The organism is Mangrovimonas sp. YM274 (genome assembly GCF_030908385.1).
GTDB lineage: Bacteria > Bacteroidota > Bacteroidia > Flavobacteriales > Flavobacteriaceae > Mangrovimonas_A.
On record NZ_CP133091.1, the window covers coordinates 2,710,515 to 2,941,200 of the forward strand.

At 38.0% G+C, this 230,686-nt stretch carries 217 protein-coding genes, 2 tRNA genes and 1 pseudogene (2 of these 220 only partly in view); 106 read left to right on the top strand and 114 right to left on the bottom strand.

Annotation, left to right across the window (positions count from 1 at the left end; genetic code table 11):
• The 6 genes from RBH95_RS11670 to RBH95_RS11695 form a co-directional block, all read right to left on the bottom strand.
• Positions 1 to 863: the 5' portion of a rhomboid family intramembrane serine protease gene (locus RBH95_RS11670; protein WP_307899767.1), read on the bottom strand. It extends 1 nt beyond the left edge of the window; only the first 863 of its 864 coding nucleotides appear in the window; it begins with the start codon at positions 861 to 863; its stop codon straddles the left edge of the window (only 2 of its three bases are visible, at positions 1 to 2).
• Position 864: 1 nt separating this feature from the next.
• A complete protein-coding gene (locus tag RBH95_RS11675; RefSeq protein ID WP_307899768.1) occupies positions 865 to 1,614 on the bottom strand; it encodes a rhomboid family intramembrane serine protease in 750 nt (249 codons plus the stop codon).
• 3 nt (positions 1,615 to 1,617) lie between these two features.
• Entirely contained in the window at positions 1,618 to 3,489 is a 1,872-nt protein-coding gene (mutL, locus tag RBH95_RS11680; RefSeq protein ID WP_307899769.1) for a DNA mismatch repair endonuclease MutL, read from the bottom strand.
• 7 nt (positions 3,490 to 3,496) lie between these two features.
• A complete protein-coding gene (locus tag RBH95_RS11685; RefSeq protein ID WP_307899770.1) occupies positions 3,497 to 3,775 on the bottom strand; it encodes a riboflavin synthase subunit beta in 279 nt (92 codons plus the stop codon).
• 352 nt (positions 3,776 to 4,127) lie between these two features.
• Complete coding sequence (gene ribH, locus RBH95_RS11690; RefSeq protein ID WP_307899771.1) at positions 4,128 to 4,607, bottom strand: 6,7-dimethyl-8-ribityllumazine synthase; 480 nt, start codon at positions 4,605 to 4,607, stop codon at positions 4,128 to 4,130.
• Between the two features lies 1 nt (position 4,608).
• The gene (locus RBH95_RS11695) at positions 4,609 to 5,379 is read right to left on the bottom strand and encodes a tetratricopeptide repeat protein (protein ID WP_307899772.1); all 771 of its coding nucleotides are present in this window, start codon (positions 5,377 to 5,379) and stop codon (positions 4,609 to 4,611) included.
• Positions 5,380 to 5,510: 131 nt separating this feature from the next.
• Here RBH95_RS11695 and recF point away from each other — a divergent pair, with 131 nt between their 5' ends.
• The 3 genes from recF to RBH95_RS11710 all read left to right on the top strand — a co-directional run bounded on the left by recF (position 5,511) and on the right by RBH95_RS11710 (position 7,397).
• Positions 5,511 to 6,590: a DNA replication/repair protein RecF gene (recF, locus tag RBH95_RS11700; protein WP_307899773.1), complete on the top strand. Its 1,080-nt coding sequence runs from the start codon at positions 5,511 to 5,513 to the stop codon at positions 6,588 to 6,590.
• A gap of 85 nt (positions 6,591 to 6,675) precedes the next feature.
• Positions 6,676 to 7,101: a lipocalin family protein gene (locus RBH95_RS11705; protein WP_307899774.1), complete on the top strand. Its 426-nt coding sequence runs from the start codon at positions 6,676 to 6,678 to the stop codon at positions 7,099 to 7,101.
• Positions 7,101 to 7,397, top strand: a complete 297-nt coding sequence (locus RBH95_RS11710; protein ID WP_307899775.1) for a DUF721 domain-containing protein — start codon at positions 7,101 to 7,103, stop codon at positions 7,395 to 7,397. Before RBH95_RS11705 ends, RBH95_RS11710 begins: the two co-directional genes overlap by 1 nt.
• Positions 7,398 to 7,478: 81 nt before the next feature.
• On the opposite strand, the gene RBH95_RS11715 is transcribed toward RBH95_RS11710, so the two are convergent.
• Positions 7,479 to 7,898, bottom strand: a complete 420-nt coding sequence (locus RBH95_RS11715) for a nucleoside-diphosphate kinase (protein ID WP_053992244.1) — start codon at positions 7,896 to 7,898, stop codon at positions 7,479 to 7,481.
• A 160-nt stretch (positions 7,899 to 8,058) separates the two neighbouring features.
• Between RBH95_RS11715 and RBH95_RS11720 the strand changes: the two genes are divergently transcribed.
• The 3 genes from RBH95_RS11720 to RBH95_RS11730 are packed head-to-tail and all read left to right on the top strand — an operon-like array spanning position 8,059 to position 10,799.
• The gene (locus tag RBH95_RS11720; protein WP_307899776.1) at positions 8,059 to 9,078 is read left to right on the top strand and encodes a bifunctional oligoribonuclease/PAP phosphatase NrnA; all 1,020 of its coding nucleotides are present in this window, start codon (positions 8,059 to 8,061) and stop codon (positions 9,076 to 9,078) included.
• Complete coding sequence (gldI, locus tag RBH95_RS11725) at positions 9,071 to 9,616, top strand: gliding motility-associated peptidyl-prolyl isomerase GldI (protein ID WP_307899777.1); 546 nt, start codon at positions 9,071 to 9,073, stop codon at positions 9,614 to 9,616. Before RBH95_RS11720 ends, gldI begins: the two co-directional genes overlap by 8 nt.
• Before the next feature lie 10 nt (positions 9,617 to 9,626).
• The gene (locus tag RBH95_RS11730; protein WP_307899778.1) at positions 9,627 to 10,799 is read left to right on the top strand and encodes a peptidylprolyl isomerase; all 1,173 of its coding nucleotides are present in this window, start codon (positions 9,627 to 9,629) and stop codon (positions 10,797 to 10,799) included.
• A gap of 62 nt (positions 10,800 to 10,861) precedes the next feature.
• Here RBH95_RS11730 and RBH95_RS11735 read toward each other — a convergent pair whose 3' ends face one another.
• Entirely contained in the window at positions 10,862 to 12,325 is a 1,464-nt protein-coding gene (locus RBH95_RS11735; RefSeq protein WP_307899779.1) for an aminoacyl-histidine dipeptidase, read from the bottom strand.
• An 87-nt stretch (positions 12,326 to 12,412) separates the two neighbouring features.
• Between RBH95_RS11735 and RBH95_RS11740 the strand changes: the two genes are divergently transcribed.
• Positions 12,413 to 13,483, top strand: coding sequence for a DUF3810 domain-containing protein (locus RBH95_RS11740; RefSeq protein WP_307899780.1), 1,071 nt, complete (start codon positions 12,413 to 12,415; stop codon positions 13,481 to 13,483).
• A 14-nt stretch (positions 13,484 to 13,497) separates the two neighbouring features.
• Here the strand turns inward: RBH95_RS11740 and RBH95_RS11745 are convergent, their stop codons facing one another.
• Positions 13,498 to 15,528 (bottom strand): T9SS type A sorting domain-containing protein, encoded by a 2,031-nt coding sequence (locus RBH95_RS11745; RefSeq protein ID WP_307899781.1) that lies wholly within the window; start codon positions 15,526 to 15,528, stop codon positions 13,498 to 13,500.
• Positions 15,529 to 15,566: 38 nt separating this feature from the next.
• Here RBH95_RS11745 and RBH95_RS11750 point away from each other — a divergent pair, with 38 nt between their 5' ends.
• Both RBH95_RS11750 and RBH95_RS11755 read left to right on the top strand, forming a co-directional pair.
• On the top strand, positions 15,567 to 16,364 hold the full coding sequence (locus RBH95_RS11750; protein WP_307899782.1) for an RNA methyltransferase: 798 nt from the start codon (positions 15,567 to 15,569) through the stop codon (positions 16,362 to 16,364).
• Positions 16,365 to 16,395: 31 nt separating this feature from the next.
• Positions 16,396 to 17,631: a M48 family metallopeptidase gene (locus RBH95_RS11755; RefSeq protein WP_307899783.1), complete on the top strand. Its 1,236-nt coding sequence runs from the start codon at positions 16,396 to 16,398 to the stop codon at positions 17,629 to 17,631.
• Positions 17,632 to 17,647: 16 nt separating this feature from the next.
• On the opposite strand, the gene RBH95_RS11760 is transcribed toward RBH95_RS11755, so the two are convergent.
• Entirely contained in the window at positions 17,648 to 19,264 is a 1,617-nt protein-coding gene (locus RBH95_RS11760; protein WP_307899784.1) for a BCCT family transporter, read from the bottom strand.
• 286 nt (positions 19,265 to 19,550) lie between these two features.
• Here RBH95_RS11760 and RBH95_RS11765 point away from each other — a divergent pair, with 286 nt between their 5' ends.
• Both RBH95_RS11765 and RBH95_RS11770 read left to right on the top strand, forming a co-directional pair.
• Positions 19,551 to 20,093 (top strand): YgcG family protein, encoded by a 543-nt coding sequence (locus RBH95_RS11765; RefSeq protein WP_307899785.1) that lies wholly within the window; start codon positions 19,551 to 19,553, stop codon positions 20,091 to 20,093.
• Between the two features lie 103 nt (positions 20,094 to 20,196).
• Positions 20,197 to 21,174 carry a DUF3365 domain-containing protein gene (locus tag RBH95_RS11770; RefSeq protein WP_307899786.1) on the top strand — a complete coding sequence of 326 codons (978 nt, stop codon included), beginning with the start codon at positions 20,197 to 20,199 and terminating at the stop codon, positions 21,172 to 21,174.
• 19 nt (positions 21,175 to 21,193) lie between these two features.
• Here the strand turns inward: RBH95_RS11770 and RBH95_RS11775 are convergent, their stop codons facing one another.
• The gene (locus RBH95_RS11775; protein WP_307899787.1) at positions 21,194 to 23,422 is read right to left on the bottom strand and encodes a tetratricopeptide repeat protein; all 2,229 of its coding nucleotides are present in this window, start codon (positions 23,420 to 23,422) and stop codon (positions 21,194 to 21,196) included.
• A 205-nt stretch (positions 23,423 to 23,627) separates the two neighbouring features.
• On the opposite strand from RBH95_RS11775, the gene RBH95_RS11780 reads away from it, so the two are divergent.
• The 12 genes from RBH95_RS11780 (at position 23,628) to RBH95_RS11835 (ending at position 38,947) form a co-directional block, all read left to right on the top strand.
• The gene (locus RBH95_RS11780; protein ID WP_307899788.1) at positions 23,628 to 24,386 is read left to right on the top strand and encodes an SDR family NAD(P)-dependent oxidoreductase; all 759 of its coding nucleotides are present in this window, start codon (positions 23,628 to 23,630) and stop codon (positions 24,384 to 24,386) included.
• A 106-nt stretch (positions 24,387 to 24,492) separates the two neighbouring features.
• Positions 24,493 to 25,125 carry a DUF4386 domain-containing protein gene (locus RBH95_RS11785; RefSeq protein ID WP_307899789.1) on the top strand — a complete coding sequence of 211 codons (633 nt, stop codon included), beginning with the start codon at positions 24,493 to 24,495 and terminating at the stop codon, positions 25,123 to 25,125.
• Positions 25,126 to 25,270: 145 nt separating this feature from the next.
• The gene (locus tag RBH95_RS11790) at positions 25,271 to 27,481 is read left to right on the top strand and encodes a bifunctional (p)ppGpp synthetase/guanosine-3',5'-bis(diphosphate) 3'-pyrophosphohydrolase (protein ID WP_307899790.1); all 2,211 of its coding nucleotides are present in this window, start codon (positions 25,271 to 25,273) and stop codon (positions 27,479 to 27,481) included.
• A 26-nt stretch (positions 27,482 to 27,507) separates the two neighbouring features.
• Positions 27,508 to 27,963 carry a Fur family transcriptional regulator gene (locus tag RBH95_RS11795; RefSeq protein WP_053975577.1) on the top strand — a complete coding sequence of 152 codons (456 nt, stop codon included), beginning with the start codon at positions 27,508 to 27,510 and terminating at the stop codon, positions 27,961 to 27,963.
• An 8-nt stretch (positions 27,964 to 27,971) separates the two neighbouring features.
• A complete protein-coding gene (locus RBH95_RS11800; RefSeq protein ID WP_307899791.1) occupies positions 27,972 to 29,246 on the top strand; it encodes an adenylosuccinate synthase in 1,275 nt (424 codons plus the stop codon).
• A gap of 245 nt (positions 29,247 to 29,491) precedes the next feature.
• The gene (locus tag RBH95_RS11805; RefSeq protein ID WP_307899792.1) at positions 29,492 to 31,156 is read left to right on the top strand and encodes an OstA-like protein; all 1,665 of its coding nucleotides are present in this window, start codon (positions 29,492 to 29,494) and stop codon (positions 31,154 to 31,156) included.
• 2 nt (positions 31,157 to 31,158) lie between these two features.
• Positions 31,159 to 32,349: an aspartate aminotransferase family protein gene (locus tag RBH95_RS11810; RefSeq protein ID WP_307899793.1), complete on the top strand. Its 1,191-nt coding sequence runs from the start codon at positions 31,159 to 31,161 to the stop codon at positions 32,347 to 32,349.
• A gap of 158 nt (positions 32,350 to 32,507) precedes the next feature.
• Positions 32,508 to 33,917 (top strand): tetratricopeptide repeat protein, encoded by a 1,410-nt coding sequence (locus RBH95_RS11815; RefSeq protein ID WP_307899794.1) that lies wholly within the window; start codon positions 32,508 to 32,510, stop codon positions 33,915 to 33,917.
• Positions 33,918 to 34,095: 178 nt separating this feature from the next.
• A complete protein-coding gene (locus RBH95_RS11820) occupies positions 34,096 to 35,109 on the top strand; it encodes a DUF368 domain-containing protein (protein ID WP_307899795.1) in 1,014 nt (337 codons plus the stop codon).
• A 1-nt stretch (position 35,110) separates the two neighbouring features.
• Positions 35,111 to 36,130: a DUF368 domain-containing protein gene (locus RBH95_RS11825; RefSeq protein ID WP_307899796.1), complete on the top strand. Its 1,020-nt coding sequence runs from the start codon at positions 35,111 to 35,113 to the stop codon at positions 36,128 to 36,130.
• Complete coding sequence (locus RBH95_RS11830; RefSeq protein WP_307899797.1) at positions 36,123 to 36,860, top strand: shikimate dehydrogenase; 738 nt, start codon at positions 36,123 to 36,125, stop codon at positions 36,858 to 36,860. The genes RBH95_RS11825 and RBH95_RS11830 overlap by 8 nt, the downstream gene beginning before the upstream one ends.
• A gap of 92 nt (positions 36,861 to 36,952) precedes the next feature.
• A complete protein-coding gene (locus tag RBH95_RS11835) occupies positions 36,953 to 38,947 on the top strand; it encodes a DUF349 domain-containing protein (RefSeq protein WP_307899798.1) in 1,995 nt (664 codons plus the stop codon).
• A gap of 200 nt (positions 38,948 to 39,147) precedes the next feature.
• Here RBH95_RS11835 and mazG read toward each other — a convergent pair whose 3' ends face one another.
• The 4 genes from mazG to ruvX form a co-directional block, all read right to left on the bottom strand.
• Positions 39,148 to 39,921, bottom strand: coding sequence for a nucleoside triphosphate pyrophosphohydrolase (gene mazG / locus RBH95_RS11840; RefSeq protein ID WP_307899799.1), 774 nt, complete (start codon positions 39,919 to 39,921; stop codon positions 39,148 to 39,150).
• 95 nt (positions 39,922 to 40,016) lie between these two features.
• Complete coding sequence (locus tag RBH95_RS11845; RefSeq protein ID WP_307899800.1) at positions 40,017 to 40,457, bottom strand: DUF5606 domain-containing protein; 441 nt, start codon at positions 40,455 to 40,457, stop codon at positions 40,017 to 40,019.
• A 65-nt stretch (positions 40,458 to 40,522) separates the two neighbouring features.
• The gene (def, locus tag RBH95_RS11850) at positions 40,523 to 41,113 is read right to left on the bottom strand and encodes a peptide deformylase (RefSeq protein WP_307899801.1); all 591 of its coding nucleotides are present in this window, start codon (positions 41,111 to 41,113) and stop codon (positions 40,523 to 40,525) included.
• 106 nt (positions 41,114 to 41,219) lie between these two features.
• The gene (ruvX, locus tag RBH95_RS11855) at positions 41,220 to 41,636 is read right to left on the bottom strand and encodes a Holliday junction resolvase RuvX (RefSeq protein WP_307899802.1); all 417 of its coding nucleotides are present in this window, start codon (positions 41,634 to 41,636) and stop codon (positions 41,220 to 41,222) included.
• A gap of 136 nt (positions 41,637 to 41,772) precedes the next feature.
• Here ruvX and RBH95_RS11860 point away from each other — a divergent pair, with 136 nt between their 5' ends.
• From RBH95_RS11860 to RBH95_RS11875, 4 genes are read left to right on the top strand one after another with little or no spacing between them, the layout of a single operon-like run.
• A complete protein-coding gene (locus RBH95_RS11860) occupies positions 41,773 to 42,588 on the top strand; it encodes a 2,3,4,5-tetrahydropyridine-2,6-dicarboxylate N-succinyltransferase (RefSeq protein ID WP_307899803.1) in 816 nt (271 codons plus the stop codon).
• 57 nt (positions 42,589 to 42,645) lie between these two features.
• Positions 42,646 to 43,512, top strand: a complete 867-nt coding sequence (locus RBH95_RS11865) for an ATP-grasp fold amidoligase family protein (protein ID WP_307899804.1) — start codon at positions 42,646 to 42,648, stop codon at positions 43,510 to 43,512.
• A gap of 30 nt (positions 43,513 to 43,542) precedes the next feature.
• Positions 43,543 to 44,487: a stealth family protein gene (locus RBH95_RS11870; RefSeq protein WP_307899805.1), complete on the top strand. Its 945-nt coding sequence runs from the start codon at positions 43,543 to 43,545 to the stop codon at positions 44,485 to 44,487.
• A 7-nt stretch (positions 44,488 to 44,494) separates the two neighbouring features.
• Positions 44,495 to 45,583, top strand: a complete 1,089-nt coding sequence (locus tag RBH95_RS11875; RefSeq protein ID WP_307899806.1) for a CDP-glycerol glycerophosphotransferase family protein — start codon at positions 44,495 to 44,497, stop codon at positions 45,581 to 45,583.
• On the opposite strand, the gene RBH95_RS11880 is transcribed toward RBH95_RS11875, so the two are convergent.
• A complete protein-coding gene (locus RBH95_RS11880; protein ID WP_307899807.1) occupies positions 45,580 to 46,401 on the bottom strand; it encodes a glycosyltransferase family 2 protein in 822 nt (273 codons plus the stop codon). The genes RBH95_RS11875 and RBH95_RS11880 overlap by 4 nt on opposite strands.
• A 39-nt stretch (positions 46,402 to 46,440) precedes the next feature.
• Between RBH95_RS11880 and RBH95_RS11885 the strand changes: the two genes are divergently transcribed.
• Positions 46,441 to 47,202: a glycosyltransferase family 2 protein gene (locus RBH95_RS11885; protein ID WP_307899808.1), complete on the top strand. Its 762-nt coding sequence runs from the start codon at positions 46,441 to 46,443 to the stop codon at positions 47,200 to 47,202.
• Positions 47,203 to 47,205: 3 nt separating this feature from the next.
• Here RBH95_RS11885 and RBH95_RS11890 read toward each other — a convergent pair whose 3' ends face one another.
• Positions 47,206 to 47,958 carry a lipopolysaccharide kinase InaA family protein gene (locus RBH95_RS11890; RefSeq protein WP_307899809.1) on the bottom strand — a complete coding sequence of 251 codons (753 nt, stop codon included), beginning with the start codon at positions 47,956 to 47,958 and terminating at the stop codon, positions 47,206 to 47,208.
• 69 nt (positions 47,959 to 48,027) lie between these two features.
• Here RBH95_RS11890 and RBH95_RS11895 point away from each other — a divergent pair, with 69 nt between their 5' ends.
• The 4 genes from RBH95_RS11895 to RBH95_RS11910 all read left to right on the top strand — a co-directional run bounded on the left by RBH95_RS11895 (position 48,028) and on the right by RBH95_RS11910 (position 51,683).
• The gene (locus RBH95_RS11895; protein WP_307899810.1) at positions 48,028 to 48,588 is read left to right on the top strand and encodes an L-threonylcarbamoyladenylate synthase; all 561 of its coding nucleotides are present in this window, start codon (positions 48,028 to 48,030) and stop codon (positions 48,586 to 48,588) included.
• 72 nt (positions 48,589 to 48,660) lie between these two features.
• Positions 48,661 to 50,106 carry a CCA tRNA nucleotidyltransferase gene (locus RBH95_RS11900; protein ID WP_307899811.1) on the top strand — a complete coding sequence of 482 codons (1,446 nt, stop codon included), beginning with the start codon at positions 48,661 to 48,663 and terminating at the stop codon, positions 50,104 to 50,106.
• Between the two features lie 11 nt (positions 50,107 to 50,117).
• Positions 50,118 to 51,140, top strand: coding sequence for a COX15/CtaA family protein (locus tag RBH95_RS11905; protein ID WP_307899812.1), 1,023 nt, complete (start codon positions 50,118 to 50,120; stop codon positions 51,138 to 51,140).
• Positions 51,141 to 51,164: 24 nt separating this feature from the next.
• Positions 51,165 to 51,683, top strand: coding sequence for a hypothetical protein (locus RBH95_RS11910; RefSeq protein ID WP_307899813.1), 519 nt, complete (start codon positions 51,165 to 51,167; stop codon positions 51,681 to 51,683).
• Positions 51,684 to 51,691: 8 nt separating this feature from the next.
• On the opposite strand, the gene RBH95_RS11915 is transcribed toward RBH95_RS11910, so the two are convergent.
• Positions 51,692 to 52,756 carry a hypothetical protein gene (locus tag RBH95_RS11915; RefSeq protein ID WP_374047832.1) on the bottom strand — a complete coding sequence of 355 codons (1,065 nt, stop codon included), beginning with the start codon at positions 52,754 to 52,756 and terminating at the stop codon, positions 51,692 to 51,694.
• Between the two features lie 93 nt (positions 52,757 to 52,849).
• Between RBH95_RS11915 and RBH95_RS11920 the strand changes: the two genes are divergently transcribed.
• The 7 genes from RBH95_RS11920 to uvrB all read left to right on the top strand — a co-directional run bounded on the left by RBH95_RS11920 (position 52,850) and on the right by uvrB (position 69,363).
• Entirely contained in the window at positions 52,850 to 53,746 is an 897-nt protein-coding gene (locus RBH95_RS11920; protein WP_307899815.1) for an ABC transporter ATP-binding protein, read from the top strand.
• Between the two features lie 21 nt (positions 53,747 to 53,767).
• Positions 53,768 to 54,592 (top strand): ABC transporter permease, encoded by an 825-nt coding sequence (locus RBH95_RS11925; protein ID WP_307899816.1) that lies wholly within the window; start codon positions 53,768 to 53,770, stop codon positions 54,590 to 54,592.
• A 26-nt stretch (positions 54,593 to 54,618) separates the two neighbouring features.
• Entirely contained in the window at positions 54,619 to 58,020 is a 3,402-nt protein-coding gene (locus RBH95_RS11930; RefSeq protein ID WP_307899817.1) for a T9SS type B sorting domain-containing protein, read from the top strand.
• 9 nt (positions 58,021 to 58,029) lie between these two features.
• Positions 58,030 to 60,474 carry a T9SS type B sorting domain-containing protein gene (locus RBH95_RS11935; RefSeq protein ID WP_307899818.1) on the top strand — a complete coding sequence of 815 codons (2,445 nt, stop codon included), beginning with the start codon at positions 58,030 to 58,032 and terminating at the stop codon, positions 60,472 to 60,474.
• A gap of 38 nt (positions 60,475 to 60,512) precedes the next feature.
• Entirely contained in the window at positions 60,513 to 62,294 is a 1,782-nt protein-coding gene (locus RBH95_RS11940) for a gliding motility-associated C-terminal domain-containing protein (RefSeq protein ID WP_307899819.1), read from the top strand.
• 138 nt (positions 62,295 to 62,432) lie between these two features.
• Positions 62,433 to 67,262, top strand: a complete 4,830-nt coding sequence (locus tag RBH95_RS11945; RefSeq protein ID WP_307899820.1) for a T9SS type B sorting domain-containing protein — start codon at positions 62,433 to 62,435, stop codon at positions 67,260 to 67,262.
• 97 nt (positions 67,263 to 67,359) lie between these two features.
• Complete coding sequence (gene uvrB / locus RBH95_RS11950; protein ID WP_307899821.1) at positions 67,360 to 69,363, top strand: excinuclease ABC subunit UvrB; 2,004 nt, start codon at positions 67,360 to 67,362, stop codon at positions 69,361 to 69,363.
• Between the two features lie 5 nt (positions 69,364 to 69,368).
• Here the strand turns inward: uvrB and RBH95_RS11955 are convergent, their stop codons facing one another.
• Positions 69,369 to 69,770, bottom strand: coding sequence for a TerB family tellurite resistance protein (locus RBH95_RS11955; RefSeq protein ID WP_307899822.1), 402 nt, complete (start codon positions 69,768 to 69,770; stop codon positions 69,369 to 69,371).
• A 270-nt stretch (positions 69,771 to 70,040) separates the two neighbouring features.
• Between RBH95_RS11955 and RBH95_RS11960 the strand changes: the two genes are divergently transcribed.
• Both RBH95_RS11960 and RBH95_RS11965 read left to right on the top strand, forming a co-directional pair.
• Positions 70,041 to 70,853 (top strand): alpha/beta hydrolase, encoded by an 813-nt coding sequence (locus RBH95_RS11960; protein WP_307899823.1) that lies wholly within the window; start codon positions 70,041 to 70,043, stop codon positions 70,851 to 70,853.
• A 9-nt stretch (positions 70,854 to 70,862) separates the two neighbouring features.
• A complete protein-coding gene (locus tag RBH95_RS11965) occupies positions 70,863 to 71,129 on the top strand; it encodes a DUF1456 family protein (protein ID WP_307899824.1) in 267 nt (88 codons plus the stop codon).
• Between the two features lie 36 nt (positions 71,130 to 71,165).
• Here RBH95_RS11965 and RBH95_RS11970 read toward each other — a convergent pair whose 3' ends face one another.
• On the bottom strand, positions 71,166 to 71,522 hold the full coding sequence (locus RBH95_RS11970; protein ID WP_307899825.1) for a hypothetical protein: 357 nt from the start codon (positions 71,520 to 71,522) through the stop codon (positions 71,166 to 71,168).
• 171 nt (positions 71,523 to 71,693) lie between these two features.
• Entirely contained in the window at positions 71,694 to 72,884 is a 1,191-nt protein-coding gene (gene sucC, locus RBH95_RS11975; protein WP_307899826.1) for an ADP-forming succinate--CoA ligase subunit beta, read from the bottom strand.
• A gap of 215 nt (positions 72,885 to 73,099) precedes the next feature.
• Between sucC and lysA the strand changes: the two genes are divergently transcribed.
• From lysA to RBH95_RS12035, 12 genes are all read left to right on the top strand, one after another.
• The gene (gene lysA / locus RBH95_RS11980) at positions 73,100 to 74,305 is read left to right on the top strand and encodes a diaminopimelate decarboxylase (RefSeq protein ID WP_307899827.1); all 1,206 of its coding nucleotides are present in this window, start codon (positions 73,100 to 73,102) and stop codon (positions 74,303 to 74,305) included.
• A 101-nt stretch (positions 74,306 to 74,406) separates the two neighbouring features.
• Entirely contained in the window at positions 74,407 to 75,492 is a 1,086-nt protein-coding gene (locus tag RBH95_RS11985; RefSeq protein WP_307899828.1) for an aromatic ring-hydroxylating dioxygenase subunit alpha, read from the top strand.
• A gap of 11 nt (positions 75,493 to 75,503) precedes the next feature.
• A complete protein-coding gene (locus tag RBH95_RS11990) occupies positions 75,504 to 76,559 on the top strand; it encodes an AI-2E family transporter (RefSeq protein WP_307899829.1) in 1,056 nt (351 codons plus the stop codon).
• A gap of 596 nt (positions 76,560 to 77,155) precedes the next feature.
• Positions 77,156 to 77,809 (top strand): hypothetical protein, encoded by a 654-nt coding sequence (locus RBH95_RS11995; RefSeq protein ID WP_307899830.1) that lies wholly within the window; start codon positions 77,156 to 77,158, stop codon positions 77,807 to 77,809.
• A 36-nt stretch (positions 77,810 to 77,845) separates the two neighbouring features.
• Positions 77,846 to 79,180 (top strand): MFS transporter, encoded by a 1,335-nt coding sequence (locus RBH95_RS12000; protein WP_307899831.1) that lies wholly within the window; start codon positions 77,846 to 77,848, stop codon positions 79,178 to 79,180.
• A 209-nt stretch (positions 79,181 to 79,389) separates the two neighbouring features.
• Positions 79,390 to 80,730: a DUF418 domain-containing protein gene (locus RBH95_RS12005; protein ID WP_307899832.1), complete on the top strand. Its 1,341-nt coding sequence runs from the start codon at positions 79,390 to 79,392 to the stop codon at positions 80,728 to 80,730.
• A 96-nt stretch (positions 80,731 to 80,826) separates the two neighbouring features.
• Positions 80,827 to 82,008, top strand: coding sequence for a DUF1624 domain-containing protein (locus tag RBH95_RS12010; protein WP_307899833.1), 1,182 nt, complete (start codon positions 80,827 to 80,829; stop codon positions 82,006 to 82,008).
• Positions 82,009 to 82,021: 13 nt separating this feature from the next.
• The gene (locus RBH95_RS12015) at positions 82,022 to 83,320 is read left to right on the top strand and encodes an APC family permease (protein WP_307899834.1); all 1,299 of its coding nucleotides are present in this window, start codon (positions 82,022 to 82,024) and stop codon (positions 83,318 to 83,320) included.
• A gap of 167 nt (positions 83,321 to 83,487) precedes the next feature.
• Positions 83,488 to 83,823: a hypothetical protein gene (locus tag RBH95_RS12020; RefSeq protein WP_307899835.1), complete on the top strand. Its 336-nt coding sequence runs from the start codon at positions 83,488 to 83,490 to the stop codon at positions 83,821 to 83,823.
• A 13-nt stretch (positions 83,824 to 83,836) separates the two neighbouring features.
• Positions 83,837 to 84,577: a DUF6090 family protein gene (locus RBH95_RS12025; RefSeq protein ID WP_307899836.1), complete on the top strand. Its 741-nt coding sequence runs from the start codon at positions 83,837 to 83,839 to the stop codon at positions 84,575 to 84,577.
• Positions 84,574 to 85,332, top strand: a complete 759-nt coding sequence (locus tag RBH95_RS12030) for a DUF6090 family protein (protein ID WP_307899837.1) — start codon at positions 84,574 to 84,576, stop codon at positions 85,330 to 85,332. Before RBH95_RS12025 ends, RBH95_RS12030 begins: the two co-directional genes overlap by 4 nt.
• Positions 85,329 to 86,069: a DUF6090 family protein gene (locus RBH95_RS12035; RefSeq protein WP_307899838.1), complete on the top strand. Its 741-nt coding sequence runs from the start codon at positions 85,329 to 85,331 to the stop codon at positions 86,067 to 86,069. The genes RBH95_RS12030 and RBH95_RS12035 overlap by 4 nt, the downstream gene beginning before the upstream one ends.
• 269 nt (positions 86,070 to 86,338) lie before the next feature.
• Here the strand turns inward: RBH95_RS12035 and RBH95_RS12040 are convergent, their stop codons facing one another.
• From RBH95_RS12040 to RBH95_RS12050, 3 genes are all read right to left on the bottom strand, one after another.
• The gene (locus tag RBH95_RS12040; protein ID WP_307899839.1) at positions 86,339 to 86,914 is read right to left on the bottom strand and encodes a hypothetical protein; all 576 of its coding nucleotides are present in this window, start codon (positions 86,912 to 86,914) and stop codon (positions 86,339 to 86,341) included.
• A gap of 3 nt (positions 86,915 to 86,917) precedes the next feature.
• Positions 86,918 to 88,327, bottom strand: a complete 1,410-nt coding sequence (locus tag RBH95_RS12045; protein WP_307899840.1) for a M20/M25/M40 family metallo-hydrolase — start codon at positions 88,325 to 88,327, stop codon at positions 86,918 to 86,920.
• A gap of 88 nt (positions 88,328 to 88,415) precedes the next feature.
• Complete coding sequence (locus RBH95_RS12050) at positions 88,416 to 89,294, bottom strand: PPK2 family polyphosphate kinase (protein ID WP_307899841.1); 879 nt, start codon at positions 89,292 to 89,294, stop codon at positions 88,416 to 88,418.
• Between the two features lie 129 nt (positions 89,295 to 89,423).
• Between RBH95_RS12050 and RBH95_RS12055 the strand changes: the two genes are divergently transcribed.
• Positions 89,424 to 90,161, top strand: a complete 738-nt coding sequence (locus RBH95_RS12055) for a hypothetical protein (protein WP_307899842.1) — start codon at positions 89,424 to 89,426, stop codon at positions 90,159 to 90,161.
• A gap of 72 nt (positions 90,162 to 90,233) precedes the next feature.
• Here RBH95_RS12055 and RBH95_RS12060 read toward each other — a convergent pair whose 3' ends face one another.
• From RBH95_RS12060 to RBH95_RS12085, 6 genes are all read right to left on the bottom strand, one after another.
• The gene (locus tag RBH95_RS12060) at positions 90,234 to 91,397 is read right to left on the bottom strand and encodes a sigma-54 dependent transcriptional regulator (RefSeq protein WP_307899843.1); all 1,164 of its coding nucleotides are present in this window, start codon (positions 91,395 to 91,397) and stop codon (positions 90,234 to 90,236) included.
• Between the two features lie 18 nt (positions 91,398 to 91,415).
• Entirely contained in the window at positions 91,416 to 92,303 is an 888-nt protein-coding gene (locus RBH95_RS12065) for a mechanosensitive ion channel family protein (RefSeq protein WP_307899844.1), read from the bottom strand.
• Positions 92,304 to 92,306: 3 nt separating this feature from the next.
• Positions 92,307 to 93,620 (bottom strand): ABC transporter permease, encoded by a 1,314-nt coding sequence (locus RBH95_RS12070; RefSeq protein WP_307899845.1) that lies wholly within the window; start codon positions 93,618 to 93,620, stop codon positions 92,307 to 92,309.
• Between the two features lie 2 nt (positions 93,621 to 93,622).
• Positions 93,623 to 94,549, bottom strand: a complete 927-nt coding sequence (locus RBH95_RS12075; protein ID WP_307899846.1) for an ABC transporter ATP-binding protein — start codon at positions 94,547 to 94,549, stop codon at positions 93,623 to 93,625.
• Positions 94,550 to 94,886: 337 nt separating this feature from the next.
• Complete coding sequence (dnaJ, locus tag RBH95_RS12080; protein ID WP_307899847.1) at positions 94,887 to 96,011, bottom strand: molecular chaperone DnaJ; 1,125 nt, start codon at positions 96,009 to 96,011, stop codon at positions 94,887 to 94,889.
• 9 nt (positions 96,012 to 96,020) lie between these two features.
• Positions 96,021 to 96,572, bottom strand: a complete 552-nt coding sequence (locus tag RBH95_RS12085; protein WP_307899848.1) for a nucleotide exchange factor GrpE — start codon at positions 96,570 to 96,572, stop codon at positions 96,021 to 96,023.
• 156 nt (positions 96,573 to 96,728) lie between these two features.
• On the opposite strand from RBH95_RS12085, the gene RBH95_RS12090 reads away from it, so the two are divergent.
• A complete protein-coding gene (locus tag RBH95_RS12090; RefSeq protein ID WP_307899849.1) occupies positions 96,729 to 97,403 on the top strand; it encodes a YceI family protein in 675 nt (224 codons plus the stop codon).
• Positions 97,404 to 97,477: 74 nt separating this feature from the next.
• On the opposite strand, the gene RBH95_RS12095 is transcribed toward RBH95_RS12090, so the two are convergent.
• The gene (locus RBH95_RS12095; protein ID WP_307899850.1) at positions 97,478 to 98,782 is read right to left on the bottom strand and encodes a hypothetical protein; all 1,305 of its coding nucleotides are present in this window, start codon (positions 98,780 to 98,782) and stop codon (positions 97,478 to 97,480) included.
• A gap of 241 nt (positions 98,783 to 99,023) precedes the next feature.
• On the opposite strand from RBH95_RS12095, the gene RBH95_RS12100 reads away from it, so the two are divergent.
• Both RBH95_RS12100 and pckA read left to right on the top strand, forming a co-directional pair.
• The gene (locus tag RBH95_RS12100) at positions 99,024 to 99,812 is read left to right on the top strand and encodes a universal stress protein (protein WP_307899851.1); all 789 of its coding nucleotides are present in this window, start codon (positions 99,024 to 99,026) and stop codon (positions 99,810 to 99,812) included.
• A 125-nt stretch (positions 99,813 to 99,937) separates the two neighbouring features.
• Positions 99,938 to 101,572, top strand: a complete 1,635-nt coding sequence (gene pckA, locus RBH95_RS12105) for a phosphoenolpyruvate carboxykinase (ATP) (protein ID WP_307899852.1) — start codon at positions 99,938 to 99,940, stop codon at positions 101,570 to 101,572.
• Positions 101,573 to 101,646: 74 nt separating this feature from the next.
• Here pckA and RBH95_RS12110 read toward each other — a convergent pair whose 3' ends face one another.
• The 4 genes from RBH95_RS12110 to RBH95_RS12125 form a co-directional block, all read right to left on the bottom strand.
• Positions 101,647 to 102,549 carry a TIGR01777 family oxidoreductase gene (locus RBH95_RS12110; RefSeq protein ID WP_307899853.1) on the bottom strand — a complete coding sequence of 301 codons (903 nt, stop codon included), beginning with the start codon at positions 102,547 to 102,549 and terminating at the stop codon, positions 101,647 to 101,649.
• A 130-nt stretch (positions 102,550 to 102,679) separates the two neighbouring features.
• Entirely contained in the window at positions 102,680 to 103,366 is a 687-nt protein-coding gene (gene mnmD, locus RBH95_RS12115) for a tRNA (5-methylaminomethyl-2-thiouridine)(34)-methyltransferase MnmD (protein ID WP_307899854.1), read from the bottom strand.
• Between the two features lie 3 nt (positions 103,367 to 103,369).
• Complete coding sequence (locus RBH95_RS12120; RefSeq protein ID WP_307899855.1) at positions 103,370 to 103,810, bottom strand: hypothetical protein; 441 nt, start codon at positions 103,808 to 103,810, stop codon at positions 103,370 to 103,372.
• 1 nt (position 103,811) lies between these two features.
• Positions 103,812 to 104,315, bottom strand: coding sequence for a DUF4920 domain-containing protein (locus RBH95_RS12125; protein ID WP_307899856.1), 504 nt, complete (start codon positions 104,313 to 104,315; stop codon positions 103,812 to 103,814).
• 112 nt (positions 104,316 to 104,427) lie between these two features.
• Here RBH95_RS12125 and RBH95_RS12130 point away from each other — a divergent pair, with 112 nt between their 5' ends.
• Positions 104,428 to 105,498, top strand: a complete 1,071-nt coding sequence (locus RBH95_RS12130) for a branched-chain amino acid aminotransferase (RefSeq protein WP_307899857.1) — start codon at positions 104,428 to 104,430, stop codon at positions 105,496 to 105,498.
• A gap of 40 nt (positions 105,499 to 105,538) precedes the next feature.
• Here RBH95_RS12130 and RBH95_RS12135 read toward each other — a convergent pair whose 3' ends face one another.
• Positions 105,539 to 105,925 (bottom strand): nucleoside triphosphate pyrophosphohydrolase family protein, encoded by a 387-nt coding sequence (locus RBH95_RS12135; RefSeq protein WP_307899858.1) that lies wholly within the window; start codon positions 105,923 to 105,925, stop codon positions 105,539 to 105,541.
• 78 nt (positions 105,926 to 106,003) lie between these two features.
• On the opposite strand from RBH95_RS12135, the gene RBH95_RS12140 reads away from it, so the two are divergent.
• The 6 genes from RBH95_RS12140 (at position 106,004) to crcB (ending at position 111,069) form a co-directional block, all read left to right on the top strand.
• On the top strand, positions 106,004 to 106,189 hold the full coding sequence (locus tag RBH95_RS12140) for a hypothetical protein (RefSeq protein ID WP_307899859.1): 186 nt from the start codon (positions 106,004 to 106,006) through the stop codon (positions 106,187 to 106,189).
• Between the two features lie 143 nt (positions 106,190 to 106,332).
• Positions 106,333 to 106,779: a hypothetical protein gene (locus RBH95_RS12145; protein WP_307899860.1), complete on the top strand. Its 447-nt coding sequence runs from the start codon at positions 106,333 to 106,335 to the stop codon at positions 106,777 to 106,779.
• A complete protein-coding gene (locus RBH95_RS12150) occupies positions 106,779 to 108,554 on the top strand; it encodes a sensor histidine kinase (RefSeq protein ID WP_307899861.1) in 1,776 nt (591 codons plus the stop codon). The genes RBH95_RS12145 and RBH95_RS12150 overlap by 1 nt, the downstream gene beginning before the upstream one ends.
• Positions 108,551 to 109,174 carry a response regulator transcription factor gene (locus tag RBH95_RS12155; protein ID WP_307899862.1) on the top strand — a complete coding sequence of 208 codons (624 nt, stop codon included), beginning with the start codon at positions 108,551 to 108,553 and terminating at the stop codon, positions 109,172 to 109,174. The genes RBH95_RS12150 and RBH95_RS12155 overlap by 4 nt, the downstream gene beginning before the upstream one ends.
• A 462-nt stretch (positions 109,175 to 109,636) precedes the next feature.
• Positions 109,637 to 110,698, top strand: coding sequence for a GyrI-like domain-containing protein (locus RBH95_RS12160; protein ID WP_307899863.1), 1,062 nt, complete (start codon positions 109,637 to 109,639; stop codon positions 110,696 to 110,698).
• Between the two features lie 5 nt (positions 110,699 to 110,703).
• Positions 110,704 to 111,069: a fluoride efflux transporter CrcB gene (crcB, locus tag RBH95_RS12165; RefSeq protein ID WP_307899864.1), complete on the top strand. Its 366-nt coding sequence runs from the start codon at positions 110,704 to 110,706 to the stop codon at positions 111,067 to 111,069.
• Between the two features lie 9 nt (positions 111,070 to 111,078).
• Here crcB and RBH95_RS12170 read toward each other — a convergent pair whose 3' ends face one another.
• On the bottom strand, positions 111,079 to 111,681 hold the full coding sequence (locus RBH95_RS12170; protein ID WP_307899865.1) for a DUF1684 domain-containing protein: 603 nt from the start codon (positions 111,679 to 111,681) through the stop codon (positions 111,079 to 111,081).
• Between the two features lie 229 nt (positions 111,682 to 111,910).
• Here RBH95_RS12170 and RBH95_RS12175 point away from each other — a divergent pair, with 229 nt between their 5' ends.
• On the top strand, positions 111,911 to 113,122 hold the full coding sequence (locus RBH95_RS12175; protein ID WP_307899866.1) for an MFS transporter: 1,212 nt from the start codon (positions 111,911 to 111,913) through the stop codon (positions 113,120 to 113,122).
• Positions 113,123 to 113,139: 17 nt separating this feature from the next.
• Entirely contained in the window at positions 113,140 to 114,108 is a 969-nt protein-coding gene (locus tag RBH95_RS12180; protein ID WP_307899867.1) for a YpdA family putative bacillithiol disulfide reductase, read from the top strand.
• Positions 114,109 to 114,111: 3 nt separating this feature from the next.
• Here RBH95_RS12180 and RBH95_RS12185 read toward each other — a convergent pair whose 3' ends face one another.
• The gene (locus tag RBH95_RS12185) at positions 114,112 to 114,555 is read right to left on the bottom strand and encodes an Lrp/AsnC family transcriptional regulator (protein ID WP_307899868.1); all 444 of its coding nucleotides are present in this window, start codon (positions 114,553 to 114,555) and stop codon (positions 114,112 to 114,114) included.
• Between the two features lie 118 nt (positions 114,556 to 114,673).
• Between RBH95_RS12185 and RBH95_RS12190 the strand changes: the two genes are divergently transcribed.
• Positions 114,674 to 115,069: a hypothetical protein gene (locus tag RBH95_RS12190; protein ID WP_307899869.1), complete on the top strand. Its 396-nt coding sequence runs from the start codon at positions 114,674 to 114,676 to the stop codon at positions 115,067 to 115,069.
• 282 nt (positions 115,070 to 115,351) lie between these two features.
• Here RBH95_RS12190 and RBH95_RS12195 read toward each other — a convergent pair whose 3' ends face one another.
• Together RBH95_RS12195 and RBH95_RS12200 are read right to left on the bottom strand one after the other, a co-directional pair.
• A complete protein-coding gene (locus RBH95_RS12195; RefSeq protein WP_307899870.1) occupies positions 115,352 to 116,650 on the bottom strand; it encodes a DUF445 domain-containing protein in 1,299 nt (432 codons plus the stop codon).
• Between the two features lie 146 nt (positions 116,651 to 116,796).
• Complete coding sequence (locus RBH95_RS12200) at positions 116,797 to 120,216, bottom strand: methylmalonyl-CoA mutase family protein (RefSeq protein WP_307899871.1); 3,420 nt, start codon at positions 120,214 to 120,216, stop codon at positions 116,797 to 116,799.
• 237 nt (positions 120,217 to 120,453) lie between these two features.
• Here RBH95_RS12200 and purU point away from each other — a divergent pair.
• A pseudogene (purU, locus tag RBH95_RS12205) lies at positions 120,454 to 121,307 on the top strand (formyltetrahydrofolate deformylase).
• A 3-nt stretch (positions 121,308 to 121,310) separates the two neighbouring features.
• On the opposite strand, the gene RBH95_RS12210 reads toward purU, so the two are convergent.
• The gene (locus RBH95_RS12210) at positions 121,311 to 121,895 is read right to left on the bottom strand and encodes a hypothetical protein (protein ID WP_307899872.1); all 585 of its coding nucleotides are present in this window, start codon (positions 121,893 to 121,895) and stop codon (positions 121,311 to 121,313) included.
• Positions 121,896 to 122,093: 198 nt separating this feature from the next.
• Between RBH95_RS12210 and RBH95_RS12215 the strand changes: the two genes are divergently transcribed.
• The 3 genes from RBH95_RS12215 to RBH95_RS12225 all read left to right on the top strand — a co-directional run bounded on the left by RBH95_RS12215 (position 122,094) and on the right by RBH95_RS12225 (position 123,653).
• Positions 122,094 to 122,804: a DUF4197 domain-containing protein gene (locus RBH95_RS12215; RefSeq protein ID WP_307899873.1), complete on the top strand. Its 711-nt coding sequence runs from the start codon at positions 122,094 to 122,096 to the stop codon at positions 122,802 to 122,804.
• A gap of 318 nt (positions 122,805 to 123,122) precedes the next feature.
• Positions 123,123 to 123,344 carry a Lacal_2735 family protein gene (locus tag RBH95_RS12220; RefSeq protein ID WP_307899874.1) on the top strand — a complete coding sequence of 74 codons (222 nt, stop codon included), beginning with the start codon at positions 123,123 to 123,125 and terminating at the stop codon, positions 123,342 to 123,344.
• A gap of 81 nt (positions 123,345 to 123,425) precedes the next feature.
• The gene (locus tag RBH95_RS12225; protein WP_307899875.1) at positions 123,426 to 123,653 is read left to right on the top strand and encodes a Lacal_2735 family protein; all 228 of its coding nucleotides are present in this window, start codon (positions 123,426 to 123,428) and stop codon (positions 123,651 to 123,653) included.
• Here RBH95_RS12225 and RBH95_RS12230 read toward each other — a convergent pair.
• The 8 genes from RBH95_RS12230 to RBH95_RS12265 form a co-directional block, all read right to left on the bottom strand.
• A complete protein-coding gene (locus RBH95_RS12230) occupies positions 123,622 to 124,419 on the bottom strand; it encodes an ABC transporter substrate-binding protein (protein WP_307899876.1) in 798 nt (265 codons plus the stop codon). The two genes, RBH95_RS12225 and RBH95_RS12230, sit on opposite strands and share 32 nt — an antisense overlap.
• Before the next feature lie 29 nt (positions 124,420 to 124,448).
• On the bottom strand, positions 124,449 to 125,264 hold the full coding sequence (gene pyrF / locus RBH95_RS12235; RefSeq protein ID WP_307899877.1) for an orotidine-5'-phosphate decarboxylase: 816 nt from the start codon (positions 125,262 to 125,264) through the stop codon (positions 124,449 to 124,451).
• A gap of 79 nt (positions 125,265 to 125,343) precedes the next feature.
• On the bottom strand, positions 125,344 to 126,420 hold the full coding sequence (prfA, locus tag RBH95_RS12240; protein WP_307899878.1) for a peptide chain release factor 1: 1,077 nt from the start codon (positions 126,418 to 126,420) through the stop codon (positions 125,344 to 125,346).
• A gap of 167 nt (positions 126,421 to 126,587) precedes the next feature.
• The gene (locus tag RBH95_RS12245) at positions 126,588 to 129,137 is read right to left on the bottom strand and encodes an adenosylcobalamin-dependent ribonucleoside-diphosphate reductase (protein WP_307899879.1); all 2,550 of its coding nucleotides are present in this window, start codon (positions 129,135 to 129,137) and stop codon (positions 126,588 to 126,590) included.
• A gap of 218 nt (positions 129,138 to 129,355) precedes the next feature.
• Positions 129,356 to 130,315, bottom strand: coding sequence for a DUF3078 domain-containing protein (locus RBH95_RS12250; protein WP_307899880.1), 960 nt, complete (start codon positions 130,313 to 130,315; stop codon positions 129,356 to 129,358).
• A gap of 33 nt (positions 130,316 to 130,348) precedes the next feature.
• Complete coding sequence (locus tag RBH95_RS12255; protein ID WP_307899881.1) at positions 130,349 to 131,527, bottom strand: AIR synthase related protein; 1,179 nt, start codon at positions 131,525 to 131,527, stop codon at positions 130,349 to 130,351.
• Positions 131,528 to 131,712: 185 nt separating this feature from the next.
• Positions 131,713 to 131,859 (bottom strand): hypothetical protein, encoded by a 147-nt coding sequence (locus tag RBH95_RS12260; RefSeq protein WP_307899882.1) that lies wholly within the window; start codon positions 131,857 to 131,859, stop codon positions 131,713 to 131,715.
• Positions 131,860 to 132,084: 225 nt separating this feature from the next.
• The gene (locus tag RBH95_RS12265; protein ID WP_307899883.1) at positions 132,085 to 134,271 is read right to left on the bottom strand and encodes a glutamine synthetase III; all 2,187 of its coding nucleotides are present in this window, start codon (positions 134,269 to 134,271) and stop codon (positions 132,085 to 132,087) included.
• A 240-nt stretch (positions 134,272 to 134,511) separates the two neighbouring features.
• Here RBH95_RS12265 and RBH95_RS12270 point away from each other — a divergent pair, with 240 nt between their 5' ends.
• The gene (locus tag RBH95_RS12270) at positions 134,512 to 135,525 is read left to right on the top strand and encodes a glutamine synthetase beta-grasp domain-containing protein (protein ID WP_307899884.1); all 1,014 of its coding nucleotides are present in this window, start codon (positions 134,512 to 134,514) and stop codon (positions 135,523 to 135,525) included.
• 59 nt (positions 135,526 to 135,584) lie between these two features.
• Here the strand turns inward: RBH95_RS12270 and RBH95_RS12275 are convergent, their stop codons facing one another.
• Positions 135,585 to 136,535, bottom strand: coding sequence for a calcium/sodium antiporter (locus RBH95_RS12275; protein WP_307902255.1), 951 nt, complete (start codon positions 136,533 to 136,535; stop codon positions 135,585 to 135,587).
• Positions 136,536 to 136,707: 172 nt separating this feature from the next.
• Between RBH95_RS12275 and RBH95_RS12280 the strand changes: the two genes are divergently transcribed.
• From RBH95_RS12280 to RBH95_RS12295, 4 genes are all read left to right on the top strand, one after another.
• Positions 136,708 to 137,067: a BlaI/MecI/CopY family transcriptional regulator gene (locus RBH95_RS12280; protein WP_307899885.1), complete on the top strand. Its 360-nt coding sequence runs from the start codon at positions 136,708 to 136,710 to the stop codon at positions 137,065 to 137,067.
• A gap of 2 nt (positions 137,068 to 137,069) precedes the next feature.
• Positions 137,070 to 139,043 (top strand): M56 family metallopeptidase, encoded by a 1,974-nt coding sequence (locus tag RBH95_RS12285; protein WP_307899886.1) that lies wholly within the window; start codon positions 137,070 to 137,072, stop codon positions 139,041 to 139,043.
• A gap of 568 nt (positions 139,044 to 139,611) precedes the next feature.
• Positions 139,612 to 139,764, top strand: coding sequence for an SsrA-binding protein (locus RBH95_RS12290; protein ID WP_307899887.1), 153 nt, complete (start codon positions 139,612 to 139,614; stop codon positions 139,762 to 139,764).
• A 124-nt stretch (positions 139,765 to 139,888) separates the two neighbouring features.
• Positions 139,889 to 140,134, top strand: coding sequence for a hypothetical protein (locus RBH95_RS12295; RefSeq protein ID WP_307899888.1), 246 nt, complete (start codon positions 139,889 to 139,891; stop codon positions 140,132 to 140,134).
• Between the two features lie 174 nt (positions 140,135 to 140,308).
• On the opposite strand, the gene RBH95_RS12300 is transcribed toward RBH95_RS12295, so the two are convergent.
• The 4 genes from RBH95_RS12300 to truA form a co-directional block, all read right to left on the bottom strand.
• Complete coding sequence (locus RBH95_RS12300; protein ID WP_307899889.1) at positions 140,309 to 140,971, bottom strand: response regulator; 663 nt, start codon at positions 140,969 to 140,971, stop codon at positions 140,309 to 140,311.
• A gap of 4 nt (positions 140,972 to 140,975) precedes the next feature.
• Positions 140,976 to 142,592, bottom strand: coding sequence for a tetratricopeptide repeat protein (locus RBH95_RS12305; protein ID WP_307899890.1), 1,617 nt, complete (start codon positions 142,590 to 142,592; stop codon positions 140,976 to 140,978).
• 346 nt (positions 142,593 to 142,938) lie between these two features.
• The gene (locus RBH95_RS12310) at positions 142,939 to 144,705 is read right to left on the bottom strand and encodes an ABC transporter ATP-binding protein (protein WP_307899891.1); all 1,767 of its coding nucleotides are present in this window, start codon (positions 144,703 to 144,705) and stop codon (positions 142,939 to 142,941) included.
• A gap of 8 nt (positions 144,706 to 144,713) precedes the next feature.
• The gene (gene truA / locus RBH95_RS12315) at positions 144,714 to 145,457 is read right to left on the bottom strand and encodes a tRNA pseudouridine(38-40) synthase TruA (RefSeq protein ID WP_307899892.1); all 744 of its coding nucleotides are present in this window, start codon (positions 145,455 to 145,457) and stop codon (positions 144,714 to 144,716) included.
• Between the two features lie 107 nt (positions 145,458 to 145,564).
• Here truA and RBH95_RS12320 point away from each other — a divergent pair, with 107 nt between their 5' ends.
• A complete protein-coding gene (locus tag RBH95_RS12320; protein ID WP_307899893.1) occupies positions 145,565 to 146,056 on the top strand; it encodes a metallophosphoesterase in 492 nt (163 codons plus the stop codon).
• A gap of 84 nt (positions 146,057 to 146,140) precedes the next feature.
• On the opposite strand, the gene RBH95_RS12325 is transcribed toward RBH95_RS12320, so the two are convergent.
• Positions 146,141 to 146,551: a DUF4293 domain-containing protein gene (locus tag RBH95_RS12325; RefSeq protein ID WP_307899894.1), complete on the bottom strand. Its 411-nt coding sequence runs from the start codon at positions 146,549 to 146,551 to the stop codon at positions 146,141 to 146,143.
• Between the two features lie 221 nt (positions 146,552 to 146,772).
• Between RBH95_RS12325 and rho the strand changes: the two genes are divergently transcribed.
• Positions 146,773 to 148,428, top strand: a complete 1,656-nt coding sequence (gene rho / locus RBH95_RS12330; protein ID WP_307899895.1) for a transcription termination factor Rho — start codon at positions 146,773 to 146,775, stop codon at positions 148,426 to 148,428.
• 205 nt (positions 148,429 to 148,633) lie between these two features.
• On the opposite strand, the gene rpsT is transcribed toward rho, so the two are convergent.
• From rpsT to proS, 4 genes are all read right to left on the bottom strand, one after another.
• Complete coding sequence (rpsT, locus tag RBH95_RS12335; protein WP_307899896.1) at positions 148,634 to 148,885, bottom strand: 30S ribosomal protein S20; 252 nt, start codon at positions 148,883 to 148,885, stop codon at positions 148,634 to 148,636.
• Between the two features lie 23 nt (positions 148,886 to 148,908).
• A tRNA-Glu gene (locus RBH95_RS12340) sits at positions 148,909 to 148,980 on the bottom strand.
• An 86-nt stretch (positions 148,981 to 149,066) separates the two neighbouring features.
• Positions 149,067 to 149,138, bottom strand: a tRNA-Glu gene (locus RBH95_RS12345).
• A gap of 144 nt (positions 149,139 to 149,282) precedes the next feature.
• A complete protein-coding gene (gene proS, locus RBH95_RS12350) occupies positions 149,283 to 150,761 on the bottom strand; it encodes a proline--tRNA ligase (protein WP_307899897.1) in 1,479 nt (492 codons plus the stop codon).
• 101 nt (positions 150,762 to 150,862) lie between these two features.
• Between proS and RBH95_RS12355 the strand changes: the two genes are divergently transcribed.
• Together RBH95_RS12355 and RBH95_RS12360 are read left to right on the top strand one after the other, a co-directional pair.
• Positions 150,863 to 151,846: a hypothetical protein gene (locus tag RBH95_RS12355; protein WP_307899898.1), complete on the top strand. Its 984-nt coding sequence runs from the start codon at positions 150,863 to 150,865 to the stop codon at positions 151,844 to 151,846.
• A gap of 41 nt (positions 151,847 to 151,887) precedes the next feature.
• Entirely contained in the window at positions 151,888 to 153,408 is a 1,521-nt protein-coding gene (locus tag RBH95_RS12360) for an OmpP1/FadL family transporter (RefSeq protein WP_307899899.1), read from the top strand.
• A gap of 257 nt (positions 153,409 to 153,665) precedes the next feature.
• Here the strand turns inward: RBH95_RS12360 and RBH95_RS12365 are convergent, their stop codons facing one another.
• On the bottom strand, positions 153,666 to 159,788 hold the full coding sequence (locus RBH95_RS12365; RefSeq protein WP_307899900.1) for a T9SS type B sorting domain-containing protein: 6,123 nt from the start codon (positions 159,786 to 159,788) through the stop codon (positions 153,666 to 153,668).
• A gap of 21 nt (positions 159,789 to 159,809) precedes the next feature.
• Positions 159,810 to 160,286 carry a hypothetical protein gene (locus tag RBH95_RS12370; RefSeq protein WP_307899901.1) on the bottom strand — a complete coding sequence of 159 codons (477 nt, stop codon included), beginning with the start codon at positions 160,284 to 160,286 and terminating at the stop codon, positions 159,810 to 159,812.
• Between the two features lie 194 nt (positions 160,287 to 160,480).
• On the opposite strand from RBH95_RS12370, the gene folE reads away from it, so the two are divergent.
• From folE to RBH95_RS12395, 5 genes are all read left to right on the top strand, one after another.
• Positions 160,481 to 161,158 (top strand): GTP cyclohydrolase I FolE, encoded by a 678-nt coding sequence (gene folE / locus RBH95_RS12375; protein ID WP_076664189.1) that lies wholly within the window; start codon positions 160,481 to 160,483, stop codon positions 161,156 to 161,158.
• 27 nt (positions 161,159 to 161,185) lie between these two features.
• Positions 161,186 to 162,667, top strand: a complete 1,482-nt coding sequence (gene cysS, locus RBH95_RS12380) for a cysteine--tRNA ligase (RefSeq protein ID WP_307899902.1) — start codon at positions 161,186 to 161,188, stop codon at positions 162,665 to 162,667.
• Positions 162,668 to 162,741: 74 nt separating this feature from the next.
• Positions 162,742 to 162,963, top strand: a complete 222-nt coding sequence (yidD, locus tag RBH95_RS12385; protein ID WP_307899903.1) for a membrane protein insertion efficiency factor YidD — start codon at positions 162,742 to 162,744, stop codon at positions 162,961 to 162,963.
• A 79-nt stretch (positions 162,964 to 163,042) separates the two neighbouring features.
• Positions 163,043 to 163,873: a prolipoprotein diacylglyceryl transferase gene (gene lgt, locus RBH95_RS12390; protein ID WP_307899904.1), complete on the top strand. Its 831-nt coding sequence runs from the start codon at positions 163,043 to 163,045 to the stop codon at positions 163,871 to 163,873.
• A 1-nt stretch (position 163,874) separates the two neighbouring features.
• The gene (locus tag RBH95_RS12395; protein ID WP_307899905.1) at positions 163,875 to 164,369 is read left to right on the top strand and encodes a DUF192 domain-containing protein; all 495 of its coding nucleotides are present in this window, start codon (positions 163,875 to 163,877) and stop codon (positions 164,367 to 164,369) included.
• On the opposite strand, the gene RBH95_RS12400 is transcribed toward RBH95_RS12395, so the two are convergent.
• From RBH95_RS12400 to mdh, 5 genes are all read right to left on the bottom strand, one after another.
• Positions 164,331 to 164,822 (bottom strand): GNAT family N-acetyltransferase, encoded by a 492-nt coding sequence (locus tag RBH95_RS12400; RefSeq protein WP_307899906.1) that lies wholly within the window; start codon positions 164,820 to 164,822, stop codon positions 164,331 to 164,333. The genes RBH95_RS12395 and RBH95_RS12400 overlap by 39 nt on opposite strands.
• A gap of 3 nt (positions 164,823 to 164,825) precedes the next feature.
• Entirely contained in the window at positions 164,826 to 166,121 is a 1,296-nt protein-coding gene (locus RBH95_RS12405) for a phosphoribosylamine--glycine ligase (protein ID WP_307899907.1), read from the bottom strand.
• Between the two features lie 168 nt (positions 166,122 to 166,289).
• Positions 166,290 to 169,310: a protein translocase subunit SecDF gene (gene secDF / locus RBH95_RS12410; protein WP_307899908.1), complete on the bottom strand. Its 3,021-nt coding sequence runs from the start codon at positions 169,308 to 169,310 to the stop codon at positions 166,290 to 166,292.
• 197 nt (positions 169,311 to 169,507) lie between these two features.
• Positions 169,508 to 170,146, bottom strand: a complete 639-nt coding sequence (locus RBH95_RS12415; RefSeq protein WP_307899909.1) for a hypothetical protein — start codon at positions 170,144 to 170,146, stop codon at positions 169,508 to 169,510.
• A 150-nt stretch (positions 170,147 to 170,296) separates the two neighbouring features.
• Positions 170,297 to 171,223: a malate dehydrogenase gene (gene mdh / locus RBH95_RS12420; RefSeq protein WP_307899910.1), complete on the bottom strand. Its 927-nt coding sequence runs from the start codon at positions 171,221 to 171,223 to the stop codon at positions 170,297 to 170,299.
• Between the two features lie 238 nt (positions 171,224 to 171,461).
• On the opposite strand from mdh, the gene RBH95_RS12425 reads away from it, so the two are divergent.
• On the top strand, positions 171,462 to 171,797 hold the full coding sequence (locus RBH95_RS12425; RefSeq protein ID WP_307899911.1) for a cupin domain-containing protein: 336 nt from the start codon (positions 171,462 to 171,464) through the stop codon (positions 171,795 to 171,797).
• A gap of 51 nt (positions 171,798 to 171,848) precedes the next feature.
• On the opposite strand, the gene gyrB is transcribed toward RBH95_RS12425, so the two are convergent.
• Both gyrB and asnB read right to left on the bottom strand, forming a co-directional pair.
• The gene (gene gyrB / locus RBH95_RS12430) at positions 171,849 to 173,789 is read right to left on the bottom strand and encodes a DNA topoisomerase (ATP-hydrolyzing) subunit B (protein ID WP_307899912.1); all 1,941 of its coding nucleotides are present in this window, start codon (positions 173,787 to 173,789) and stop codon (positions 171,849 to 171,851) included.
• 376 nt (positions 173,790 to 174,165) lie between these two features.
• Complete coding sequence (gene asnB / locus RBH95_RS12435; RefSeq protein WP_307899913.1) at positions 174,166 to 175,830, bottom strand: asparagine synthase B; 1,665 nt, start codon at positions 175,828 to 175,830, stop codon at positions 174,166 to 174,168.
• Between the two features lie 232 nt (positions 175,831 to 176,062).
• On the opposite strand from asnB, the gene RBH95_RS12440 reads away from it, so the two are divergent.
• Complete coding sequence (locus tag RBH95_RS12440; RefSeq protein ID WP_307899914.1) at positions 176,063 to 176,599, top strand: DUF2911 domain-containing protein; 537 nt, start codon at positions 176,063 to 176,065, stop codon at positions 176,597 to 176,599.
• A 49-nt stretch (positions 176,600 to 176,648) separates the two neighbouring features.
• On the opposite strand, the gene RBH95_RS12445 is transcribed toward RBH95_RS12440, so the two are convergent.
• Positions 176,649 to 177,278: a 7-carboxy-7-deazaguanine synthase QueE gene (locus RBH95_RS12445; protein WP_307899915.1), complete on the bottom strand. Its 630-nt coding sequence runs from the start codon at positions 177,276 to 177,278 to the stop codon at positions 176,649 to 176,651.
• Positions 177,279 to 177,382: 104 nt separating this feature from the next.
• On the opposite strand from RBH95_RS12445, the gene RBH95_RS12450 reads away from it, so the two are divergent.
• The 6 genes from RBH95_RS12450 to rluF are packed head-to-tail and all read left to right on the top strand — an operon-like array spanning position 177,383 to position 182,463.
• Positions 177,383 to 178,915: a helicase HerA-like domain-containing protein gene (locus RBH95_RS12450; protein WP_307899916.1), complete on the top strand. Its 1,533-nt coding sequence runs from the start codon at positions 177,383 to 177,385 to the stop codon at positions 178,913 to 178,915.
• Between the two features lie 40 nt (positions 178,916 to 178,955).
• The gene (locus RBH95_RS12455; RefSeq protein ID WP_307899917.1) at positions 178,956 to 179,510 is read left to right on the top strand and encodes a hypothetical protein; all 555 of its coding nucleotides are present in this window, start codon (positions 178,956 to 178,958) and stop codon (positions 179,508 to 179,510) included.
• A gap of 17 nt (positions 179,511 to 179,527) precedes the next feature.
• On the top strand, positions 179,528 to 180,493 hold the full coding sequence (locus RBH95_RS12460) for a YitT family protein (protein ID WP_307899918.1): 966 nt from the start codon (positions 179,528 to 179,530) through the stop codon (positions 180,491 to 180,493).
• A 5-nt stretch (positions 180,494 to 180,498) separates the two neighbouring features.
• Positions 180,499 to 180,861, top strand: a complete 363-nt coding sequence (locus tag RBH95_RS12465; RefSeq protein ID WP_307899919.1) for a cupin domain-containing protein — start codon at positions 180,499 to 180,501, stop codon at positions 180,859 to 180,861.
• A complete protein-coding gene (locus RBH95_RS12470; protein ID WP_307899920.1) occupies positions 180,861 to 181,688 on the top strand; it encodes an alpha/beta fold hydrolase in 828 nt (275 codons plus the stop codon). Before RBH95_RS12465 ends, RBH95_RS12470 begins: the two co-directional genes overlap by 1 nt.
• 16 nt (positions 181,689 to 181,704) lie before the next feature.
• Positions 181,705 to 182,463, top strand: a complete 759-nt coding sequence (gene rluF, locus RBH95_RS12475; RefSeq protein WP_307899921.1) for a 23S rRNA pseudouridine(2604) synthase RluF — start codon at positions 181,705 to 181,707, stop codon at positions 182,461 to 182,463.
• Between the two features lie 58 nt (positions 182,464 to 182,521).
• On the opposite strand, the gene folD is transcribed toward rluF, so the two are convergent.
• The 3 genes from folD to RBH95_RS12490 form a co-directional block, all read right to left on the bottom strand.
• Positions 182,522 to 183,406: a bifunctional methylenetetrahydrofolate dehydrogenase/methenyltetrahydrofolate cyclohydrolase FolD gene (gene folD, locus RBH95_RS12480; protein WP_307899922.1), complete on the bottom strand. Its 885-nt coding sequence runs from the start codon at positions 183,404 to 183,406 to the stop codon at positions 182,522 to 182,524.
• 100 nt (positions 183,407 to 183,506) lie between these two features.
• The gene (ffh, locus tag RBH95_RS12485) at positions 183,507 to 184,835 is read right to left on the bottom strand and encodes a signal recognition particle protein (RefSeq protein ID WP_053975700.1); all 1,329 of its coding nucleotides are present in this window, start codon (positions 184,833 to 184,835) and stop codon (positions 183,507 to 183,509) included.
• Positions 184,836 to 184,975: 140 nt separating this feature from the next.
• The gene (locus tag RBH95_RS12490; RefSeq protein WP_307899923.1) at positions 184,976 to 187,231 is read right to left on the bottom strand and encodes a LamG domain-containing protein; all 2,256 of its coding nucleotides are present in this window, start codon (positions 187,229 to 187,231) and stop codon (positions 184,976 to 184,978) included.
• A 159-nt stretch (positions 187,232 to 187,390) separates the two neighbouring features.
• On the opposite strand from RBH95_RS12490, the gene RBH95_RS12495 reads away from it, so the two are divergent.
• From RBH95_RS12495 to RBH95_RS12505, 3 genes are all read left to right on the top strand, one after another.
• Positions 187,391 to 187,909: an RNA polymerase sigma factor gene (locus tag RBH95_RS12495; RefSeq protein WP_307899924.1), complete on the top strand. Its 519-nt coding sequence runs from the start codon at positions 187,391 to 187,393 to the stop codon at positions 187,907 to 187,909.
• Between the two features lie 78 nt (positions 187,910 to 187,987).
• The gene (locus tag RBH95_RS12500) at positions 187,988 to 188,881 is read left to right on the top strand and encodes a FecR family protein (RefSeq protein WP_307899925.1); all 894 of its coding nucleotides are present in this window, start codon (positions 187,988 to 187,990) and stop codon (positions 188,879 to 188,881) included.
• Complete coding sequence (locus RBH95_RS12505) at positions 188,874 to 191,189, top strand: TonB-dependent siderophore receptor (protein WP_307899926.1); 2,316 nt, start codon at positions 188,874 to 188,876, stop codon at positions 191,187 to 191,189. The genes RBH95_RS12500 and RBH95_RS12505 overlap by 8 nt, the downstream gene beginning before the upstream one ends.
• Before the next feature lie 14 nt (positions 191,190 to 191,203).
• Here the strand turns inward: RBH95_RS12505 and argS are convergent, their stop codons facing one another.
• Complete coding sequence (gene argS, locus RBH95_RS12510; RefSeq protein ID WP_307899927.1) at positions 191,204 to 192,982, bottom strand: arginine--tRNA ligase; 1,779 nt, start codon at positions 192,980 to 192,982, stop codon at positions 191,204 to 191,206.
• A gap of 558 nt (positions 192,983 to 193,540) precedes the next feature.
• On the opposite strand from argS, the gene RBH95_RS12515 reads away from it, so the two are divergent.
• The gene (locus tag RBH95_RS12515) at positions 193,541 to 195,604 is read left to right on the top strand and encodes a tetratricopeptide repeat-containing sensor histidine kinase (protein WP_307899928.1); all 2,064 of its coding nucleotides are present in this window, start codon (positions 193,541 to 193,543) and stop codon (positions 195,602 to 195,604) included.
• Between the two features lie 85 nt (positions 195,605 to 195,689).
• Here RBH95_RS12515 and ctlX read toward each other — a convergent pair whose 3' ends face one another.
• Positions 195,690 to 196,637 (bottom strand): citrulline utilization hydrolase CtlX, encoded by a 948-nt coding sequence (ctlX, locus tag RBH95_RS12520; RefSeq protein WP_307899929.1) that lies wholly within the window; start codon positions 196,635 to 196,637, stop codon positions 195,690 to 195,692.
• A gap of 90 nt (positions 196,638 to 196,727) precedes the next feature.
• Positions 196,728 to 197,309 (bottom strand): NUDIX hydrolase, encoded by a 582-nt coding sequence (locus tag RBH95_RS12525; RefSeq protein WP_307899930.1) that lies wholly within the window; start codon positions 197,307 to 197,309, stop codon positions 196,728 to 196,730.
• Positions 197,310 to 197,432: 123 nt separating this feature from the next.
• Between RBH95_RS12525 and pyrE the strand changes: the two genes are divergently transcribed.
• Positions 197,433 to 198,077, top strand: coding sequence for an orotate phosphoribosyltransferase (gene pyrE, locus RBH95_RS12530; RefSeq protein ID WP_307899931.1), 645 nt, complete (start codon positions 197,433 to 197,435; stop codon positions 198,075 to 198,077).
• A 22-nt stretch (positions 198,078 to 198,099) separates the two neighbouring features.
• Positions 198,100 to 198,495 carry an SRPBCC family protein gene (locus RBH95_RS12535; protein WP_307899932.1) on the top strand — a complete coding sequence of 132 codons (396 nt, stop codon included), beginning with the start codon at positions 198,100 to 198,102 and terminating at the stop codon, positions 198,493 to 198,495.
• Here RBH95_RS12535 and RBH95_RS12540 read toward each other — a convergent pair.
• The gene (locus RBH95_RS12540; RefSeq protein ID WP_307899933.1) at positions 198,492 to 199,223 is read right to left on the bottom strand and encodes a biotin--[acetyl-CoA-carboxylase] ligase; all 732 of its coding nucleotides are present in this window, start codon (positions 199,221 to 199,223) and stop codon (positions 198,492 to 198,494) included. The genes RBH95_RS12535 and RBH95_RS12540 overlap by 4 nt on opposite strands.
• 96 nt (positions 199,224 to 199,319) lie before the next feature.
• On the opposite strand from RBH95_RS12540, the gene rsfS reads away from it, so the two are divergent.
• The 6 genes from rsfS to RBH95_RS12570 all read left to right on the top strand — a co-directional run bounded on the left by rsfS (position 199,320) and on the right by RBH95_RS12570 (position 204,122).
• Positions 199,320 to 199,691, top strand: a complete 372-nt coding sequence (gene rsfS / locus RBH95_RS12545; protein WP_307899934.1) for a ribosome silencing factor — start codon at positions 199,320 to 199,322, stop codon at positions 199,689 to 199,691.
• A gap of 10 nt (positions 199,692 to 199,701) precedes the next feature.
• Positions 199,702 to 201,630 carry an ATP-dependent zinc metalloprotease FtsH gene (gene ftsH / locus RBH95_RS12550; RefSeq protein WP_307899935.1) on the top strand — a complete coding sequence of 643 codons (1,929 nt, stop codon included), beginning with the start codon at positions 199,702 to 199,704 and terminating at the stop codon, positions 201,628 to 201,630.
• A gap of 112 nt (positions 201,631 to 201,742) precedes the next feature.
• Positions 201,743 to 202,354: an LUD domain-containing protein gene (locus RBH95_RS12555; protein ID WP_307899936.1), complete on the top strand. Its 612-nt coding sequence runs from the start codon at positions 201,743 to 201,745 to the stop codon at positions 202,352 to 202,354.
• A gap of 43 nt (positions 202,355 to 202,397) precedes the next feature.
• Complete coding sequence (locus tag RBH95_RS12560; protein ID WP_307899937.1) at positions 202,398 to 203,216, top strand: phosphatidate cytidylyltransferase; 819 nt, start codon at positions 202,398 to 202,400, stop codon at positions 203,214 to 203,216.
• A complete protein-coding gene (locus tag RBH95_RS12565) occupies positions 203,206 to 203,856 on the top strand; it encodes a phosphatidylserine decarboxylase family protein (protein ID WP_307899938.1) in 651 nt (216 codons plus the stop codon). Before RBH95_RS12560 ends, RBH95_RS12565 begins: the two co-directional genes overlap by 11 nt.
• The gene (locus RBH95_RS12570; protein ID WP_307899939.1) at positions 203,856 to 204,122 is read left to right on the top strand and encodes an acyl-CoA-binding protein; all 267 of its coding nucleotides are present in this window, start codon (positions 203,856 to 203,858) and stop codon (positions 204,120 to 204,122) included. The genes RBH95_RS12565 and RBH95_RS12570 overlap by 1 nt, the downstream gene beginning before the upstream one ends.
• A 28-nt stretch (positions 204,123 to 204,150) precedes the next feature.
• Here the strand turns inward: RBH95_RS12570 and RBH95_RS12575 are convergent, their stop codons facing one another.
• The 38 genes from RBH95_RS12575 to rpsL form a co-directional block, all read right to left on the bottom strand.
• Positions 204,151 to 205,065: a dimethylarginine dimethylaminohydrolase family protein gene (locus tag RBH95_RS12575; protein WP_307899940.1), complete on the bottom strand. Its 915-nt coding sequence runs from the start codon at positions 205,063 to 205,065 to the stop codon at positions 204,151 to 204,153.
• Positions 205,066 to 205,145: 80 nt separating this feature from the next.
• Positions 205,146 to 206,432, bottom strand: a complete 1,287-nt coding sequence (locus RBH95_RS12580) for a citrate synthase (RefSeq protein WP_307899941.1) — start codon at positions 206,430 to 206,432, stop codon at positions 205,146 to 205,148.
• 181 nt (positions 206,433 to 206,613) lie between these two features.
• The gene (locus RBH95_RS12585; protein WP_307899942.1) at positions 206,614 to 208,179 is read right to left on the bottom strand and encodes a glycogen synthase; all 1,566 of its coding nucleotides are present in this window, start codon (positions 208,177 to 208,179) and stop codon (positions 206,614 to 206,616) included.
• A gap of 237 nt (positions 208,180 to 208,416) precedes the next feature.
• On the bottom strand, positions 208,417 to 209,706 hold the full coding sequence (gene eno, locus RBH95_RS12590; RefSeq protein WP_307899943.1) for a phosphopyruvate hydratase: 1,290 nt from the start codon (positions 209,704 to 209,706) through the stop codon (positions 208,417 to 208,419).
• Positions 209,707 to 209,873: 167 nt separating this feature from the next.
• Complete coding sequence (carA, locus tag RBH95_RS12595) at positions 209,874 to 210,977, bottom strand: glutamine-hydrolyzing carbamoyl-phosphate synthase small subunit (RefSeq protein ID WP_307899944.1); 1,104 nt, start codon at positions 210,975 to 210,977, stop codon at positions 209,874 to 209,876.
• Between the two features lie 65 nt (positions 210,978 to 211,042).
• Positions 211,043 to 211,741: a hypothetical protein gene (locus RBH95_RS12600; protein WP_307899945.1), complete on the bottom strand. Its 699-nt coding sequence runs from the start codon at positions 211,739 to 211,741 to the stop codon at positions 211,043 to 211,045.
• Positions 211,742 to 211,840: 99 nt separating this feature from the next.
• Positions 211,841 to 212,323 (bottom strand): 50S ribosomal protein L17, encoded by a 483-nt coding sequence (rplQ, locus tag RBH95_RS12605; RefSeq protein WP_307899946.1) that lies wholly within the window; start codon positions 212,321 to 212,323, stop codon positions 211,841 to 211,843.
• A gap of 69 nt (positions 212,324 to 212,392) precedes the next feature.
• Positions 212,393 to 213,385, bottom strand: a complete 993-nt coding sequence (locus RBH95_RS12610; RefSeq protein WP_307899947.1) for a DNA-directed RNA polymerase subunit alpha — start codon at positions 213,383 to 213,385, stop codon at positions 212,393 to 212,395.
• 22 nt (positions 213,386 to 213,407) lie between these two features.
• Positions 213,408 to 214,013 (bottom strand): 30S ribosomal protein S4, encoded by a 606-nt coding sequence (gene rpsD / locus RBH95_RS12615; protein ID WP_307899948.1) that lies wholly within the window; start codon positions 214,011 to 214,013, stop codon positions 213,408 to 213,410.
• 176 nt (positions 214,014 to 214,189) lie between these two features.
• On the bottom strand, positions 214,190 to 214,579 hold the full coding sequence (rpsK, locus tag RBH95_RS12620) for a 30S ribosomal protein S11 (RefSeq protein WP_053991420.1): 390 nt from the start codon (positions 214,577 to 214,579) through the stop codon (positions 214,190 to 214,192).
• An 11-nt stretch (positions 214,580 to 214,590) separates the two neighbouring features.
• The gene (gene rpsM, locus RBH95_RS12625) at positions 214,591 to 214,965 is read right to left on the bottom strand and encodes a 30S ribosomal protein S13 (RefSeq protein ID WP_307899949.1); all 375 of its coding nucleotides are present in this window, start codon (positions 214,963 to 214,965) and stop codon (positions 214,591 to 214,593) included.
• A gap of 2 nt (positions 214,966 to 214,967) precedes the next feature.
• On the bottom strand, positions 214,968 to 215,084 hold the full coding sequence (ykgO, locus tag RBH95_RS12630) for a type B 50S ribosomal protein L36 (RefSeq protein ID WP_008269159.1): 117 nt from the start codon (positions 215,082 to 215,084) through the stop codon (positions 214,968 to 214,970).
• A 4-nt stretch (positions 215,085 to 215,088) separates the two neighbouring features.
• Positions 215,089 to 215,304 (bottom strand): translation initiation factor IF-1, encoded by a 216-nt coding sequence (gene infA / locus RBH95_RS12635; RefSeq protein ID WP_026753784.1) that lies wholly within the window; start codon positions 215,302 to 215,304, stop codon positions 215,089 to 215,091.
• Between the two features lie 12 nt (positions 215,305 to 215,316).
• Complete coding sequence (gene secY, locus RBH95_RS12640) at positions 215,317 to 216,660, bottom strand: preprotein translocase subunit SecY (protein WP_307899950.1); 1,344 nt, start codon at positions 216,658 to 216,660, stop codon at positions 215,317 to 215,319.
• A 13-nt stretch (positions 216,661 to 216,673) separates the two neighbouring features.
• A complete protein-coding gene (gene rplO, locus RBH95_RS12645; RefSeq protein ID WP_307899951.1) occupies positions 216,674 to 217,126 on the bottom strand; it encodes a 50S ribosomal protein L15 in 453 nt (150 codons plus the stop codon).
• 12 nt (positions 217,127 to 217,138) lie between these two features.
• Positions 217,139 to 217,321 carry a 50S ribosomal protein L30 gene (rpmD, locus tag RBH95_RS12650; protein WP_053991424.1) on the bottom strand — a complete coding sequence of 61 codons (183 nt, stop codon included), beginning with the start codon at positions 217,319 to 217,321 and terminating at the stop codon, positions 217,139 to 217,141.
• An 11-nt stretch (positions 217,322 to 217,332) separates the two neighbouring features.
• Positions 217,333 to 217,857: a 30S ribosomal protein S5 gene (rpsE, locus tag RBH95_RS12655; RefSeq protein WP_053991425.1), complete on the bottom strand. Its 525-nt coding sequence runs from the start codon at positions 217,855 to 217,857 to the stop codon at positions 217,333 to 217,335.
• A gap of 6 nt (positions 217,858 to 217,863) precedes the next feature.
• On the bottom strand, positions 217,864 to 218,220 hold the full coding sequence (gene rplR, locus RBH95_RS12660; protein WP_307899952.1) for a 50S ribosomal protein L18: 357 nt from the start codon (positions 218,218 to 218,220) through the stop codon (positions 217,864 to 217,866).
• A 10-nt stretch (positions 218,221 to 218,230) separates the two neighbouring features.
• Complete coding sequence (gene rplF, locus RBH95_RS12665; RefSeq protein WP_307899953.1) at positions 218,231 to 218,773, bottom strand: 50S ribosomal protein L6; 543 nt, start codon at positions 218,771 to 218,773, stop codon at positions 218,231 to 218,233.
• A gap of 19 nt (positions 218,774 to 218,792) precedes the next feature.
• Positions 218,793 to 219,191 carry a 30S ribosomal protein S8 gene (gene rpsH / locus RBH95_RS12670; RefSeq protein WP_307899954.1) on the bottom strand — a complete coding sequence of 133 codons (399 nt, stop codon included), beginning with the start codon at positions 219,189 to 219,191 and terminating at the stop codon, positions 218,793 to 218,795.
• A 74-nt stretch (positions 219,192 to 219,265) separates the two neighbouring features.
• A complete protein-coding gene (rpsN, locus tag RBH95_RS12675; RefSeq protein ID WP_053975732.1) occupies positions 219,266 to 219,535 on the bottom strand; it encodes a 30S ribosomal protein S14 in 270 nt (89 codons plus the stop codon).
• A gap of 3 nt (positions 219,536 to 219,538) precedes the next feature.
• Positions 219,539 to 220,090: a 50S ribosomal protein L5 gene (gene rplE / locus RBH95_RS12680; RefSeq protein ID WP_053991429.1), complete on the bottom strand. Its 552-nt coding sequence runs from the start codon at positions 220,088 to 220,090 to the stop codon at positions 219,539 to 219,541.
• A gap of 5 nt (positions 220,091 to 220,095) precedes the next feature.
• A complete protein-coding gene (rplX, locus tag RBH95_RS12685; protein ID WP_053975734.1) occupies positions 220,096 to 220,407 on the bottom strand; it encodes a 50S ribosomal protein L24 in 312 nt (103 codons plus the stop codon).
• Between the two features lie 13 nt (positions 220,408 to 220,420).
• The gene (gene rplN / locus RBH95_RS12690) at positions 220,421 to 220,789 is read right to left on the bottom strand and encodes a 50S ribosomal protein L14 (protein WP_053975735.1); all 369 of its coding nucleotides are present in this window, start codon (positions 220,787 to 220,789) and stop codon (positions 220,421 to 220,423) included.
• A gap of 2 nt (positions 220,790 to 220,791) precedes the next feature.
• Positions 220,792 to 221,049 (bottom strand): 30S ribosomal protein S17, encoded by a 258-nt coding sequence (gene rpsQ, locus RBH95_RS12695; protein WP_307899955.1) that lies wholly within the window; start codon positions 221,047 to 221,049, stop codon positions 220,792 to 220,794.
• A gap of 17 nt (positions 221,050 to 221,066) precedes the next feature.
• Entirely contained in the window at positions 221,067 to 221,258 is a 192-nt protein-coding gene (gene rpmC, locus RBH95_RS12700; protein ID WP_076664156.1) for a 50S ribosomal protein L29, read from the bottom strand.
• A gap of 13 nt (positions 221,259 to 221,271) precedes the next feature.
• Entirely contained in the window at positions 221,272 to 221,697 is a 426-nt protein-coding gene (rplP, locus tag RBH95_RS12705; protein ID WP_053991432.1) for a 50S ribosomal protein L16, read from the bottom strand.
• Positions 221,698 to 221,715: 18 nt separating this feature from the next.
• The gene (gene rpsC, locus RBH95_RS12710; RefSeq protein WP_053991433.1) at positions 221,716 to 222,429 is read right to left on the bottom strand and encodes a 30S ribosomal protein S3; all 714 of its coding nucleotides are present in this window, start codon (positions 222,427 to 222,429) and stop codon (positions 221,716 to 221,718) included.
• A gap of 9 nt (positions 222,430 to 222,438) precedes the next feature.
• Positions 222,439 to 222,849, bottom strand: a complete 411-nt coding sequence (rplV, locus tag RBH95_RS12715; RefSeq protein ID WP_053975740.1) for a 50S ribosomal protein L22 — start codon at positions 222,847 to 222,849, stop codon at positions 222,439 to 222,441.
• An 8-nt stretch (positions 222,850 to 222,857) separates the two neighbouring features.
• Positions 222,858 to 223,136, bottom strand: a complete 279-nt coding sequence (rpsS, locus tag RBH95_RS12720) for a 30S ribosomal protein S19 (protein ID WP_053975741.1) — start codon at positions 223,134 to 223,136, stop codon at positions 222,858 to 222,860.
• A gap of 6 nt (positions 223,137 to 223,142) precedes the next feature.
• On the bottom strand, positions 223,143 to 223,970 hold the full coding sequence (gene rplB, locus RBH95_RS12725; RefSeq protein ID WP_307899956.1) for a 50S ribosomal protein L2: 828 nt from the start codon (positions 223,968 to 223,970) through the stop codon (positions 223,143 to 223,145).
• Positions 223,971 to 223,980: 10 nt separating this feature from the next.
• Positions 223,981 to 224,271 carry a 50S ribosomal protein L23 gene (rplW, locus tag RBH95_RS12730; RefSeq protein ID WP_053991434.1) on the bottom strand — a complete coding sequence of 97 codons (291 nt, stop codon included), beginning with the start codon at positions 224,269 to 224,271 and terminating at the stop codon, positions 223,981 to 223,983.
• Between the two features lie 8 nt (positions 224,272 to 224,279).
• A complete protein-coding gene (rplD, locus tag RBH95_RS12735) occupies positions 224,280 to 224,909 on the bottom strand; it encodes a 50S ribosomal protein L4 (protein WP_307899957.1) in 630 nt (209 codons plus the stop codon).
• The gene (rplC, locus tag RBH95_RS12740; protein WP_307899958.1) at positions 224,909 to 225,526 is read right to left on the bottom strand and encodes a 50S ribosomal protein L3; all 618 of its coding nucleotides are present in this window, start codon (positions 225,524 to 225,526) and stop codon (positions 224,909 to 224,911) included. Before rplC ends, rplD begins: the two co-directional genes overlap by 1 nt.
• A 148-nt stretch (positions 225,527 to 225,674) precedes the next feature.
• Positions 225,675 to 225,980 (bottom strand): 30S ribosomal protein S10, encoded by a 306-nt coding sequence (rpsJ, locus tag RBH95_RS12745; RefSeq protein WP_007650482.1) that lies wholly within the window; start codon positions 225,978 to 225,980, stop codon positions 225,675 to 225,677.
• 11 nt (positions 225,981 to 225,991) lie between these two features.
• Positions 225,992 to 228,121 carry an elongation factor G gene (gene fusA / locus RBH95_RS12750; RefSeq protein WP_307899959.1) on the bottom strand — a complete coding sequence of 710 codons (2,130 nt, stop codon included), beginning with the start codon at positions 228,119 to 228,121 and terminating at the stop codon, positions 225,992 to 225,994.
• A 5-nt stretch (positions 228,122 to 228,126) separates the two neighbouring features.
• Complete coding sequence (rpsG, locus tag RBH95_RS12755) at positions 228,127 to 228,603, bottom strand: 30S ribosomal protein S7 (RefSeq protein WP_053991438.1); 477 nt, start codon at positions 228,601 to 228,603, stop codon at positions 228,127 to 228,129.
• 24 nt (positions 228,604 to 228,627) lie between these two features.
• Positions 228,628 to 229,002 (bottom strand): 30S ribosomal protein S12, encoded by a 375-nt coding sequence (gene rpsL / locus RBH95_RS12760; RefSeq protein ID WP_019386263.1) that lies wholly within the window; start codon positions 229,000 to 229,002, stop codon positions 228,628 to 228,630.
• Positions 229,003 to 229,171: 169 nt separating this feature from the next.
• Here rpsL and RBH95_RS12765 point away from each other — a divergent pair, with 169 nt between their 5' ends.
• Positions 229,172 to 230,686: the 5' portion of a POTRA domain-containing protein gene (locus RBH95_RS12765; protein ID WP_307899960.1), read on the top strand. 174 nt of this gene lie beyond the right edge of the window; 1,515 of the gene's 1,689 nt are visible here — the first part of the coding sequence; it begins with the start codon at positions 229,172 to 229,174; the stop codon falls past the right edge of the window.

A 230,686-nucleotide genomic window follows, 5' to 3' on the forward strand; every position in this document is an offset into this window, starting at 1 on the left:
TAATCTTTTCCTGCTTTAAATAAAAATGATTTTTCTTCCTTCGTCAAACTTTCATAACCACTCTTCCCTATCTTATCCAAAATAAGATCAATACGCTTTTGTTTGCTAAATTCGTTAAACTCTTCTTTGTTGTGACCGGCAAACGATTTGGATTTACGTCTATGCACCGTTTTTAAAGGCGATTTAGGTTTAAACCAGCCTTCCACCTTACTTATAACGTTTTCAAACCACCTACCAATGTCCTTGCCCTTGGTGAGCTGTTGCGCGTAAACATACCCCAACAAACTTCCTCCCAAATGCGCCACATAGCCTCCTTGGTTTAAGCTAAAAAGGCCCAATACATCTATGACTACCATGGCCACGCCAATGTACCATAGCTTAATAGTAAACATCATCAAGCGCGCTTCCTTATAGGGCATATAGGCACTTAAAAAAATAATCAACGCCCTAACTCCAGCTGAAGCCCCAACAAGTGTTCCTACATTTTTCAATTGAGACTCAGGAAATAAGTTATAGACCAACAAAAAAGCCAGACCGCCACTCAAAATTCCCAGAAAGTAAATGTTGAGAGCCATTTTAGTCCGGAAGAGGTTGAGCATCATTTGGGAAATAAAATACAGAATGAGCATATTGAGGGCAACATGCCAAAAGCCATAATGCACAAAGCCATAGGTAAATATGGACCATGGTTGGTAAATAAAATTGTCAAAACGCTTTGGGAGTTCAAACCAATGCAAGCTGGTGCCGTTTACCTTTAATAGAATAAAGGCCAAAAGAAACACAACCACGTTAATGCCTATAATTTTTTCAAAGGCATTTAACCGCTTGAGTTTATATTGTATGTCTTGACTCAAAGAAGTCATATCAATACCATCTGTTTTTATTAAACTGTGTTTTCTTCCAATACCACATAATGATAAAGCCGGTCAAAGCCCCCCCAACGTGGGCCATATAAGCGGTATTGCTTGGACTAAAGAACGATTGTCCCGTAAGCGCCGAAATGACATCCAAAATGATAATTCCCGGAATAAAATATTTCGCTTTAATAGGAATTGGCAAAAAGATGAGCATGAGTTTTGCTTCGGGATTCATCATTCCAAAGGCCGCCAAGATCCCCATAATACAACCGGAGGCCCCTACCATAGAGGCGTAATACACATCAAACATTCCTTGTACATTTTTCATCTGTTCTGCAGAAAATTGCCGAGCACTTTTATTGGTGGTCAAGATTTCTTGTAATTCAGACACACCTATCCCGGATTCCACTAAGGACGACTGCAATGAAAAATAATGAAAATAATAAAATCCCAATTGAAATAATACTGCCCCCAATCCTGCCGAGATGTAAATAAATAAAAACTTTTGGCTTCCCAACTGCTGCTCCACAGCACTTCCAAACATCCATAAGGCCAACATATTGAAAGCAATGTGCATGACATTACCGTGCATAAACATATGGGTAATGATTTGCCAAGGCTGAAACAGTTCGTTTTTGGGAAAGTACAAGGCAAACCATTTATAAAACAATTCACCATTACCAATTGCAATGGTACCAACAAACATAATCACATTTATTATAATGAGATGTTTTACGGTATCGGTAATCCTAATCATAGTCTACATAAATTTTTTATCCAAATCGTCTACGCTCATAGTGATGAATGTAGGTCTGTTGGTTGGTGACACAGAGGGTTCTTTACAGGCAAAAAGGCTATTGACCATGTGTTCCTGTTCTAACTTGGTAAGCGATTGTCCCGTTTTAATAGCCAAACTTTTAGCTATAGATTTAGCTAAAAGATCGGTGGCACTAAAACTGCTGTCCGGGACTTCTTGTTCCACATCACTGATAAGCTGCTCCAAAATAATCGACACTTCACTTTCAGGCACATTAATAGGCACACCCGTAATTTCAACAAGATCCTCACCGAATTGGGAAAACACAAAGCCTGTGGACTCCAAATCTTCCTTAAGACTCTCTAAAATAGGAATTTCATTTGATGAAAAGTGCAATTCCAACGGAAAAAGTAGCTGTTGGCTTACCGCTTCCCTAACGGTCATACTTTTCAGTAAGTTTTCATAGAGAATCCGTTGGTGGGCACGGTGCTGATCGATCACCAACATTCCTGATTTAATGGTACTAACAATATACTTGTTATGAACCTGATACGTATTTTGTGTTGCCCCAACCTCTTGTTCCTGGAATAAAGGTTCCGTAGTTTCCTCACTTTCAAACTCTACTTCACTAAAATCATTTTCATCCCTTGTACCTTTCGATTCCAAGCCTACATACAAACTTTCCCAACTGGCACCAGCGTCCTTTTTATAAGACATTGCCGAACCATTTCCCCGACTTGACGACGAACGTCTAGGGGCCAATTCTTCAGCAAAAGGATTAAAGTTTCTATCTACTTCAATAGTTGGAGTTGATGCCGTCTTGTTTTTGTAATCATAAGGAGTATCCAAATTGGTGTCCAAATCAAAATCAAGAACAGGAGCTATATTAAACTGCCCCAAACTATGCTTTACCGAAGATCGAATAATGGCATATAGCGTATGTTCATCATCAAACTTAATCTCGGTTTTAGTTGGGTGAATATTGATATCAATGGTTTTGGGATCCACATCCAAATTCAAGAAATAACTGGGGTGCGCCCCATCTTTAATCAAACCTTCAAATGCTGAATTAATAGCGTGGTTGAGATAGGCGCTTTTGATAAAACGGTCATTCACAAAAAAGAACTGTTCGTTACGATTCTTCTTTGCAAATTCAGGTTTGCCCACAAACCCTGAAATCTTTAAAACTTCCGTTACCTCATTCACGGGCACCAATTTTTCATTGGTCTTATTCCCAAAAATATTAACTACACGTTGCCTGTAATTGCTTGACGGGAGATTGAAAGTTTCACTGCCATTGTGATACATCATAAAGGTAATATCTGGATGCGCCAAGGCCACTCTCTGGAATTCGTCGATGATATGACGAAGCTCCACAGCATTAGACTTTAAAAAATTGCGACGGGCAGGAATATTAAAAAACAGATGCTTTACAGCGACCGACGTTCCTTCTGGAGTTACCACCACTTCTTGGGCAGTAATTTCACTCCCTTCAATAGTGATTTGAGTTCCTAGTTCTTCTTGCGGTTGACGGGTTTTAAGCTCTACATGGGCAATGGCTGCTATACTTGCCAAAGCCTCTCCTCTGAAACCTTTGGTATGCAAACTGAATAAATCTTCAGCTGCCCTAATTTTGGAGGTCGCATGCCGCTCAAAACTCAAGCGAGCATCGGTTGGGCTCATGCCCTTTCCGTTGTCAATAACCTGAATAAGCGTTTTTCCCGCTTCTTTTATAATGAGTTTAACCTGAGTTGCGTTGGCATCAATAGCATTTTCCAAAAGTTCTTTTACCACAGAAGCAGGTCTTTGCACCACTTCTCCGGCAGCTATTTGATTGGCAACATGATCAGGTAAGAGTTGTATAATGTCTGCCATTGGGGTTTTAAAAGAATATAGACAAATCGAAATCGATGATAAACAGGAATATCAAAATCAAGATTCCCACAATAATCAAGACGCGCTTATTGGCGCCCATAGTATCCGGAGTGTTCTTATAATCATCCCAAGCATTATTGACTTTTGTTTTCAGACCTCTATTGTTGCCTACGGTCTGCCTGTAGTCATCAAACTTATGCTTCAGTTCATAAGGACTTCCTTCACCTTTATAATATCGTGGTGTATACTCGAATTTCTTGTTCTTTTTTAAACTAAATATTCCCATAGTGTATCTGTTATTCGTAACGACTTAAAATGTATAGTAGTACTAGAACAGCAATCAAAAATAAGACCAAAAAAGGAAGTGATGTGAAAAAAGACTTTTTTCGGCGGTTGGCATCCCTTACTTCCTTCCATTGCGACTCCATAGTGTCTTTGGCTTCCTTCTCCTCCTTTTTTAAATGTTTAGGAGTATAGCTGTACCGCTTGTTTTGTCGTTGGCCAAATAAATTCACTATAAAATTTCGTCACTATTACACTTCAAATGTACTTAAAATACAAGGAAATATCATGCTTGGCATGCTAAAAAATGTTAACACGCCCTGCTCTTAAAAAATAACTTTGGAATTGGATTGGTACTAAGCGTTTTGGCGCAACACAGCCATTTTTATGGCTGCCACAGCGGCTTCCACCCCTTTGTTACCATGCTTGCCTCCAGAACGGTCTATAGCCTGTTGCATGGTATTGTCTGTCAATACGCAAAAAATCACTGGTGTGTCGTGCTGTACGTTCAAATCCTTGATACCCTGGGAAACGGCTTCGCACACAAAATCAAAATGCTTGGTTTCTCCTTGAATCACACTACCAATAGCGATCACGGCATCTACTTTTTGTTCCTGCATTTTTTTGCTTCCGTAAATAAGCTCGTAGCTTCCCGGCACATGCCATTGCAGAATATTTTCGGGAAGCGTCCCGTGTTCTACCAAAGTGTCATAAGCCCCTTGAGCCAGTCCTTCGGTGATGTTATCGTTCCATTCAGAAACAACAATCCCAAACCGAAAATCTTTCGCGTTTGGGATTGTGTTTTTATCGTATTGAGATAAATTTGTCGTTGCCATATTATAGAGCTGCTTCCGCTCTACCTATGAAAACATCAATGTTTTTTGCTTCTGCAGAGTCTGGAAATTCATTTTTGATACGCTTAAAGTACGTTAAAGCTTTATTGGAATCACCCAATTTATTGGCCAAATTAGCCGCTTTAAACAAATACAAAGGCGCAGTAAATTCATTGTTTGAAGCATTAATAGCTTGCTCGTAGTATCCTAAAGCATCATCCAATTGGTTCAACTGCACAAAGGCATCACCAATACCTCCTTTTGCCAAAGGAGCCAACATAATATCGTTACTTGAAAAGCTGCTTAAATACTCGATGGCATTTTTGTAATCCTTAAGATTTAAGTAGGCCATACCGGCATAATAATTGGCAAGGTTACCAGCTGGAGTACCGCTATACTTATCGGCAATATCCACCATTCCGTATTTACCACCCGACCCTTCTAAAGCCAAGGTAAAAAGAGAATCCTTTTCAGTTCCATTTACTGCGTCGTCAAAGAATTGTTGTGCAACGAACATATCGTTCATAGCTTCTTCAGCTTTTGGCTCGGCAATAAATTTATTATATCCCAAATATCCCAATAGAATCAGCGCGACAGCTCCTACGGCAACCAAAATCGCCTTTTGGTTCTTTTCAGCCCATTCTTCAGTCTTAGAAGCAGATTCATCCAAGGTGTTAAACACCTCAGCTGTAGTTGAGTGCTCGTCTACAACCTCTTCCTCCTGTGGTTCTACTTTCGTCTTTGGTTTATATCCTCTTTTCTTGTAAGTTGCCATATATTCTGTATTAATGCGCCGCAAAAATAAAATTTTTATTGATAAATAAAAGGCAATTTTTTTGTTATTTTTAATAATTTGCACCGCCTTTTGCATAACTGGAGCAAAAACACATCTTACATTCTCATTTTATGATTTTAAAGTCTCTTTCATTAGTCAACTATAAGAATTTTGAAAGTCAATCCTTTACGTTTGATAGTAAAATCAATTGTTTTGTTGGAGCTAATGGCATTGGAAAAACCAATGTATTGGATGCTATTTACCATCTATCGTTTGGAAAAAGCTACTTCAACCCCATTGCTTCCCAAAACATAAAGCACGGTGAAGACTTTTTTGTAATTGATGGTGTTTTTGACCGTGAAGAGCGCTCCGAAAAGATTATTGTCTCGCTTAAGAAAGGACAGAAAAAGGTCATTAAACGCAACGCCAAGGCCTATGATAAGTTTAGCGACCATATTGGCTTTATCCCTTTGGTAATTATTTCACCTGCCGATAGAGATTTAATATTAGAGGGGAGCGAAACCAGACGCAAGTTTATCGACAGCGTTATTTCGCAAAGTGACAAGGTATATTTAAACAATCTGATCAATTACAACAAGGTCCTCTCCCAACGGAATGCCCTACTGAAGTTTTTCGCTTTAAACAACACTTTCAATGCCCAAACGCTGGAAGTTTACAACGAACAACTGCATCAATATGGGAGTGCTATTTTTAAAACCCGTGATGAATTTTTAAAAACATTTATCCCTATTTTCAAATCCCGTTACGACGCTATAAGCAATAGTAAAGAAACCGTCAACCTCAGTTACAAAAGCGACCTTTTTGAACATGACCTGCTAGAACTTTTTGCACAAAACCTCAACAAAGACAAGGCGTTACAATACACAAGCAAAGGCATTCACAAAGACGACCTTAATTTTGAAATAGAAGACTTTCCCATTAAAAAATTTGGAAGCCAAGGGCAGCAAAAGTCCTTTTTAATTGCCTTGAAATTGGCACAGTTCGATTTTATAAAACAGCAAAGCGGCGTTACTCCCATCCTACTTTTGGATGATATATTTGACAAACTTGACGAGCATCGCGTGGCACAAATTATTAGCTTGGTAGATCACGAAAATTTCGGACAATTGTTTCTAAGTGATACCCATGCAGACCGTACCGAAAACATCATCAAACAAATCCACCAATCTTATCAGATTTTCAAACTCTAAGTCCTTCCTGTAGTTAAAAAAGAAAATACAATTCTTGTATTTTCAACGAGGATAGTAGACCTTTGGATTTTAAAGTTGATGCATTATGAAATCCAAACTTTTCTTAACGGTTGTAGCCTGTTTTACTTTATTACACTGTGGTAAAAATCCAGAATCCTCCTTACAACATCTTAATGGCTATTGGGAAATTAAAGAAGTAACATTGGCCGATGGCTCTAAAAAGGAATACACTTTTAGTAACACCATCGATTACATAGAAGTCAATGACAGCCTAGTTGGTTTTAGAAAAAAATTAACCCCTACGCTGGAAGGCAAGTTTAAAACTTCAGGCGATGCCGAAAACATTAAGGCCATAATACAAAACGATAGCTTGATTTTAGAATACAAAACCCCGTATTCTAGTTGGAAGGAAACCGTGCTGAAAGCAACCGAAGACAAGCTTTTAATCCTCAATTCGCGGAAAGATTTGTACCTTTACAGTCGTTATGAACCTTTAGAACGCATGGATTAATGGCAAAACGGCACAGTGAATATTTAAGCATCAGTGAGATACTCAAGGAATTTGTGGATACCAATAATCTGCAGGACGGCCTAGACAAAATAGATGTAAGAGATGCCTGGGCAAAGATGATGGGAAATGGCGTGAACAACTATACTACCGCCATTCAATTGGAGCGTGATACCCTTTACGTACAATTGAGCTCTAGCGTACTTCGGGAAGAATTGAGTTACGGTAAAGAAAAAATCATTAGTATGCTCAACGAATCCTTGGGCAAGGAAGTTATCAAAACCCTAGTACTTCGTTAAAAACCAAGCTCAAGCTATAAAACACAAAAAACGCAACGTAACCGTTGCGTTTTTTGTGTTTATTGATGGATGGATTATTCCTTAAAACATTTCTCTTCCCGCAAAGTGGAATGCTCCTTCAATGGCAGCATTTTCGTCGCTATCACTTCCGTGAACAGCATTCTCGCCGATAGACTCTGCATACATTTGACGGATAGTTCCTTCAGCTGCTTCAGCTGGATTAGTAGCTCCAATCAAAGTTCTAAAATCCTCAACCGCATTTTCTTTTTCCAAGATAGCCGCTACAATAGGACCACGTGTCATATATTCTACCAACTCTCCAAAGAAAGGTCTTTCTTTGTGGATTGCATAGAAAGCCTCTGCATCTGCAGAAGTCATTTGAGTTAATTTCATTGCTACAATTCTAAATCCAGAAGCTGTAATTTTCTCCAAAATCGCACCAATATTCCCTTTTTCAACAGAATCTGGCTTAAGCATTGTAAATGTTCTATTTGTTGCCATTTTAATATATTAAATTATTCAGATATTACGTTTGTATTAAATTGCGACTCGTTCTTTTGGCTCTTAACCTTTAGGCGCCCCGTAATTTGGGTGCAAAAGTAATGTATTTCTTCATAAAAACCACACAAAGCATTATTAAAAAATTGTATCTTCGCCCTCTATGACAAAGCAAGATATCAAGAACATCCAAACGCTTTTAAGCAGACCAAAACACGTTGTAATAATCCCTCACAAAAATCCAGATGGCGATGCTATGGGAGCGTCCTTGGCTCTTTACCATTACCTTAAAAACATGGACCATCAGGTGGCAGTGATTGCCCCTAACGATTATCCCAACTTTTTGAAATGGATGCCCGCCGATGAACTTGTCCTTAAATATGAACTGCAGCGAAAAGAAAGTGATGAACTACTTAAAAATGCAGATCTAATCTTTACGTTAGATTTTAACGCCCTTAATCGCATAGGGGATATGGAACATGCCGTAAAAACTTCGGAGGCGATTAAAGTCATGATTGACCATCATCAGCAACCGGACGACTATGCCTTGTACACCTACTCTGACGTGAGCATGTCCTCAACCTGTGAAATGATCTATCACTTTATTGATATGTTGGGCGGTTTAAAGTCCATTAACCAAGATATAGCCACCTGCCTTTACACAGGCATCATGACCGACACAGGGTCGTTTCGCTTTGCGTCTACAACAAGTACTACCCACAAAGTAATTGCCCATTTAATGGATCAAGGCGCCCAAAATGCCCAAATCCACAATAATATATACGACACGAATTCCTTCGACCGCTTGCAGTTGTTAGGACGTGCCCTGAGTAATCTTAAAATATTACCCGAATATAAAACAGCTTACATTTCCTTAACTCAAGAAGACCTTAACACCTTCAATTTTAAAAAAGGAGATACTGAAGGTTTTGTGAATTACGGACTGTCTTTAGAAGGTGTTGTGCTAGCGGTAATCTTTATAGAAAACCAACAGGAGGGTATTGTAAAGATTTCTTTGCGAAGCAAAGGAGATTTCTCAGTGAACGAATTATCCCGTGCCCATTTTGAAGGAGGTGGCCACACCAACGCAGCCGGCGGCAAAAGCGATTTGTCCCTTGAGGCCACTATTGAAAAATTTATTAGTATATTACCGAGCTATAAACATGTCCTAAATCATGAATAAATATATACTAATAGGGCTCTTGGCAAGTTGCGCCATGGCATGCAAGTCTCCAGAGGCCCGAAAACCGGTCACGGTTAACAAAGGATCCTTTATCAATTTGTCGGTAGAGCGTAATATTAAGCTCAACCAAAAGGAACGCGAATTTATTGAAGGTATCATTCAAAAAGACACCAGCAACACTTATATAGCTTCAGAAAGTGGCTTTTGGTATTATTACAACACCAAGGTAGCCCAAGATACAATCACCCCAAACTTTGGAGACATCGTTAATTTCGATTACAGTGTCACCGATTTAAGTGGTAATCAAATCTATTCCGAAGAAGAAATTGTTCCCATGGATTATGCCATGGACAAGGAAGAGTTGTTCACTGGCCTTCGTGAAGGTCTTAAATTAATGAAACCGGGGGAAACCGTTACATTTTTCTTCCCTTCTCAAAAAGCCTATGGGTATTATGGTGATTCCAATAGAATTGGCACCAATACCCCACTTATTTGTAAAGTCACAGTTAATACTATAACCCAAACCCAAAATGATTAATATGAGAAACATGAAAAACAAAGTATTGCAATTATTTTTTCTTGTTGCCTTAATGACAACCACGGCATGTAATGACAAGTATCCTGACCTAGAGGATGGTTTATATGCTGAATTTGTTACCAACAAAGGAACTATGGTCGCCAAGTTATATTACGACAAAGTTCCGGTAACCGTTGCAAATTTTGTTGCCCTTGCCGAAGGAACCCACCCAATGGTAAAGGAAGAGTATAAAGGAAAGAAATACTATAACGGTACGACCTTCCACCGCGTTATCGACCAATTTATGATTCAGGGAGGAGACCCTACCGCAACAGGGACAGGAGATCCTGGATACAAGTTTGAAGACGAATTCAATCCAGACCTAATGCATGACAAACCAGGTATTTTGTCAATGGCCAATTCGGGATCTGCAACCAATGGAAGTCAGTTTTTTATCACCGAAGTACCTACTCCAAACCTTAACAACCGTCACGCTGTTTTTGGAGAGTTGGTTTTAGGTCTTGAAATTCAGGACAGCATTTCCAATGTGGAGACTTCTAAGCCTGGAGACAAGCCTAAAGAAGATGTAGTGATCCAAGAATTGAACATCATCAGAAAAGGATCGGAAGCCAAAAGTTTCGATGCACCAAAAGTGTATATGGAAGAACTTCCTAAAATCAAGGACAAACAAAAAGCCTTAAGAGAAGAAGCTAAGAAAAAAGCTGAAGAAGAGCGTTTGGAAAGAGAAGCTAAAAATGCCGAAGCTGGCGCTGCTTTTAAAGCAACTTTGGACGGATACAATGCTAATGCTACAACCCTTCCTTCTGGATTAAAAATGTATGTTATTAAAGAAGGTACTGGTGAAAAACCAAATACAGGAGACATGGTAAAGGTGAACTACGAAGGGTACTTTGCCGATGGTCGTTTATTTGACAGCAACGTTAAGGAAGTGGCAGAAAGACACGGTATGTTCAACGAAATGAGAGACCAACAAAATGGATACCAACCTATGCCAATGAAGGTAAGTCCAGATGCCAATATGATTCCTGGATTTAAAGAAGGTGTTGGAACCATGAAGGTAGGTGAGCGTTCCTATTTCTACTTACCATACCACTTGGCTTATGGCGAGCGTGCTGCAGGTCCAATTCCAGCAAAATCAGATTTGATTTTTATTGTGGAAATGGTTGAAGACACAAAACAATAATTCAATAGACACAAATAAAAAAGCCGCTTAATAGCGGCTTTTTTTTGTTGATATAATAGTTGTTATTTCTTTGGAATCGCTTTTAGAATTTCCAATACAAACTTCCAATATTTTTGAGCAGAAGAAATCTGTGCGCGTTCGTCTGGCGAGTGCGCTCCCTTAATATTTGGTCCAAAACTAATCATGTCCATTTCTGGATAGTTGGTTCCCAAAATACCACATTCCAAACCAGCATGGCAAGCGGCCACATGTGGCTCCTCACCTTGGTTCAATTCTTTATACAAAGGAACCATCACCTTTAAAATATCTGAATCCATATTTGGTGTCCATCCTGGATAATCCCCACTGAACTCTACTTCGCAACCTGTCAATTCAAAAGCTGCCCTAAGGGTATTGGCTAAATCCCATTTAGAACTTTCAACAGAAGAACGTGTCAAACAACCCACTTTAATTTTACCATCCTTAATCACCACATTGGCAATGTTATTGGAGGTTTCTACCAAACCAGGAATATCGGCACTCATACGGTACACCCCATTCCAAGCGGCATACAAAGCTCTGGTAAATCCTTCTTGAACGCCAAGATCCATAATACGCTCTGGAGTTTCAATTTTGGTCACGATGATTTCCAAATCTGGTTCCATGGTTTTCAACTCGGTTTTGATGTCATTAGCCAAATCATTGGTCTCTGCAATAAACACTTCTTCGTGCATGCTATCTATGGCCACAATGGCTTTGCTTTCTCTTGGAATAGCATTTCGCAAACCACCTCCGTTGATTTCAGAAATTCGCAAACCAAAGTTTTCAAACCCATCAAACAACAAACGGTTCATGATTTTGTTGGCATTACCCAATCCTTCATGGATCTGCATTCCAGAATGGCCCCCTTGAAGTCCTTTCACCTCAATTAGGAATCCCATTTTAAATTCTGGAGTTTCCTCCTCTTCATAACTACGGGTAGCCGTGACGTCTACACCTCCGGCACATCCTACACCGATTTCATCGTCTTCTTCGGTGTCAAGATTCAATAAAATCTCACCTTCCAACAAACCGCCTTCCAATCCCATAGCACCGGTCATTCCCGTTTCTTCGTCTATGGTAAACAAAGCCTCAATGGCTGGGTGCTCAATATCGCTGCTTTCCAAAATAGCCATAATGGTAGCCACCCCCAAACCGTTATCGGCACCAAGGGTCGTTCCTTTGGCACGTACCCAATCGCCGTCCACATACATGTCGATGCCTTGGGTATCAAAATCGAAATTGGTATCGTTATTTTTTTGGTGTACCATATCCAAATGCGATTGCATCACAATGGCCTTTCTATCCTCCATTCCAGAGGTTGCAGGTTTTTTAATGATGACATTACCTACCTTGTCCACAATGGTTTCCAAGCCTAGGTTTTCACCAAATGCTTTCATGAACGCAATCACACGCTCTTCCTTTTTTGACGGTCTTGGAACGGCATTCAAATCGGCGAATTTATTCCATAACGCCTTTGGTTCCAACTGTCTTATTTCTGAATTCATATGTATTAGCTTAAAGTTGCACAAAGGTACAAATTGAAGTCCACAATTAAGAGCCACAGATCTGCTTCTTTTTATTACATTTGAAGTATGCAGAACTTTGGCCGCCTCTTTATTGCCTTTTCCATTCTCCTTCAAATCGCCTTCATCAAGCTTATTGCGAAATTCCCCGAATTTGTCGAGCGTTGGTATAGTCATGGACTGTATGTTTGGATTTCCAAATCGATGCGCTTTGTTTTTGGATGGCTTCCTTTTTCGATTGGGGATGTGTTTTATACATTGGCAACCCTCTATATTCTAAGATGGTTCTATACCAATAGAAAACGTATGTTCAAGAATTTTAAGTCTTGGGCTATAGATGTTCTTATGGCCTTGTCGATGGGCTATTTGGCCTTTCATATGTTATGGGCCTTTAATTACTACCGTTTGCCACTGCACCAATCCCTCGGTTTAGAAAAAGATTATACCACTGAAGCCCTTTTATCAACTGCTGAACGCCTTACTGAAAAGGTCAACAGCTTGCATACTGCGATCACTCACAACGATACGCTTCCTGTGGTCATGCCTTATAAGAAAACGGAATTGATAAAAGCAGTTCCCAAAGGGTATGAAATACTGTCTAAAGAATACCCCCATTTGGCATATGCACCAAAAAGTATCAAATGTTCTATTTATAGTTTGCCACTCACCTATATGGGATTTAGCGGCTATTTGAATCCGTTTACCAATGAAGCTCAAATAGACGGCATGATTCCTATTTGGAAGTACCCCACAACTGCCAGCCATGAAGTAGCTCATCAATTGGGATACGCTGCCGAAAATGAAGCTAATTTTATTGGCTGTATGGCAGCTATCCACCATCCAGATATTTATTTTCAATATTCAGGACATGCCTTTGCCCTGAGACACTGTCTTTTGGAAATATTTCGAAGGGATCCTGAGAAGTACGATGTAATGCTAGCTAAGGTGAATAAAGGAGTTTTAAAAAACTACCAAGAATCCCGCGATTTTTGGATGCGTTACCAAAACCCATTAGAGCCCATATTCAAATCAACATACGATGGCTTTTTAAAAGCCAATAACCAAACAGACGGCATGCAGAGCTATAGTTATGTAGTAGCGCTATTGGTTAACTATTTTGAAGCCAACCCAGAGCATTAAACTTTTCTGCGCAACTATTTTACGACAAGTTTTTTAATGCTTTCTCTGGCTCCGTTATGCAATTGAATATAATAAATACCACTTTCCAAGGAAGACACATCCAATGCCATTTCTTGTTCTTGAGCATAGGACGTTTCCAGAACTCGCTTCCCTAACACATCAAAAACGTTTACCCTCAATTCTGAAGAAGCCTCTTCTATCTGAATATAGACCATATCATTTGCTGGATTTGGATGGATTGAAAACTCAGCAGTCTCCTGATCTTCTACCGAAAGTATCTCTACAAATTCGGTAGAGAATGTATTGGTAATTACAGGTTCATTAAAGTCGAAAAAGATAGCCGCTGAATTAGGAATAACATCTCCCACTCCATAACCTGAAACAGGTTTGATTTTAAAATGAACGTAACCGTGGCTTTCAGGCTCATCCATACTTTCACTTGGCAAATTAATATCATCGAACTGCCAAACCAATAGATTGCCTGTTCTAGTAACGACATAATCATGACTGGAATGCAACATTTCGAAGGTAGTTTCATCCAATTGAACATCCAGGACATCCTCAATTCTTACTTCGAAAGCTTCGGCTGTCCCCACATTTTGAAAGCGAATGGTATAATACAAATATTCATCTGAAGTTATAAACTCATCATAAAGAATTTGTGGCCCATGGCTTTCCATAATATCATTTGGATCATAAGATCCAACAACTGTTTCAGTTAAACTTGCAGTGTTATTGTTGGTATTTATTTCATCTGTATTTGATGTATAAGTCACAGAATTGGTAACAGTTTCTCCCAATGCTAGCGTTGTGGGACATTCCACTGTCACAGGTATATATATTTCAGAACCTCCCTCAATATCCATAAATTCCAATATAAACCCAGTCGAAGTGTTAATTATGGTATAATTGGGAGAGTCATTCACCACAAGTTCACTCAAAGGCAAAGATTCATCCAAAACAAACTCCAATTCTCCTGAATTAGGTTGAGTACCATAATTTTCTAGTTGAATCTGAATGTTATACGGAAAACCAGGTACTGGAGGAGAGTATGTGTAAAGATGGACATACATATCCTCACAGTCCTCAATTTCCATAATTGGAAAATCAAGTGTTATTTCCGCGCCATTGGAAACGGTAATATCTGAGAGCGTTGTTGTGTTGGAATAATAACAATTTTGTTGTAAGCTTAAATTAAAGTCATAGGAATCGCTTTCCTGAGAGGTGTATAAAGTAAAACTCCCTGTATTGGACATTACACCACTAAAATAACCTGAATCATTCAACTCATAGGTTATTTGGGCTTGGTCAAAATAAGCCTCACCAGTATCAAAAACAGAATTACTATTGGCGTCCAAAAATATATTTACATGAATTAATCCTGAGTTTTCACAATCTATAAAATTCACTAAGGTGGCGTCTGCCCCAACTGGAACTTCCTGTATTGGGTCATAAATAATAACTGAATAATAAGCCGATTCGGTTACCACCAACTCATCTGTTGTTGCCCCAGAAATCAAGATGCCATCTTGATACCATTCATAATTATATGTACTAGTCGAAGATATTTCCGCCTGCAATAGTACAGCAGGTGTTTCTTCACATATATTCTGATCCGCTCCTAATTCCACATCAACAGCCTCCTGGAAATCAACACAATATACCATATAACTAATACCTTCACTAAACTCTAGTTCACCTGAGGCACAACTCACAGTTTCATTCGCCACTACAGAAAAGGTAATAGAATCTCCTATAGACATTATAAATGTTCCCGGTACAACCTGACCTGTAGGCCAATAAAGGTTCGTTGAGCCATCACTATCTAATATTTTCAAGGTGTCATTTCCATTCTCAATAGCCCCTCCTATTAGCATTAACATCAACGGATTTCCATTGGAACTTGTATAAGTGACTTCATTATAGCTATTGTTTTCGTAACAAGCCGTAACAAACAACGGCCCTTCATCACAATCAACAATTACCTGTGCTTGGAAACTAAAAAAGAAGAGGGATAAGCCTAAAAAAAGTAATTTTTGCTTCATAAAAATGTAAATTTGCATTAACAATATACTGTTAATAAGTGAGAAAAGAAATAATCAGTACTCAAAATTCCTACATTAAAGAGTTGTTTCAACTAAAGGAGAAATCCCGTGAACGTAAAAAAACAGGGCTTTTTCTCATTGAAGGAGAAAGAGAAATTGGCTTGGCACTCAAGGGCAATTATAACATTGATACTATTTTATTTTATCCTGAGTTATTTCCGGAAGCCCAACTTAAAACCTTGGCAAATCCATCTATCCCAACTATACAAATCTCAAAGGAAGTATATCAAAAGTTGGCGCACCGCTCTACCACAGAAGGTATTTTGGCTCTTGCTAAATCCAAAGCTCACAATTTGGCCCAACTTACATTTAAGTCAAAAACCCCATTAATCATGGTAGCCGAAGCCCCTGAAAAACCAGGAAACATAGGCGCTTTACTTCGTACGGCCGATGCCGCCAATGTGGATGCCGTGATTATTGCCAACCCCAAAACCGATTTATACAACCCAAATATCATTCGCTCCAGTGTGGGATGTGTCTTTACCAATACGATTGCAGTGGGCAGCACTTCCGATATTATTGCCTTTTTAAAAGACCACAACATTGCTATGTATTGTGCCGCGTTGCAGGCTTCGGTGGGATATCACACCCAAGACTACACAGGTCCTACGGCCTTGGTAGTGGGGACTGAAGACACTGGTCTTAGTGACGAATGGCGCACTAATTCAACTCAAAATATTATCATCCCAATGCAAGGTGCTATCGATTCCATGAATGTTTCGGTGGCTGCAGGCATCCTGATATTTGAAGCCAAAAGACAACGTCAGTTTTTATAACATAAATTCAATTTATTTTCTCTATACACTTATGAATTCCCAAACCCTCTTCTATATTATCATTGCCATTATTGTTCTGGATTTTATCATCGACAAAGTATTGGACGCCTTAAACGCGAAACATTTTAAGGATCCCGTTCCCCAGAAATTGCAGGATGTATACGATGAGGAAGCCTATAAAAAATCCCAGAACTATAAAGCCACCAATTACCGCTTTGGTTTATGGAGTTCTAGTGTTTCAATACTTACAACACTTGCCTTTTTAATCTTTGGCGGTTTTGAGTATGTAGACCAATGGGCCAGAAATTTTAGTGACCATCCTATTGTGATTGCCTTGATATTCTTTGGAATCATCATGTTGGCAAGTCAGTTAGTGAGTCTACCTTTTTCTTACTACCGAACTTTTGTAATTGAAGAACGTTTTGGCTTTAATAAAACCAGTAAGGGCACTTTTATTTTGGATAAGCTCAAAGGACTCCTCATGGGCGCTATTGTGGGAGGAGGTTTGATGGCCTTGATTATTTGGATCTACCAACTCACCCAAGAACGCTTTTGGCTATATGCATGGGGTGTTATTGCACTGTTCTCCATTATTATGAATATGTTCTACTCTAAGCTTATTGTTCCCCTATTCAATAAGCAGAGTCCTTTGGAAGATGGTCCCTTACGTGAAAAAATTTCTGAATATGCGCAATCTGTAGGGTTTCAACTGGACAATATTTTTGTAATTGACGGTTCCAAGCGTTCCACCAAAGCCAATGCCTATTTTTCTGGATTTGGAAGTCAAAAACGTGTGACTTTATACGACACACTGGTGAAGGATTTAGAAGATGATGAAATAGTAGCGGTATTGGCGCATGAGGTAGGACACTACAAAAAGCAGCATATCATTTTTAATTTGATTGCCTCTTTGTTACTTACTGGAGCAACCTTGTTTATATTATCTATATTTATTTCCAATCCTTTGTTGTCGCATGCTCTAGGGGTTAGCATTCCTAGTTTTCATGTAGGGCTAGTGGCTTTTGGATTATTGTATGCACCTATTTCGGAACTAACTAGTTTGGTGATGAACCACTTTTCTCGTGCTTTTGAATATCAGGCAGACAACTATGCTAAAAACACCTATAAAGCAGCTCCATTGATAAGCGGATTAAAAAAACTTTCCAAAAATAGTTTAAGTAATCTCACACCACATCCTGCTTATGTTTGGGTACACTATTCGCATCCTACTCTATTGCAACGGGTAACAAATTTAAATGACGTTTAGGAGGATCTATTTTACGTTAATTCAAATCGTCATCATCATCGTCATCCTCCAAAATATCCAAGTCTTCCAGATGCTTTTCAATGACCGCCGCTCGAATTTTTTGACGACGCTTTACACTTAGTCTCAAATTTTTAAGCCGTTCCCTATTTAGGGCTATTACCAAGTTGTAACACATCGCCAAGAGAATCAACGAAAACGGCAATGCCGCTAGCATCACGGCAGTTTGCAGCGTTACCAAGCCTCCACCAATTAAAAGGGTAGCCGCCAACAAACCTAAAAGAGCTGCCCAAAACAAACGCTGTAAAACAGGGGAGTCCATTTTTCCACCAGAAGTAATGAAATCCACCACTAAAGAACCACTATCGGATGATGTAACAAAGAAACTTACCAATAGTAGCACGCCAACAAAACTCATAATTTTAGACAAGGGGAACGCCCCCAACATGGCAAACAAGGCCGTTGAAATATTAGCGTCCACCTCAGCTCCTATAGGCGCCAGTCCGTTGAGCTCTAAGTACACCGCTGAAGACCCAAAAACAGTAAACCAAAGAAATGAAAAAGCACTGGGAATCAATATGACTCCGGTAAGAAACTCTCTAATAGTCCTTCCTTTAGACACACGGGCAATAAAAATGCCCACAAAAGGGCTCCAAGCAATCCACCAAGCCCAATAAAAAATAGTCCAATTGTTTTGCCATTTGGTATTACTATACACCTCGGTATAAGTCCCTAACTGTATGACATTCTGAAAATAATTTCCAACATTTTCAATTAAGGAATCTATAATAAATACGGAAGGCCCAATAATTAGCATTACCACCATAAAGATTAGTGTAAGCCGTATATTAAATACACTTAAGGCCTTCACCCCTTTATCCAGTCCCGAAGCAATAGAAAAGGACGCTATTACCGTAGCCACAATAATAAAAATTACATGGGTATATGTTGTGTTCGGTATGCCCCATAAATAATTCAGTCCAGAACCTATTTGAGAGGCTCCAAAGCCCAAAGTTGTAGCCAAACCAAACAAACAGGCTATCACAGCAAGCACATCTACAATGTGACCAAACAAACCATTAATTCGATGCTTTAGAACTGGAAAAAACAAAGACCGTACACTTAAAGGCAATTTCCTATTGAAGGTGAAAAATGCAAAAGATAAAGACACCATAGCATACACCGCCCAAGGATGAAAACCATAATGCAAAAAGGTAAATTTAAATGCCTGTTCCGCAGCCTTAGCTTCTGTTGCCACCGGAATGGGAGGATTAACCAAATGCTGAATGGGTTCCGCCACGCCATAAAAAATCAAACCAATCCCCATTCCTGCCGAAAACAGCATTGAGTACCAAGAAAAATCGGAGTAGTCAGGGACCGCTTTGGCACCTCCCAAACGTATTCTTCCAAAAGGCCCAAAGGCAATAAGAATACTCATGATTAACATTGTACTAACCGTTATGATGAACAGCCACCCTACCTGATCATAAAGTACATCACGCCACTGTTCAAAAAGACGCTCTACAGGATCTCCAATAATTAAGGTTACCAATACAAAGCCCAAAATTATTAAGGCAGCTGGAATGGTAACCGGATAATACAAATTAAAAAGAGCTTTCTTTTTTTTGTGTTCCATAACGGATGAGGATTTTCGCAAATGTTAGAATTGAATTCCTGAAAAGCACCTTGGAAAATCTTGACAAAAAGCGAACAGCGGGTGCAGAAAACTATTCAGGAACAAGGTCTTACAAATATACACATTAAAACACAAACAACTCCCCTTCAACCCATTAAGCATTTTCCATTCGAATTCCCGATAAACCAAAAACCTCTTCTGAACCAAGCCAATTGTCATACAAAATCCTCCCATTTCAACTAAAAAAATGTAATTTTAAATAAGTAACCTTCAACCAACCCTAAAAATGAATACTATAAAAAAGGGATTCTTATTGTTCCTAACACTATGCTTAATCGCCTGTAAAAGCCCTCAAGAAACTTCAGCGACGGAAAACTCTATTAGTGCCTTTGATTTTTCAACAGTAGAAAAATTTAAAACCACAAAGGCAACTGGTCAAATTGTAAACGACTACGATGACGTATTTACTTTAGAGCAAAGACAAGAATTATCCCAATTACTATATAACTACAACTTAAAAACTACAAGGCAAATTGCTATTGTCACTGTTGAAACTATTTCACCTTATCAGGATATTCAAAGATTTGCTACGGATTTAGGCAAATACTGGGGTGTAGGAACTAAAAAGGACGATAACGGAATGATATTTGTTATTTGTAACCCTTGCCGTCAATTAGGTATTGCTACCGGCACCGGAACAGAAAAGGTTTTAACCAATGACATTTGCAAAAGAGTAATCGATACAACCATTATCCCCCAATTTAAAAATGGCAACTTTTATGACGGCATTAAAAACGGAGTTCTTGAATTAATGGAAGAATGGAATTAAACCTTTAATATATCCCCTTAAAACCTTAATCCCTGGGCAAAAATTCCTTACTTTTATATGGCCTAAAAACCTTAACAAATAAGGTCCATTTTAAACTTACCAAATGAAAATATCTAGCATCATCAAACCCCTAGTTCTTGGACTAAGTTTAGCCCTTGTAAGCTGTGCCGAAACCGCCAAAACAAAAACCATTGCTCAAGAAACTCCAATAAGCAAAGAAGCCTTTGAAGAGGCCCACAATATTGTTTCCCAAAACTGTGTGACCTGTCATTCCCCCGCTGGCAATCCCACAACAAGAATTGCCCCCCCGCTCATTGCCGTCAAGGACCACTACTTAAAACCAGATATGACGGAAGCAGAGTTTGTTCAGTCTGTAGCCAATTTTTTAAACACCCCTAAAATAGAGAACTCACAAATGCCCAGAGCTGTAGAGCGTTTTGGCCTCATGCCTCAATTGGGGTATTCCAAAGCTCAACTGGAAGCAGTAGCCACCTATATTTACAGAGCCAAATTGGACCAACCGGATTGGTTTGAAACCCACCACCAACAACGGGAAGCTGATTTGATGAAATATTCTGAAACCGGTACCCAAGATTACCTCAAGAAGGGAATGAGCATTGCTCTATCCACCAAAGCGGTTTTGGGCAAAAACCTGCTAACCGCTATCCAAACCAAAGGCACTGCAGGAGCTTTGGAATTTTGCAATGAAAAGGCCATTGTCCTTACGGATAGTATGTCCAACGAACTTCACGCCCAGGTGAAACGTGTTTCAGATAAAAACAGAAACCCAAACAATCTGGCAAACACTAAGGAACTGGACTATATTGCAGTGGCCAAACAAGATATTGCCGCCACAGGAGAAGCAAGTCCTAAAATGATTGAAGAAAACGGAACATTGATTGGCTACTACCCTATTATGACCAATCAAATGTGTTTACAGTGCCACGGCACCCCCAACAAAGATATAACGCCAGAAACCTTAATGACGCTTAAGGAAACATACCCGCAAGACTTAGCCATAGGATATGATATAAATGAACTACGTGGTATTTGGGTTGTTGAAATGGATAAACCCGAGTAAGCAAAAAACTGCCTAAGGATTACATAGCCCCCATTGGTTGCTCCAATTCCTGCAGTAGTTTATAAAACCTAGGATCTTCTGGATACAATTCCATCAATCCCTTACAAATAACACGTGCCGTGTTTAAATCGCCTGTGTTCATGGCCGCAATCATTTTAATGTACAGTAAATCGGTATTGTTTGGATCGTATTGCAACGCCTTATCCAAAACTTGGGAAGACAATTTAAAATTCTTGGCCTCCTGTAATTTTAAGGCATAATTGTAATACGCCCGTAAATTAAAAGGCTCTTTTTGACAGGCTTCCGCTAAATATTTCAAGGACATCCCGTCCTGTCCCATTTCATTATAGAGCAAGCCCAACATATAATAAGGGTAACTGTTATTAGGTTCAAACTCCAGAATGTCTTTATAGTATTTTGCCGCATTTTCAAAATCGCCGTTTTGATAGTATAGCAACGCCAAATTGTTTCGGGCATTGTTATTATAACTATCAAACGATATGGCTTTTTGATAAGCTATAATTGCTTTTTCGATGTCCTTTTTCAAATAATGATGTTCCGCCATCTGTACCTGCCCCAATGAAAAATCGGAGTTCATTTCTTGAAACTCATCAAACTCTCTATGGGCCTCAGCAAAACCATCCAATTTAGAGATTCCATGACCATAGATGTCCAAATATTTAGCAGAATTAATACGTACCACACGCACTGAATCCCTCAAAAGTTTGGTAACTTCCTTAACACTGGTGGTATCTCCTATTTGAGTCAATGCGGTTACCGCTTCATTTCGAACCAAGGCTGACGAATCCTTCAAAAAGGCTTTCAATTGCTCCAATTCTTTTGAAGTCAAGGCCATGTTTCCATAATTGCTCAAAGCCGTCGCCCGAAGCAGCTCGGAAGCCTGATGATTTGAGGCCAAAGTGTGAAAGGCTGTTTTGTCCCCTGCATAACCCGCCAACAAATAATCGGAAGGATGGTCTTTGGCATCGATGGCCTTAGTTTGTCCCCATACCTTTAGAGCATTCAATGCCCATTCTGGTGTTTTATCTTCGTGGCATCTATTACACGCATTTGGTGTGCCGTAAGCCAAACTCTGATCAGGTCTTGGCACTCTAAAACTATGATCCCGTCTAAAATCATTCCCCATGTAAGTTCTTCCCGTCATATGACAGTTCACGCATTGGGCCGCCTCAGTACCTGCCGTATGAAAATGATGAGTTTCCGTATCGTAGACACTAGGCGCGTGACAATTCAAACAAAGAGCATTACCCTGCTCTTTCAACTTTAGGGAATGGACATTATGACAATCCCTGCAAGAAATCCCATTTTCATACATTTTACTCTGAACAAAAGACCCATAAACGTATACTTCATCATAAATCTGTCCGTCTGATTCATATAGAGGAGGCGTTAAAAGCGCTGGTAAATATTGATCCAAAAATGTTTCGTCATGTGTAAAATCCTTGGTGAGTTGAGTTCTTCTGGAATGACAACGTGCACATTGATTCACCAAGGTTTGCGGTGCCGTATCGGGCGTCATGGTCAATTTGCTTTTGTAGATAGGATTTTCACCTTCCTCATAAAATTTCACATGGTTACTGGCAGGGCCATGACAAGCTTCACAGCTAACATTGATAATTTTGAACGTAGTATTATAAGATTCTGAAACCGGATCGTAGTTTTTGTGTAAATCAGTAGAATGACAATCGGCACAGGCCGTATTCCAGCGCATTCCCCCTCCGGTCCAATGGATCCACTCATCACTTCGTAATTCCAAATCGGGATACAAATTGAACCATTGTTGCTTATCGCTATCCCAAGCAATGGTAAGACATTGCATTTTGCCTTTGTCCAACTCCACGATGTACTGCTGTAGTGGCGTGTAGCCAAACGTATATTTAATGGGATAATCTCGATAGGTATCATCAGGACCTGGAATATTCACATAGAAATCAGCATCCTTCTTGTAAAACGTAGCCTTGCCTCCTTTGTATGGAAATTCTACATTATTGAAATCTCCAAGCACCGAAACAGAATCGGCTACTTTCATGGCCAAATCGTGGTGAGATCCTTTCCAATCGTTATAGGCTTCCTGATGACAGGACATGCAGGCTTCATCTCCCAAAAAGGTAGCCGTAGGTGTTGCACTTGCAAGCTCTTGTTTATTGACATAGCCTTCATCTTTGCACGAAAAAACAGTAAAAAAAATAAGAAAAACAAGGGGCAAATAACGTTGTAATGGGAGCATATTGAATTATTTGGAACTCATTGATTATTACCAAATTTACAAATAAATTACATAGAACAACCGAAACACCTGTAAGAAAATCAAACAATAAAACATGGAAGGATTTCAAGGGGTTCAATAAGAAAAAAAAGGGTACCTTAGTAATTCCCTTGCCCCCATATGCTACCTAGTCTTTAAACACCTCACAAACGAAAAATATATACTCATGACACCAAAAGTAGCATTTATAACAGGTGGCAGTCGTGGCCTGGGAAAAAATATGGCCCTAGCTATTGCCAAAAAGGGTTTAAACATTGTGATTACATTCCATACCAATAAGGAGAAAGCCAGAGAATTGGTTTGGGAAATTGAAACCCTAGGGCAAAAAGCTATTGCCCTACCTTTGGATGTCAGCAATGGCAAAAGCTTCCCTTCTTTTGTAAAAGAACTGCAAACTGACATGACCACAGCCTTTGGGTCCGATAAAATTGACTATCTAATCAACAACGCTGGAATTGGTGTTTATGCACCATTTTTACAAACTACAGAAACCCAATTGGACAGCATGTTCAACATTCATTATAAAGGTGTGTACCTATTAACACAACAACTTCTACCTTTATTGAATGATGGAGGTGGTATTATTAATATTTCCAGTGGCTTGGCGCGTTTTGCTATTGGCGGATATTCAGCATATGCAGCAATGAAAGGGGCTATTGAAACCCTGACCATCTATTTGGCTAAGGAATTGGGCGAACGAAATATACGGGCCAACGTGATTGCTCCCGGGGCCATTGAAACTGATTTTGGTGGTGGCGCCGTTAGGGATAATGCCGAATTAAATGCTTTTATAGCCTCTATGACAGCCCTTGGCCGTGTTGGACTACCCGATGATATTGGAGGGGTTGTTGCTTTTCTGTGTACCGAAGACGCCAAATGGATTACCGCTCAAAGAATAGAAGTTTCTGGTGGGCAAATGATCTAACCTTACTGTCAAAGGAAGCATTGTTCCCTAAAACCTAACATTACTCCCGTACTGTTTTTAGATATTTTATACATTAGCCAAAACGCCTTTAACCAATTAATTTTCAATGACAAAAATTAATACTCCTAGAACCTTTGCCCGAATTGCAGGGTTTAGCTACCTCATTATATTTTTCACTGCCATTTTTGCCAATTTCTTTGTTTTGGAAGCACTCCTTAAAGCTCCGGAAGAAACCATTTTTAATAACCATATAATGGTACGCTTAGGGATTATGGCATTTTTAGTTACAGTTGTATTTGATGTTGTTGTAGCTTGGGCCCTAAACGAATTGTACAAACATCATTCCTTATCTCAACCAAGCACTTTATTTAGGATGATGCATGCCGCCATTATGGGAGTCGCTCTATTTCCTTTAGTTCAAACTTTGGAGGCCACTACTGCACACGACATATTACACTTGATAAAACTCTTCAATACCATATGGCTTATTGGCCTGTTTTTCTTTGGTGTACATCTCATTTTTTTAGGTAGGATCATAAAAACTCCAAAAGTAATTGCTGCATTTCTTGGAATAGCAGGACTGATGTATATGGTGGATACAGCGGCACATTTTTTAATGGCCAATTACGATTCCTATAGTAATATCTTCTTAGCCTTGGTGGCCATACCAAGTATTGTTGGAGAAATGTCCTTTGCGATATGGCTATTGATTAAAGGAGGAAAAAACATCAACTCCTAGATGACACCCATAATCAACAATACCCTTAAAGGCAACCATATACCCCTTTACAAAGTAGGTTTAAAGTAGTTTTGGACTACCCAAGCCCCCTCAAAAAGCCGTTAAAAGTATTGCGCATTTATTTTCTTTATCTTACATTAGTTTTATGACAGAAGTAGAGATAGAAAAGGAAAATGCGGCCATTGCCAAGGCTTACAAGGAACTTCTAAAAGTAAGTTACCAGACATTAAGTACAGAGGATAAAAAACTCATCCGCCATGCCTTTGATGTGGCTGTAGAAGCTCATAATGGACAACGCCGAAAATCAGGTGAAGCCTATATTTTTCACCCCATTGCTGTGGCCAAAATTGTGGCTCAGGAAATTGGGTTGGATGCAACCTCTATTGCGGCAGCCCTACTCCATGATGTGGTTGAAGACAATGAAAATTACACCAAGGATGACATAGAGCGTCTTTTTGGAGAAACCGTTGCCAGAATTGTTGACGGACTTACCAAAATTTCTTCATTAAGCAAGGAAACCGATGTCTCCACCCAAGCGGAAAATTTCCGTAAAATGTTGCTGACCCTTAATGACGATGTGAGGGTAATTATCATTAAAATAGCCGACCGTTTGCACAACATGCAGACCATGGATTCCATGCGAACGGACAAACAGGAAAAAATTGCTTCGGAAACCCTTTACATCTATGCACCTTTGGCACACCGTATAGGACTCTATAACATCAAAACTGAGTTGGAGGACCTTGGCTTGAAATATACCGAGCCCGAAGTTTATCATGACATCCTACACAAGATCAAGGAAAGTAAAGAAGAACAGGATGCTTACATTAAAGCCTTTTCCAAAGTAGTCGTTGACGCGTTGGACAATGAGGGTTTGAATTATGAAATCAAGGGGCGCCCAAAATCCATTTTCTCTATCAGGAGAAAGATGATTAAACAAGGGGTGTCCTTTGAAGAGGTCTACGACAAGTTTGCCGTAAGGATTATTTACAAATCCGATTTGGCCAACGAAAAGTTCCTCGCTTGGAAAATTTACTCCATCGTTACCGATCACTTTACCCCTAACCCTACCCGATTGCGAGATTGGATTTCATCGCCAAAATCTACTGGCTATGAAGCCCTTCACATTACCGTAATGGGCCCGAAAGGACGTTGGGTAGAAGTTCAGATCCGTAGTGAACGGATGAATGAAATTGCCGAAAAAGGCTATGCTGCCCACTACAAATACAAACACGGTAATGCTGAAGATGCCTTAGATACTTGGATTGACAAGCTGCAGGAAGCTTTGGAAAGCAACGAAAGCAATGCTGTAGATTTTGTGGAACAGTTCAAATTGAACCTTTATTCCAAAGAAATTTATGTCTTCTCTCCTAAGGGAGACCTTAAATCCCTTCCTAAAGGAGCCACTCCTCTGGATTTTGCTTTTAACATCCATACGGAGGTTGGGATGAAAACCCGTGGCGCCAAGGTTAATGGAAAATTGGTACCACTGAGTCAAGAACTTAAAAGTGGAGACCAAGTGGAAATCCTTACTTCGGAAAACGCCAAGCCCAATGCCAACTGGTTGGATTATGCCACAACGGCAAGAGCCCGAAGTAAAATTAAATCATCCCTAAGGGAAGAGAAGAAACGTATTGGTGAGGATGGAAAGGAAATTTTAAGGAGAAAATTAAAACAGCTAAAGATTCAATTGGATGAAAAAGCTGTCAATGACATGGTAGTTTATTTTAAACTAAAAACCAGTCTGGACCTATTTTATCGAGTTGGCGTAGGCACCATAGACAATAGTATGCTCAAGGATTTTGCAGCCTCACGCAGCAATGCCTTGATGAGTTTCATAAAAAACAAGATTACCAGAAGGCAAAATATATCCAAAGAAGAGCTTGACAAGGAAGAGGTGACCTCCAAATACGACATGCTTGTATTTGGTAAAGAGGAGGAAAAATTGGATTACAAGCTTGCCAGCTGCTGTAACCCAATTCCTGGCGATCCTGTATTTGGATTTTTAACCATCAACGAAGGTATTAAAGTCCATAAAAAGAACTGCCCCAATGCACTGAGTCTTCAATCCAACTATGCTTACAGAATTATGCAAGCTAAATGGATAGATTCTTCACAACAGGAGTTTTCTGCCATTATTACCTTATCGGGAATTGACAATTTAGGTTTAGTAAATCATATTACTAAAGTGATTTCATCCAACATGCACGTAAACATGAAAAGCATTAGTTTTCAATCTGATGATGGAATTTTCTCTGGAAAAATCAATGTAATTGTTAAGAATAATTCCATGCTAAAAAAGCTCATTGATAACCTGAAAAAAATTAATGGTATTGATAAGGTGAGTAGAGTGTAAAAAATGTGTAAATTTGCAACTTAATTATGAGTGTAAAAACAGAACAGACGAATCAGGAAATTGTAAAGAATGTATTTACCAATTTTCTGGAAGAAAAAGGTCACCGTAAAACACCGGAGCGTTACGCTATACTTCAGGAAATCTATGATAGCGAGGAACATTTTGATATCGAATCTTTGTATATTAAAATGAAAAACAAAAACTATCGTGTAAGTCGTGCTACCCTATACAATACTATAGAAATTCTTTTGGAATGCGGTTTGGTTCGTAAACATCAGTTTGGTCAAAACCAGGCGCATTACGAAAAATCATATTTCGACAAGCAACATGACCACGTCATCCTGACCGACACTGGTGAAGTTATCGAGTTCTGTGACCCTAGAATTCAATCGATCAAAAAAACGATTGAAGAGGTATTTGATATTTCCATATCAAATCACTCACTATACTTTTACGGAACGAAAAACAAACAACCTAACTAATTTTTATAATGGCAGTAGATTTACTACTTGGTTTACAATGGGGGGACGAAGGCAAAGGGAAAATTGTTGATGTATTGACCTCCAAATACAATATTATTGCACGCTTTCAAGGAGGCCCTAATGCAGGACACACGTTGGTATTTAATGGTAAAAAGCACGTGCTACACACCATTCCTTCTGGGATTTTTCATGAAGACACGGTAAATGTCGTTGGAAATGGGGTGGTAATAGACCCTGTTATTTTTAAAAAGGAATTGGACAAATTGGCTGAACAAGGCGTAGACTACAAAAAAGCCTTGTTGATTTCGAGAAAAGCCCACATCATTTTACCAACACACCGTTTATTGGATGCGGCCAGTGAAGCTTCCAAAGGAAAGGCTAAAATTGGCTCTACCCTTAAAGGAATTGGTCCTACTTATATGGACAAAACGGGTAGAAATGGTATTAGAGTTGGTGATATTGAATTGGCAGACTGGAAAGAAAAATACCGTTCTCTTGCAGACAAGCACGAGGATATGATTAAGTTTTACAACGTAGAAATTCAATACGATCTAAAGGAGCTTGAAGTTGAATTTTTTGAAGCTATCGCAACTTTAAAAACATTGACCTTTATTGATTCTGAAGAGTATTTACACCAATCCATGAAAGGAGGACAAACCATCTTGGCCGAGGGCGCTCAAGGATCGTTATTGGATATTGATTTTGGAACCTATCCATTTGTAACCTCCTCCAACACTACGGCTGCTGGAGCCTGTACTGGATTAGGAATTGCTCCAACGCAAATTGGAGAAGTTTTTGGAATCTTTAAAGCCTACACTACTCGTGTTGGTTCAGGACCTTTCCCTACAGAATTATTTGATGCCGACGGAGAAACCATGGCAAAAGTTGGGCATGAATTTGGTGCCACTACAGGTCGCCCAAGACGTTGCGGTTGGTTGGATTTGGTAGCCCTTAGATATGCCTGTCAGATAAATGGGGTGACTCAATTAATCATGATGAAAGGAGATGTTCTTTCTGGGTTTAAAACCCTAAAAGTGTGTACATCCTACAACTATAAAGGAGAAGAAATTACACATTTGCCTTTCAACATAGAAGAAGAAAACGTAACGCCTATCTACACTGATTTTGAAGGATGGAATGAAGATCTTACCGAAATGACCGAAGCGTCACAAATGCCAAAAGCACTGAATGACTACATCGACTTTTTGGAAAAAGAACTCGAAATTCCTATCACCATTGTATCGGTAGGACCAGATAGAAAACAGACCATCGTTAGACAATAATCTATAATCACAATAAAAAAGACCTGCTCTATGTTATAATTTAGCAGGTCTTTTGTGTTAAAAAAAGTGTTAAGGCTCACCAAAGCCTTTATTTAATAATTATTTTTGAACCAAATCTTTATAATTTGAAAGTCTACCCATTCGTATTAACTCTCCTATTATGTAGCGTTTTCAGCACTTCCCTTTGGGCCCAAAACAAACGTATACAAATTGAGTACTCAGGTTTTACGGTCAGGGACAGCACCATGGGCAAAGAAGTCACCACTTTCATAAGAGATGACAAACAGCAAATTCATGTTGTCCATGAAGGTATCAACATGTATTGCGATAAGGCTATTTACTATAAAAATGAAAACTTTATTGAAGCCTTTAGCAATGTAAATATGCAGCAGGGAGACACCATCAACATGACCTCCAAATATGTTGAATACAGTGGTATTACACAATTGGCTTTTGCCAGTGGTGATGTGGTTCTTAAAGAACCGCAATCCGTTTTAACAACCGACACCCTTTGGTTTGACAGAGCTAAACAACAAGCTTATTACAAAACTCGGGGGAAAGTGGTAAGGGATACCTCTGGCACTATTACTAGTCAAATAGGAAGGTATTACATGAATGACAAGAAATACCAATTTGTTCAAGATGTAGTCCTGGTAAACCCTCAATATACACTTAACACCCACCAACTAGATTTCTACACTGAAACTGGGGGCGCCTATATGTATGGTCCTTCAACCATTAAAGGGGAAAACAATAATATTTATTGTGAACGCGGTTTTTATGACACTAATAACGATACTGGGTATTTTATAAAAAATTCCCGCATCGATTACGAACAGCGCACCGTAGAAGGTGACAGCCTCTACTTTGATCGGGCCAGAAGTTTTGCTTCAGCCACTAACAACATTAAGGTTACGGATACCATTAACAACAGTATTATAAAAGGACATTACGCCGAAGTATACCGTGCAAAAGACTCTGTATTCATTACCAAAAGAGCCTTGGCAATAGCAGTTCAAGAGAAGGATTCCATTTATATTCATGCCGACACCTTAATGGTTACCGGAAAACCGGAGCATCGCATTACTAGAGCCTATTACAATGCTAAAATGTACAAAAGTGATATGAGTGGAAAAGCAGATTCCATTCATGCCGATCAGAAAACGGGACTGACACAGCTAATTAATCTAGAGCGCTACTCGTCAAAAGATATTTTTGCAACTAAACGCAATCCCGTAATCTGGAATTTAGGAAACCAAATGACGGGTGATTCCATCCATTTAATCACCGATACCAAAAGAGAAGCATTGGATTCCTTAAAAGTATTTGAAAACGCCTTCTTAATTAGTAAAGATACACTTGGGGACGGCTTTAATCAAGTAAAAGGACAGCGTCTTATTGGACTGTTCAGAGACAATGCGCTCTATAATGTCGACATTATCAAAAATGCTGAAGTTATTAATTATGTTAGAGACGATAAGCAGGAATTGGTAGGAATAGACAAGTCCAAATCAGGAAGCATCAACATTCAAATTGACGACAATACCATTTCTGAAATTAGACTGATCAATCAAATTGACGGGGAACTTTATCCAGAATCTCAATTTCCTGAAAACGCTAGAAAATTTAGAGGTTTTGACTGGCGTGAAGAAGAACGCCCAAAAAGCGTTGAAGATTTATTTAAAGACGACCCGCCATTAAACCTTCCTGTAATTAGAGGGCTAGCCCCTTATGTCCCACAAGAAGAATTTGTGGACGAAGCTATGCTGGAACGTGTAAAAGAGGCCGAAGAAAAGAACCCTGACCGAGAGAATAAAGCTGCGAGAAACATCCCTAAGCCTATACAAGACAGTATTCAACGCAAAAAAATCTTAAAAAAACCATTGTCTCAAACTTCCAAAAAAGGTTAGATATGGAGGATTTCATCAAATATCAAGCGCAGACTTCGCCAAATCCATTGGCGATGAAAATATCGCATGCCAAAGGTTCTTACATATACGACAACACTAATAAAGCCTATCTAGACTTTGTAGCAGGAGTGTCGGCTTGCAGTTTAGGCCACCAGCATCCTAGAGTTGTCAATGCCATCAAAGAGCAATTAGACCAATACTTACATGTGATGGTTTATGGAGAATACATTCAAGAACCTGCCGTAGAGCTCGCCAAACTCTTAGCCAATAATTTACCAGAACCTTTAGAAAGCACCTATTTAACCAATTCTGGTACCGAAGCTATTGAGGGCGCTATTAAATTGGCAAAACGCTATACGGGCAGAGGTGAAATTATTGCCGCTAAGTCTGCTTACCACGGGAATACTATGGGCTCCATGAGCGTAATGGGACACGAAGAACGTAAACAAGCATTTCGTCCTTTAGTTCCCGGTATCAAGTTTATAGAATTCAATAATATTGCAGACCTAGACAAAATTACCACCAAAACAGCTGGAGTAATACTGGAAACAATCCAGGGAGGCGCTGGTTTTATTGAGCCGAAGGACGGTTACCTTACCAAAGTTAAGGAACGCTGTGAAGAAGTTGGTGCTTTATTGATTCTAGACGAAATCCAACCTGGTTTTGGACGTACCGGAAAACTATTCGGGTTTGAAAACTATAATTGCACGCCACACATATTGGTGACAGGCAAAGGATTAGGAGGAGGTATGCCCATTGGTGCGTTTACCGCCTCACTTGAAATGATGAATACCTTACAACTGCATCCAAAGTTTGGACACATCACTACCTTTGGCGGGCATCCTGTAATTGCGGCTGCTGCATTGGCAACTGTTAGGGAAATCACGGAAAGTAATCTAATGGCCGAAGCCCTCGAAAAAGAAGCGCTTATACGTCAACATTTGGTACATCCATTAATTGAGGAAATTAGAGGAAAAGGACTCATGTTGGCTGCCATGACCCCTTCTGCAGACATCACTAACGAGGTCGTTTTAAGAAGTCAAGACCGTGGATTGATATTATTTTGGTTACTCTTTGAGCCTAAAGCGATTAGAATAACCCCGCCATTAACCATATCTAAGAACGAAATTATTGAAGGCTGTAATATTATACTTTCAGTCTTAAATGAAATTTCGAATGAACAAACACTTTAGAAACAAAAAAACAAACACTTGTTTTTCAAAGCCTTAAATGAACAAAAAATTGAAATAAACACCTGAATGTTAATTAATTTGTTAAAAACATTAACGTTAAAATCTTCAAAGAGCCAAATAGAAGAGTAAATTTATTTCAACAACAATAAAATCTGCTTATGGAGTTTAGCCACAGTAACGACCACAACAATGTATCGCTAGCCAGATTTGAGTCCATGTTAAAGACAAATAACGTCTTGTTTTTCGACTCCAACGAATTTGAGAACATTATCCACCATTACTTAGAAATTGGAAAGATAGCCTTAGCAAAGAAAGCGATTAAGATGGGGCTTGAACAACATCCCTCCTCCACTAACCTCCAATTGTTCCAAATTGAACTTTACGTTATGGAAAACCAATTGGAAAAAGCAGACCAACTTTTGGACAGACTTTATGAATTGGAACCATCCAACGAGGAAATCTATATTCAAAAGGCCAATGTGCTTTCCAAACGCGATGACCACAAAAGCGCCATTAACACCTTAAAAATTGCCTTAGATCTGAGTCAGGATCCAGATGATTCCGATTTATATGCCCTTATAGGTATGGAATATTTATTCTTGGATGAATACGATCAAGCAAAGGAATATTTCTTGAAGTGCTTGGAAGTAGACATGCATGATTATTCTGCCCTCTACAATATCATTTATTGTTTTGACTTCTTGGATGAAAGTGAGGAAGCCATCAACTTTTTAAATCAATACTTGGACAACAATCCTTATTGTGAGGTGGCCTGGCACCAATTGGGGAAGCAATATTTTGCTCTAAAAGATTACAAAAAGGCTTTAGTTGCCTATGATTTTGCCATCATCTCTGACGATACTTTTGTAGGCGCCTATCTTGAAAAAGGTAAAGTCCTTGAAAAGCAGAAAAACTTTGAAGAAGCCATTGAAAATTATAAAATAACTTTGGCCTTGGACGACCCAACATCGTTTGCCCTATTGCGTATGGGCTATTGTTACGAAAAATTGGGAGATAGAGAAATGGCGGTACAATACTTCTATAAAACCGTTCATGAAGATCCCTTATTGGATAAAGGTTGGATAGCTATCACCAAATTTTATTTGAAAGCTCGCAACTACCAAAAAGCATTATACTACATTAATAAAGCCATAAATATTGACAGTGAAAATGTGCTGTATTGGAAACTGTATGCGCAAATTAATCACCGTTTAAACTTTTTGGAAGAAGCCGAAAGGGGGTATAAAAAAACCTTAGAACTTGGCAATTACGAATTGCAGACTTGGTTGTCTCGATCGGATATTCTTATTCAATTAGGAGAATTTGAAGCCGCTATTTTCAACCTAATCCAAGCCGCTGAATTCTATCCTGAGACCGCAGAAATTGAATACCGTCTGGCGGGATTGCACTTTAAACTTTTAGAAAGTGAAAAAGGCCATTATCACCTTAAAAACGGCCTTCTCTTAAACGAAGAATTCGATTATATCTTAGAAGAACTTTTTCCCGAAATACACAAAGACCCCAATATCCATAAAGTGTTGGAAAGAACAAAAAAGTCTTCATCTTAAAAATAAACGCCCCAAAACTATTTGATAAAAAGCCAAGGATGCATTGCAATTCTTGGCTTTTTAATTTCATGAAAAACATTACTTACTTCACAAATAATTTTTAAGGTTACATTATAATTTTGCCCCTCGATACTCCAAGATGTTTGTTACCTTTACGCTTCTTTATTGAAACCGTACTATGCAAAGACGTTTACTAGACTACATTATTATAGCCCTTAAAGGAACTGCTATGGGAGCAGCCGATGCCGTTCCGGGTGTATCGGGGGGAACCATCGCCTTCATATCCGGAATTTACGAAGAGCTTATCGATAGCATAAGCAACATAAACCTTTCCTTACTTACAACATTAAGAAGCGAAGGGTTTTCTGCCTTTTGGAAACAACTAAATGGAAATTTCCTTCTAGCGCTTTTAACCGGAATCCTTATCAGTTTTGTCTCCTTTATGAGATTGGCCAAATACTTGATTGAAAACCACCCCATTCTAATTTGGTCTTTCTTCTTTGGCCTGATAGTAGCTAGTATCTATTTTGTGGGCAAACAAATTAAATCCTGGTCCTTGGGTACCATTATTTCTTTAATTATAGGAAGTGCACTAGCGTTTTACATTACCACTCTCCCTTCGTTGGGAAGTAATGAAAATCCTCTCTTTTTGTTTTTTGCCGGAGCTTTAGCCATTTGCGCTATGATTCTACCTGGCATTTCAGGGTCTTTTATTTTGGTGATTCTGGGCGCTTACAAAACGTTGAGTGATGCATTTCATGATTTTGACTTTAAACGAATTGCAATTTTTGCTTTGGGCGCTGTTGTTGGTCTGTTAAGTTTTAGCAGGGTTTTGAAATGGCTCTTTAAAAACTACCACAACACTACCCTCGCACTCTTAACAGGATTTATTTTTGGTTCCCTCAATAAAATATGGCCTTGGAAAGTTACCGATATGGTAATGGAAAAATCCAGCGGAACAGTCCTTCCATTTTCTGAAATATCCAATTTGGCAACACTTTCGGTGTACCAAAAACAAATCGAAAATTTTGATACCTACAAATTGATTTCAGAACACAGCATCCTGCCCTTTAACTATTCCGAGTTAAATAATCAATTGGTGAATAATCAACTTGGGGCAGCTATAGGCTTAATGATTCTTGGTTTTTTCACTATCTTCATATTGGAAAAAATAGGCTCCAAAAACGTATAGCATGCAAAGTACCAGGACACTTTCAGACCGCATTTTTCTTGTCGTTAAAGGACTTGCTATGGGTGCTGCCAACAAAGTGCCTGGGGTTTCTGGTGGTGTTGTTGCTTTTGTAGCGGGATTTTATGAGGAGTTCATTTACTCTCTACAAAAAATAAACGGGAAGGCCTTTAAACTTTTAATCAACGGACGTTATAAAAGTTTCTACAACTACATAAACGGTCGCTTTTTGGGACTCTTATTCTTGGGTATGGTTGTCAGCTACTTTAGCGTTTCCAAACTCCTAGACTACTTCATTGTTCATTACGAACTCTACGTTTGGAGTCTTTTTTTTGGAATGATAATAGGATCCATTTACTATATCCAAAAGGACTTTCACCATTGGAAAACCAATACCATTCTAGCCCTCATTATTGGAATTGCTCTAGGACTAAGCATCAGCTTTTTAGATCCAGCCACAGAAAACGACAATTTGTTCTTTGTGTTTTTTTGTGGGGTAATCAGTGTTTCCGGCATGACACTTCCCGGGTTTTCAGGTTCCTTTATATTGATCTTATTGGGTAATTATGTACTGCTGTTGGTAGATTCTGTCAATGCACTGTACGATACCATAACCGATGTTATTCGTGGCAACTTTCATTTTATAAATGATCCCCACCGAATCAAAATGCTAAAAATATTGGTAGTGTTCACCCTTGGCTCGGTAACGGGGCTGGTTACTTTTTCGCATGCATTGAACTTTATCATTAAACATTACAAGAATATTACAACAGCTAGCATCATAGGCTTTATTACTGGATCTCTTGGTGTTGTATGGCCATGGAAACGAACCATATTCAAACAAAATGACAGCGGTGAATACCTTTTGGATTCGGCTGGTCAAAAGATAATTGCAAATTACGAACGCTATATCCCTGAGCTAAATTCAACTACTTATTTAGCCCTACTATTTGTTTTAATTGGAATTCTTATAGTTTTGGGATTAGATAAATACGGACAAAAAACACGAAAAGCCCATGCATAAACTAGGATTATTAGGCAGAAACATTTCTTATTCATTTTCTAAAGGATATTTCAGTAAAAAGTTCGAAACTGAAAGCCTCCCCTATGTTTACGAAAATTTTGATTTGGAGCGTATTTCAGAATTCAATTCCGTTTTACAGAATAATCCAGAGCTTATTGGTTTTAATGTCACCATTCCCTATAAGGAACAAATCATTCCACTTTTAAATACGCTTGACGATACGGCCAAGGAAATTGGAGCCGTAAACACCGTTAAAGTTCAAAAGGACGGTACACTTAAAGGATACAACACCGATTATTACGGATTTCAGGCCTCATTGCAACCATTTTTGAAAGCCCAGCATAAAACAGCCCTCATATTGGGCACTGGAGGCGCTTCTAAAGCCGTGGCCTATGCCTTAAAGAATTTAGGGATCTCTTTTGAATTTGTGTCCCGAACACCTCGAGAAAATGTTAAGTTTATTTATAAGGATTTAACCGAGGACATTATCAAAGAACACACCGTTATAATTAATTGTACGCCTCTGGGCACCCACCCCAATGTAAACCAATGTCCAGATATCCCTTATGACGGGTTGACTCCAGACCACTTGGTATACGACTTAATTTACAATCCTGAACAAACAAAATTCCTGACTTGTGGAGATATTAAGAATGCTATCACCGTAAACGGGAGCAAAATGTTGGAGCTTCAAGCAGAAAAGGCTTGGGAGATCTGGAATACACCTTAAAATCGTTTAAAATCACTGCCGCTCCTTTTGTTATGTAAGCGCTTGTTAGTATATTAGCTTTCTAAGTATTTTCGAACTAAAACATTGTAAGAATGTCAGAGAAAGATAACCTGCAAAACGCAGACGGAAACAACGAACAAAACCCTGCAGAGATCCAAGATCAAAGCATAACCGACAACACTTCACAAACTCCAGAAAATGAGCAGCCAGCCACAGAAGTAGAATCTACTTCTGAAAATTCTACTGCCTCAACCACCGACGCAACAGACGAGAACGCAGCACCTGAAAAAGCAGATGCCCATGTAGAGGAAATTGACGAGTCCAATGCAGAGGATGCGGAAGATGAAGATAATAGCCAAAGACATACCGTAGAAAGCAAGGATTACCATGCCATGACCATGGGACAACTTGTTAAGGAATTTGATTATTTACTCAAGCACCATAAAATACAGACGATTAAATCTCAAGTAAATGAGATTAAATCGGAATTCAACGATAAATTTGGAGAACTTTTAGAAGAGAAAAAAGAAGACTTTATCAATGATGGCGGTAACGAAATAGACTTCTATTTTATTACGCAAGAAAAGAAAGATTTCAATTCTCTTTACAAGGAATACAAAAGCAATTTACATGCTTATTATAAAAATCTAGAGAATAACCTTAAGGACAATCTGGATAACCGCTTGCGTATCATTGAAGAAATTAAAGGCTTGATTAATGTTGAAGAAAACATCAACACTACTTATAAGCATTTTAAGGAACTCCAAGAAGAGTGGCGTAATGCGGGCCCAATACCTAGGGACAAATACAATAACGCTTGGAACACTTACCATCACCACGTAGAAATCTTTTATGATTTCCTTCATTTAAACCGAGATTTGCGAGACATGGACTTCAAGCATAATTTGGATCAGAAACTCAAAATTATTGAGCGTGCCGAAGAACTTGCCAAAGATGACAACGTGAACAGAAGTTTTAGGGAGTTACAGGTGCTGCATAAAATGTGGAAGGAAGATTTGGGGCCTGTTGCCAAAGAATACCGTGAAGAAATTTGGGAACGTTTCAGCAATGCTACAAAAATCATCCATGATAAGCGTCAAGCTTATTATGCAGACTTGGATAAGGCCTATGAAGCCAATTTGGAACGCAAGGAAGAGATTATCGCTAAAATAGAAGCCATTGGTCAAGACATTGCTAAAACCCATCAAGCATGGCAGAAAAAAATTAAAGAAGTTGAAGCCCTTAGGCAAGATTTCTTCAATGCAGGGAAAGTACCAATTAAGGTAAATGAAGCTACTTGGGCCAAATTTAAAGGAGCTGTTAGAGCCTTCAACAAAAACAAAAACGCTTTCTATAAAAACCTTAAAAAGGAACAGTACGATAATCTTCAGAAAAAACTGGACCTTATTCAAGTGGCCGAAGACAATAAAGACAGTGACGACTTTGAAACGATCACGCCTTTAATGAAGAAAATTCAAAGTGATTGGAAAAAGATTGGTCACGTTCCTAGAAAGGATAGCGATAAAATATGGAAACGTTTTAAAGCCGCTTGCAATGCTTATTTCGACCGTTTACATGCAGAAAAGAACGCGGCCAACAAAGAACAGTTTGAAGCTTTTGACAAAAAGAACGAACTTTTAGAAAGCCTTGGAAAACTAACTTTAAGTGGAACGGTAGAAACCGACATAGAAACTATCAAGGAAAAAATAGCCGAATGGCAAGCCATAGGCCACGTACCACATAACAAACGCTTTATAGAAGGCAAATTCAACAAAGCCTTGGATGAGTTATTTGGAAAGTTAGATATGGATCAAAGCGAAATTGAAATGATCAAGTTTGAAAATAAACTTGAGGCGCTCTCCCAACCCAACGACACCAGTCTTTTGGATAACGAGCACAACTTTATCCGTAAAAAAATTGATGAAGTTAAAGGGGAAATCAACCAGTTGGAAAACAATCTACAATTCTTCTCCAATATTGATGAAGAAAATCCAATGGTAAGAGATGTTCTGAACAATATAGAAAACCATAAAGTTACCTTAAGTACTTGGGAAGAAAAGCTTAAAAAGCTTAAGGAGATGTATTAAATAATCAAATCCTATCTGTGGTTGCCCACAGATAGGATATTGACCCCTAACTAAACTAAATTTAATACCTTAAAATAAATCCGCTTATTTTAAATTAAGGCTAACCTACTTATGATTATAAAACTATAATCATAGTTCTATATTACATATACGTAGCAACTCTTATATTTGGATTATCAAATGTGAAAAAAATTTAAAAATCATTGTTTTTTCGCTTCTTCCCAATACACATCCATTTCCTTTAGGGTCATATCTTCTAGGGATTTATTCAACTCCTTTGCTTTGGACTCTAAATACTTAAATCTGGAAATAAACTTTTTATTGGTACGCTCCAGAGCATTTTCGGGATTGATTTTCAAAAATCGTGCATAATTGATCATAGAAAAGAAAACATCTCCAAGCTCATTTTCTATCGCTTCCATATCCCCATTCTGTACTTCTTCATGAAGTTCGTGCAGTTCTTCTTCCACCTTTTCCCAAACTTGATGTGGTTCTTCCCAATCAAATCCTACACCGGCCACCTTATCCTGAATTCGACTGGCCTTCACCATGGCAGGTAAACTTCTAGGCACCCCTTCCAAAACACTTTTCTTGCCTTCCTTAAGCTTTAACTTCTCCCAATTGCGCTTTACATCCTCTTCATTCTCCACTTCTACGTCTCCATAAATATGCGGATGACGATCAATTAACTTATCACAAATGCTATTGCAAACATCGGCAATGTCAAAAGTTTGTGTTTCGCTTCCTATTTTTGCATAGAACACAATGTGCAAGAGAACATCCCCTAACTCCTTTTTGATTTCATCCAAATCATTGTCAAGGATAGCGTCTCCCAATTCGTAAACTTCTTCGATGGTAAGGTGCCTTAGGGATTCCATGGTTTGTTTACGATCCCAAGGACACTGCTCGCGAAGTTCATCCATGATTATCAGTAAACGTTCAAAGGCTTTAAGTTGTACTGTTTTATCTGTCATAACAAAGGCTTAGGTTTTCAATGACCAAAAGTACAACTATTTGTGTTTACCCAAAGACAAAGTGCGTCTTTAGGCAAACACTCTATTGGATAGTTTTATTCTTCTTCGGAAGCTGCTTCAGCTTCTGCTACAGCTTTAGAAGTCTCTTCGATGGCCGCTAACATATCATTACCTTGCAACAGGTTGTACCATTGAATAATTTTCTTGATATCACTAGCGTAAACGCGGTCTTCATCATAATCTGGAAGAATTCCAAAAAAGTACTCTTCCAAAGCTTCCTTACCATCTTTGTGGCTAACGGAAGTAGCTTGCTTGTCTTCTTTTTCCATTATTTTTTCAAACACTTTGAATAATGGTAATTCTTCAGACAAAGTATACACCGCAATCTCACTCAATACACTAATATTATTGTGTACGTTTACAGAAATACGTTTTTTATCGATAAGGGACTCTGCAATAATACCATTTCTTGTTTGAGTCACTATTTTGTATAATCCTGGCTTTCCTGAAATAGAAAGAATTTTATCTAATCCCATAAATTGTATTGACGTTTTAATTTTTTGTTGGCAAATATAATTTTTTGCCTAAGCTCTACTAACTCTTAGCGTTTCTTTTTTAAAAGTGGGAAACGCATTTTGTAATCCACCCTTATTTTACCTTTGGAAATATTGGCAAGCTTACCTTTAATCAATCGTTTTTTTAATGATGATAATTTATCCGTGAACAATACCCCATCAATGTGATCGTATTCGTGCTGAATAACCCTAGCCATCAGGCCATCAAATTCCTCAACCTTTGTCTCAAAATTCTCATCCTGATATTGAATCTTTATTTTTGGCTTTCTAAAGACGTCTTCACGCACATCCGGAATGCTTAAACAGCCTTCATTAAAGGCCCATTCCTCACCTTCCTCTTCCAAAATCTCGGCATTGATAAAGGTGCGCTTGAAATTTTTCAATTGCTCCTGTTCTTCTGCGGTAAACGATTCATCTTCAGCAAAAGGTTCGGTATCCACTACAAACAGGCGAATAGGCAAGCCAATTTGCGGCGCTGCCAAACCAACACCATATGCAGCGTACATAGTTTCGTACATGTTCGCAATAAGGGAGTCTAATTGTGGATAATCCTGAGTGATATCTTCACCCATTTTTCTCAAGACGGCGTCACCGTAGGCAACAATTGGTAAAATCATAGGTTTGTTATTTTCGGATGCAAAAATACAACTATTACAGCGTTTTTGAAATTTTCGTGCTTAATTTAATTAAGACATAAATCCCACAAATAATCAATGAATCCTCTTAATGTTGGGACGAAAGGTAACTTTGAAGAATTATGGTGGCACTTATCTCATCTATTAAGGCCTTATTTTGACGCTGTTTCTTTTTAAGACCGCTATCAATCATAGTTTGAAAAGCCATTTTGGAAGTAAAGCGCTCATCTACACGCTCAATGGGCACATTTGGAAACCGCTTTTCAAGCTTTTTTAAAAACGGCTGGATGGCGGCCTCACTTTGAGAAGGCTCGTCGTTTAAACGTTTAGGCTCCCCTACCACAAAACACACAACCTTTTCCTTGGATAGATAATCCTCCAAAAAAGGCAACAAATCTTTTGTAGCAACCGTAGTAAGCCCTGATGCTATAATTTGTAACTCATCCGTTATGGCTATACCCGTTCTTTTGGTTCCAAAATCTATCGCTAAAAGTCTTCCGTTCATGGCACAAAAATACCATTTTAAAATCCATATTTTCTAAAGTCTTTCCCAATTTTGTCCCAAATTCCCATTATTTGAACATCTCCTTTTTAAGTAAAAATTATCGACTTATCTTTGCATGAATTTTGAAATGACAACAATGAACGAATTACAACAGATTATTGAAAACGCTTGGGAAGATAGAGCTTTGTTATCAGAGCAATCTACCATCGACAGTATTAGAAAAGTGATCACTTTACTTGACTCTGGAGAGTTGAGAGTTGCCGAACCTACTACCGACGGGTGGCAGGTAAACGAATGGGTAAAGAAGGCTGTAGTACTCTATTTCCCTATCCAAAAAATGGAAACTTTGGAAGTAGGCATTTTTGAGTACCATGATAAAATTCCATTAAAGAAAGGTTATGCAGAAAAAGGAATTAGAGTGGTTCCTCATGCGGTAGCGCGTCACGGAGCCTACATTTCTGGCGGCACTATTTTAATGCCTAGTTATGTAAATATTGGTGCCTACGTAGACGAAGGAACTATGGTAGATACTTGGGCCACTGTTGGAAGCTGTGCCCAAATTGGTAAAAATGTACACTTATCTGGAGGTGTTGGAATTGGAGGCGTATTGGAACCTCTTCAAGCCGCGCCTGTAATTATTGAAGACAATGCCTTTATCGGCTCTCGTTGTATCGTTGTAGAAGGCGTACGCGTTGAAAAAGAAGCGGTATTGGGTGCAAATGTGTGCTTGACGGCTTCTACAAAAATCATTGACGTAACTGGAGACGAGCCTGTAGAAATGAAGGGAATCGTTCCTGCAAGATCTGTAGTAATTCCAGGAAGTTACACCAAAAAATTTGCAGCTGGAGAGTACCAAGTCCCATGTGCATTGATTATTGGAAAGCGTAAGGAGAGTACTGATAAAAAGACCTCTCTAAACAATGCGTTACGCGAATATGATGTAGCTGTCTAGTATCAATTATTTTATATCTAAAAAATGCGAAGATTTTGCTTGCGATTATTACGGAAAATGAGGTATTTACCTCCAAAAGTGTATGCGCATTTTCTTTATGAATATTATACGGGGAAAAAACTAAACCTTGATAATCCAAAAGAATTCAATGAAAAAATTCAATGGCTTAAAGTTTTTTACCACCCTAAAATATTAAATCAACTTGTTGACAAGTATGCCGTTAGGGAATACGTAGAGAATAAAATTGGCTCTGAATACTTAAATGAACTTTATGCCGTTTATGATAGTCCAGACGAGGTTCAATTTGATAAATTGCCAGAACAGTTTGTAATAAAAGCTACCCACGCCAGCAGTTACAATTTAATTGTTGACGACAAAAGCAAAATCAATATACCGAAAACCAAAAGGTTATTCAAAAAATGGCTCAGTATCAATCAGTACTACCGCACGGGTCAAGAATGGGCTTATAAAGATGTACAACCTAGATTGATTGCAGAAAAGTTCCTTAAAAATGAGGACGAAAATTCGCTGATAGACTATAAATTCTATTGTTTTGGAGGAAGCGCAAAATTTCTGGAAGTGCATTTGGACAGGGCTCAAAACCACAAAAGAGGCTTTTACGACCTAGATTTCAACCGTTTACCATACCGGTATGTATCGTTGGATAAAAGTATCTCGACCGAGGTTAAAAAGCCTGCAAATTTTGAAGAAATGATTAACTTATCCGAAATTCTTTCGGATAAGTTTCCTTTTGTAAGGGTTGACTTCTACTCTATCGAAGGCAAGGCCATTTTTGGAGAAATGACCTTTTATCCTTCTGATGGAAGAAAAGACTTTATTCCTGATGAGTACAATACAATCATTGGAGAATACATAAAACTTCCTCAAGTAGAAAAAGGACAAATAGTGACAGAGATAGCTTGACCTAGTCGGCTTTCTCCTAAGACATAATCAATGACAACAAACGGTTCGCAACAAAATCCTATTGATGCTGTTATTTTATGGGTTGATGGAAATGACAAAAAACATCAAGAAAAGATGTTACCTTTTCTTGAAAATAAAGCCATTGTTCAATCTAAAAAATTCAGGACAAGATTTGACCAGGTCAATGAAATTAAGTTCACGGTAGACTCTTTGTTAAAATATGCTCCTTTTATTAGAAAGATCCATATTGTTACAGATGAGCAAACCCCATCCTTTTTAAAGGACGAAGAAGCAAAACGCCAATACAGCAAAGTAAATATTGTAGACCACACTGAGGTTTTTTCTGAATATGAAGAATTCTTACCAACCTTCAATTGTAGACCCATTGAAACCTGTTTACATAGAATTCCGGATTTAGCCGAACACTTTATTTATTTAAACGATGATTTCTTTTTAATCAACGAAACCAAACCATCAGATTTTTTCCAAAACGGGTTCCCAGTTTTAAGAGGAAAATGGTTGAAATTTGATGAAGATATAGCTTACAAAAAATTTAAAAAATTAAAATACGGCCACAAAAGTGCTCAACAAAAGGCCGCTAAACTTATTGGTTTCAAAAAGTATTTTAACTTTAAACACACCCCGCACCCTCTAAGAAAATCTACATTGCGTGAATATTTCGAGAATAACAATGAGGTTTTTGTAGAAAATATAAAGTATAAATTCAGGAATCACAATCAATTTACACCACAAGGATTAGCAAACCACATTGAAATAAAAAACAAAACATGTGTCTTGCAAAACGACTTGCAACTTTTGTACTTTAGATCGTATAAAAAGTCCCTACTTTGGTATAAATACAAATTGAATTCCAAGAGTAAAAACAAATTGTTTTTGGGCCTTCAAAGTTTAGACCTTTGCCCTCCAAAAATTCAAGAATACATCTTAACTTGGCTAAAAAACCGCGTAAGCTAAATACCAAATGACCTATAATTTTTTAATTTATATATCATACAGTTATGCCTTACCTATTGGCAACCCGTTAGAGCAGGAAATTATAAGTCAAGGACATACCGTAAAATGGTTTAGTGATTTGACTGACGGTAAAAACGCTTTGCTAGATAAGGAGAACCATTTATTAACAATAGAAGAGGTTGTAAATTACAAACCGGATATTGTTCTTGCGGCAACAGATAATGTCCCCGATTTCATTACAGGACTGAAGGTTCAAATTTTTCATGGTTTTTTTGCTCAAAAAAGACCGGAAGGAAACAACAAATTTGCCCATTTTAGGATTCGTGGATTCTTTGACCTTTATTGCACGCAAGGCCCCACTAGCACAAAAGGTTTTTTGGAGAAACAAAAAAAGCACCCACATTTCGAAGTTATCGAAACAGGCTGGAGCAAAGTGGACCCCTTATTTCCAATTGAAAAAAGAGAAAGATCAAGTGGTGACAAACCAACTATTATGATTGCGTCTACCTTTACTGAACGCTTGAGTTTGGCCCACAGAAATGATGTTTATTTAAAAATCCAAGAGCTTTCTGAAACAGGTAATTATCAATTCTATATGGTTCTACATCCAAAATTACCACAAGACATTAAGCTTAAATGGCAAAAATTAGTAGGAGAAAATTTTGTTTATTATAACACTACAGATTTAATTCCTATTTTCAAAAAGTCGGATATTTTGTTTGCAGATACTACCTCTGCCATTCAAGAATTTCTACTTCAAGGCAAACCTGTTGTTACCTTCAACCATACCTTTGACCATGATTACCTCATCAACATAAAGGATGCTAATTCGATTGATTCAGGTTTTCAAAATGCCCTTACATACCCACCTAGTCTAATTGAAAACATATCAAAATTCATTAATCAATTACATCCCTATTTTGATGGTCAATCCAGTAAGCGTGTTGTTGATGCTACTATTGAATTTTTACAAAGAGACAAACACTATTTAAAAAATAAGCCTCTCAACCTCATAAGAAAATATAAACTTAGAAAACAGCTCAACTATTTTACTTTCAAAAGTTATAATAAGCCCTATACGTTGCCAAAAAACTAACCTTTTTCTATACCATGCGGTGTATAGGTAATTTTCTTGTTTTTAGACTGTTTCCTAATTGCCTTGTTCTTATTTAAAGCCTCTTCATTTTTATACGGACGCTCGTGATAAAGGTGAATACAAATGACACTATACCTAGCTTGAATGAACGTCAAACCTTTATTCATCAATCGTTCTCCAATTTCGCGGTCTTCTCCTCCATACCCCATTCGTTCATCAAACCCATTCACATCCAATATAGCTTGTTTCCAAGCAGATACATTCATCCCATCAAATGTAGCCTTTGTAGGAGTAAACGTATTTAAAAACCATGATTTTAACCCAAAGGAGGTCAACTTATTTAGCTTAAAGGTCTTTTTGAGCCCTCGTTCCAATAACCAATTCGCTTTAAAACAATTTTGACTTTTCACATCTGTTCTGGCAATATCCTTAGATATTTCTTCTGGCAGTTTAAAATAGCCTCCTGAAATCACACAATTGGTCTCCTGAAGTCTTAAATGGGTTTCAACAAAATCCTTTCTTGGAATACAATCACCATCCGTAAAAATTAAATATTCGGAGTTTGCCAACAGAACAGCTCTATTCAAAATTTTGGTCTTTTGAAACCCTTTATCTTCCTGCCAAACATGCGTAATACAAAGCGATGAATTCGATTTAAATCCATCAATTAGATGTTTGGTGTCATCGGTAGATCCATCATCTGCGATAAGGATTTCAAAATTAGTTTCGGTTTGTTCTTCATATCCCCACAATACTTTCTGCAACCATTCCGGTTGATTGTATGTACTAATGATTACAGTGGCCTTTGGTGTTTTCATTGCTGCAAAAATACTATTTTTACATCCAATTTGTTGACCATGCTCAAACTATCAGGGGTAATTATTACCTATAACGAAGAACGAAACATTGAACGCTGCCTACAATCTTTGGTAGGCGTTGTTGACGAAATTGTGGTGGTTGACTCATTTTCAACAGATAACACCAAAGCCATCTGTGAGAAATACAAAGTTACTTTTATTGAACAACGCTTTTTAGGTTATATAGAACAAAAAAACTTTGCCCTCCAACAGGCCTCTTATGATCACATTGTTTCCTTGGATGGTGACGAAGCACTTTCTGATACACTTAGAGATTCTATATTAAACCTTAAAAACAATTGGCAATGGGATGGATATTATTGTAACCGTTTCAATAATTTCTGTGGACAGTGGATCAAACATTCCGATTGGTATCCCAACAGAAAACTTAGAGTATTCGATCGTAGAAAAGCGTCTTGGAAAGGCATCAATCCACACGACAATGTGGTCTTGCACGACTCAAAAGCCAAAACGGGACAATTAAAAGGTGATTTATTGCATTGGACGTACCAAACCTATTCCGAATTCAATCAAAAAACGGAGTACTTTTCAAGCATTGCCGCCAAAGCTTATTTTGATTTAGGCAAAAAGGCTACTATTTGGAACATTGTCTTCAATCCTACTTGGGCATTTTTTAAAGCCTATTTTTTAAGATTGGGATTTTTGGATGGCTTAAACGGTTTGGTAATCTGCATTCAAACCGCCAACATTACGTTTTTAAAATATACAAAATTACGAGAACTCTCTAAGAAGAAATTTTGATTACTATTTCCAAAATTTAAGCATCTTTTTCAGACGCTGCTTTCTAAGATGCCTATTCTGGAACTCATTAGTGTATTGCCACATTAACTTACAAACTTCATTATAATCTTCACCACTACACTTTGAATATTCATCGCTCATTACTTCCACCATAGACTTATGGATTGTAAGACGAGCAAAGTTTTTAATTCGGGTTTCAAAATTCATGGGCCCAAATTTCATCCTATTCAGATCTACCAAAAAAAATTTATACTCATTCCCTTCCTTCTTTATTAAAGTATTACCTGGCGAATGATCTAAAAAGTTTACACCTTTTTGATGTAGTTCATATGTAAACCTAGTGAAACTGCGTAAAATAGTATCGTAATCTGGATAATCGAATTGTTTGGTTAATTCCCTGTAAGTTAAATCAGATTCCAATTGCTCACTCACATAAAAGCTCTTTTTAAACAAAAAAGGGGTAAAGGATTCAAAGTAGGCAATAGGCATTGGGGTGCCAATCCCTAACTCCATTAACCTATTAGCATATTCAAAGGAACGCTGGGCTTTACTTTTTCTAAAAAACCTGTAAACTATCTGGTTTATCAGGTTAGGAATTTTAAATGACTTGATATTAATAGTTTTTCCATCTAATTGAAATAACTTTAATTTATTCCTAGAATCTTTAATGGAATTTCCTGTATTGTCAAACTCATTTATGAATTCACAAATAGACTCGCTTAACCCAAGGTATTCACTTTGAAATACTTTCTTCATGAAGCAATATTACAAAGTTTTAAACAATGTAAAAAACTAATATTAACTTTGCTCTAAATTTATATTGAGATGCACAAGGAAGTCAAAAAAGCCTTTGAAACTTTAATAGAGGGCGGTACTATTCTCTACCCTACTGATACGGTTTGGGGCATTGGTTGTGACGCCTCCAACCCTGAGGCCGTCCAAAAAGTGTATGAGCTAAAACAACGCAGCGATTCCAAAGCCTTAATTTGCTTGGTCGCCGATGAGCGCATGCTCAAAAAGTACATCAAAGACATCCCTGCTGCCGCCCCTGACTTCTTTGACATTCCAGGGCAGCCTATCACCATAATTTATGACGGTCCACAAAACTTGGCTCCCAATCTCGTGGGCAGCGACGACACCATTGCCATCAGGATTCCAGACAACGACTTCTGTTTTCAGTTGCTGAGAAAGTTTAACAGTGCCATTGTATCCACCTCAGCCAATATCAGTGGGCAACCTACCCCAACTTCCTTCGAAGAAATCTCTGAGGAGATTTTAAAAGGTGTGGACTATGTTGTAAATTTGCCCAGCGAAAAATCAAAAACAAAACCGTCCTCTATCATTAAGCTTGGTAAAGATGGTGAAGTTAAAATTATAAGGAAGTAATCTCCTAAATTTCAATCGATCAATTTCAAACAAAGTCTAGAAATTGAAGTTTTGAAAACTGGCATTTCATTGATGAATTACAAAGAAGCACTCAAGCACCCCCTGTTTAAAATTGTATCTCAAGCGGCACAAGAACTTAACATCGATGCCTATGTTATTGGCGGCTATGTAAGAGACTATATTTTAGAACGAGATTCTAAAAAAGATATTGACATTGTAGCCATTGGAAGCGGTATTGCATTGGCCAAACAAGTCTCCAAATTATTGCCCAACAATCCCAAAGTTCAAGTTTTTAAAACCTACGGAACGGCCATGTTGCGTTATGAGGATATTGAAGTTGAATTTGTTGGTGCCCGCAAGGAAAGCTACCAAGAGCACAGCCGCAACCCCATTGTGGAAGATGGTACTTTGGAAGACGATCAAAACCGAAGAGATTTTACCATCAATGCTTTAGCCTTAAACTTAGCAGAAAATGCGTTTGGTGATTTATTGGATCCTTTCAATGGACTAAAGGACATGGAAGCCAAGATTATCCGTACACCTTTAGACCCAGACATCACCTATAGCGATGATCCGTTACGCATGATGCGGGCCATTCGGTTTGCAACGCAATTGGGCTTCAAAATTGAAAAAGCGTCTTTGGAGGCTATTAGCCGAAACAAAGATCGGATTAACATCATTACCAAAGAGCGCATCGTAACGGAGCTGAATAAAATTCTTGAAAGTGAAAAACCTTCCATTGGATTCCTTCTTTTGGAAAAAACAGGGTTGCTTCACTATATCCTTCCAGAACTCACGGCTCTTAAAGGCATAGATGAAGTGGAAGGGCAACGACACAAGGACAACTTTTACCATACCTTGGAAGTCGTCGACAACATTTCCTTAAACACAGATAATGTGTGGTTACGTTGGGCGGCCTTGTTGCACGATATAGGAAAAGCACCTACCAAACGCTTTAGTAAAAAGGTTGGATGGACCTTTCATGGGCACGAATTTGAAGGCTCCAAAATGGTATTTCATTTATTCAAACGGCTTAAAATGCCTTTAAACGACAAAATGAAATTTGTTCAAAAGATGGTGTTTATGAGCTCTCGTCCTATCATTTTGGCCAGCGATATGGTTACCGATTCTGCTGTAAGACGCTTGGTATTTGACGCAGGTGATTATGTGGAAGATTTAATGACCCTTTGTGAAGCAGACATTACTACCAAAAATCCAAAACGCTTTAAAAAATACCATAACAATTTTAAGATTGTAAGGCAAAAAATAGTTGAAGTTGAGGAGCGCGACCATGTTAGAAATTTTCAGCCTCCTGTTTCAGGAGAAGAAATCATGGCAACCTTCAACCTTAAACCTTCAAGAGAAATTGGCATCATTAAAGAAACCATTAAAGAAGCTATTTTGGAAGGCGATATTCCAAATGAGCACGAAGCCGCTTACCAATTGATGCTTAAAGAAGGGGAACGATTGGGACTTAAAGCTGTTAACGACCAAAATAAAATATCTAAAAAACCATAAACATTTATAACGTGGCAAACCCAACAAAAGACAACAGAAAAGTCATCTATTGGTTACTCACAGGATGCTTTCTTATTTTTATCATGGTAATTGTTGGTGGCATCACCCGACTTACAGACTCTGGACTTTCAATTTCAAATTATAAATTAATCACTGGAACCATTCCCCCTATTGGCGAAGCAGAATGGCAGGAAGCCTTTGAACTTTACCAACAGCATCCCGAATTTAAACATTACAATTCGCATTTCACTTTAGACGATTTTAAAAGTATTTACTTCTGGGAATGGCTGCACCGCCTGATTGGTAGAGTGATTGGCTTGGTATTTTTCTTCCCGTTTGTGTATTTTTTGGTGACCAAGCAACTCACCAAATCCACGATAAAAAAGAGTATTGTCCTTATGGGACTGGGTGCCTTTCAAGGATTTTTGGGTTGGTACATGGTAAAAAGCGGATTGGTAGATATGCCGGATGTTAGCCATTTTAGATTGGCAGCTCACCTTACAACCGCATTTTTAACTTTTGCAGCCACGCTGTGGGTAGCACTGGATTTAATTTACCCAGAACGCAAACCTGCCAACATTAAATTTAGAAATATCACTATTGTCGCTTACATCGCTTTAATAGTTCAAATAATTTACGGTGCCTTTGTTGCTGGATTAAAAGCAGGTTTAGTACATAACCACTGGCCTTTAATGAATGAAGGCAAATTTATACACCAGTCGGCTTATATTGTAGAACCCTTTTATAAAAACTGGATAGAAAACCCTAGCGGCATACAGTTTATACATCGCACATTTGCCTATATCGTGGTTGCTTTAATTGTGATTCTTTGGAATAAAGCCAGAAAAACGGCACTAACAGTACAACAAAAACAGGGTGTTAATTTACTGGTACTACTGGTTGGAGTCCAGTTTCTACTTGGAGTTTTAACCTTACTATTTTACGTTCCTATCTGGTTGGGCGTGCTACACCAAGTTGGTGCATTTTTCCTATTAAGCACCATGACTTTTACACTTCACAGATTTACCAAATAACCGAAAATAGATTACATTTGTAATATGATTTACAGATTTAGGATTATACTGGACAACGACACAGAAGATGATGTTTTTCGTGATTTAGAAATTCGCGAAACAGATACTTTGGAAGACCTTCATAATACCATTACCCAATCCTTCGGGTTTGATGGTACCGAAATGGCTTCCTTTTACATAAGTAATGATACTTGGGAACAGGGTGAGGAAATTTCATTGTTTGATATGAGCGACGGCATGAATTCCGTTCGCTTAATGAATGAAACCACGCTTAATGATGTGGTCCATGAAAATCAAACCAAGCTAATTTATGTGTACGATTTTTTGACCATGTGGACCTTTTTTGTAGAATTGGCCGAGATTGTTGAAGAAGCTGAAGGCATGGATTATCCTAACCTGATGTTTGTACATGGACAAATACCAGATGAAGCTCCTGAAAAAGCTTTTGAAGCGGATGATATGATGGACGACTTCAATGAATTTGATGACGATTTAGACCTAGACGATTACGAAAGTCTAGACTTTGACGAAAACTGGAATTAAGAACACCTTTAAAAGAAATTTTTCATATTCATGCCTTGGTAGTTTCGTTTTACGAAATCCAAGGCATTTTTCATAATAGTCCCCATACTTTCACTGCGCCTAAACTCTACATCCAAGGTGTATTTATAAATAGCCTCCCTTAATTGATTAATATGCTCAGGGATTGATAAGGTATCCTCCTCCATACACTCCAAAAGTTCAGAAATTCTGTCATGATAACTAATCATTCTTCTGGCCACAATTGAGCGTTCCTCAACTTTATATTGTTCGATGGATTCCTTCTGAATTTTCTCCCTTACCAGTTCCACCATTTTAAAGTTCTCCTTGAAAAATTGAGGTCTATATACATTAAACTTTCCTTCGTAGGATTGTTGGTCAAAATCTATAGCTCGAATTTTAAACACCACATGGTCAAAATCATGGGTAGGCACGATGACATAGTTATAGGAACGCATATCCCCTAACAACCTAATCATACAGCGCTCATTGAATTTTATAAACTCTTTAGCTATTTGCGATTTTTCGGAAGGGGAACATTCGGGCAGCATGTTCTTAATAAATTCATCCCCAGGAATACCGGCAATATGCTCTTCTATAAGAGTGTTTTTATACACTAGGAAGTTCAAGTTATACGGGGACAGCATGTGTTCAAATTCCAAACCATATACTCTGGAGGCATCAGCCTTTTTCACATAAAAATAGGTGTAATTATCATTTAGGACATTTCTAATTTTCACACGGAAAGGCTTAGAGTTTCCAAACGTACAAAAGTCAATGGCATCAACATTTAGGTACTTAAAAATATTTTCATTTCCATCGGATATCAGTATGGAATACACCCGTTTTAAACTTAGATCGATTTCCTCCCGTTCAAACTCGTTGTAATAAACACGAATCCAAAGGGTGTCCTCTCCTTGGTTGTCATACACCACCACGGAACCTTGAAACCGCAGTAAATCTTCATAAAAAATAGGCAGACGTATATTGCGGTTATACTCTTGCAAATAATTGTGTAACTTACTGCCTATTGGGTAGGAAGGCTTTTTTTTGGATATTTTTAAATCGTCCATAATTATAAAATTAGTCTAATTTAAAGCTTTTGCAAATACCTTGTAACAAAAGCCAAGGATGCTCGTCATATTTTTAACCATTCAATTATAAATACTTTGGAACCAATCCTTACTATTAACAATCTTACCAAAAAATTTGGCTATCTCACAGCCGTCAAAGATTTAAGTTTTACTATCAACAAAGGCAATGTTTATGGGATTTTAGGCCCTAACGGAAGTGGTAAGTCTACTACTTTGGGGATTGTCCTAAATGTAGTCAATAAAACCTCAGGTAGCTTTCATTGGTTTGATGGCAACATTAGCACCCATAATGCGCTTAAAAAAGTAGGAGCTATTATTGAACGTCCGAATTTCTATCCGTACATGACGGCCTACCAAAACCTTAAATTGGTGTGTAAAATTAAAGGAGTGCCATTTGAAAAAATTCAAGAAAAACTGGAAGTCGTTGGATTACTGGACCGTAAGGACCATAAATTCAAAACCTATTCCTTGGGTATGAAACAACGTTTGGCCATTGCCTCTGCCCTTCTCAACGACCCCGAAATACTCATTTTGGACGAACCTACCAATGGTTTGGACCCCCAGGGTATCCACCAAATAAGAGAGATTATAAAAAGTATTGCTGCTAACGGCACAACTATATTGTTGGCCTCCCACTTATTGGATGAAGTTGAAAAAGTATGCTCCCACGTGGTTGTCCTGAGAAAAGGTGTCAAGCTATATGCCGGCCGTGTGGATGAAATGATTAATAGCTATGGATTCTTTGAGCTAAAAGCTTCGGAAGAAAGCAAACTATTAATGGTTTTAGAAAACAATCCGGCCTTTGGAAAACTGAAAACCGAGAACGGTTTGATTACCGCCTTTCTAAATGAACCTATGGAAGCTTCCACTTTTAATAAATTCATGTTTGAACAAGGTATCACACTTTCGCATTTAGTAAAACGCAAAGAAAGCCTAGAAGAACAATTCTTACAACTTACCGACAACAAATAAACAGCAACCAATACCCTCCCTATGTTACGTCTTTTAAATCTGGAATTACAAAAATTATTATTGAACAGGGTAAGTACAGTACTCATTTTTATATCGTTTATATTACCCTTTACCGTATTGATTTTATCCTCAATAAAAATTAATTTCTTTAACCTCTTTACTTTAGAATTAGGTGAGCTTGGCGTTTTTAACTTCCCTATTATTTGGCATATTACCACGTTTTTTGCATCCCAATTCAAGTTTTTCTTTGCTATTGTAGTAGTTAGCATGATTGGCAACGAATACAGCAACAAAACCCTCAAACAAAACCTGATTGACGGATTGAGCAAAAAAGAGTTCATTCTATCCAAGTTTTATACCATTATATTTTTCTCTTTGCTTGCAACTATTTTAATTGGGGTTGCAGCCTTTTGTATAGGAATGTATTACTCCAGTTACAAAGAAGCGTCCATAATTTTTAGAGAAACCAACTTTTTATTGGCCTACTTTGTAAAATTGGTTGGCTTCTTTAGTTTATGTCTCTTATTTGGAATGCTTGTAAAACGATCCGCTTTCGCCCTGGCTTTTCTATTCGTTCTATATATTCTAGAATGGATTGTGTTTGGTTTATTAGTATGGCAAACCAATATGGAACTAGCCGAAAAGATTCAAAATTTCTTCCCCTTAAAGTCCATGTACAAACTCATCGACCAGCCTTTTCAGCGCATCATGATGACCAAATTTCCAGAAAAAATGGATTTGGCCTATGACTATGCCGTTCACTGGTATGAAATTGTTATTGTTTTAGGGTGGACAGCCATTTTTGTCATTTTATCCTACAAATTATTAAAAAATCGGGATTTATGATATATTTGATAGCCATAGCTATCTAGATGAAATATAAATTAATTTTTCCAATACTTTCCCTCTTTTGTATTGTCAATGTGTTTTCGCAAAACGAAGCCTCCAATTGGTATTTTGGCCAAAATGCTGGACTGCACTTTAATGGAGTTACCGGAACTGTAACCCCTTTAACCGATGGACAGCTCAATACACTGGAAGGATGCACTTCAATTTCAGACCCTGATGGCAATCTACTATTTTATTCTGATGGTCGAACGGTTTGGAATGCTGCACATCAGCCCATGGCCAACGCTAATGAGCTTTTAGGAACCGGACTTAAAGGCGATGACTCCAGTACTTCGTCTGGATTGATTGTCCCTAAACCAGAAGATCCAAATTCCTATTATATTTTCACCGTCGATGAACCCCATCATTTCAACTCTTCTGCATTTCCCAACAACCAAGATGGGGATGGTGTAAATGACGGTTTGATGTATTCTTTAGTAGACATGTCCCTTAATAGTGGGTTGGGAGATGTGGATCCTTTTGAGAAAAACGTACAATTGATTACCTACGATACCACTGATCCGGATGAAGTGGATTTTAAATGTTCAGAAAAAATAACCGCGGTAAAAGCCGATGACTGTTCTTCCTTTTGGGTAATTACGCATTTTACAGATAGCTTTTATGCTTTTAAGGTTGATATCAATGGTGTCAACACTACACCTGTTGTTTCTGTTGTGGGGCCAGAAGTTCCTGTGTCCGGTTATCGCAGAAACGGATTAGGCTATCTCAAAGCATCTCCTGACGGCTCTAAGTTAGCTGCTGCTCACCATGGTTTTGCTACCGAATTGGCAGGAGAGTCTGGTGGAGGTATTTATTTGTTTGATTTCAATAACGACACCGGAGAAGTCTCGAACTCACAGGAGCTCTACTCCCCTATCAACAACAATAGCCCATACGGTCTGGAATTTTCTGCTCAAAACAAAAAACTATATGCCACCATAAGCCAAGGAATCGATGGTGCTGGCACGAGTCAAGTGGTGCAATGGAATTTAGAAGCCAACAATATTCCTAATTCACAAACCGTAATTCATAGCTCAAACCAAATGGCTTCAGGGGCTTTGCAATTGGGAATTGACAAAAAGATTTACCGGGCACAAGTCAACTTTTCAAACATTTCAGGTTCTGGGCAGTATTTAGGCATTATCCATAATCCCGAGGCTACCGGTAGTGCTGCCAATTATGATGAAACAGGTATCTTTTTAGATATCAATGGTGGGTTTCAAAATATTAGTAGGATAGGCCTGCCCCCGTTTATTCAATCTTTGTTCAATACCGAAATTGATATCATTCAAAACGGGATTAGTACCACTCAACTGCTACTTTGCGAAGGCGATTCGTATACCTTAACCGCCGAGGATGTCTCGGGTGCCACATATAATTGGACCAAAGACGACCAACCATTATCTGAAAGTACTTATCAATTATTCGTGGATACTCCCGGGTTTTATGAAGTGTACATAGATCCAAACAATGGTGAATGCCCTATAGTAGGTGATGCCATCGTAAGTTATCATGCCATACCAGAAGCCCACCAACCAGAAAATATTATTGCCTGCGACCTTTCCACAACATCAACTTTTGATTTTACAACCCAAGACGCCACAGTTTTGGATGATCAAAACCCGAACAATGTTAGCGTGCATTACTTTACGTCGATAGAGGATGCCGAAGACAATACCAATGAAATTGAATTTCCCTTTAACAATACAGTAAATCCTCAGGAAATTTTTGTGCGAGTACAAAATTCAGCAAATCCAAATTGTTACGATACCACATCGTTTTTTGTTGAAGTATATATTGCCCCCATTATTAATGCTTTAGAAGACATAACAATATGTGATGAGGATTTCGATAGCAATCCTTTAGATGGCATTAGCACTATCAACTTGAGTAATCTCTATACCGACATCTATGGTAATCAAGATCAGTCGCTATACAATATTTCTTTTCACACTTCTCAAGAAAATGCAGATTCCAATTCATCTCCTTTACCTAACAACTTTACAAATTCAATAGCTTTTGAGCAGGAGATTTTTGTTAGAATAGAAAACAATTTTATTCCAGAATGTTATAATACCGAATCTTTTTTGTTGACAGTAAACCCCGCTCCAGAAGCCAATGAAACTACTCTATTACAATGTGATGAAGATGGTATTCCTGAAGGCTTTACAGTTTTTAACCTTATAGAGGCCGAGGAAACCATTACAGGTGGGGCAAGCAATAGAAAAGTTGAATATTACATTTCTGAGGAAGAGGCTACTTCTGAAGCTACACCAATTGAACCAAACGAATTTCATAACTACCATAACCCACAAACGCTTTACGTGTTGGTTACCAATTTAACTACAGGTTGCATCAATACCACAACCTTAACTTTGGAAGCTAGTACAACCTCAGCCAACAACACAATCTTGGAAAACTGTGACGATGACGGTATTGAAGATGGATTTTACACGTTTACTTTGACTGATGCCTCGGATGCTGTTCTAAATGCATTACCTCCAGATTTGGACCTAGACTATTATGAAACCTATGAAGACGCACTTCTGGAGATAAATCCTTTGGCTAGTTCTTTTACAAATACAATTCCATACAATCAAACCATATATGCCCGCGTAGAAGACAGCAATGCCTGTTATGGAATTTCAGAAATCCAGTTAAGCGTTTTAAAACTTCCAAATATAGAAACACAAGGTGAGGCCTATTATTGTACCAACTTATTTCCTGAAACGCTTACTTTAACAGGTGGTGTCATCGACGATTTACCAAACAATTATTATTTTAATTGGTCTACAGGAGAAACTACCACAACCATAGAAGTTGATTCCCCTGGAACGTATACCGTGAGAGTTACCAATACCCTGGGATGCTTTAAGGACCGTACCATTACGGTGTACCCTTCTAATAATGCCACCATAGAATCTGTGGAAGTCATAGATGCCTCAGAAAATAATATAATTACAGTATTTGTTAGTGGTGACGGAGACTATGAATATGCTTTAGACAACATTGACGGACCATATCAGGACAGCCCAACTTTTACTAATGTTCAAGCTGGATTGCACACCGTTTATGTTAGAGATAAAAATGGTTGTGGTGTCACCGAAAAATTAGTATCCGTAATAGGATTTCCAAAATTCTTTACCCCTAATGGCGACGGTTATAATGACTTTTGGCAGGTGTGGGGGATTAGCGACCAATTCCAACCTAATAGTACTATTTACATTTTTGATCGATACGGCAAACTAATCAAAGAATTAGATCCTTTGGGACCGGGTTGGGATGGCACCTTAAACGGCAAGCGACTTCCTGCAAGTGATTATTGGTTCTCCGTAACATTGACCGATGGCAGAACCTTTACAAGTCATTTTGCCCTAAAACGATAATTAATCTATATGAACAACCCCAAAAAACACATTGTGTTTAGCCTAGCCGCAATTCTAACTTTTATAAATACTTTTTCCCAAGAACCTACAGACTGCGTCAATTCGGTTACTATTTGTGGGAATTCCAGTTTAAACTTCAATGTAAACGGAATTGGTACTCAAGAATTAAGTCCTTTAAACAATAGCTGTAGTGCTCAAGAAAACAACAGTATTTGGCTAAAAGTTACTGTGACAACCAATGGAACCCTAGGGTTTACTTTAACTCCAAACAGTTCCAATATTTCTGAGGATTATGATTTTTTTGTCTTTGGCCCCAACGTACCATGTAACAATTTGGGACAAGCTATAAGGTGTTCAACCACCAACCCTGCACAAGCCAATTTAAGCAGTAACTTAACGGGGATGAATGGCTCTGAAACCGAGACTTCCGAAGGCCCTGGACCTAGCGGTAACAGTTTTGTGAAATGGCTTGATGTTAATGCAGGAGAGACCTATTATATTGCTATTGACCGTCCCTTGGGCATGAGCCCTTTTAGTCTTGAGTGGACTGGTACCGCCGAATTTTCTGAACCTCCTGTTAACCAAGTAACCTCTGGCACGGCATTAAACCTGGAAACCTGTGATACCCTTTCTCCTTTTGAAGATGGACTTTCCTCATTTGATCTAGAAGTCAATTCGGCTCCTGTTATTGGAGGACAAACCAATATGACGGTTACCTATTATGAAAATGAAAGCGATGCCAACCTTGCTACAAATGAAATTGTTGGCCCCTACACCAATACATCCAACCCCCAAACTATTTATTTTAGGATTACCGACAATGCCACTGAGTGTTATACTTTGGGAGAATTTAATTTAAATGTAAATCTTGGTCCCGCCTTCAATCAACCCAACAATTTGGAACTTTGTGACACACAAGATGATGGAGACCCCATGAACGGCCTTACTGTTTTTGACTTAGAAATGCTTACAGCTGACATTACAAATGGTTTTAGCGATCAAAATTTAAACATTTCTTATCATGAAACCATTTCTGATGCAGAAATAGGAGCAAATGCTTTACCTCAACAATTCTATAACACCACCCCAAATACACAAGAACTTTTTATTAGAATAGAAGATCCCTTTAATCCAGATTGCAGAGCAATTACTACCAGTACCCTAATTGTAAACCCATCACCCATAGCCAACCAGACCACGCTTATACAATGTGATGAAGACGGCATTCCTGAAGGCTTTACAACTTTTAACCTAACAGAAATCGAAACTGAAATAACAGAAGGCGCTATAAATTCAACTGTTGCCTTTTACCTTTCTCAAGAAGATGCTTTGGCAGATATACCTATTAATGCAAATGAATTTCAAAACTTTCAAAATCCTCAAATTATTTTTGTTACGGTTACAGATAGCCAAACAGGCTGTACCAGTAGTACAACCCTAACCTTGGAAGCCAGTACTACCGGAGCTAACAATGCTATTCTGGAAGCTTGTGACGATGACGGTTCTGAAGACGGATTCTATACCTTTACTCTTAGTGAGGCCTCTGATACTGTTTTAAGCAATTTGCCAGATAATTTGGATATGGCATATTACGAAACCTACGAAGCGGCTCTTTTAGAAACCAACCCATTACCAGACTCCTACACCAATACAACTCCCAACACTCAAACCATATTTGCTAGAGTAGAAAACAGTAATGCCTGTTACGGAATTTCTGAAGTAGAACTGAAAGTCCATCATCTACCAAATATTGAAACTGAGGCTGAGGCCTATTATTGTGTCAACCTATCACCAGAAACACTTACTTTAACAGGAGGTGTTATTGACGACATTCCCAACAATTATTATTACAATTGGTCAACAGGTGAAACCACCACTACCATTGAAGTAGATACCCCAGGAACCTATACGGTAAGAGTTACCAACACACTTGGGTGTTACAAAGACAGGACCATTACCGTTCTCCCTTCCAATGCTGCCACCATAGAATCGATTGAAGTGGTCGATGCCTCCGAAAACAATCTCATTACCGTTTTTGTTAGTGGAGATGGAGCCTATGAATATGCTTTAGATGCTATTGACGGCCCCTACCAAGATAGCCCTACGTTCACAAATGTAGAAGCCGGGTTGTATACGGTTTATGTAAGATCAAAACATGATTGTGGAATAACAGAAAAAATGGTATCTGTAATAGGTTTTCCAAAATTCTTCACACCAAATGGCGATGGCCATAACGACTTTTGGCAAGTCAAAGGCTTAAGTCAACAGATGCAATTCAACAGTACTATTTATATCTTCAATCAATACGGCAAAATTATAAAAGAACTAAGCCCTAGAAGCGCTGGGTGGGATGGCACCTTAAATGGAAAACCATTACCATCGAGTGATTATTGGTTTTCAGTAACTTTGGGAGACGGCCGAAACTTTACAAGTCATTTTGCTCTAAAACGATAACAGGATAATTTCTTAAATTGCTGATACAAACTAAGCATATGAAAAGCAACCAACCATTCCAACTACTACTATTCCTTTGCTTTACCATATATTCTTTTGGACAGGATATTTCATTGTATGAACAATTTAATGGACGTTATGATTATACCGCCATTGGAAACACGCTTAACCTAGTAGAGAATGGTACTAATGGTCCCTGTGAAATTCTCACTGCTTCTTCGGCCTCATTAAGTTTAAACGCTGGCCAGGAAATTGTTGCTGCCTATTTATACTGGGCGGGTACTGGACCTGGAGATTTTGAAATAAAATTGAATGATCTCGATATTAGCTCTGAAAGGGAATTTTCAGATGCTTTAGATGAAAACAGGGTTTTCTTTGCGGCCTTTGCCGATGTTACTTCTATAGTTCAAAATATGGGTTCTGGCTTATACATGGTTTCGGAACTTGACGTTTCTGAAGAAATCCCTCCCTACTGCTCTTCGGGAACCAATTTTGCGGGTTGGGCCATTACCATCATTTACCAAGATGACAATCTTCCGCTTAATCAACTTAATGTATATGACGGCCTTCAAAGTGTACCAGAAATGCTAACAATTACCTTGGACAATCTTAATGTTTTGGATAACGAAGATGCCAAAATAGGATTTATTGCATGGGAAGGTGATTCATCTCTAGCCGTAAACGAACAATTAACCATCAACGGCAATGTTATAGGTAACCCGCCGCTCAATCCAACCAACAATGCCTTTAATGGCACCAACAGTTTTACTGGGTCTTCTGAATTGTATAATATGGATATTGATTTTTATAACATACAAAATAATATCGCAATAGGAGATACCTCGGCAACAATACAGCTTACCTCCGGACAGGATTACGTTATGATTAACAATGTCATTACTGTTTTAAATAGTCAAGTTCCCGATGCCACAATAGCTTTAGATGCCTACACCTTGGAATGTGATGATAGGGCTATTGAAATAACCTATACAGTTTCAAACACCAATTCTACAGATATCCTTCCTTCTGGAACACCAATCGCCTTTTATGCCAACGACTTGATGGTTGGCCAAAGTGCCACCATCAACGACATTCCTATTGATGGTACGGAAACAAACACCGTTTCCTTATTAATTCCCGAAAGCATTGGTGATGCTTTTACTTTAACCCTCTCTGTAGATGATACGGGCGACGGAACTGGAATTGTCACAGAAATTAATGAAGGCAACAATACGGAGGATACAAACATTGAACTATTGATTGTTCCTCCATTAGAAACTTTAGACGACACATTAGCCTGTGATGAAGGATTTAATTCCGCAACTTTTGATTTGAATACTATCTTTGAAAGCTTACAGCCAAATCTACAAAACCCCATATTTTATATTTCACTGGAAGATTTGGAGAATAATGAAAATGAAATTTTCAATTCCTCAAATTACTCCAACGTAAGCAGCCCTCAAACCATTTTTGCAAAAGTGGAAACCGACCCATGCTATGAAATTTTTAGCTTCGATATCTTGGTTGAAAACTGTCCTCCCTTCGTCCCCGAAGGATTCTCCCCCAATACGGATGGCATCAACGACTGGTTTAACATTCAAGGACTTTATGATATTTTTGAAGAGCATAAACTAAAAATATTCAATAGATATGGTGTTTTAATTTTTGAGGGGAATAATGCAACACCTTGGAAAGGAAGGTCAAATCGAGGTATTAACAATGTAGGGAAACTAATGCCCGTAGGCACTTATTACTACATTTTAGAATTAAATGATCCCAATTACAAAGATATTATGGGATGGGTTTATGTTAATTATTAAAATCCCCAATAGCATTTAGTCGTATTTTTTTGCCGTTAATCCAATTTTCCGTACTTTTATCGGCTAAATAATTAGCTTGAAATTTGAAACCATGCCCCAATCAGCATGCCGCAGTATGGAAAGCTTTAACCTCTTGTCATGAAAGCATTCAAAATATCCTTACTAATTTTTGCCTGTTTTTTATGTAACCCAGTATTTTCCCAGCAAATTTCCGTAGACACCTCATATTCAGCTCAGGAACTTATTGAAGACATATTAGTACAAGGATGCGTTGAAATTTCAAATGTTACCTCTGCCGTAAATGGAAGTGGCAATGGTTATGACAGTTTTGGATATTTTGAAAAGGCCGATTCCAATTTCCCTTTTGATAATGGAATTATTTTATCCACAGGAAATGCTGCTTCTGCAGGGAATACTCCCAATCCAGATATTCTAAACGAAGGCGAACCAGATTGGGGACCTGACACAGATTTAGAAAATGCCTTAGGCATTAGCGGAACAGTAAACGCAACCTCTATTGAATTTGACATTGTATCCATCTCCAACGAGATACAGTTCAACTATATCTTAGCTTCCGAGGAATATTTCGGAAATTTCCCCTGTCAATATTCGGATGGATTTGCTTTTTTAATTAAAGAAACGGGCAACCCAGGCCCCTACACCAATATAGCGGTGATTCCAGGAACTTCCACACCTGTAAACACCAACACCATTCATGATGAAATTGCCGGTTTTTGCCCGCCTGAAAATGAAGAATATTTTGCAGGCTACAGTTTAGGAGACACCAATTTTAATGGTCGTACTACTGTTATGACAGCCACTGCTTCTATAACTCCAAATGTACAATATCACGTAAAACTGGTAATTGCCGACCAAACCGATGAAAACTATGATTCAGCAGTTTTTGTTGCCGGTAATAGCTTCAATACCACAGTAAATTTGGGCGATGACCTAACCACTTGTGCTTCATCAGTAACCTTAAACGCAGACATAGAAAATCCTTTAGCCGTTTATTCTTGGTATTTGGACAACTCTTTAATTTCAGGCGAAACCCAACCAACACTAAATGTAACTGAATCCGGAACCTATAAAGTAGTCATTGAAATCCCTATTTCAAACACTACTTGTACTATTGAAGACAGTGTTGTTATCAACCTTAGCTCTACCCAAACGGCTACGCCAATAGATGATTTTGAAATTTGTGATGACCTTAGCAACAATGGCGTTGAAACCTTTGATTTGAGTACTATGGACAGTGTCGTTTTACAATCTGTGCCGCAATCAAATTATGATATATCCTATCATTACTCCCAAAACGAAGCCAACAACAATACCAACCCTATAACCTCTCCCATTCAGAATACATCTAGTCCAGAAACCATTTATGTAAGAATTGAAGATATAGACAACGGATGTTTAGCATACAGTACCTTTAATCTTGTTGTCAACCCTTTGCCTGTCATTGTAGACCCTACGGATCTTTTGGTCTGTGACGACACAAGCCCTGATGGAGTTGCTCTAATCGACTTAACCGAAAAAAATGACGAGATTACCGCTGGCCAAACGAATCTCATTGTAAGTTATCACTATTCACAATCAGAAGCAGACACGGGAGCCAACCCTATTCCTTCGCCGTATACCAACACAAATCCTTCTGAACAACTTTATGTAAGAGTGATTGATGCGCAAACAGGATGTGCCAGTACTACCACCCTAAACCTTCTAGTGCAAAGTAATCCTGTGATCAACTCAGAAGATTTATATATTGACGCCTGTGATCCTGATCACGATGGTTTTGCCAGCTTCGACCTTAATAGCATTATCGATGAAGTACTCAACGGTCTTACCGGCGTATCCACTACCTTTCATGAAACTCCAGAAGATGCCCTTTTGGGAGATAACCCCATTCCAAACCCTTCCAATTATGATAATGAAACCTTTGAAGTACAAACCGTTTATATTAGAGTAGTTGACGATCTTACAGGTTGTGTATCGGTAGCTCCTGTTGAAATACATCCAAACCTTTTATTGACAGGGACCAATATCATTGATTTTTCACTGTGTGATGTTGATAGTGATGGAACCGAAAATTTTGATTTGGAAAATATGGCCATTACAATTGCCAATGATATTCCAGATGTATCCATTGCCTTTTACCTATCGGAAACTGACCGAGCCAACCAGGTCAATGAATTAGATCAAGGCACACCATTTTCACCAACAGAAATACCGCAAACCCTTTACCTTACTATAAGTAGCCCAACATGTGAGGAATATGCAGAAATAGAAATTAATTTGACAGGAATTAATGAGTTTGATTCTATTGGGACTGTTGAATATTGCGATAACGACCAAGATGGACTAACTTTAATAAACCTCTCTTCATTTGACGACTTGGTAACCGGCGGGCAATCTGGGTACACTGTAAGTTATTTTGCTTCAGAATCCGATGCGGAATCCAACATCAATGCCCTTCCAGATCCATACAATAACGTTTCAAACCCTCAAACATTCTATACTAGAATCCGATTCAATGATACTGGTTGCGCGAGCGTTAATTCATTTCAAGTTAGTATTCTATCGGCCCCCACAACAACAACGCCAACTCCAATAAAAATCTGCGACGATAACGACGATGGAGAATATACTGTTGATCTAACTTCAAAAATCCCTGAAGTTACTGCAAACACAGCAAACCAAACGATTACATTTCACAGTAGTTTTGAAGATGCTGACACCGGAAGCAATCCTATTGCCAACACAACCAATTACACAACGGCAACACAAACCTTATTCATAAGAGTTGAAAATGGTGGTAGCGCATGTTATTCTTTAGAGCCGTTAGAAATTTACATCAACACATTACCACAAATTTCCGAGCCTATAAGTGATTATAAAATTTGTGAACAAAATAGCGATAACATTGGCGACTTTACGTTTATTACAAGAGATGAAGAGATCTTAAATGGGCAAACAGACAAACAAGTATTGTACTTTGCTTCGCAGTCCGATGCTGAAAACCGAACGAACATAATCGATAAAACAGTACCCTATCAAAACACGGCAAACCCGCAAATAATTTATGTTCGAATCGAAAATATTACAGATGAGGGTTGTTACATAACCGCCTCTTTTTCCATAGAAATAGGCACCAACCCGCAATTCAATAAACCTTTGGACTGGTTTCTGTGCGACGATATTGCCAATGACGGTTTTGAAGAATTTGACCTTAATGTAAAGGCACAAGAAATGACCGACGGTATCAACGAGGATATTGAAGTTACTTTTTACCTTAGTATGACTGATGCTGAAAATGAGGAAAACCCAATTCCAGCCAACTTTACAAATACCACCAACCCTCAAACCATTTTTGTAAGCCTTAGCAACGGCTCCTTCTGTAACTCGACAACCAGTTTCGAAATAAATGTTATTCAAGCACCAGAAGCCAATCCTGCGCAACCATTAATACAATGCGACACAGATTTTGACGCTATTGTCACTTTCGATTTGACACAGGCAGAAGTCGATATTCTAGACGTAAGACAGGAAGATATTGTCATTTCATATTATGAAACGCTTGATGAGTTGGAAATTCAGGTTAATGAAATTCCAGATCCAACCACTTACAACAATACCACCAATCCCCAAACAGTATATTTCAGAATTACCAACACAACCTCTGGGTGCTATTTGGCAATTCCTATTGAATTAATCGTCAACCTTCCCCCTCCTATAAATCAAATAGGCAATATCGAAATCTGTGAAAATGAGGATAACTATTATGATCTCAATGAAGCTAGCAACTTACTACTAGATGACCTTAATGGCGTTACCATAAATTATTTTGAAACTGCTGCTGATGCAGAAGCCAATACTAATGCCATTTCTACAGATTACACCTATCAATCCTATAATGACATTATTCATGTTCGTGCCGAATATGACGATACAGGCTGTTTTGCCACGTACTTTTTCGTATTGAGAGTCAAATTATTGCCGAATGCCATTACACCTCCTGATTTGGTAGATTGTGATGATGATTATGACGGCTTTTTAACATTTGACCTGTCACAGCAGGACGCTGCCATTTTAGGCAATCAAAACCCGTTGGAGTTTACCGTTACCTATTATACTGATGAAGCTTCAGCAAATTCTGGAACTAATGCACTTCCCCTACCATCTAATTTACAGGATCAACAAACAGTCTATGCACGTGTAGAAAACAATGAAACCGGCTGCTATAGTCTTACTCAATTTATGGTTTTTATCAATCCAAAACCTGTTGTGGACATCCCTGATCAAGCCATTTGTTTGGATAATTTACCCTTAGTTGTAGACGCCAATACCTTTATAGATGGTGACACCTATTTATGGTCTACAGGAGCAACAACCCCAGAAATTGAAATTGACGAAATAGGCATTTATTCTGTAACCGTAACAACCATTGATGGCTGTAGTACCACTAGTGAATTTACGATTACCGAATCCGAACAAGCCAACATAGAATTTACAGAAATTTTAGACTTTTCAGATCCCAATAACGTAACCGTAACCGTTAGCGGCATTGGAAATTATTTATATCAATGGGATGATGAGGAACCTCAGGAATCCAATGTCTTTGAAAACGTAACTTACGGCTACCATACCATCACCGTTATTGATTTGAACGGATGTTCAGAAGTGGCAAAAGAGATTGTAGTTGTGGATGCTCCAAAGTTTATGACACCTAATAACGATGGTTATACTGATACTTGGCACATCGTTGGAGTAGAAACACTACCCGGAACTGTAGTGTATATTTTTGACCGATTTGGAAAACTGCTCAAGCAACTCTCTTCAGATTCCGAAGGTTGGGACGGAACCTATAACGGCCATTTAATGCCGGCCTCTGACTATTGGTTTGTAGCCAATGTAAAACGGGGAGATATTGAATTTGAAGTCCGTGGGCATTTTGCCCTTCGTCGATAAGTCTTTTTGAAAATCCAGCTGTTAAATTTATGCCAATCATCGCTTTATAGCCCTCATTTCTTTTTGTTCACGCAATGCAAACATGTAAATTTGCGCTATGCGTTTCAAAATAAAATCAGAATTTGGTCCTACTGGGGATCAACCTCAAGCCATTAAACAACTGGTTGCAGGTATTGAAGGAAGTGACAGATTCCAAACTCTTTTGGGAGTAACAGGCTCTGGTAAAACTTTTACCGTTGCCAATGTAATTGAAGAAGTTCAACGTCCTACTTTGGTATTGGCACATAACAAAACTTTGGCAGCCCAGTTATATTCAGAGTTCAAACAGTTTTTTCCTGACAATGCTGTTGAATATTTTGTTTCGTATTACGACTACTACCAACCCGAAGCTTATATTCCTGTCACAGGAGTTTATATAGAAAAAGATCTTTCCATTAATGAGGAAATTGAGAAGATGCGCTTAAGTGCTACCTCTTCCCTATTGTCTGGGAGACGTGACGTATTGGTGGTTGCTTCGGTTTCATGTCTGTATGGTATTGGAAACCCTGTCGAATTTCAGAAGAACGTCATTTCATTAGAAAGAGACCAAATCATTTCCCGAACCAAATTACTGCACATGTTGGTGCAAAGTTTGTACTCACGTACCGAAGCTGAGTTCAACCATGGAAATTTCAGAATTAAGGGAGATACTGTTGACATTTTCCCTAGTTATGACGATCATGCCTTCAGAATCCATTTTTTTGGAGATGAAATTGAAGATATCGAAGCTTTTAATGTACAGACCAATGAGGTTCTTGAAAGATATGATAGACTCAACATTTACCCAGCGAATATGTTTGTGACATCTCCAGATGTGCTGCAAGGCGCTATAAAAAGCATCCAAGACGATTTGGTAAAACAATATGATTACTTTACTGAAATAGGCAAACATCTCGAAGCCAAACGCCTTAAGGAACGCACAGAATTTGATCTTGAAATGATTCGGGAATTAGGCTATTGTTCTGGTATTGAAAATTATTCGAGGTATTTGGATGGTAGAGAGCCTGGAACCCGCCCGTTCTGTCTTTTAGACTATTTCCCTGACGACTATTTAATGGTTGTGGACGAAAGTCACGTTACTATTTCTCAAGTGCATGCCATGTATGGAGGTGACCGTAGCCGTAAAGAAAATTTGGTAGAATACGGCTTTAGATTGCCCGCTGCCATGGACAACCGCCCTTTAAAGTTTGAAGAATTTGAAGCGCTTCAAAACCAAGTCATCTACGTAAGTGCTACCCCTGCAGATTATGAATTGGAAAAATCTGGAGGTGTGTATGTAGAACAGGTAATTCGCCCCACAGGATTGCTGGATCCTATTATTGAGGTGCGCCCTAGTTTAAATCAGATTGATGATTTAATAGAAGAAATCCAACAACGGGTTGAAAAAGACGAACGTACTTTGGTGACAACGCTTACCAAACGCATGGCGGAGGAGTTGACTAAATATTTGGACCGTATTCAAATCCGTTGCCGTTATATCCATAGTGATGTAGACACCTTGGAACGTGTAGAAATTATGCAGGATTTAAGAAAGGGCTTATTTGATGTATTAGTGGGTGTCAATCTACTTCGTGAAGGTTTAGACCTTCCGGAAGTTTCGTTGGTAGCCATTTTAGATGCCGATAAAGAAGGTTTCTTAAGATCCAACCGTTCCCTGACCCAAACCGTTGGTAGAGCAGCAAGAAATGTAAACGGAAAAGCCATTATGTACGCCGACAACATTACGGGTAGCATGCAAAAAACCATAGACGAGACCAATTATCGTCGTGAAAAGCAAATTGCCTATAATACAAAACATAAGCTTACACCTAAGCCTCTCAATAAGAGTTTGGACAATGTACTCACCAAGAATTCTGTGAGCACTTACAGTTATGAACTCAAAGCTGCCAAAGCTGCGGAACCGGAAAGCGAATACCTATCCAAAGCGGAATTGGAGAAGAAAATTCGAGATAAAAGAAAGCTTATGGAAGAAGCTGCAAAAGCATTAGACTTTATGCTAGCCGCACAGTTTAGGGATGAAATTAAGGCCTATCAAACAAAATTAGATGCCTTAAAAGTATAATACCACTAATTATACTGAATTTTAAATATATCTATTAAGAAGTCTGGTGGTACAACTTTATTTGGGAAACTTTCCATTAAGTCCAAAACTTTATTGATGGACTCATGGCTTAGGCCCATTCGTAATCCAAAATTATGGAGTTTCACCAACTCTTTTCTCGATATTTCATTGTCCAGATTCATTAACAATACCAATCTGTGAAATTGAACAATGCGCTCACTATGAGATTTTAAATGCACATAGGTGACCGGGTGCTTAAAAAGATAATCGAAATCTTCTCTAGAAATATCCAACTGTTTGGCGACTCCCAAAAGAAATTTATATTCAATGATCTTAATACTGTCATCTGCTTGAGCAAAGGCAATCATCTCGGAAAGTAAGCTCAATTTTTCAACACGGTTTATCATACCTAAGGGATCTATATTTTACTTATTTTAAAATTAGGAAGATATTATTTTTAATTATCGTTGATTTATAGTCAGTTATCGAAAAAAAAAATACCATTCGTCCTCCTTTTTCTACTTTGGCATGCTATCAATCTCTTAAAACGCTGAAAAACAGCAATTTACATAAATTTTACCAAAACGTCGAATATTAAATTGCAAAAATCAAAGTTCGATAAACGGTACTGTAGTTATTTGGCTAACTTTGTAAAGCTCTTATTCCAAAATATAGTCATGAAGGTATTTATTCTCTTTTTATTTTGTGTTTTCACTTCAGTTGGCTCCTCAATTACCTACGCACAGAGCACTGCTTCTAAAAATGTATCTCATTTTAATATTGAAGCTCCGCAACTGGGGACTACTAAAACCATATGGATTTACCTTCCCAATTCTTACAACAGCAATCAACAAACATACCCTGTAATCTATATGCCCGATGGTCAAAATTTATTTGATGACAAAACCTCTTATGTAGGAGAATGGGGTATAGATGAATATTTGGACTCGCTTTCTTCCAACCAAGCCATAATAGTGGGTATTGAACATGGCAATGATAAACGACTTGATGAGCTCACACCCTACGCAAACTCAGAATATGGAGGAGGAAATGGCGATAACTACCTGAATTTTGTTGTCAACACCCTAAAACCTTATATAGACCAACAGTACAGAACAAAAACTGACGCTCATTATAATGCCTTTTGGGGATCATCACTTGGAGGATTAATGGCTTTTTATGCTACGGTAAAATACCCTAATATCTTTGCCAATGCAGTTGTCTTTTCCCCGTCATTTTGGTATAGTGACAAAATATATGACTTTACCCAAGAAACAACAATCCCGGAAACTTCAAGATTTTATTTTTTAATAGGTACTGAAGAAAGTGGCTCAGGGGTTGCAGACCAAAATAAAATGGTGACTCTTCTTAAATCCAAAGGTGTTACCGATAATAACATAGTAAACAACATAATTGATGGCGGACAGCACAATGAAGCTTTTTGGAAAGCTCATTTTGCCGATGCCTATAATTGGCTAATTATAAAATAACAGGATTAAATGACAAATAACGATATATTCAAGAAATTGAGAGTTGCCCTAAAACTTAGGGATGAAGACATTGTAAAAATTTTGGAACTGGTAGACTTCAGAATTTCAAAAAGCGAACTAGGTGCCTTTTTCAGAAAAGAAGATCACCCAAAATACATGGAATGCGGAGATCAAATATTGCGTAATTTTTTAAATGGTTTGGTTATTCATATGCGTGGTCCCATGCCCGATAAAAGCAATAAAACAAAAAACCAACAAAAAACTCCTAAACAATGATTGTTTAGGAGTTTTTCCAACATTCGGTAAAATTATTTACTCTTCTACATCCAGTTTTATTGGGACCAAAAAGGTTTGCTTTTTGTTATAGATATTAAAAGGTAATTTGTGGTAATTTAAACGTTCCTTCACGAATTCTTCAACGGTTTCATCTGGACTATCTACAGAAAGAACAACAATTTCATTGTCGTGATTAAAGGTAATGGTTGCATAAACCAACACATCTTTTTCTAACACAAAATTTGGCTCAAGCAAAAATTGCGAAATTTCATTTGTAATTGCAGTTGCTTCTGCACTTTTAGCTGTGGCATTTGCATTTGGCGATGTACTTGCCATTAGTACACTACTGCCGGTAATTGCTACCGCCAATAAAAGCCCTTTGATTGTTTTCATAAATGTTCGATTTTAAATGATTGATACTTAATAGACTATAAGTAAGCGAAAATGTTACACTTCAATCGAGCAATTAACGCAACCTTAACTACTTTTAACATTATTAACAAAAAAAGACTGAATCCCTAAGGCTTCAGTCTCTTTTTATATAATAGTATTTATGATTTTGTCTTACGACAACACTTGCTGTACTTTATCGGCAGCTTCCTGGAATTCAGTAGCACTCATTACATCTAACCCTGAATTATCGATCAATTCCTTGGCGATGTCTGCATTCGTTCCTTGGAGACGCACAATAATTGGCACGTTGATAGTTCCCATGTTCTTGTAAGCATCAATAACTCCTTGAGCAACTCTATCACAACGAACAATTCCTCCAAAGATATTGATTAAAATAGCTTTTACGTTAGGATCTTTCAAGATGATTTTGAAAGCAGCTTCAACACGAGCAGCATCGGCAGTACCTCCTACATCCAAGAAGTTTGCAGGCTCACCACCAGCTTGCTTGATCAAGTCCATTGTTGCCATGGCCAATCCAGCTCCATTTACCATACAGCCTACATTTCCATCCAAATCTACATAGTTCAAGCCAACTTCTTTAGCTTCTACTTCAATAGGGTTTTCTTCACGTAAATCTCTTAAGTTTACATAATCTTTATGTCTGTAAAGTGCATTGTCATCGATAGTCACCTTAGCATCTACTGCCAAAATTTTGTCATCGCTAGTTTTCAACACGGGGTTGATTTCAAATAAAGACGCATCAGATTTCACGTAAGCAGTATACAAACTTGCAACGAACTTAGTCATTTCTTTAAACGCATTTCCAGACAACCCTAAATTAAAGGCAATACGTCTAGCTTGAAACGGCATAAGTCCAACCGAAGGATCTACTTCTTCAGTAAATATTAAATGAGGTGTTTCTTCTGCTACAGTTTCGATATCCATCCCACCTTCAGTAGAATACATGATCATGTTACGACCAGTACCACGGTTTAACAACACAGAAATGTAAAATTCATCTGGCTCGCTGTCTCCTGGGTAGTAAACATCCTCAGCAACCAATACTTGGTGTACTTTTTTACCTTCGGCAGAAGTTTGAGGAGTGATCAAATTCATTCCAATAATATCACCTGCCACTTGCTCTACTTCCTGAAGGTTTTTGGCCAATTTAACACCACCACCTTTTCCACGTCCACCGGCATGGATCTGTGCCTTAATTACGTGCCATCCGGTTCCAGTTTCAGCGGTTAATTGTTTTGCTGCTGTAACAGCCTCTTGAGCGTTTTGGGCCACAATACCTCTTTGGACACGCACTCCAAAACTGCTTAATATTTCTTTTCCTTGATACTCGTGTAAATTCATCTGTTTTAATCTATTGGTTATCTCCTCAAAAAGAGAATCACTTTTTAAAATTATAGTGAACAAAAGTAAACAACCTATAACTTTTAACCAATATTTTTTGGAGGGAAGTATGACCGGCTAAAAAAAGTTGTACAACGAAGCGTTAATACCCCGCAGATTATGGCCTTTATAAGGAATTCTTTTTTTAGTTTTGCGGCGTCTTAAAAACTTTTAAAATGAAAACAAACACCTTACTTGAAATCGCAGAGAATTTTGGGAGCCCAGTTTATGTTTATGATGCCGAAAAAATTGCTTCCCAGTATAAACGTTTAACATCCGCGTTTAGTAAGGTAAAACAGCTGAAAATCAACTACGCAGCCAAAGCACTTTCCAACATCTCCGTTTTAAAATTGCTGAACAGCCTAGGCTCTGGATTGGATACGGTTTCCATTCAAGAAGTACGATTAGGCTTAGCTGCTGGATTTACTCCAGAGCGTATCATTTTCACACCAAACGGTGTATCCTTGGAAGAAATTGAGGAAGCTGCTAAATTGGGAGTACAAATCAATATTGACAACCTTTCAATTTTGGAGCAGTTTGGGACCATTCACCCAAAGACGCCAGTTTGTATCAGAATCAATCCTCACGTTATGGCCGGTGGAAATACCAACATTTCCGTAGGACATATTGATAGTAAATTCGGAATTTCAATTCATCAAATTCCACACATCCTACGTATTGTTGAAAATACCCAAATGACCATTAACGGTATCCACATGCACACAGGAAGTGATATTTTGGACATTGATGTGTTCCTTTATGCAAGTGAAATACTATTTGATACCGCTAAGCATTTTAAAAACTTGGATTTCCTTGATTTTGGATCAGGATTTAAGGTTCCTTATAAAGAAGGAGACATTGAAACCAATATTGAAGAATTTGGAAAAAAATTGACCAAGCGCTTTACTGAATTCTGTAAAGACTACGGCAAAGAGCTAACCTTGGCCTTCGAACCAGGGAAGTTTTTGGTGAGCGAATCTGGATTTTTCCTAACCAAAGTAAATGCTATCAAACAAACTACCTCAACAGTGTTTGCACAAGTAGATACAGGATTTAATCACCTAATCCGTCCTATGCTTTATGGAGCACAGCACGAAATCATCAACCTTTCCAACCCAAAAGGAAAAGAACGTTTTTATTCGGTAGTTGGTTATATATGCGAAACGGACACTTTTGCCAACAACAGACGTATCAATGAAATTACAGAAGGTGATATCTTGGCATTTAAAAATGCAGGAGCTTACTGTTATTCCATGGCTTCCAACTACAATTCGCGTTTTCGTCCAGCCGAAGTACTTTGGTACAAAGGAGCAGCCCATTTAATTAGAAAAAGGGAAACCTTTGAAGACATTATCAAAAATCAAATCGAGATTGAGCTATAAAAACAAAAAGCGCTAATTAACAAATTAGCGCTTTTTTTATATATTTATTGAACTCAAACTCATCTTATTGAGGTTAGTTTTTGCTTTTTTAAACCATTTATATGACGCACAAGTTTACTATCAATAAGAACATCCACGAGGCTGAGACCTTACCCGCATATTTTTACAGAAGTCAAGACGTTTTTGACAACATCAAAGAAGCCATCTTTTTAAGGTCCTGGCATTGGGTTGGAGATACTCAGTTAGTTCCATTTGCCCAAACAGTGCATCCGTTATTCTTATTGGACAATTACCTTTCGGAACCTTTGGTATTAGTCAAAGCTTCCGATCAAAGTATAAAATGCTTTAGTAATGTATGTACGCATCGTGGCAATATTGTGGTTTTAAATCCAGGCAAGCAAAAAACCTTGCAATGCATGTACCACGGAAGAAGATTTCATCTTGATGGGACTTTTAAATCTATGCCCGAATTTGATACTGCTGAAAACTTCCCAAGGCCTTGCGATAACCTTCATGAGTTTCCTACGGCTATTTTAGATCCTTTCATTTTTGTTAGTCTCAATCCATTGTTTGACTTCAATTCTGTTTTGAATGTAATGAAAGAACGTATTGGATTTTTGCCCCTACACCAATTCAATCACAGGAGCGACCTCAGTAAAGACTATTTGGTCAACTGCCATTGGGCCTTATACTGTGACAATTATTTAGAAGGCTTTCATATTCCTTTTGTGCACGACGATTTAAACAGTGTTTTGGACTATGGAGATTACACCACAGTTTTATATGACCACTGCAACCTCCAAATTGGATATACCAATGAAGGCGAAGAAGTATTTGACCTGCCTAAAAATCATATAGATTACGGCAAACAGGTGGCTGCCTATTACTATTGGATATTCCCAAACATGATGTTTAATTTTTATCCATGGGGTCTATCTATCAATATTGTAAAACCATTAGGCATCCATAAAACCAAAGTGTCTTTTATCACATATGTATACGACGAAACTAAATTGGATAAAGGTGCAGGTGCACTTTTGGACAAAGTAGAACGAGAAGATGAATTTGTTGTTGAACTCGTCAATAAAGGTATGCAGTCCAGATTTTATAATACAGGAAGGTTTTCTCCGACAAGAGAACAAGGTGTGCACCACTTCCATTCTTTACTATCAAAATATCTAAATTAATCCACAGCAATATGAAACAAATAGCGCCATCAGTAATCCGACAGGTCTTTCTTCTTATTTTAATTTCCTTTATAGCCTATCTCATTTGTTTGGAGCTGCTTCCTTACCTAACAGGTGTTTTGGGAGCTATCACCATTTATTTTCTTTTCCAAAAATGGATGACCTATTTGGTAAAAGTTAAACGTTGGGGGGTTAATGCGGCTGCAATTTTTCTAATGTTCCTTTCGTTTCTTATTATTCTATTACCCGTGGGAGGAATTATATGGATGCTTGGCAATAAAATTGGGCATGCTGTGGACAACAGTACTGAAGTTATCAATGCTTTCAAGGAGCAATTTGGTAAAGTTGAACAATATGTTGGATTCGATATCAACTCCCAAATTGACACTTCAAAAATTACGGGTTGGCTTTCCGAGAATCTACAGGCTTTTGCTGGAGGCACTTTTAATGCCGTTATTGCTGTTGGGCTGATGTACTTTATGCTCTATTATATGCTCACCAACCGCAGAGAGTTAGGCACCTCTATGAATAAATATGTTCCAATGAATAAGGAGGGTTTGGTTGAAGTTGGCAAGGAAATCAAAGCCATGGTTAGATCCAATGCCCTAGGAATTCCTTTAGTTGCCATAGCGCAGGGGATTGTAGCACTAATAGGTTTTCTCATTTTTGGTGTGGAATCACCATTTTTTTGGTTTGTCATTACCATTATAGGTTCCATGATTCCTTTTGTGGGGACCTTGGTAGGAATCTTACCTGTATTCCTAATAACCTTATCAGCAGGCCATACGGTTCAAGCTTGGGGAGTTCTTATTTATGGCTTTGTGGTTGTAGGATCTACCGATAACATTATCCGTCTTTTTATATTAAAGAAATTGGATAACGTACACCCTTTGATAACCTTAGTTGGAGTTATCGTAGGAGTTCCTTTGTTTGGCTTTATTGGCTTAATTTTTGGGCCTTTGCTCATAAGTTTATTCCTAATTCTAATCAAAACTTATAAAGCCCAATATGGTGCTAAAGAGCCTCTAGAATGGCATCCTTTACCCAAAGATGAAAATAAATTATAAGCCTATTTCTTTCGGTTATTAAAAACAAATCAAACAAAACTCGAAGTATGTTGTAATTTTTCTTACCTTTAAAACACCCTAAAGTCTTTTAAATAGTTAAATAAGGCTTGTATGACTAAACGACTAACACTTTTGTTTGCTCCCCAGGGAGCAACAACTTCTTTCTTCTACCAGCTTAGTATATCAAAAAGGCTGCTTGATTTAAAACTGCATGTGTTTTCGATACCCGCCTTCTCATTATTAGCAACATTTAAGGGCTCCCCTTCCCTTTCTGATTTCCCCTGTCTTTTAAAACATATACCCCTTAATCTTATTCGACAAAATTAGGCTTAGAAACTTTTGCCTTAGATAACCTATAGCTCCAGCTACCCTGTTTTCAGTGCACGACAATACGTACGCTTGTTATGTAATGCTATTAATCTAAATAGACTTGGATATATATTTTAAGTCTATTTTAAAACCAATGAATTATGAAAACAAAGTATCAATTCCCCAAAAGTTTCCTACATGTCCAAAAATTTACCGTGATTCTACTTCTAGTTTCACTTTGCTTCCCCATGTCCTTGCTTTCACAAACAAACCGCCGAATGCTCAACATGTCTGAGTTCACTGTAAAAATGGGACATAACTCCCAGTTTAAAGAAGGGGTTAAAATGTGGAAAAAGTGTTACAATGACAATAATGGTACCTTTAAATGGAACATGTGGCACCGCTTTCAAGGTGAAGGTAATGTGTATGTCCTTACTAGTACCATGAACAATTGGGCCGAACTAGACAAAGAGGATAGCGATGAGGCCAGTAACAAATGCCGTTCTAAAGCGATGGATTTTATTTGGCCGCATGTTGATAAAGTACAATACAATCTTGCCGAAACAATGCCTGAAATAAGTAGACCAACACCCAAGGAAGGCACCAAGGTGGTTTGGGTATATAATGTTAAAATCTCCAATTATTCCGACTTTAAAGACGTTACCAAAGAAATATCCTCTACAATGCGCAGTTCTGGTGGTGGTATTAGAGGGACCTGGTACAATGTTGTTGGTGGCGGCCCCGACATTGCTGATTTCTTTGTGGCCATTCCTTTTGTAAACTTTGCTGAACTGGACGAAGATAGAGATGGTGTTTGGGCCATCTACGAAAAAGCTCATGGCAAAAAGAAGGCTGATGAACTTCGTGCTAAATTTAGATCTGCCCTAAGTTCTGATTGGGCCTATCTATACTCTCTTATGGAAGATCTCTCATCCAACTAGGGGTTTACCATGTTTATAAAAACCAAAAAAAATGCTTTGAAACCCTTCAAAAATGGATGGATATTATCTGAAAGTGCACTGACAAGATATATTACCTTTTCTATTTTATATGCAGCTCAAGGAATTCCTGAAGGCATTACTTTTTTTGCAATACCCGCTTGGTTAGCCATGAATGGTAAATCCCCAAGTTATATTGCAAGCTATGTAGCCGTAATAGGAATTCCATGGAGCTTCAAAATTCTTATTGCTCCAATTATGGATCGTTTTACATTTTTACCCATGGGAAGAAAACGCCCCTGGGTTATCTTAGGCCAAATGGGGCTTATTATTAGTTTTTTATCCATCGGTTTTGTTAATAATCCTCTTAACAATCTCCAAGGACTAATGATTGCCGGATTCTGCATCAGCTTCTTTGGAGCCTTTCAAGATGTAGCTACCGATGGTATGGCTGTAGATTTAGTTCCATCCAAACAACAAGCTCGGGCCAATGGCCTCATGTGGGGAACAAAAATTATTGGCACTTCTGCATCCTTAGCCATTGGCACTAGTTTGCTCAACAGTATTGGGTTCCATAAAACTATTAACTCGCTTGCTATAGTAGTGTTCTTGATCATGTTGGTTCCCTTATATTGCAGAGAACGTCCTGGAGAAAAATGGATGCCCTGGTCCTTAGGGGAAGCTAGTAAAGCTACTAAATCCATTCAGCTGTCCAATTGGAAAACCATATTTAAAAACCTTACAAAAGTCGTTATACTGCCCTCTAGTCTAATCTTGAGTATTTCCTCATTTATTATTGGAATCATGTACGGCTTGATAGACACATTACTTCCCATATTTACTGTTCAGGAATTGGGGTGGACCAACACGAAATTCTCACAGGTTTTTTCTGTCATGACCATCCTAGGAGGTCTATTGGGAATGTTTGTTGGAGGTGCTATGGTAGATTTCTTGGGAAAACTTAAAATGATGTCTTTATATCTAATATTTCTTGCAATTTTAATAATAGGTTTTGGCATATTTCCAAGCCTATGGCATCATAAAGCAATGATTTACGGGTTTATACTGAGCTATTATACGGGATACACGTTTTTATGTATTTCCATTTTTGCCACGGCCATGCATCTATGCTGGAAAACAGTAGCCGCTACTCAATTTACTCTTTATATGGCTCTTAGCAATATGGGCCGCGCTTCTGGATCTGGACTATTGGGGCCTTTAAAGAACAATTTGAGTTGGGAACAAGTGTTTTTTGTAACGGCACTAGCGCCTTTAATTATGCTTTTTATGATTAGGTATATCAATTTTTTGAAACATAAAAAATCCATCAAAGCTTTTGTAAAAATATCTCCTGTAACACTTGACTCCAATTAAACAATACTCACAAAACCATATGAAAATCAAACTAGCCATTCTTTCCCAACCAATACTCTTCAACAACAACTTTCAAAAAGGGTGTAATCCAATTTTGAAACTTTTATCCCAAAAATTTCTTCGAATAAACCATATCAATATTAAAATGTACATCTAAAGCCTATCAGAGTGAGAAGCAATTACTGAACCCATCAAAAATCTCTAACACAATGGAAACAACTAATCAAACAATATTACAGCCGACAAAATCCAAAGAGCGCATCAATTCTCTGGATGTCATTCGAGGGGTTGCTCTTCTAGGAATTCTCTTAATGAACATCAATGGCATGGGGCTTCCCTTTGCCTATATGGACCCTACTATATCCGGTGGAGCCGAAGGCTTAAACCTAAAGGCTTGGATCATGACCAACATGTTGCTTGAAGGGACCATGAGAGGCCTATTCACCTTACTCTTTGGAGCTGGTGTTATTTTGTTGACCTCACGTTTAGAAAGCCGTGGCGCAGGTATTAAAACAGCAGATATTTTTTACAGACGCCTTTTATGGCTTTTAATTTTTGGAATTATCAATGCCTACGTTTTTTTATGGCACGGAGATATTTTATTCCATTATGCTGTGTTCGGACTTATGTTGTTTCCATTTAGAAATACACCGTCAAAAAAATTAATCATAGGCGGTTTGGTCCTCATAAGTTTAGGAGTTGTATGGACTTACAGTGAATACAGAGACAATCTAAAAATCAAAAAAGAAGGACTTGAAGCCGCTGTCTTAAAAAAAGCCAACGATTCCCTGACCTCAAAACAAACAGCTGCTTTAGGAAAATGGGAAGAACTAAATACCAAAATGCCCCAAGAAAAAATTGACGACCAAGTTGCAGAAATGCGCAATCCCAGCTATTGGTCCATTTTTAGTTACAAAGCCAAACACTATTCCGAACGCCAAGGTTGGTTTCTATATCGGTTTGATTTATGGGATGTTTTCAGTTATATGCTGCTTGGCATGGCCTTTTTCAACCTTAGAATCTTTCATGGTGAAAAATCTTTTAAATATTATGGGCTAATGGCACTCATTGGTTATGGCATAGGGCTTTCGGTTAATTATTATGAAACGTCACAACTTATCCAAAGCTATTTTGATCCCATTGTAACGTCCAAAACCTTTATCACCTATGATTTGGGAAGGCTATTTACAACACTAGGACACGTTGGATTTATCATGCTTTTTATTAAATCCGGAATATTGGGCTTCCTTCAAAAATCGTTAGCAGCAGTAGGCAGAATGGCCTTAACCAACTATTTAGTACACAGTATTATTGTAGCCTTTATTTTTCTAGGATTTGGATTTTCACTCTATGGCCAATTGGAACGCCATCAACTTTATTACATTGTTTTTGGTATTTGGATTGCACAATTAATCTATAGCCCCATCTGGTTAAAATACTTCAGATATGGTCCCTTTGAATGGCTATGGCGCTCTTTAACGTATCAAAAAAAGCAGCCTTTTAGAATTGAAGCCAAACTACCCTTAACGGTTAAAGCGACGGAATCTTGAGTTTACAATTTCAAATGAATCTAACAATCAATAGATTATTATACCTATATTTATGACAGTAGCACAAATTCCAGGTTTAATACTTGATAGTCGCCTATGCTCATAAAAACCAACCGAATTGAAACGATTGACCTCTTGCGGGGAGTGGTCATGGTACTCATGGCATTGGACCACACTAGGGATTATTTCCACATAGGAAATTCCATTAGCAGTCCAACCGATTTGGAAACCACTACTCCATTTCTGTTTTTCACCAGATTTATAACCCATTATTGTGCACCTGTTTTCATTTTTTTGGCGGGAACTTCGGCTTTTCTTTACGGAAGCAAAAAAACAAAACCTCAGCTCTTCAAATTCCTTTTTACAAGAGGATTATGGTTGATCTTCCTTGAAATTGTCTTGAATAATCTTATTTGGCAATTCGACCCAGAATACAACCTCATTGTACTTCAAGTAATATGGGCTATTGGACTTTGTATGGTAGGCTTGTCCTTTTTAATTTTCCTTCCAAAAAAATTGCTTTTGGTTATTGGAGCCATATTGATTGCAGCCCATAACTCCTTTGACAGCTTTACTTTTGAAGGCTCCAATATTCGCTCCATCCTTTGGTATATATTTCATCAGCAAAAAGGCATCCCTCTAGGGGAAGATCACTTTATCATTTTTGCCTATCCTATTGCCCCTTGGTTGGGCGTTATGGTTTTAGGTTATTGCTTTGGAGTTCTTTACAGTAAGGATTTTAATGCTACGACGCGAAGGAAATGGCTACTCCAATTTGGTGTTTTTGCCATTGTAGCCTTTTTTATTATAAGGGGGCTTAACATTTATGGAGATATGGTGCCGTGGACCAAACAAAAGAACTTTGTATTTACGGTTTTATCCTTTTTCAATGTCACCAAATACCCGCCTTCCTTACTATACGTATTGATAACCTTGGGACCTTCAATGCTTTTTCTATATGTCTTTGAGGGAATTAAAACTAAAATCACAGATTTTTTTATTGTATTTGGAAGGGTGCCACTGTTCTATTATTTCCTACACGTATTGCTCATCCATGCTTTGGCCATTTTGGCTATATTGGTTTTGGGAGGTAACTGGAATGATTTAACAGCATCAAAAGGAGGGCTTTCGCCATCAAGTATTGCTGCTTACGGATATTCATTATTTGTGGTTTATATAGTCTGGATCATCATTATTGCCATTCTTTACCCTATTTGCAAAAAATACATGAGGTATAAGGCCAAAAACAAATCTAAGTGGTGGCTTAGCTACCTTTAAAGTGCCTCATAATATGACTGTAAAACAAGACAAAGGCCTTAAACGATCAATTGGATTATTAGGGCTGTCAGCTAATATTGTCAATATTATTGTAGGGGCAGGAATTTTCGCCCTTCCAGCCCTTATTGCTCAAAATATGGGAGCCTCCAGTATTATAGCCTATGCCTTTTGCGGAATTCTTATGGCATTGATCATGCTTTGCTATGCAGAAGTTGGTAGTAAAATAACTAATACCGGTGGCTCATATACGTTTATTGAATCGGCTTTTGGAGATTATGCAGGCTTTTTAGCAGGTATTTTCACCATTAGCAGTTGCCTTTTGGCAGACGCAGCAGTCTCCAATGCTCTTGTGGATGTTTTAGGCTCTGCCCTACCTTTATTTGAAATCCAGTCCGTTCGAATTTTGACCCTTTTCATCATCTTCTTCGGACTGGCTTATGTTAATGTAATTGGCATCAAACAAGGTATCGGGCTTGTCATGTTCAATACCTTTGCCAAACTCATTCCCTTAATACTGTTGATACTGTTGGCGTGGAAAGATGTTTCACTTTCCAATTTATGGTGGACAGATACTCCCACAATCAAACAATTAGGAGAAACCTCTTTAATTCTATTTTTCGCCTTTCAAGGAGGTGAAGTTGGCTTAACCGTTGGAGGTGAGGTGATCAATCCACAAAAAACCGTGCCTAAAGCTATTTTTATAAGCATTTCAACTGTAGTCATCCTTTACATCTTGATACAAATGGTTTCTCAAGGTGTTTTAGGAGATACTTTACCAGAATACCAAGCTGCTCCTTTGGCTGAAACCGCAAAAGTAGTCATGGGCAAATTTGGATACCTTTTACTCCTAGTCGGAGCCGTGATTTCCATGTTTGGAAATTTAAGTGGTGAAGTTCTCAATAACCCAAGGGTTATCTATGCTTTAGCGAGAGATCGGGTACTACCCTCCAAACAATTGGCAAGAATACATAAATCATTTGCAACTCCATATATAGCTGTTATGGTTTATGCCTGTCTTGGTTTTATTTTGGCATCCACCGGTACTTTTGAACAATTGGTTCCTATTGCTACGGGAAGTCTTTTAATTGTCTATTTAGGGGTTGTCCTTTCGGTAATTAAATTAAGACGGTCCAAAAAAATCAATCAAAATAGCTTCAAAATCCCAGGAGGCCTCATAGTTCCAGTTCTGTCCTCTTTCATCATTCTTTATTTTTTATCCTACCTCTCATTCTCCGAAAAAACAGGAACATTGATTTTTATTGTCCTTCTCAGCCTTTTATATGCTTTTATCAAGGTTTTCAACAAAACATAATTCATTACAAATTCTCATTACTACAATCAAAAAACCATAAAAACACATGAAAATCAAACATTTCCGCATATAATATCCGATTCTTTAGTATATTTAATACAATATCACAAACCAATTATTCTCCCCATTCATAAGAACATTTTTTGTGAAACTTAAAATTTGACATTATGAAACCTGAGGCAAACACTTGGACTAAGACCGAATTACAAGTCTATATTCTACTACTTTGTGCCAATGCAGATTCTCATGAATCGGAGGCTGAAATCAACCTGATCAAATCCAAATCTACTCCGGATACCTTTGAAAAAATGTATCAGGAATTTTCAAATGACACAGAGGAACAACGTTTTGAAAAAATTGACGACACCATACAACTGCACCACTATTCCAACATTGAATTGGCACAATTGCGACGAGAGATGTATGAAATATTTTTCTCTGACTGCAATTTTGCAATGATGGAACGCAACTTGGACAAGATTATGGATAATATCCTGTATTAAACCACCATACAATGTGATTCACTTTTTTCATTCCATCCGCAAACAACTAGCCGCACAAAACAAGGTAGCCGCCTACATGCGCTATGCCATTGGGGAAATTGTGTTGGTGGTGATTGGAATTTTAATTGCACTTCAAATCAACAATTGGAATTCCTACAGGAAGAACAGACTTCTTGAAAAACAATATTTAGAAAACTTCTTACAAGATCTCAAAAGCGATTCTATTAGTTTAACTTATTTCTCAAATTCCTCTCCTAAAAAAATCGAAGTACTGCTCATGGCCAGAGATCATGTACTTCATCAAACACCAATAAAAGACACTCTAGACTTCATCAATAAAATGGGATATGGAGGGGTTGGCAGCAGAGGAACCATGGTAGAATCCAAAAGCACCTATGATGATATTATAAGTACAGGAAATCTTCTTCTATTGAAGAATGAAAATCTCAAACAACATTTGCTTTTTTATTATCAATTCTCAGAACATACTAAACGGTATCTAGGAAACCTGCAAACAGAATACGCCACATTTATGAATTCCTACTTCCCTTTTGATAGCGAAGGAACTTTTAAAACAGTCCCTAAAGAGATCCCGCAAATTCTCGAGGCTCTTAAATCTGAAGAGTTTTTACGACTGGCGAATTCCGAATTAACTTATGCCTATGCCTTAAGAACTAGAGTAGAAATTATTTCCAAACTAAACGAAGCAACCAAGGCACTCATTAAAACCGAACTGAACTTCCACAACCAATGATGCACTTCTTCTCCAAAATTCGCTACCAACTAGCCTCCGAAAATAAAATCTCCAAATACATGCGTTATGCCATTGGAGAAATTGTCTTGGTGGTGATTGGTATTTTGATAGCGCTTCAAATCAACAATTGGAATGAAAACAGAAAGCTGCAAATTGAAGAACAGCAAATCTTAAGCAGTTTATTGGAAGATTTAAAAGCAGCCAAAAAACAATCGGAAGAATCCATAATCAAAGAAAAGTTGGCCATAGACGAAATGGAAGCAGCTTTGGGCAACAAAGAAAAACGAACAAACTTCTTTAACAAAGAAAACAACAACCCCCTTTATCATAATATCTTTTGGGGTTTTGAAATTGATATTCCCGTCATAAACGCCTACGAAGAAATTAAAACCTCCGGAAAAACAGACCTCATCAGCAACAAAACTATCCGAAGTCATTTTACCAATCTGGAACGCAGCATCAACAACCTCAACAACCTCATGGACGACCGAATAAGAGTACATCAGTTACGCATAGATGAAATTGTAGTTGAATACCTCAACTTTTTACCCCTCCTTAAAGCTGAATTTCCAAAACTCTCCATTGAAACGGGACCTCCAATTGATTTTGAAGCTATTATGGAGCAACCTAAAATAAGGAATTTGATAGGCATAAAACTGGAGCTCAGTACCAGTGTTTACTATTACAGAAAACAACTATCCGATGAAATCCAACTGCTTATCGAACTCCTCGAGAAAGAAATTAATAAACCATGATTAAATTCTTTAGAAACATTCGCAAACAACTAGCTGCACAGAACAAAACTGCAGCCTATTTGCGCTATGCCATTGGCGAAATTATATTGGTGGTCATTGGCATATTGATTGCCTTACAAATCAACAATTGGAATGAAAACAGACTTGAGAAACGTTCCGAAAATAAAATTCTTGGCAACCTCCATTCAGAATTTGCAGAAAACCTAAAGGACCTTGAAAACATCAATGTACAACTGCAGGAAACCATCAATTCCATGGAAAAGATCTTTGAAGTATTCCGAATGGAAACCCACCCATACACTCCATATCAAATTGACAGTCTGCTTTCCGAATCCCTAAACAGCCCCACTTGGAAGCCCAGTGATTTTGTGCTTAACGAGCTCAAAAATTCTGGAGGACTCTCAAAATTGGGTAATGAAGATTTAAAACGCTTATTGTTTGAATGGTCCCGCTCCTTTGCCGAATTACAAGAAATCCAAACGCAAACAGAAAACACCAATATCGAACTCATTGATTATATCAAACAACATGGTTCCCTTAGAAACATTGATCACCTGGGTAAGTATTTCAGCTACCCCAGGTCAAACATCCACCAAGGCAACCAAATTTTATTAAAGGAATTTCAGTTTGAAAACTATATTGATGATAAATTATACATTTTAAAGCAACAGGTGGAGTTTTACAAAACAACCAAATCCTTAATTTCAAAAATCCTAAAGCTTACCAAAACAAGTTAAACCACTCAATGACAAACGTTAAATTCAGCATAAAGAAGCGATAAAACCTTGCCCAAGGCAATACCTTTGTAGTATAATTAATAGCACATGGACAATTTTAATATTGTTGTTTTAATCGCAATACTCCTTTTTGCCCGTTTAGGAATTAGACTTTATACCAAATATCAGGAACGCAAAAAAGAAACAGACAGCGATACTTCCAAATAGAAAACTATATACCTCTTGACTGATATCTTATTTCCTTTTGAACTTATTTAAGTTGAAAAAACCTATTGTTTTACAATCCCATTAAACTGACTAATGTTGGAATTGATAGGATTCCCTGAACTTCTTCTAAAAGAAGCTATCTGCCCAGCATGCCAAATGGCATCCGCTAAAGGACCGTTAATGGCATTCCAAAACGGAAATTCGTTCTCTCCAAAAACGATTTTGTAATCGGATAAATCGTTACTTGCACGTAATATATCCGCAGTTTGCTTGAGGTTCAAAAGCGTTTGTTTACGCTTTTCTTCAAAACTCGACATTGAAAAATCCCTTTTAGTGTTAGGCTGTTTAAATGTTGCATCCAAAACCACATAACTCAAGTTCAAAATATGGTCAATAGTCTCTCCTGTAGAACGCACTTCAGTGCTTGGACTATAAGTCAAATCGGCTTCCGTTAAACCTTCGGTTGCCCAATAATACCGAAATCCCAATCCATCTACCATTCTAGCCGCCACAGTGCCTGCCGTGTAGGTTTGAGATGCTTGAGGCAATTCATAATAAGGTAATGTTGTATCCATATCCTTTTGAGCAAAAATAAGGGATGCCATTAAAAGCATCCCTCCTGTTAAAACTATCTTCATTTACTAATCGTTTAATTCAGAAATATCCGAAATGGTTCCTGTCCCATATTTGTCAAACAAATATACCAAGGCTGTCATCGTAGCAGCTCCCAGTTCCAGTTCACGCTTATTCACGTGCTCAAAGGTATCATTGGATGCATGGTGATGATCAAAATAGCGTTGTGAATCTGGTCGTAAACCGGCCAAAACCATGTCGCCACCTTTCAGCGGACCAATATCTGCACCACTACCTCCTTTTTCAAAATAATGAATTAAGTAGGGCTTGAATAAAGCTTGCCATTGCTGTACTTTATTGAACACCGCATCACTACAATCGAATGAAAAACCTCTAGGCGTGAATCCTCCCGAATCACTTTCCAAAGCAAATACATGATGCTCCCCATTGGCCTTAGCTACTTCAGCGTATTTTTTTCCGCCTCGCATGCCATTCTCTTCATTCATAAATAACACCACTCTAATACTTCTCTTAGGTTGGATTCCACTCTCTTTCAACAAACGCAATACATCCATTGACTGAACAACGCCTGCACCATCATCATGAGAACCGTCACCTAAATCCCAAGAATCCAAATGACCTCCAACCACGATATATTCCTCCGGGAATTCAGTTCCCGTAATTTCTCCTATCACATTATAGGATTGTACATCCTTTAATTGCTTACAATGCTGACTGAAATAAAACTTTAACTGACTATTCAAGGCCAGCATAGAACTCAACAATTCTGCATCATTGGTACTAATAGCCGCCGAAGGGATGCGTTGGTCATTTGGCAAATCGCCATAACTCATGGCTCCGGTATGTGGAAAATCGTCCAAGCGCAAGTTCACAGAACGTACGATAACGCCCAAAGCTCCATACTTAGCAGCTTCCTTTGCCCCTGAATAACGCTGGTCTACACAGCCTCCATAAGCTTGGAATGTATTTATCAAATCGGCTTGCATTGGGCGATTAAAAAACACAATCTTCCCTTTGATGTTTTCACTTCCCAAAGCTTTCAATTCTTCGATACCTTTTACTTCCACAACTTCAGCCTTCAAACCTCCATTAGGTGTGGCAATCGAACCTCCCAATGCACAAATATTTACATTGGTTGTAATTCCTGGAGCAGTTTCAACATAAGCAAATTCTGGAGCACCTCTTACCCACCTAGGTACCATGACAGGTTGCAACCAAACTTTATCCAAGCCTAATTGCTCTAATTCCTCTTTGGTATATTCCACCGCCCGTTCGGCATTTAAGGATCCTGACAAACGCCCTCCAATTTGATTGGATAAATGGTCCAACCACTCGTAGCTTTTGCCATTGGTTAAAGATGTCGTATAAATGGTCTTGATGACGTTGGCATCGGTAGCTGTTTGGGCTTGTATTTGAAAAGAAAACAAAACAACCAGGATGGTAATGATATGCTTCATAAAAAATATTTTTGGGCTCTAAAGATAATAGTTCTTAATGGGCATCTTCTAAAAGAAACCTTAAAATTAATATTGCTATTCAATGCAATTATTCATTTTCCAATTGCCTTTTATACGTCTCAAGATGCGCTTTGATATCATCATCCAATTCTGGTTCCTCAATATCATTATAGGTTTGTAAGGTGTCCAATAAAATTCTGGCAACAATATATCGCGCCGTTGCTTTATCATCAGAAGGAATGATATACCAAGGCGCATGGGATTTGCTTGTTTTATTGATAGCATCTTCATAACAATGCTGATAAGTGTCCCACAATTCTCGTTCCTTAAGGTCGCCTGGGGAAAATTTCCAGTTTTTTTCCTTTTTCTCCAAACGACGCAGCAATCTATCTTTTTGCTCACTCTTGGAAAGGTGCAGAAAAAACTTAAATACAATGGTACCATTGTCTGCTATATGCTGTTCAAAATTATTGATTTCCTTAAAACGCTTTTCCCAAAATGCTTCATCTATATCCTCCAAAGAAGTAACGTTTGGCAAATTTTCTCCCAGAATATATTGCGGATGTACACGGGTTACCAAAACATTTTCATAATGGGTTCTATTGAAAATCCCAAATTTACCTCTAGCTGGAAGCCTCAAATAATGGCGCCATAAATAATCGTGCTTCAATTCAAGTGGTGTTGGGGTTTTAAAACTATGCACCACAATTCCCCGCGTATTGAAATCCTTAAAAACCTCCCGAATCATACTATCCTTTCCTGCTGTATCCATCCCTTGGATACACACCAAAACAGCATATTTACCATGTGCATACATGGTATCCTGAAGTTTTCCCAAGGTCACACGTACCTCTTCCAGCTCCTTTTCAATCTTTTCTTCGGAAGCTTCTAAATCGTAGGTAGTTTTAAGCTTTTCCAAAGCCACCGAATCTGTTACCTTAAAACGGTCAATTTTTATCTTTTTCATCAACTTGATATTTATGGTATTAGTACTTACTATATATAGGAAAATTATGATTTAATCAAAAAAAACATACCGTTTAGCGATTTTTTCCTACTTTTATCGAGCCTACTTAATTTTTAAACCCAAATCTCTATGAAAAAAATCTACATTTTCTCATTAGTTTTATTAATCAATGCTGTATCGTTTGGGCAGTCCTTATGCTCGGATGCTCAACCCAATGCTGTGTATGCCTACTCGCATGTTAAAACAGCTTATGACTCCAACAATTTAACTCACCTAAAGCAATATTCCAAGCGTTCTTTGGAAGCTTTTGAGCGCGTTAAAACCACTTTGGAAAATTGTGGCGGGTGTAAAACCGCCTACAACAAAGCGTATGATGGGGCTGAATTGTTAGCCAAAGTATCATCGGCAGAAACTTTTGAAGACGGCAGATTTTATGTAAAAAAAGCCAAAGAAATTGCTCAGGAAACCATTACTGAACTGGATCTTTGTACTAAAAATACAGGGACTTCAGATAATCAAGACCTAGCCGATTTGGAAAGCGCACAGTTTGAATTGGAACAACAACAATTGGAATTACAACGCAAGCAAGAAGAAATCAAACAAAGACTTGTGGAGCAGCAACAAAAGGAAATAGCCATTAAAAAGGAGCTGTTGATTAGCGAAGCTGGATCTTCTATTACTGAAAACATTAAATCCTACAACAAAGTGTTATCCTCTTGTGGCTGCCAATCAGAGAACATTAATTTTGCAGAAAACAAAACCGAATTGATGGATAAGTCCTTAGAAGAAATTAGATCATTCTACATTAATACTATGGCCGCTATTACCAATACCTATCTAGAACGTTTAAACTCTTGTAAGATGTAATTTTACAGGATAACTTATAAAAAAAAGAGCAACGAATGGTTGCTCTTTTTTTGTTGATACTATTATGTTACTTTATTTCGCAGCAAAAAGCTTTACATCATCCTCGCTCACTTCCTTTCCTCCCAAAATGATCAGTCGCTCCACGACATTTCGCAGTTCACGAATGTTTCCTGTCCAATCATAATGCTGTAATAATTTCACAGCGTTATCTGAGAAAGCCTTTACACCTGTCCCCTGCTCCGAAGCGATTTTTTGAGAGAAAAAGTCAATCAATAAAGGGATGTCCTCACGCCTGTCATTTAAAGACGGAACTTTAATTAGAATTACCGCCAAACGGTGGTACAGATCTTCACGGAATCTGCCTTCGTCTATTTCCTTCTTTAAATCCTTATTGGTAGCAGCTACCACACGGACATCCACCTTAATATCCTTATCACTACCAACACGTTGAATTTTATTTTCCTGAAGCGCCCTTAGCACTTTTGCCTGAGCAGACAAACTCATATCTCCTATTTCATCCAAGAAAATGGTCCCGGCATTGGCTGCTTCAAACTTACCGGCCCTGTCTTTAACCGCACTTGTAAAGGCACCTTTAATATGTCCGAACAATTCACTTTCTATCAACTCCGACGGTATTGCGGCACAATTCACTTCTATTAACGGGCCTTTGGAGCGTTCGCTCTTTTCGTGCAACCAGTGGGCCACCAATTCCTTCCCAGTACCATTGGGCCCTGTAATTAGTACACGGGCATCTGTAGGCGCTACCTTTTCAATCATGTCCTTGATTTGTTCAATGGCGCCACTTTCACCTACCATTTGGTAACTCTTGCTGACTTTCTTTTTCAGCATTTTATTCTGCACTACCAACTCCTTTCTGTCCAAGGCAATCCTAACGGTATTGAGTAATCGGTTCAAATCTGGTGGCTTCGAGATATAATCGAAAGCGCCAAGACGCATGGTGTTTACAGCCGTATCCAAATCGCCGTGACCGGAAATCATCACCATAGGAATTTCTGGTTTCAACTTCTTAACCGCTTCCAAAACTTCCACACCATCCATTTTTGGCATTTTGATATCGCAAAGGATTAAATCATAATCGTCCTGTTTTACCTTTTCAACTCCCGCCAAACCATCTTCGGCTTCTTCTACCACATAACTATCATTTTCCTCGGAAAGGATTTTCACCAAAACTCTTCTAATGGCGGCTTCGTCTTCAATGACTAATATTTTTGGCATAGTATTTTGTTTCGGTTATTATTTTTTGGGTTCTATAATATGAATGTCCCTTTGAGGGAATGGGATAGCCACGTTATGTTCGCGAAATAAACGATCAATTTCGAAACGGATATCACTCTTTGGAAAAGCAGCCTTAAAACTATCGTTAAGGGTAAAAATCAATTTAAAGTCCAGCGAACTATCTCCAAAATTGATAAACTGCACCGATGGCTCAGGATCCGGCAGCACCTGTGGGTGCGAACTCGCTGCTTGCAACAAGAGTTCTTTCACTAATTGCACATCACTTCCATAAGCAACACCAACCTGAACACTTTCCCTTGTAGTCGTGCCATTTTGTGTCCAGTTATACAAACTATTGGTAAGATATAAGTGGTTAGGAATTACCAGTACCTTATTATCGACAGTAACGGCTCGGGTAGTTCTTAGTTTAATTTCTTCCACGCGGCCTACTTTACCTTCAATTTCAATAATATCATTAACCGATACCGTTTGATCTACCAAAATGAATATTCCGGAAATGATATCTTGGAACAAGGTCTGTAAGGCCAGACCAACACCTATTAACAGCGCTGCTGAGGCTGCAAAAATGGCCGTAACATTTACCCCTACGGAATCAAACACCACAAGGAGCACAATTAAATAAATTAGCCATCTGGAAAACGAAAATACAGTGTCAAATTTCACCCTATTTTCTTCCGGCATACGCTTGGACACTAATTTTTTTAAAAATGTCAACACCACCGAAGTAATCCCGTAAATAATAAACACCAACAAGATTAATCCTATGGTAATTCTTATACTATTATCTTCATTAGCATAAATTACCTTTCCCAAAAAACTGGTAATGGTATCCCAAACACTACTTTCGGTTACAATTGTTTCTATTTTGTCTATAGGGTCCTGCATAACTTAGTATTTTAACCATTTATACAATTCTTTATAACTAGGCTTTTTGCCATACATCAAAATACCTACGCGATATATTTTGGCCGCAAACCAAACAGTGAATACAAAGGTACCTATCAATAATACTAAAGATAGTAATTGCTGCCAAATGGGAACCCCAAATGGAATTCTCATCAACATTACAACCGGTGAAGTAAAAGGAATAAATGAGAATACTGTAGATACCGTTCCATGTGGATCTTCAATTACAGTAAATACTCCTACATAAACAGCCAAAATAAGCGGCATTAATATAGGCATCATGAATTGTTGGGTATCGGTTTCGTTATCTACAGCAGCGCCGATAGCCGCATATAGTGAACTATACAATAAATAGCCTCCCACAAAAAAGAACATAAAGGCTACAATTAGGTTGGCAATTGGCAAATTTTGAAAAGCCATAATCCCTAACTTCAATTTCGATTCAAACTCTGGAGATTGCACAGCCTGTTGCATAATTTCTTGCTGCGGCGTATGCATATCCATGATACTGATCCCGAAAATAGCGGAGACCACACTCATAAGCACACCACCCAAAATAATCCAAATGATAAACTGGGTAATACCAGCCAAAGAGGTGCCAATAATTTTACCCATCATCAATTGAATGGGCTTAACAGAGGAAATGATAACCTCAATAATTCTACTGGTCTTTTCTTCAATAACGCTCCGCATGATCATATTCCCATAAATAATAATGAACATGAACAGCAAATATCCCGCCATACCACCAAAAGCCAATTTTAATACATTGTCAATCTTAGAAGTAGTTTCACCAGAGAACGTTTCCTGAGCAATGTCGATACTGATTCTAGATGAATTAATCATATCAATATCAACTCCTCTATTTTCCAATTGCAAATCTGTCATTTTCTTTTCCAACTTACCTTCCAGACTGGACATAACGGTTAAAGAAGGTGACTCCTCAGAATAAAAGGTAATACCTTTTGATGCAGAAGTAGAATCTACCTGTTTAGGAATAAAAAGCAATCCATAATCCTCCTGAGCCTTGACCAATATTTTGGCCTCCTCTAGGGACTTATTGGTTAAATAATTATAGGTTGTATTATCAGTACTTTGAAACACTTCCTCCAACAAACCTGTTTCATCCAATACCGAAATGCTACGCTTTTTGTTGTTATTCAATTGGGTTAAATAAGCTACAACCGCAATAAGCGCAATCATGATCAATGGACTCAATATTGTCATGATAATAAACGATTTATTCTTAACTTTTGTCAAGTATTCACGTTTTATGATAAGAGGTAAATGGTTCATGCTTAATTATTTTTCACGGTTTCAATAAAAATATCACTGGCACTTGGAATCACTTCCACAAAATGGTGTACTTCTGCCTTAGAGGTCAAAAAGGTCAACAAATCATTGGAAGTTGCGCTACCATTTAATTTGATATTTAGTTTTAAATCATCGTTTAAATTCTTGAAAGTCGCCGGCAATACTTCAAACTTATCCTGAATAGCTCTTGTAACACCCTGCACATCATTAGTTTGTAATCCAACTTCAAACGTATTGGTTTTGTATTGCCGCTGGATATCGGTCAACTTGCCGTCCAAAATTTTATTGGATTTGTTGATTAAGGCAATATGGTCACACAATTCCTCGACAGATTCCATACGGTGTGTAGAAAAAATAACCGTAGCGCCTTCGTCTCTTAGTTGCAGGATTTCATCCTTAATTAAATTAGCATTGATAGGGTCGAAACCGGAAAATGGCTCGTCAAAAATCAACAATTTTGGACGGTGCAAAACCGTTACCACAAATTGGATTTTTTGGGCCTGCCCCTTACTTAGCTCCTGAATTTTTTTGTTCCACCAATCTCCTATTTCCAATTTATCGAACCAATATTTCAATCGTTGCTTGGCTTCAGCTTTACTCATCCCTTTCAGTTGGGCCAAATATAGGGCCTGCTCACCCACTTTCATCGATTTATATAGGCCACGCTCTTCCGGGAGGTAACCAATATCCCTGATATGGTCCTCTTGTAAAGCCTTACCGTCCAGCATTACACGACCAGTATCGGGCATGGTAATTTGATTGATGATTCTGATTAAAGTGGTTTTTCCTGCGCCGTTAGGGCCCAAAAGACCAAAAATACTGCCTTTGGGAACGGCAATTGAAACGTCATTTAGCGCTTTAAAGTCTCCAAATTTTTTGGAAACAGCCTCAGCCACTAATAAATTGTCCATAGATTAATTTTCTGCTAAATATGTTGTTTGTGCTGTAAAGATATTAAATGTATACCAAGAACATTGCCTTAGATAAAAAAAGTAAGCCCTATTACTTGTAAATAGCGCGTTATAGATTCTTCCAAAAGAAAATAACCTAACTTATTCTATTTGCTCATTTTTAAAAGCGGAATACCCTCTCAAGTTCTAAACGTGACTTTTCGAGATTCCTGTAAAAACAAAACCCACCCTTAAAAGGATTAAGGATGGGAAAAAATTGCTATGAAAAAGAAAAATTACCACTAATATTTAATTAGTGACAATCAAATATAGTGTTTTTTATTAAATTAACAGATTATTAAGAAAACATATCTTTTACTTTTTCAAAAAAAGACTTATCACTGCTCTCTGGTTTTGGTGAAAAATGGTCGTCATTTCTCATCTTTTCGAAGAATTCACGCTGCTGTTTGTTCAACGTTTTAGGAGTCCAAACGTTTACATGAACCAACAAATCGCCAGTACCATATCCGTTAATACTCGGAATTCCCTTGCCTCTCAGGCGTAAAATTTTTCCAGATTGTACGCCTGCTTCAATCTTGATTCTCACTTTACCTGTAACGGTATCTATTTCGGTAGAGTTTCCTAATACGGCATCCGGCATACTCACATAAAGGTCGTAATGCAAGTTATCCCCTTCACGTTTAAGGGTTGGGTGATCCTCTTCCTGAATTGCCACCAATAAGTCTCCCGGAATTCCATTTCCAGGGGCATCATTACCCTTTCCTGTAACTTTAAGCTGCATGCCATCGACCACCCCCGCAGGAATTTTTACGGATACGGTTTCCTCTGCAACCTTTAAGCCTTGCGCATCAGCATCGGCAGGTTTTTGGTCTATTGTTTGCCCTGCACCACCACAAGCATTACAAGGAGAAGCCGTTTGCATACGTCCCAATATGGTATTGGTCACTCTTGTTACCTGTCCTGTACCATTACATGTACTACATGTTTTATACGTAGTTCCCGGTGCTTGAACTTTACGCTTTACTTTGATTTTCTTTTCAACACCATTGGCTATTTCTTCTAAGGTTAGTTTTACCCTAATACGCAGGTTACTTCCCTTGACACGTCTTTGGCCTCCGCCAAATCCGCCGCCAAATCCAGAAAATCCACCGCCGCCAAAAGCGCCGCCAAAAATATCGCCAAACTGACTGAAGATGTCATCCATATTCATGCCACCTCCGCCAAATCCACCACTGCCATCAAAGGCTTGGTGACCAAATTGATCGTAACGTGCACGCTTGTCCGGATTGCTCAATACTTCATAAGCTTCTGCCGCTTCCTTAAACTTAGCCTCCGCTTCGTGGTCTCCCGGATTTTTATCAGGGTGATACTTTAGTGCCAGTTTACGGTAAGATTTTTTAATTTCTGCAGCAGATGCTGTCCTCTCTACTTGTAAAATCTCGTAATAATCAGTCTTTGCCATGTATTCAATTTATTGTCCTATTACTACTTTTGGGAAACGAATTATTTTATCTCCCAACTTATATCCTTTCTCGATAACATCGATAATTTTACCTTTTAAATCTTCATTTGGCGCTGGAATTTGAGTTACCGCTTCATGATCATCTGCATTAAAGGTATCTCCTGCCACCACTTCAATCTCGCTCAAACCTTTTTGTTGAAGGGTCGACTTTAATTTTTGTCTAATCAATTCTACCCCTTTCAATAAATCACTGGCATCGCTTTTGGAAATTTCGGCATAGGCCCTATCAAAATCGTCCAAAACAGGCAACATTGATTTCATTACATCTTCGCTAGCTGTTTTAAACAACTCCACACGCTCCTTAGAAGTTCTTCTTTTGTAATTTTCAAACTCGGCAAACAAGCGCATAAACTTGTCCTTCTCTTTTGCTAAGTCTTCATTTAACTTATCCTCGATAGACACCTCTGCTTCAGGAGTTCCTTCAACCTGTGTATCTTCTGCCACAGGCTGTTCTACCTGTTGGTCTTCTATGTGCTGTTCGTTTTGTTCCTTTTTGCTCATGCTAAACCTATTTTTAACTTCAATAACAGTTGGCAAAAGTACTGCCATTATTATTAAAATGTCAAAATGTCACGAAATAATTTTTAGTACAAATTTTATCTATTGGAACATTTCTTATTTTTGTTTTTTAACAATTCATTAAAAACACTAATTACCATGAAAAAAAGAATTTTCAACGTATTTGCCGTATTAGCTTTAACCGCTTCGGTTGTTAGCTGTCAAGACAAGGGCAAAGAAGCCAAAACAAAAGAAGCAGAACCGGTTGCCGAAAGCACTGTTGCTACTGAAAAGTATAATCTAGACCTTGCAGAATCTACCATTTACTGGAAAGGGTTTAAACCTACAGGTTCCCATCACGGAATCGTGAAATTGGAAAAAGGAGTTTTCAAAGCCACTGGAACCGAATTGGTAAGCGGATCATTTTTGATTGACATGACCTCTATCGAGGATCAGGATTTAGAACCTGGCGACATGAAAAACAACTTGGAAGCCCACCTAAAAGGAACCGTTGAAGGAAAAGAGGGAGACTTCTTCGATACAACAAAATTTCCAACAGCAGCTTTTGAAATAACAGGTGTTCAACCTACTGAAGGTAATAAAAGCCTTTTATCTGGTAACCTTACTATAAAAGGTATCAAACAAAATATTACTTTCCCGGTTACTGTAATTAATGAAGGAAACACCATTTCTGTTATGAGTGACACCTTTACTATTGATAGAACTCAATGGGAAGTGAATTACGGTTCTAAATCTGTTTTTGACAATTTAGGAGATAAATTCATCAACGATGACGTGCAATTGAAATTTGCATTGAAAGCTACAAAAGCATAATGCAACGTTTTCCATTAATAAATAAAAGGCCGTTCTTTAAGAACGGCCTTTTATTTTCTCCTATTTAGTAATTCCTATAAAATATATTGAAATTGCAAAACGGCCATCCATTTATTGCTCGTTCGAAAGGTACGGCCATCTACTTCTGAAAACACAGGACGGTTTTGTCCATCCAAAGTAAATTTCATACGCTGTGCATTCACGTACCAATTAACACCAAACCTATAACAAAATGCTGCTTCATCCAATGCCTTAAATTGCCCCCATTGGCCAGCCGTGTATAGCTGTAAGTTATCAATAAACCGTCTACTCTCCCCATCGCCTAATAATATTCCAGTTTGGTAATATATAGCAGACCCCGTTCCTATAGCAGGAAAACTATTGCCCTTTCCATTAATTTCTAAAATACCATCACTAGTTCCAAAGGCAGGATTATTTACACCCAACATTCGCAAATAGTTTGGTCCCATATTATAATTGTAATACGCTACATATCCTGTAAGTGCCTTTGCAAATGATAATTTCAAAGGTTGCTCATAAAACAAGTCCAAAGACCATAAGTTTAAATCATGATATGCCAACTCCGCATTTTTAAGAGAGGCCATAGCCGACTCTTGGTATTTAAAGCCTGCTCCAAAAGTCAACAGATGTCTTTTTCCTAAATAAGTCCCCGTAAAATTAGGTCCGAGAACCGACTCCTTCTCTAAAAAGTCATATTTCACATAACCCGTATATTGCAGCTGTAAATCGTGATATGAAAAATCTGCCGTTCCTTCCTCAAATTTAGACACCGATGCTCCGGTATAGCTTTGTTTATAAGGTACAATAAGACCTATTCTGTAATTGAATTGGCCAACATCACCAAACAAAAAGCCTCCAAAATTTCGAGTGATATCATCTGTTTTATTAAGAGTAGGCTGTGCCATTAAAGGCAAATCCAAGGCCAACATTCCTGTTGTAGAAGGCGCTGTATAGCGCGAAAGCCCATCCCAAGTAGATTTTCCTAAGGCCAAATAAAGGTTCTCAAAAAATCTAACACTACCATATAGATCCAAAAATTTTGGCTTTGGCAATGCATCACCATAATTATTATAATTATTTTGACCTAAAACCGCATAAAACTCAAAGCGACTTCCCAGCTTCCAGCTCGTTCCTATTCGGTAACGCCTCAGTGACATGTCAATGCTGTAGGGTCTGAACTCTCCATTTTCAGAAATACTTCCGGGATTCCATTGCGTGTAACGCAACCAGGTTTGTACCGAAGCACTAAATTGTAATTGAATATCTGGGGCCTCATTCAAGCTCCATTGCAGAGGAGAATCTTCCTTTTGTGCAAACAATTCAAAATTGGTCCAAGTAAAACATACTATTATGGACAAAATTATATTCGTTTTTTGAAAATATGCCGAATTCGTTTTTATAAGAAATTTCATACCAATTAGTCTTTTTAATTTTGTAGGTTCAACGAAATCGTTTGAAATAGCACTCACACGTCAAAACCCTGTATATCAAAGCGAAAACAGCACGAAACTAACCTTAAAATCACTCTTATTTTATGATATTTCTCATAGTTTTTAAGGCTATTTGACTCTACATTTGATACATCAAAATCCAAGTATCATGAAAACTATTTCAACAATTTTAGTCCCGTTCGATTTTTCCGAGGTCGCTCAAAATGCTCTGAAATATGCCACACATTTTGTAGAAAACAACCCCCAAGCAAAAATTATACTTGCCCATGTGGTGGAAACCGAGCAAACTCCAGAATTGGAAGCCAAGCTCAATGATATTGTTCAACTCTTTGGTAAAAACCTAAAACATCCCATTACCCCCGTAGTGGTTAAGGGTAAAATGATAGATGCTTTATTAGATATTGAACATACCAATCCTATTGATTTAGTTATCATGGGAACTTGCCCAAAAGGAACCGACTGCAACTTACAGACCAAAACCTCTGAGTTTGTATTAGTATCAAAAAGTCCGGTAATTGTCATTCCTGATGGCTATACAAAAATTACACCTAAAAAGATTTCCTTAATTATTGATCAAGAGGAAATACACAACAAAAAACTATTAGAGGTCCTTTTGGATGTAGCAAGACGCTTTAACGCAATGGTAGATGTACTAACCATTGTTAACAAAGAAGAAAAACATTTTGGGTATTCTGAAAACGATGAGAACAACGAAAATGCCATCATCTATTATTTGGAGAACTTTTACTCTCACCATGCTTTTATAGAAGATGACAATATTATAGACGGTATCTTTTCCTATGTAGACCATAACGATATTGACCTAATCGCCATTTTACCAAAAAATCACGCTATAAAACCAATTGCCTCTGAAGGCAAGCTAACGAGAGCATTAAGCCAACAATCTAAAGTACCGTTATTGGCGATAGACTTATAACACCTACGGGATTACAATTGGTAGTCATGTATGGATTAAAATCATAATAACATAAATTATCATCATACCGTTGGTATGACCATTTCAAAATTATAACAAACAAAAATTAACCTAAAACAAAAGTCATGGAAGCAGTAGTAAATCAAGCCAAAACACTGGATTTAAGCCAATATGGTTTAAAAGATGTTACAGCTCACTGGAACCTTTCACCTGAAAAACTTCAGGAAATTACCCTGGAACAGGGAATGGGAACAGAAACCGAAAATGGAACTCTTTGCGTTAACACTGGTAAGTTTACCGGAAGATCGCCAAAAGACCGCTTTTTGGTTAAAGATGCCTATACAAAAGACAAAGTGTGGTGGGGACGAATCAACAAACCTATTGCGCCAGAACAATTTGACGTTTTATATAACGAAGTAACCCAATACTTATCTGGAAAAGATGTCTATGTGCGTGACGGCTATGTATGTGCACACCCAGAATACCAAATGAACGTTAGAACCATTACAGAATACCCATGGTCTAACTACTTTGTAAAAAACATGTTCCTTCGTTTTAATGAAGAGGAACTTGCAAATTTTGAAGAAGAATGGTTAGTAGTATGTGCCCCTGGATATGAAGCCCCAAACCCAAAAGAAATGGGCTTGTTAGATGGCAACTTCTCTATCCTAAACTTCACAAAAAAAATTGCTCTGGTTGGAGGATCTGCCTATACCGGAGAAATGAAAAAAGGAATATTCTCTGCCTTAAACCTTATTCTTCCTATAGAAAAAGACGTATTACCAATGCACTGTTCTGCCAATGTTGGTGAGGATGGCGATACTGCCATATTCTTCGGGCTTTCAGGAACAGGAAAAACTACGCTATCTGCCGATCCTGATAGAAAACTAATTGGAGACGACGAGCACGGATGGACCAAAGAAAATATCATTTTCAACTTTGAAGGAGGTTGCTACGCCAAAGTAATCGACCTTACCGAAGAAAAAGAACCAGACATCTTTAGAGCAATTCGCCCCGGTGCTTTACTAGAAAATATTGTGTTTAAACCAGGAACTAAAGAAGTAGATTATGCCGATAGTTCCATTACACAAAACACTCGTGTAAGCTACCCTATTGACCATATTGACAACATTCAACAACCATCATATGCGGCCAACCCTAAAAACATCTTTTTCTTAACCTGTGATGCTTTTGGTGTGCTGCCTCCAGTATCTAAATTAACTCCTGGACAAGCCGCTTACCACTTTATCTCTGGCTATACTGCAAAAGTGGCCGGAACAGAGGCTGGAATTACTGAGCCAGTACCTTCCTTCTCTGCTTGTTTTGGTGAACCTTTTATGCCCCTACACCCAACCGTTTATGCCGAAATGCTAAGCGATAAAATGCAGGAAGCTGGTGTTAATGTGTGGCTGATTAACACTGGATGGAGCGGTGGCCCTTACGGTGTTGGTTCCAGAATTAAACTAAAATATACACGTGCTATGATTTCCGCCATTTTAAAAGGTGAATTGGAAAACGTACCACTTAAATCGCACCCAATCTTTGGATTGTTCATGCCGGAATACTGCCCTGGCGTACCAACCGAAATTTTAGATCCAATTAATACCTGGTTGCAAAAAGGCGTGTATATCAGTAAATCTATTCAATTGGCGCATTCCTTCCATATTAACTTCGATAAGTTTGCCAACCAAGCTTCCGAAGAAATTATTCAAGGAGGACCACTAATTGACACTCATCACACTTTAGGTGATACTTTTTAAGTTTATTTGATTGTTTAACTTGAAAAAGGTTGTCTGTAACGGACAACCTTTTTTATTTGTTTAATTTTTAATTTCTACAGCAAGTCGTTTAAGGCCATTTCCAATTTAGGGTACTTAAAAGAAAAGCCTATGGCCTCCACTTTTTTACTGCTCACCAATTGACTTTCATAGAGCAGCAGGTGCATATCTCCCACTACCAACTTCATAAAACCCTTTGGGATATTGGGCATAATTAAAGGCTTACCCAATTCTTTCGCTATTATATGTAGCATCTCCTTATTGGTAACAGGATTTGGAGCCACTCCATTAAAAATACCAGAAGTTTCATTAGTCAAAACATATAAAAACAATCTAGCCAAATCCTCCACATGAATCCAAGATTGCCATTGACTACCATCGCCAAAAGTAGCTCCAAGCCCATAGCGAACAGGCTGAACTAATTTAGGTAAGGCACCTTCCTTATCATCCAAAACCAATCCAATTCTAATTTTAGAGACCTCTATTCCTAATTCTATAAAAGTATCGGCTGCTGCCTCCCATTGCTCGGTAACCGTTCCCAAAAAGGAGGTGGATACTTCCTTAACGCTTTCTTCATAATACCGTGTAAGGGAATCAGGGTAAATTCCAATAGCACTGGCACTAACAAGCTTTTTGATTGAAAAACCATGCTTAGAAATACACTTTTTCAATAAATTCAATGAAGATATTCGGCTCTGCAAAATGATCTCTTTATAACTTTTAGTCCATCGTTTGGAAATGGAGGCGCCAGCCAAATTAATAATGGCCTCGACACCTTCAAAACAAGCCGCATCAATTTCTCCCTTTTCTGGGTCCCAATAAAATCCTTTGTATTTGGGTTGAGTTTCGAGCTTATTCTTGGAAGTAGTCAAATAATGCACAACAATGTCTTTTTTTACACATTGTGCCACAATTGCTTTTCCAATAAGACCCGTAGCGCCTGTAATTAAGATTGTCATAAAACCTTTTTTATAAAGTTAGGAAAAGCCATCGGGATACGACTTCCTTTTAATTAAGGTTTAACAAAATTTTCTTACAAACAACACGTTTGCAGGCTCGCAAGAATTAAAATAGTTGGGTTAATCCACCTTAAACAGCCTTATAGGCTCGTAGCATTTCTCTTTTCCCTGGTGGTCCAGGAAGTTTATCCACCTTAAAACCTACTGCTAACATGGCACGACGAACACTTCCTTTGGCAGAATAGGTAACCAATACTCCATTTGGCCTTAGAGCCTCAAACATTATTCTAAAGATATCTTCTGTCCATAGCTCCGGTTGTACTCTAGCACCAAAAGCATCAAAATAGATTAAATCAAAATGATTGATTTCAGAAATCTCTTTAAAATCCTTTTGTTGCTTTTGAAGAATGAAATTAGGTGTAATTTCATGTTCACTTTCCCAAGCTGTGTCATGCAGCGCCTTAAACTTAGACTGATAAGCTTCTTTAGATAGTTGCTCCGTATAATTCAACAGTTGCAGCTCTTCCTCTTTTACAGGAAAGGCTTCAACCCCTACATAGTTAATTGCGCGATTAAGTTTTTCAGCCTCAATCATGGTTAAAAAAGCATTCAGCCCAGTTCCAAATCCTATTTCCAAAATACAAATTGGTCCAGACGCAGAACTTGAAAACCTCTCATTGGTGTATTGAAGTCCGTGTTTTATAAATACATGTTGTGCCTCTTGTATGGCTCCATGCTTGGAATGGTACTGCTCATCCCAATCTTCAATTTGGATGGTCTTGGAACCATCTCCCGTAGTAATGATTTTTCGTTTCACTAATTATTTAATCAACAATTTTTGAATTCTTGGAATTGGCCCTGTGCACCCCATATTATGACAGGAAATACAAAGATTGACAGCTGTGTTAAAACGAGTTTCTAAAGACTGTGTTGCTGTAGAATCAAAAAGGCGCTGCTCGGCTTCAATAAATGCTTTAGACACGGCTTCAAAGGCTTCTGTGCGATCTTTAAAATCTGACAGTTCTGCAGTATGAATCTTTAAAAATTGTTCAGGAAATTCTGTTGGTACGGTTCCCGACAAAATATCACTTTTAAGTTCAGCCTTATAATTGTACATCTCATTCATAAGGTTGGCCATTTCTGAAGGCACGTACATATCATACTTGATGGGTACCTCCTTTTCCACAATAGCTTCCTGCTTGGTTTCTTGACCACAGCTACATAAAAAAGCAAATCCAATAAGGATTATAAAGCGCATCATACTACTCATCTTTTAGAAGTACGCCATCTGCTAAAAATGCATACGTACGCTCTGGGTCGGTAATTTTAGCTATCTCTTCTTCACTTTCTCCTGCATCTTGGGCATAATGACGTAATTCTGCCACAGACGTCTCCGATACATAAGCCATACCATTTATAATTACTTCCTGTCCCGCTATATTTTTAGGAACAAAAAAACCATAATCTTTAAATTTTACCATAACCTGCTTTTCATCTCCCAAATCCAATTTCATCCAACATCCTTTTGCTTGGCATACCTCATCAACTTTAGCGATAACTTTAGTAGCCAAACTATCACCTGCTTTTAAGGATTCATATTGGCTTGCAAGAGCAGAAGCTGCTAAAGCGTTGTTTGCTTCTAATGGAGCTCCAAAAGACACATAAGCTACTTCTTTTTGATTTTCTTGTTTTGCCAATTCCTTGGACTCGTTTTTACAGGATACCAATAATAGTGCGATGGTAAATAAGGACAGAAATGTTTTCATTTGTATAATTATTTATGAATCTGGCTACTAAGATACTTCTTTTATTACAGAATTTAATGATTTCAAATCTCTATAAATTTCATAATTTTGTAAGCATACCAAAAACACAACTATGCAGAATACAACAGACATTCAAGATATCGAAATCACGAAATGTGAAAACAGCAAAATAAACGAAATCGACTTTGACAATTTGGCCTTTGGAAGTGTCTTTTCAGACCATATGTTGGTTTGTGATTATAGTAATGGCGTTTGGGAAACTCCTAAAATTGTTCCTTACCAGAATATTAGCTTGGCACCTTCAGCAAAAATATTGCATTACGGACAATCCGTTTTTGAAGGCATGAAAGCTTATAAGGACACCAACAACGAGACATTCTTGTTTCGTCCTTTAGACAATTGTAAACGTCTTAACATCTCTGCCAAACGATTGGCTATTCCTGAAGTTCCAGAAAATTACTTTATGGAAGGACTCAAAACTTTATTAAAGGTAGACGACCAATGGATCCCAAGTGCAGAACAAGGTTCTCTGTATATTCGTCCATTTATTTTTGCTTCGGGAGAAGGCTTCCACGCTTCGCCTGCAAACAATTACAAATTCATTATTGCAACGGCACCTTCTGGCCCATATTTTTCAGGAAAAGTAAGTGTTTTGATTGAGCAAACCTATTCGCGCTCTGCCAATGGCGGAGTTGGATATGCCAAGGCTGGAGGTAATTATGCTGGGCAATTCTACCCTACACAACTAGCCATTGAAAAAGGCTACAACCAAGTGATCTGGACAGATGATAGCACTCACGAATATATCGAAGAAGCTGGTGCCATGAACATCTTTATCAGAATAAAAGACACCTTGATTACAGCCCCAACCAGTGATCGTATTTTAGATGGTATCACTAGAAAAAGTATCATTGAAATTGCAAAAGCCGAAGGCTTTAATGTAGAAGTACGTCCACTTTCGGTGCATGAAGTTGTTGAAGCGGCTCAAAAAGGTGATTTAATGGAAATGTTCGGTTCTGGTACAGCAGCCGTAATTTCTCCTATTGCATCTTTTGGATATAAAGATAACGACTATGACCTGCCTCAATTAGAAAACAGCTATGCCTCTATATTGAAAAAACGAATCACAGATATTCAATACAACAGAACTGAAGATCCATTTGGATGGCGCGTAAAAATTTAATCGTATAAAGAAAAAAGAGAAGCAAATAGCTTCTCTTTTTTTATCCCTCAAGAATAGTTTTAATGTCGGGTTTAAAATAATTGGGACCTTTCAACACTTTTCCATCCTCTCTGTAAATGGGTTCTCCATCCTCTCCTAATTTACTCATGTTACTGCGTTGGATTTCATCAAACACAGCTTCTATTTTATGTTGTAAACCATGTTCAATGATGGTCCCGCATAAAATATAGAGCATATCTCCCAAGGCATCGGCAACCTCAACCAAATCACCATTATTGGCTGCCTCCAGATACTCTTCGTTTTCTTCCCGCATCAATTTGTATCGCAACAAGTTTTTGTCTTGTCCCAGATCAGCTTTAGGGGTTTCTCTATGTCCAATTTTGAATGCCGTATGAAAGGCTTTTACAGCCTCAATCTTTTTCTTCATTGCAGTAATCCTATTTTTTATTGCAGTTTTTTGAATTGTTTATTAACTGTTTGTGTATTTTTGCTTAAAAATAGCCATATGTTTACAAAAGGTCAATGGATTTTTGGGATTTTATTTGCCATTGCATTTATTGCCATTATTACTTATACCTACCGAAAGGATTTAAAACTTCACCGTAAGTACTACAAAGGGACGGTTTGGATTCTTATTGGCTTTATTGCCTTCATTTTATTTATTGCTGCCATCAAGTTTGTATTTATGTAGTAAAAAACTTAGTTTTAGTTTTTTATTAACGTTACCTATAGTATTATCATCGAACAAAATATCCCTTGTATCGGGGATGGTTTTATGTTTGGTTATAATGTTAATTCGCAACATTATTTTCTATTAACTTAACAAATTATTTTATGGCTATTTCTCAAAATTTCATTCCATTGAGCGACATCAAACGCTATGGAATTGCTCCAACCAACTACTTTGATGGTTCTTCAAAAAAACTTTACCTGCAAATCCCTGCGACAGATAGAGGTCTAACGGCTTCTGAAAGCGATATTTCAAGCCCTAGCCTTTGTGCAATTGCCATTGAAATATCTGGAGCTCCAGCAACACCTGCCTCACCTATCGTTGGCGTTATTGACGTAACTATTGATTTAAACACAGTTTCCGGATTCCCTACAGGCAATCTACGTGACGATTTAATTGTATACGTTTTTCTAGATTCAAATGCTACTTCAGCATTGTCCACCTTAAAGAACCTTGTTTCCTCTTTTGGGAACACCTACCCTTCTCCATTACCAATGCCTAATGCAGGTGTTAAGGAAATAGATGGAGATATCATTATTAATAAAGCTTAATGAACATTTTTTATAGATCCCAAATTTTATTCTTTTTGCTCCTGACCACCATAAGTTTTGGGCAGGAGCAAAATTTATTCCAGACCCTAGATTCCTTAAAGCGAGTAGAGAATTATAGGGCGATTATCCAATACCGTCATACCATTGATAATATTCCTAAGACTAAAGTTTCTAAAGGTAACTATCAATTAGCCCTAGCGGAAGCCTATAACAACTTCAACCAGGCAGATTCTGCTTTTTTGTATTATAAAAAGGCTTTAAAATCGTTTACTCTTCACCGCAAGCAAGAAAAAATTGCCAAAACCAATTATGAAATCTACGCCCTATTAGATTCTCAAAAAAATTTAAAATCTGATAAAGAAATTTATCTAAACAATCTTATAACCTATGCCCAAGAACAAAATTCAACAAAATGGCTAGGGACAATTGCCAATCAAAAGGCCATTGCATTTCATTACGCTCATGAATTAGATTCTGCAAAATATTTTTATAACAAGGCACTTATCCATTTTAAAAAAATGGATAGCACTCAAATACAAATCGGGATTTTATCCAATTTAGGGTCTATTAGTAGCAAAATATATAAAAATCAAGATTCTGCCATATTTTACACCCAATCCGCCTTAAAACTTTTTGATCAAGACACCTCAAAAAGCAAAAATTTAAATTACAGATTCGCATTTTACAACAATTTGGGAAATTACTATCGTCGAGCAAAAAACTACCCAAAAGCTCTAGAGTATTACACAAAGGCAGAAAACATGGACTTATCCAAACAAGCCCACTCAAACTATCTAACGCTCTATCAAAATCTGGATTCAACTTATATTGAATTGAACGACTTTAAAAATGCCCATAAATACTTTTCCAAATCCGACTCCATTCAGCAAGTCATCAACCTAAAAGACCAAAATGCCTCAATTACCGAAGTAGAAGCACGCTACGAAAACGAAAAGCTAAGAGCCGACAACCTTGAAGCTGAAGCAGCCAGGAAAAGAAACCGAAACTTCTTAATTTTAACTATTGTTCTTTTAGTATCAGGAACTGTGGTAGCTGTATTGTTTCAAAAAAACACACGTAGAAAACAAAAACTAGCCGAAAACGAGAAAGAACTCCAAACGCAAAAACTGGCTACAGTTTTAAAGGAACAAGAATTGAGGGCTATAGACGCCATGATTGAAGGTCAGGAAAAGGAACGCTTACGCATTGCCAATGACCTACATGATGATTTAGGTGGGCTTATGGCCAATGTAAAATTACACTTCAACAGTTTAAACGGTCACCAAAACCAAGAACTTTTCGAACGGACCAACACCCTTATTGATGAAGCCTATAACAAGGTACGCTCTATTGCCCATGCGAAGAATTCTGGTGTAATTGCGAAACAGGGATTATTAAAAGCGGTACAACAAATGGCAGATAAAATATCCTATGCCAATAAAATATGTATTGAAGTCATCGACTATGGTTTAGAAAATAGACTAGAAAATAGTTTAGAGCTTACCATTTTTAGAATTATTCAGGAATTGACAACCAATGTTATCAAACATGCCGAAGCAAATGAAATCACTATCCATTTAACCAACCACGACGATAGCCTGAATATCATGGTTGAAGATAACGGCAAAGGTTTCAACCCCAACAAAATCACCTTAAAAAGTGACGGAATGGGACTTGGTAGTATTGATAAACGTGTAGACCACCTCCATGGATCCATGGCCATAGAATCTGAACCCCAAAAAGGCACCACCATAATTATTGATATTCCCCTATGATACGATTAGCAATTGCAGAAGATCACCAATCTCTAATAGACGGTATTCAATTACTGTTGGAATTTGAAAAAGACATTGTAGTTGTTGGCACTGCCAATGACGGTGAAAAGCTATTGGATATTGTCAATAGTAAAAGTCCCAATGTTGTTTTAACAGACATCCGAATGCCCATAATGGATGGTATTGAAGCTACCAAACAAATTAAAAACCAGTTTCCAAATACTAATGTCTTGGCTTTTTCAATGTTTGATCAAACTGAGGCTATTTCTCAAATGCTTGAAGCCGGAGCCTCAGGTTACATTTTGAAAAACTCTCCACTAACAGAAGTCTTAACCGCCATCAGGTCCATAGCTGAGGGTAACACTTACTTTGATGCCAACATTAACACCAATGCGCTAAGCTCGGAGCAGACACCTACAAAAAAAGGTATTCTTACTAAACGACAAATAGAAATTCTAGAGCTCGTGGCTCAAGGCAAAACCTCAAGAGAAATTGCAGAAGCGCTTTTTATAGGCGTCCGCACAGTGGAAACCCACCGAAAAAACATGATTAAAATTCTTGGACTTCAAGGTAAGGGTGAATTAATGCGTTACGCCCTTGAAAAAAAATATCGTTTTTAAAAATATCCCCATTAATACGTATGGTTTCGTATAGGCTGGTTTGCTAGTTTTACCTCGCTATTTAGAACAATGCCTTCGGGTCAATCTAAACTTGCTCAAAATATATTTGAGCACTTTAGTTGAAACATCGTTTAGATTGAAGGGAATATTTTATGATTTCAACTACTAAAAAATCCCCTTTTTTGGGGATTTTTTAACAATAAAAGCCTTAGTATCTTTATACTATTCTTATATGCTTAATGCTACAAGATCTTTGATACAACCAACCAGAAGCTAAATACCCCTTCTCCATTAACCTAAATTATGGAAGCAGTATAATTTTTATACATTCAATTGTTTTTAGCTAATGAAATCCCCGTTATCGGGGATTTTTTTTATCCCACAACCCTTACAATATAGCTTTCAATAAAATTAAATTTCTTCAAAATTGATTACCTTTGATAGAACATCAATGCTATCTAAATGAAATTTTTTAAATACTTTCTCTTTCTGTGTTTGATTGCTTGTATTGCTTTAGCTATCTATATTGCAGTACAACCAAATTCATTCAAAGTAAGTCGTGAGCATGTCATGGAAACTCCTGCTTCAGTTGCATACAATAATGTTGTTGATTTCCAAAACTGGGAAGCTTGGTCGCCATGGATAGAAAAAGATCCCAATACCTCCATTACTTTGGGAGAAAACACCTTAGGAGTTGGAGGGAATTACTCCTGGACTGACTCTCAAGGTAAAGGATCCATGAAAACCAAAGAGGTTATTGAAAACAATGAAATTGACCAAGAAATACAATTTGACAATTACCAACCCTCCAATTTAAATTGGAAATTTGAAGCATTAGAACCCGCAAAAACAAAAGTTACTTGGACCATGACCGCTGAGAAACTTCCCTTTATGTTTAAAGCCTATGCTTTAGCCAATGGAGGCTTTGACGCTATGATAGGACCAGATTTTGAAAGAGGCCTGGTTAAATTGGATAGTGTGCTTCAAGAATCCATGAAAGTTTATAATATTAAAGTGAATGGCGTAACCCAACACAGTGGCGGTTTCTATTTGTACAATACTACTTCATGCAAAATTTCAGAAATGGAGAATAAAATGCAGGAAATGCTTCCCAAAGTTTTGGAATATGCCAAATCCAATAACATTGCTTTAGCCGGCGCTCCATATATTAATTATCTTAAATGGGATGAAGCTAACAATGCAACTATCTTTTCCTGTTGCGTTCCTACTACTGCTCAAGTCATTACTGCTGATGACAGTGATATACTTACTGGATATATGGATGCCTTTAGAGCTGTGGAAACGACTCTTACAGGTGATTACAACAACCTAAAAGAAGCTTGGGACATTGCCATGAAATATGTGCCAGAGCATGGGTATGAATTTAAAGAGAATGGACCAATGCTGGAAACCTACCTTACAGACCCGATCCAAACACCAAATCCTGCAGATTGGATCACTAAAATATACATTGCTATTAAAGATGATAATAGTACCACACCCCAAGAAACAACCAGCCTTTAATATACATGAAGCATTTATTACTCGTATTTCTTGGTGGAGGCTTTGGAAGTGTACTTAGATTTGGAATAGGCAAACTTTGGAACAGCCACGAAACCGGTATCCCCTATGGCACTTTTGCCGCCAATATATTGGGCAGTTTACTTATTGGCATTATTTTAGGATTGGCTGCAAAAAATGATACCCTTACAGAAAGCCAAACCCTGTTTTTGGCAACTGGCTTTTGTGGTGGATTTACCACTTTTTCAACCTTTGCCTATGAGAACCATGTATTTTTAAGGACTGGTGATTTTACAAGCTTTGCCTTTTACACCATTGCCAGTTTTATCATAGGCTTTCTAGCAGTGTTTTTGGGCATATTCTTGGTGAAATAGTTTCCGTGATTATTTCTTTTTATAAGCCTTTACCCCTGCCCTAATCTCTGTATCAAGATAATTGTACCGTGGCACAATAGGACAAGAATATTTTTCATTATAGGCGCAATAAGGGTTATATGCCGTATTAAAATCTATTGTTAAATGATCTCCTTCCGGAATTCTTAAATCGATATAGCGACCTCCCCCATAACTTTCGGTTCCATTGGTAGCATCCAAAAAAGGTAAAAACAAATAGTCTTGATACTCCTCTTGTGCCATCAATTCTTCTCCTTGATACACCTTGAGTTCGTAGAACTCTCCTTTTAACTGAAACTTTAATACTCCATAAACGCGCTCTTTTGATTCGCGATCTGTAGTTGTTTTCATTAAAAACCATGGTGAATCTGGGGTCCGTTGTAATGTTGCTGTTACCACATAAGAAGAGTCCACTTCAAAAAACGACAGGCCCTTGAACCCCTTTCGATCTTTATCTGTCAATGGAGACTTTGTAGCATCCCTAAATTCAGCATTCAACCTTTTCTGAAAGGCTGTTTTCCCCAATATGGGTTGCTTGTCTTGAGCACATCCCAGAGCAAAAGCCCCTAAAATCAAAAAAATTAAGAATCTCATATACATTTTTTTCGCCATCAAAAATACAACTTAAACTTATTTTACATAGATTTGACTTTCAAACTTTTAGCAAACTCATGATTTCAGTCATCACAAAAAATAAGCAAACCTATACAGCTTCTTACAGAAGCCGGACGCTTAAATGATTGTGTTGATTACATCTTAACAATATATCTGTAAAACGTCCGGCTTATGTCGGACATTTTTTTTCATTTTACATCAATCAAACATGAAACAAATTTTTAACAGTTATATCGATACTTTCAAGGGACTCTCTACAGAAGTTTGGTGGTTGGCCCTAATTACGCTTATTAACAGAGCAGGAACCATGGTAGTACCTTTTCTATCGCTCTACCTCACTAAAAGCCTAAACTTTTCATTAAGTGATGTGGCATGGATCATGTCTGCCTTTGGAGCGGGTTCTGTTTTAGGCTCTTGGCTAGGAGGCAAATTGACCGACAAAATTGGTTATTACAAAGTTATGGTGATTAGCCTTATAGCCTCAGGCTTCCTTTTTATAGGGTTGCAATTTATCAACACTTATACAGGGATGATCTTTGGCGTTGGATTATTAATGGCAGTTGCAGACATGTTTCGTCCCGCCATGTTTGTTGCCCTTAGCGCTTATAGCAAACCCGAAAACAAAACTAGATCGGTAACCTTGATACGTTTGGCCATTAACTTAGGGTTTTCAGCTGGTCCAGCTATTGGTGGTATAATTATTCTCTCTTTAGGGTATGCTGGCCTTTTTTGGGTAGATGGCATTACCTGCATATTAGCAGGTATTTTGCTACTCAATGTACTAAATCCCAAAACAGCCAAAGTTCATGACGAGATTACCGTTCCCAACCCTAAATCGGCCTATAAAGATGGGGCCTACATCATATTTTTAATCGCTATGGTATTGTTCAGCATTGTATTTTTACAATACTTTTCCACCATGCCGTTATACTATGAGAAAGAACGATTACTTTCAGAATTTGAAATCGGTCTACTCATGGGAATGAATGGCTTATTAATTGCCATATTTGAGATGCCTCTAATAAAATGGCTTGAAGGGTTAAAATATACCAAAACAGGACTCATTATTTATGGAGCCTTGCTAACAGCCCTAAGTTTTTTGGTGCTCAATCTTAGCTCATGGTCAGGAATCTTAATCGTTGGAATGCTCTTAATGACAGTAGGTGAAATGATAGCTTTTCCCTTCTCCAATGCCTTTGCCCTAAAAAGGGCAACACGAGGCAACCAAGGAGAATATATGGCTCTGTACAGCATGGCTTTTGCCATTGCACATATTTTTGGCCATAATACCGGAATGCAGCTCATTAAACTAGTTGGTTTTAAAAGCACATGGTATATTATCATAGCAATCATGCTAATTTGTGTGCTACTATTAGTATTTTTAAAGCGTAAAATGGCTTATCGAAACATAAGCCAATAACTTAAATATTTAGGATTTTGAATATCGAGAAAGACATCATCATAATAGGCGCCGGTCCCATTGGAATTGCCTGCGCCCTTGAATGCAAACAAAGAGGGTTTGATTATGTGATTTTAGAAAAAGGAGCTCTTACTAATTCACTTTTTAACTATCCTTTAAATATGACCTTTTTCTCTACTTCTGAAAGATTAGAGATCAATGATGTCCCTTTTATAAGTAACAGTCCAAAACCTAACAGAGATGAGGCTTTGGAATACTACAGACGTGTGGCAACCTCCAATCAACTAAACATTAATTTATACGAAGAGGTTTTGGGTATTCTGGAGCACAAAGGACAGTTTGTAGTAACTTCCGAAAAACAAAACTACCGTGCCAAAAAAGTGATTATCGCGACAGGGTTCTATGACATCCCTAAATTGTTGAATGTTCCTGGAGAACAACTCCCAAAAGTATCCCATTATTATAAAGAGGCGCATCCATACAGCATGCAGAAAGTAATTGTAGTGGGAGCCAGTAACTCCTCAGTAGATGCCGCTTTGGAAATTTGGAGAAAGGGAGGAGAAGTAACCATGGTGATTAGAGGCAATGACATAGGAGAGCGTGTAAAATACTGGGTACGCCCCGATATTCTAAACCGAATTGAAGAAGGCAGCATAAAAGCCTATTTTAATTCTGAAATACAAGAAATAAAAGAAGAGGAAGTCTCCATAAATACTCCTAAAGGTATCATTACCCTCCCAAATAATTACGTAGTTGCCCTTACCGGTTACCAACCCAATTTCAAACTCCTTGAAGGGGCCAATATTACTTTTGGTGAGGATGAAAGACATATTCCTACCTATAATGCTGAAACCATGGAAACCAATGTCCCTGGATTGTATCTAGCTGGTGTAATTTGTGGTGGTATGGAAACCCATAAATGGTTTATAGAAAATTCACGTATCCATGCCAAACAAATCGCTGAACACATTTCACAAACCCTTTAATAACTATTTAATAGGCTTGATATAACCATTTTTAACTACAACGGACAACACAATCTGCGTTTTACTTTCACCGTAAACTATTAATTGGTCAATAAAAGCTTCCAAGTGTTTTTGGTTTTTAAGAATAACCACCATTACAATATTCTCATTGCCCGTAATCCGGTAACAATTAATTACCTCATCATAGGTTTTAACCTTTTCCAAGAAAGGTTTAAGCTTCCCCATAAATGCACGTAAGGTAATAATGGCTTTTAGTTGGTACCCTGCCTCAAAATAGGAAACCGTGGTATGGTAATCTTCAATAATCCCCGAATCTTCCATTTTTTTGATACGCTCGGAAACTGCTGGTGAACTAATGCCAACTTGCCTCCCAATTTCAGCATTGGATTGCCGTGCATTTTGCTGCAAACATTTCAATATTTTCCAATTCAAAGTATCAATACTCATTTTTAAAGTTTTTTCAATAAAAAAAATAATTTTTAAACCAAATATACATTTTTACTTTAATTATTAAAGCTGAATCTGAAATCTTGTCCTTAATTTTGATATAAATTGCTATTACACTATGTTACCTCATTTGCCACACCATTTTTCAGAACTCCCTGTGTATCAAAAAGCTATAGATATCATTATTTTATCTAGAAGCATTTCGTCATACTTAAATCAGGATCTAAATTACCTCCGAGAGGATGGCACCGAAGACCATCATATTTACTTTTCAGGAGACCTTGTACAACAATCAGCATCTTTGGCTCCAGAAATTGTCAAGGCCGAAATGGAACGCTATTCCGAAAGGCGTCATAAACACATTGCTGCTCTAAGAAGAATGACCAATAGACTATACAGAAATTGTCGCAGATTGGAAAAATGTAACAGCAACGGAAAGGATTATATCCCGTTGTTAAGACGTGAACTTAAAACCTTCAAAAGACTACAGCACTCATGGATGCTTACGCTGTAAACTTGAATTTAAACAAAAAGAAACACTGAACATACTATACGGAAGCCCAACAGCTTCCGTTTTTTATTGTTAAAAACTTTGTGTATAACTCACCGAGCAATTCCTTAGACAACAGCATCTTATTATTAACTTAGAATTGTCTCTAAGAACTTTTTATTGCTAAGCCCTTCCTACTTATTTGGTTGGTTAAAAAATACAGGAAGGGCTTTTTATTGAATTTAGAAAAGAATCTAAGGTATTCATCAAAAATACACACTACTCTCTTCAATTCTCAAGCCTTCATTATGTGTGTACATCTAAAATGTAGATTTTAAACACCATTATAATCATCCCGACAAGTCCCCCCACTAAAGCTCCATTAAGCCTTATATACTGTAAATCTTCACCAACCTTTTCCTCTATTTGTTTTACCAGCTCTACATTGGAAAGTTTAGCCAAGCTTTCTCCTACCAATTCCCCAATACGATGGTGGTGTTTATCTATCAACTCCAATAAGGTGCTTTTTAACCAAGCATCGGTGCCCTCCACTTTTGAAACATCATTGTAAAAACCATGCAACATTCTATTCACTTTCTCCTTTAAAAGTTGTGTATGTTCTGTTTCCCCAACAAATACTTGTTCGTGGATGATTTCTTTCACTCTTGTTAAAGCCTTTTTTACAATGCCAGAATCAATCAAACGCAACAGGAATTGCTCACCAAACTCATTAATGGTTTCAATAGCAGGATCCTCTTCCGAGGTCAAACGCTCTCCATACTCATAAAGTTGCCTATCTAGTGCTTGAATAATTTTATGATCTTCAGGTGAACTGCGCATTTCCTCAACAAGTTCGTATAGTTGCTCTTGAATACCTTTGGCTATTTTAACAGGTTTTATAGCTCCCAATACCTGACCTGCTCCCACTAAAACGCCCTTAAGCACGGAGCCTTTTTTCTTTTGATTTTTTACTTGCAATTCTACTTCGGCCGTTAAAAATTCCAAAGTTGCTGGATCCGCAATTTTTTCTTTCAGCACCTCCAAAAACACCTTGAGCATCCCGTGATGGTCCTTATGTTCTATTACTTGCTTTAAAAACCGACCTAAAGGCTCCGCTAGGTTATTCCCCTTGCAAGCGGGCCGCAATAAATCCTCCAAACCAGACACCACATTTGGAGCTTCCAATTGCATCAGTAAAGCTTCCAATTCTGGCTTTAGGGTCTGTTGAATGGCTGTTTGATTGTTCCCTTCCATCAAATATTCAAGGATCGGTTTAGCCAATGATACTCCTTCAATTTTATCCCTTAGCATGTCTTTGGAAAGCCATTCGTTATTCACCAAGTCTACAATACCGGCAGACAACTTTTCCCTGCTTTTTACAATGATATTGGTATGGCGTTTTACATAAGGAATGGGGATTTCCTGAAACAGCGCCCTTACAGCAAACCAATCGGCGACACCCCCAACAACCGCGGCCTCAAAACCTGCCAACAGTATCTCCAAAAGGTCACCTTCATACAAATGCAACTTCTTAAAGACAAGCCCAATGGTCATGAAACAAACCGCCAAGGCCAAAGACAGGTTTCCTAATCTATTTTTTTTCATGTTGAACGTTTGGTCTTTCTAAGGTCTTAAAAAATACTGAAAACTAAGGCTTTATTGACACAAAAAACTTTCTTCTGATTTTAAAAGCCATAAAAAAATCCCGAGAAATAGCTCCTCGGGATTTCAGTAAATATTATGTTTTCAACCTACATATTCCGTCTATACTGCCCTCCTACTTCAAACAATGCATTGGTAATTTGACCAAGTGAGCAGAATTTCGTGGCTTCCATCAACTGTTCAAAAATGTTTTGGTTATTGATGGCGGCGTGCTGTATTACTGACAATTGTTGAGCAACTTCTTTAGCATAATGCTCATGGAGATTTTCCAACGTTTTAATTTGGAATTGCTTTTCCTCTTCCGTTGCACGGATTACTTCCGCAGGGATTACCGTTGGAGAGCCCTTACTGCTCAAGAAGGTATTCACCCCAATGATTGGGAATTGCCCATTGTGCTTTAAGGTTTCGTAATACAAGCTTTCCTCTTGAATTTTAGATCGTTGGTACATGGTTTCCATAGCCCCAAGAACACCCCCGCGTTCTGTAATTCTATCAAACTCTGCCAACACAGCTTCCTCAACCAAATCGGTCAATTCTTCAATGATAAAGGATCCTTGAATTGGATTCTCATTTTTAGCCAAGCCTAACTCCTTGTTGATGATCAACTGAATGGCCATAGCACGACGTACGGACTCTTCCGTTGGCGTTGTGATAGCTTCATCATAAGCATTTGTGTGCAACGAGTTACAGTTGTCATAAATAGCATAAAGCGCCTGTAATGTCGTACGGATATCATTAAAGTCAATCTCTTGGGCATGCAAGCTACGTCCTGATGTTTGAATATGGTATTTCAACATCTGTGCTCTTGGATTGGCTCCGTATTTATGCTTTAAGGCCTTGGCCCAAATTCTACGAGCCACACGACCAATAACTGCATATTCAGGGTCGATTCCATTGGAGAAGAAGAACGACAAGTTTGGTCCAAACTTATTGATGTCCATTTTTCTAGACAAGTAGTACTCTACATAGGTAAAGCCATTGGCAAGGGTCAATGCCAATTGGGTAATTGGATTAGCTCCAGCCTCCGCAATATGGTACCCAGAAATAGACACCGAATAAAAATTGCGAACATTGTTCTCGATAAAGTATTCCTGTACATCTCCCATCAATCGCAAAGCGAATTCCGTAGAGAAAATACAAGTGTTCTGAGCTTGGTCTTCCTTAAGAATATCCGCCTGAACTGTTCCGCGCACCTGAGCGATGGTTTTAGCTTTGATATCGGCATAGACATCGGCAGGCAATACTTGATCTCCTGTAACGCCCAACAGCATCAATCCTAAGCCGTCATTTCCTTCAGGTAATTCACCATTATATTTTGGACGCTCTTTTCCTTTATAGATTTTGGCTATTTTGGCCTCCACTTCTTTTTCAAGACCGTTCTCCTTAATGTAAATCTCACATTGTTGATCGATTGCGGCATTCATAAAGAATCCTAGCAACATTGGTGCAGGACCATTGATGGTCATACTTACCGAAGTCATGGCATCGGCAAGATTGAATCCTGAATACAATTTCTTGGCATCATCCAAACAGCAAATAGAAACTCCCGCGTTTCCAATCTTTCCGTAGATATCAGGACGATGGTCTGGATCGTTTCCATAAAGCGTCACCGAATCAAATGCTGTCGACAGACGTTTGGCAGGCATTCCTAAACTTACGTAATGGAAGCGGCGGTTGGTACGCTCTGGCCCACCTTCTCCGGCAAACATACGTGTTGGATCTTCACCCGTTCTCTTAAACGGATATAATCCTGAAGTATATGGGAACTCCCCTGGAACATTCTCCTGCAAGCACCATCTTAAAATATCCCCCCAAGCTTGGTACTTTGGAAGGGCCACTTTAGGAATCTGTGTATGCGACAAGGATTCTGTATGTGTTTCTATCTTTATTTCCTTATCTCTTACTTTAAAGGAATAGATTGGATTTTTATATCGGTTTACCTTTTCATCCCAACCGGTAATTACTTCCCAGTTGTATGGGTCAAGGTTCATTTTCATTCTGTCGAACTCCTTAATTAGAAGTTCCAATAATAATTTGTTCTCTTCTGAAACTACCAAGGCTTCGGTATCCACTCCTGAACGTGTTAATACCGGTGCTGAGCCTACCACCGTTTCAATGGTTTTATAAATTCCATATAGCTTTTGAGCTACCTCTACTTGTGCCGTAGCAGTAGTATCATAAGAACGGTTGTTTTCTGCGATTTCAGAAAGGTAACGGGTTCTGGATGGAGGAATCACAAAAATCTTCTCGCTCATTTCCTTGGTGATTTCAAAAGTCGACTTTAAATCACTCTCCGACTTTTCAACCAAAGTATCCATAATGGCTTTGTACAACGAGTTCATTCCTGGATCGTTGAACTGCGATGCAATCGTTCCGAATACCGGCATATCATCCGGGTTGGCATGCCACAGATTGTGGTTGCGCATGTACTGCTTCTTCACATCACGCAAAGCATCCAAAGCGCCACGTTTGTCAAATTTGTTAATCGCCACCAAATCGGCAAAATCCAACATATCGATTTTTTCCAACTGGGTTGCAGCACCAAATTCAGGAGTCATGACGTATAAAGACACATCACTGTGCTCCAAAATTTCTGTATCGGACTGACCAATTCCAGAAGTTTCCAAAATAATCAAATCGTACTCGGCTGCTTTTAAAACTTCCACAGCCTCATTAACGTATTTTGACAATGCCAAATTAGATTGACGTGTTGCCAAACTGCGCATGTACACTCTAGGGTTATTAATGGCATTCATACGAATTCTATCCCCCAATAAAGCGCCACCCGTCTTTCTTTTGGAAGGGTCCACAGAAATTATCCCGACTGTTTTCTCTGGAAAATCGATTAAAAAACGTCTTACCAACTCATCCACCAAAGAGGATTTACCGGCACCTCCCGTTCCTGTAATTCCGAGTACTGGGGTATGGCTGTTTTTATTTTTAGCATGAATATCTTCTAAAGCAGCCTTGGCAACTTCTGGGAAGTTTTCCGCGGAAGAAATCACTCTCGCAATAGCTTTTGGATTCTTCTCTGCTAAATGACTTACTTCTCCATTCAAGGAATCCCCAATGGCAAAATCGGATAACATTACCAAATCATTGATCATTCCTTGAAGGCCCATTTCACGACCATCGTCTGGCGAATAGATTCGGGTAATCCCGTAATCCATCAATTCCTGGATTTCTTCTGGAAGGATGACTCCCCCACCGCCACCAAAAATCTTGATGTGGTCTGCGCCTTTTTCCTTCAACAAATCATACATGTATTTGAAATACTCATTGTGTCCTCCTTGGTATGAGGTCATGGCTATGGCATTGGCATCTTCCTGAATAGCCGTGTTTACCACTTCTTCTACACTGCGGTCATGCCCCAAATGGATTACTTCCACTCCTGTGGCTTGAATAATGCGGCGCATAATGTTTATGGCAGCGTCGTGCCCGTCAAAAAGCGAGGCAGCGGTAACAATTCTTACTTTATGTTTAGGCTTATAAGGTGCTATCTGTTTCATCTGTAGTAGCTATTGAATTAGTTTTTAAACTGAAAACCAAGACCATACATAAAACCCATTAGCGTTTTAGGTTATTAATCAAATGATTCTTTGATAATTTGTCTTGATTTTCGAATCGCAAATTTAAGGATAATTCAAAAAAATAACCGGTTTATCTCAAATTATCTAAAACGATTGAGAATAACGGTGAGCTTGATGATTTTCAACTAATTTTAATACTCTCCAAAAGCTTTTGTCATGACAAAAATCACCATTTTAATTCATTGCAAGGATCAACCTGGAATTATCGCTTCCGTTACAAACTTTATTGCCAACAACAATGGAAATATTGTGTATATAGACCAACATGTAGATCGTGAACAAGACATTTTTTTTATGCGTCTAGAAAGTGATTTTAGAGAAGACCTATTTCAAGAGAATACTTTTAAACAAGCTTTTGAGATTTCCTTATCTACAAAATTTAATATGAAATGGCGTATGTATACCAATAATGACCTTCCTAACATGGCCATTTTTGTTTCTAAATACGACCATTGTCTTTATGATATTCTCGGGCGCTATAATTCTGGAGAATTACAGGTTCATATTCCTTTTATAATAAGCAACCATAAAGATTTAGAACCGATAGCCAAAAGTTTTAATATTCAGTTTTATCATATTCCAGTGAGTAAGGAATCTAAGGTAGATGCAGAAAAAAAACAATTGGAACTATTGACTCAACACCAAGTCGATTTTGTTGTGTTAGCGCGCTACATGCAAATTGTATCGCAAAAGCTTATAAATCACTACCCAAATAAAATCATCAATATACACCATTCTTTTTTACCTGCATTTATTGGTGCTAAACCATACCATTCGGCATAAAAAGAGGGGTTAAAATCATTGGAGCAACAAGTCATTATATTACAGATGATCTTGATGCTGGCCCTATAATTGCCCAAGATGTCACCAGCGTATCCCACACACATTCTATTGCCGACTTTATTGCCAAAGGAAGAGATTTAGAAAAGATTGTGCTTTCCAATGCCATAAAATTGCACATAAACAGAAAGGTTCTTGTTTACAACAACAAGACCGTAATTTTTTCATAAGGTTTAATTATTATTTCGGGAGCTCATAGCCTCGCGTATCAAGGCCTCGACCACCGGTTGGCTGTCCTCCTCAATATTGGATGCGGTAAGCGACATAATGAGGGGTAATAAATGGGAGGTTGTTTCACTGGAAATGCTTTGAGGAACTTTAATAAGTTCACGTTTCCACAGTGAGAGCAATTGATTAATTAATTTTGAAGATGGATGGTAATGATTTTTAATTTGATGAGTCAAGCTCTTCGAGTAATTTCTAAATAACAAGGGATTTTTGATGAGCTTCAAAAAAAATCTTTGGGTTTCATCTACAATAGCATCCTGATGATTTAATGATTTAATGATAAATTCCTCACGATGCTGTCCATTGCAAGTCTTCAAAAGTAAAAAAGCATCTACAATTAAATTAGTATGATCAACAATAGCTTGATAATAAATATCCACACCGAGGTTCGTATTGATAACCAATACCTCATCTTTGATAACCCCCTTAAGAAACGCCCCTAAGGTTGTGACCTCTGAGTTTGATATAAGCAAATGCTTTTTATAACCTTTACTATAAATGCTTACCACTTTTAAACCATGAGTTTCCATACACTCTTAAATTACATATTTGACATTTTATTTGAGGTAAATTTAAAATATCAACAAAAACACTTTGTATAAATTTAATAATTAATAATCAACACTCCAATTTCAAAGATTAATATTCTCTATTGAAACATAATCTTTAGCTATCCAAAAATTATGGAACCACTTTTGTATTTTTGAAACCATTAAATTAGAAGCCCTATGAAAAAACTTATTGCACTCTTTATTTGTCTAATTTCTCTAAACACTCAAGCTCAACTCAAAGAACTTTTTAACAAACTCCCTACCAGCACAGAAGAAGTGCTTGGTAATGCCGATATAGCAGAAGCGCTGAGACAAGCTTTAGACCAAGGAATAGAAAAACAAGTAGACAAACTCACAGAGACGGATGGTTTTTACAAAAACGAACTAGTAAAAATCTTGTTTCCAGAAGACATTCAAAAGGTCGATAAGGCATTGCGCAATATGGGCCTCGGCAAATTGGCCGACGAAGGGGTAAAAGTACTTAATAGAGCTGCTGAAGATGCCGTGAGCGAAGCCACGCCTATTTTCGTCAATGCCGTAAAGGAAATTACTTTTAATGATGCCAAAAACATCCTTATGGGAGAAGACAATGCAGCTACCTTATATTTAACCGACAAAACCCAAACGGAGCTTTATCAGAAGTTCCATCCAGTTATTAATGCATCCTTTAAAAAAGTAGGCGCTGATAAAATTTGGGAAACTTTAATTGATCAATACAACAACCTTCCCTTTACAAAAGATGTCAATCCAGACCTTACCGATTATGTTACCAAAGAAGCCTTGGATGGCGTCTACACCATGATTGCAGTGGAAGAATCTAATATTAGGACAGATATTTCCTCTAGAACAACAGATTTGCTTCAGGATGTTTTTGCTATGCAAGACTAATACCTTTATTAAAAATAAATCAGACGTTTCTATTTTTGGCACAACGATATACATTTCAATTTTAACCAACTCATTATCCATAAGTTATTAAATGAAAGTTAATCCAAACCTAATATTTACATAACATTAGTTTTTGTAAAATGTACCATCTTTGTAGTGTTAGCAAAAAAATGAAAGTTTCTTCACAAAATTAGAATTAGTAAGTTAGTTTTAGATCGGTCTTCATACGAAGGCCGATTTTTTTATAAACAAAGCAATAATTTAACTTGTTGATTAACAATATTTTAAATATATTTAAATTCCTTAATTGTTGTAGAAATGAAAACGTCGTCCGAATTAAAAAGCTACCAGCAAAAGCTCCTTACGAAATACAAAGAACTTATCGAGCAGGCTTACAATTTACGTCAAACAGATTCGGCACTTAGCGACATTTCAGAATACAAAGCCATTAAGCTGCTCAACAAACTTAATCGCCTCAAGTATCTTAGCAGAGAAAGGGAACTGTCTCAGCACCCTACCCCTCCTGCTCCTTTAAGTTGAAATTTTACATTTTTTTAACTAACCCAACACATCTAAACCCCTCATAGGGGCGTATTTATAGTATATAAAAGCAACAAATAAATGAACAAACATTTCTGTAAAGTAGGAACCATCAGACCAAACCTTGAGAAGGTTTCCAGTCTGAACGATTTGGAAAGAAAACATTCCAATTTCATCGAAGAAGCATATAATCTAACACAAACCGATTCTGGACTGAGCGACGTGTTATACCATGAAGCTTCAAAACTTAGAAGAAGAATCTCGCGCCTTAAAGGTATTAGCTCAAATACTCTTGATGCAGCCTTTTGAAGTACACAAATGCTTGGGTGAGCCTTGAACCGTACCATGAGAACATTTCTCCATCTACCAATAATATTTTGGCAGAGGGCACAATGTCCTTTAAAATGTTGGTATCGTCCTCTTTAAACGGGTAAGGCTCACTGGATAGCAGAATAAGCTCGACACCTTCCAAAGAACTTTCATCAATCTGAATTTCTGGATACCTTGATAAATGACCAAAGTGATTGTCAAATCCCTGAATTTCCATTAAATAGTTTATAAAACTATCATTGGCAGCTACCATCCAAGGTGATTTCCAAATAAAATAAGCCGTCCTAAATCGAGGGTAATCTTCCACAAACTCTTTAAAATCTAAAAGCTGAGCCTGCAAGCGCTCCTGTAATTCCGTAGCACGAGTTTCTACACCAAAGATACTGCCATACATACCAATTAGTTCCAAGCAATCCGAAAACCCTAACACATCACTAATGTGCACAGGAGCTATCTTTACACATTCCTGCACAATCTCCAAAGTGTTCTCTTCCTTATTACACAGAATAATGTCTGGCTGAAGTGCCCTTATTTTGTCCAAGTGAATTTGCTTGGTTCCCCCAACCACCGTCACCTCATCCCGAATACTCCTTGGATGCACACAAAACTTGGTCACTCCAACTAAGTGGTCTTTCAAGCCCAAATCGCATAACAGTTCTGTTTGGCTTGGCACCAAAGACACTATGCGCTTGGGTTTGTCATGTAAAACAACAGACCGGTATAGCTGATCTTTGTAAATATTCATTGCAACGGAGGAAGCTAATTTTTGACTATTTAGACCTTTAAAAGTTCTTGCATTTGCTCTTGAAGTGCCTTTGCTTCTTTAGCTGCAGCCTCGGCAAAATCCTCACCTTTAGATGCGTAAATAATTCCTCTTGAAGAGTTGATCAACAAACCAACTTGATCATTCATACCATATTTGCACACCTCCTGTAAGTTACCTCCCTGCGCTCCAACACCAGGTACCAATAAGAAGCTATTTGGAATAATGGTTCTAATATCAGCAAGATATTCTGCTTTGGTAGCCCCCACTACATACATTAAGTTTTCTGAGTTCTTGTAAGTCTTTGAGGTTTCCAAAACATGCTTGTACAATTCTTTTCCTTCTATAAGCTTTGTTTGGAAATCAAAAGCTCCTTCATTGGAAGTCAAGGCGAGTAATATTGTATGTTTATCCTCAAAAGCTAAAAACGGTTCCACAGAATCCTTTCCCATATAAGGAGCAATGGTAACACTATCAAAGGCTAAATCCTCAAAAAAAGCCTTGGCATACATGGTGCTTGTATTACCAATATCACCACGCTTGGCGTCAGCTATGGTAAATAGCTCAGGATAATTTTCATTAATATAGGAAATGGTCTTTTCCAAAGCTTGCCACCCTTTCAATCCATAGGCTTCAAAAAACGCAATATTAGGCTTGTAAGCCACACACAAGTCATGTGTAGCATCAATAATAGCTTTATTAAAAGCGAATATAGGATCCTCTTCTTTAAGCAAATGAGTTGGAATTTTGTTAAGGTCTACGTCCAACCCTACACATAGGAAAGAGTTTTTTATTTTAATCTGTTCTACAAGTTGCTCTGTGGTCACAATACTTAATTTATAGCGTTATTTTGATTTAAATTTTTAGGCACAAAAAAGCCTCAAAAAAGAGGCTAATTGTTATGGTTTAGATGACATCGTCACCTGCTTTCAACTTCTCAGTGTTTTCAGCAAGCATCAATTCATCAATTATTTTTTGAATATCTCCATTCACAATATTGGATAGATCGTAAAGGGTCAACCCAATTCGGTGATCAGTTACACGACCTTGTGGGTAGTTGTAAGTTCTAATCTTGGCACTACGGTCTCCAGACGACACCATGCTGCCACGTTTTGCAGCGTCTTCCTCCTGCTTCTTGGCCAACTCCAGATCGTACAAACGCGAACGCAATACCTTAAAGGCTTTTTCTTTGTTTTTATGCTGTGATTTTTGATCCTGACACTGCGCCACCAAACCTGTTGGAATATGCGTTAAACGCACCGCAGAATAGGTAGTATTCACCGACTGACCTCCTGGACCAGAAGAACAGAAGTAGTCAATTCTTACATCCTTAGGGTCAATTTGCACATCAAATTCCTCTGCTTCTGGAAATACCATTACCGTAGCAGCACTTGTATGTACACGTCCCTGTGTTTCGGTTTGAGGTACACGCTGTACACGGTGCACACCTGCCTCAAACTTTAAGGTTCCGTAAACATCTTCTCCCGAAACTTCAAACTGAATCTCTTTAAAACCACCACTGGTCCCTTCACTATAATCTACAACATCTACTTTCCAGCCTTTGCTCTCACAATATTTGGTGTACATTCTAAACAAATCCCCGGCAAAAATACTGGCCTCGTCTCCTCCTGTTCCCGCACGAAGTTCCATCACTGCGTTTTTAGCATCTTCCGGATCTTTAGGAATCAAAAGGAACTTGATTTCGTCTTCCATTTTAGGAATACTCCCCTTAGCCTCTTCAAGCTGCATTTTGGCCATTTCTACCATTTCAGGGTCGCTTCCATCGGCAAGAATCTCTTCAGCCTCCTTAAGGTTATCAATCAGCGTTTTATATTCTTCACGCTTATCAACTAACAACTTAAGGTCCTTATATTCTTTATTTAATTGTATATAACGCTTTTGGTCTGCAATAATATCAGGTTGGATGATCAAATCACTGACCTCATCAAAACGCTGTTTTACGATATTTAATTTATCTAACATTTGCCTTTTTAAATTGTGCCGCAAAAATACGATAATTTATGAATTGTTGAATTGATAATATCCACAAATACGTTTCGCATGGCATTTAAAGGGATTCAAAAAAAATAAAAAAAAGCACCTTTACTCAAAATAAAGGTGCTCTCTTTGTTTTAATGCTTATTTATGCTCTATCCGCACTTGGAAGATCCACAATCTGTACAGGTCAAACAACCTTCTTGGTAAATCAAGTTGTCTGAATTACAGTTGGAACATTTTCCTTTGGCTTTGGTTCCATCCTCTACGTATCGTTTGATAGCTCTTACTACCCCATTCTTCCATGTACTAATAGACTCACCGTCCAATTGCAAACTGTTAATCAAGTCAACAATCTTCTCAATTGGCATACCGTGACGCAAGGTACTAGAGATTAACTTAGCATAGTTCCAGAACTCTGGGTTGAATTTATGAGATAAGCCTTCAATAGTGGTTTTGTAACCTCTTTTGTTTTGATATTGGAAATCGTAACGAGACGTACCGTCTTCATTTCTATTTTTAATGATTACACCGTCCGTAACCCATCTTGGAATCAAGATCCCATCTTCATCATCGGCTAAACCTGTAAAAATTTCATAAGGCTGTCCCTCAATCAAACCAATGAAAGCAATCCATTTTTCCTTATTGTTTTGAAACCTTACCACATCAGCTTCCAATACTTGAGGGCGCTTTGTTGGGAATGCCGTCAACGTTTCGTTTTCATCTTCTTTCTTTTCTGAATTAGAAATCAATACACCAGAACGAGAACCATCTCTATAAACGGTTACACCTTTACAACCTACTTCCCAAGCTTTCAAGTACAGTTCACCTACCAATTCTTCCGAAACGTTACTTGGCAAGTTAATAGTTACACTAATAGAGTGGTCTACCCATTTTTGTACAGCTCCCTGCATACTCACCTTACTCAACCAATTTACATCATTGGAAGTAGCCTTATAATATGGAGACTCTTTTACCAATTCATCCAATTCCTCTTGTGAGTAATTTTTTGTAATATCATGTCCCTTAACTTGCATCCATTGCTTAAAGCGGTGGTGGAATACCACGTACTCTTCCCAAGAATCACCTACCTCATCAACAAAGTCTATGCGAGCTTCCTTGTCGTTAGGGTTTACTTTTCTACGACGTTTGTAAACTGGTAAGAATACAGGTTCAATACCAGAAGATGTTTGCGTCATTAAACTTGTAGTTCCCGTTGGAGCAATAGTTAACAAAGCAATGTTACGACGCCCGTATTCCATCATTTCATAGTAAAGCTTTTCATCAGCTTCTTTCAATCTTAAAATGAATGGATTGTCTTTTTCAAGTTCAGCATCGTAAATTGTAAAAGCTCCACGTTCCTTAGCTGTATACACAGATCCTCTATAAGCCGCAATGGCCAATGTTTTATGAACTTCTACAGAGAAAGCATTTCCTTCTTCAGATCCATATTGAATCCCTAAGGCAGCTAACATATCTCCTTCTGCCGTAATACCAATACCTGTACGACGTCCTTCGTAAGCCTTTTGACGAATGTTCAACCAAAGGTTTCTTTCGATAGCCTTGATTTCATCAGATTCTGGATCGGCATCAATTTTAGCTAGGATTACATCAATCTTCTCCAATTCCAGGTCAATGATATCATCCATCATGCGTTGTGCATAGGCTACGTGCTTTTTGAACAACTCGAAGTTGAAAGAAGCAGTGTCCGTAAATGGATTTTCTACATAAGAAAATAAGTTGATGGCCAGTAATCGACAAGAATCATAAGGACATAAAGGAATCTCTCCACATGGGTTTGTGGATACTGTTTTATAACCAAACTCGGCATAACAATCCGGAATAGACTCTCTAGCAATGGTATCCCAGAATAAAATTCCCGGCTCAGCTGATTTCCATGCGTTGTGAACAATTTTCTTCCAAAGCGAAGTCGCGTCGATTGTTTTGCTTGCTTGTGGGTTATCACTAAAAATAGGATAGGTTTGTTTGTACTCAGTCCCCTCCTTAACGGCTTTCATGAACTCATCATCGATTCTTACAGAAACATTGGCTCCTGTAACTTTTCCCTGCTCAAGTTTTGCATCAACGAAGGCCTCAGAGTCTGGATGGTTAACAGAAATAGACAACATTAAAGCTCCACGACGTCCGTCTTGTGCTACTTCTCTTGTTGAATTTGAATAGCGCTCCATGAAAGGAACGATTCCTGTAGAGGTCAAAGCCGAGTTTTTGACATCGCTCCCTTTAGGACGGATGTGCGACAAATCGTGCCCAACACCTCCACGACGTTTCATTAACTGCACCTGCTCTTGGTCCACTTTCATGATTCCTCCATAGGAATCAGAATCTCCTCCGTTACCAATTACAAAACAGTTGGACAAAGACCCTACTTGGTATTTATTTCCAATCCCTGCCATAGGACTTCCCTGTGGCACGATGTACTTGAAATCCTTGATTAAATCAAAAATTTCTTCTTCACTCATAGCATTAGGATAACGGGCTTCTATCCTTGCTATTTCACTAGCGATTCGCCTGTGCATATCATTTGGAGTGAGCTCATAAATATTACCATCTGAATCTTTTAAAGCATACTTATTCACCCATACGCGAGCGGCTAAATCATCACCCTTAAAATAGTCTAATGAAGCTTGAAATGCTTCTTCTTGAGTATAAATTCTTTTGGACACTGGAGAAGTATCGACTTTCATAATAGCTGAGTTTTATATTAGAAAAGGTTATTTAAATCGGAATGATTTTCTAGATGTAAAAGTAGATTATTTTAAAACACCCTTTACATCACAAAAAATAAAGTTATCAATAATCACTTGTTAATTTATTGATAATCAAATAATTAAAAAATAATAAATTTCAAAAAGTTGACAAATAATAAAAACGGCTTGTTTTTGTCAGAATAACAATTCTTAGTCTAAAAAGCCACAACGACACCAACTCCCAAGAGTTGCTTCCATTGAATACGGGCTCCATTTTTTTCATATTCCCCTTCAACTTCTGTGGCTTCCAGATTTTTAACATCGTTGTCGTAAATGAGGTGCGACCCAAAACTGGTCTTGACATATTTATTGACCTTAAAATTTAGAAGTAATTCCCAATCTATATCAATGTTTCCAAAACTATTGATGTAATCGGTATATAAACTAAGACGGTTAATTAAATTGATATTTTCATAAACCGGCGTTTCATAGGCATTGGTAAACAATATTCCCATTTCTGTCCTAACCCGTTGTCCGGGACTAATCACATTACCTTCTAAATCCAAAACAGCTGGTGACACACCAAAAGATCCCGCATTAGCCAACGCCTCATCCAAAACGAATGTAGACTTAAACGTCATTGGCGAAAAATAAAAAGAAAGCTTTTCTATATTTTTTCCATACTCGACACCTCCTCCTAGAAAGAGATAACCGGGCGCCATAAATTGGGAAATCGGTTTACTGGTTTCTGGATATTTGTAACCGTTGGTAAGCTGCGTTTTAAAATTGAACCGCGCCGAATAAAACCAATTGGTTAAGGTATCCCTTCGATACCCTAGATTAGACACTAGTTCTATTACATCATCCGTCTTTCTCATTTCCTGCCCTTGCTGCTTATTGATTCCATAACGCAAGGTTCCGACAGACTGCCATGAAAAGTTTTTGTACTTATATCCTAAATTAGACACCAGCCCCAATAAAGCAGATATAGAATTACTACCCCCAGAGTTCCAATTAACGAAGGCTACTTCGCTAAGATCAAAACCAACTTTATTACTCTGGGTCCATTTTGGTTTAACATCATGTTTAATTTCTCTTTTTACAAATAATGAATCGGGTTGCGCCCAAACACTTTGCACAAAAAGAATTAGAAAAAGAACTAGAACATTTTTCATCAAAACCAAAAACTTATAATAGATTAAAATTCATTAATAGTTGAACGTTCCAAATTCACTTTCTATTGTAAGTTTTTTATTTTCCGAAGCCTCTACCCTTCCAACAATTTGGGCATCGACATTGAAAGATTTCGAAATAGCAATAATATCCTCGGCAATTTCTGGAGAGACATACAATTCCATTCTATGACCACAGTTAAACACTTGGTACATTTCTTTCCAATCGGTTTTTGATTGTTCTTGGATTAGTTTAAACAGGGGTGGTACAGGAAACAAATTATCCTTAATCACATGAAGGCTATCTATAAAGTGTAATACCTTAGTTTGGGCTCCACCAGAACAATGCACCATTCCATGGATATTTTCACTGGTATATTTTGACAAAATTCTTTTGATAATTGGTGCGTAGGTTCTTGTTGGCGACAATACCAACTTTCCAGCATCTAAGGGAGAATCTTCAACAGCATCAGTCAATTTCACTTGCCCAGAATACACCAATTCCTCTGGTACAGAAGCATCAAAACTCTCTGGGAATTTTTCTGCCAAATATTTATGGAACACATCATGACGGGCTGATGTTAAACCATTACTTCCCATTCCACCGTTATACTCCTTTTCGTAACTAGCTTGCCCAGAAGATGACAATCCAACAATCACATCACCAGCCTTTATATTAGCATTGTCTATAACATCAGTACGCTTCATTCTAGCTGTAACCGTAGAATCTACAATAATGGTACGTACCAAATCTCCAACATCGGCAGTTTCCCCACCTGTTGAGTGAATCGTTACTCCAAAATCCTTTAATTCTGAAATCAATTCTTCCGTTCCATTGATAATAGCAGAAATCACTTCCCCTGGAACCAAGTTTTTGTTTCTACCAATTGTAGAAGACAACATGATATTATCCGTAGCCCCCACACATAAAAGATCATCAATATTCATGATCAATGCGTCTTGAGCAATCCCCTTCCAAACAGACACGTCACCGGTTTCTTTCCAATACATATAGGCCAAGGAACTTTTGGTCCCCGCACCATCAGCATGCATGATCAAACAATAATCCTCATCGTTGGTAAGAAAATCAGGCACAATCTTGCAAAAAGCCTTAGGGAACAACCCTTTATCAATATTCTTAATTGCATTATGGACATCTTCTTTGGAGGCAGAAACACCTCTTTGCGCGTATCTTTTACTTATATCTTGGCTCATGAAATCTAATTATGGCACAAAAATAAGGATTGTAATTTATTTTTCAGAGGAATCCGGACTTACTTATGGCTTTTAACAGAAAAAAAAGACAAATAAATTAATAAGTAATTTACTTGTCTTTTTCGTACTAAAACATTAAACTAAAAACTTAAGTTTTAAATACATCTTGTAGCAGTAAAAGAATGTTACATATCGGTTGGAGACTTCCCTTTCTGAACCGAAACTATATTGTCCGTTTTTTTCAAATCGTCTTTAACATCTTCGGAGTCTTCCTGGGAAAACAACAATGTAGCAAACAAGAGTACGGCTACGCTTAGCAGTAACTTCTTCATTTTACAAATAATTGATTAATAGCATTGTAAATGTAACAAATTATGTCTGCATTTGTAAATGTTTCACTGCTTTTTTATCCCCAAAAACCAATAATTTCGATTATTCGTAAAATACTAAGATGAAATGCACTACCAACAAGTTTCATGTACGTATTATTACGTAGCCCAAACAAGAAACATATCTATATCGTCTCTAAAAACAAAACTTAAACAGCACATTATCAACTACTTAACAAAAAGTAATTCACGATATTTAGTTAACGGCCATAGTTCATCATCCACCAATAATTCCAATTTATCACAGTGATATCTTATTCCATCAAATAATGGTTTTACGGTGTTACAATAGGCCAACGCCTTTTTATCTATCTTTTCAATTTTATTAGCCTCTTTCCTTACTCCAATCATTTTAGTTACATTGGCATTTATAGCCTCAATATGACCTGAAATTTCCTTGATAAGATTTAATTGTTCTTTTGCCAAATCCTTAAACTCGGCTCCAAAAATCTCCTTAAGCCCCTTTACATTCTCTATTAACCTATTTTGATATCTAACAGCCGTAGGCACTACATGATTTCGCGCAATATCCCCTAAAACTCGTCCTTCTATTTGAATGCGGTGAATATAATCTTCCATCTCAATTTCATAACGCGCTTGAGATTCAATCTTATTCATTACCCCTAAGCCCTCAAAAAGCTCTATAACTTTAGGAGACACTTTTACCTTAAGAGCTTCAGGCGTTGTTTTATTGTTACTCAACTTTCGTTTTTTGGCTTCCTTTTCCCAGGCTTCGCTATATCCATTACCTTCAAATAAAATAGCTTTTGAAATTTTGATATACTCCCTCAACACATTAAAAATAGCCTCATCCTTCTTCAGTTTCTTTTTATCAATCAATACATCAACCTCCTGCTTAAAGTCCATTAACTGTTTCGCTACAATGCTATTCAACACTGTCATAGGATTAGCGCAATTAGCCTTGGAACCAACAGCGCGAAACTCGAATTTATTCCCTGTAAAGGCAAAAGGAGAAGTTCTATTCCTATCGGTATTATCCAATAAAATTTCAGGAATTTTTCCAACAACATTCAACTTCAAATCGGTCTTTTCTGCTGGAGACAACTTTCCGTCTGTGACATTCTCAAGTTCATTCAATACACTGCTCAATTGCTGACCAATAAATACCGACATGATAGCAGGAGGTGCTTCATTAGCCCCCAACCTATGGTCATTACTAGCTGAAGCCACGGCCGCTCGCAATAACTCTTCATTATCGTGTACAGCTTTAATAGTGTTTATGAAGAATGTTAAAAACTGAAGGTTGCTCATAGGCGTTTTCCCCGGGCTCAATAAATTTACCCCAGTATCAGTACCCAAACTCCAATTATTATGTTTTCCTGAGCCATTCACTCCCATAAAAGGCTTTTCATGGAACAAGACTTTAAAATGATGACGTTCGGCCACCTTACTCATTACATCCATTAAAAGAGAGTTATGATCTACCGCTAAATTGGCTTCATCAAAAATTGGAGCCAATTCAAATTGATTTGGAGCCACTTCATTATGTCTTGTTTTCACCGGAATTCCCAATAGCATACATTCATTTTCCAAATCGCGCATATAAGCCATTGCCCTGTTTGGAATAGTTCCAAAATAATGGTCGTCCAATTGCTGTCCTTTTGCAGCAGAATGCCCTAACAAGGTGCGCCCAGTAAGCACAATATCCGGCCTGGAAGCCACCAAACCACTATCAATTAAAAAGTACTCCTGCTCCCAACCTAATGAGGCATTTACCTTTCTAACATTTTTGTCGAAATATTTACATACCGCAACAGCTGCCGTGTCTACTGCTTGCAAGGCACGCAACAAAGGGGTCTTGTAATCCAATGCTTCCCCTGTGTAAGCCACAAACACCGTAGGTATACATAATGTCGTTTCATATATGAAGGCTGGAGAGGTAGGATCCCAAGCAGTATACCCCCTTGCTTCAAAAGTATTTCTAATACCTCCGTGCGGAAAACTGGAAGCATCAGGCTCCTGTTGTACCAACTGTCCTCCATCAAATTTTTCTATGGCAACTCCTCCTCCCAAAGGCTCAAAAAAAGCATCGTGCTTTTCGGCTGTGGCCCCTGTCAAAGGCTGAAACCAATGCGTATAATGAGTAGCCCCTTTGGAAATAGCCCATTCTTTCATTCCTGCAGCTATATGGTCGGCAATGGTACGATCTATCTTAAATCCAAATCTGCTAGCATCCATGACACTATTACAAGCCTCTTTGGTTAGATATTGACGCATGGCGACCTCATTAAAAACCTTTGCACCAAAAATAGCAGACCGACGTTCCTTAAAATCCATTTTCAAGGGCACTCTATCAAAAGACTCCTTGACAGCATGAAATCGTAATGTTGACATATATAATTATTTAGACCACAAAAATAGTTTGTAGCAACCTGTTGGTAAAAGTAATTTCACCATAATTATTAACAATATCGCATTTTCAAGCTTAAAAACATCCCCATTTTAGAAATAACCCTAAAAAAATAAGGGTATGACTAAAAAATTAATCAGCTGTTAATAAAATCACCCCTAAAAAAAGGTAGTTAATATCAAAACTTTTATATTTGCCCTATTAATTGATAATATTTTTACACAATGGCAAAATCAAAACTTGAGTACATTTGGCTAGATGGTTATTACCCTACTCAAAACATGAGAAGCAAAACTAAAATTGAAGAAGATTTTAGTGGTAAATTAGAAGACTGTCCTGTTTGGTCTTTTGATGGAAGTTCAACAAAACAAGCTGAAGGAGGATCTTCTGATTGCCTTTTGAAGCCAGTTGCTATTTACCCTGACCCTGCAAGAAAAGACGGGTACTTGGTAATGACAGAGGTTTTAAATGCTGACGGAACACCTCACGAATCAAACGGAAGAGCTACCATTGATGATGATGACAATGATTTCTGGTTCGGATTCGAACAAGAATACTTCATCATGGACACGCATACTCAATTGCCATTAGGATTCCCTATTGGAGGCTACCCTGGTCCTCAAGGAATGTACTACTGTTCTGTAGGTGGAAGAAACACTCACGGAAGAGACATCGTTGAAGAACATGCTGACTTATGTATCGAGGCCGGTTTGAACTTTGAAGGGATCAATCAAGAAGTTGCCTGTGGACAATGGGAATTTCAATTATTCGCCAAAGGTGCTAAAAAAGCTGGAGATGAGATTTGGATTGCTCGCTACCTAATGGATCGTTTAACCGAAAAATACGGATACTATATTGAATACCATCCTAAGCCAGTAAAAGGTGATTGGAATGGTTCTGGAATGCACGCAAACTTCTCTAACTCTGTGTTGAGAACTTGTGGAGACAAAGAAACTTATATGAAAATTTGTGAAGCTTTCCGTCCGGTTGTTGATGAGCACATTGCTGTTTACGGTGAGTTCAACGACGAACGTTTGACTGGTAAGCACGAAACCGCTTCTATCAACGATTTCAGCTATGGCATTTCAGATAGAGGTGCGTCAATTAGAATTCCAATTATTACCGTTGAGAAAGGTTGGAAAGGATGGTTGGAAGATCGTCGTCCAGCATCCAACGGAGACCCATACAAAATCGCGGGTAGAATTGTAAAGACAGTAAAATCTGCAGTATTGGATTAAATTTGTTCTTAACCATAAATGGTCAAAAGCTTACATTAATTTGTAAGCTTTTGTTTTTTTTATGACACCGATAAATAAACAAACACCAAATAGGCCCCAAACAACACCATCCCCTTTAACCTACCTATTTCATATCGTTTCGGAGTAAATACCATAGGAATTAAAATAGCCGCAAACCCAATCATCCAGAAAATATTTGTAGAGAGAATTTCAGGTGTTTCAGGATTTACAGCTATTGGCTTTACAATTGACGTCAACCCCAATACCGAGGCAATATTAAAGATGTTAGATCCTATTAAATTCCCCAAAGAAATGGCTTTTTCCTTTTTTAACGCAGCAATTACAGAAGCCGCCAATTCGGGCACGCTGGTCCCTATGGCAATCACTGTCACAGAAATGGCATATTCACTGATCCCCACAGCTAACGCCAACTCCTTAGCTCCCATCACAAGCCATTCGCTTCCAAAATAAAGTGCTGCTGCACCAATTAAAAGCCAAATAACGATTTTAAAATTTGAGGTTTCCTGAAGTGCGTCGTCCACTTCTTCCAGATTAACCTTAATCTTCTTTCTGGAATCTCTTATCATGATGACCAAAAAGACCGTTAAAGCCAACATAAAAAATACGCCTTCCCAGGCACTCAATAACATATCTTCTCTTAAAAAAGCATAAAGTAGCATAGACAAAATCATCATCATAGGCCAATTCAACCTATAAAAATCCCTATCAACCACAAGTGGGGAAATGAGCGCCGTAATCCCCAGCACCAAACCTATATTAGCAATATTGGACCCGATTACATTTCCAAGAGAAATATCGGAAGAGCCCTCCAGGGCAGCCTGCAAACTAACCAATAGTTCAGGTGCTGAAGTTGCAAAAGACACTACGGTCATACCAATAACCAGTTTTGACAACTTTAACTTAAAGGACAAGGCCACAGAAGATCTTACTAAAAACTCTCCACCAACCACAAGTAGCAATAATCCCAATACCACCCAAACAATGCTCATCATAAATTATTTTTTTGCGAATATAACCAACAATCGAGAGATACGCCTTGTATTTTTTTGCAATTGAATCCCACTTAACAACATCAACTATAAATTACGTTAAAAAACTATTAAAGCAGTTGTATAACTATAAAAATAGTTATAAGTTTGAACAACCTATAATTCCTTTACCATGCAAAAGTTAACAAACAAAGAAGAAGAGATCATGCACATTTTATGGAAGCTAGAAAAAGCTTTTGTAAAAGATGTTCTAGCGGAAATAAAAGAAGACAAACCACATTATAACACCCTTTCAACCATTATAAGAAATCTAGAGGACAAAGGATATGTTAGCTATCAAGCCTACGGTAAAACCCACCATTACTTCCCCATTGTAAGCAAGGAAGATTACAAAAAGAAGTTTATGAATACTGCCATTGAAAACTATTTCAATAATTCCTATAAAAATGTGGTATCGTTTTTTGCCAAGGAAGAAAAGATTAGTATTGAAGAGTTGAAAGAGATCATTTCCTTAATCGAAAACAAGTCGTAACCATGGAATATTTATTGAAATCATCAGCCATTATCATATTATTCTATGCTTGTTATAAATTGTTCCTGCAAAAAGAAACCTTTTTTCAGTCCAACCGCGCATTCTTAATCTTAGGATTGGTTTTGGCGGCCATCTTCCCTTTAATCGTTATTCCTATTTATGTGGAATATACACCTGCACCCGTGACGGCCAATTTCACCCTAGAACCGTTGGCACAAACTGAATTGGAGGATGCCTGGGAACTAACAGATGTGTTACCTTGGATATATGGTCTTGGGGTAGTATTCTTTTTATCTAAACTCTTGTTTGAAATCAATTCCCTCCTCCTCCTTTTGAAAAACCATCCAAAACAAGCTTTTGGCAAATACACCCTTATAGAAACTAACAAAAATCTAACGCCGTTTTCATTTTTCAACCGTATTGTTTACAACCCAACCCAATTTACCAAAAGTGAACTCCACCATATCATCAACCACGAAAAAGTGCATGCACAACAACTGCACTCTATAGATGTACTGCTCATTCAATTGGCTACAGCGCTTCTTTGGTTTAATCCATTTATTTGGCTTTACAAAAAAGAACTTTCCCAAAACCTTGAATTTATTGCCGATGGTAATGCACAACATTATGCCCGTTGTGAAAAGAGCTATCAAATGGTTTTGCTTAAAACCTCAACTACAAATCATCAATTGGCCTTGGCCAACAATTTTTATACATCATTAATCAAAAAACGAATCGTTATGTTACACAAATCCAAATCACACAAATTAAAGGCCTGGAAGTATAGTTTGATACTGCCTGTCCTAGCTTGGTTTTTAATGAGTTTCCATACCAAAACCGTGCTTGTTGAAGCCAACGTAAACAATGAGCTCCTCCCCAATGTTCCTGAAACAGCAACCACTATTAATGGAGCTCCAGAAACTACCGAACTAAAAATTATCATTACCAAAGATTTCTCTGAAAAGGAATTTGAAACTGTCAAAGCTGCGGCGAAAAAAGAAGGTGTGACACTCAGTTTCAGCAATATTGAACGTAATAGCAAAGGGGAAATCATAGCCATTTCTGCCGAGGCCAAAACTGAAAAGGGATCTAGCAACTTTAACCTTAATGGTACAGAACCCATCAAACCTTTTGTGTTCAACTATAACGAGAAGGGTTTTAGTTTTGGAACAGTATCTACAATGAGAGAAGCGAAAGCCTCAACCATTTCAGGAGAAGACAAAAACATTTACTTCGTTACCAGAGACACCTTAAAAGAAGAAACTCCGACAAAAATCATCATTAATAAGCAAAATATAACAACGGGAAATAATGATGTCTACTTTTCCCCAGAAAGCAGTGACTCCATTTATATTGTTAAAGATATTTCAAAAGCAATTTGGACAGATAAAAATGGAAAAACAGTAGATATTCATGCCTACCAAAACGACCAGGTAGCCACAACAATGAAATTAAAAAGCTCAGACAACATCCTTTACATAATAGACGGAAAAAAGGCCACTGCTACAGAATTGCACAACCTTGCACCCAACGCCATAGAATCTGTAAACGTATATAAAGACAATAAGGCTGTTGAATTATATGGCGCAGAAGGAAAAGAAGGGGTCATTATCATTAACACTAAAGGCAATAATACTTGGACTACAGATGACGGCTCTAGTATCGTTATCAGGAACACATCAGGAAACAAAACTTATGAAATTAGAAATAATGAGCTCTACGCCCCCTTTGAAATTTCCAAAGAAACTTCAGACTCCGCATTGGAAGCACATAAAGAGGCTTTGGCAAAAAAAAACGTAACGGTAAAATACTCCAAACTGAAACGCAATAAAGCAGGAGAGATTATCAAACTAAAAATATCCCTAAGCACCAAAAACGATAAAAAATCAAGTGCCACTTTTGAAGACCCCGATGGTATTCCAAATATCGTCTTTGGCAAAAACAAAGACAACGTTTTTGTGAAATCGATCAACTAACAAAAAAGTCCCAACAATTGCTTGGGACTTTTTTTTATTCCTTAACTCCCAATAGCCATCTCTAAAACCAACATTCGCCACCTTAAAACAAAAGGTCTGGTCTACTTACATTTTCACCATTCTCTATTTCCCCTAAAGATGAATTCCTTAAAAAATGGCACTTTTTAGATCATAATTCCCCTAGAGTTTCAAAATACCTCCCAAAAAAGCCCTACAATTATTACATTTTAAAACACAAAACACACTTAAAGCCTACATTTAAAAACAACAATGAAGATATAAGCATGTCAATTTGAAACAAATAGCATTTTATTACTTATAACTTCGAAGCCAATTTCATCAATTTCCATTAAAACGTTTGGAAATAAGCTATTCCAACCAATATCTTTAAAAAACAATCAAGAATTGAATCTATTTATTAACCCTTAAAACCTAAAAATTATGATAACTCTTGCGAAAATTTTAATCGATATAATATTCTCTATCAAATAACAATTTAGCACCTTTATAGTAAAACTTAGTTCTAGAATAAGTTTTGCTATTTTTAAGTTCTCAATATCTTAGCGGAATGAAAAAACAACTTTTTAAGGGCCTCGCAAAAATGAATAAACTCTTACTTCCAAGTTTTAGCAAACAGCAACTAGACCTAAGTAAAGCCAACAAACTTCAATTGGCTATTATTGGCTGGCGTACCTATATCACAAAAAATGCGCTGGACTAAACCGCCATAGAACCTATTCTTCATCAATAAAAACCAGCTTAAAAACTTAACATTGAAAGTAACCTTCAAAGTTGCTCAACTACAATCCATAGGTTAATTTTGTGTTTACATAAACACACCAACCATGGTAGAATATTCTAACCCCAAAGAACTTTTGACTTCCTTTCTTCATCAGCTTGATGATTTTAGTGCTTTAGACACCTTCAAATTCCTTGCGGAAGCCAGTAACCAACATTATCATAGTTATCAAATAACCTATTGGACTTTAGACAAAGAATTCAAAACACTTTTAGTTGAAATAGATCTTCTTAAAGGAAAAATGTCTTTTGGACCATGGGGTACTTGCGCTATGGAAACAGTGAAATTATAAGTCGCTTATTTTTACTCCTTAATTTGTCAGTTTTAACAAAACAGAAAAAGGCACATTCCTAAGAACATGCCTTTAGTAAAAAATTCCCTAATGCAATTAACTAATAGCATGTCAAATATATCCCATGCTTTTTAATATCTTTTACGGGTATCCGTAAACTGAACTATTATTTTCTTAAATCAACCCTAAATCCTTTACAATTGACACCAAATGAATGGCATTATTGGCATTAAACTGAAGCCGTAATCGATTGAGTCGTTTTTCTATAGAACTCAAGCTATTTGGATACACATTGGACTCTTTGAACAACTTACTAATTTGATCCTGCGAATACCCCAGAGACAATTGCCTAATCAATTCGATATCAAAATCTTCAATCTCCATCTCTGATTTTTGGCTCAAAGCATGAGAAACCTCCTTTGACAGGTATTTTTTTCCATTATAGACCTCACCCAAGGCCTGCTGCAATTCCAGCAAACCTCTGCGTCCCTTGCACACATAAGCATCAACCCCTAAATCCAGCAACTTCTTTACGGTTTGAGTTTTATCTTCAATGGAGTACACTATTATTTTAAGTTCAGTAAAATCCTCGCGGATTGCCTCCACCAAGCTCTCTCCTGAAGTAAATTCCTGTTCTCTATGATCCGATTTAAAAGAAAGGTCGGTTATCAATAAATTAAATGGGGCTTTATCTAATTTGGCCTTTTTAAGCTTAAGATAAGCCTCATCACAGTATTGCGCCTGTACCACAGTGCCAACATTTAAAGTTTGTAATACCGAAGCAACCCCTTGATTGATACTTCCTAAATCGTCAACTATTAAAACTTTACTGAACATACTATCAAATTCTTATTGATGCCTTAAATCCGGCGTCATTATTACTTTCAAAGGTAATTGAACCTTTAATGGATTTCATACGGTTTTCCGTATTTTGAAGTCCACCTTTCTTATAAATCGCAGTTCCAACACCATTATCGGTGTACTGAATGGCCATACTTTTTCCTTTTTGCTCAAATTTCAATACCACATAAGAAGCCCTGCTATGCTTTCGCATATTAACCATCAACTCCTGCAACACTCTATAAATGGTAGTTTTCTGCAAATTAGAAAAGTGCCTCCAGTCAACTTTGGAAATACTTTGTACGATAACCCTAACTTCATCATTATTGAACCCTTTCAATAACTCCATCAATGTCTCTGAAAAATTTCCTTCAACATCAATTTCACTATGTTCTTTGGAAATATCTCGGGTTTTACGGTATACTGCCTCCAGATGGTCCAAGACCTCTTCGGTTTCATTATTAGCCTGTAACTTAGCCATGATTTGATACATATCATTAGCTACCTCATCATGCACTTTTTTGGAAATACGCGTTTCGGTTTCATATACTTTCAGGAGCTTCTCCTTATTGTGTTTTACCCTTCCTACAACATAAATTGCAACAAACACCAAAATCACCAAAATCAGTGTCAAGAAGAGTTTTTGACGCTTAAATTCACTTTCCTCAAACAAACGCTGCTGTTCACTAAACTGATACCGATAATATTCAAAATTATCTTTCGCCCTTACACTAGCCTTTTCCAAACTATCCCTTAACTTTTTATACTGAACTACTTCTGGCGTACCATTTAAAAGAACCAATGTCGCCAAGGTGCTTTCTAAATATTGCGGGTTATTGAGTTGTTTTGCCTGTTCCAAAGCCTTTTGGGCATAATCTTGAGCTGTCTCCCTATCTCCTTTATCTAAATAATAATCTGACAAGTGACCATAACTCGTAATAACTCCGGGAATATAATCAATGGTTTTCCTCAAGGACAAAGCTTCCAATAAATTGGAAAGCGCGCCAGGAAGTGTTAGTTTGGCTTGTGCTAGCCCTAGATTATCCAATACTCGCGCCTTCATCTTAAGGTCTAAACGAGGTGATTTTTCATATGCTTCTTCAAAATACACCAAGGCCCTGGAGTATTCGTTTTTATCCAAATACAAATTCCCTATATTATTCAACAATGTCGCCTTGCTAGCCTCATCCTCTACCAGTTCGAGACTTTTGCTGTAGAATTCCAAAGCTTTTGAAAAATTATCCAAACTGCGATAAACAATCCCCAAGTGGTTATAAATACCTATCCTATTTTCCTTTATCATTTCAGGATTCGTCATCCCATCCAATAACCTTAAAGCTTCCACGCTGGAAATTTCACTATCGGAAAGTAACCCCATTTTCTTTTCTATGCTAGCCAACAACCTTAAATGGAAAACAGCCTTTTCAATATCCTTTCGCTTTATGCTTTGCTCTTTTTGCTTTGTAAAAAAGTTATAGGCTTTCGCCAGTTGAATATTGGATTTTGGCTGATTAACTACTCCATAGTAATAGGTCAAACTATCAACTTTAGATTGCGCATGAAGATGCAGCACCATTCCAAAAAAGAAGAAAGAAAGGATTATAAAGGTTGGTTTCATGCCTCTAAAATAACAATAAAAACAGGAGTATATCTCTTGTCTTTTATTAGAGCAATAAAAAAGACACACCATAACAGGCATGTCTTAATCAGGTTGGTTATTTGCTTCCAAATAAACTATTGGGGTTACAATGATATATGTTTATAACGGAATATTATTACGGGAATCCGTAACGCTTGTATTTTTTTTAGCCATACCAATGTTTCTACCTCTCTTGCCTCAAACCCAACTTCCTGCTCCAATTAATATCCAGACTACAAAAGCCATGATTTTCCGTAACAGGCATACACACCAATACCATGAATGGATAAGTTTATAAATTATAAAGTAAAATTAGAACAAAGACCTATGATGCCACTTCTTCTTTCATAAACTGTACCTCGTATAGATTTTTGTAGTAGCCATCCGTTCTCTTAAGCAATTCTTTATGGGTTCCCTGCTCCACGATTTTCCCTGCATCCATCACCAAAATCATATCGGCCTTTTTGATGGTTGCCAATCTATGGGCTATGACAATAGAAGTCCGTCCTTTGGTGATTTTATCTGTAGCATCCTGAATCAATTGCTCGGAATGGGAATCGACTGAAGAAGTCGCCTCATCCAACACTAACACACTAGGATTTGTTACATAAGCCCTTAAAAAGGATATCAACTGACGTTGGCCCGATGACAACATCACACCACGCTCCTTCACATTATATTGATAGCCATTTGGCAAACTCATAATGAAATCATGAATCCCTATATTTTTTGCTGCGGTTTCCACTTCTTCCTGAGTAATGTCAGGATTGTTTAAGGTGATATTGTTAAAAATGGTATCAGCAAACAAAAACACGTTCTGTAACACCACCGCAATTTGTGCTCTTAGAGATTTGAGCGTCATATCCTTGATATCGATACCGTCAATTAAAATATGTCCACTTTGAATGTCATAAAAACGGTTCAACAAATTAATGATAGTTGATTTTCCTGCTCCAGTAGCCCCAACAATAGCTACGGTTTGCCCGGCCTTTACCTCAAACGACACGCCTTTTAACACCTCTTCATTTTCTACATAAGAAAACCGCACATTCTTAAAGGAAATATCCCCTTTAAAATGTTCGGCTTCCAAAGTCCCTATATCGTCAATTTGGGAAGTAGTATCCAACACTTTAAATACCCTATCAGCTGCCACCATCCCCATTTGCAATGTATTGAACTTATTGGCTATTTGGTTTAGAGGTCTAAACAACATAGGAATCATCATTATAAAAGCAGTCAATTCTCCCACTGAAGCCGTACTATCATTTATAACTTGCAGCCCCCCGTACCATACTACCAGTCCAATGGTTATGGAGGATAGAAATTCTGCTACAGGAAAGAAGATGGAGTTATACCATACCGTTTTCAACCACCCCTTTTTATGTCGTTCATTAATGGTCTTAAAGTTTTTGTATTCAATATCCTCCCGGGTAAACAACTGCAAAATTTTCATTCCGGTAACACGTTCCTGAACAAAACTATTAAGATTGGATACCTCTGTTCTTACATCCTGGAATGCCAACTTCATGTACTTCTGGAAAATTCTGGTGGCAATTAAAACCAACGGTAAGGTTGTGAAAACGATTAGTGACAATATCCAATTCATATAAAACATCATACCTCCTACTGCCAACATTTTCAAGACATCACTAAAAATCATAAAGAGGCCTTCTCCAAAAATATCCGCAATTCGCTCCATATCGGTTACGGCTCGGGTAATCAAAATTCCCACCGAAGAATTGTCAAAATACTTCATTTTGAAACTTAGCATGTGCTTAAAAAGTTTCACCCTAATATCCTTTACCACAGATTGCCCCAACCAAGAAGCGTAATAAATAAACAATAACTGGCAAACCACTTCCAAAACCAAAACCATTACCATTAACAGGATATAGTTTAAGAAGCCATCATACTCGTGTTTCGCCATTTTAGTATCAATGGCCAACTGTAATATTTTTGGCCTTAAAGCTCCAAAAACAGCAAGTCCTAAAACAAAACACAAACTCCACAAAAACACATTTTTATATGGGCGTGTATAATGCAATAAACGCTTGAATAAGGTGACATCAAAAACATTTCCTTTCTTGGCCATAACTTGCTTTATAGTTTTATTGATTCGGGATAAACCACTTCGGTTAGATAAAGTCCATGAGCTGGCACCGAAAAACCAGCTTCACTTCTACTTTTGGATGCGATAATTTGATGAAGATCTTCCAAGGAAGTTTTTCCAAGACCTATGTTTACCATAGTACCTACAATAGCTCTTACCATATTTCGCAAAAACCTGTCCGCAGTAATGATAAAAGTGAGCTCTCCATTATTCTCCATCCACCTTGCCTCCTTAATATCACAAATGTATGTCTTTACATCTGTATTACTCTTAGAGAAGCATTGAAAGTCCTCATACTGTTTCAACACTTCACAGGCTTTATTCATTTTATCCACATCCAAAGAGACAGTCATTAAATAAGCATAATCAAAAGTAAATACATTTTTACGATTGGATATTTTGTAATGATAAGTTCTTCCTGTTGCATCAAAACGTGCGTGAGCATTCTCCTTAACCCTCAAAATATCATGAACGGCAACATCCTTTGGTAAAAATGAATTTAGTCTATACACCAAATTAAGATCCTCAACCACTTTTTCTGTATCAAAATGAGCGAACATTTGCGAGGCATGTACACCTGCATCTGTTCTTCCAGCCCCTACAATAGCAATCTCTTCCTGCAACAGCATAGACAAAGCCTCTTCCAAAACTTCCTGCACAGAAATAGCATTGGGCTGGTTTTGCCAACCGTGATAGGCCTTCCCGTTATATGATAATTCAATAAAATATCTCAATCGAAAATCTTAATTTTGCTTATGAAGCCACAAAGATAAAGTTATTCCCGCTAAGGCAGGAATCTAATATTTAAAAAAAGGAAAAGTGGTTTCCAAGACTCTTTAAAATGAAACGGATACTATTACTTTCAGATACCCATAGCCATATAGACGACAACATTATAAAATATGTCAAGCAGGCCGATGAAGTTTGGCACGCCGGAGATATTGGAGACCTAAAAGTTACCGATGCCATAAAAAAGCTTAAACCATTAAGAGGTGTTCACGGTAATATTGATGACACCACTGTAAGAACTGAATTTCCAGAACACAACCGTTTTATGTGTGAAGAGGTTGACGTATGGATTACCCATATTGGCGGTTATCCACCTCGTTATAACCCAAGGGTGAAACCAGATATTTACGAGAATCCTCCCAGATTATTCATTTGCGGCCATTCTCATATTCTTAAGGTTATGCCCGATAAAAAACTTAATTTAATTCATATGAATCCGGGTGCTATAGGTATACACGGGTTTCATAAAGTAAGAACCATGCTTCGATTTACCATCGATGGCGCCAAAATCGACAACTTGGAAGTAATAGAATTTAAACGATAAAAGGTCTATAAAGCTACTTTATAAAAAAACCCAGAGCTTTCACTCTGGGTTTTTTACGCACTAAAATAATTAAGATATAAGGTTTTATCGCAATCGATCTACAGATTTTACAAGATCTTCATCCTTTTTTATGGCTTTATTGGCTAAAACCAAAAATACGATAGAAAATATAGGAAGAAGAATCCCAATACCTTTCTCTGAAACATCAGCTTCTCCAGATAAATTTAGAGATTGATATACAAATAATCCTAATAAAATAAAGTTCAATATGATGTTAAGTCGCCCCAAAACAAATTGAGACTTCCTATTTTTATAACTAAAAATCGAGACCAAAGATAATATTGCTGACAATAAAAACAAACCTAAATACAATATATTGTCCTTTGCAAAAAATGGTGCTCCTTCCGCGGTTGTCCACAAGTGGAAAACAAAACTTAAACCGGCCGCAATACCAGTCGCTATCAATAAATAAACAGTTTGAATACGCTGTAACATCTATTTTTTCAAATTTAGCCACAAAACTAAGAGTTTCTTTTCAAAAGATATATTAAAATATAAAATAAAATTGTATTATTGCATAAGTAAGCTGCTACCCAAAAGGTTTACAGCCTATTAAATCTTCAGATTTTTTTCTAGTTTTTCCCATTTATTTCAATTTCAGAAAACTTCGAATCAAATCAATTCAGTAAATATTACATTATTTTTTATTAATATACATGTTTGAAATTTCGCAATTAAAGGAAAAGAAGCTTTCCGAGTTACAGGAAATCGCTAAACAATTGGAAGTGCCTAAATTCCGCACTCTAAAAAAACTGGATTTGGTATATCAAATTTTGGATCACCAAGCAGCCAATCCAGATGCCGTAAAAAAAGAAATCGTTGCCCAAGCAACTAGCACCCCCCCTCAAACTGAGAAAAAGGAAACGGCCCAAACTCAAAAACCACCCAGAAAAAAAAGAGAACGTATAAAAAAACCTGTTGGACAGAACAAGGAGCAACAGAAAATGGAATTTTCAGAAGGCAAAAAAGATTCTGCCCCTGCAGCTAAAGAGCAAAAACCTTCAGAAACCAATACCCCTCCGACTCCTCCCGAACAAAAGAAAACCAACGAAAAAAACACAAAACAACGTCCAAAAGATTCTGACAAAAAACAGCGTAACGATAACAAACAGAATTCAAGAGACAATAAAAACGACCATCAAGGGAACAACGGAAACAAAGATACAAGAAACCGTTACCGTGAGCCTGATTACGAATTTGACGCCATTATTAAAAGTGAAGGTGTCTTAGACATTATGCAAGACGGCTATGGTTTCCTACGCTCATCGGATTATAACTATTTATCATCTCCAGATGATATTTATGTATCCCAATCGCAAATTAGATTATTTGGATTAAAAACGGGAGATACTGTTTTAGGACATGTACGTCCACCTAAAGAAGGCGAAAAATATTTCCCTTTAATTAAAGTAAGTAAAATAAACGGCCAAAAACCAGAAGTGGTAAGAGACCGTGTGTCTTTTGAGCACTTAACGCCATTATTCCCGCAGGAGAAATTCAACATTGCAGAAAAGCAAGCCACTATTTCTACAAGAATTATGGATTTGTTCTCTCCTATTGGTAAAGGGCAACGTGGAATGATTGTTTCGCAACCAAAAACGGGAAAAACAATGCTTCTTAAAGATGTGGCCAATGCAATTGCAGCCAACCACCCCGAAGTATACCAAATGATCTTATTGATTGATGAGCGTCCTGAAGAGGTTACCGATATGCAACGAAATGTGCGTGGTGAAGTAATTGCCTCTACATTTGATAAAGAAGCTCACGAACACGTTAAAATTGCCAACATTGTCTTGGAAAAGGCAAAGCGTCTTGTAGAATGTGGTCACGACGTAGTAATTCTTTTAGATTCTATTACAAGATTGGCCAGAGCCTATAATACCGTACAACCTGCTTCTGGAAAAATATTAAGTGGTGGTGTTGATGCCAATGCGCTTCACAAACCGAAACGGTTCTTTGGGGCCGCACGAAACATAGAAAATGGAGGTTCTTTAACCATTATTGCTACCGCATTAACGGAAACTGGTTCTAAAATGGACGAGGTTATCTTTGAAGAATTTAAAGGAACTGGTAACATGGAACTACAATTGGATAGAAAAATTTCTAATCGTAGAATCTTCCCTGCTATCGACCTTACCTCTTCTAGTACACGTAGAGACGATTTATTACTGGATGATAACACCATTCAAAGAATGTGGGTAATGAGAAAATACCTTGCCGATATGAACCCTGTGGAAGCGATGGAATTCATTAATGATCGATTTAAGCAAACCAGAAATAATGAAGAGTTCTTAATCTCTATGAACGGATAGAAATTGCGAGCTTAAACAATTGTATATTATAAAAGCCCATGATTATTAATCATGGGCTTTCTCTTTAATGACATTAAAGAATACCTGTCTTTTCTTAAATATACTCAATACTCTTGAATGCCTCAATATTACTCTCTCACTTAAGTTTAAAGCAAAAAAAGTCCTTCCCTAAGGAAAGACTTTCTTATCTATCTTTTTCTTCTTCTTACAAAGAAGCTACATGCTTAGTCAAACTAGACTTCAAGTTAGCAGCCTTGTTAGAGTGAATTACATTCTTTTTAGCTAACTTATCAATCATAGAAACAACAGATGGCAAAAACTCCTGAGCCTCTTTAGCCACTTCCATTCCACGTAACCTTTTGATAGCATTACGAGTTGTCTTGTGCTGATATCTGTTAGTTAAACGCTTAGCTTCGTTACTTCTTATTCTTTTTAATGCTGACTTATGATTTGCCATTTTCTTTCTATATTAAAAAATTGTAGCCCGTAGGGGAATCGAACCCCTCTTACCAGGATGAAAACCTGGCGTCCTAGCCGATAGACGAACGGGCCATTAATGTTTCGTTTTCGAGAGCGCAAATGTAAAACATATTTATTACACTTACAACTCCTCTCAGTAAATTAATGTACTTTATTTGTAGCCCGTAGGGGAATCGAACCCCTCTTACCAGGATGAAAACCTGGCGTCCTAGCCGATAGACGAACGGGCCATTGTATTTATTGAACTTGAAATTATTTCCTTATTCAACTTTGTAATACGTTTCAAATAACGAGCAATTTCTCAATTGCGGTTGCAAAAATACAACTATTTTTAAATGCTGCAATACCTAATTCAACTTTTTTAAAAAAAATTTCTAGTAGGCTTTAGCAAACAATACTCTTCCCTTTGAAGGTTTACCCGAATACACACAAACACCTTCCTCTTCTTCCCTATCCAAAGGAATGCAACGAATAGTCGCTTTTGTCAATTCTTTAATTTGCTGTTCTGTTTCAGGAGTTCCATCCCAATGCGCAGAAATAAATCCTGTTTTGTTTTCCAAAACGTCCTTAAACTCGTCAAACGTATCAACCTCTGTTATATGGGTATTTCTAAAGTCTAGGGCTTTATTAAATAAAGATTCTTGGATCTCTGTCATCAAACCGTCTACTACCTCTACCAAATCATCCATGGCTACAGATTGCTTGGAAAGCGTATCTCTTCTCGCCAACTCAACAGTTCCGTTCTCCAAATCCTTTGGACCAATAGCTATGCGCAACGGCACTCCTTGTAACTCGTATTGTGCAAATTTGGCACCTGGGCGATGCGTTGTTCTATCATCGTATTTACAACTCACACCAATTTTACGCAATTGCTCCATAATGGATTGCGCCTTTTCAGAAACAGCCTCCAGCTGTTCTTCCGTTTTATATATAGGAACTATGACCACTTGTATTGGGGCCAAGTTTGGAGGTAATACCAACCCCTTGTCATCACTATGTGTCATGATCAACGCCCCCATAAGTCGGGTTGACACTCCCCATGACGTAGCCCAAACATAATCCAGTTTTCCCTCACTGTTGGTAAATTTCACATCAAATGCCTTGGCAAAATTTTGCCCAAGGAAATGTGAAGTTCCTGCTTGAAGTGCTTTTCCATCTTGCATTAAAGCTTCAATACAGTAAGTCTCTACAGCTCCTGCAAAACGCTCGCTTTCTGTTTTCATGCCTTCAATAACCGGTATAGCCATAAAGTTTTCAGCAAACTTGGCATAAATCTGGTTCATTTGTATGGTCTCTGCTAGCGCTTCTTCCTTAGTGGCATGTGCCGTATGACCTTCTTGCCATAAAAATTCAGCAGTTCTTAAAAACAATCTAGTACGCATTTCCCAACGCACTACATTAGCCCACTGATTGATTAAAATTGGTAAGTCTCTGTAACTCTGAATCCATCCTCTATAAGTATTCCAAATAATAGCTTCACTTGTTGGTCTTACCACTAATTCTTCTTCAAGTCTAGCTTCTGGATCAACTCTTAATTTCCCGGTATTGTCAGGGTCATTTTGTAACCTGTAATGAGTTACTACAGCACATTCCTTAGCAAAGCCTTCGGCATTTTTTTCTTCGGCCTCAAACAAACTTTTTGGAACAAAAAGTGGAAAATACGCATTTTGATGTCCTGTTTCCTTGAACATTCTATCCAATTCGGCCTGCATTTTTTCCCAAATTGCGTATCCGTATGGTTTGATTACCATACATCCTCTAACGGCTGAATTCTCAGCCATATCTGCCTTCACAACCAATTCATTATACCATTTTGAATAGTCTTCGGCTCTGCTTGTAAGATTTTTGCTCATCGTAAGTGTTTTGGCACAAAAATTGCGCTAATGTTAAATACAAGAATAGTTCGGCAAAACTAACTATTTTTGTAATGTTCAACAATAAAAATAAAAGAGATATGCAATTTAAAAGCTACGTCAAATCAAAATTGCCATTATTTGTTGTACTGGGTTTTGTATTCCTGTTAACCTCTTGCGGGTCCTACCAATATGCAGGTTATGATAACGATGGTATATACAACTCAAATGGTGTCGTTTATGAAGAAACTCCTCAAGTAGAAACTTCAGCTAATAATAACGGTTATTATAAAGCTTATTTTACCGAAAAATCCCAACAATATGAGGAAATCCCACAATCTGAAGAAATCATCTTTACCGATATTGAATCTTATGAAGGGGATTATTACAATGAGCAAGACTCAACCCAAGTAGCAGATTCCTACAAAGGATATGCCGGATGGGGTGATAATAGCACTGAAGTATCTATAAACTATTACAACAATTTTGGATATGGTTTTTGGGGATACAACTATTGGGGATATAATCCTTATAATTGGAGGTATTGGAATTATTCGCCTTATTGGAATGTTGGTTGGAATTCCGGCTGGGGATGGAACGTTGGCTGGGGATGGGGTTATTATGACCCTTGGTACTCTCCTTATTATGGAGGCTATTACGGTGGTTATTATGGATACCCATACTATGGTTACCCTAATTACAGAAGGCCTTACGCCACCTACAATGCTGGCAGAAGAGGATATCCTGGAAGTTACAACAATGCTGGAGGAAGAGTGGCAGTAAACCGAAGCAGACAAAACTCTACTTTAACCAGAGATTATAGATCCTCTGTAAGAAGAAACACTAACACTTTAACAAGATCTACCAGTAGGTCATCCTCTATTCAAAGTAATAGATCCTCAAATACGGTAAGGAGAAATAGTAATTCTAATTTTACAAGAAGAAATAATAATTCCAATGTAAGACCAAGGAACTACTCCACCCCAAGCAGAAGCACTCCTAGCATGCGCAGTGGAGGCTCTTCTAGAGGTTCTATGGGAACAAGAGGAGGAGGGTCGCGATCTTCTTCAGGAAGAAGACGTTAATTTTGGCCAAAGTAAATTTATAATCCAATTAACCAAATTGTATGAAAAAGTTAAGTTTCCTAATTATAGGTGTGCTTTCTATGTCCCAACTTATGGCTCAGGATATTTCCGAAGCACTAAGATATTCTTCTGACGACATACAGGGAACCGCTAGATTCAGATCCATGTCTGGTGCATTTGGAGCCCTAGGAGGTGATCTTTCAGCACTAAGTATAAACCCTGCCGGGTCTTCCATTTTTACACGAAGTAACATTACGGCTTCATTATCTGTTCAAACCTTAAACAATGATGTAAACTATTTTGGAGGCCATAGGTCTTCTTCCGAATCAAAATTTGACTTGAACCAAGTAGGGGCCGCATTTGTGTTTACCAATACCAATATCAACTCTCCCTGGCGTAAGTTTGTGCTTGCGGTTAGTTATGACAAAGTTTCTAATTTTGAAAATGACTGGGTTGCCTCTGGAACCAATACAAGCAATTCCATCGGTTCCTATTTTAGTGGTTACGCACAAGGTTTAAGACTTGATGAAATCTCAGCCTTTCCTGGAGAATCGTATTCCGAAGCTTATTCCGCAATCGGTTCGGCCTATGGCTACAATCACCAACAGGCTTTTTTAGGTTATGAATCATATATCATAGACCCAGAAAATGATGTAGACAGCAATACTACCTATATATCCAACATTGCTCCGGGTTCTTACCAACAACGGTACTATTATTCTGCAAGAGGCTATAACGGAAAACTATCTTTCAACATGTCTTCTCAATTTAAAGACAAATTGTATTTAGGCCTTAACCTAAACACCCATTTCATTAATTATGAACGTTACACCTATTTAAACGAATCCAATAATAATACGGGCTCTTTAATTAATGAAGTAGGTTTTGAAAATGGTTTATATACCATTGGAACCGGTTTTTCCTTCCAACTTGGCGCCATAGGAAAGCTAACTGAAGCTTTTAGATTAGGGCTTACGTACACCTCCCCTACTTGGTACACAATAGCTGAAGAAACTACGCAATACCTAGAAACCTATCGAATTGAAGCAGGCCAGGAAATAGGACAAGTTATCAATCCAAATATTATCAATATTTTCCCTGACTATAGATTACAGACACCTGGGAAATTTACAGGAAGCTTAGCCTATGTTTTTGGAGATAGAGGACTTCTTAGTTTTGACTATTCCATTAAAGACTATTCCAATACTAAATTCAGACCAAAATCCGACCCGTATTTTTCCAGTCAAAATTCTTTAATAAGAAATACACTTTCCACAGCTTCCTCTTATAGAGTTGGTGGCGAATATCGGATACAGCGCATAAGCTTAAGAGCTGGTTACAGGTTTGAAGAAAGCCCTTATCAAAATGACAGTCTTTACGGAGACCTAAATGGCTACTCATTCGGAATTGGATACAACTTTGGAAATTTCAAAATTGATGCAGCTTTCGATCAATCCAAACAAGATATTAACTATCAGCTTTACAACGTAGGACTTACTGATAGTGCGCTAATTGATTCTAAAGTGAGTAATTTTGTAGTATCCCTTAGCTTTAATCTTTAATCAAGAACTTTTTTAATAAAACAGGCCCTTGAATTTAATCTCAAGGGCCTGTTCCTTTTTACCACAAACTACAATATTCTAACTTTGTTAATTTCCATAAATAGATAAAATGTTTCTTTTACCTAAAGTTCCCAAAAACAATAGGTCTACCCCATAATTAAAATCATTTTCCCAATAGTATGCTTATACAATAAAAAAAATCCCGAACCATATAGTTCGGGATTTTTTGTATCGTTTTATTTTATTTTGAACACTTATTAACGTTTCAGGGTAAAGTGCGCCTTGAACTCTTTGCTCTGCCCCGTCGATGGTTCCACGTACTCCACAACAAACCAGTAGTCGCTGCTCGGCATCGCTGCTCCGTTGTACGTTCCGTCCCATCCTTCGCTAGATGGTGAGATCTGCTTTATAAGCTTTCCTTGCCTGTCGAAGATGAAGATCCTAGTCGCCGATTGGTCACTAAATCCAACAATGTTCCAAGTGTCGTTATAACCGTCACCGTTAGGCGTAAAGAATAACGGATAATCCAATACTGTCACTCTGGTGCTAGCCTCTCCACAGCCCAAAATATCTCTTGCAGTTACCGTATGCTCTCCCCATGGCACGTTCTCGAACACACCGCTCTCCTGCCATGGCCCGTCGTCCAGACTGTACTCATAGCTGCTGTCTCCGCTGGCCGTGGCCACCACGACATGGTTGTCTGCAAAGGCCTCGGTCACCACTTCCGCTACAATGCTCGGCGGTGCGCTCTCGATCACCTCAGTGGTGTCCGTGCGCTCACACATGGTCACCGTAGAAGTCGATACGTCGATTACCGTTACACTGTAGATTCCCGCTTCTGTCGGTTCATAGCTACCGCCGGTAGCCCCCGCAATCTCCTGACCGTTGAAGTACCAGATGAACAGATAGTCAGGTTCCGTTAGCCCTGTCTCCAATACCGGTGGGTCGATCGCCTCGGTTCCGTTGGTATCCAGACACAGCACATAGCTGTCGTAAAGGTCGAACACCGGCTGTGGGTTCACCTGAAGGGTCAGCTCTGCCACCGCGTAACAGATGGAGTCCGGTGTGGTATCGTTGTCCACACGGGCATAGATCACCTGTGGGTTGACCACGTTCTCATAAAGGGTCGGCAATGGGCTTGTACCCGCTTCGGCATCCGCCTCGCTGGCATAGTAGCTCACCGTATAGTTTGCTGGGTCCTGTCCGTCCAACAGTTCCGCGTCCATGGCAGACAGGTCGAACTGCACGCTGTCGTCGGTCGGATCTCCGTCCACTTCCATATTGTCATCACAAAGCTCATAGAGGATGGCCTCCATGTCCGGATTGGCCTCCGCCGCTTCCTGTACCTCCACAAAGAAGCTCTGAGTACTTATCGAACAGCCTGTATCCAGATTGGTGATCGCCACAAAGATCTGCTGCGGGTTCACGGTGTTGGTGAACGGGCTCACAAGGTCGTTGTCCCCATTGTCCGCATCCAACTGCGATACGTGGTAGCTCACCCCATAGAGCGCAGGGTCCTGTCCGCCCAGCACCTCTTCGTCCTTCTGAGACAGGTCGAAGGCATAGGCCCCTTCCGTGTTGTTCTCACAGGCCACGATGTCCGTTACGGCAACTGCCTCCGGCAGTGGGTTCACCAAGATATCAAAGTCCACGATCGTATAACAGTCCGTGATGTCGTTGGCCACGCGCACATAGATGGTCTGTGGGCTGGAAATGTTCCCATAGGCCGTTGGGTCAGGGATTGCATTGGTATCCTGTTCCGCATCAAAAAGGCTCTCGTGGTAGCTCGCCGATACACCGGCCTCTCCGTTGATGATATAGGTCTCGTTCTCCGTAAGGTCGAACAGCTCCACCTCGTCTCCCGTGTTCTCATCGTCGCACAGTGCAATATCAGATGGGTCCTGGCTCGGGGTAGGGTTCGGCAATACGCGGATGGTCAAGGTCGTCTGGTCCGTACAGCCCGTGTCCGTATCGGTAACCACCACATATAGGGTCTGTGGGTTCGCCGCCACTCCGTTAACCGAAGTGTTCACATAGGCCGTTGGGTCCGGGATCGCATTGGTCCCCGCATCGGCATCAGCCTGGGTCTCGTAGTAGCTTACGCTCCAGCTCCCCTCATTGCCCGTGATCTCCCCGTCCTTTACCGTAAGGTCGAACACCGTCAGCTCATCCGCAACATCGTCGTCGCAAAGCTGCAGCGGCGTTGGCTGCACCGCTACCGGTGGCAGTTCCACACGGATCTCAAACTCGCCCGTGCTCACACAGCCGTTGTCAAGGCTCTCCAGCCTTACGTATATCATCTGTGGGTTGGTCTGGTTCACATAGCCCCATGGATTGGCGATCGGTGCCGCTCCGGACTCTGCGTCCGCCATGGTAAGGTGGTAGCTAAGCTCGAACTGCGATGGGTCCTGCGCACCGAGGATCTCGGCATCCATACCGGTCAAATCGAAGCTTGCATAGCCGTCCGTGTTCGTATCGCAGATTACATAGTCCTCGATGGCCGTTGGCACTACCGGTGACGGCAGTACGTTAAGCTGTAGGCCAACCACGCTGTGGCAGCCCGTTACCATGTTCTCCGCTCTGGCATATACCACCTGGGCATTGGCCACTATATTGTCATAAGGGCTCAAGAGCACATTGTCCCCGCTCTCGGCATCCGATATCGTCTCATGGTAGGTGATGGCAATGTCCAGCTCACCGTTGATGATCTCCTGCGTGCGCTCCTCCAAATCGAAGCTCGCATAGCCGTCGTTGTCACCGTCACATTCCTCCAATGGCGTCGGGTCTGCCTCCGGTGACGGGATCGGGTTCACCCTCAGGTCCAGGATCACCGTGCTGTAGCAGCCCGTATTGCTGTTCTCCGCTCTCACGAAGATCGTCTGTGGGTTGGCAATGTTCGTATAGGGGCTCACAAGGGCATTGTCGCCGTTTTCGGCATCTGCCAGCGTAAGGTGGTAGCTCAGTACAATACCCACCTGTCCGCCAAGGATCCCGTCGGTACTCTCCTCTAGTACAAAGGACTCCTGCTCGTCGCCCGGGTTGTTGTAGTCACAAAGCTCCAATGGCAGCGGCTGCATCAATACCGGCAGGGCGTTCACGATAAGCTCCAATGGTACGACCTTGTGGCAGCCGTTGGCACTATCCTCAACGCGTACCCACACCTGCTGTGCAAACGGTACCGTATTGGTAAAGCTCAATGGGTTGGGGATGGCAGAGGTGCCCGATTCGGCATCGTCCTCAGTCAGGTAATAGGATACGCCGTACTGTACCGGGTCAAGCCCGTCAAGTACCTCCGCGTCCTTGAGCGTCAAATTGAACTGTGCATAGCCGTCGCCGGAGGCGTCGTCGCAGACCTCAAGGGCCGTTGGCTCCTCCAACTGTGGGGTTGGGTGCACCACAAGCACAAGCTCCACGATCGTCGCACAGTCCGTTGCGATCGTTGCGCTCTCAACACGCACATAGAGCGTCTGGGTATTGGCCACAATATTGTTGTAAGGGCTCGACAGGGCGTTAACGCCGTTGTCCGCATCCGCCTGCGTCTCGTGATAGGTAAGTACCAGTCCCGTCGTACCTCCCGTGATACCGGCATCCGCATCAGACAGGTCGAACACGCCAAAACCGTCGCTGTCCGCATCACAGTACTCCAATGGATCTGGAATGTTAGCCTCTGGGGCCTGTTCCACTACAAGGCCCAAGGTCGTCGTGCTGTAACAGCCCGTTTGGATATCTTCTATGCGTACGAAAACCGTCTCGCCCGTAGTCCCGAAATAAGGGATTGCAAGGGCATTGGCTCCAGACTCGGCATCGGCCAGGGAGCCATGGTAGCTCACCGCATAGGCAGGATTGTTTCCGTTGATCTCCGTATTCTTTATCGTAAGGTCAATGTCAGTCATTCCGTCAGGAACGTTGTCGTCACACACCTCCAATGGGGTTGGCGCCACATAACTTGGCAGTGGGTTCACCTCAAGCTGGAAACTTGTGGTCCCGTAACAGTCCGGATAGGCAGGGTCCTCTACCCTTACATAAATGGTCTGTGGGTTTGTTGTGTTTCCATAGGCCGATGGCGTGGTGATCGCTCCCTGTGCCAATTCGGCATCCGAAAGACTGGTATAATAGCCTACATTGTATACCGATGGGTCCTGCGCCCCCAGGATAAAACTGTCCTGAACGGTTAGGTCGAAAGTAGCTTGCTCTGGGACAGAAGGATCTTCTGTACAAAGTGACAAACCTGATACTTCGAAAGCCTGAGCCCTATAATTTACTACCAAATTGAAGACAGGGTTTGCAGATGCAATATAACAATTGGAATCTCCTATACTTTCTACCCGAACATAAATAGGCTGAGGATTAACCGTATTGACATATGGACTTACTAAAGCTCCTGTACCTGCATCGGCATCAGCAGAACTTGTATAATATGTCACTAAAAAGTTACTACTCGGCTGTAATCCTAAAATTCCAAAATCCTGAGAGTTCAAATCAAAAGATTCAAAGCCATCATTACTAATATCGTCACAAAGTTCTAAATCCAGAACTGGGTTTATAGTAGGCTGCCCCGTTACATTTAAAGTAAAAGACAACACTTCATAACATCCAGAATCTAAATACTCTACTCTAATATAAATACTTTGACCATCGGTTCCCGAATATGCTCCTGATGTTGTAACTTCATTAATATCATCCTCAGCATCTTGTTGAGTTTCATGGAAGGTAACTTCCAATTCATCTAGGTTGGTTGCACTAGCCAATACAACAGATGTATTGGATTCTAAATCGAAAATATATGGAGGTACTCCGTTATCACACACATATAAATTGTTTGGAGCTTCCGTAACGATTTCAGGCAATACTTCAATACATACTTCTTCTGAATATTCACAGCCAAAACTATCAACAGATGTATAGGTATAACAATGCATTCCTGCAGTTGAAGGTTGCACTGTAATAACATTATCCGTTGTATCTATGATTGAAGCATCTGCCCCCCACGATTCACTTTCAATATCAGCGGTAAAGGATAACTCAGGAGGTTGAATATTAGGATCAAAATTCATTCCCCAAGAGAAAATATACCCATTATCTATACTCAAATTATCAACAATTTCAATACACCAATCTCCATTTAATGGACTTCCTATTAAGGATGCAAAGGACTCTATTGGCAAATAGGTTCCTGGAGCCCAAGAATTGCCAGGAGGATTTGACCCTGCCGTAATTGTTGGCGCATTTTGAAGCAATGTCGTTCCTGACATGGACCAACAATAATCAGCTCCTACACCTGGAGTATTTGAATTATCATCGTTGGCGCCTCCAAAATACGTTCCTCCACCAGCCTGTACAAACAATTCGGCTTCCTGACCATTTGGAGAAATAATTGTAATGTCCAAGTCTCCTGAATAAGAGTGTTCCATATTCACACAAACATCCAATAATTGATTGGCATCTGTCAAGGTTTGATCTGAAGCAAAGCAATCTACCGTGATACATGTACTATAAACCGCTCCCGAACCATCAGGCAAAAAGGTAGTTCCACTTACTGGAGGGGTACATTCATTTATATATTCAACCGCATTTACAACACCATCAATTGTGGTTGAATCTCCAAAACAGATCACACTTTCAGCAGCTTCAGTTCCTGTAAAATCAGGTGCTGGCGCAACCTGTATCACTTGATTAATTAAATTCGTATTAGCACAACCCTCTGGATCCACACTGGTGTTACCGTCCCTTACATTCAAGTTAAGAAGGTATACTCCTGGCTCGGAAAAAGTAAATGATGCTGTCTGCCCCTCTACTATTTGTCCATCACTAGACTCCCACTCATAGGTTGCTCCCGTACCATCAAATTCAAAATCTCCACTACCGGTAACTGTTACTGGCTCATTAATACACACTTCAATATAGCCGTCGTCATTAGGTTCCGGAGTAGCCGAATCCAGTTGTGACACAACCGTTTGACAAGGTGTCATACACGATATTTCTGCAGCCCATCCTGTTGTAACACCTGAGTCGTTTGATACAAACTGAATGGTTAAACATCCTGACGTATTATCTGGTGTTGCGGTTACAAACCCAGGATTATTAGCCCCATCAAAAGTTCCAAAAGCATCCGCTGCTACACTATCCCCATCATATATGGTCATAGTATCTGCGCCTAATTGCGTACTAAAGGCTGTAAAATTAAGCTGTACAAGCTGCCCATCACTTTCAGGACATATGGTAATAACAATATCTTCTCCCGAAGCATAATTTCCTGCGGCTCCTCCTGAATCATAGAACATACCAGAACACTGAGAAAATGTTCCATCCTGCATCACGAGGTCCTGTGAAAATGAGACAAAAGAAGATATCAAGAAAAATACAAGTAACGTTTTTTTCATAATTAATTTTGTAGTGAGGGGTTATTTTTGAAATTGAGACTTTATAATAATGAAGTAATTAGTATTATCTACTCTATACATTTGTCCCGAATGACCATTTACATTGAACAAATATTTTAATGGATTAAAATTTTCAGGACTAAAAACTGTATCCCTTTTTAAATTGTCCACATAATAGTTACACAAAGGAACTTCAGACAAAAGGGGACATTCTTTTTGATCTTGAGGATTTGAAATCATTTGAATCGCTATACGGTTTCTAAGCAAATTCTTTATATCCTTAACGCGTTGTGGATAATTAAAAACATATTTCTTTGATTGATTCCCGTATACCTCATCAATCTGCGTTAATTCCTTTGTAGAAAAAGGGGCATTAACATTGTCCTTATATACCACGTGGGTAACGGTTTGCCTATTTTGAGGAGTCTGCGAGACCGAATAATTAATGGAAAAAAAAGTAAAACCTACGATAAGTAGGGAGGGTAGTTTTAATTTCATATTGAGTTTAGCTTTTAAAAAGTGCGGAATTTAAGGATTTTTTAATAAAACATTAGCACTCTATTAATGATTTTAACACTTGCTTTGTGTAATGATATAACAGCTCAAATTAAAAAACCCCTACCCGCAATTTGATTTTTTTAATTGCTTATCTTTGCAATCTGTTTAATAAGAGCTTATTTTGAATTTTTGAAATGAAAATAGAAAACGACATAGAAGATTTTGAAGCTTTAGGGAACGATCATATTGGTACTTCGGCAAATACACCGATGAGAGAAGATGCCTTCAAACTTTCCAATGATGAAAAAATCGATATCATCAAGGATGATGTGCGCCATATCATGGAAACTTTAGGTTTAGACCTAACCGATGACAGTTTAAAAGGCACCCCAATGCGTGTTGCCAAAATGTTCGTAAAAGAAATTTTTGGAGGTCTTAATCCCGACAAAAAACCTAATGCTTCTACTTTTGATAACAAATACAAATATGGAGAAATGTTGGTGGAAAAAAACATCACCGTATACTCCACTTGTGAGCACCACTTGCTTCCAATCGTAGGAAAGGCCCATGTTGCCTACATCTCTAACGGAACGGTAGTAGGGCTTTCAAAAATGAACCGTATTGTTGATTATTTTGCCAAACGTCCACAAGTACAGGAACGTTTGACCATTCAAATAGTAAAAGAACTTCAAGAGGTTTTAAATACCGAAGATGTTGCCTGTGTTATCGATGCTAAACATTTATGTGTGAACTCTAGAGGAATCAGAGATGTGGACTGCAGCACAGTAACTTCGGAATTTGGCGGAAAATTTAAAGAGAAAGAAACCCGTAGAGAATTTCTGGATTATATTAAATTAGACACCCAATTTTAGTTTAAAAACCTAACGTAATATATCAGCATGCAACTTTACCAGCAACAACCTATTTCTATATACAATTCACTTAGCGGACAAAAAGAAGCGTTCAAACCTATCAACGACGGCTATGTAGGCATGTACGTTTGCGGGCCTACAGTTTATAGCAATGTCCATTTAGGAAATGTAAGAACCTTTATGTCCTTTGATGTTATCTTTAGATATCTAAAGCATCTTGGCTATAAAGTTCGTTATGTTAGAAATATTACAGATGCTGGTCACTTAGAGAATGATGCTGATGTTGGTGAAGACCGTATTGCCAAAAAGGCACGTTTGGAACAAATTGAACCTATGGAAGTTGTACAACGTTACACCGTTGATTTCCACAACATCCTAAATACTTTCAATTTTTTACCACCGAGCATTGAGCCTACGGCAACAGGTCATATCATAGAGCAAATTGAACTCATCAAAAAAATCATTGATAATGGGTTGGCTTACGAGGTAAATGGGTCTGTTTATTTCGATGTTTTAAAATACAACGAAACCAAGCCTTATGGTATCTTGAGTAAGCGTAATGTAGAAGATTTAATTCACAACACGCGTGCTCTTGATGGACAAACAGATAAGAAAAACCCGCAAGATTTCGCCCTTTGGAAAAAAGCAGAACCACAGCACATCATGCGTTGGCCTTCCCCTTGGAGCGATGGATTCCCTGGATGGCACTTGGAGTGTACGGCCATGAGCACCAAATATTTGGGAGAACAATTTGATATTCACGGAGGCGGAATGGATTTAAAATTCCCTCACCACGAATGTGAAATCGCTCAGGCAGAAGCTTGCAACAGCCATGCTCCAGTAAACTATTGGATGCATGCCAACATGTTGATCATGAACGGTAAAAAAATGGCAAAGTCTACTGGAAATTACATTTTGCCAAACGAAATTTTCTCTGGAGACAATCCTCATATTACAAAAGCTTACTCACCGAGTGTAGCTCGTTTCTTTATGCTTCAGGCGCACTATAGAAGTGTCTTGGATTTTACCAATAATGGCTTATTGGCAAGTGAAAAAGGTTTCTACAGGCTTATGGATGCCATAAATGTATTGGATAGTATTACTCCTTCGGGCAATTCTACATTCAATGTTTTGGAATGGAAACAGAGCTGCTACGACGCTATGAACGATGACTTTAACACCCCTATTTTGGTTGCCAACCTGTTTGAGGCCGTTAAGTTCATCAATCAATTGAAAGAAGGAAGCGCGAGTATTTCCGAAGAAGATTTAAAGACTTTAAAGGAAACCATCCATGCCTTTGTTTTTGACATTTTAGGTTTGGTGAATGTAACTTCAGAAGATTCTGGAACAGATAAACTTTCTGGCGCTGTAGAACTATTGATCAAATTAAGACAGGAGGCAAGAGCCAACAAGGATTTTGCCATGTCCGACAAAATTAGAGATGAATTGGCTGAAGCAGGCATTCAGTTAAAAGACGGTAAAGACGGCACCACTTTTACGACCAACTAATTGGTTGTACAATCTAACTATATCATAAAAGGGTGCAATAGTATTGCGCCCTTATTTAATTATAATTTAGCCTCATGAAAAAGTTGCTCATTGCTCCTTTTCTATTTCTTATAAAGGTATATCAAACAATGATATCCCCGTTTACACCGTCTACTTGCCGTTACCAACCAACCTGCTCACACTACACCAAAGAAGCTCTCCAAAAACACGGCCTTTTTAAAGGCGGTTGGCTCTCCTTAAAACGGATTTTGAGCTGCCATCCGTGGGGAGGCAGTGGTTATGACCCTGTTCCCTAACCCAACACATTAATTTACCAAAACCATAACGTGTAGTCTTTTTCAAAGTGCTATATTTACCCTTGAAAATTTTTATCATATGCATTTTTTATCCTTCGTTTGGGACCCTTCAAAAGGAATCGATTTAGGCTTTTTTACCTTACACTATTATAGCATGATGTGGATTGTGGCATTTGTTCTTGGACTTGCCATTATGAAACGTATCTACAAGCATGAAAACCAAAGCGACGCCTCTTTGGATTCGCTTTTTATTTATTCTGTAGTAGGTATTATGCTGGGTGCTCGATTGGGACATGTGATTTTTTACCAACCAGAACTGTTCAAAGAAGACTTTTTCAGCATCTTTTTACCGTTCAGTTTTAAAGGCGGCATTCACTTTACTGGCTTTCAAGGTTTGGCCAGTCACGGGGCTGCCATTGCCATGATTGTTTCCATGTATCTTTATAATAAAAAAGTACTTCACAAATCAGTTCTATGGATTTTGGATCGCGTGGTAATTCCTGTAGCTTCTGGTGCTGTATTTGTAAGATTAGGAAATTTCATCAATTCTGAAATCATCGGAAAACCAACAGGGAGTGATTATGGCGTGATCTTTAAGCAATTGCCTCAAGACATGCAAGTGCCCAGACACCCTGCGCAGCTTTACGAATCCTTCTCATATGTATTCGTATTTTTGATTTTGTGGTATTTCTACTGGAAAACCAACAAAAGCGAACAACAAGGCTTTTTGTTTGGTTTGTTCCTAGTGCTTTTGTGGACCATCCGTTTCTGTGTAGAATTTGTGAAGGAAGCCCAAAATGCAGAACGTGCCGATTGGGCGTTGAACACAGGCCAATGGCTTAGTATTCCATTTATTCTTATTGGCCTTTACTTCATGTTTGTATACAAACCGAAAACTGAATTGAGCTAAAATGCGTAAAATATCTTTTGGCGGCCTTCTTCTCCTTTCCATGTTTATGGCCCTAACGGCTATATCCTGTAAGGACGAGCCCAAGGTTGTCAAAGAGATTATTGTTGAATTTAAGAAAGAAGGCACGCTTAGTCTTTACAAAGCAGCTTCCGACTCCCTAGTAAAAACCATTGCCATTGAAATTGCAGACGACGACTACCAAACCCAAACGGGGTTGATGTATCGCAACAGCATGGAAAACGATCAAGGCATGTTGTTTATATTTCCAAGGGAAGAATTCCATAGTTTTTATATGAAAAACACACGGATTCCTTTGGACATTATCTTTATTGATAAAGATAAAACCATTATCAATATCCACAAAAATGCCAAACCTTTTGACGAAAGTTCCCTGCCGTCTACTGCCCCAGCCCAATATGTCTTGGAAATTAATGGAGGTCTGTCTGGCGAATGGAATTTAAGTGCTGGAGACCGTATCGATTTTACCAAACTCTAAAGACAACGGTGGACAACTATAAATGATTTCTGTTTCACCATAGGGTGTTGTGATATTGTCACTTTTTTCAAAGCCACTTTTCACATAAAAATCATGTAATGTTTCATCTTCAATAGCTAACCAAAAGCCATTTTGAGGATAAGATTCCCTTATTAACCTAAGCCATTCTGAACCCAATTTCTGTCCTCTAAAGGCTTCCATGGTGTAAATAAAACCTAAATAAAGGTATCCTTTGGTGAACCAATTTTCAGCCCCCCTTTTGTAATACAATAAATCTGGTGGGCATTGCTTAAACACAAGCCCTCCCACCATAATTTGATTGTTGTTTGTAATTACATACAGTTTCGTAGTTTCTTGAATGTCTTCCCAAAACGGCTCGATTGCGTCTTGCCAATCCCGAGGAAGTTTTTCAAAAAAAAGATCAACTTTATCCGTGTAGTCTAATAGTTCCATCACCTATAGCAGTCCCCAAGACCATAATTTATCGGAATCCTCAAACCAACGATCACCAATATCGGTTCTGTAATATCCATTGTTAATGATGACGTTTTGAATCCTGTTATACATTAATCGCTGGGCATCTTTCATGGTGAGCCCTGAACCTGTAACCAACACCGCAATTCCGGTATTTCCGGTAATCAACCATTCATTATTCACGTTCTTTAAGTGCATTGGATGCACCCCTTCCTTGACGTTCTTTTTAAACACCACCACGGCATCTTTTGAAAAGAGTTCAAAGGATTTTTTATCGTTAAACGGGAAGGGAGGCACTACAATAAACGCCCCCACATGAAAGCCTTTCTTTAAAGAAATCCTAAACTGTTGCCCTGAGGCTATTTTATATAGCATTTCGCCAATTGGCTCAACAATGGAGGACCGTTGAATAAAGATTTGTGGATAGCCAAAACGTGAGGTAAACTCCAAAGGATAAATTCCTTTGCCATTAACGATACAATTCAGGTCGATATGCCCCACAAACTTATGTTTCGACAAGGTGGTTTTAAAATGTCTTAAAGTAGCTTCAAAAATTGGCGATTTGTCAGCCCAAAACATGCTCGTACCCATTTCTCCTGTAGACACCCCAAGCTCCTTTGGAAATAGCTTCTTATGCTCAAACGTGATGTTGATTGGTGCTAGAAAATCGGTACCATTGAAAAAGGCAGAAACCCCAATCTCTACACCCTTTACTTTTTTCTGTAATTGAAACGTTCCAAATTGGTCTCCCCAAGATTTTTCGTATGCTTTCAAAACCCTAATGACATCCAAACCTTCATCATCACTCCCCACAAACAGCAATTGTTTGATGTCCTGAGTTTCGCCACAGGGTTTAATAACATAAGCATTGGGATGCTGTTGAATGTATTGAATAGCCTCTTGAAAACTAAAGAATTCCTTATAAGGCAAGGTTTTTATCTTGTGGCGCTTCAATTCGCTTTGGCCAAAATCCCTATCGAGTTCCAATCTATCGGTATATTCAGTGCCACCAAACACCAATTTACCTTGAGCCCGCAAGTCTTCACATTCCCTTCCGTAACCGGTATAGTCAAAAATTATAAGATCGGCCCAATCGACTTGCGCTTTCCAATCCCTAACTTTTTTAAGGAACCCGAAGCCAATTTCTCGGGAGTCCTTATCTTCAATACACATTTTTACTTGATTGCCTTCTAGTGAAGCTGCATAGGCAATATCCAATATTTCTCCCCATCGAGAAACAAAGAGGAGTTTTCTAGGAGATGTATGTTGTGCTTTCACACTCCAAAAAGTCAAAAATAATCATAAACGTAATGTCTAATTTTTCAATTCAAAATTAGTCAAATAATCGATTCAAAAATTAGAGGGCAGCGTAATTTTTAGTTAACAATTAGCCAATAAAAAAGGCTACCAAAACGGTAGCCTTTTTCAAATTATATAAAGAAATTGTTAGTCTTCTTTTGGTGCTTCACCTTTATCTTTTAAAGAATCATACATGATAGGCGTTGCAATGAATACAGAAGAGTAAGTACCTACTACTACCCCAACAATCAATGCAAACAACAAACCTCTCAATGAATCTGCTCCAAAGGTAAACATGGCCAACAATACTACCAAAGTAGTAAGGGAGGTGTTCAAGGTTCTACTCAACGTGCTGTTAATTGCAGTGTTGATATTAGTTCCTCCTTTAAAGCCAAGTTTCTCTGCAAGCACTTCTCTAATACGGTCAAATACAACCACGGTATCGTTAAGCGAGTAACCAATTACCGTTAAGATGGCCGCGATGAAAGCTTGATCGATTTCCATGCTGAATGGCATGAAAGAATGCGTGATAGAGAATACACCCAATACAATGATAATATCGTGGAATACCGCCGCAACAGCACCCAATGAGAATTGCCATTTCTTGAAACGCAACAAGATGTATAGGAATACTACAACCAAAGATCCTAATACTGCCCAGAAAGATTCTTTCTTGATATCATCGGCAATGGTTGGACTTACTTTACTTGACAATACTTTACCAATACCGTTTTTACCATCGGCAAAATCTTGGTAAGCCATTCCTGAAGGCAAGTAAGGCGTCAAGGCGTCAAATAACATTGTTTGTACTTCCTCATCAGCTTCTGCTGAGTTTTCGTTTACTTTATATTTAGTAGAAATTTTCAACTGGTGTGAGTTTCCGATAGTTTTTACTTCAGCACTACCAAACTTATCCATCAAATTAGCTTTAACTTCTTCTGGCTTCACGTCTTCAGTAAAACGCACTTGGTAAGTTCTACCTCCAACGAAATCGATACCTTGATCCAAACCTTTAGTAGCTAAAGACCCGATGCTCAATACCAATAAAATTCCAGAAATGATGTAAGCAACTTTTCTTTTGGTGATAAAGTTGATGTTCATGTTTTTGAACAATCCTTTTGTCAATCCAGTAGAGAATTCTAAAGACTTCCCTTTGTTTACATACCAGTCTACTAACAATCTTGTAATGAAAATTGCAGTGAACAACGATGTTACGATACCAATTAATAAAGTAGTTGCGAATCCTTTGATTGGCCCTGTACCGAATACAAATAAAATGATTGCCGTAAGACCTGTAGTGATGTTAGCATCTAAAATTGAAGACAATGCGTTTGCGAAACCGTCTTTAATAGCTTCTTGTTGTGTCTTACCTGCAGCAATTTCTTCCCTGACACGCTCAAAGATAAGTACGTTAGCATCTACCGACATTCCGATAGTCAATACGATACCCGCTAAACCAGGAAGTGTCAATACTGCACCCAATCCAGAAAGCACACCAAAAATCAACAAGATGTTGAACATTAATGCGATATCCGCAAAGCTACCCGCAACACCATAGTAAAGAATCATCCACACCAATACTAAAGCCAAGGCAATCATGAATGATTTGACACCGGAGTCAATAGCTTCCTGACCTAAAGATGGTCCAACCTCATCAGCTTGAACAATATCAGCAGATGCAGGCAATTTACCAGCTCTCAATACGTTTGCTAAATCCACTGCTTCATTTAATGTGAAAGCACCAGAAATTTCAGAGTTACCTCCAGAAATAGGTCCCGTACTTACACCAGGTGCAGAATACACAATATTATCTAATACAATCGCAATTTGGCTTTGTTGTTGGTAAGCTCTACCGGTCATTTCTTCCCAAATCTTAGCACCTTTACTGTTCATTTGCATGCTTACAGAAGGCTTCCCTAATTGGTTGTAAGATTGACGTGCATCTGTAATTACGGCACCACTCAATTCTGGCTCGTTTTCTCTGTTTCCAACCAATGCATATAAATCTACATAGTCACTATCCTTAGGTTGGATACCCCATGCAAATTTCACATAACGTTGCTCTGCTGGCAACAAAGCTCTTACTTTTGGATTGTTTAAATAAGATAGAATTAAATCTTTGTCCTTAGCTTCAAATGTTGCTACTGAAGCACCTCCTGCTCCGTAACCTCTCAATAAATCCAAAATTGGATTCGCTTCCACATCTGTAGAATCAGCAGAAGTTTCACCTACCAATTTATCCAATAAATCAGCATTTCCTTCTTCTGTAGTTGTAGAATCTGTTGCCGTTTCAGCAACCTCCGCTACTTCTGTTTCCGTTTTCTTATCTACATTTACAATTGGCTTCAACACCTCATTGGCTTGTGCCAAGAAAGGCAAGAACTGCTCACCTCTATAAGCATCCCAAAACTCTAATTGAGCTGTACTTTGTAATAATTTTTTAACACGCTCTACATCCTTGGCTCCTGGAAGCTCTACAAGGATACGACCTGAGTTTCCTAAACGTTGAATGTTTGGTTGTGTTACACCAAACTTATCGATACGCTTGCGCAATACTTCAAACGCAGACACAATAGATTCGTCAACCTTCTTTTGAATGACATCCTTAACTTGATCGTCAGACATATCGATAGTAACTTCTTCACTCAAAGTACGGTTGGCGAAAATGTCTGGAGACGCCAATTTTGTATCTCCTTTGATAGCGTCAAACGCTGTAAAGAAAGACTCCAAATATGGCTCTTGAGCATCTTTTTGGATTTCCTCAGCATCAGATAATGCTTTGTTGAATACGGGATCTGTAGTATGGTTAGCCAATCCTTCCAAGATATCCTTAACCGAAATCTCCAAGATTACGTTGATACCTCCTTTAAGGTCCAAACCAAGGTTCATAGCCTTGTCCTTAACCTCATTATAGGTATAATCTGCAATACCTATATCAAATACTTTGATACCTTGTCTTTTTCCGTCCACCTCAACTTTATAGGTTTGAAGTGAATCCAAATAACGAATCTCCTCAGCATTGATTTCTTCTGGAGAATCGTATTTACTAAATGCTGCTTCCTCGGCAGCTGCGTCTATTTGATTGGATTTAAAGGTAAATGATAATTGATAGATACTTACCAGTCCAAACAATAGTGCAAACAATTTTACTAATCCTTTGTTTTGCATTTTTAATTATTTATTGGTCAATTTTTTAATCGGGCAAATATAGAATTTACCCTTGATTTGACAATTATTCTAAATGATTTTGTAAGTGGTTAGCCGTTTATGGAATTACACCATAAAGCGAACTTTGTTTTTGAGGCTTCCATTGTACTTTTTGATTGACATTGAAAGCTTCTTTTGAGATAATTAGTGGGAAGAATTTATCCTAAGCTCCCATTGATACTGGGGCCAGCCCTTACTTCTGGGATTTTTTTGGATATATTGTCTATTGCAAGTGCAATATTTTTATAGAATTTATAAGCTACCTTAATGTCTGATGAAACCGTTTCAATACTGAACACCTCCACAGATAAGGATTCGTGTGCCATGAAAGAACGATCGTGGTCTGCTTTCAATTCCACAGCCATCTTTCCGCCTAAATCAAAAGCGGAATGATCTCCCTTGTGGATTTCATAAACATCTAGATCATACTTAATCGAAGGATCGTTAACTGGAACTTTTGGAAATTGCCCTTTATGCTCAACTCCAGTATACCCCAACTCCAACAAATCATCTTCTGCCAATAACTTTTTGATACTGGCTACATCTGTATCGCTGTAATAGGTAATTTTTAACTGTCCGTCTTGAAGTTCACTAACCTTAATATGTTCAACCCCTACTTGTTGTAGTTGTTCGGTTAACTCTACAATGGTCCTTTTGGCTTCTACAGATGATACATCCCCATTGGCAAACTGCAGCACGATTTCCTGATTTGGAACAGGATTGTGCTGTTTTGTAGCAATTCCCCCTAAAAGTGAAAGGATAATTATTAAAGTACTAATGTACCATCTTGAATTCATGCGCCAAATATATAAAAATTTCAAGATTGAACTCACTGAATCCCGCATAAATTAAGGTGCTATATCAGATTAAAAACCTCCTTACAAATAGCTTCTTACAAAAAAAGGCTGCCTAATGGCAACCTTTTCAATCTTTTATTGTTTGGGTGATTACACGTCCAACAAACCGTTGGTTTTTGTAACTCCTTCTGCACTAGCAGCCATATGTGCTTTTTCAGCATCACTCAATTCAATTTCTACGATGCTTTCAATACCGTTTCTACCTAAAATTACTGGTACCCCGATACACAAGTCAGACAAACCGAACTCACCTTCCAACAACGCAGAACATGGGAACATTTTCTTTTGGTCGCAAGCAATAGCCTGTACCAAAGCGCTTACTGCAGCACCTGGCGCATACCAAGCAGAAGTACCTAATAATTTGGTTAAAGTAGCTCCACCAACCTTAGTATCTTCCTTAACTTGATTCAATCTTTCTTCAGATAAGAACTCAGTTACTTTAATACTATTTCTAGTAGCATGAGCTGTTAAAGGCACCATACCTGTATCGCTATGTCCACCAATTACCATTCCGTCTACATCACTGATAGGCGCTTCCAAAGCCTCTGCCAATCTGTACTTGAAACGTGCTGAATCCAAAGCTCCTCCCATACCGATGATACGGTTTTTAGGAAGTCCTGAAGTTTTGTGCACCAAATAAGTCATAGTATCCATTGGGTTACTCACCACAATGATGATTGTATCTGGTGAATTTGCAATCAAGTTTTCAGATACTGTCTTAACAATTCCGGCGTTGATTCCAATCAATTCCTCACGAGTCATTCCTGGTTTACGAGGAATTCCTGAAGTGATCACACAGATATCACTACCTGCTGTTTTTGTGTAATCGTTGGTAACTCCTGTAATCTTGGTATCAAACCCGTTTAAAGAAGCTGTTTGCATCAAATCCATAGCTTTACCTTCCGCAAAACCTTCTTTGATATCCAACAAAACCACTTCACTTGCAAAATCCTTAATTGCAATATATTCCGCGCAACTGGCACCAACCGCACCAGCCCCAACTACTGTTACTTTCATATAAAAAATTTTTTAGTATTTGTTGATTTTAAGTGTTCCCAAAATTACGAATTTTTATACGGTTAAGGAAGCCCAAACAAATAAAATAACCTTGATAATTCAAACTATTTTGGAAGGCTTACGAAAACCAAAAAAACAGGGATTACCGTCCTCAACTTTCACCAATTTAAACTTAAACCCACAAAAAAAACCCGTACTTTTATTGGTTTCTTTTTTAATTAAAAATCAGTACACAAAAATGGAAGTTATCAAAGCAGAGGAAGGGTTTCAACCTGTCAATTCCAATCCCAATATCCAACGAAAAGTTATTCACCTAAATGACTTGATGGTTACCATTATCGATTTTCACAATGGCCCAATGGAAGTCCCAGATCCTTTTCATCATCACCCCCACGAACAAATCACTTATGTAGCGTCTGGCTCTTTAAAGTTTTTTATTGAAGACAGACAATACACGCTGCATACAGGCGATAGTTTTAAAGTAGCTTCCAACCTGAAACATTCCATACAAACCCTTACGGAACATGTTAGGTTAATTGATAGTTTTTCACCTATCAGGAAGGATTTTCTATAAATAAAAAAGAGTGCTTAAAAGCACTCTTTTTTATCTTATTTCTGTTTGCAATTACGCGTCGATGTTTGCGTAAATAGCATTCTTTTCAATGAATTCTCTACGTGGCGGCACCTCATCTCCCATCAACATTGAGAAAATACGATCGGCCTCACTACCGTTGTCTATATTCACTTGACGTAAGGTTCTAAACTCAGGGTTCATGGTTGTGTCCCAAAGCTGTTCTGCGTTCATCTCTCCAAGACCTTTGTAACGCTGTACATTTACGCTTCCACCAAATTCTTCTGCGATGGTATCACGTTCCTTATCGTTCCATGCATACTGCTTTTTGTTTCCTTTCTTCACTAAGTAAAGTGGCGGCGTTGCTATGTAGATATGACCATTTTCAATCAACTCTTTCATATATCTAAAGAAGAAGGTCAAAATCAAGGTTGCAATGTGGCTACCATCAATATCGGCATCACACATGATCACAATTTTATGATATCTTAATTTTGAAAGGTTCAAGGCTTTACTATCCTCTTCGGTTCCAATAGTTACTCCAAGTGCTGTAAAGATGTTTTTGATTTCTTCATTTTCAAACACCTTGTGAGTCATCGCTTTTTCCACGTTCAAGATTTTACCCCTCAGTGGCAAAATAGCTTGAAACGCTCTATCACGACCTTGCTTGGCAGTTCCTCCTGCCGAATCCCCCTCAACAAGGAACACTTCACATTTTGCTGGATCTTGCTCTGAACAATCACTTAATTTCCCAGGAAGTCCCCCAATGCTCATCACCGTTTTACGTTGCACCATCTCACGGGCCTTTTGCGCCGCGTGACGAGCTTGAGCAGCTAGAATAACTTTTTCAACGATTGTTTTAGCATCTTCAGGATGCTCTTCCAAATAATCTGTTAGCATTTCAGAAACAGCCTGGCTTACACTGGCAGACACTTCTCTGTTTCCTAACTTAGTCTTGGTCTGTCCTTCAAACTGAGGCTCAGCCACTTTTACCGAAATAATTGCAGTTAACCCTTCACGGAAGTCATCTCCGGCAATGTCAAATTTCAATTTATCCAACATTCCAGATTCATCAGCATACTTTTTCAGGGTATGGGTCAATCCTCTTCTAAAACCAGATAAGTGTGTCCCTCCTTCGTGAGTATTAATATTGTTTACATACGAATGTAAATTTTCAGCATAAGAAGTATTGTAGATCATGGCTACCTCAACTGGCACACCATTTTTCTCGCCTTCAAAGGCAATGGCCTCCTTCATTAAAGGTTCGCGGTTTCCATCCAAATAGGTAATGAATTCCTTCAACCCGTTTTCAGAATGGAAGGTTTCGCCTATATATTCTCCTTTTTCATCCTTGTTTCTCTTATCCAACAGGTGAATTGTAATCCCCTTGTTCAAGTATGCCAATTCACGCATTCTACTTGCCAAGGTATCGTAACTATATTCTAAAGTTTGTTGGAAAATGGTAGGGTCCGGTTTAAATGTAACCACCGTACCTCTAAGCTCTGTTTCCCCAATGGTTTTTACAGGGTATAAAGATTTTCCTCTTTCGTATTCCTGTTCCCAAATTTTACCATCTCTATACACAGTAGCTTTTAAATGCTCAGACAAGGCATTCACACAACTCACACCTACCCCGTGCAGACCTCCCGAAACTTTATAGGAATCTTTATCGAATTTTCCCCCAGCACCAATTTTAGTCATTACAACTTCCAAGGCTGAAATTCCTTCTTTCTTGTGAATATCTACAGGAATACCACGCCCGTCGTCCTCACAAGTAATGGAATTATCTTCATTGATAATAACCGTAATTTTGTTACAGTGACCCGCAAGAGCTTCATCGATAGAGTTGTCGACCACCTCATAAACCAAGTGGTGCAACCCTCGTACTCCTACATCACCAATATACATGGACGGACGCATACGTACGTGCTCCATCCCTTCAAGCGCCTGGATACTATCCGCCGAATAATTGTGCTTGTTGAATTCTTCCTTCATGTATTTATAAGTTATATTTTCTTTAAAATCTTACAAAACCCTGTATTTCAACCAGTTTAAAAAACTCAGGTTTACTAATGCATTAAAACACAGGAACTATTTTTATAATGCTACATAAAAAAATGCCTTGTACGGCATCTTTTTGTGTACTTACAAAGATAAGAAATTAAGATACCATTAAAAAGGATTTTAGAGAGTTTGACTCAAAATTATCAACAATTGTTAATTACTCAAAAGTGTCTTAAAATGGCTTAAAATGGTCTTAAAATTGATTTTTACGGTTTTTACCTTCCATTTAAAAACAGAAAAAACCTAAAATCTCGCAGAAACGATCTTTTAGGTTTCAAAAACAAAACTACGAAATCTAATTGAGACCTTAATAGGCCTCTGCATGCACATTTGCAACAGCTCTTCCTGATGGATCATTCATGTTTTTAAAGGCCTCATCCCACTCTAAAGCAACTTTTGTGCTACAAGCCACACTAGCTTCCTGTGGTACCGATAAAGCGGCCGCATCACTTGGGAAATGTTCTGCAAAAATGGAACGGTAATAGAACTCCTCTTTATTCGTTGGCGTTTGAATTGGAAACTTATACTTAGCATTGGCCAATTGTTCATCGGTTACGGCTTCGCCCACCAATTCCTTCAAAGTATCAATCCAACTATAACCAACACCATCGCTGAATTGTTCCTTTTGTCTCCATGCAACACTTTCTGGCAAATAGCTTTCAAAGGCCTTTCGAACGACCCACTTTTCCATACGCTCACCATTGATCATTTTATCCTGCGGATTGATACTCATGGCCACATCCATAAATTCCTTGTCCAAAAACGGCACACGCCCTTCAATGCCCCAAGCCGCCAAACTTTTATTGGCCCTTAAGCAATCGTACATATGAAGTTTGCTCAACTTACGTATGGTTTCCTCATGAAACTCCTGTGCATTTGGAGCCTTATGAAAATATAAATAGCCTCCAAATAGCTCATCGGCTCCTTCTCCAGACAATACCATTTTAATCCCCATAGACTTGATCACTCTGGCCATTAAATACATAGGCGTACTTGCCCTAATGGTTGTAATATCATAGGTTTCTAGGTTATAGATGACATCCCGAATAGCATCCAAGCCTTCTTGAATAGTAAACTTTATTTCATGGTGCACTGTTCCAATATGGTCCGCCACTTTTCTGGCAGCCGCTAAATCTGGTGAGCCCTCCAACCCTACAGAAAAGGAGTGCAATTGAGGCCACCAAGCATCAGATACATCATCGCTTTCAATACGCTTTTGAGCATATTTTTTAGCAATAGCAGATGTTACTGAAGAATCCAAGCCTCCAGACAGCAGTACGCCGTAAGGCACATCACTCATCAATTGTCTGTGTACAGCAGCTTCTAGGGCTTCCTTAATTTTTTCAATACTGGTTTCATTATCCTTTACAGTATCAAAATCAACCCAGTCTCTTTTATACCATTGCACAAACTCCCCATCGCTACTATGTAAATAATGCCCCGGAGGAAACAATTCAATTTTAGTACAAATGCCCTCAAGCGCTTTCAATTCGGAAGCTACATAAAAAGTACCATTGGCATCCCAACCTATATATAAAGGAATGATCCCCACATGGTCACGAGCCACAAAATATTCATCCTTGTCTGCATCATATATGGCAAAGGCAAAAATGCCGTTTAGTTCATCTACAAAATCAACTCCCCGTTCTTTATAAAGCGCCAAAATAACCTCGCAATCACTTTCAGTTTTAAACTCATAACGATCAGCAAACTGCTTACGTAATACCCTATGGTTATAAATTTCACCGTTGGCAGCCAATACCAACTTACCATCATCACTCAAAAGCGGTTGTTTTCCAGAAGCGGGATCAACAATAGCCAAACGTTCATGCGCCAAAATTGCCTTTTCATTATTAAAGATCCCATTCCAATCTGGTCCGCGGTGACGGATTCGTTTTGACATCTCCAATACTTGGGGTCTTAAATCTTCTGCTTTCTGTTTTAAATCGAATGCACATACAATTCCACACATAATATTAAGTTTTAATTACATGTCAAATATTAATTTATGATGTCACAATAAAAACATTAAGCATGATTATGCTTTCAATTTGAAACTTTTGTAATAATTTTATATAAAAAACGTTATTCAAAATGTATCATTTTCACCTATCCCCATTTCAATTATCAATTCAAAATGTATGATTTTTCGGAATCTATTTTTCTAAAATCTTATATCTTTAAACAATCAAAAAAACTTTTTTATGAAAAACAGAATCATTACAACCCTTTTACTAGCGTTTACTCTATTGCTATCAGAAGGCATTGCAGCTCAAGAATTCAGTGACTTAGACAAAAGCCCGATGGATGCAGTAGCATACCCTACTAGTCACAGAGAAAGCAACAAAGCAATAAAAGTTATATATAGTAGACCACAATTAAAAGGACGCCCACTAAGCAAATTGACTCCAGATGCTAAAGTTTGGCGTACTGGCGCCAACGAAGCAACCGAAATTACATTTTACAAAGACGTTAATTTTGCAGGAAAGGATGTAAAAGCAGGTACTTATTCCATGTTTACCATTCCCGGAGACAAGCAATGGACCATTATTTTGAATTCTGCAACCAATGTTTGGGGCGCTTATTCTTATGATGAATCTCAAGATATTGCACGAGTGACTGTTCCTGTTAGCGAAGACAAAAAAGCTCTAGAAGCATTTTCTATTACTTTTGACAAGGATGCCACCATGTATTTAGGATGGCATACCCTACGCGTTGCAATCCCAATACAAGTAAAATAGAAATTCTACAAACAAAAAAAGGCCTTGAATTTTCAAGGCCTTTTTTTTGTTAAGGTATATTTAAATATTTATGGGTTTGTAAGGACACTTTCCACTTTGGGTTCTTCATAACATAATCCACAATTTCCGGAATCACCTTTTCACGCTTACTCCACTCTGGCTGTAGATATAAAATACAGTCTTTGTTTACTTTGGCCGCTTGTTCTTCAGCAAAACGGAAGTCGTCCATATTATAAACAATGACTTTAAGCTCATTGGCATTATCATACACTTTTTGAGTTGGTAGTTTTAATTTTTTTGGAGACAAACAAATCCAGTCCCAAGTTCCGCTCAATTCATAAGCTCCAGATGTTTCAATATGAACTTTTAACCCTTTTTCCTTCAACTGCCGTGTCAGCGCTGTCATATCCCATGTCAAGGGCTCGCCACCAGTAACCACAATGGTATCGCTATATTTTGCAGCGTTTTCTACAATCTTGGACGTTTCGGTGGGTGGATGAGTTTCGGCATTCCAGCTTTCCTTAACATCGCACCAATGGCATCCAACATCACAACCACCTACACGAATAAAGTAAGCCGCTGTCCCTTTATAAAATCCTTCCCCCTGAATGGTGTAAAACTCCTCCATCAAAGGCAGCATTAGTCCCTTGTCTACCAAGGCCTGTACATCTTGTTTCATAGAGTGCAAAGATAGGTTACTAGTAGAAGTTTCTTGTTAAAATATTGAAAAGATTTTCCAGCGTATTGCTGCAAGATTAGTACTTTTATAAAAATTTTGGGACTATGGGCAAAACGGAAGACTTTCTCAATATCATTCAAGAAGGAAACACTTTTAAAGGAGACTATATCACGGTGGGATCGGCCATGTTGGATGGAAACACATTGCCCAAAGCTTTTGTAAATATTCCTTTAAAAACCATGAACCGTCACGGCCTTATTGCCGGTGCCACGGGAACCGGAAAAACCAAGACCCTGCAGGTGTTGGCGGAAAATTTATCAGAAAAAGGAATTCCTGTATTGCTAATGGACATTAAAGGTGACCTTAGTGGTTTAGCCAAACCAAGTCCAGGTCATCCAAAAATTGAAGAACGCCACGAACTCATTGGCCTTCCTTTTAAAAGTAAAGCCTTTCCGGTTGAAGTCCTCACCCTTTCCGAACAAGATGGCGTTCGGTTGAGAGCTACAGTGAGTGAATTTGGCCCCGTGTTGATTTCCCGAATTTTGGATGTTTCCGAAACCCAAGCAGGGATAATCGCCGTTATCTTTAAATACTGTGACGACCACCAATTGCCGCTGTTGGACTTGAAGGATTTCAAAAAGATCCTTCAATATGCTACCGATGAGGGCAAAGAAGAATTTGAAGCTGCCTATGGACGTATTTCAACTTCATCTACGGGAGCCATTTTGAGAAAAATTGTGGAACTGGAACAACAGGGAGGCGATTTGTTTTTTGGTGAACGCTCGTTTGACCCCCAAGATTTGTTACGTGTAAACGAAGAAGGCAGAGGGTACATTAACATCATCCGCCTTACAGATATTCAGGATCGACCTAAACTGTTTTCAACATTTATGTTAAGCCTTTTGGCTGAAATCTATTCTACATTTCCAGAACAAGGTGATGGCGAAAGGCCAGAATTGGTATTATTTATCGATGAGGCCCATCTTATTTTTGATGAAGCTTCCAAAGCCTTGCTCAACCAAATAGAGAGTATCATAAAACTTATTAGAAGTAAAGGTGTCGGGATTTATTTTGTAACGCAATATCCTACCGATGTACCAGAATCCGTTTTGGGACAATTGGGACTTAAAATACAGCATGCCCTAAGAGCCTTTACTGCCAAAGACCGAAAAGCTATTAAGCTTACCGCTGAAAACTATCCTCAAACAGACTATTACGATACAACGGAAGTCCTTACTTCTTTGGGAACAGGTGAAGCCTTGGTTTCGGCATTGGATGAAAAAGGAAGACCAACGCCTTTAGCAGCAACCATGATGCGTGCTCCTATGAGCCGCATGGACATTCTAACCGAAACAGAGTTAAGTGAATTGCTCTCCAAGTCTAATTTGATCAAAAAATATAATGAGACTGTTGACAGAGAAAGTGCCTATGAACTTCTAAACAAAAAAATTGAAGTAGCTCAAGCCAAAGAATCTCAAGAAAAAGCCCAACAGGAACAAAAAGCCATGGAGAAAGCTCAAAGAAAGCAGACAACTTCTCCCAAACGCGACACCTCCATGGATCCTTTAATTAAAGTATTGACCAGCGCCACTTTTATCCGTGGTGTCTTCGGTATACTCAACAAAGTTTTAAAATAAACCTTTAACCTAATATTAATTACAAACCATTTTTTAAGAAATGTACAAATCTATTTTAAGCCTCAGCATTCTATCAATTTTAGCGGTAAGTTGTAAAAAGGAACAAGATCCTTTTGCCATTGAAAAGCAACATATTGGATTACTTACTGATTCGACACAAGTTAAAGATCTCAAAATGATTTTTGCTCAGGATTCCGTTGCTCAACCAATTACAGGCGATGAATATATGAGTGGAGGTAGCGATATAGAAATTTTCACAAAAACGGGAGACAAATTATTGGTATTAACACCAACCCAAGCTCTCGATTCTACAGCCACCATAGAAAGTGTTCGCATCATGGACCCTAGATATAAAACGGCAAAAAGTATTTCTACTGTGAGTACATTCAAAGAGATCCAGGATTCTTATAAAATTTCAAGAATCAGCAACCTTATCAATACTGTTGTGGTGTTTGTAGATGAAATCAATGCCTCATTTACCATTGACAAGAAAGAATTGCCTGCCAACTTAAGATTTGACATGAATTTAAAGATTGAAAAATCACAAATTCCTGACAGTGCAAAAGTGAAATACTTTTTCGTACACTGGAATTAGACATATGAACTAAAGCAATGAATCCTTTTTTTTCAAAACTACTCGCCAACATTGCGCGCAAACGCCTTGAAATAGATCAAAAGCCTGTTTCTAAAAAGCAAATCGAGCCAATGGTTAAATCCATACGGGTAGAATTGTCACATGCCATTAGGTCTTACTTTTACATTTGCATTGGCGTATTTTCGGCAGGTTTTGGATTAAAAGGGTTTTTATTGCCTAATCGCTTCATTGACGGCGGCGCTACGGGTATTTCACTTTTGTTGGAAAATATCACCCACATTGAATTGGGCTATCTCCTTGTCTTGGTCAACATTCCTTTTTTAATCTTGGGCGCTCTCACTTTCAACATTAAGTTCGCCTTAAAAAGTATTAGTGCCATTGCCTTTTTGGCCTTTGTAGTCCATTTTGTGGAGTACCCCACCATTACCGATGACAAACTGCTCATTGCTGTATTTGGAGGTTTTTTCCTAGGGTTGGGAATTGGAATGGCCATGCGTGGCGGCAGCGTTATAGACGGCACCGAAGTTTTGGCCATCTATTTAAGTAGAAAACTATCTATGACTGTTGGTGATGTCCTCTTGGTGACCAATATTATTATCTTTTCATTTGGAGCTTATATTCTTTCAATAGAAACAGCACTCTACGCCATCCTCACCTATCTTGCTGCTGCCAAGACTGTTGATTTTGTTGTTGACGGTGTGGAAGAATATGTTGGCGTGACCATTATTTCTGAAAAACATGAAGAAATACGAATCATGCTTATTGAAAAGTTACGCCGCGCCTGTACCATTTATGCGGGAAAAGGCGGTTATGGCCAACACGGAAAAAGCTACGACAAAGACATTATTTATACTGTAGTTACCCGTTTGGAATTGGCTAAATTACACACCGAAACTGATAAGATAGACAAAAACGCTTTCATTATTATGGGAGTTGTCAAGGACATTAAAGGAGGCATGATCAAGAGAAAACCATTAAAATAAAGTTGATGAAAAATTATACCGTCCAAGACAATCCTTTTGTTGTCCCTACCGATGATGGCAAAGTGATTAAGGAACATTTTGGAGTAGCCACCAATGGCGATAACCAATTAAGTATTGCCCATATGGTTGCACCTCCCGGCTGGAGCGAACCATTCCAAACACCAGAATTTGATGAATATACTTTTATTATAAAAGGGCAAAAGCAATTCATTATTGAAGGAGAAATCATTGTACTAAAAGCAGGGCAATCCATAAAAATTAACAAGCATACAAGAATACAATACTCCAATCCATTTACAGAACCATGCGAATACCTTGCCATTTGCAAACCCGCATTTTCAATGGAATTGGTCAACAGGGAATCATAATGAAAAATACTTTGGTAAAACTTGTGGGACTAAGTGTGAATACCTCAAGTTTCATATCGAAATCTTTTGCTGCTGAAAAGGCCTTGGATATATTTTCAACCCCTTTAAAGGGAAAGCCTAATGAAGAACAATCTGATTTTTTAAACACCGCTTTCAAGGAAGAATTGCAACACAACAACACCCCAATTATGACCTATCGGTGGTTGGGAAAGAAGGAAACAATTTTATTGGTTCATGGTTGGGAAAGCAATTCGGCTCGATGGAAAAACCTCATCCTAGAATTAAAGGCAAAGGATTATAACATCGTCGCTTTAGACGCTCCTGCTCATGGCAATTCAGGAAGCAAGCGCTTCAATGCCCTCCTCTATGCTGAATTTATACATGTGGTGGCAAAAAAATACAACCCAAGCATTATTATTGGGCATTCGGTTGGCGGCATGGCTTCGGTTTATTTTCAACATACCCACCAGATTTCTTCCGTAAAAAAAATGATCTTGTTAGGAGCTCCTTCAGAATTTTCTGGAATTCTCAATCGCTATGTAGAAATGTTAGGATACAATAGAAGAGTGACCAATCAACTGAACTCGATAATCAGAGATCGATTCGGCGTTACTCCTAAGGAATTTTCTACATCAAAATTCATTTCTAGCATCAAACCTAAAACCTTGATTATTCATGATGAATTGGATAAAATCATTCCTTACCAAGACGCTCTCCTACTAAAGAATGCTCACAGCAACAGTAAATTGATTACTACCAATGGTTTTGGGCATTCACTCAACAATGCTACGGTAAGCAATTATATTCATTCCTTTTTAGAGGGTTAAATACTATCTTTGCGCTATGGAAGATCAATTAAAACGACTTAATAAATACCTTAGCGAAGTTGGCTATTGCTCAAGAAGGGAAGCCGATAAACTTATTGGTGCAGGACGTGTGACCATAAATGGAAAGGTTCCTGAAATGGGCACAAAAGTAGCTCCCACGGACGAGGTACATGTAGACGGAAAATTAATCAAAAATACCAAAGAAAGGTTCGTATACCTAGCTTTCAACAAACCTGTTGGTATTGTATGTACTACCGATACCCGAGTTGAAAAAGACAATATCATTGACTTTATAAATTACCCTAAACGTATTTTCCCTATAGGAAGATTAGATAAACCTAGTGAAGGATTAATCTTGTTGACCGATGACGGTGATATCGTAAACAAAATTTTGAGAGCCAGCAACAACCACGAAAAGGAATATATTGTAACTGTTGACAAACCTATTTCGCAAACGTTTATTGAGCGCATGTCTAACGGTGTTCCTATTCTGGATCAAGTTACCAGAAAATGTAAAGTTGAAAAGTTAGGCAAATATGAATTCAAGATTGTATTAACCCAAGGGCTTAACCGACAAATACGCCGCATGTGTGAATACTTGGGCTACGAAGTACAAACCTTAAAGCGTGTAAGAATCATGAATATCAATCTTGATGTACCTCTTGGAGCATACCGTGAACTTACCAAAGAGGAAATGAACAGACTTGAAAAGTTATTACAAGGTTCAACCAAAAGCTATACCCCAAAACCACCAACAAGACGTAAAAATCCTTAGATATTTATAAAAAAAGGAGCTCGATGAGCTCCTTTTTTATTATATATAAGCAAAACTTCTATTTTGCTACTTGATGTCTTTCTCTTGCCAATAAGGTATTTTTAAGTAACATGGCAATTGTCATAGGCCCTACACCACCTGGAACAGGGGTAATATAACTAGCCTTAGGACTTACACTTGCAAAATCCACATCACCAGCCAAACGGTAACCTGCTTTTTTAGTCTCATCTGGCACACGAGTAATTCCAACATCGATAATTACCACACCATCCTTAACCATATCACCTGTAAGGTATTCTGAAATACCAATAGCGGCTACGATAATATCGGCACTACGAGTAATGTCTGCCAAGTTTTTAGTACGACTATGAACCACAGTAACTGTAGCGTCACCAGCCTTACGCTTTTGGCTCATTAAGATACTCATAGGGCGACCAACAATATGGCTGCGCCCCATAACCACCACATTTTTACCTGAGGTTTCTATATTGTAACGCTCCAACAATTCCATAATCCCGAATGGAGTCGCCGGTAAAAAGGTTGGTAAATCCAAAGCCATTCTTCCTACGTTTGTAGGGTGGAATCCATCAACATCTTTATCAGGATCGATTGCCATCAATACTTTTTGCTCATCGATATGCTTCGGCAAAGGTAACTGAACGATAAATCCATCGATATCATCATTCGTGTTTAATTCATGGATTTTTTCCAATAAAACGGCTTCCGTGGTTTCTTCTGGCAGGTCTATCAAAGTTGAATGAAACCCGATTTTCTCACAAGCTTTAACCTTAGCATTCACGTAAGTCATACTCGCACCATCGGTCCCTACTAAAATCGCAGCTAAATGTGGTACTTTCTCACCATTAGCAATCATGCCTTGAACATCGACCGCTATCTCATCTTTAATATCATTGCTGATTTTCTTACCGTCTAAAATTGTCATTTCTTCCGTTTTGGTTGGTCACTCGCAGAATAGACCAAAAACTTTTCATTAAAACCTCACCCGCCTGCGTACAGGGAGACAACCTTTATAAGTTGATATTTTATCTCATATTCTTCATGGCCTGCATCATGCGTTTACCGCCGCCACCTTGCATCATCTTCATCATTTTGCTCATTTGGTTAAATTGCTTCAGCAATTGATTAACCTCTTGAACCGATGTTCCTGAACCTTTACCTATACGTTTTTTACGACTGGCATTGATAATTGAAGGGTTAGAACGCTCTTCTGGAGTCATAGAATGGATTATCGCTTCAATTCCTTTAAAGGCATCATCATCGATATCTATATCCTTCATCATTTTACCTGCACCAGGAATCATCCCGATAAGGTCCTTCATATTACCCATTTTCTTGATTTGTTGAATCTGCTTTAGGAAATCATCAAACCCGAACTGGTTCTTTGCAATTTTCTTTTGAAGTTTACGTGCTTCCTGCTCATCAAACTGCTCTTGCGCACGTTCAACTAAGGACACAACGTCTCCCATCCCCAAAATACGGTCGGCCATACGTGAAGGATAGAACACGTCTATCGCTTCCATTTTCTCACCTGTACCAATAAACTTGATTGGTTTATTTACAACAGACTTAATTGAAATAGCAGCTCCACCACGAGTATCCCCGTCTAATTTAGTAAGGATAACACCATCGAAGTTCAATACATCGTTAAAGGCTTTTGCCGTGTTCACCGCATCTTGACCAGTCATGGAATCTACCACAAACAATGTTTCTTGTGGCTGGATAGCATTATGGATGTTTGATATTTCGGTCATCATGGCCTCATCTACAGCCAAACGACCCGCGGTATCGATAATTACCACATTAAATCCGTTGGCTTTTGCATGGGCAATACCGGCTTGAGCAATAGCAACCGGATCAGGATTTCCCTTGTCGCTATAAACCTCAACATTAATCTGCTCCCCTACTACGTGCAACTGATCAATCGCCGCTGGACGGTAGACATCACAGGCAACCAATAACGGACGCTTGGTTTTCTTGTTTTTAAGGTAATTTGCTAATTTTCCTGAAAAGGTAGTTTTACCAGACCCCTGTAGACCAGACATCAAAATAACGCTTGGGTTTCCAGATAGGTTAATTCCTTCGGCATCACCTCCCATTAACTCGGTCAATTCATCCTTGACCAATTTTACCATTAATTGCCCTGGTTGTAAAGACGTTAAAACATCTTGGCCAAGAGCTTTTTCTTTTACCCTATTGGTAAATTCTTTGGCAATTTTAAAGTTAACATCGGCATCTAACAAAGCACGTCTTACTTCCTTTAGGGTTTCAGCAACATTTACTTCGGTAATACTTCCATGCCCCTTAAGAACGTGTAAGGCTTTATCTAACTTTTCACTTAAATTATTAAACATATTATTCCTGAAATTTTAAGAAGTGCAAAGTTAACAATTTGTAATATATTAAAGAAGTAAACCTCTTAATTCTAAAAGAAAAAAGGGCTACTATGGCGAGTAACCCCTTTTAACAACCTAAAAACTAAAAAAAAACTATCTTAAAGACACGTGAAGCAATCTGCTTCCAGTGTAAATAACTCACCTACTTCGTTTGGACTGAGGGTTCTTTTATAAACCCTTAAATCATCCAAATGACCAATGAACCATTGACCCGAAATGTAATTTTCCAATGGGCTTTCATCAATATTGAAATCTGAATTTTCATCAACACTTCTCATCACACCATCTCGATAAAGCCTCACAGTATTTTGTGCATCAACTGTAAGCACTAGATGATGCCAATTGGTAATATCATACCATAAATCTGTGCTAGCATTCCAATCCATATCCCAGAGACCGTAACCGTCTGTAGTATCACTCACCACAGGAGTATTTCCATCGTAAACAGCCAATTGAAAACCCTCATATGGAGTTGCCCCCTTTTGAAACAGTTGTTCATAATTACTCATTTCTGTATTTTGCATTTTAAACCATAGACTTACTGAAAAGCTATCTCCTTGAATTAATTGATTTTGCTCTGTCACGGCTATTGAGAAATAATCTTCACCAGAAAATGCTACCGCACAGCTTGGGTTTCCGTTTCTATCCTCCACAAAATTGAAAGTCTCCCCATCTGCTTCACTACCGTCCATTAAATTAATAGCTTCATTGGAAAAAGGCATATAAATGATCAAATCATTGGTCATGATTCCGGGATTTGCACAATCATTACAATCCTCTACTTTCAATTCCACCTCAAAAATTTCAAAAGTATCCGTGCCCGCCAAGGTTACTCTCGCATAAATAATTTGCGGATTGGATAGGTTGGTATATGGTGAGATTAATTGATTTAATTGCATTTCAGCATCCGAAACAGTTTCATAAAAGTCTACCTCAACCTCATCGGTTACACAATTTTCGTAAACAGTGTTCAAATCAAAACTAGCTATACCGTCAAATGGCTCTTCATCACAAATGCTGATTTCGGCATCATAATAACATTCAAAAGCCGATTCACTTTCACAATCCTGTGTTAAGGACAACTGGGAATCCCCGATTGCAAATAGTAAGGCATCCTCTTCGCACCCCATAAGTTGCCAAACACCGTTATATGTATCCATTTCTGAAAAACTAATATTCAAAAATATGTTCCCTTCCTCCATATAAAGTTCCCAGGTACCTGAATAACTATTGTCTCCATCCGTTTCTAATTGATTATTGTCACTGAACAGGAAAAGAGTTGATGATGGCGGCAAACTATTTAGATTTGGCATAAGGGCGCATTCTTGCAAATATTCCTGCACTTCTTCAAGACTACAATCTTCACCCTCCTCACATTCCTGTTCCAAAACTATGGTTGTTTGTGTATCTCCAATCACCTGCTCCAACTCCAATTGCTCATCACTACAAGCCACCACTAACCAATTGCCTTCCAAGTCATCTGAAAAAGCAGTTAATTCAGATAAAGTTACAATCACTCCTTGATCGGACGTAGAGGTTTGCCAACTACCAGCAATAGCAACTGTTGTATCTCCATCCTCAATAGATAGACTTCCGTTTTCTTCAAAGTAAACTTTCAATGACCCAAAATCATCAGAACCGTTATAACTTTCCACTTCCCAGTAGCAATTTGTTAAATAGCTATCCACATCGACTTCCAAACAACTATCATCATTACAACTTGAAGCTGCATTTTCTATGGCCTCTAATAAAGCATCATTGGAGCTTACCTCCACCACATTGCCATTTGCCATCACCATACTAATAGGATAATTTAAACTAGCCAACACTTGTGCATCGTTAGAGATCTGCAATCCTTGGAGCAATTCATAGAGTTCCCAGTCACTTTCAATGGTAACGGTATCAATAATTTGGGAGTTGGTGTCAAACACCGAAAATGATATTGGATAAACAAAATCGATACAATCAATAACCTCAAATGCATTTTCACATTCATCAACCCAAGCTTCCAGTTCCTCCTCATTTTCTATAGTTATCACTGTATAGTCATTCAGCATAATGGTAATGGGATACATAAATTCCAGCGTATCGTCATCGGTTTCATACTCATCAAAAAGATCCTCAATCTCCTGTAAATCCTCTAACGAATTGATCGTGATAGACGTTTCGTTAACCAAGACAGTAACAGGCAAATCAACCGACAAACAACTGGCGTTGTCCAAAATATCATCCAAAGTGCCATTATTTGCAGTGGTCAACTCCAAAATATTGACTAGCTCGGCATTAAAATTTACAACATCAGTTGCGTCTGGTTCATTTGGCGCCGCATCATTATCTTGACAAGACACAGCCATAATTAGGCATAAAAGGCAAAAAAAGGTATTCTGAAAAAATTGGTTGGTAATACGATTCATAGTAAATAAAAGTTCATTTTCAATAATAGAACAAGAACCTTCAAAAAATTCCTACCATAACATTTATTTTTAATAAGTTTATGACCTGAAAATCAAACTATGCCCAAACAATTACATGATAACATCTGTGCCGAACACCTGTTTTCGTCGTTGTTTAAAAAATATTCTAAAGATCTTCATGATTTTTTATACTTCAAGTTTGGGGAGCGCTTAAACCCTAGTGATAAAGTTCAAGATGCCTTTATCAAACTATGGGAAAATTGTGCCAAAATTCCACCCAGCAAAGCCAAAAGTTTTTTGTTTACCACAGCAAACAATTTAATGCTAAACGAGGCTGCTCACCAAAAGGTTGTCTTTAAACACCAACAAATAAAACCAAAGTCCTACACTACCGTTACGCCTGAATTTTTAATGCAGGAAGAAGAATATTTAAAAAAGCTGGAAAAAGCATTGAGCAACCTTACCGAAGCGCAAAGAGTCGCTTTTATGATGAATAGAGTTGAAGGGAAACGTTTCAAGGAAATTGCGGCACTTTTGGACATTTCTACAAAAGCCGTTGAAAAGCGTATTTATGGTGCCTTAAAAAAATTGCAAGAGGACATAGAAGGATTTAAATAAAACCAATAATTTAAAGTATTTATCAAAAATAGGTAGGAAATTGAAAAGCCCAACTGTTATATAGGTGTAACGAATACCATGGAAAGAGACGAATTGATACAGAAATGGCTAGACCACAGCCTTACCAAAGAAGAACATGAAGCTTTTAAAAAGCTTGATGATTATGGTGCTTTGGTACAATTGAACCGATCTCTTCAACATTTTCAAGCCCCTAGCTTTAATGTTGATGAAGCGCATTCAAATGTATTGGGTCGTATTTCCAAAAAGAAGAAAGCATTTCGATTCCCAAAGTCTATTTATCGAATTGCAGCCGTTTTAGCCATCTCTTTAGGCATCTATTACGTTGTCACTTCTCAAGACACTACTGTCACTACCTTAGCTTCCGAAAAGTCAACCATCTCACTACCGGACAAATCAATCGTCACACTAAACGCTTTGTCATCGGTTGTTTATAATAAACGGCATTGGGAGCAAAAAAGAGAAGTACTATTGGACGGAGAAGCTTTCTTTAGAGTAGCAAAAGGAGCCTCCTTTGATGTAAAAACAGAACTTGGGACAGTAACGGTATTTGGAACACAGTTTAACGTTAAAGAACGTAACAATTTTTTTGAGGTTATATGCTATGAAGGTTTAGTAGGCGTTACCTACGACAACAAAGAAACCAAATTACATCCCGGAGATCATTTTTTAGTAAGAAATGGCCAACGCATAAAAACGGAAACCTCAAACAGCTCCGGCCCTTCCTGGCTTCAAAATGAAAGTTACTTTAAAAGTACACCATACAGTGAGGTTCTTGCTGAGTTTGAAAGACAGTACAACGTGACAATCAACCTCCAAAATATAGATACTTCGCAATTATTCACAGGAAGTTTTACACATAAAAATATGGATGTTGCCTTAAAATCCATTACCTTACCACTCCAATTAAGATTTACTAAAACAGCTAATACCATTACTTTGATACGTGAATAAAAAGGAAGTTATTTTTCTTTTCATATCATTGTTCTTTTTAGGCATCAACAAAATAGTAGGGCAGCAAAATTCCAAAGCCGAAGTCCCCCTTACATCTATTTTAAGCACTTTAGAGGACCGCTACAACATTCATTTTAGCTACATAGACAAAACGGTCGATTCCATTTACACAACATTACCTCCCGATCATATCTCACTGGAGGAAGCCTTGGCACTGCTTAAAGCAAATACCAATTTAGACTTCATTCTCATAGACAAAAAAAGTGTCGTTATATCTAAACGGATCAATCCTTTGAGCGAGGTTATCACCCAAAAATTAGAAGAGGTCGTTGTCAGCAACTATTTAACTCGAGGTATTTCTCTTAAAAATGATGGTAAAGTGACTATTGAGACTAAAAAATTTGGAATTCTGCCTGGACTAATTGAACCAGACATTTTACAGACAATTCAGGCCTTACCAGGGATTATAAGTGTTAATGAAACCGTTTCCAACATTAATGTGCGCGGAGGTACACACGATGAAAATCTAATTCTATGGGACGGCATAAAGATGTATCAATCCGGTCATTTTTTTGGACTAGTTTCCGCTTTCAATCCTTATTTGACCAAATCTGTAGACGTTTCCAAAAATGGTACCAGTGTAAGGTTTGGAGATGGCGTTTCAAGTTTAATCAACATGAAACAATCCAACAGCCTTGACCAAGATTTTAAGGCTGGCACAGGCTTTAACCTTATTAGCGCCGATATATTCTCAAAAATACCGCTTTCTGAACAGACAGAAATCCAAATTGCAGCGCGACGCTCCATTTCAGATTTGCTCATTACCCCAACCTACGATCAATACTACGAAAAGGCTTTTCAAGATTCTGATCTATCGGGATACAATAACGAAACCTCCCAGGTTACCAGAAACAATGAGCATTTTTACTTTTATGATATCTCCACCAAATTTTTATATGACATAACTGATTCCGATCAATTACGGTTTAATTTTTTAACCATTCGAAACGACTTAAATTACGACAAACAAACAGACAACAACGGTACTCTTGAAACCCTAAAAAGTAGCCTTCAACAGGACAATCTAGCCTTGGGAACCGAATATTTGAAATATTGGAACAGCAAATTAACCACAACTACTCAGGTATATTGGTCTAGTTATCATTTAAACACAACCAACCACGATCTTATTAACGACCAGCGCCTAAAACAAAAAAATAAAGTGAGTGATTTAGGCATTAGAATTAATGCTACAAACCATTTGGACAAAAACCTAAAAATTCATGGTGGTTATCAATTTAATGGGGTTGTGGTGACAAATTCTGAAGATGTCAATAATCCCCAATATCAAGACTACTCAAAGGAAATTAACCGCACCCATTCACTTTATGGTGAGGCCGAATTTACATCGGCCAATAAAAACACTTATGCTCGTATTGGATTGCGAACCAATATCATTGAAAAATTCAATGATGTCTACACAGAACCTAGGTTATCTGTAAGCCATAAACTAAACAAAGACTTTAGAGCCGAAGTTCTGGCTGAATTTAAAAGTCAAACAATGGCACAAATTATAGATTTACAAAATGACTTTTTGGGTATTGAAAAACGACGCTGGATGCTTTCTAACGGTGATAATATTCCAATTATTGAAAGCAAGCAAGCGTCTGCTGGTATTCATTATAACAAAAACAAACTGCTTATTAGCACTGAAGTATTTGTAAAAAACGTGGAAGGTATCAACAGTAGAAGTCAAGGCTTTCAAAACCAATATCAGTTTCTAAACACTACGGGATCGTACTTTGTAAAAGGCATAGATTTTTTAATCCACAAACAATTTAAATCAACAAGCGCTTGGCTGAGCTATTCCAACAGTAGTAACAACTATAATTTTGAAGAGTTCAATGAAGGCAACAACTTCCCAAATAACCTAGATATTAAACACGCCCTTACATTTGCCGGCACCTACCAAATGAACAATCTTAAAGTGGCTCTTGGAGTGAATTGGCATAGCGGCAAACCTACTACTCTGCCTGCAAGTATTCAGGACACTTCCAACAACACTATTGAATACAGCTCTCCAAACAGCAACAACCTAAAAGACTATTTAAGAACAGATGTTTCTGCCAATTACTCCTTCAGAACAAGTCAATCTTCGCACGCCATCATAGGTATGTCCATATGGAATTTACTCAACCGCAAAAACGTAGTAAACACCTATTATACTTTAAATGAAGATACTGTCTCTAAAGTGGACATTATTTCTCTTGGGATTACTCCAAATGTAAGTTTCAGATTAAATTTTTAAGAAGCCCCTAGGATTTACATACGCTCAGGAACATTAATTCCTAAGAGACTAAAAGCATTCTTAACTACTACACCAACCATTTTTGACAATTGCACTCTAAAGTTTTTATCATTGTCATTGTCGGCACCAAGAATAGATACATTTTGGTAAAAAGAATTAAACTCCTTTACCAGATCATAAGTATAATTAGCAATTAATGCCGGGCTATGGTTGAAAGCTGCGTTTTGCACCACTTCTGGGAACAACTGTAGTTGCTTTAAAAGCTCTTTTTCCTTTTCGTGCAATTCAATATCAGCATATGCTCCTTCTAATGCACTTCCTGCTTTTCTCAAAATAGATTGAATTCTAGCGTAAGTATACTGAATAAATGGCCCTGTATTTCCTTGAAAATCGATAGACTCTTTTGGATCGAACAAGATTCGTTTTTTAGGATCTACCTTTAAGATATAATATTTCAAAGCTCCCAAACCTATAGTTTTATAGAGTTCTATTTTTTCTGCTTCGGTATACCCATCCAATTTTCCTAATTCATCCGAAATTTCTTTGGCTGTAGCGGCCATTTCATCCACCAAATCATCAGCATCCACTACGGTTCCTTCTCTACTTTTCATTTTTCCGGAAGGCAAATCCACCATTCCATAACTTAGGTGATAAAGATTTTTGGCCCAGTCAAATCCTAGCTTTTTTAGAATCAAAAACAACACTTGGAAATGATAATCCTGTTCGTTACCTACAGTATACACCATCCCGCCAACATCCGGATGGTCCTTGATTCGCTGAATAGCAGTACCAATATCCTGAGTCATGTAAACGGCCGTTCCATCAGCTCTTAGCACCAACTTTTCATCCAACCCATCTTCTGTCAAGTCGCACCACACAGAACCGTCCTCTTTCTTATAAAACACTCCAGATTTTAACCCTTCGGTCACAAACTCCTTTCCTAACAAATAAGTTTGGCTTTCGTAATAAAGATGGTCAAAATCGACACCTAAATTCTTGTACGTAATGTCGAAACCATCATACACCCAACCGTTCATTTTGGTCCATAAATCAACAACTTCTTTATCTCCTGCTTCCCATTGACGCAACATATCTTGGGCTTCCAATAGAATAGGCGCTTGCTTTTTGGCGTCTTCTTCAGATAGTCCCTGAGCAACTAAATCTTGGATTTCATTTTTGTACTCCTGATCGAACTTCACATAATAGTTTCCTACCAGTTTATCACCTTTCAAACCTGTACTTTCAGGGGTTTCACCATTACCATATCGTTTCCAAGCCAACATACTTTTACAGATGTGAATTCCACGATCGTTGATAATTTGTGTTTTGTAGACTTTTTTACCCGAAGCCTTCAATATTTCAGCAACACTATATCCTAACAAATTATTTCTAATATGTCCCAAGTGCAATGGCTTATTGGTATTTGGTGAAGAATATTCTACCATAATAGCCTTATCGTTAGGCTCTGGTGTTACAAAGCCGTAGTCCTCATTTCCTGCAATGGATGTAAAGAAGTTTAAATAATAAGCATCATCAATTTCAACATTCAAAAATCCCTTTACAACATTATAGGCCTTCACCTCCTCAACATGCTCCACCAAATAGGCTCCAATCTGTTCTCCTATTTGGACAGGATTGCCCTTTACCACGCGTAACATAGGAAACACCACGACAGTAATATCTCCTGCAAACTCCTTACGGGTTGCCTGAAATTCCACAGCTTCCAATTCAGCATTAAATATATCTTTAACAGCTTGTTTTACGTATTTTGATAAAGTGTCTTGAAGGTTCATTTTGCTTATTTTTAAGTGTGCAAAGATAGCACTTTTAACAGTATTACAATAACATTCATTGACAACAAGACTTCTTTGATTAACGCCATAAATAGGTATTCGTAAAACTAAAAAGGATAAGCTTCAATTAAATCTTGAAAAGAGATCGTTCAAATTTGCATAAGTACTAATTGGGCCTACAACACAAACACCTTAACAGACTATATAACAGGCACTTAAAAATTAAACTGGATATTATTGAAAAGAATCATGAAATCAAGCAAAATTCCTCAGAAAAATTGCCAATTTATTGCATTTCGTCGATAGTTTCATTTTTTAGTAGGAGATACCGTTCACTTTATCTAATTTTTTAGCATTAAAACCCAAAAATTAGATTTTTACTTGGCTTTTAAAGATTTTTGAAGGGAGCTATTAATCAAAGTCCCAAATATTGATGATACTTAATATTCAACCCCTAGTAGGATTGTTATTATTGTATTTTGTGTCCTTACTTCACCTCTCCCTCAAGGCAAGTTGGCTTAAAAACAGTATTGCAATAAGTAAAACATTATTTGGAAAATGAAACAGTTAATCACCCTAGCTGCTTTATTTTCTGCCCTTCTTAGTTACTCGCAAACTAGGGAGATAGACAGCCTTACCCTAGAATTAGCGTATCAAAAACAAGATTCCATCAAGGTTGAGACCTCCTTATTACTTATAAAAAACCTTTACAAGTCCAAAGAGTATCAAAAGGCTTCAATGTTTATCGATCAAACAGAGCGCTTGTCAAAATCACTTAATTACACCAAGGGTATTGCTGAGTCTGTTTACTACAAGGCATTGATTTATTCTCAAAGAGGAGATTACTACAACTCTATCGACAGCTTTAACCGGTCAAAAAGATTATACCAACAACTTAACGACACTTTAGGAATTGCCAAGGTGAGCAACTGTATGGGTCTTATTGAAATTAAGCGAGGTAATTACATTGTAGGTTTGGAAAATTCGCTTTCAGCCATCAATATCTTTGAAACCAAAAATCTCAGGGACGAATTAAGTTCAGCCTACAACAATTTGGCCGAAGCCTACTATAAAACACAACAAATAGACAAGGCTATTGAATTTAATTTAAAAGCCTTAAGCGTTCGCGAACAACTACAAGATAGTACCGGCATTAAAATGTCAACCAAAAATATTGCACACTTATATTCCTTAAGAAGAGAACACCGCAAGGCCATTGAGTATTACGAAAAAGCTATGAACTTACTCAACCCCGAAAAAGACCTAGATCTTAAGGGAGAAATACTACCCAGAATAGGTGAAGAGTACTTACGCTTTAAAGATTATGACAAGGCTGCCGAATATTTGGTTGAGGGTTTAAAATTCAATCGAAGAAGAAATAACAAAGAAGGCCTAATAAGGTCTCTTAACTCTGTTGGAAAATTAAACCTTGAACAAAACAAAACGCGACTGGCCGAAAAACAATTGGACGAAGCCTATGCATTAGCTAAGGATGGCAGTTACAAGCTGGAATTACTAAAAAATTACGAACTCCACAAGCAACTGGACTCCATGCAGGGCCAATTCCACAATGCCTTTTTCTGGCAAGGCAAATACTATGGACTTAAAGAAGAACTCAATAAGCAGAATCAACCAAAAATTCCTGTTAACACAGACGCCATCATAAAAGATGAACAGTCGCATGCCATTGCAGATCAGGAAGAACCTTCTTCCGTTATACCTGCCCTATCCTCTAAAAACAGTAAGGAAGTTAAAAAGCTAAAACTTATTTCCTATGTCTTGGTGGCTGCCTTTTTAATAGCACTAACGTTTTTAATGCTCATCTATTTAAGAAGAAAAAGTAGATTGGCATACACCAAGGAACTCGAAGAAAAGAACAAGCAAATCCAAATGCAAAACGAGGCTATTTTAGAACAATCCCTTCATTTGGAAGAAATCAACAAAGTGAAGGACCGTTTATTTTCTATTGTTTCTCACGATTTAAAGGATTCTGTATCCTCTATAAAAGGCTTTATTGATCTATTAAAAGAGGATAGTTTATCAAAAGAGGAATTCTACGAGCTTATCCCAGAGCTTAGCGAGAATGCCAATAACGCTTCCCTGTTACTATTTAATTTATTGAACTGGTCCAAATCGCAAATGCAAAATCTGGAACCAAACCCTGAGCTGTTCAATATCCAAGAAGTCTTTCAAACCAAAATCAGTTTGATTGAACAAAAGGTCGAGCAAAAACGGATCGTTTTAATCGACGAGTCCCAACGTGATTTCATCTACGCCGACAGAAGCATGGTTGAGATTGTCATTCAAAACCTATTGACCAATGCCGTGAAGTTCAGTAAAGTTGGAGATATCATAACGGTTTCCAATGTTGACAGAAATGGCAAATCCCTAATTTGTGTGGAAGACACAGGTGTCGGGATTTCACCTGAAAACATGGAGAAGCTCTTCAAAAACAATACCTTCACCACTGTTGGCACAAAAAGCGAAAAAGGCACTGGCTTAGGACTTACCATCTGTAAAGAATTGGTAGAATTGAACCACGGAAAAATTTGGGTAGAAAGCACTCCTAATGTAGGAAGCAAGTTTTTTGTGGAATTGCCCAAAACGAAGCCCTCCAAGTAAAAAGCTGCCATAACCCATCAAAATACAACAAAGTAGCTACCTTCCTTTGTTGCATTAAATAATTACAAAATTTAAAAAGTGATCATTAAGCCAATCTTAATCCTGTACGCGGCAAAAACACTTCCGCCATCATACAACGGGCACTTCCACCTCCACAAGTTTCAATAGTTTCAAGCGAACTAGACAAAATAGCGCAGTGCTTTTCAATTTTAGCAATTTGGTCTTTGGTCAAACTATCGTATGCCGATTGACTCATCACCAAGAAACGCTGGTCATTTTCACCTTTTACCTGGAGCATATTGCCTGCAAACTGGTGCATTTGAGCCTCTGTAATGACAATAACTTCCTTACCATCGGTTTTCAAGTGATTGGTTACATTTTTACGCTCCTTTTTATCATCGATACTGTCCAAACATATTACAGCAAAGGTTTCAGCCAAACACATCATTACATTGGTGTGGTAAATAGGCAAACGCTTCCCCTCCACTGTCTGAAAAGCCGTAAATACTACTGGCGTATATTCAAAATCTTCACAAAACTCTATAAACAACTCTTCATCTGCTCTAGCAGACAACGCACAATAAGCCTTTCTGTTTACACGATCCAAAAGCAAACTACCAGTGCCTTCCAAAAACACACCTTCCTCTTCTGCACTAGTATAATCTACGATGTTTTCAATAGTAAACCCTTCCTTTTCCAAGGTCTCTAAAACATCTTCGCGACGTTCCCTTCTCCTGTTTTCAGCAAACATAGGATATAAAGCCACATCGCCGTTTTCGTGAAAGCTTACCCAATTATTAGGAAAAATGGAATCTGGCGTATCCAAAGAGGGATCGTCATTTACCACAACCACATTAATCCCAACCGCACGCAGCTTTTCAACAAAAGCATCAAATTCCTTTTGAGCCTTTGTATTGATTTCTGCTTGTACCAAATCCAAATCTTCCTGGAAGTAGTTATTTACAGCTGTCTGTTCGTTCATCCTGAAATTTACAGGGCGAATCATTAAAATGGTATTTGTAGTTTGTGGCATACTAGTAAAAATTTGCAGGCAAATTTAAACTTTTTTGAATGAGATACTTGTCAAAAATGTTAAGATTCAAAAAGCAAACTCAAGAGCAAGCTACATAAGGATTTTAATATTAGCGTAGGAATTGGCCATAGCTTTTTCTTGCTGGGATTGATCTAGCCACTCCACCTTGGTGATCCCCTCATTTTCTTGAGGTTCTAATTTGCCATCGTAAGTTGTTGTCATTTCAAACCAATGGGTAATCTTTATTTTGTGCTTTCCATTACGTTTAAAAATGTGGTAAGTAATATCTAAGGGCTTTGTAATTTCAAGTCCTGTAACCCCTGTTTCCTCCTCGACTTCTCTAACAGATGTCTCTTCGATAGACTCTTTACCTTCAGCTTTACCTTTAGGCAAATCCCATTTTTTATTACGGTAAATAAATAGTACCTCTCCTTTATCATTAACAACCTTCCCGCCTCCGGCAACCACATTAGGCAGCTTCTTTAGGAACTTTTTCAAAAGTTTGTTGGGATTTTTGTGAATAAGCCTCACCTCTTCCAAAGCGGTTGTATTGAGTTCCTTAATTACCTTACTTATGTTAACTGTATCTAGCAGGTAATTTTTAAAATTGGTTTCCTCACTAACAACCGTCGTTAATATAATTGGTTTGTCGTTGACAAAGACTTGGTACATTGATTATGCTGATAGTTATAAAGCTGTAAAAATATTACTTTTTAATTCATACAGAGGAATTCCAATTTAATTTTATTTGAAATTTTCAAATTTACTTATGCCAAAAATGTGTAGTTTTGTCCTATGATTTTTAATAAACATACCGCCAAAAAAACCGCAGAAGTTTTATTGCAAATCAACGCTATAAAACTTAGCCCAAAGGAACCGTTTACTTGGGCTTCTGGATGGAAATCACCCATCTACTGCGACAATAGAATTATTTTGTCCTACCCGCTTATCCGCAACTATATCCGCGAAACCATGGCCAAACAAATTGAAAAGCAATATGGGAAGCCAGATGTCATTGCAGGCGTTGCCACTGGAGCCATAGGGATAGGAATTCTGGTAGCTGAGTACTTAGGACTACCATTTGTTTATGTGAGACCAGAGGCAAAATCGCATGGACGCCAAAATCAAATTGAAGGCCACCTTGAAAAAGGACAAAATGTTGTTGTGGTTGAAGATTTGATCAGCACAGGAAAAAGTAGCTTAAATGCTGTAAAAGCACTTAAAGATGCCGAGGTAAACGTAAAAGGCATGATTGCCATTTTTACTTATGGCTTCGAAGTTTCCAAGCAAAGTTTTGAAGAAGCTGACATCCTATTGCAAACTTTAGGCAACTATGAAAGTTTGTTGGATCAGGCTTTAGAAACCAACTATATCACCAAAAAGCAACAGGAGCTTTTGGCGCAATGGAATGCCAATCCTAGTGAATGGAGTGCTAATTGATATAGGAATTAAAAAATAAGTTATGAATTTAGAATCTCCAAAAGTAATAGTAGATAAAACGCCTCAAGAAACCTTTGATTTCTTATCGGAAGTCAAAAATTTCGAAAAGTTAATGCCAGAAAACATTAGCAAATTTGAAATCTTAGGGGACGATACGTTTTTGTTTGCCCTTAAAGGAATGCCTGAAATTATTTTGAAAAAGAAAGAAACCGAAGCACCCAATAAAATTGTATTGGGAGCTGATGGAGGGAAAATGGACTTTTCATTAACAGGAAACATTCAGGAAACTACAGACAATAAAAGTGAGGTGCAGTTGGCTTTTGCAGGCGATTTCAACCCTATGATGGCGATGATGGTTAAAGGACCTATCTCCAAGTTCATAGAAACGCTTGTAACCAAAATGACAACCTCCGTTTAATATAACAAGGTTATTTCTTTTAGATCGAATGTTTTAATAATTTCGTCCTCCAAAAGAACCTCCAAGCTCCCTGAGTTTGTAACACCTTTGATAAAACCAGCAAATAAATGGCCTTCTACATCCTTAAATGTTGAAGGCTTATTTATTCTAAACAGGCGTTTCTCATACATTTTTTTCAATTCATGCCCTTCACCATGTTCCAACAGGGTAAAGTAATCTTTCATTTTTTGCACGATCATATTCAAAATTTCATCGCGATCATAAATTTTTCCTGTCATTAAACGCATGGAAGACGCTTGTGGTAAATTGGGATACTCGGTTTGGTTAACGTTTAAGCCAATACCAATAATAGTATGCTCAATCCGGTTTTGTTTTATGACATTTTCAATGAGAATTCCTGCAATTTTTTTGTTTTCTGACAAAATGTCGTTTGGCCATTTTATCTTCACCCTTTTTAAATTACAGTACTTCAACACATCAGAAACAGCCAAGGCAACTGCCATACTGATATAAAACTGTTGTTCAATTTTCAAAAATGAAATATCCTTAAGTACACTAGCAGTAAGGTTTTTGCCCTCTTGTGCGGTCCATTGCGTCCCCATTTGCCCCCTCCCCTCTGTTTGTCTTTCGGTCAAGACAACGGTATAATCTTCAAGCACTTGGGCAGCACTCAATTTCCTTAAATAACTGTTTGTGGAATCAATGGCACTAAGTTTGATAATGTGCATTAGGATAATATTTCTTAATTTATAATATTCTTAATAAAAATTAAGGTTCAAAAGAACCAAAAAAATAATAACTTTGCACAAAACTAAATCAATTTAATGGCTAAAAAAAACAGTAATGTAGACCAATTAATAGCAACAATATTAGCTGGTATTGAAGATGTTAAAGGAAAGGAGATTACAATTCTAGATTTACGAGAAATTGAAAACACTGTCTGTGATTATTTTATTGTTTGCGAAGGAACTTCCAATACGCAGGTAAACGCCATAGTCAATTCCATCCAAAAAAAGGTTAGTAAAACATTAAAAGATAACCCATGGCATGTTGAAGGTGTCGACAATGCTGAATGGGTACTCATCGATTATGTTAATGTAGTAGTACACGTGTTCCAAAAACACATAAGGGAGTACTATGACATAGAGAGCCTTTGGGGAGACGCAAAAACAACCGTTATAGAAACCAGTTACTAAAAGAGCATTAATGGCAAACGACAATAAGAACACCAATAAAAAACCAAAATTTAACCTCTATTGGATTTATGGAATCGCAATATTGGGAATTTTAGCAGTACAATTATTTGCGGGTGGTTTTGGAAGTGAAGCTACGGCAACCACAACCCCTCAACAGTTTTTGGAATTCCTTAAAGATGGTGATGTTTCCAAAATTGAAATTATCAATAAAAGAGAAGCCAAGGTTTATTTAACCGACGAAGCCGAACAAAAAGAAATTCATAAAAAAACAGTTCCAAACAGTATTTTCCCGACCGTTTCGCCTTTGCCAAATTATTCATTTGAATTTGGTGACCTTCAAAACTTTGAAAAAGGCATAAATGAAACTATTAAGGACAATAATTTAAATACCGAAGTAAAATATAAAACAGAAGAGAACCTTTGGGGCAATTTCCTAATTTCTCTGTTACCGTTTGTATTAATTATTGCCGTATGGATATTTATCATGCGCCGTATGTCTTCAGGTGGTGCAGGAGGAGCTGGAGGCCAGATTTTCAATATTGGAAAATCCAAAGCCAAACTCTTTGATGAAAAAACAGATGTAAAAACATCCTTTAAAGATGTAGCCGGATTGGAAGGTGCTAAGGAAGAAGTACAAGAAATTGTAGATTTCCTTAAAAATCCAGAAAAATACACTTCATTAGGAGGAAAAATCCCTAAAGGAGCCTTATTGGTAGGCCCTCCTGGTACCGGTAAAACTTTATTGGCAAAAGCCGTTGCAGGTGAAGCCAAAGTACCGTTCTTCTCATTATCTGGATCTGACTTTGTGGAAATGTTTGTTGGAGTTGGAGCATCTAGGGTAAGAGACTTATTTAAGCAAGCTAAAGAAAAGTCGCCTTCCATCATTTTTATTGATGAAATTGATGCGATAGGTAGAGCTCGTGGTAAAAGTAATTTCTCAGGTTCTAATGATGAACGTGAAAACACACTTAACCAACTTTTGACTGAAATGGACGGTTTTGGAACCAATACCAACGTTATTGTATTGGCCGCTACCAACAGAGCCGATGTTTTGGATAAAGCCCTAATGAGAGCAGGTCGTTTTGACCGTCAGATTTTTGTGGATCTTCCAGATGTAAGGGAACGTAAAGAAATTTTTGAAGTTCACTTGAGACCAATCAAGCAATCTGAAAAATTGGATATCGATTTTCTTGCCAAACAAACCCCAGGATTTTCAGGAGCTGATATTGCCAATGTATGTAACGAAGCAGCCTTAATTGCCGCTAGAAATGGTAAGAAAGCGGTAGATAAGCAAGACTTTTTGGATGCTGTAGACCGTATCGTTGGTGGTTTGGAGAAGAAGAACAAAATAATCACTCCGGAAGAAAAACGTGCCGTGGCATATCACGAAGCTGGTCACGCCACCATAAGCTGGATGTTGGAGCACGCTGCCCCTTTGGTTAAAGTTACTATTGTGCCCCGCGGACAATCGCTTGGTGCGGCATGGTATTTACCGGAAGAGCGCTTAATTGTCCGTCCAGAACAGATGTTGGACGAAATGTGTGCCGCTTTAGGAGGAAGAGCTGCGGAAAAAGTGATTTTCGATAAAATATCTACCGGAGCTTTGAGCGACCTTGAAAAAGTGACCAAACAAGCCAGAGCAATGGTGACCATTTATGGACTTAGTGACAAGGTAGGTAATTTAACCTATTACGATTCTTCAGGACAGTCAGAATACGGATTTACCAAGCCGTATAGTGAGCAAACTGCTGAATTGATTGACAAGGAGATTTCGGATATTATTGAAGAGCAATATGCTCGTGCCATAAAGATTCTTGAAGAGAACAAAGATAAGCTAACTGAGTTGGCAGAAGTGCTTCTTGACAAAGAAGTCATCTTTAAAGATAACCTTGAAAAGATCTTCGGAAAAAGACCTTTTGACAAGGTAGAAGAAGCATAGGAAAAACACCTAATGTTTTTATAAAAAACTTAAATTAACCATGTGTTAGTTTAAGTTTTTTTATATTTGAATTAATACAAAAACGAATAACCCGGGTAATAGCAATTCATACATGAGTCTATTTCGTAAAATCTTCGGACTTAAGTCTGATAATGAAGAGGATAACATAAAAAACGAAGAGAGAGGCAAATATATGCCGGAGATCAAGCTACCTGTAGATGAACGATTCACTATCAATTTTAAGGCTAATGGTGGCAAATTCCTGTATTGCGAAAATCTAGATGAAATTAGGGAAAGTCTAAGGTTAATTCTAAACGAAAATGATTGGCAAAATGAGCCCGCATTGTTGTTGGACGACCGCCTAAAAGAACTTTTCAAAGGAATGGACCACCAGTCTACAAAGAGCCTTTCTGAAGCGACTTATTTTTTATCTACTTGTGAATATTTGATTTCCGACGATGGTTCTTTATTGATTTCTTCCAATCAAATTGCCGAGAAAAAACTTAAAGAATTACCTCCAAATTTTATCATTTATGCCACTACCAGCCAATTTGTTGAAAACATTGGTGAAGGTCTTCGTGGTATTAAAGGGAAAAACAAAGAAAAGATTCCTACTAACATTACTACCATTAAGCACTTTAAAGCTCCTGCTGAAGATAAAGATTTCCTTTCCTATGGAAGTAGTTCAAAAAACTTATATTTGCTACTTCTTGAGGATTTGTAGGCATAAGTCTTAATTCTTTCTTCTAGCATTTTAAAAACAATTCATGAAAGAACTTGTTACCAGGACCTTATCGGGTATTTTATATATCAGCTTGCTTATGCTCTCCCTTTGTTGGAAAACAGCGTTAGCAATTCTATTTTACTTGTTTGGTTTAGTTTGTTTGGCTGAGTTCAAGAAGTTGATTGGCCTAGAGAAATTTTTGCCTTATGTAATCTTCACAATTTTATATTTTGTATTTGGCTATTGGTTATCCATTGTCAACACAACGTCAGGTTTCAATGATTCCATCCAAATACTACATGTCATCACCATCTTTGTACAATTATTTTTAATTAAAGATTTATTTTCTGAAAAGACCATTCCGCTTTTCAGCTCCAAACGCTATATCATAACAACTTTTTATCTATCGAGTGGGTTTGTCTTTTTATTTTTAATTGCCAATTACAATCATAATTTTACGCCTCTACTACTTTTAGGCACCTTTATAATTCTTTGGACTAATGACACGTTTGCCTATTTAGTTGGGAAGAACTTTGGAAAACAAAAGCTTTTTGCCAAAGTTTCTCCAAAGAAAACAGTAGAAGGTTTTTTAGGAGGATTGTTTTTTTCCTGTGTGGCTAGCTATTTTATTGCTAAATTTACAGATACATTAAATTTCAATCATTGGCTAGTATTAGCCATTATCGCCAGTGTTTTTGGCACTTTAGGTGATTTGATTGAATCTAAGTTTAAAAGACAAGCTAACGTAAAGGATAGTGGTGTAATAATGCCAGGACATGGAGGCTTATTAGATCGTTTGGACAGCATTATATTTGCAGCACCTTTTATCTATTTATATTTAAGATTTACTTATGTTTCATAAAGAAGGCCATAAAATTATTTTCATTACTCTGGTTATTGTTGTTGCACTTTTAATGACCATTGACTACACTGTTCACTTACCTTGGCTAAGAACGGTTTTAATGTTAGCCGCCTTAGTGTTTCTAATTCTGATTTTACAGTTTTTCAGAAACCCAAAAAGAAAGACGGTCCCAAATGAAAACCATGCCCTATCGCCTGTAGACGGTAAGGTTGTAGTTATTGAAGAGGTTTTTGAAAAAGAATTCTTTAATGAAAAGCGCATACAAGTATCTGTATTTATGTCGCCTTTAAATGTTCACGTAACACGTTATCCTGTTAGTGGCAATGTCGTTTTTAGCAAATACCATCCCGGAAAGTACTTGGTAGCTTGGCATCCAAAAGCAAGCGAAGAAAACGAACGCACCACGGTTGTTGTAAACAATCCAAAGTTTGGAAACGTGTTATACAGACAAATTGCTGGAGCACTGGCAAAACGTATTGTAAATTATGCCAAGGTAGATGATAAAGCCATACAAGGAGCCGATTCTGGTTTTATTAAGTTTGGCTCTAGAGTAGATGTATTTTTACCATTGGACGCCAACATAAAAGTTAGTTTGAATCAAGTAGTAAAAGGAGGCGAAAGCATTATAGCAGAAATATAATGACACCTGAAGAATTGGATATCGAGTTTAAGGAAGCTGTAAAAATGGTTAACAATTATACGGAACCATTTCCCGCAGACTTTTTATTACGCCTCTACGCTTACTATAAAAAAGCTACCGGTGATTACGGTAGGCCAAGCAGCCGAAAGCCTATAATTAACGCTTTTAAAACAAATGCCCTTTTCCAGGTTCAAAATGTGAGCCGTGATGAAGCCAAGCGCATTTATATTGATTTGGTAAAAAATTACTTTCTTTACCGTAAATAAAAATCACTTCTTGTTCTCCTGTATAAGCCTAATCTCTTATTAAAGGCATTGTAGAGCATCGCAGTAAACCTTCTTGTTTAGCAATTTCGGCATAGGGCACTTCCTCAACCGTAAAACCTTGCTCCCTTAACCAAGTATTCAATCTTGTAAAATTGCGTTCGGAAATTATTACATCTTCTGAAATTGAAAACACATTGCTATACATGTTGTACATTTCATCTTTTGTAATTTCAAAAACATTCTCCTCACCAAAAAAATTCACTAGCCATTTATATTCACTCTCTACCAAAAAGCCATTTTTATGAATAATGGCCTTGTCCTTCCCTATTGGTTGGAAACAACAATCCAAATGCAACGCGTTTTCTTTGGCATTTGTATTTGATTTTCTAAGCTCAAAAGCCTTTACTGTTTTCTCTGGAAACAATTCCTGAAGGGCAATAACCGCATCCATATTGGTTCTGGCCGTAATATAATTTGAATAATCCGGGCCAGAATAAGTTCCTACAAAAATAAAATCGCCACAAGGCATTACATCTCCCCCTTCTACATGACAATCCTCCGGAAGCGTAATGACATTTTCTGCTGGAATTTGATCAATTACATGCTGTATCGCTTCTACTTCACGCTCTCTATCAGGAAGAATATTTGCCTTAATTAATTTATCCTCGATAACAAAAGCAATATCTCTAGCAAAAATTTGATTATAATCCTTTATGGTTTTAGGACGGAATACCTGCACCTCATATTTCTCAAACACTTTCGCTACTGCGTCCATTTCTTGAACCATATCCGCTTCTTTTGGATAAGTCCCGGCCTTAATATGCTCTATTGATTTAGGGTCATAAGCTTCTTCTTCTGAAGGAATTGGACCAATGCTTTCAGCAGTTCCTAAAACAACCGCTCTAAGACGTGACGTCTCATTTGTAACATGTAATTGCAACATAAAGTGTGATTATATGATAAAAAAAAACTGCCCAAACAGCATATGCAATTTTAAGGCAGTTTTTTTACTTATAAAATATTTTATCTGTCTTTTATATCTTTAAAAGACCTCAGTGTTTCACCAACATAAATTTGACGAGGACGTCCAATCGGCTCTTTACGCAATCTCATTTCTCTCCATTGCGCAATCCAACCTGGTAGTCTTCCTAAGGCGAACATAACCGTAAACATATCGGTAGGAATTCCCATAGCTCTATAAATGATTCCTGAATAGAAATCTACGTTTGGATACAACTTTCTATCTACAAAATAGTTGTCTTCCAAAGCCTCTTTTTCCAATCCTTTTGCGATATCCAAGATAGGATCTTCAATTCCTAAATCACCTAACACTTCATCTGCAGCTTTTTTGATGATTTTAGCTCTAGGATCAAAGTTTTTATAAACACGGTGTCCGAATCCCATCAAACGGAATGGATCGTCTTTATCTTTGGCTTTCCCCATGTATTTTTTGGTATCGCCACCATCTGCCTTAATAGCTTCCAACATTTCCAAAACAGCTTGGTTAGCTCCACCGTGAAGTGGTCCCCAAAGTGCCGAAATACCAGCTGAAAGTGAAGCAAACAAACCTGCATGAGATGACCCTACAATTCTTACTGTAGACGTCGAACAGTTTTGTTCGTGATCAGCGTGAAGAATCAACAACTTGTCCAAAGCATTGATCAAAATTGGATTTTGAACATATTCTTCGTTTGGTTGCTTGAACAACATTTTCAAAATGTTCTCTACATAACCCAAATTCTTATCTCCATAATCTAATGGCAATCCCAATTTCTTGTGCATAGTCCAAGCTACCAATACCGGGAACTTAGCCAAAATTCGAACAATGGCATTGTACATTTCTTCCTCAGAATCTACATTTACCGAAGAAGGATTAAATGCCGTAAGAGCACTGGTTAAAGAAGATAAAACTCCCATTGGATGGGCTGATCTTGGGAAGGCATCCACAATCTTCTTGATGTCATCATCTACAACAGAATGTTTCTTAATATCTGAGTGGAATTTGTCCAATTGCTCTTGCGTAGGCAATTCTCCAAAAATCAATAAATAAGCTACTTCCAAAAAGTCGGCCTTCTCGGCTAATTCTTCAATAGAATAACCCCTGTACCTCAAAATTCCCTTTTCTCCATCCAAAAATGTAATGGCACTTTCACACGATCCTGTGTTCTTGTAACCCGGGTCAATGGTAATCACTCCATTGGTAGCACTCCGTAAATTTTTGATATCGATTGCAACTTCATCTTCTGCCCCTGTAATTAAAGGAAACTCATGTTTTTGACCGTTAATTTCTAATATAGCTTTATCTGACATATTTCAATAAAAAGTTTTTAAATTGTTGTCTTGAAACGACAGCTCCAAATTTATGAAATATCTCACGATTATTAAAGCTTCTCAACAAAGGATTTACCTATTGAAATATTCATAAAATTGATACTTAAAATAGTAGGAGAATTAAGGATTTCATAAGTAGCTTATTTTCAACAACTAGCCTCTAATCCTTGTAATTTTTCATTTTTACTTCCAAGCGATATAATTTTTTGTAATACTCTATCACTGAAGATTTCCAAGTGAATTTTTGTGATTTAGCATTTAGACAAATATCATCCCATTTTTGTTTGTCTTTGAAAAAAACGCTTAGGGCTTCTTGAAATACCTGAATAAAATTTTGAGTTTTTTCATCTATCGTAGCACCGTCAAAAGCAAAGCCTGTTTCCATATGTTTCACGGTATCTTTCAATCCCCCAGTATGATGTACTAAACAGGGTTGGGCATTGCGCATGGCCAACATTTGACTGATCCCGCAAGGCTCAAAAAGGCTCGGCATCAAATACAGGTTGGATTCAGTGTAAATTGAATCGATAACTTCTTCAGACTGGCCATTAAAAAAGATAAAATTTTCGTGTTCGTAACTAATTTTATGCAATAGTTCTTCATACTCCGGAGCTCCAGTGCCTAAAACCGCATAAATTCCATTAACCTCCTTTAACTTTTCAAGAATCGTAACTAAAAGTTCTGGCGAGTTTTTATAAAAATAAAATTTCTGTTCGGTCAGCCTTGCTACGCTGGCACAAACAAACTTTGCCGGATCTTTGATAAGTTTTACAATCTTTTCCCCTGTATGAATTAAAAAATTGGCTTTATACTCCTTTTCTGGTTCCTGAAGCCATTCAAAAATAGCTTGGATGGCATTTACATAAAAGGCACCATGCGGAACAAGATTAATATTCTTATAGTTACAGCCATTTAAAATACCAAATAGGCGTTTTTCTTCATTGGCCTCTCTTAGAATACCTTCCAACCCCTCTCCTCCTATAAAGTTCGGGAAATCGCTTGGATTCATGATATCTTCCTTATACGAAGGGGACACAGTATGAACCGCATTGGCAAACTTAATCCCCAATGCCATTAGGTTAATACAATCATGGTATCTCGGGTCCTTTAATCGATCGTAATCAAACTCAACTTCTGGATAAAAGGCCTTCAACGAAGACCTACTGCCTTCAAACGGTCTAATTCCCTGAATTGCCAAATTATGGATGGAATATACAAACCTAATGTTGTTCAAAAATCCATAAGCCGGATGGTAAGCCCTTAAAAACAATAGCAAACTAGAATGCCAATCGTGCAAATGCACCACATCTAAATGCCCAAAAACATCTTGCTTAATAGCTTGTGCGACTGCAATACAAAACAGTGAAAACATGCAGGCATCTGTATAAAAGGGCTGTTCAGGGTCGTTGAAATAAATATGGGCAATATTTCCAGAGACAATTTCGGGATGATGTATTACGTAGTGAGTAATATTATTGAAATCCTTTTTGGGAGCGACCTTATAAACTTCAGCCATTTCAATATTACCTCTATAGGAAAAGTGAAGCTCAGTCAATTTTTCTCCATTTACATGTAATCTATTATAGGCTGGGGTAACCACATGCGCCCAATCTCCAAAAGCAGCAATTTGCCTAGGCACATCCCTAACCACATCTCCCATTCCTCCTGCTTTACAGTTTTTGATTGCATCATTTTCGGCTGAAACAAAAAGAAAGTTTGAATGCATGTATCAAGGTTTAGGCGTTAACAATATGATTTTGAGTTTTATTTCTTGGAAAAAACTAGCCAATATGTAGTTTATTCAACGTTGAATATTTCAACATAAATTACTTAAAATAAATTGAGTAATAAAATATTTACATATTATTTCATTATTAATATTAAAATATCTTTTCTTGATAACAAAAAGAGCCCTCTGTTTAAACAGAGGGCTCTTTTAAATGTATTATCCTTAATATTATGCTTATTTCACTTTAAAAGCATTGGTTTGTGGATAGTAGGCAACATCTCCCAATTCTTCCTCAATACGCAACAATTGGTTATATTTTGCCATACGGTCACTACGTGAAGCAGAACCTGTCTTAATTTGTCCAGTATTTAAGGCTACAGCCAAATCAGCGATTGTGTTATCTTCAGTTTCTCCTGAACGGTGAGACATTACGGAAGTGTATCCAGCGTTGTGTGCCATATTTACAGCCGCAATAGTTTCAGAAAGTGTACCAATTTGGTTTACTTTAATCAAGATAGAGTTTGCTATTCCATTCTCAATACCTTTTGCCAAGCGCTCTACGTTAGTTACATAAAGGTCATCTCCAACCAATTGAACTTTATCTCCGATAAGCTCTGTTAGATACTTCCATCCATCCCAATCGTTTTCATCCATACCGTCCTCGATTGAAATAATTGGATATTTTGCCACCAATTCTGCCAAGTAATTCGCTTGCTCCTTAGAAGTTCTTACAACTCCCTTATCGCCTTCGAATTTTGTATAATCGTATTTTCCATCCACATAAAATTCTGCGGAAGCACAGTCTAAAGCGATCATTACTTCGTCTCCAAATTTATATCCTGCTTTTTCAACAGCTTTTTGGATAGATTCGATAGCATCTTCCGTACCATCCAATGTTGGCGCAAATCCTCCTTCATCACCTACAGCGGTGCTTAAACCTCTATCATGTAATACTTTTTTAAGGTTATGGAAAATTTCAGTTCCCATTTGCATAGCATGCGTAAAGTTTTTAGCCTTTACTGGCATCACCATAAACTCTTGGAATGCGATAGGCGCATCACTGTGAGAACCTCCATTGATGATGTTCATCATTGGTACGGGCAATGTCTTAGCTGACACACCACCAACATATCTGTAAAGAGGCATTCCTAATTCATTAGCAGCCGCTTTAGCTACAGCTAGAGATACTCCTAAAATGGCATTGGCTCCTAACTTTGATTTATTTGGAGTTCCGTCCAAATCAATCATCATTTTATCAATTACATTTTGTTCGAAAACAGAAACCCCTAGCAACTCTTGAGCAATTACAGAATTCACATTGTCTACGGCCTTTAAAACACCTTTCCCCATATATGAATCGCCACCGTCTCTAAGCTCCACAGCCTCATGCTCACCTGTAGACGCTCCTGATGGTACTGCAGCTCTTCCCATAATGCCGTTTTCTGTTACTACATCAACCTCTACGGTTGGATTTCCTCTTGAATCTAATATTTGTCTTGCGTGAATGTTAATTATTATGCTCATAATGTTTAGTTTAAGGTTGATTACTTTTTACTAATTTTTCTTTAACAAATTTACAAAATAGTTATCCAAATAACGGGTGCCAAACCATTATTATGCATTAATCTTACTACATTGTTTTCGAATAAAAAAAACCTCAAAAAAAAGTGATTTTCTTTGAGGTTTTTCTATTATTTATTTTTGATGTTTTCTATAAATTGATCAAACAAATAAGATGAATCATGAGGACCTGGACTTGCTTCTGGGTGATATTGCACCGAGAAGACATTTTTGCTCTTCATTTTAATTCCTGCAACCGTATTGTCATTAAGGTGAACATGACTTATTTCAATATCCGGATGGTTTTCGGTTTCTTCTCTGTTAATGGCAAAACCATGGTTTTGAGAAGTAATTTCTCCTTTACCCGTAGCTAGGTTTTTAACCGGATGGTTAATACCTCTATGCCCATTATACATTTTATAGGTAGAAATACCATTTGCCAAGGCAATAACCTGGTGTCCTAGGCAAATTCCAAATAACGGAAGGTTTCTTTCAATGATTTTCTTTGCAACTTCCTGAGCAGCTTCCAATGGTTCCGGATCCCCAGGACCGTTAGATAAGAAATAACCATCAGGATTCCATTCGTTCATTTCTTCAAAAGTAGCATTGTATGGGAATACCTTGATGTACGCATCGCGTTTTGCAAGATTACGAAGGATATTCTTTTTAATACCAAGATCTAAAGCAGCAATTTTATAGGTAGCATTTTCATCTCCATAATAGTAAGGCTCCTTTGTTGACACCTGAGAGGCCAACTCCAAACCATTCATTTGAGGTACTTTTGCCAATTGCTCCTTTAACCCTTCAATATTATCAACATCTGTAGAGATGACAGCGTTCATAGCTCCATTCTCTCTAATGTAGCTTACCAAGGCGCGGGTATCCACATCTGAGATTGCCAATACGTTGTTCTTTTCAAAGAAATTTTGCAAAGAATCATCAGCAGCCTCACGTGAATAATTGAAACTAAAATTTTTACATATTAAACCTGAAATCTTAATCGAGTCAGATTCTACTTCATCCTCCTTGGTACCATAATTCCCAATATGGGCATTGGTGGCTACCATGATCTGTCCAAAATAGGAAGGATCTGTAAAAATTTCTTGATACCCTGTAGTTCCTGTATTGAAACATACTTCGCCAAAAGCGGTTCCTGATTGTCCGATAGATTTACCATAAAAAATGGTTCCGTCAGATAATAATACTAAAGCTTTGTCTCTTTTATTGTACTTCATTTGTTCGAAAAGTTTTGCAAATTTCCACAAAAAAAAGGACAAACTAAAATGTTAAGGGCTATATTTTAAATTGACAAGGAACTATAATAAGTTAAAATTTTGTCAACGTCCGTTTCGTTATTGTAGTGAAGCCTATTATCCTTGACATACGCCTTAATTTCCTCTTCTTTTGAACCCACTAATTCCAAAACCGATGATTTCTTCAATTTTATAGGTTCCAAACCTTCATTCCCGTTTAGTTTAACAAAAAATTCTTCATGTTTTACATATTCATCTGGCTTCGTTTTTTGTTGGGTCATAGGATTAAAGGTTCCTTCCTTGATACTAACTGAATATTGTTTTAGCAACAATAAGTCTTTGGTTGATACTACCGTTTGATAAAAGCTTAACTTTTTGGTGGTGGGACTATAATATTGAGCCAATTCTACGTTGTGAATCTTGACCTTTAAAATTTTTTGAGGATTAATTACTAAAACTGAATCCTCAGAAAACTTAGCTTCCAATTGATCCTTGTCAATATTATAATTAAGATTTGATATTTGATATGAGGTGTCCTTAAGGTAAATGGTAGAAATATTAACCCATCCATTAAACAAATATACACTGCCCTTAATATTCGAATTTTTAGTGCTGTTGGACACCCAAATACTTCCTCCTTGAGCAAGATCGCGCCTTAAATCGTTGCTAGTTTGCCCTGTACTAAAATTTTGAGCTGTTCCCCCATTATATATAATGAAAATAAACACAATGAGTAAGTTTTTCATAATAACTTGATTTTATGGTTAGTTACTTTAAAGATGGACAAAAAAAAAGGGATAAACAAATTGTTTATCCCTTTTGAACTTAAAGTATTAAAGTACTTTCTATTCTTCTTCCTCGTTTGCAGTTTTAGTTTCAGCAGCAGCTGGTGCAGGAGCAGCAGCTTTAGATCCACCTCTTCTACTTCTACGAGTTGATTTCTTTTCTGGTTTCCCAGCATTATAGATTTCATTGTAATCAACCAACTCGATCATTGCCATATCAGCGTTATCCCCTAGACGGTTACCCAACTTAATAATTCTTGTGTATCCTCCTGGACGATCACCAATTTTGGCAGCAACATCTCTAAACAACTCAGCAACCGCTTCTTTTTGTCTTAAACGAGCCATAACAATACGTCTGTTATGCGTAGTGTCTTCTTTTGATTTTGTAATCAAAGGCTCAACAAATTGCTTTAAAGCTTTAGCTTTAGCAACAGTGGTATTGATACGCTTGTGCTCGATTAAAGAACAAGCCATATTAGCCAACATTGCTTTTCTGTGAGCTGTCTTTCTTCCTAAATGGTTAAATTTCTTTCCGTGTCTCATGACATTTGATGTTAACCTTCATCTTGCTCAACCCATGCTAGGGGAGCAAATTATGAAGGAATTTGTTTGTTAGTCTTTATCTAATTTGTATTTGCTCAAGTCCATTCCGAAACTTAATCCCTTAACAATTACAAGTTCTTCCAACTCTGTTAAGGACTTTTTACCGAAGTTTCTGAATTTCATCAAATCATTCTTATTAAAAGAAACCAAATCTCCCAATGTATCAACTTCAGCTGCTTTCAAACAATTCAATGCTCTTACAGAAAGATCCATATCAACCAATTTGGTCTTCAATAGTTGTCTCATGTGAAGTGATTCTTCATCATAGGTCTCTGTTTGCGCAATTTCATCAGCTTCAAGAGTAATGCGCTCATCAGAGAACAACATGAAGTGGTGAATAAGGATTTTGGCAGCTTCTGTTAAAGCATCTTTTGGGTGTATTGATCCATCTGTAATGATTTCAAAAACCAACTTTTCGTAATCGGTCTTTTGCTCAACACGATAGTTTTCAATACTATACTTCACATTTTTTATTGGCGTATAAATTGAATCGGTAAATATAGTACCAATTGGAGCAGAAGCTTTTTTGTTTTCCTCAGCAGGTACATATCCTCTACCTTTTTCAATAGTAATTTCCATGTTGATGTTCACTTTAGGATCCAAGTTACAGATCACAAGATCTTTGTTCAACACTTGGAAACCGGAAATGAACTTTTGGAAATCACCTGCTGTGATTTGCTCTTGTCCAGAAATAGAAATAGAAACAGCTTCGTTATCGATTTCATCAATTTGGCGCTTGAAGCGAACCTGCTTTAAGTTCAAAATAATTTCTGTAACATCTTCCACTACTCCTGCAATGGTAGAAAACTCGTGATCCACGGTTTCTATTTTTACAGATGTAATGGCAAATCCTTCCAAAGAAGATAATAACACTCGTCTTAAAGCGTTACCTACTGTCAATCCATATCCTGGTTCTAAAGGTCTAAACTCAAATTTACCTTCAAAATCAGTAGAATCAATCATGATTACTTTGTCAGGCTTCTGAAAATTTAATATTGCCATATTGTGTGTTTGTTTCTAGTTATTATTTAGAGTATAATTCGACGATGAATTGCTCGTTGATATTTTCTGGAATTTGCACTCTTGCAGGAACAGAAACATAAGTTCCTTGCTTGGTCTCGCTATTCCAAGTAATCCACTCATATACTTCACTAGAATTAGCCAATGAATTTAGAATGGTTTCTAAAGATTTTGATTTTTCTCTTACTGCTACAACATCACCAGCTTTCAATTGGTAAGAAGGAACGTTTACGATTTCTCCATTTACTGTTATGTGTCTGTGAGAAACCAATTGTCTAGCACCACTACGAGAAGGGGAAATACCCATTCTGTAAACTACGTTGTCAAGTCTAGACTCACAAAGTTGTAACAAAACCTCACCTGTAATTCCAGGAGCTGCAGTTGCTTTTTTAAACATGTTTCTGAATTGCTTCTCCAAAATACCATACGTGTATTTTGCTTTTTGCTTTTCCATCAATTGGATAGCATATTCAGATTTCTTTCCACGACGCTTGTTTACACCGTGTTGACCTGGAGGATAGTTTCTTTTTTCAAAAGCCTTGTCATCTCCATAGATAGCTTCACCAAACTTACGGGCTATCTTAGTTTTAGGACCAGTATATCTTGCCATTTGTTAAAATTAATTTTGGGAGTGTTTATGAATTAAGGTCTTATTCTTATCCTTCGATAAACAGTCAATCTCCCGTTAATACTTGTTTATAAATTTTTCAGCTTGCAAATTTAACAGAAATAATTAATATCAATTGTAAAAACAATTGATATTAATTATAAAATTTTCTGAATAAATTATACTCTTCTTCTTTTTGGAGGTCTACATCCATTGTGTGGTAGTGGAGTAACATCAATGATTTCTGATACTTCAATACCTGAGTTATGGATAGATCTAATAGCAGATTCTCTACCGTTACCAGGTCCTTTTACATAAACCTTCACTTTTTTCAAACCTGCTTCTTTAGCTACACCTGCAGCATCCTCTGCAGCCAATTGCGCAGCATATGGCGTGTTCTTTTTAGAACCACGGAACCCCATTTTACCGGCAGATGACCATGCTATAACATCTCCTTTTTTGTTTGTCAAAGAGATGATGATATTGTTGAAAGAGGCTGCAATATGTGCTTCTCCTATAGAGTCAACAATTACTTTACGCTTTTTAGTTTTAGTATTTGACTTTGCCATGTTACTAATTATTATTTAGTTGCCTTTTTCTTGTTTGCAACTGTTTTTCTTCTACCTTTTCTTGTTCTAGAGTTGTTTTTAGTACGTTGACCTCTTAAAGGAAGTCCAGCTCTATGACGAATACCTCTGTAACATCCAATGTCCATTAAACGCTTAATGTTCAATTGAGTTTCAGAACGAAGCTCACCTTCAATAGTATAAGCTGCCACAGCCTCACGAATGCTTCCGATTTGATCGTCTGTCCAGTCTTGTACTTTTGTGCTTTCGTCAACCTTAGCTGCTACTAAAATTTCTTTCGCTCTACTTCTACCTATTCCATAGATATAAGTTAAAGAGATAACTCCTCTTTTCTGTTTTGGTATGTCTACACCTGCAATTCTTGCCATAATTACCCTTGTCTTTGTTTGAATCTAGGATTCTTTTTGTTAATCACGTAAAGTCTACCTTTTCTGCGCACTAGTTTACAGTCTGCGCTTCTTTTTTTAACTGATGCTCTTACTTTCATCGTATTAGTATCTATAAGTTATTCTAGCCTTAGTTAAATCGTAAGGACTCATTTCTAATTTTACTTTATCTCCTGGTAATAGTTTGATATAGTGCATACGCATTTTACCAGAAATATGCGCAGTCACAATATGACCATTCTCCAATTCAACTCTAAACATTGCGTTAGACAATGCTTCGATAATTGATCCGTCTTGTTCTATTGCTGCCTGTTTTGCCATAGTATAATATTTTTAAGCTACTGCTTTTCTATTTTTACCAGTTTTCATCAAGCCATCATAGTGTTTGTTTAACAAGTAAGAATTTACTTGTTGCATGGTATCTATTGCAACTCCTACCATAATTAGTAATGATGTCCCTCCAAAAAATAAGGCCCAACCTGCCTGTACATCCATAAGCTTAACAATGATGGCTGGGAACACAGCTATCAAGGCCAAGAATATAGAACCAGGTAAGGTAATTTGCGACATTATCTTATCCAAATATTCTGAAGTTTCAGATCCAGGACGTATTCCTGGAATAAAACCACCACTACGCTTTAAATCATCTGCCATTTTGTTTGTTGGAACAGTAATAGCAGTATAAAAATATGTAAATACAATAATCAATACTGCAAATACAACGTTGTACCAAAATCCGAAGATATCAGAAAACTGTGTTTGCATCCATGTACCTACCGCTCCAGAACCAAATGATTTACCAATTAAACTAGGCACGAACATAATAGCTTGTGCAAAGATAATTGGCATTACTCCTGAAGCATTCAATTTTAAAGGTAAAAATTGTCTGGATCCAAAAACGTTCTTTTCGTATCCACCTGTTGCGGTACGTCTAGCATACTCAACAGCAACTTTACGCACACCCATCACCAACATGATAGACCCTAGGATAATCAACAACCAAATTACAAGTTCAATCAAAATCATGATTAAACCTCCGTTTGATTGCGTTACTCTAGCCGCATATTCTTGCAAGAAGTTTTGTGGTAACTTAGCAATAATACCTACCATAATCAATAATGAAATACCATTACCAATTCCTTTGTCGGTGATTTTTTCACCCAACCACATTGCGAAAACAGTTCCTGTAACCAAAATGATTATAGATGAAAAATAGAACATTCCTCCTGTACCTAGTAAAAAGGCATCTTGAGGAATACCCAAAGTAGGTAAACTTGCCAAATATCCTGGTGCTTGAACCAAACAGATACCAATGGTTAACCATCTTGTAATCTGGTTGATTTTTTTACGCCCACTTTCTCCTTCTTTTTGTAATTTTTGAAGATAAGGAATCGCAATTCCCATCAACTGCACTACAATGGAAGCGGAGATATACGGCATAATACCCAATGCAAACACAGAAGCATTAGCAAATGCTCCTCCTGTAAAGGCATTTAATAAACCAAGTAGTCCATCACCTGTACTATCAGCCAAACCTCCTAATTTAGAAGCGTCGATACCAGGTAATACCACTTGTGCACCAAAACGATAAACCAAAAGCAGGCCGAGCGTAAGCACGATCCTGTCTTTTAGTTCCGTTATTTTCCAAACATTTTTTAAAGTGTCTATAAATTTCATACTCTAATTGGTCTTATAAAGTTACGGCTTCTCCACCTGCAGCTTCAATTGCAGCTTTTGCTGAAGCAGTAAATTTATGAGCAGATACTTTTAGTTTAGATTTCAATTCTCCACGACCTAGGATTTTCACCAAATCGTTTTTACCAGCCAAACGTAGTTCAACCAATGTATTAAAATCAACAGTATCCTTCACTTTATTGTCATCAACCAACTGTTGTAATGTATCCAAGTTAACACCTTGGTACTCTACACGGTTAATATTAGTAAACCCAAATTTAGGTACGCGTCTTTGAAGTGGCATCTGCCCACCTTCAAAACCAACTTTCTTAGAATATCCAGAGCGAGACTTAGCTCCTTTGTGTCCACGTGTAGCGGTACCACCTTTACCAGAACCTTGTCCTCTACCTACTCTCTTACCTTGATTTTTAACTGAGCCTTCAGCTGGTTTTAAATTACTTAAGTCCATTTCTATGCTGTATTATTTTGTTTCTTCAACAGAAACTAAATGTTTAACTTTATTCACCATACCAACGATGTTTGGAGTGGCATCATGTTCAACAACCTGACCGATTTTTTTCAAACCTAAAGCTTCCAAAGTTCTTTTTTGGTTTTGCGTACGGTTGATTGCGCTTTTTACTTTTGTTACTCTAATTTTAGCCATCGTCCTATAAATTAACCGTTAAATACTTTTTCAAGAGAAATTCCTCTATCCCTAGCTACAGATTCTGCGCTTCTCAATTGTAACAAAGCATCAAAAGTCGCCTTTACAACGTTGTGTGGGTTAGATGATCCTTGAGATTTAGACAATACATCATGTACTCCAACTGCTTCCAAAACTGTTCTCACAGCTCCACCAGCAATTACCCCGGTACCAGGAGCTGCAGGAATAATATTTACTCTAGCACCACCATATTTACCTTTTTGTTCGTGAGGTAAAGTTCCTTTGATGATTGGAATTTTCACCAAGTTCTTCTTAGCATCTTCTACAGCTTTAGCGATAGCAGTTGCAACATCTTTAGACTTCCCTAAACCGTGTCCTACTACACCAGCTTCATCTCCAACTACTACGATAGCTGAAAAACCGAATGCTCTACCTCCTTTTGTTACTTTAGTAACCCTTTGTACACCAACTAAACGATCTTTAAGATCTAATCCACCTGGTTTTACCAATTCTGCGTTTTTATATTTTTGATACATAATTTCTTAGAATTTTAGTCCTGCTTCTCTAGCACCTTCTGCCAATGATTTAACTCTTCCGTGATATTTATATCCTCCTCTATCAAAAGAAATAGTATCAACACCTGCCTTTAGAGCTTTCTCTGCGATTGCTTTACCTACCAAGGCAGCAATTTCAGTTTTGTTCCCTGTTGCAGAGCTAATGTCTTTATCTCTTGAAGATGCAGAACTGATAGTTGTACCAGTTACATCGTTTATAAGTTGAGCATAAATTTCTTTATTGCTTCTATATACAGCCAATCTTGGTCTAGCTTCAGTTCCTGAAACTATTTTACGGATTCTGCTTTTTATTCTTAGTCTTCTCTGATTCTTTGTCAATGCCATAACTTAACTATTAAGCTGATTTACCTGCTTTTCTTCTTAATTCTTCACCAACAAACTTGATACCTTTTCCTTTGTAAGGCTCTGGTTTTCTGAAACTACGGATCTTCGCAGCTACTTGTCCTACCAACTGTTTGTCGTGAGAGGTTAATTTAACGATTGGATTCTTTCCTTTTTCAGATACGGTCTCAACTTTAACTTCAGGAGCTAAATCTAATATAATATTATGAGAAAAACCTAATGCTAAATCCAATTTTTGTCCTTGGTTTGATGCTCTATAACCAACACCTACCAACTCTAGTTCTTTGGTCCATCCTTCAGATACACCCTTAATCATATTGTTAATCAAGGCTCTATAAAGTCCGTGCTTTGCTCTTACGTCCTTTTTATCTGAAGCACGCTCAACTAAAACGTTTCCTTCTTCTACTTTAATTTCTACACCAGAAAATTCTTGAGTTAATTCACCTAATTTACCTTTTACAGTAATTACATTGTCTTTAACTTCAACTGTAACTCCTCCTGGGATAGCCACTGGGTTTTTACCTATTCTTGACATGTCTTTTCTGTTTTATAAATTAGTAAACGTAACACAATAATTCTCCACCAACGTTTTGTTTTTGCGCTTGCTTTCCTGTTAACACCCCATGAGATGTGGATACAATTGCAATTCCAAGACCGTTAAGGATTCTTGGCATTTCATTGGAACTTGCATATTTACGTAAACCTGGTTTACTGATTCTTTGAATCTTCTTGATTACAGGCTCTTTTGTTTCTTTATTGTACTTAAGAGCTATTTTAATAGTCCCTTGTACTGAAGAGTCATCGAACTTGTAACTTAAAATATATCCTTGGTCGAATAATATTTTAGTAATTTCTTTTTTCAGATTGGATGCTGGAATCTCAACCACTCTGTGGTTGGCTTTCACGGCATTTCTAATTCTTGTTAGATAATCTGCGATAGGATCTGTATACATGTATATTAATTTTCGGTTTTGGTTTTCGGAGCCGCAATTCGGCTCCGAACTTCAAACCAGTTTATAATTATTTTTTACCAGCTAGCTTTTTTCACTCCTGGAATAAGTCCTTTATTTGCCATCTCACGTAACATTACACGTGAAATTCCAAATGTACGAACATACCCTTTTGGTCTTCCTGTAAGTTTACATCTGTTGTGCATACGTACTGGAGAAGCATTTTTAGGTAACTTTTGTAATGCTTCGTAATCGCCAGCTTCTTTTAAAGCTTTACGTTTTTCAGCATATTTAGCTACTGTTTTTGCTCTTTTTACCTCACGGGCTTTCATTGATTCTTTAGCCATATCTTAATTCTTTTGAAAAGGTAATCCTAATTCAGTTAATAACGAATGTGCTTCCTTATCAGTCTCTGCAGACGTTACAAAGGTAATGTCCATTCCTGATATTTTGTTGATTTTGTCAATATCAATTTCTGGGAAAATGATTTGCTCGGTAATACCTAAGTTGTAATTACCTCTACCATCAAATCCAGTAGCTTTGATACCACCAAAATCTCTTACACGTGGTAAAGCCGAAGTAATCAAACGATCTAAGAATTCGTACATTCTCTCTCCTCTCAAGGTTACACGGGCTCCAATTGGCATTCCCTTACGTAATTTGAAAGATGCTACGTCTTTTTTAGAAAGGGTAGCTACAGCCTTTTGTCCAGAGATCTTAGTTAATTCTTCAACTGCATGATCGATTAATTTCTTGTCAGCAACAGCAGCTCCAACTCCTCTAGATAAGATGATCTTTTCTAGTTTAGGAACCTGCATTACGTTTTGATAACCGAATTCTTCTGTAAGAGCTGAAACGATTCTGTCTCTGTACTCTTGTTTTAATCTTGGAGTATAAGTCATAACTACTATATTACTTCATTAGATTTTTTGGCAAATCTTACTTTTTTATCACCTTCCATTTTGTACCCAACTCTAGTAGTTTCTCCTTTAGAATTTACCAAAGATAAATTTGAGATGTGGATTGGTGCTTCTTTCTCTACGATACCACCTTGAGGATTTTGTGCGCTTGGCTTAGTGTGCTTCTTCACAATGTTTACTCCTTCTACGATGGCCTTGTTCTTATCTACAAATACTTTAAGTACTTTACCTTCTGATCCTTTATTGTCTCCGGCAATTACTTTTACGGTATCTCCTGATTTTATTTTAAGCTTTGTCATCTTGGTTTAGTCATTAAAGCACTTCAGGTGCCAATGATACAATTTTCATGAATTGTTTATCACGAAGTTCTCTAGCAACAGGTCCAAATACACGTGTACCTCTCATCTCACCTTGAGCATTTAAAAGTACACAAGCGTTGTCATCGAATCTAATATAAGATCCATCTGGGCGTCTTACTTCTTTTACGGTACGTACAACCACGGCAGTAGAAACTGCACCTTTTTTTACGTTTCCGTTAGGAGTTGCATCTTTTACAGAAACAACAATTTTATCTCCAATAGAAGCATATCTCTTTTTAGTACCACCTAGAACACGTATTGTCAATACTTCCTTTGCTCCAGTGTTATCGGCTACTTTTAATCTTGATTCTTGTTGTACCATAATTACTTCGCTCTTTCAATTATTTCTACTAATCTCCAACATTTAGATTTACTCATAGGTCGTGTTTCCATGATCCTTACAGTATCTCCAATGTTACAGTCGTTTGTTTCATCGTGTGCAACGTATTTTTTCGTTTTCAACACGAATTTTCCATACATAGGGTGTTTTACTTTCTTAACCTCAGAAACCACAATGGACTTCTGCATTTTGTTACTTGTAACAACTCCTATACGTTCTTTTCTTAAGTTTCTTTTTTCCATCTTTCAGCAGAATACAGTTATTGTAGTTCTCTTTTAGTTAATTCAGTCTCAATTCTTGCTATTGAACGTCTTACAGAACGCAATTGAATTGGATTTTCTAAAGGAGATATTGCATGAGCCATTTTCAGGTCTGCATAACTCTTTTTGGTCATACCAAGTTGTTCTTGTAACTCGGCTGTAGATAGCTGTTTAATTTCTGATTGCTTCATAATACATTCATTCTTATTGAGCTTCGTCGTAGTCTCGAGCTATAATAAACTTAGTTTTAACTGGAAGTTTTTGAGCAGCCAAACGCAAAGCTTCTTTTGCGATTTCTAATGGCACACCTGTAACTTCAAATAATACTCTACCTGGTTTAACAACAGCAGCCCAGTACTCAACAGCACCTTTACCTTTACCCATACGTACTTCAAGAGGTTTCTTTGTGATAGGCTTGTCTGGAAAAATTTTAATCCAAAGTTGCCCTTCTCTTTTCATATAACGAGTTGCAGCAATACGAGCAGCTTCGATTTGACGCGCAGTAATAAATTGAGAGTCAAGTGATTTTATACCAAACATTCCATTTGAAAGTACATGCCCTCTTCCGGCATTTCCTTTCATGCGACCTTTCTGTTGCTTACGAAACTTTGTTTTCTTTGGTTGTAACATCTTCTTTTACTTTTTAAATTACTTTCTTCGTCGAGATTTGTTATTACCTCCACGTCCTCCTTTTCCTTGCTTTTTGGATAAACCAACTAGCGGAGAAAGTTCTCTTTTACCATATACCTCACCTTTCATGATCCATACTTTAACTCCCAATCTACCGTAAGTAGTGTGGGCTTCTACCAAAGCATAGTCAATATCGGCTCTAAATGTAGATAATGGAATACGACCTTCCTTGTAGTGCTCAGAACGTGCCATCTCAGCTCCGTTCAAACGACCACTGATCTGTACTTTAATTCCTTCCGCATTCATACGCATCGCAGCCGCGATAGCCATTTTAATTGCACGTCTGTAAGAGATACGGTTCTCTATTTGACGAGCAATACTTGATGCTACCAAATATGCGTCAAGTTCTGGTCTCTTTATTTCAAAGATGTTTAATTGAACTTCCTTGTTTGTAATCTTCTTAAGCTCTTCTTTCAACTTGTCTACCTCTTGACCACCTTTACCGATAATGATACCAGGTCTGGCAGTAGTGATAGTAACGGTTACAAGTTTAAGCGTACGCTCAATGATCACTCTAGACACACTAGCTTTAGATAAACGAGCGTGAACATATTTTCTAATCTTATCGTCTTCAGCAAGCTTGTCTCCATAGTCATTGCCTCCGTACCAGTTAGACTCCCATCCTCTGATGATTCCTAAGCGATTTCCGATTGGATTTGTTTTTTGTCCCATATCTCTATCTTAGCTTTGTGTATTGTTATTTAATGCTCCAATCACAACTGTTACGTGGTTAGAACGTTTTCTAATTCTGTGTGCTCGACCTTGAGGAGCTGGACGCAATCTTTTTAACATTGTTCCACCATCTACTCTGATCTCTTTTACAAATAAGTTAGCTTCTTCGATGTTAGCATCTTCGTTTTTAGCTTGCCAGTTAGCGATTGCTGATAGTACAAGTTTCTCTAAACGACGTGATGCTTCTTTCGAGCTAAATCTAAGGATCTGAAGAGCTTTTTCAGCTTTTTGACCTCTTACCAAATCAGCTACTAAACGCATTTTTCTTGGTGAGGTAGGACAGTTGTTCAATTTTGCAAACGCAATTTGCTTTCTGTCTTCTTTCATAGCCTCTGCCATTTGTTTTTTACGACTTCCCATAGCTCTTCTTATTTTTTACCTTTATTTTTTGCACCTGCATGCCCTCTAAAAGAACGTGTTGGTGAAAATTCTCCTAATTTATGACCTACCATGTTTTCTGTTACGTAAACTGGTACAAACTGACGACCGTTGTGCACTGCAATAGTTTGTCCTACGAAGTCTGGAGTAATCATAGAAGCTCTAGACCAAGTTTTGATAACTGTCTTCTTGCCAGACTCAACATTTTGTTGAACTTTTCTATCTAATTTATAATGAACGTAAGGTCCTTTTTTTAATGATCTTGCCATGTCCTATTATTTCTTTCTACGTTCTACAATATATTTATTACTCGCTTTTGTTTTAGAACGGGTTCTGTAACCTTTAGCAGGTAAACCTTTTCTAGAACGTGGGTGTCCTCCAGATGAACGACCTTCACCACCACCCATTGGGTGATCTACTGGGTTCATTACAACAGCTCTTGTTCTTGGTCTTCTACCCAACCATCTGCTTCTACCTGCTTTACCAGATACGATCAACTGGTGGTCAGAGTTAGATACGGCTCCAATAGTAGCCATACAAGTTACAAGTACCAATCTGGTTTCACCTGATGGCAATTTAATGGTAGCAAATTTACCATCTCTCGCCATCAATTGAGCAAATGCCCCTGCACTTCTAGCCATAACAGCTCCTTGTCCTGGGTGCAACTCAATGCATGAAATAATAGTTCCTAAAGGTATTTCGCTTAAAGGCATTGCATTTCCAATCTCTGGAGCTACTCCTGTGGCACCAGATACAACGTTTTGTCCAACCTGTAAACCATTTTGGGCAATGATGTATCTTTTCTCACCATCTTGATAGTTCAACAATGCGATAAAAGCTGTTCTGTTTGGATCGTATTCGATAGTTTTCACTTCAGCAGGGATTCCCGCTTTGTTTCTTTTGAAATCGATGATACGATACTTCTTTTTGTGACCACCACCAATGTAGCGCATGGTCATTTTTCCTTGACTGTTTCTACCACCAGATCTTTTTTTCGGAGCAAGCAAGCTTTTCTCCGGCTTATCAGTAGTAATGGCGTCAAATCCATTAACTACTCTAAAACGCTGAGCTGATGTAATCGGTTTTAATTTTCTTACTGACATTTTCGTCTAATTACATGTTACTGTATAAATCAATTGTCTCACCTTCCGCCAGTTGTACAAATGCCTTTTTGATAGCATTTGTTTTACCATGCTGAATACCTGTTTTTGTATAACGGGTTCTTCTATCTGGACGGACATTTATAGTACGAACTTTTTCAACAGAAACGCCATAAGCAGCTTCTACTGCTTTTTTAATTTCTACCTTGTTCGCCTTTGTGCTCACTTCAAAGCTAAAGCAGTTGTTCAACTCACCTTGAGTTGTTGCTTTTTCGGTGATGATAGGTTTAATTAAGATACTCATGACTTTCCTTATTTACTTAAATTCGTTTCAATTCCCTCTAGAGCCCCCTCTAAAAGGACTACTTTATTTGCATTCAAAATTTTATAAGTGTTTAATTCTGAAGCAGTTACAACTTCAGACCCTTTAAAATTGCGCGATGACAAATATACATTATTATTTGACGCTCCCAACACAAACAAAGATTTTTTGTCTTGAATATCAAGGGCTTTCAATACCGCTGTGAAGTTCTTGGTTTTTGGAGTGTCAAAATTGAAGTCTTCCAAAACTACGATTGACTTGTCATTTGCCTTAATGCTTAAAGCTGATTTACGAGCCAAACGCTTAAGGTTTTTGTTCAATTTGATTCCGTAGTTTCTTGGTCTTGGTCCGAACATACGTCCACCACCTTTAAATACTCCAGACTTGATACTTCCCGCACGAGCTGTACCAGTTCCTTTTTGCTTTTTAAGCTTACGAGTACTTCCAGAAATTTCTGCTCTCTCCTTTGCCTTGTGTGTACCTTGACGTTGGTTAGCTAAATATTGCTTCACGTCTAAGTATACAGCATGATTGTTAGGCTCTATAGCAAACACATCCTTAGAAAGCTCTGCTTGTCTACCTGTGTCTTTTCCGTTTATATCTAAAACTGCTACTTTCATTATTTCTCAATGATTACATAAGAGTTTTTGTGCCCAGGAACACATCCTTTAACAACAAGAAGGTTCTTTTCAGGAACTACTTTGTAAACTCTTAAATTTTCAACTTTCACTTTTTCACCGCCCATTCTTCCGGCCATCTTCATTCCTTTGAATACTCTCGCAGGATAAGAAGCTGCACCAATAGAACCAGGAGCTCTTAAACGGTTATGTTGACCATGCGTAGCTTGACCAACTCCACCAAAACCATGACGTTTTACAACACCTTGGAATCCTTTTCCTTTAGATGTACCTGCAATATCCACAAACTCACCTTCAATGAAGTGCTCTACTGTGATTGCATCACCTAATTTGTAATCTCCTTCAAATCCTTGGAATTCAACGACTTTTTTCTTAACAGAAGTACCAGCTTTTTTGGCGTGACCAAGCTCTGCTTTTGTAGCACTTTTTTCTGTCTTGTCATCGAAACCAAGTTGAAGAGCATTATACCCGTCAACCTCTTCGGTTCTGACTTGGGTAACGATACATGGTCCAGCTTCGATTACTGTACATGGAATGTTTTTTCCATTTTCATCAAAAATGCTGGTCATACCGATCTTTTTTCCTATTAACCCAGACATATTTATTAATTATTAAATTGATTACTATTTTATTTTAAAAAATTCAGGGTCAAAAATACGTTTCAACCCTGAATTGTACTTTTTCCGTTTTTCCTTTGCACGAAGCTCCGGACATGTTATCAAGAACTTAAATCCTTGATGTGCTTACTTACACCTTGATCTCTACTTCAACTCCACTTGGCAATTCAAGTTTCATCAAAGCGTCGATTGTTTTAGAAGATGAAGAGTAGATATCCAATAATCTCTTGTAAGAGCTTAATTGGAACTGCTCTCTAGACTTCTTGTTTACGTGCGGTGAACGTAATACAGTGAAAATCTTTTTGTGAGTTGGTAATGGAATTGGACCCGTTACCACAGCACCGGTACTTTTTACTGTTTTTACAATCTTGTCAGCCGACTTGTCAACCAAATTGTGATCGTAAGACTTTAATTTTATTCTGATTTTTTGACTCATTTTCTTAAGATTTAAGCTTCTACTCCTTTTGCTGCCTTAATCACCTCTTCTGCAATGTTAGAAGGAGTTTCAGCATAATGTGAAAATTCCATAGTAGAGGTTGCTCTACCAGAAGACAAAGTACGTAAAGCCGTTACGTAACCAAACATTTCAGATAATGGTACGTGTGCTTTAACAACTTTAGATCCAGCTCTATCGCTCATGTCGTTAACCTGTCCACGACGACGGTTAAGGTCACCTACGATATCACCCATGTTTTCTTCTGGAGTTAACACTTCCAATTTCATGATAGGCTCCATGATTACGGCTTTAGCAGCTTTAGCAGCAGCTTTGAAACCAAGTTTAGCAGCCAATTCGAATGATAACTGGTCAGAATCCACATCGTGATAAGATCCATCTGTCAAGGTAACTTTCATAGCGTCTACTTCGTAACCCGCCAATGGACCGTTTACCATTGCCATCTTAAATCCTTTCTCAATTGAAGGGATAAATTCTTTTGGTACGTTACCACCTTTGATCTCAGAAACGAATTCAAGACCAACTTTACCTTCTTCTGCAGGCTCAAGAGTAAATACGATATCTGCGAATTTACCACGTCCACCAGATTGTTTTTTGTAAACTTCTCTGTGTTGTGCAGTTTGAGTAATAGCTTCCTTGTACTCTACTTGAGGTTGTCCTTGGTTAACTTCAACCTTGAACTCACGCTTCAAACGGTCAACAATAATATCTAAGTGAAGCTCTCCCATTCCAGAAATAATAGTCTGTCCTGAAGCCTCATCAGTTCTTGCAGTAAATGTTGGATCTTCTTCTGCCAATTTAGCCAAGGCCATACCTAACTTATCAACGTCAGCTTTAGTCTTAGGCTCAACAGCGATACCGATTACTGGGTCTGGGAAGTCCATACTTTCCAATACGATTGGTGCTTTTTCATCAGAAAGGGTATCTCCTGTTTTGATATCCTTAAATCCTACTGCTGCTCCAATATCTCCAGCTTCGATAAAGTCGATCGCATTTTGCTTGTTAGAGTGCATTTGGTAGATACGAGAGATACGCTCTTTCTTACCTGAACGGTTGTTCATTACGTAAGAACCAGCATCCAATCTACCAGAATAAGCACGGAAGAATGCCAAACGTCCTACGAAAGGATCGGTAGCAATCTTAAATGCCAAAGCAGAAAACGGTGCATCTACATCTGGCTTACGAGTTACAGCTTCACCTGTATTTGGATCTGTACCTTCGATAGCATCTTTATCTACCGGTGAAGGTAAATAACGACATACAGCGTCCAACAAGAACTGTACTCCTTTATTCTTGAAAGAAGAACCACAAATCATAGGAATGATAGCTCTATCCATTACAGCAGCTCTCAATGCAGCGTGCACTTCGTCTTCAGTAATAGAATCCTCATCTTCCATAAATTTCTCAAGAAGGTTCTCGTCGTAACCAGCTACCTCCTCGATCAATAAAGCTCTGTATTTCTTCACTTCATCTTGCATGTCTGCAGGAATATCAACAACGTCAAAAGTTGATCCAAAGTTGTCATCATGCCATACAATAGCTCTATTCTTTACTAGGTCTACAATACCTTTAAAGTCTGCTTCATCACCAATGTTCAATACAATTGGCACAGCGTTAGACCCCAACATATCTTTTACTTGTTGACAAACAGCCAAAAAGTTAGATCCTTGACGGTCCATTTTGTTTACGAAACCAATTCTAGGTACTTTATAGTTATCTGCAAGTCTCCAGTTAGTTTCAGATTGTGGCTCAACACCATCAACCGCACTAAACAAGAATACCAATCCGTCCAATACACGTAATGAACGGTTTACCTCTACTGTAAAGTCAACGTGACCAGGAGTATCAATAATATTAAAGTGATAATCCTTAGTATCTGGCAATGGCTGTGCATTTTCCATTGGGAATTTCCAAGTACAGGTTGTAGCTGCAGATGTGATAGTAATACCACGCTCTTGCTCTTGCTCCATCCAGTCCATTGTGGCAGCACCATCGTGCACCTCACCAATCTTGTGGGAAACTCCAGTATAAAAAAGAATACGCTCAGTTGTTGTTGTTTTACCAGCATCAATATGAGCAGCAATTCCTATGTTTCTTGTATATTTTAAATCTCTTTGTGCCATTTTTATTAGAATCTAAAGTGTGAGAATGCTTTATTAGCCTCTGCCATCTTATGAGTATCAACTCTCTTCTTCACGGCTGCTCCTTCTTCTTTAGCTGCTGCTAAAATCTCAGCTGCCAATTTCTGAGGCATAGATTTTTCATTTCTTTTACGCGCGTAACCAATCAACCACTTCATTGCAGTTGAAATTTTACGGTCTGGACGTATTTGCATAGGAATTTGAAAGGTTGCACCACCAACTCTACGACTACGCACTTCTACGTGAGGCATAACGTTTGATAAAGCATCTTTCCAAATTTCCAAAGCTGTTTTCTCATCATCAGCTTTCTTAGACTCTACAATATCAATAGCATCATAGAATATTTTAAAAGCTACAGACTTCTTACCGTCCCACATCATCATATTAACGAAACGTGTTACCAACTGATCGTTAAAGCGTGGATCTGGTAAAAGCGGTCTTTTTTTCGCTTGTCTTTTTCTCATGTCTTCTTCTTAAAGTTTTTTTAATTACTTCTTAGGGCGTTTTGCACCATACTTAGATCTACGTTGTGTTCTTCCAGATACACCTGCGGTATCCAAAGCTCCACGAACGATGTGATATCTAACACCTGGTAAATCTTTTACCCTTCCGCCTCTAACCAATACTATCGAGTGCTCTTGTAGGTTGTGCCCCTCACCTCCGATGTATGCGTTAACCTCGTTACCGTTTGTTAAACGAACCCTTGCTACCTTACGCATTGCTGAGTTAGGTTTCTTAGGCGTTGTAGTATAAACACGAGTACACACACCACGTCTTTGTGGGCACGAATCTAAAGCAGCCGATTTACTCTTCTTGGTTATTTTGGCTCTTCCTTTTCGTACTAATTGTGAAATTGTTGGCATATATTACTATATAATTTTTATTAAAGCCTCTATTAGAGGGCTGCAAAGGTAGGAATAAAAATCAATTTTTCAAATGTTAAGTGATTAATTTTAAAAAGTTTGGTGAATTATTTTTTGCTCCAGATATTTTTGTTGGATTATTTGCGTTAGCTTTGAAATTAAATTCCTTATGATGCCCGCCTCAAAATTGTTATTGCAATTGATTTTTTGGACGTTGCTAAGCAACATTGCTATTGCTCAACCACTTCACTTGAGCATACTGGGCAAAAATGAAACCGAGAACAAAACCATCGACTCGATTGGCCATAAAAAAAAGTTTGAAAACTTCAAAACACTTCAAACAGAACTAACTTCATTTCAACAAACCCTTAACCGTTTAGGATATTTAGAATCCAAACTTGAGAACCTAGAAAGAGAAACGGACTCAACTTATATTGCACAGTTCCAATTAAACAACAAATACAATTCTATTCATATATATTATAGTGACCTACAAGCAGATTTGCTTAAAACCTTAAACATAGCATACCATAATGGCTATTTCATCGCTTCCATTTCCGAATTAGAAACCACATTGGAAAAACTTAACATAGCAATTGCGAATTCCGGAGACCCTTTCAGCACATTAGAGCTAACCGACTTCAACAAAATTGACAACAAAACGTTAAGTGCAACACTTAAAATAACCAACAACAAAACCCGAACTATTGACAATATCGTCCTTAATGGCTATGAGAAATTCCCAAAATCATACATTAAACACTTCCTAAAAATAAAAAGACAGCAAAGCTTTAACCTTTCCAAAATAAAACAGCAAACCAACCTATTAAACGACATACAATTTGCGGATCAAATAAAGGAACCCGAAGTTCTTTTTACAAAAGACTCCACTACCCTCTACCTATATATTCAAAAGAAGAAAGCAAACACTTTTGATGGCTTCCTAGGTTTTGGCACAAATACCGAAAACCAAAAACTGGAATTTGATGGCTATTTAAACTTAGCATTGGTAAACAACCTTAATTACGGAGAATCTCTCAAGCTACTTTATAAAAGTGACGAAAACGACCAAAGGACTTTCAACCTGGACCTAAGCCTTCCGTACCTCTTTAAATCTCCTATAGGTCTAGAAGCCAACCTTAATATCTTTAGAAGGGACTCCTCTTTCGTAAATGCCTCCCAATCTGTTAACACATTTTACCAGATAAATTCCAAAAACAAATTGTCTGTCGGCATAAGCTCTTTAAATTCAAACAATTTATTAGACACACCTTCCACTACTTTAGAAGATTACAACTCCGTTTTTTACAATTTTAACTACAGCTACATCAAACTACAAAATTACGATCCTCTATTTAGAACGAATTTCCTATTTGAACTTTCAACTGGCTTTGGTAACCGAACCTTTAGCAACACCAAGGAAAACCAAATTGACCTAAAAATACGCAGCTCCAAAATTTTCAATCTCAACGATAGAAATAGCTTCTTCACAAAAATTACCGGAGCCTATTTAGATTCAAATAATTATTTGGAAAACGAACTTTATCGATTTGGTGGCATAAACTCCATTAGAGGCTTCGAAGAAAACAGCATTTTAGGCAACCTCTACACTGTATTAAATACCGAATACCGTTATCGACTCTCCACTAACCTTTACGTGCACACCGTTTTGGATGGCGCTTAT

Bases quoted from the DNA above. Each gene is read 5' to 3' on its own strand.
- RBH95_RS11675 (WP_307899768.1), bottom strand. From the start codon at position 1,614: ATGATTAGGATTACCGATACCGTAAAACATCTCATTATAATAAATGTG.
- mutL (WP_307899769.1), bottom strand. From the start codon at position 3,489: ATGGCAGACATTATACAACTCTTACCTGATCATGTTGCCAATCAAATA.
- RBH95_RS11685 (WP_307899770.1), bottom strand. From the start codon at position 3,775: ATGGGAATATTTAGTTTAAAAAAGAACAAGAAATTCGAGTATACACCA.
- ribH (WP_307899771.1), bottom strand. From the start codon at position 4,607: ATGGCAACGACAAATTTATCTCAATACGATAAAAACACAATCCCAAAC.
- RBH95_RS11695 (WP_307899772.1), bottom strand. From the start codon at position 5,379: ATGGCAACTTACAAGAAAAGAGGATATAAACCAAAGACGAAAGTAGAA.
- recF (WP_307899773.1), top strand. From the start codon at position 5,511: ATGATTTTAAAGTCTCTTTCATTAGTCAACTATAAGAATTTTGAAAGT.
- RBH95_RS11705 (WP_307899774.1), top strand. From the start codon at position 6,676: ATGAAATCCAAACTTTTCTTAACGGTTGTAGCCTGTTTTACTTTATTA.
- RBH95_RS11710 (WP_307899775.1), top strand. From the start codon at position 7,101: ATGGCAAAACGGCACAGTGAATATTTAAGCATCAGTGAGATACTCAAG.
- RBH95_RS11715 (WP_053992244.1), bottom strand. From the start codon at position 7,898: ATGGCAACAAATAGAACATTTACAATGCTTAAGCCAGATTCTGTTGAA.
- RBH95_RS11720 (WP_307899776.1), top strand. From the start codon at position 8,059: ATGACAAAGCAAGATATCAAGAACATCCAAACGCTTTTAAGCAGACCA.
- gldI (WP_307899777.1), top strand. From the start codon at position 9,071: ATGAATAAATATATACTAATAGGGCTCTTGGCAAGTTGCGCCATGGCA.
- RBH95_RS11730 (WP_307899778.1), top strand. From the start codon at position 9,627: ATGAAAAACAAAGTATTGCAATTATTTTTTCTTGTTGCCTTAATGACA.
- RBH95_RS11735 (WP_307899779.1), bottom strand. From the start codon at position 12,325: ATGAATTCAGAAATAAGACAGTTGGAACCAAAGGCGTTATGGAATAAA.
- RBH95_RS11740 (WP_307899780.1), top strand. From the start codon at position 12,413: ATGCAGAACTTTGGCCGCCTCTTTATTGCCTTTTCCATTCTCCTTCAA.
- RBH95_RS11745 (WP_307899781.1), bottom strand. From the start codon at position 15,528: ATGAAGCAAAAATTACTTTTTTTAGGCTTATCCCTCTTCTTTTTTAGT.
- RBH95_RS11755 (WP_307899783.1), top strand. From the start codon at position 16,396: ATGAATTCCCAAACCCTCTTCTATATTATCATTGCCATTATTGTTCTG.
- RBH95_RS11760 (WP_307899784.1), bottom strand. From the start codon at position 19,264: ATGGAACACAAAAAAAAGAAAGCTCTTTTTAATTTGTATTATCCGGTT.
- RBH95_RS11765 (WP_307899785.1), top strand. From the start codon at position 19,551: ATGAATACTATAAAAAAGGGATTCTTATTGTTCCTAACACTATGCTTA.
- RBH95_RS11770 (WP_307899786.1), top strand. From the start codon at position 20,197: ATGAAAATATCTAGCATCATCAAACCCCTAGTTCTTGGACTAAGTTTA.
- RBH95_RS11775 (WP_307899787.1), bottom strand. From the start codon at position 23,422: ATGCTCCCATTACAACGTTATTTGCCCCTTGTTTTTCTTATTTTTTTT.
- RBH95_RS11780 (WP_307899788.1), top strand. From the start codon at position 23,628: ATGACACCAAAAGTAGCATTTATAACAGGTGGCAGTCGTGGCCTGGGA.
- RBH95_RS11785 (WP_307899789.1), top strand. From the start codon at position 24,493: ATGACAAAAATTAATACTCCTAGAACCTTTGCCCGAATTGCAGGGTTT.
- RBH95_RS11790 (WP_307899790.1), top strand. From the start codon at position 25,271: ATGACAGAAGTAGAGATAGAAAAGGAAAATGCGGCCATTGCCAAGGCT.
- RBH95_RS11795 (WP_053975577.1), top strand. From the start codon at position 27,508: ATGAGTGTAAAAACAGAACAGACGAATCAGGAAATTGTAAAGAATGTA.
- RBH95_RS11800 (WP_307899791.1), top strand. From the start codon at position 27,972: ATGGCAGTAGATTTACTACTTGGTTTACAATGGGGGGACGAAGGCAAA.
- RBH95_RS11805 (WP_307899792.1), top strand. From the start codon at position 29,492: ATGGGCAAAGAAGTCACCACTTTCATAAGAGATGACAAACAGCAAATT.
- RBH95_RS11810 (WP_307899793.1), top strand. From the start codon at position 31,159: ATGGAGGATTTCATCAAATATCAAGCGCAGACTTCGCCAAATCCATTG.
- RBH95_RS11815 (WP_307899794.1), top strand. From the start codon at position 32,508: ATGGAGTTTAGCCACAGTAACGACCACAACAATGTATCGCTAGCCAGA.
- RBH95_RS11820 (WP_307899795.1), top strand. From the start codon at position 34,096: ATGCAAAGACGTTTACTAGACTACATTATTATAGCCCTTAAAGGAACT.
- RBH95_RS11825 (WP_307899796.1), top strand. From the start codon at position 35,111: ATGCAAAGTACCAGGACACTTTCAGACCGCATTTTTCTTGTCGTTAAA.
- RBH95_RS11830 (WP_307899797.1), top strand. From the start codon at position 36,123: ATGCATAAACTAGGATTATTAGGCAGAAACATTTCTTATTCATTTTCT.
- RBH95_RS11835 (WP_307899798.1), top strand. From the start codon at position 36,953: ATGTCAGAGAAAGATAACCTGCAAAACGCAGACGGAAACAACGAACAA.
- mazG (WP_307899799.1), bottom strand. From the start codon at position 39,921: ATGACAGATAAAACAGTACAACTTAAAGCCTTTGAACGTTTACTGATA.
- RBH95_RS11845 (WP_307899800.1), bottom strand. From the start codon at position 40,457: ATGGGATTAGATAAAATTCTTTCTATTTCAGGAAAGCCAGGATTATAC.
- def (WP_307899801.1), bottom strand. From the start codon at position 41,113: ATGATTTTACCAATTGTTGCCTACGGTGACGCCGTCTTGAGAAAAATG.
- ruvX (WP_307899802.1), bottom strand. From the start codon at position 41,636: ATGAACGGAAGACTTTTAGCGATAGATTTTGGAACCAAAAGAACGGGT.
- RBH95_RS11860 (WP_307899803.1), top strand. From the start codon at position 41,773: ATGAACGAATTACAACAGATTATTGAAAACGCTTGGGAAGATAGAGCT.
- RBH95_RS11865 (WP_307899804.1), top strand. From the start codon at position 42,646: ATGAGGTATTTACCTCCAAAAGTGTATGCGCATTTTCTTTATGAATAT.
- RBH95_RS11870 (WP_307899805.1), top strand. From the start codon at position 43,543: ATGACAACAAACGGTTCGCAACAAAATCCTATTGATGCTGTTATTTTA.
- RBH95_RS11875 (WP_307899806.1), top strand. From the start codon at position 44,495: ATGACCTATAATTTTTTAATTTATATATCATACAGTTATGCCTTACCT.
- RBH95_RS11880 (WP_307899807.1), bottom strand. From the start codon at position 46,401: ATGAAAACACCAAAGGCCACTGTAATCATTAGTACATACAATCAACCG.
- RBH95_RS11885 (WP_307899808.1), top strand. From the start codon at position 46,441: ATGCTCAAACTATCAGGGGTAATTATTACCTATAACGAAGAACGAAAC.
- RBH95_RS11890 (WP_307899809.1), bottom strand. From the start codon at position 47,958: ATGAAGAAAGTATTTCAAAGTGAATACCTTGGGTTAAGCGAGTCTATT.
- RBH95_RS11895 (WP_307899810.1), top strand. From the start codon at position 48,028: ATGCACAAGGAAGTCAAAAAAGCCTTTGAAACTTTAATAGAGGGCGGT.
- RBH95_RS11900 (WP_307899811.1), top strand. From the start codon at position 48,661: ATGAATTACAAAGAAGCACTCAAGCACCCCCTGTTTAAAATTGTATCT.
- RBH95_RS11910 (WP_307899813.1), top strand. From the start codon at position 51,165: ATGATTTACAGATTTAGGATTATACTGGACAACGACACAGAAGATGAT.
- RBH95_RS11925 (WP_307899816.1), top strand. From the start codon at position 53,768: ATGTTACGTCTTTTAAATCTGGAATTACAAAAATTATTATTGAACAGG.
- RBH95_RS11930 (WP_307899817.1), top strand. From the start codon at position 54,619: ATGAAATATAAATTAATTTTTCCAATACTTTCCCTCTTTTGTATTGTC.
- RBH95_RS11935 (WP_307899818.1), top strand. From the start codon at position 58,030: ATGAACAACCCCAAAAAACACATTGTGTTTAGCCTAGCCGCAATTCTA.
- RBH95_RS11940 (WP_307899819.1), top strand. From the start codon at position 60,513: ATGAAAAGCAACCAACCATTCCAACTACTACTATTCCTTTGCTTTACC.
- RBH95_RS11945 (WP_307899820.1), top strand. From the start codon at position 62,433: ATGAAAGCATTCAAAATATCCTTACTAATTTTTGCCTGTTTTTTATGT.
- uvrB (WP_307899821.1), top strand. From the start codon at position 67,360: ATGCGTTTCAAAATAAAATCAGAATTTGGTCCTACTGGGGATCAACCT.
- RBH95_RS11955 (WP_307899822.1), bottom strand. From the start codon at position 69,770: ATGATAAACCGTGTTGAAAAATTGAGCTTACTTTCCGAGATGATTGCC.
- RBH95_RS11960 (WP_307899823.1), top strand. From the start codon at position 70,041: ATGAAGGTATTTATTCTCTTTTTATTTTGTGTTTTCACTTCAGTTGGC.
- RBH95_RS11965 (WP_307899824.1), top strand. From the start codon at position 70,863: ATGACAAATAACGATATATTCAAGAAATTGAGAGTTGCCCTAAAACTT.
- RBH95_RS11970 (WP_307899825.1), bottom strand. From the start codon at position 71,522: ATGAAAACAATCAAAGGGCTTTTATTGGCGGTAGCAATTACCGGCAGT.
- sucC (WP_307899826.1), bottom strand. From the start codon at position 72,884: ATGAATTTACACGAGTATCAAGGAAAAGAAATATTAAGCAGTTTTGGA.
- lysA (WP_307899827.1), top strand. From the start codon at position 73,100: ATGAAAACAAACACCTTACTTGAAATCGCAGAGAATTTTGGGAGCCCA.
- RBH95_RS11985 (WP_307899828.1), top strand. From the start codon at position 74,407: ATGACGCACAAGTTTACTATCAATAAGAACATCCACGAGGCTGAGACC.
- RBH95_RS11990 (WP_307899829.1), top strand. From the start codon at position 75,504: ATGAAACAAATAGCGCCATCAGTAATCCGACAGGTCTTTCTTCTTATT.
- RBH95_RS11995 (WP_307899830.1), top strand. From the start codon at position 77,156: ATGTCTGAGTTCACTGTAAAAATGGGACATAACTCCCAGTTTAAAGAA.
- RBH95_RS12005 (WP_307899832.1), top strand. From the start codon at position 79,390: ATGGAAACAACTAATCAAACAATATTACAGCCGACAAAATCCAAAGAG.
- RBH95_RS12010 (WP_307899833.1), top strand. From the start codon at position 80,827: ATGCTCATAAAAACCAACCGAATTGAAACGATTGACCTCTTGCGGGGA.
- RBH95_RS12015 (WP_307899834.1), top strand. From the start codon at position 82,022: ATGACTGTAAAACAAGACAAAGGCCTTAAACGATCAATTGGATTATTA.
- RBH95_RS12020 (WP_307899835.1), top strand. From the start codon at position 83,488: ATGAAACCTGAGGCAAACACTTGGACTAAGACCGAATTACAAGTCTAT.
- RBH95_RS12030 (WP_307899837.1), top strand. From the start codon at position 84,574: ATGATGCACTTCTTCTCCAAAATTCGCTACCAACTAGCCTCCGAAAAT.
- RBH95_RS12035 (WP_307899838.1), top strand. From the start codon at position 85,329: ATGATTAAATTCTTTAGAAACATTCGCAAACAACTAGCTGCACAGAAC.
- RBH95_RS12040 (WP_307899839.1), bottom strand. From the start codon at position 86,914: ATGAAGATAGTTTTAACAGGAGGGATGCTTTTAATGGCATCCCTTATT.
- RBH95_RS12045 (WP_307899840.1), bottom strand. From the start codon at position 88,327: ATGAAGCATATCATTACCATCCTGGTTGTTTTGTTTTCTTTTCAAATA.
- RBH95_RS12050 (WP_307899841.1), bottom strand. From the start codon at position 89,294: ATGAAAAAGATAAAAATTGACCGTTTTAAGGTAACAGATTCGGTGGCT.
- RBH95_RS12055 (WP_307899842.1), top strand. From the start codon at position 89,424: ATGAAAAAAATCTACATTTTCTCATTAGTTTTATTAATCAATGCTGTA.
- RBH95_RS12060 (WP_307899843.1), bottom strand. From the start codon at position 91,397: ATGCCAAAAATATTAGTCATTGAAGACGAAGCCGCCATTAGAAGAGTT.
- RBH95_RS12065 (WP_307899844.1), bottom strand. From the start codon at position 92,303: ATGCAGGACCCTATAGACAAAATAGAAACAATTGTAACCGAAAGTAGT.
- RBH95_RS12070 (WP_307899845.1), bottom strand. From the start codon at position 93,620: ATGAACCATTTACCTCTTATCATAAAACGTGAATACTTGACAAAAGTT.
- RBH95_RS12075 (WP_307899846.1), bottom strand. From the start codon at position 94,549: ATGGACAATTTATTAGTGGCTGAGGCTGTTTCCAAAAAATTTGGAGAC.
- dnaJ (WP_307899847.1), bottom strand. From the start codon at position 96,011: ATGGCAAAGACTGATTATTACGAGATTTTACAAGTAGAGAGGACAGCA.
- RBH95_RS12085 (WP_307899848.1), bottom strand. From the start codon at position 96,572: ATGAGCAAAAAGGAACAAAACGAACAGCACATAGAAGACCAACAGGTA.
- RBH95_RS12090 (WP_307899849.1), top strand. From the start codon at position 96,729: ATGAAAAAAAGAATTTTCAACGTATTTGCCGTATTAGCTTTAACCGCT.
- RBH95_RS12100 (WP_307899851.1), top strand. From the start codon at position 99,024: ATGAAAACTATTTCAACAATTTTAGTCCCGTTCGATTTTTCCGAGGTC.
- pckA (WP_307899852.1), top strand. From the start codon at position 99,938: ATGGAAGCAGTAGTAAATCAAGCCAAAACACTGGATTTAAGCCAATAT.
- RBH95_RS12110 (WP_307899853.1), bottom strand. From the start codon at position 102,549: ATGACAATCTTAATTACAGGCGCTACGGGTCTTATTGGAAAAGCAATT.
- RBH95_RS12120 (WP_307899855.1), bottom strand. From the start codon at position 103,810: ATGATGCGCTTTATAATCCTTATTGGATTTGCTTTTTTATGTAGCTGT.
- RBH95_RS12125 (WP_307899856.1), bottom strand. From the start codon at position 104,315: ATGAAAACATTTCTGTCCTTATTTACCATCGCACTATTATTGGTATCC.
- RBH95_RS12130 (WP_307899857.1), top strand. From the start codon at position 104,428: ATGCAGAATACAACAGACATTCAAGATATCGAAATCACGAAATGTGAA.
- RBH95_RS12135 (WP_307899858.1), bottom strand. From the start codon at position 105,925: ATGAAGAAAAAGATTGAGGCTGTAAAAGCCTTTCATACGGCATTCAAA.
- RBH95_RS12140 (WP_307899859.1), top strand. From the start codon at position 106,004: ATGTTTACAAAAGGTCAATGGATTTTTGGGATTTTATTTGCCATTGCA.
- RBH95_RS12145 (WP_307899860.1), top strand. From the start codon at position 106,333: ATGGCTATTTCTCAAAATTTCATTCCATTGAGCGACATCAAACGCTAT.
- RBH95_RS12150 (WP_307899861.1), top strand. From the start codon at position 106,779: ATGAACATTTTTTATAGATCCCAAATTTTATTCTTTTTGCTCCTGACC.
- RBH95_RS12155 (WP_307899862.1), top strand. From the start codon at position 108,551: ATGATACGATTAGCAATTGCAGAAGATCACCAATCTCTAATAGACGGT.
- RBH95_RS12160 (WP_307899863.1), top strand. From the start codon at position 109,637: ATGAAATTTTTTAAATACTTTCTCTTTCTGTGTTTGATTGCTTGTATT.
- crcB (WP_307899864.1), top strand. From the start codon at position 110,704: ATGAAGCATTTATTACTCGTATTTCTTGGTGGAGGCTTTGGAAGTGTA.
- RBH95_RS12170 (WP_307899865.1), bottom strand. From the start codon at position 111,681: ATGAGATTCTTAATTTTTTTGATTTTAGGGGCTTTTGCTCTGGGATGT.
- RBH95_RS12175 (WP_307899866.1), top strand. From the start codon at position 111,911: ATGAAACAAATTTTTAACAGTTATATCGATACTTTCAAGGGACTCTCT.
- RBH95_RS12185 (WP_307899868.1), bottom strand. From the start codon at position 114,555: ATGAGTATTGATACTTTGAATTGGAAAATATTGAAATGTTTGCAGCAA.
- RBH95_RS12190 (WP_307899869.1), top strand. From the start codon at position 114,674: ATGTTACCTCATTTGCCACACCATTTTTCAGAACTCCCTGTGTATCAA.
- RBH95_RS12195 (WP_307899870.1), bottom strand. From the start codon at position 116,650: ATGAAAAAAAATAGATTAGGAAACCTGTCTTTGGCCTTGGCGGTTTGT.
- RBH95_RS12200 (WP_307899871.1), bottom strand. From the start codon at position 120,216: ATGAAACAGATAGCACCTTATAAGCCTAAACATAAAGTAAGAATTGTT.
- RBH95_RS12210 (WP_307899872.1), bottom strand. From the start codon at position 121,895: ATGGAAACTCATGGTTTAAAAGTGGTAAGCATTTATAGTAAAGGTTAT.
- RBH95_RS12215 (WP_307899873.1), top strand. From the start codon at position 122,094: ATGAAAAAACTTATTGCACTCTTTATTTGTCTAATTTCTCTAAACACT.
- RBH95_RS12220 (WP_307899874.1), top strand. From the start codon at position 123,123: ATGAAAACGTCGTCCGAATTAAAAAGCTACCAGCAAAAGCTCCTTACG.
- RBH95_RS12225 (WP_307899875.1), top strand. From the start codon at position 123,426: ATGAACAAACATTTCTGTAAAGTAGGAACCATCAGACCAAACCTTGAG.
- RBH95_RS12230 (WP_307899876.1), bottom strand. From the start codon at position 124,419: ATGAATATTTACAAAGATCAGCTATACCGGTCTGTTGTTTTACATGAC.
- prfA (WP_307899878.1), bottom strand. From the start codon at position 126,420: ATGTTAGATAAATTAAATATCGTAAAACAGCGTTTTGATGAGGTCAGT.
- RBH95_RS12245 (WP_307899879.1), bottom strand. From the start codon at position 129,137: ATGAAAGTCGATACTTCTCCAGTGTCCAAAAGAATTTATACTCAAGAA.
- RBH95_RS12250 (WP_307899880.1), bottom strand. From the start codon at position 130,315: ATGAAAAATGTTCTAGTTCTTTTTCTAATTCTTTTTGTGCAAAGTGTT.
- RBH95_RS12255 (WP_307899881.1), bottom strand. From the start codon at position 131,527: ATGAGCCAAGATATAAGTAAAAGATACGCGCAAAGAGGTGTTTCTGCC.
- RBH95_RS12260 (WP_307899882.1), bottom strand. From the start codon at position 131,859: ATGAAGAAGTTACTGCTAAGCGTAGCCGTACTCTTGTTTGCTACATTG.
- RBH95_RS12265 (WP_307899883.1), bottom strand. From the start codon at position 134,271: ATGTCAACATTACGATTTCATGCTGTCAAGGAGTCTTTTGATAGAGTG.
- RBH95_RS12270 (WP_307899884.1), top strand. From the start codon at position 134,512: ATGGCAAAATCAAAACTTGAGTACATTTGGCTAGATGGTTATTACCCT.
- RBH95_RS12275 (WP_307902255.1), bottom strand. From the start codon at position 136,535: ATGAGCATTGTTTGGGTGGTATTGGGATTATTGCTACTTGTGGTTGGT.
- RBH95_RS12280 (WP_307899885.1), top strand. From the start codon at position 136,708: ATGCAAAAGTTAACAAACAAAGAAGAAGAGATCATGCACATTTTATGG.
- RBH95_RS12285 (WP_307899886.1), top strand. From the start codon at position 137,070: ATGGAATATTTATTGAAATCATCAGCCATTATCATATTATTCTATGCT.
- RBH95_RS12290 (WP_307899887.1), top strand. From the start codon at position 139,612: ATGAAAAAACAACTTTTTAAGGGCCTCGCAAAAATGAATAAACTCTTA.
- RBH95_RS12295 (WP_307899888.1), top strand. From the start codon at position 139,889: ATGGTAGAATATTCTAACCCCAAAGAACTTTTGACTTCCTTTCTTCAT.
- RBH95_RS12300 (WP_307899889.1), bottom strand. From the start codon at position 140,971: ATGTTCAGTAAAGTTTTAATAGTTGACGATTTAGGAAGTATCAATCAA.
- RBH95_RS12305 (WP_307899890.1), bottom strand. From the start codon at position 142,592: ATGAAACCAACCTTTATAATCCTTTCTTTCTTCTTTTTTGGAATGGTG.
- RBH95_RS12310 (WP_307899891.1), bottom strand. From the start codon at position 144,705: ATGGCCAAGAAAGGAAATGTTTTTGATGTCACCTTATTCAAGCGTTTA.
- RBH95_RS12320 (WP_307899893.1), top strand. From the start codon at position 145,565: ATGAAACGGATACTATTACTTTCAGATACCCATAGCCATATAGACGAC.
- RBH95_RS12325 (WP_307899894.1), bottom strand. From the start codon at position 146,551: ATGTTACAGCGTATTCAAACTGTTTATTTATTGATAGCGACTGGTATT.
- rho (WP_307899895.1), top strand. From the start codon at position 146,773: ATGTTTGAAATTTCGCAATTAAAGGAAAAGAAGCTTTCCGAGTTACAG.
- rpsT (WP_307899896.1), bottom strand. From the start codon at position 148,885: ATGGCAAATCATAAGTCAGCATTAAAAAGAATAAGAAGTAACGAAGCT.
- proS (WP_307899897.1), bottom strand. From the start codon at position 150,761: ATGAGCAAAAATCTTACAAGCAGAGCCGAAGACTATTCAAAATGGTAT.
- RBH95_RS12355 (WP_307899898.1), top strand. From the start codon at position 150,863: ATGCAATTTAAAAGCTACGTCAAATCAAAATTGCCATTATTTGTTGTA.
- RBH95_RS12360 (WP_307899899.1), top strand. From the start codon at position 151,888: ATGAAAAAGTTAAGTTTCCTAATTATAGGTGTGCTTTCTATGTCCCAA.
- RBH95_RS12365 (WP_307899900.1), bottom strand. From the start codon at position 159,788: ATGAAAAAAACGTTACTTGTATTTTTCTTGATATCTTCTTTTGTCTCA.
- RBH95_RS12370 (WP_307899901.1), bottom strand. From the start codon at position 160,286: ATGAAATTAAAACTACCCTCCCTACTTATCGTAGGTTTTACTTTTTTT.
- folE (WP_076664189.1), top strand. From the start codon at position 160,481: ATGAAAATAGAAAACGACATAGAAGATTTTGAAGCTTTAGGGAACGAT.
- cysS (WP_307899902.1), top strand. From the start codon at position 161,186: ATGCAACTTTACCAGCAACAACCTATTTCTATATACAATTCACTTAGC.
- yidD (WP_307899903.1), top strand. From the start codon at position 162,742: ATGAAAAAGTTGCTCATTGCTCCTTTTCTATTTCTTATAAAGGTATAT.
- lgt (WP_307899904.1), top strand. From the start codon at position 163,043: ATGCATTTTTTATCCTTCGTTTGGGACCCTTCAAAAGGAATCGATTTA.
- RBH95_RS12395 (WP_307899905.1), top strand. From the start codon at position 163,875: ATGCGTAAAATATCTTTTGGCGGCCTTCTTCTCCTTTCCATGTTTATG.
- RBH95_RS12400 (WP_307899906.1), bottom strand. From the start codon at position 164,822: ATGGAACTATTAGACTACACGGATAAAGTTGATCTTTTTTTTGAAAAA.
- secDF (WP_307899908.1), bottom strand. From the start codon at position 169,310: ATGCAAAACAAAGGATTAGTAAAATTGTTTGCACTATTGTTTGGACTG.
- RBH95_RS12415 (WP_307899909.1), bottom strand. From the start codon at position 170,146: ATGAATTCAAGATGGTACATTAGTACTTTAATAATTATCCTTTCACTT.
- mdh (WP_307899910.1), bottom strand. From the start codon at position 171,223: ATGAAAGTAACAGTAGTTGGGGCTGGTGCGGTTGGTGCCAGTTGCGCG.
- RBH95_RS12425 (WP_307899911.1), top strand. From the start codon at position 171,462: ATGGAAGTTATCAAAGCAGAGGAAGGGTTTCAACCTGTCAATTCCAAT.
- gyrB (WP_307899912.1), bottom strand. From the start codon at position 173,789: ATGAAGGAAGAATTCAACAAGCACAATTATTCGGCGGATAGTATCCAG.
- asnB (WP_307899913.1), bottom strand. From the start codon at position 175,830: ATGTGTGGAATTGTATGTGCATTCGATTTAAAACAGAAAGCAGAAGAT.
- RBH95_RS12440 (WP_307899914.1), top strand. From the start codon at position 176,063: ATGAAAAACAGAATCATTACAACCCTTTTACTAGCGTTTACTCTATTG.
- RBH95_RS12445 (WP_307899915.1), bottom strand. From the start codon at position 177,278: ATGAAACAAGATGTACAGGCCTTGGTAGACAAGGGACTAATGCTGCCT.
- RBH95_RS12450 (WP_307899916.1), top strand. From the start codon at position 177,383: ATGGGCAAAACGGAAGACTTTCTCAATATCATTCAAGAAGGAAACACT.
- RBH95_RS12455 (WP_307899917.1), top strand. From the start codon at position 178,956: ATGTACAAATCTATTTTAAGCCTCAGCATTCTATCAATTTTAGCGGTA.
- RBH95_RS12460 (WP_307899918.1), top strand. From the start codon at position 179,528: ATGAATCCTTTTTTTTCAAAACTACTCGCCAACATTGCGCGCAAACGC.
- RBH95_RS12465 (WP_307899919.1), top strand. From the start codon at position 180,499: ATGAAAAATTATACCGTCCAAGACAATCCTTTTGTTGTCCCTACCGAT.
- RBH95_RS12470 (WP_307899920.1), top strand. From the start codon at position 180,861: ATGAAAAATACTTTGGTAAAACTTGTGGGACTAAGTGTGAATACCTCA.
- rluF (WP_307899921.1), top strand. From the start codon at position 181,705: ATGGAAGATCAATTAAAACGACTTAATAAATACCTTAGCGAAGTTGGC.
- folD (WP_307899922.1), bottom strand. From the start codon at position 183,406: ATGACAATTTTAGACGGTAAGAAAATCAGCAATGATATTAAAGATGAG.
- ffh (WP_053975700.1), bottom strand. From the start codon at position 184,835: ATGTTTAATAATTTAAGTGAAAAGTTAGATAAAGCCTTACACGTTCTT.
- RBH95_RS12490 (WP_307899923.1), bottom strand. From the start codon at position 187,231: ATGGCTGTGTCTTGTCAAGATAATGATGCGGCGCCAAATGAACCAGAC.
- RBH95_RS12495 (WP_307899924.1), top strand. From the start codon at position 187,391: ATGCCCAAACAATTACATGATAACATCTGTGCCGAACACCTGTTTTCG.
- RBH95_RS12500 (WP_307899925.1), top strand. From the start codon at position 187,988: ATGGAAAGAGACGAATTGATACAGAAATGGCTAGACCACAGCCTTACC.
- argS (WP_307899927.1), bottom strand. From the start codon at position 192,982: ATGAACCTTCAAGACACTTTATCAAAATACGTAAAACAAGCTGTTAAA.
- RBH95_RS12515 (WP_307899928.1), top strand. From the start codon at position 193,541: ATGAAACAGTTAATCACCCTAGCTGCTTTATTTTCTGCCCTTCTTAGT.
- ctlX (WP_307899929.1), bottom strand. From the start codon at position 196,637: ATGCCACAAACTACAAATACCATTTTAATGATTCGCCCTGTAAATTTC.
- RBH95_RS12525 (WP_307899930.1), bottom strand. From the start codon at position 197,309: ATGTACCAAGTCTTTGTCAACGACAAACCAATTATATTAACGACGGTT.
- pyrE (WP_307899931.1), top strand. From the start codon at position 197,433: ATGATTTTTAATAAACATACCGCCAAAAAAACCGCAGAAGTTTTATTG.
- RBH95_RS12535 (WP_307899932.1), top strand. From the start codon at position 198,100: ATGAATTTAGAATCTCCAAAAGTAATAGTAGATAAAACGCCTCAAGAA.
- RBH95_RS12540 (WP_307899933.1), bottom strand. From the start codon at position 199,223: ATGCACATTATCAAACTTAGTGCCATTGATTCCACAAACAGTTATTTA.
- rsfS (WP_307899934.1), top strand. From the start codon at position 199,320: ATGGCTAAAAAAAACAGTAATGTAGACCAATTAATAGCAACAATATTA.
- ftsH (WP_307899935.1), top strand. From the start codon at position 199,702: ATGGCAAACGACAATAAGAACACCAATAAAAAACCAAAATTTAACCTC.
- RBH95_RS12555 (WP_307899936.1), top strand. From the start codon at position 201,743: ATGAGTCTATTTCGTAAAATCTTCGGACTTAAGTCTGATAATGAAGAG.
- RBH95_RS12560 (WP_307899937.1), top strand. From the start codon at position 202,398: ATGAAAGAACTTGTTACCAGGACCTTATCGGGTATTTTATATATCAGC.
- RBH95_RS12565 (WP_307899938.1), top strand. From the start codon at position 203,206: ATGTTTCATAAAGAAGGCCATAAAATTATTTTCATTACTCTGGTTATT.
- RBH95_RS12570 (WP_307899939.1), top strand. From the start codon at position 203,856: ATGACACCTGAAGAATTGGATATCGAGTTTAAGGAAGCTGTAAAAATG.
- RBH95_RS12575 (WP_307899940.1), bottom strand. From the start codon at position 205,065: ATGTTGCAATTACATGTTACAAATGAGACGTCACGTCTTAGAGCGGTT.
- RBH95_RS12580 (WP_307899941.1), bottom strand. From the start codon at position 206,432: ATGTCAGATAAAGCTATATTAGAAATTAACGGTCAAAAACATGAGTTT.
- RBH95_RS12585 (WP_307899942.1), bottom strand. From the start codon at position 208,179: ATGCATTCAAACTTTCTTTTTGTTTCAGCCGAAAATGATGCAATCAAA.
- eno (WP_307899943.1), bottom strand. From the start codon at position 209,706: ATGAGCATAATAATTAACATTCACGCAAGACAAATATTAGATTCAAGA.
- carA (WP_307899944.1), bottom strand. From the start codon at position 210,977: ATGAAGTACAATAAAAGAGACAAAGCTTTAGTATTATTATCTGACGGA.
- RBH95_RS12600 (WP_307899945.1), bottom strand. From the start codon at position 211,741: ATGAAAAACTTACTCATTGTGTTTATTTTCATTATATATAATGGGGGA.
- rplQ (WP_307899946.1), bottom strand. From the start codon at position 212,323: ATGAGACACGGAAAGAAATTTAACCATTTAGGAAGAAAGACAGCTCAC.
- RBH95_RS12610 (WP_307899947.1), bottom strand. From the start codon at position 213,385: ATGGCAATATTAAATTTTCAGAAGCCTGACAAAGTAATCATGATTGAT.
- rpsD (WP_307899948.1), bottom strand. From the start codon at position 214,013: ATGGCAAGATATACTGGTCCTAAAACTAAGATAGCCCGTAAGTTTGGT.
- rpsK (WP_053991420.1), bottom strand. From the start codon at position 214,579: ATGGCAAAGTCAAATACTAAAACTAAAAAGCGTAAAGTAATTGTTGAC.
- rpsM (WP_307899949.1), bottom strand. From the start codon at position 214,965: ATGGCAAGAATTGCAGGTGTAGACATACCAAAACAGAAAAGAGGAGTT.
- ykgO (WP_008269159.1), bottom strand. From the start codon at position 215,084: ATGAAAGTAAGAGCATCAGTTAAAAAAAGAAGCGCAGACTGTAAACTA.
- infA (WP_026753784.1), bottom strand. From the start codon at position 215,304: ATGGCAAAACAGGCAGCAATAGAACAAGACGGATCAATTATCGAAGCA.
- secY (WP_307899950.1), bottom strand. From the start codon at position 216,660: ATGAAATTTATAGACACTTTAAAAAATGTTTGGAAAATAACGGAACTA.
- rplO (WP_307899951.1), bottom strand. From the start codon at position 217,126: ATGGACTTAAGTAATTTAAAACCAGCTGAAGGCTCAGTTAAAAATCAA.
- rpmD (WP_053991424.1), bottom strand. From the start codon at position 217,321: ATGGCTAAAATTAGAGTAACAAAAGTAAAAAGCGCAATCAACCGTACG.
- rpsE (WP_053991425.1), bottom strand. From the start codon at position 217,857: ATGTATCAAAAATATAAAAACGCAGAATTGGTAAAACCAGGTGGATTA.
- rplR (WP_307899952.1), bottom strand. From the start codon at position 218,220: ATGGCATTGACAAAGAATCAGAGAAGACTAAGAATAAAAAGCAGAATC.
- rplF (WP_307899953.1), bottom strand. From the start codon at position 218,773: ATGTCAAGAATAGGTAAAAACCCAGTGGCTATCCCAGGAGGAGTTACA.
- rpsH (WP_307899954.1), bottom strand. From the start codon at position 219,191: ATGTATACAGATCCTATCGCAGATTATCTAACAAGAATTAGAAATGCC.
- rpsN (WP_053975732.1), bottom strand. From the start codon at position 219,535: ATGGCTAAAGAATCAATGAAAGCCCGTGAGGTAAAAAGAGCAAAAACA.
- rplE (WP_053991429.1), bottom strand. From the start codon at position 220,090: ATGACTTATACTCCAAGATTAAAACAAGAGTACAGAGACAGAATCGTT.
- rplX (WP_053975734.1), bottom strand. From the start codon at position 220,407: ATGACAAAGCTTAAAATAAAATCAGGAGATACCGTAAAAGTAATTGCC.
- rplN (WP_053975735.1), bottom strand. From the start codon at position 220,789: ATGGTACAACAAGAATCAAGATTAAAAGTAGCCGATAACACTGGAGCA.
- rpsQ (WP_307899955.1), bottom strand. From the start codon at position 221,049: ATGGAAAAAAGAAACTTAAGAAAAGAACGTATAGGAGTTGTTACAAGT.
- rpmC (WP_076664156.1), bottom strand. From the start codon at position 221,258: ATGAAGCAATCAGAAATTAAACAGCTATCTACAGCCGAGTTACAAGAA.
- rplP (WP_053991432.1), bottom strand. From the start codon at position 221,697: ATGTTACAACCAAAGAAAACAAAGTTTCGTAAGCAACAGAAAGGTCGC.
- rpsC (WP_053991433.1), bottom strand. From the start codon at position 222,429: ATGGGACAAAAAACAAATCCAATCGGAAATCGCTTAGGAATCATCAGA.
- rplV (WP_053975740.1), bottom strand. From the start codon at position 222,849: ATGGGAAGTCGTAAAAAACAAATGGCAGAGGCTATGAAAGAAGACAGA.
- rpsS (WP_053975741.1), bottom strand. From the start codon at position 223,136: ATGGCAAGATCATTAAAAAAAGGACCTTACGTTCATTATAAATTAGAT.
- rplB (WP_307899956.1), bottom strand. From the start codon at position 223,970: ATGTCAGTAAGAAAATTAAAACCGATTACATCAGCTCAGCGTTTTAGA.
- rplW (WP_053991434.1), bottom strand. From the start codon at position 224,271: ATGAGTATCTTAATTAAACCTATCATCACCGAAAAAGCAACAACTCAA.
- rplD (WP_307899957.1), bottom strand. From the start codon at position 224,909: ATGAAAGTAGCAGTTTTAGATATAAACGGAAAAGACACAGGTAGACAA.
- rplC (WP_307899958.1), bottom strand. From the start codon at position 225,526: ATGTCTGGGTTAATAGGAAAAAAGATCGGTATGACCAGCATTTTTGAT.
- rpsJ (WP_007650482.1), bottom strand. From the start codon at position 225,980: ATGAGTCAAAAAATCAGAATAAAATTAAAGTCTTACGATCACAATTTG.
- fusA (WP_307899959.1), bottom strand. From the start codon at position 228,121: ATGGCACAAAGAGATTTAAAATATACAAGAAACATAGGAATTGCTGCT.
- rpsG (WP_053991438.1), bottom strand. From the start codon at position 228,603: ATGAGAAAAAGACAAGCGAAAAAAAGACCGCTTTTACCAGATCCACGC.
- rpsL (WP_019386263.1), bottom strand. From the start codon at position 229,002: ATGCCAACAATTTCACAATTAGTACGAAAAGGAAGAGCCAAAATAACC.